The organism is Rothia amarae, assembly GCF_014705945.2.
Taxonomy (GTDB): Bacteria; Actinomycetota; Actinomycetes; order Actinomycetales; family Micrococcaceae; genus Rothia; species Rothia amarae.
Window position 1 is genome coordinate 57,672 of sequence record NZ_CP061538.1, and the last position, 230,686, is coordinate 288,357.

The 230,686-nt window shown below is 52.7% G+C and carries 213 protein-coding genes, 3 tRNA genes, 4 pseudogenes and 1 riboswitch (2 of these 221 only partly in view); of the genes and pseudogenes, 116 read left to right on the forward strand and 104 right to left on the reverse strand.

The window, feature by feature from the left end; translation table 11 throughout:
• On the reverse strand, positions 1-750 hold the 5' portion of the coding sequence (locus tag IDM48_RS00300; RefSeq protein WP_190617532.1) for a CE1759 family FMN reductase. The gene continues 12 nt to the left of window position 1, outside the view; only the first 750 of its 762 coding nucleotides appear in the window; the start codon lies at positions 748-750; the stop codon falls past the left edge of the window.
• 25 nt (positions 751-775) lie between these two features.
• Positions 776-1,912, reverse strand: a complete 1,137-nt coding sequence (locus IDM48_RS00305) for an LLM class flavin-dependent oxidoreductase (protein ID WP_190618543.1) — start codon at positions 1,910-1,912, stop codon at positions 776-778.
• Positions 1,913-2,130: 218 nt separating this feature from the next.
• Here IDM48_RS00305 and IDM48_RS00310 point away from each other — a divergent pair, with 218 nt between their 5' ends.
• Positions 2,131-2,553 carry an Ohr family peroxiredoxin gene (locus IDM48_RS00310; protein ID WP_190617534.1) on the forward strand — a complete coding sequence of 141 codons (423 nt, stop codon included), beginning with the start codon at positions 2,131-2,133 and terminating at the stop codon, positions 2,551-2,553.
• Between the two features lie 13 nt (positions 2,554-2,566).
• Entirely contained in the window at positions 2,567-2,986 is a 420-nt protein-coding gene (locus tag IDM48_RS00315) for a hypothetical protein (RefSeq protein WP_190617536.1), read from the forward strand.
• A gap of 135 nt (positions 2,987-3,121) precedes the next feature.
• On the opposite strand, the gene IDM48_RS00320 is transcribed toward IDM48_RS00315, so the two are convergent.
• The 7 genes from IDM48_RS00320 to IDM48_RS00350 form a co-directional block, all read right to left on the reverse strand.
• Positions 3,122-4,873 (reverse strand): hypothetical protein, encoded by a 1,752-nt coding sequence (locus tag IDM48_RS00320; RefSeq protein ID WP_190617538.1) that lies wholly within the window; start codon positions 4,871-4,873, stop codon positions 3,122-3,124.
• A 159-nt stretch (positions 4,874-5,032) separates the two neighbouring features.
• Entirely contained in the window at positions 5,033-5,467 is a 435-nt protein-coding gene (locus IDM48_RS00325; RefSeq protein WP_083147175.1) for a hypothetical protein, read from the reverse strand.
• Positions 5,457-6,233: an HAD-IIB family hydrolase gene (locus IDM48_RS00330; RefSeq protein WP_190617540.1), complete on the reverse strand. Its 777-nt coding sequence runs from the start codon at positions 6,231-6,233 to the stop codon at positions 5,457-5,459. The genes IDM48_RS00325 and IDM48_RS00330 overlap by 11 nt, the downstream gene beginning before the upstream one ends.
• A 113-nt stretch (positions 6,234-6,346) precedes the next feature.
• Positions 6,347-7,240 (reverse strand): PTS system mannose/fructose/sorbose family transporter subunit IID, encoded by an 894-nt coding sequence (locus IDM48_RS00335; RefSeq protein WP_190617542.1) that lies wholly within the window; start codon positions 7,238-7,240, stop codon positions 6,347-6,349.
• Positions 7,241-7,249: 9 nt separating this feature from the next.
• The gene (locus tag IDM48_RS00340) at positions 7,250-8,053 is read right to left on the reverse strand and encodes a PTS mannose/fructose/sorbose transporter subunit IIC (RefSeq protein WP_190617543.1); all 804 of its coding nucleotides are present in this window, start codon (positions 8,051-8,053) and stop codon (positions 7,250-7,252) included.
• Entirely contained in the window at positions 8,050-9,048 is a 999-nt protein-coding gene (locus IDM48_RS00345; RefSeq protein ID WP_190617545.1) for a mannose/fructose/sorbose PTS transporter subunit IIA, read from the reverse strand. The genes IDM48_RS00340 and IDM48_RS00345 overlap by 4 nt, the downstream gene beginning before the upstream one ends.
• A gap of 297 nt (positions 9,049-9,345) precedes the next feature.
• Positions 9,346-10,203, reverse strand: coding sequence for a PRD domain-containing protein (locus IDM48_RS00350; RefSeq protein WP_190617547.1), 858 nt, complete (start codon positions 10,201-10,203; stop codon positions 9,346-9,348).
• 181 nt (positions 10,204-10,384) lie between these two features.
• On the opposite strand from IDM48_RS00350, the gene brnQ reads away from it, so the two are divergent.
• Positions 10,385-11,755, forward strand: coding sequence for a branched-chain amino acid transport system II carrier protein (brnQ, locus tag IDM48_RS00355; protein ID WP_190617549.1), 1,371 nt, complete (start codon positions 10,385-10,387; stop codon positions 11,753-11,755).
• A gap of 348 nt (positions 11,756-12,103) precedes the next feature.
• Here brnQ and IDM48_RS00360 read toward each other — a convergent pair whose 3' ends face one another.
• The 3 genes from IDM48_RS00360 to IDM48_RS00370 form a co-directional block, all read right to left on the reverse strand.
• A complete protein-coding gene (locus tag IDM48_RS00360) occupies positions 12,104-12,880 on the reverse strand; it encodes a transposase family protein (protein ID WP_087038209.1) in 777 nt (258 codons plus the stop codon).
• 143 nt (positions 12,881-13,023) lie between these two features.
• Positions 13,024-15,357 carry a 5-methyltetrahydropteroyltriglutamate--homocysteine S-methyltransferase gene (gene metE, locus IDM48_RS00365; protein WP_190617551.1) on the reverse strand — a complete coding sequence of 778 codons (2,334 nt, stop codon included), beginning with the start codon at positions 15,355-15,357 and terminating at the stop codon, positions 13,024-13,026.
• 35 nt (positions 15,358-15,392) lie between these two features.
• Complete coding sequence (locus IDM48_RS00370) at positions 15,393-16,352, reverse strand: methylenetetrahydrofolate reductase (protein ID WP_068169778.1); 960 nt, start codon at positions 16,350-16,352, stop codon at positions 15,393-15,395.
• Between the two features lie 94 nt (positions 16,353-16,446).
• Positions 16,447-16,543: riboswitch (SAM riboswitch) on the reverse strand.
• Between the two features lie 388 nt (positions 16,544-16,931).
• Here IDM48_RS00370 and IDM48_RS00375 point away from each other — a divergent pair.
• The 4 genes from IDM48_RS00375 to IDM48_RS00390 all read left to right on the forward strand — a co-directional run bounded on the left by IDM48_RS00375 (position 16,932) and on the right by IDM48_RS00390 (position 21,699).
• Entirely contained in the window at positions 16,932-17,675 is a 744-nt protein-coding gene (locus IDM48_RS00375; protein WP_068169767.1) for a response regulator transcription factor, read from the forward strand.
• Between the two features lies 1 nt (position 17,676).
• Positions 17,677-19,185, forward strand: a complete 1,509-nt coding sequence (locus tag IDM48_RS00380; RefSeq protein WP_151147079.1) for a sensor histidine kinase — start codon at positions 17,677-17,679, stop codon at positions 19,183-19,185.
• A 308-nt stretch (positions 19,186-19,493) separates the two neighbouring features.
• Positions 19,494-20,378, forward strand: coding sequence for an alpha/beta hydrolase (locus tag IDM48_RS00385; protein WP_151147077.1), 885 nt, complete (start codon positions 19,494-19,496; stop codon positions 20,376-20,378).
• A gap of 22 nt (positions 20,379-20,400) precedes the next feature.
• Positions 20,401-21,699 carry a carboxylesterase family protein gene (locus tag IDM48_RS00390; protein ID WP_190617553.1) on the forward strand — a complete coding sequence of 433 codons (1,299 nt, stop codon included), beginning with the start codon at positions 20,401-20,403 and terminating at the stop codon, positions 21,697-21,699.
• A gap of 21 nt (positions 21,700-21,720) precedes the next feature.
• Here the strand turns inward: IDM48_RS00390 and IDM48_RS00395 are convergent, their stop codons facing one another.
• Positions 21,721-22,701, reverse strand: coding sequence for a sugar-binding transcriptional regulator (locus IDM48_RS00395; RefSeq protein WP_068169754.1), 981 nt, complete (start codon positions 22,699-22,701; stop codon positions 21,721-21,723).
• A gap of 153 nt (positions 22,702-22,854) precedes the next feature.
• On the opposite strand from IDM48_RS00395, the gene IDM48_RS00400 reads away from it, so the two are divergent.
• The 4 genes from IDM48_RS00400 to IDM48_RS00415 all read left to right on the forward strand — a co-directional run bounded on the left by IDM48_RS00400 (position 22,855) and on the right by IDM48_RS00415 (position 25,825).
• Positions 22,855-23,289 (forward strand): fluoride efflux transporter FluC, encoded by a 435-nt coding sequence (locus IDM48_RS00400; protein ID WP_158004393.1) that lies wholly within the window; start codon positions 22,855-22,857, stop codon positions 23,287-23,289.
• Positions 23,286-23,678: a fluoride efflux transporter FluC gene (locus IDM48_RS00405; protein WP_068169749.1), complete on the forward strand. Its 393-nt coding sequence runs from the start codon at positions 23,286-23,288 to the stop codon at positions 23,676-23,678. Before IDM48_RS00400 ends, IDM48_RS00405 begins: the two co-directional genes overlap by 4 nt.
• 26 nt (positions 23,679-23,704) lie before the next feature.
• Entirely contained in the window at positions 23,705-24,115 is a 411-nt protein-coding gene (locus IDM48_RS00410; RefSeq protein WP_068169744.1) for a hypothetical protein, read from the forward strand.
• 159 nt (positions 24,116-24,274) lie between these two features.
• Positions 24,275-25,825 (forward strand): amino acid permease, encoded by a 1,551-nt coding sequence (locus IDM48_RS00415; RefSeq protein WP_068169742.1) that lies wholly within the window; start codon positions 24,275-24,277, stop codon positions 25,823-25,825.
• On the opposite strand, the gene IDM48_RS00420 is transcribed toward IDM48_RS00415, so the two are convergent.
• On the reverse strand, positions 25,826-26,257 hold the full coding sequence (locus IDM48_RS00420) for an Lrp/AsnC family transcriptional regulator (RefSeq protein WP_068169739.1): 432 nt from the start codon (positions 26,255-26,257) through the stop codon (positions 25,826-25,828).
• 141 nt (positions 26,258-26,398) lie between these two features.
• Between IDM48_RS00420 and IDM48_RS00425 the strand changes: the two genes are divergently transcribed.
• From IDM48_RS00425 to IDM48_RS00435, 3 genes are all read left to right on the forward strand, one after another.
• Entirely contained in the window at positions 26,399-27,427 is a 1,029-nt protein-coding gene (locus tag IDM48_RS00425) for an ornithine cyclodeaminase (RefSeq protein WP_068169737.1), read from the forward strand.
• Between the two features lie 220 nt (positions 27,428-27,647).
• The gene (locus tag IDM48_RS00430) at positions 27,648-28,823 is read left to right on the forward strand and encodes an MFS transporter (RefSeq protein ID WP_068167794.1); all 1,176 of its coding nucleotides are present in this window, start codon (positions 27,648-27,650) and stop codon (positions 28,821-28,823) included.
• 54 nt (positions 28,824-28,877) lie between these two features.
• Positions 28,878-29,504, forward strand: a complete 627-nt coding sequence (locus tag IDM48_RS00435; protein WP_145175863.1) for a VanZ family protein — start codon at positions 28,878-28,880, stop codon at positions 29,502-29,504.
• Positions 29,505-29,509: 5 nt separating this feature from the next.
• Here the strand turns inward: IDM48_RS00435 and IDM48_RS00440 are convergent, their stop codons facing one another.
• Complete coding sequence (locus IDM48_RS00440; protein ID WP_190617555.1) at positions 29,510-30,529, reverse strand: MIP/aquaporin family protein; 1,020 nt, start codon at positions 30,527-30,529, stop codon at positions 29,510-29,512.
• A 400-nt stretch (positions 30,530-30,929) separates the two neighbouring features.
• Between IDM48_RS00440 and IDM48_RS00445 the strand changes: the two genes are divergently transcribed.
• Genes IDM48_RS00445 through IDM48_RS00485 form a run of 9 tightly spaced genes read left to right on the forward strand, consistent with a single transcriptional unit; the run spans position 30,930 to position 38,088 of the window.
• Positions 30,930-31,232 carry an urease subunit gamma gene (locus tag IDM48_RS00445; protein ID WP_068167806.1) on the forward strand — a complete coding sequence of 101 codons (303 nt, stop codon included), beginning with the start codon at positions 30,930-30,932 and terminating at the stop codon, positions 31,230-31,232.
• Positions 31,233-31,243: 11 nt separating this feature from the next.
• Entirely contained in the window at positions 31,244-31,672 is a 429-nt protein-coding gene (locus IDM48_RS00450) for an urease subunit beta (RefSeq protein WP_151147068.1), read from the forward strand.
• A gap of 11 nt (positions 31,673-31,683) precedes the next feature.
• Positions 31,684-33,399: an urease subunit alpha gene (ureC, locus tag IDM48_RS00455; RefSeq protein WP_068167811.1), complete on the forward strand. Its 1,716-nt coding sequence runs from the start codon at positions 31,684-31,686 to the stop codon at positions 33,397-33,399.
• Between the two features lie 10 nt (positions 33,400-33,409).
• On the forward strand, positions 33,410-33,901 hold the full coding sequence (gene ureE, locus IDM48_RS00460) for an urease accessory protein UreE (RefSeq protein WP_145175851.1): 492 nt from the start codon (positions 33,410-33,412) through the stop codon (positions 33,899-33,901).
• On the forward strand, positions 33,901-34,593 hold the full coding sequence (locus IDM48_RS00465) for an urease accessory protein UreF (RefSeq protein ID WP_145175848.1): 693 nt from the start codon (positions 33,901-33,903) through the stop codon (positions 34,591-34,593). The genes ureE and IDM48_RS00465 overlap by 1 nt, the downstream gene beginning before the upstream one ends.
• A 24-nt stretch (positions 34,594-34,617) precedes the next feature.
• The gene (gene ureG / locus IDM48_RS00470; protein WP_068167819.1) at positions 34,618-35,229 is read left to right on the forward strand and encodes an urease accessory protein UreG; all 612 of its coding nucleotides are present in this window, start codon (positions 34,618-34,620) and stop codon (positions 35,227-35,229) included.
• Positions 35,230-36,099, forward strand: a complete 870-nt coding sequence (locus tag IDM48_RS00475) for an urease accessory protein UreD (RefSeq protein ID WP_068167820.1) — start codon at positions 35,230-35,232, stop codon at positions 36,097-36,099.
• A 5-nt stretch (positions 36,100-36,104) separates the two neighbouring features.
• Complete coding sequence (locus IDM48_RS00480; RefSeq protein WP_068167821.1) at positions 36,105-37,013, forward strand: urea transporter; 909 nt, start codon at positions 36,105-36,107, stop codon at positions 37,011-37,013.
• A gap of 7 nt (positions 37,014-37,020) precedes the next feature.
• Positions 37,021-38,088, forward strand: coding sequence for a HoxN/HupN/NixA family nickel/cobalt transporter (locus tag IDM48_RS00485; protein WP_068167823.1), 1,068 nt, complete (start codon positions 37,021-37,023; stop codon positions 38,086-38,088).
• A 26-nt stretch (positions 38,089-38,114) separates the two neighbouring features.
• Here IDM48_RS00485 and IDM48_RS00490 read toward each other — a convergent pair whose 3' ends face one another.
• The 4 genes from IDM48_RS00490 to IDM48_RS00505 all read right to left on the reverse strand — a co-directional run bounded on the left by IDM48_RS00490 (position 38,115) and on the right by IDM48_RS00505 (position 42,739).
• Complete coding sequence (locus IDM48_RS00490; RefSeq protein ID WP_145175845.1) at positions 38,115-39,347, reverse strand: acetylornithine deacetylase; 1,233 nt, start codon at positions 39,345-39,347, stop codon at positions 38,115-38,117.
• Positions 39,348-39,363: 16 nt separating this feature from the next.
• Positions 39,364-39,927 carry a flavin reductase family protein gene (locus IDM48_RS00495; protein WP_145175842.1) on the reverse strand — a complete coding sequence of 188 codons (564 nt, stop codon included), beginning with the start codon at positions 39,925-39,927 and terminating at the stop codon, positions 39,364-39,366.
• 126 nt (positions 39,928-40,053) lie between these two features.
• Positions 40,054-40,926: a low temperature requirement protein A gene (locus IDM48_RS00500; RefSeq protein WP_238397990.1), complete on the reverse strand. Its 873-nt coding sequence runs from the start codon at positions 40,924-40,926 to the stop codon at positions 40,054-40,056.
• A gap of 148 nt (positions 40,927-41,074) precedes the next feature.
• Positions 41,075-42,739, reverse strand: a complete 1,665-nt coding sequence (locus IDM48_RS00505) for an alpha-keto acid decarboxylase family protein (RefSeq protein WP_145175839.1) — start codon at positions 42,737-42,739, stop codon at positions 41,075-41,077.
• 250 nt (positions 42,740-42,989) lie between these two features.
• On the opposite strand from IDM48_RS00505, the gene IDM48_RS00510 reads away from it, so the two are divergent.
• The 5 genes from IDM48_RS00510 (at position 42,990) to IDM48_RS00530 (ending at position 48,778) form a co-directional block, all read left to right on the forward strand.
• A complete protein-coding gene (locus IDM48_RS00510; protein ID WP_190617557.1) occupies positions 42,990-45,101 on the forward strand; it encodes a DUF6541 family protein in 2,112 nt (703 codons plus the stop codon).
• 100 nt (positions 45,102-45,201) lie between these two features.
• Complete coding sequence (locus tag IDM48_RS00515) at positions 45,202-45,942, forward strand: glycosyltransferase family 2 protein (protein WP_068167835.1); 741 nt, start codon at positions 45,202-45,204, stop codon at positions 45,940-45,942.
• Complete coding sequence (locus tag IDM48_RS00520; protein WP_145175830.1) at positions 45,943-46,323, forward strand: DUF2304 domain-containing protein; 381 nt, start codon at positions 45,943-45,945, stop codon at positions 46,321-46,323.
• A 113-nt stretch (positions 46,324-46,436) separates the two neighbouring features.
• Positions 46,437-47,744 carry a polysaccharide biosynthesis protein gene (locus IDM48_RS00525; RefSeq protein ID WP_083147070.1) on the forward strand — a complete coding sequence of 436 codons (1,308 nt, stop codon included), beginning with the start codon at positions 46,437-46,439 and terminating at the stop codon, positions 47,742-47,744.
• Positions 47,741-48,778 carry a glycosyltransferase family 2 protein gene (locus IDM48_RS00530; protein ID WP_068167838.1) on the forward strand — a complete coding sequence of 346 codons (1,038 nt, stop codon included), beginning with the start codon at positions 47,741-47,743 and terminating at the stop codon, positions 48,776-48,778. The genes IDM48_RS00525 and IDM48_RS00530 overlap by 4 nt, the downstream gene beginning before the upstream one ends.
• Positions 48,779-48,861: 83 nt before the next feature.
• Here IDM48_RS00530 and IDM48_RS00535 read toward each other — a convergent pair whose 3' ends face one another.
• Genes IDM48_RS00535 through IDM48_RS00540 form a run of 3 tightly spaced genes read right to left on the reverse strand, consistent with a single transcriptional unit; the run spans position 48,862 to position 50,847 of the window.
• Positions 48,862-49,791 (reverse strand): LGFP repeat-containing protein, encoded by a 930-nt coding sequence (locus IDM48_RS00535; RefSeq protein ID WP_358431425.1) that lies wholly within the window; start codon positions 49,789-49,791, stop codon positions 48,862-48,864.
• Positions 49,679-50,140, reverse strand: a complete 462-nt coding sequence (locus tag IDM48_RS11780; RefSeq protein ID WP_141669310.1) for an SGNH/GDSL hydrolase family protein — start codon at positions 50,138-50,140, stop codon at positions 49,679-49,681. Before IDM48_RS11780 ends, IDM48_RS00535 begins: the two co-directional genes overlap by 113 nt.
• Positions 50,104-50,847, reverse strand: coding sequence for a hypothetical protein (locus IDM48_RS00540; protein ID WP_068167842.1), 744 nt, complete (start codon positions 50,845-50,847; stop codon positions 50,104-50,106). The genes IDM48_RS11780 and IDM48_RS00540 overlap by 37 nt, the downstream gene beginning before the upstream one ends.
• Positions 50,848-51,193: 346 nt before the next feature.
• On the opposite strand from IDM48_RS00540, the gene IDM48_RS00545 reads away from it, so the two are divergent.
• From IDM48_RS00545 to IDM48_RS00565, 4 genes and pseudogenes are all read left to right on the forward strand, one after another.
• Positions 51,194-52,117, forward strand: a complete 924-nt coding sequence (locus IDM48_RS00545) for a ketopantoate reductase family protein (RefSeq protein WP_151147065.1) — start codon at positions 51,194-51,196, stop codon at positions 52,115-52,117.
• Between the two features lie 253 nt (positions 52,118-52,370).
• Positions 52,371-53,426, forward strand: coding sequence for a ribosome small subunit-dependent GTPase A (rsgA, locus tag IDM48_RS00550; RefSeq protein WP_190617560.1), 1,056 nt, complete (start codon positions 52,371-52,373; stop codon positions 53,424-53,426).
• A gap of 497 nt (positions 53,427-53,923) precedes the next feature.
• Positions 53,924-54,613: pseudogene (locus IDM48_RS00560) on the forward strand (ISL3 family transposase).
• Positions 54,614-54,891: 278 nt separating this feature from the next.
• The gene (locus tag IDM48_RS00565) at positions 54,892-55,461 is read left to right on the forward strand and encodes a chlorite dismutase family protein (protein ID WP_101169397.1); all 570 of its coding nucleotides are present in this window, start codon (positions 54,892-54,894) and stop codon (positions 55,459-55,461) included.
• 908 nt (positions 55,462-56,369) lie between these two features.
• On the opposite strand, the gene IDM48_RS00575 is transcribed toward IDM48_RS00565, so the two are convergent.
• Positions 56,370-56,699, reverse strand: coding sequence for an ArsR/SmtB family transcription factor (locus IDM48_RS00575; protein ID WP_202939890.1), 330 nt, complete (start codon positions 56,697-56,699; stop codon positions 56,370-56,372).
• A gap of 405 nt (positions 56,700-57,104) precedes the next feature.
• Between IDM48_RS00575 and IDM48_RS00580 the strand changes: the two genes are divergently transcribed.
• Positions 57,105-57,881: a transposase family protein gene (locus IDM48_RS00580; RefSeq protein WP_087038209.1), complete on the forward strand. Its 777-nt coding sequence runs from the start codon at positions 57,105-57,107 to the stop codon at positions 57,879-57,881.
• 222 nt (positions 57,882-58,103) lie between these two features.
• The gene (locus tag IDM48_RS00585) at positions 58,104-62,996 is read left to right on the forward strand and encodes an NAD-glutamate dehydrogenase (RefSeq protein ID WP_190617562.1); all 4,893 of its coding nucleotides are present in this window, start codon (positions 58,104-58,106) and stop codon (positions 62,994-62,996) included.
• A gap of 106 nt (positions 62,997-63,102) precedes the next feature.
• On the opposite strand, the gene IDM48_RS00590 is transcribed toward IDM48_RS00585, so the two are convergent.
• From IDM48_RS00590 to IDM48_RS00615, 6 genes are all read right to left on the reverse strand, one after another.
• On the reverse strand, positions 63,103-63,384 hold the full coding sequence (locus tag IDM48_RS00590) for a VOC family protein (RefSeq protein WP_190617564.1): 282 nt from the start codon (positions 63,382-63,384) through the stop codon (positions 63,103-63,105).
• A gap of 227 nt (positions 63,385-63,611) precedes the next feature.
• Positions 63,612-64,385, reverse strand: a complete 774-nt coding sequence (locus tag IDM48_RS00595) for a nuclear transport factor 2 family protein (RefSeq protein WP_190617565.1) — start codon at positions 64,383-64,385, stop codon at positions 63,612-63,614.
• Positions 64,386-64,419: 34 nt separating this feature from the next.
• Entirely contained in the window at positions 64,420-65,796 is a 1,377-nt protein-coding gene (locus IDM48_RS00600; RefSeq protein WP_190617567.1) for an NAD-dependent succinate-semialdehyde dehydrogenase, read from the reverse strand.
• A gap of 158 nt (positions 65,797-65,954) precedes the next feature.
• On the reverse strand, positions 65,955-66,581 hold the full coding sequence (locus IDM48_RS00605; protein WP_190617569.1) for a DJ-1/PfpI family protein: 627 nt from the start codon (positions 66,579-66,581) through the stop codon (positions 65,955-65,957).
• Between the two features lie 73 nt (positions 66,582-66,654).
• A complete protein-coding gene (locus IDM48_RS00610) occupies positions 66,655-67,227 on the reverse strand; it encodes a DUF2975 domain-containing protein (protein ID WP_068167849.1) in 573 nt (190 codons plus the stop codon).
• 14 nt (positions 67,228-67,241) lie between these two features.
• Positions 67,242-67,466 carry a helix-turn-helix domain-containing protein gene (locus IDM48_RS00615; protein WP_068167858.1) on the reverse strand — a complete coding sequence of 75 codons (225 nt, stop codon included), beginning with the start codon at positions 67,464-67,466 and terminating at the stop codon, positions 67,242-67,244.
• Between the two features lie 137 nt (positions 67,467-67,603).
• On the opposite strand from IDM48_RS00615, the gene IDM48_RS00620 reads away from it, so the two are divergent.
• Positions 67,604-67,855, forward strand: a complete 252-nt coding sequence (locus IDM48_RS00620) for a hypothetical protein (RefSeq protein ID WP_190617570.1) — start codon at positions 67,604-67,606, stop codon at positions 67,853-67,855.
• Positions 67,856-67,891: 36 nt separating this feature from the next.
• On the opposite strand, the gene IDM48_RS00625 is transcribed toward IDM48_RS00620, so the two are convergent.
• Positions 67,892-68,353 carry a GyrI-like domain-containing protein gene (locus IDM48_RS00625; protein ID WP_190617572.1) on the reverse strand — a complete coding sequence of 154 codons (462 nt, stop codon included), beginning with the start codon at positions 68,351-68,353 and terminating at the stop codon, positions 67,892-67,894.
• Positions 68,354-68,843: 490 nt separating this feature from the next.
• Between IDM48_RS00625 and IDM48_RS00630 the strand changes: the two genes are divergently transcribed.
• Positions 68,844-69,437 (forward strand): hypothetical protein, encoded by a 594-nt coding sequence (locus IDM48_RS00630; RefSeq protein WP_190617574.1) that lies wholly within the window; start codon positions 68,844-68,846, stop codon positions 69,435-69,437.
• Positions 69,438-69,666: 229 nt separating this feature from the next.
• On the opposite strand, the gene IDM48_RS00635 is transcribed toward IDM48_RS00630, so the two are convergent.
• The 6 genes from IDM48_RS00635 to IDM48_RS00660 all read right to left on the reverse strand — a co-directional run bounded on the left by IDM48_RS00635 (position 69,667) and on the right by IDM48_RS00660 (position 76,355).
• Positions 69,667-71,715, reverse strand: coding sequence for a fibrinogen-like YCDxxxxGGGW domain-containing protein (locus tag IDM48_RS00635; RefSeq protein ID WP_190617576.1), 2,049 nt, complete (start codon positions 71,713-71,715; stop codon positions 69,667-69,669).
• A gap of 257 nt (positions 71,716-71,972) precedes the next feature.
• The gene (locus tag IDM48_RS00640) at positions 71,973-73,013 is read right to left on the reverse strand and encodes an HAD hydrolase-like protein (protein ID WP_190617578.1); all 1,041 of its coding nucleotides are present in this window, start codon (positions 73,011-73,013) and stop codon (positions 71,973-71,975) included.
• A 188-nt stretch (positions 73,014-73,201) separates the two neighbouring features.
• Positions 73,202-73,852, reverse strand: coding sequence for a C39 family peptidase (locus IDM48_RS00645; RefSeq protein ID WP_083147140.1), 651 nt, complete (start codon positions 73,850-73,852; stop codon positions 73,202-73,204).
• Positions 73,853-74,155: 303 nt separating this feature from the next.
• Positions 74,156-74,866 (reverse strand): purine-nucleoside phosphorylase, encoded by a 711-nt coding sequence (gene deoD, locus IDM48_RS00650; protein WP_083147141.1) that lies wholly within the window; start codon positions 74,864-74,866, stop codon positions 74,156-74,158.
• 67 nt (positions 74,867-74,933) lie between these two features.
• The gene (locus IDM48_RS00655) at positions 74,934-75,683 is read right to left on the reverse strand and encodes an MBL fold metallo-hydrolase (RefSeq protein ID WP_190617580.1); all 750 of its coding nucleotides are present in this window, start codon (positions 75,681-75,683) and stop codon (positions 74,934-74,936) included.
• 42 nt (positions 75,684-75,725) lie between these two features.
• Positions 75,726-76,355 carry an HAD hydrolase family protein gene (locus IDM48_RS00660; protein WP_190617582.1) on the reverse strand — a complete coding sequence of 210 codons (630 nt, stop codon included), beginning with the start codon at positions 76,353-76,355 and terminating at the stop codon, positions 75,726-75,728.
• A gap of 143 nt (positions 76,356-76,498) precedes the next feature.
• Between IDM48_RS00660 and IDM48_RS00665 the strand changes: the two genes are divergently transcribed.
• On the forward strand, positions 76,499-76,834 hold the full coding sequence (locus IDM48_RS00665; protein WP_145177298.1) for a cupin domain-containing protein: 336 nt from the start codon (positions 76,499-76,501) through the stop codon (positions 76,832-76,834).
• A gap of 113 nt (positions 76,835-76,947) precedes the next feature.
• On the opposite strand, the gene IDM48_RS00670 is transcribed toward IDM48_RS00665, so the two are convergent.
• The gene (locus IDM48_RS00670; protein WP_202939891.1) at positions 76,948-77,127 is read right to left on the reverse strand and encodes a hypothetical protein; all 180 of its coding nucleotides are present in this window, start codon (positions 77,125-77,127) and stop codon (positions 76,948-76,950) included.
• 135 nt (positions 77,128-77,262) lie between these two features.
• On the opposite strand from IDM48_RS00670, the gene IDM48_RS00675 reads away from it, so the two are divergent.
• From IDM48_RS00675 to IDM48_RS00685, 3 genes are all read left to right on the forward strand, one after another.
• Positions 77,263-77,775, forward strand: coding sequence for a GNAT family N-acetyltransferase (locus tag IDM48_RS00675; protein WP_145177301.1), 513 nt, complete (start codon positions 77,263-77,265; stop codon positions 77,773-77,775).
• A gap of 234 nt (positions 77,776-78,009) precedes the next feature.
• On the forward strand, positions 78,010-79,341 hold the full coding sequence (locus IDM48_RS00680; RefSeq protein WP_190617584.1) for a TrkH family potassium uptake protein: 1,332 nt from the start codon (positions 78,010-78,012) through the stop codon (positions 79,339-79,341).
• The gene (locus tag IDM48_RS00685) at positions 79,334-80,035 is read left to right on the forward strand and encodes a potassium channel family protein (RefSeq protein WP_141669350.1); all 702 of its coding nucleotides are present in this window, start codon (positions 79,334-79,336) and stop codon (positions 80,033-80,035) included. Before IDM48_RS00680 ends, IDM48_RS00685 begins: the two co-directional genes overlap by 8 nt.
• Positions 80,036-80,179: 144 nt before the next feature.
• On the opposite strand, the gene IDM48_RS00690 is transcribed toward IDM48_RS00685, so the two are convergent.
• Together IDM48_RS00690 and IDM48_RS00695 are read right to left on the reverse strand one after the other, a co-directional pair.
• Entirely contained in the window at positions 80,180-80,782 is a 603-nt protein-coding gene (locus IDM48_RS00690) for an arsenic metallochaperone ArsD family protein (protein ID WP_190617585.1), read from the reverse strand.
• Between the two features lie 146 nt (positions 80,783-80,928).
• The gene (locus tag IDM48_RS00695; RefSeq protein WP_190617587.1) at positions 80,929-82,380 is read right to left on the reverse strand and encodes an SMI1/KNR4 family protein; all 1,452 of its coding nucleotides are present in this window, start codon (positions 82,378-82,380) and stop codon (positions 80,929-80,931) included.
• Positions 82,381-82,666: 286 nt separating this feature from the next.
• On the opposite strand from IDM48_RS00695, the gene gabT reads away from it, so the two are divergent.
• On the forward strand, positions 82,667-84,013 hold the full coding sequence (gabT, locus tag IDM48_RS00700; protein WP_190617589.1) for a 4-aminobutyrate--2-oxoglutarate transaminase: 1,347 nt from the start codon (positions 82,667-82,669) through the stop codon (positions 84,011-84,013).
• Positions 84,014-84,188: 175 nt separating this feature from the next.
• Here the strand turns inward: gabT and IDM48_RS00705 are convergent, their stop codons facing one another.
• The 3 genes from IDM48_RS00705 to IDM48_RS11790 form a co-directional block, all read right to left on the reverse strand.
• Positions 84,189-84,335, reverse strand: coding sequence for a hypothetical protein (locus IDM48_RS00705; protein WP_190617591.1), 147 nt, complete (start codon positions 84,333-84,335; stop codon positions 84,189-84,191).
• Between the two features lie 89 nt (positions 84,336-84,424).
• Positions 84,425-85,684 (reverse strand): formamidase, encoded by a 1,260-nt coding sequence (gene fmdA / locus IDM48_RS00710; protein ID WP_190617593.1) that lies wholly within the window; start codon positions 85,682-85,684, stop codon positions 84,425-84,427.
• A gap of 39 nt (positions 85,685-85,723) precedes the next feature.
• Positions 85,724-86,005 carry an FmdB family zinc ribbon protein gene (locus IDM48_RS11790; RefSeq protein WP_145177321.1) on the reverse strand — a complete coding sequence of 94 codons (282 nt, stop codon included), beginning with the start codon at positions 86,003-86,005 and terminating at the stop codon, positions 85,724-85,726.
• 217 nt (positions 86,006-86,222) lie between these two features.
• On the opposite strand from IDM48_RS11790, the gene IDM48_RS00720 reads away from it, so the two are divergent.
• Positions 86,223-87,719, forward strand: coding sequence for an amino acid permease (locus tag IDM48_RS00720; protein WP_190617595.1), 1,497 nt, complete (start codon positions 86,223-86,225; stop codon positions 87,717-87,719).
• Positions 87,720-87,793: 74 nt separating this feature from the next.
• Here IDM48_RS00720 and IDM48_RS00725 read toward each other — a convergent pair whose 3' ends face one another.
• The 5 genes from IDM48_RS00725 to IDM48_RS00745 all read right to left on the reverse strand — a co-directional run bounded on the left by IDM48_RS00725 (position 87,794) and on the right by IDM48_RS00745 (position 93,861).
• Entirely contained in the window at positions 87,794-88,183 is a 390-nt protein-coding gene (locus IDM48_RS00725; RefSeq protein ID WP_190617597.1) for a hypothetical protein, read from the reverse strand.
• Between the two features lie 176 nt (positions 88,184-88,359).
• The gene (locus IDM48_RS00730; protein WP_190617599.1) at positions 88,360-89,568 is read right to left on the reverse strand and encodes a DUF308 domain-containing protein; all 1,209 of its coding nucleotides are present in this window, start codon (positions 89,566-89,568) and stop codon (positions 88,360-88,362) included.
• Between the two features lie 191 nt (positions 89,569-89,759).
• Complete coding sequence (locus IDM48_RS00735) at positions 89,760-90,098, reverse strand: hypothetical protein (RefSeq protein WP_190617601.1); 339 nt, start codon at positions 90,096-90,098, stop codon at positions 89,760-89,762.
• A gap of 375 nt (positions 90,099-90,473) precedes the next feature.
• Positions 90,474-92,651, reverse strand: a complete 2,178-nt coding sequence (locus tag IDM48_RS00740) for a bifunctional metallophosphatase/5'-nucleotidase (protein ID WP_190617602.1) — start codon at positions 92,649-92,651, stop codon at positions 90,474-90,476.
• 133 nt (positions 92,652-92,784) lie between these two features.
• The gene (locus tag IDM48_RS00745) at positions 92,785-93,861 is read right to left on the reverse strand and encodes a sucrase ferredoxin (protein WP_190617604.1); all 1,077 of its coding nucleotides are present in this window, start codon (positions 93,859-93,861) and stop codon (positions 92,785-92,787) included.
• A 241-nt stretch (positions 93,862-94,102) separates the two neighbouring features.
• Between IDM48_RS00745 and IDM48_RS00750 the strand changes: the two genes are divergently transcribed.
• The 5 genes from IDM48_RS00750 (at position 94,103) to IDM48_RS00770 (ending at position 97,693) form a co-directional block, all read left to right on the forward strand.
• Complete coding sequence (locus IDM48_RS00750) at positions 94,103-94,534, forward strand: RNA-binding S4 domain-containing protein (RefSeq protein WP_190617606.1); 432 nt, start codon at positions 94,103-94,105, stop codon at positions 94,532-94,534.
• A 29-nt stretch (positions 94,535-94,563) separates the two neighbouring features.
• Positions 94,564-95,589, forward strand: coding sequence for a GNAT family N-acetyltransferase (locus IDM48_RS00755; RefSeq protein WP_190617609.1), 1,026 nt, complete (start codon positions 94,564-94,566; stop codon positions 95,587-95,589).
• Positions 95,590-95,597: 8 nt separating this feature from the next.
• On the forward strand, positions 95,598-96,110 hold the full coding sequence (locus tag IDM48_RS00760) for a hypothetical protein (RefSeq protein ID WP_145177342.1): 513 nt from the start codon (positions 95,598-95,600) through the stop codon (positions 96,108-96,110).
• A gap of 175 nt (positions 96,111-96,285) precedes the next feature.
• Positions 96,286-96,759: a pyridoxamine 5'-phosphate oxidase family protein gene (locus IDM48_RS00765; RefSeq protein WP_190617610.1), complete on the forward strand. Its 474-nt coding sequence runs from the start codon at positions 96,286-96,288 to the stop codon at positions 96,757-96,759.
• Positions 96,760-97,228: 469 nt separating this feature from the next.
• Positions 97,229-97,693, forward strand: a complete 465-nt coding sequence (locus IDM48_RS00770; RefSeq protein ID WP_202939893.1) for a hypothetical protein — start codon at positions 97,229-97,231, stop codon at positions 97,691-97,693.
• A 17-nt stretch (positions 97,694-97,710) separates the two neighbouring features.
• Here IDM48_RS00770 and IDM48_RS00775 read toward each other — a convergent pair whose 3' ends face one another.
• Positions 97,711-98,139, reverse strand: a complete 429-nt coding sequence (locus IDM48_RS00775) for a LysE family translocator (protein ID WP_190617613.1) — start codon at positions 98,137-98,139, stop codon at positions 97,711-97,713.
• A gap of 128 nt (positions 98,140-98,267) precedes the next feature.
• Here IDM48_RS00775 and IDM48_RS00780 point away from each other — a divergent pair, with 128 nt between their 5' ends.
• The 5 genes from IDM48_RS00780 to IDM48_RS00800 all read left to right on the forward strand — a co-directional run bounded on the left by IDM48_RS00780 (position 98,268) and on the right by IDM48_RS00800 (position 104,465).
• Complete coding sequence (locus IDM48_RS00780) at positions 98,268-99,629, forward strand: MATE family efflux transporter (protein WP_190617615.1); 1,362 nt, start codon at positions 98,268-98,270, stop codon at positions 99,627-99,629.
• Between the two features lie 144 nt (positions 99,630-99,773).
• A complete protein-coding gene (locus tag IDM48_RS00785; protein WP_190617617.1) occupies positions 99,774-100,751 on the forward strand; it encodes a TPM domain-containing protein in 978 nt (325 codons plus the stop codon).
• A gap of 122 nt (positions 100,752-100,873) precedes the next feature.
• A complete protein-coding gene (locus IDM48_RS00790) occupies positions 100,874-101,815 on the forward strand; it encodes a TPM domain-containing protein (protein WP_190617619.1) in 942 nt (313 codons plus the stop codon).
• Positions 101,816-101,849: 34 nt separating this feature from the next.
• Positions 101,850-103,343: a DUF1846 domain-containing protein gene (locus IDM48_RS00795; RefSeq protein WP_190617621.1), complete on the forward strand. Its 1,494-nt coding sequence runs from the start codon at positions 101,850-101,852 to the stop codon at positions 103,341-103,343.
• Between the two features lie 192 nt (positions 103,344-103,535).
• Positions 103,536-104,465, forward strand: a complete 930-nt coding sequence (locus IDM48_RS00800) for an SPFH domain-containing protein (protein WP_145177362.1) — start codon at positions 103,536-103,538, stop codon at positions 104,463-104,465.
• Between the two features lie 2 nt (positions 104,466-104,467).
• On the opposite strand, the gene IDM48_RS00805 is transcribed toward IDM48_RS00800, so the two are convergent.
• From IDM48_RS00805 to IDM48_RS00820, 4 genes are all read right to left on the reverse strand, one after another.
• Positions 104,468-105,349: a helix-turn-helix transcriptional regulator gene (locus IDM48_RS00805; RefSeq protein WP_202939894.1), complete on the reverse strand. Its 882-nt coding sequence runs from the start codon at positions 105,347-105,349 to the stop codon at positions 104,468-104,470.
• A 149-nt stretch (positions 105,350-105,498) separates the two neighbouring features.
• Positions 105,499-106,872 (reverse strand): L-serine ammonia-lyase, encoded by a 1,374-nt coding sequence (locus IDM48_RS00810; RefSeq protein ID WP_145177366.1) that lies wholly within the window; start codon positions 106,870-106,872, stop codon positions 105,499-105,501.
• Between the two features lie 47 nt (positions 106,873-106,919).
• Entirely contained in the window at positions 106,920-108,284 is a 1,365-nt protein-coding gene (locus IDM48_RS00815) for an SLC5/6 family protein (RefSeq protein WP_068169031.1), read from the reverse strand.
• Positions 108,285-108,857: 573 nt separating this feature from the next.
• Entirely contained in the window at positions 108,858-110,549 is a 1,692-nt protein-coding gene (locus IDM48_RS00820) for a tryptophan-rich sensory protein (RefSeq protein ID WP_238397992.1), read from the reverse strand.
• A 55-nt stretch (positions 110,550-110,604) separates the two neighbouring features.
• On the opposite strand from IDM48_RS00820, the gene IDM48_RS00825 reads away from it, so the two are divergent.
• From IDM48_RS00825 to IDM48_RS00850, 6 genes and pseudogenes are all read left to right on the forward strand, one after another.
• Positions 110,605-111,267 (forward strand): CPBP family intramembrane glutamic endopeptidase, encoded by a 663-nt coding sequence (locus IDM48_RS00825; RefSeq protein ID WP_190617625.1) that lies wholly within the window; start codon positions 110,605-110,607, stop codon positions 111,265-111,267.
• Between the two features lie 184 nt (positions 111,268-111,451).
• The gene (locus IDM48_RS00830; protein ID WP_190617627.1) at positions 111,452-111,862 is read left to right on the forward strand and encodes a hypothetical protein; all 411 of its coding nucleotides are present in this window, start codon (positions 111,452-111,454) and stop codon (positions 111,860-111,862) included.
• A gap of 125 nt (positions 111,863-111,987) precedes the next feature.
• Entirely contained in the window at positions 111,988-112,383 is a 396-nt protein-coding gene (locus tag IDM48_RS00835) for a (deoxy)nucleoside triphosphate pyrophosphohydrolase (protein ID WP_068169034.1), read from the forward strand.
• Positions 112,384-112,667: 284 nt separating this feature from the next.
• Positions 112,668-113,444, forward strand: a complete 777-nt coding sequence (locus IDM48_RS00840; protein WP_190616923.1) for a transposase family protein — start codon at positions 112,668-112,670, stop codon at positions 113,442-113,444.
• Between the two features lie 192 nt (positions 113,445-113,636).
• Positions 113,637-113,759, forward strand: a pseudogene (locus IDM48_RS11795) (phospholipase D-like domain-containing protein); the annotation flags it as partial.
• A gap of 126 nt (positions 113,760-113,885) precedes the next feature.
• Positions 113,886-116,204, forward strand: coding sequence for a DUF3427 domain-containing protein (locus IDM48_RS00850; protein WP_202939895.1), 2,319 nt, complete (start codon positions 113,886-113,888; stop codon positions 116,202-116,204).
• Positions 116,205-116,785: 581 nt separating this feature from the next.
• Here the strand turns inward: IDM48_RS00850 and pdxT are convergent.
• Positions 116,786-117,388, reverse strand: coding sequence for a pyridoxal 5'-phosphate synthase glutaminase subunit PdxT (gene pdxT / locus IDM48_RS00855; protein ID WP_190617628.1), 603 nt, complete (start codon positions 117,386-117,388; stop codon positions 116,786-116,788).
• Positions 117,389-117,718: 330 nt separating this feature from the next.
• Positions 117,719-118,627: a pyridoxal 5'-phosphate synthase lyase subunit PdxS gene (gene pdxS, locus IDM48_RS00860; RefSeq protein WP_068169038.1), complete on the reverse strand. Its 909-nt coding sequence runs from the start codon at positions 118,625-118,627 to the stop codon at positions 117,719-117,721.
• A 127-nt stretch (positions 118,628-118,754) separates the two neighbouring features.
• Between pdxS and pdxR the strand changes: the two genes are divergently transcribed.
• Positions 118,755-120,260, forward strand: a complete 1,506-nt coding sequence (pdxR, locus tag IDM48_RS00865) for a MocR-like pyridoxine biosynthesis transcription factor PdxR (RefSeq protein WP_190617630.1) — start codon at positions 118,755-118,757, stop codon at positions 120,258-120,260.
• Positions 120,261-120,339: 79 nt separating this feature from the next.
• Here the strand turns inward: pdxR and IDM48_RS00870 are convergent, their stop codons facing one another.
• Positions 120,340-121,569 (reverse strand): Rib/alpha-like domain-containing protein, encoded by a 1,230-nt coding sequence (locus IDM48_RS00870; protein ID WP_190617632.1) that lies wholly within the window; start codon positions 121,567-121,569, stop codon positions 120,340-120,342.
• Positions 121,570-121,821: 252 nt separating this feature from the next.
• Here IDM48_RS00870 and IDM48_RS00875 point away from each other — a divergent pair, with 252 nt between their 5' ends.
• Both IDM48_RS00875 and IDM48_RS00880 read left to right on the forward strand, forming a co-directional pair.
• Positions 121,822-122,493 carry a hypothetical protein gene (locus IDM48_RS00875; RefSeq protein ID WP_190617633.1) on the forward strand — a complete coding sequence of 224 codons (672 nt, stop codon included), beginning with the start codon at positions 121,822-121,824 and terminating at the stop codon, positions 122,491-122,493.
• A gap of 80 nt (positions 122,494-122,573) precedes the next feature.
• Positions 122,574-122,942: a hypothetical protein gene (locus tag IDM48_RS00880; RefSeq protein ID WP_190617635.1), complete on the forward strand. Its 369-nt coding sequence runs from the start codon at positions 122,574-122,576 to the stop codon at positions 122,940-122,942.
• A 21-nt stretch (positions 122,943-122,963) separates the two neighbouring features.
• On the opposite strand, the gene IDM48_RS00885 is transcribed toward IDM48_RS00880, so the two are convergent.
• The 7 genes from IDM48_RS00885 to IDM48_RS00915 form a co-directional block, all read right to left on the reverse strand.
• Complete coding sequence (locus tag IDM48_RS00885) at positions 122,964-123,410, reverse strand: hypothetical protein (protein ID WP_145177461.1); 447 nt, start codon at positions 123,408-123,410, stop codon at positions 122,964-122,966.
• A complete protein-coding gene (locus IDM48_RS00890; protein WP_145177458.1) occupies positions 123,410-124,006 on the reverse strand; it encodes an Asp23/Gls24 family envelope stress response protein in 597 nt (198 codons plus the stop codon). The genes IDM48_RS00885 and IDM48_RS00890 overlap by 1 nt, the downstream gene beginning before the upstream one ends.
• Positions 123,997-124,557, reverse strand: a complete 561-nt coding sequence (locus IDM48_RS00895; protein ID WP_145177455.1) for an RNA polymerase sigma factor — start codon at positions 124,555-124,557, stop codon at positions 123,997-123,999. The genes IDM48_RS00890 and IDM48_RS00895 overlap by 10 nt, the downstream gene beginning before the upstream one ends.
• Positions 124,558-124,654: 97 nt before the next feature.
• On the reverse strand, positions 124,655-125,056 hold the full coding sequence (locus IDM48_RS00900) for a hypothetical protein (RefSeq protein ID WP_145177452.1): 402 nt from the start codon (positions 125,054-125,056) through the stop codon (positions 124,655-124,657).
• 188 nt (positions 125,057-125,244) lie between these two features.
• The gene (locus tag IDM48_RS00905; RefSeq protein WP_238397993.1) at positions 125,245-127,485 is read right to left on the reverse strand and encodes a heavy metal translocating P-type ATPase; all 2,241 of its coding nucleotides are present in this window, start codon (positions 127,483-127,485) and stop codon (positions 125,245-125,247) included.
• 214 nt (positions 127,486-127,699) lie between these two features.
• A complete protein-coding gene (locus IDM48_RS00910; RefSeq protein WP_190617639.1) occupies positions 127,700-127,915 on the reverse strand; it encodes a heavy-metal-associated domain-containing protein in 216 nt (71 codons plus the stop codon).
• A gap of 45 nt (positions 127,916-127,960) precedes the next feature.
• Complete coding sequence (locus tag IDM48_RS00915; protein ID WP_068168353.1) at positions 127,961-128,317, reverse strand: metal-sensitive transcriptional regulator; 357 nt, start codon at positions 128,315-128,317, stop codon at positions 127,961-127,963.
• Between the two features lie 124 nt (positions 128,318-128,441).
• Between IDM48_RS00915 and IDM48_RS00920 the strand changes: the two genes are divergently transcribed.
• Positions 128,442-130,496, forward strand: a complete 2,055-nt coding sequence (locus IDM48_RS00920) for a glycoside hydrolase family 15 protein (protein WP_190617641.1) — start codon at positions 128,442-128,444, stop codon at positions 130,494-130,496.
• Positions 130,497-130,502: 6 nt separating this feature from the next.
• Here the strand turns inward: IDM48_RS00920 and IDM48_RS00925 are convergent.
• Positions 130,503-131,461 (reverse strand): annotated as a pseudogene (locus IDM48_RS00925) (bile acid:sodium symporter family protein).
• A gap of 143 nt (positions 131,462-131,604) precedes the next feature.
• On the opposite strand from IDM48_RS00925, the gene rbsK reads away from it, so the two are divergent.
• Positions 131,605-132,522 carry a ribokinase gene (gene rbsK, locus IDM48_RS00930; RefSeq protein WP_190617643.1) on the forward strand — a complete coding sequence of 306 codons (918 nt, stop codon included), beginning with the start codon at positions 131,605-131,607 and terminating at the stop codon, positions 132,520-132,522.
• 110 nt (positions 132,523-132,632) lie between these two features.
• On the opposite strand, the gene IDM48_RS00935 is transcribed toward rbsK, so the two are convergent.
• The 6 genes from IDM48_RS00935 to pta form a co-directional block, all read right to left on the reverse strand.
• The gene (locus tag IDM48_RS00935; RefSeq protein WP_190617645.1) at positions 132,633-133,130 is read right to left on the reverse strand and encodes a hypothetical protein; all 498 of its coding nucleotides are present in this window, start codon (positions 133,128-133,130) and stop codon (positions 132,633-132,635) included.
• A 215-nt stretch (positions 133,131-133,345) separates the two neighbouring features.
• The gene (locus tag IDM48_RS00940; protein ID WP_190617647.1) at positions 133,346-134,347 is read right to left on the reverse strand and encodes a GNAT family N-acetyltransferase; all 1,002 of its coding nucleotides are present in this window, start codon (positions 134,345-134,347) and stop codon (positions 133,346-133,348) included.
• Between the two features lie 156 nt (positions 134,348-134,503).
• The gene (locus tag IDM48_RS00945; RefSeq protein ID WP_190617649.1) at positions 134,504-134,674 is read right to left on the reverse strand and encodes a hypothetical protein; all 171 of its coding nucleotides are present in this window, start codon (positions 134,672-134,674) and stop codon (positions 134,504-134,506) included.
• Positions 134,674-136,044, reverse strand: coding sequence for a M48 family metallopeptidase (locus IDM48_RS00950; RefSeq protein WP_238397995.1), 1,371 nt, complete (start codon positions 136,042-136,044; stop codon positions 134,674-134,676). Before IDM48_RS00950 ends, IDM48_RS00945 begins: the two co-directional genes overlap by 1 nt.
• Before the next feature lie 81 nt (positions 136,045-136,125).
• Positions 136,126-137,265 carry an acetate/propionate family kinase gene (locus tag IDM48_RS00955; RefSeq protein ID WP_145177420.1) on the reverse strand — a complete coding sequence of 380 codons (1,140 nt, stop codon included), beginning with the start codon at positions 137,263-137,265 and terminating at the stop codon, positions 136,126-136,128.
• A 72-nt stretch (positions 137,266-137,337) separates the two neighbouring features.
• Positions 137,338-139,446: a phosphate acetyltransferase gene (pta, locus tag IDM48_RS00960; RefSeq protein ID WP_190617651.1), complete on the reverse strand. Its 2,109-nt coding sequence runs from the start codon at positions 139,444-139,446 to the stop codon at positions 137,338-137,340.
• Positions 139,447-139,664: 218 nt separating this feature from the next.
• Here pta and IDM48_RS00965 point away from each other — a divergent pair, with 218 nt between their 5' ends.
• The 3 genes from IDM48_RS00965 (at position 139,665) to IDM48_RS00975 (ending at position 140,670) form a co-directional block, all read left to right on the forward strand.
• Positions 139,665-139,976, forward strand: coding sequence for a thiamine-binding protein (locus IDM48_RS00965; protein ID WP_190617653.1), 312 nt, complete (start codon positions 139,665-139,667; stop codon positions 139,974-139,976).
• Positions 139,977-140,116: 140 nt separating this feature from the next.
• On the forward strand, positions 140,117-140,350 hold the full coding sequence (locus tag IDM48_RS00970; protein ID WP_068173266.1) for a YlcI/YnfO family protein: 234 nt from the start codon (positions 140,117-140,119) through the stop codon (positions 140,348-140,350).
• Complete coding sequence (locus IDM48_RS00975; RefSeq protein WP_190617655.1) at positions 140,350-140,670, forward strand: type II toxin-antitoxin system PemK/MazF family toxin; 321 nt, start codon at positions 140,350-140,352, stop codon at positions 140,668-140,670. Before IDM48_RS00970 ends, IDM48_RS00975 begins: the two co-directional genes overlap by 1 nt.
• Before the next feature lie 49 nt (positions 140,671-140,719).
• Here IDM48_RS00975 and IDM48_RS00980 read toward each other — a convergent pair whose 3' ends face one another.
• Positions 140,720-141,355, reverse strand: coding sequence for a GNAT family N-acetyltransferase (locus IDM48_RS00980; RefSeq protein WP_190617657.1), 636 nt, complete (start codon positions 141,353-141,355; stop codon positions 140,720-140,722).
• Between the two features lie 60 nt (positions 141,356-141,415).
• Here IDM48_RS00980 and IDM48_RS00985 point away from each other — a divergent pair, with 60 nt between their 5' ends.
• Together IDM48_RS00985 and IDM48_RS00990 are read left to right on the forward strand one after the other, a co-directional pair.
• On the forward strand, positions 141,416-142,333 hold the full coding sequence (locus IDM48_RS00985; protein ID WP_238397996.1) for a spermidine synthase: 918 nt from the start codon (positions 141,416-141,418) through the stop codon (positions 142,331-142,333).
• Complete coding sequence (locus tag IDM48_RS00990) at positions 142,330-142,731, forward strand: hypothetical protein (protein ID WP_190617659.1); 402 nt, start codon at positions 142,330-142,332, stop codon at positions 142,729-142,731. Before IDM48_RS00985 ends, IDM48_RS00990 begins: the two co-directional genes overlap by 4 nt.
• Before the next feature lie 26 nt (positions 142,732-142,757).
• Here the strand turns inward: IDM48_RS00990 and IDM48_RS00995 are convergent, their stop codons facing one another.
• Positions 142,758-143,210 carry a YchJ family protein gene (locus IDM48_RS00995; RefSeq protein ID WP_190617661.1) on the reverse strand — a complete coding sequence of 151 codons (453 nt, stop codon included), beginning with the start codon at positions 143,208-143,210 and terminating at the stop codon, positions 142,758-142,760.
• Between IDM48_RS00995 and IDM48_RS01000 the strand changes: the two genes are divergently transcribed.
• Positions 143,209-143,700, forward strand: a complete 492-nt coding sequence (locus IDM48_RS01000) for a GNAT family N-acetyltransferase (protein ID WP_151146240.1) — start codon at positions 143,209-143,211, stop codon at positions 143,698-143,700. The two genes, IDM48_RS00995 and IDM48_RS01000, sit on opposite strands and share 2 nt — an antisense overlap.
• Positions 143,701-143,793: 93 nt before the next feature.
• Here the strand turns inward: IDM48_RS01000 and IDM48_RS01005 are convergent, their stop codons facing one another.
• A complete protein-coding gene (locus tag IDM48_RS01005) occupies positions 143,794-145,272 on the reverse strand; it encodes an NCS2 family permease (protein ID WP_151146243.1) in 1,479 nt (492 codons plus the stop codon).
• A gap of 218 nt (positions 145,273-145,490) precedes the next feature.
• Between IDM48_RS01005 and IDM48_RS01010 the strand changes: the two genes are divergently transcribed.
• Entirely contained in the window at positions 145,491-145,829 is a 339-nt protein-coding gene (locus tag IDM48_RS01010; protein ID WP_068173243.1) for a DUF2218 domain-containing protein, read from the forward strand.
• Positions 145,830-145,911: 82 nt separating this feature from the next.
• On the opposite strand, the gene IDM48_RS01015 is transcribed toward IDM48_RS01010, so the two are convergent.
• Together IDM48_RS01015 and IDM48_RS01020 are read right to left on the reverse strand one after the other, a co-directional pair.
• A complete protein-coding gene (locus IDM48_RS01015) occupies positions 145,912-149,343 on the reverse strand; it encodes a DEAD/DEAH box helicase family protein (RefSeq protein WP_190617662.1) in 3,432 nt (1,143 codons plus the stop codon).
• Between the two features lie 166 nt (positions 149,344-149,509).
• Positions 149,510-149,725, reverse strand: a complete 216-nt coding sequence (locus IDM48_RS01020; protein WP_190617664.1) for an ABC transporter ATP-binding protein — start codon at positions 149,723-149,725, stop codon at positions 149,510-149,512.
• A gap of 155 nt (positions 149,726-149,880) precedes the next feature.
• Here IDM48_RS01020 and IDM48_RS01025 point away from each other — a divergent pair, with 155 nt between their 5' ends.
• The 3 genes from IDM48_RS01025 to IDM48_RS01035 all read left to right on the forward strand — a co-directional run bounded on the left by IDM48_RS01025 (position 149,881) and on the right by IDM48_RS01035 (position 151,597).
• On the forward strand, positions 149,881-150,180 hold the full coding sequence (locus IDM48_RS01025) for a type II toxin-antitoxin system RelE/ParE family toxin (protein WP_190617666.1): 300 nt from the start codon (positions 149,881-149,883) through the stop codon (positions 150,178-150,180).
• An 18-nt stretch (positions 150,181-150,198) separates the two neighbouring features.
• Positions 150,199-151,287 (forward strand): HigA family addiction module antitoxin, encoded by a 1,089-nt coding sequence (locus IDM48_RS01030; RefSeq protein WP_190617668.1) that lies wholly within the window; start codon positions 150,199-150,201, stop codon positions 151,285-151,287.
• A gap of 82 nt (positions 151,288-151,369) precedes the next feature.
• On the forward strand, positions 151,370-151,597 hold the full coding sequence (locus tag IDM48_RS01035) for a hypothetical protein (protein WP_190617670.1): 228 nt from the start codon (positions 151,370-151,372) through the stop codon (positions 151,595-151,597).
• Positions 151,598-151,970: 373 nt separating this feature from the next.
• On the opposite strand, the gene IDM48_RS01040 is transcribed toward IDM48_RS01035, so the two are convergent.
• The 3 genes from IDM48_RS01040 to IDM48_RS01050 all read right to left on the reverse strand — a co-directional run bounded on the left by IDM48_RS01040 (position 151,971) and on the right by IDM48_RS01050 (position 155,827).
• A complete protein-coding gene (locus IDM48_RS01040) occupies positions 151,971-153,206 on the reverse strand; it encodes an MBL fold metallo-hydrolase (protein WP_190617672.1) in 1,236 nt (411 codons plus the stop codon).
• A 67-nt stretch (positions 153,207-153,273) separates the two neighbouring features.
• Positions 153,274-154,356 carry a restriction endonuclease subunit S gene (locus IDM48_RS01045; protein WP_202939896.1) on the reverse strand — a complete coding sequence of 361 codons (1,083 nt, stop codon included), beginning with the start codon at positions 154,354-154,356 and terminating at the stop codon, positions 153,274-153,276.
• Positions 154,349-155,827: a type I restriction-modification system subunit M gene (locus IDM48_RS01050; protein ID WP_190617675.1), complete on the reverse strand. Its 1,479-nt coding sequence runs from the start codon at positions 155,825-155,827 to the stop codon at positions 154,349-154,351. The genes IDM48_RS01045 and IDM48_RS01050 overlap by 8 nt, the downstream gene beginning before the upstream one ends.
• Positions 155,828-156,024: 197 nt before the next feature.
• On the opposite strand from IDM48_RS01050, the gene IDM48_RS01055 reads away from it, so the two are divergent.
• On the forward strand, positions 156,025-156,477 hold the full coding sequence (locus tag IDM48_RS01055; protein WP_190617677.1) for a type II toxin-antitoxin system Phd/YefM family antitoxin: 453 nt from the start codon (positions 156,025-156,027) through the stop codon (positions 156,475-156,477).
• Positions 156,477-156,818: a hypothetical protein gene (locus IDM48_RS01060; protein ID WP_190617679.1), complete on the forward strand. Its 342-nt coding sequence runs from the start codon at positions 156,477-156,479 to the stop codon at positions 156,816-156,818. Before IDM48_RS01055 ends, IDM48_RS01060 begins: the two co-directional genes overlap by 1 nt.
• A 133-nt stretch (positions 156,819-156,951) precedes the next feature.
• On the opposite strand, the gene IDM48_RS01065 is transcribed toward IDM48_RS01060, so the two are convergent.
• Positions 156,952-157,968 (reverse strand): NADP-dependent oxidoreductase, encoded by a 1,017-nt coding sequence (locus IDM48_RS01065; RefSeq protein ID WP_190617681.1) that lies wholly within the window; start codon positions 157,966-157,968, stop codon positions 156,952-156,954.
• Positions 157,969-158,137: 169 nt separating this feature from the next.
• Here IDM48_RS01065 and IDM48_RS01070 point away from each other — a divergent pair, with 169 nt between their 5' ends.
• The 3 genes from IDM48_RS01070 (at position 158,138) to IDM48_RS01080 (ending at position 161,302) form a co-directional block, all read left to right on the forward strand.
• On the forward strand, positions 158,138-158,581 hold the full coding sequence (locus IDM48_RS01070; RefSeq protein WP_145174193.1) for a hypothetical protein: 444 nt from the start codon (positions 158,138-158,140) through the stop codon (positions 158,579-158,581).
• Between the two features lie 212 nt (positions 158,582-158,793).
• A complete protein-coding gene (locus tag IDM48_RS01075; RefSeq protein ID WP_190617683.1) occupies positions 158,794-160,074 on the forward strand; it encodes a glutathionylspermidine synthase family protein in 1,281 nt (426 codons plus the stop codon).
• A 37-nt stretch (positions 160,075-160,111) separates the two neighbouring features.
• A complete protein-coding gene (locus tag IDM48_RS01080; RefSeq protein WP_190617685.1) occupies positions 160,112-161,302 on the forward strand; it encodes an amino acid permease in 1,191 nt (396 codons plus the stop codon).
• 24 nt (positions 161,303-161,326) lie between these two features.
• Here IDM48_RS01080 and IDM48_RS01085 read toward each other — a convergent pair whose 3' ends face one another.
• Both IDM48_RS01085 and IDM48_RS01090 read right to left on the reverse strand, forming a co-directional pair.
• The gene (locus IDM48_RS01085; protein ID WP_190617687.1) at positions 161,327-164,035 is read right to left on the reverse strand and encodes an FAD/NAD(P)-binding protein; all 2,709 of its coding nucleotides are present in this window, start codon (positions 164,033-164,035) and stop codon (positions 161,327-161,329) included.
• 46 nt (positions 164,036-164,081) lie between these two features.
• Positions 164,082-165,065: a pyridoxal-phosphate dependent enzyme gene (locus tag IDM48_RS01090; protein WP_190617688.1), complete on the reverse strand. Its 984-nt coding sequence runs from the start codon at positions 165,063-165,065 to the stop codon at positions 164,082-164,084.
• 238 nt (positions 165,066-165,303) lie between these two features.
• Between IDM48_RS01090 and IDM48_RS01095 the strand changes: the two genes are divergently transcribed.
• Positions 165,304-166,704, forward strand: a complete 1,401-nt coding sequence (locus tag IDM48_RS01095) for an FAD-dependent oxidoreductase (protein ID WP_145174181.1) — start codon at positions 165,304-165,306, stop codon at positions 166,702-166,704.
• 226 nt (positions 166,705-166,930) lie between these two features.
• On the opposite strand, the gene IDM48_RS01100 is transcribed toward IDM48_RS01095, so the two are convergent.
• The gene (locus IDM48_RS01100; RefSeq protein WP_190617690.1) at positions 166,931-168,289 is read right to left on the reverse strand and encodes a D-arabinono-1,4-lactone oxidase; all 1,359 of its coding nucleotides are present in this window, start codon (positions 168,287-168,289) and stop codon (positions 166,931-166,933) included.
• 270 nt (positions 168,290-168,559) lie between these two features.
• On the opposite strand from IDM48_RS01100, the gene IDM48_RS01105 reads away from it, so the two are divergent.
• The 11 genes from IDM48_RS01105 (at position 168,560) to fdhD (ending at position 178,415) form a co-directional block, all read left to right on the forward strand.
• Positions 168,560-169,225 (forward strand): LGFP repeat-containing protein, encoded by a 666-nt coding sequence (locus tag IDM48_RS01105; RefSeq protein ID WP_068172458.1) that lies wholly within the window; start codon positions 168,560-168,562, stop codon positions 169,223-169,225.
• Positions 169,226-169,478: 253 nt separating this feature from the next.
• Positions 169,479-170,498, forward strand: a complete 1,020-nt coding sequence (locus IDM48_RS01110) for a universal stress protein (RefSeq protein ID WP_068172455.1) — start codon at positions 169,479-169,481, stop codon at positions 170,496-170,498.
• 480 nt (positions 170,499-170,978) lie between these two features.
• Positions 170,979-171,051 (forward strand) — tRNA-Glu (locus IDM48_RS01115).
• 57 nt (positions 171,052-171,108) lie between these two features.
• A tRNA-Asp gene (locus IDM48_RS01120) sits at positions 171,109-171,182 on the forward strand.
• 57 nt (positions 171,183-171,239) lie between these two features.
• Positions 171,240-171,312 (forward strand) — tRNA-Phe (locus IDM48_RS01125).
• A 439-nt stretch (positions 171,313-171,751) separates the two neighbouring features.
• The gene (locus IDM48_RS01130) at positions 171,752-173,017 is read left to right on the forward strand and encodes a hypothetical protein (RefSeq protein ID WP_190617692.1); all 1,266 of its coding nucleotides are present in this window, start codon (positions 171,752-171,754) and stop codon (positions 173,015-173,017) included.
• Positions 173,018-173,084: 67 nt separating this feature from the next.
• Positions 173,085-174,890, forward strand: coding sequence for a GT4 family glycosyltransferase PelF (pelF, locus tag IDM48_RS01135; protein ID WP_238397998.1), 1,806 nt, complete (start codon positions 173,085-173,087; stop codon positions 174,888-174,890).
• Between the two features lie 8 nt (positions 174,891-174,898).
• The gene (locus IDM48_RS01140; RefSeq protein ID WP_068172449.1) at positions 174,899-176,050 is read left to right on the forward strand and encodes a putative glycoside hydrolase; all 1,152 of its coding nucleotides are present in this window, start codon (positions 174,899-174,901) and stop codon (positions 176,048-176,050) included.
• A gap of 71 nt (positions 176,051-176,121) precedes the next feature.
• Complete coding sequence (locus tag IDM48_RS01145) at positions 176,122-177,204, forward strand: enoyl-CoA hydratase/isomerase family protein (RefSeq protein WP_068172446.1); 1,083 nt, start codon at positions 176,122-176,124, stop codon at positions 177,202-177,204.
• A 109-nt stretch (positions 177,205-177,313) separates the two neighbouring features.
• Positions 177,314-177,598 (forward strand): DUF6457 domain-containing protein, encoded by a 285-nt coding sequence (locus IDM48_RS01150; RefSeq protein WP_068172445.1) that lies wholly within the window; start codon positions 177,314-177,316, stop codon positions 177,596-177,598.
• Positions 177,585-178,415, forward strand: coding sequence for a formate dehydrogenase accessory sulfurtransferase FdhD (gene fdhD, locus IDM48_RS01155; protein WP_068172442.1), 831 nt, complete (start codon positions 177,585-177,587; stop codon positions 178,413-178,415). Before IDM48_RS01150 ends, fdhD begins: the two co-directional genes overlap by 14 nt.
• Before the next feature lie 81 nt (positions 178,416-178,496).
• Here fdhD and IDM48_RS01160 read toward each other — a convergent pair whose 3' ends face one another.
• Both IDM48_RS01160 and IDM48_RS11885 read right to left on the reverse strand, forming a co-directional pair.
• The gene (locus tag IDM48_RS01160) at positions 178,497-178,889 is read right to left on the reverse strand and encodes a hypothetical protein (RefSeq protein WP_151146299.1); all 393 of its coding nucleotides are present in this window, start codon (positions 178,887-178,889) and stop codon (positions 178,497-178,499) included.
• Positions 178,890-179,001: 112 nt separating this feature from the next.
• Complete coding sequence (locus IDM48_RS11885; RefSeq protein WP_476655334.1) at positions 179,002-179,433, reverse strand: helix-turn-helix transcriptional regulator; 432 nt, start codon at positions 179,431-179,433, stop codon at positions 179,002-179,004.
• Between the two features lie 79 nt (positions 179,434-179,512).
• On the opposite strand from IDM48_RS11885, the gene IDM48_RS01170 reads away from it, so the two are divergent.
• The gene (locus IDM48_RS01170; protein ID WP_190617695.1) at positions 179,513-181,819 is read left to right on the forward strand and encodes an FdhF/YdeP family oxidoreductase; all 2,307 of its coding nucleotides are present in this window, start codon (positions 179,513-179,515) and stop codon (positions 181,817-181,819) included.
• Between the two features lie 167 nt (positions 181,820-181,986).
• On the opposite strand, the gene IDM48_RS01175 is transcribed toward IDM48_RS01170, so the two are convergent.
• Positions 181,987-183,369: a glyceraldehyde-3-phosphate dehydrogenase gene (locus IDM48_RS01175; protein ID WP_238398061.1), complete on the reverse strand. Its 1,383-nt coding sequence runs from the start codon at positions 183,367-183,369 to the stop codon at positions 181,987-181,989.
• Between the two features lie 360 nt (positions 183,370-183,729).
• Here IDM48_RS01175 and IDM48_RS01180 point away from each other — a divergent pair, with 360 nt between their 5' ends.
• The 4 genes from IDM48_RS01180 (at position 183,730) to IDM48_RS01195 (ending at position 187,001) form a co-directional block, all read left to right on the forward strand.
• Complete coding sequence (locus tag IDM48_RS01180; protein WP_190617699.1) at positions 183,730-184,671, forward strand: carbohydrate kinase family protein; 942 nt, start codon at positions 183,730-183,732, stop codon at positions 184,669-184,671.
• A gap of 45 nt (positions 184,672-184,716) precedes the next feature.
• Positions 184,717-185,241 carry a YbhB/YbcL family Raf kinase inhibitor-like protein gene (locus IDM48_RS01185; protein WP_190617701.1) on the forward strand — a complete coding sequence of 175 codons (525 nt, stop codon included), beginning with the start codon at positions 184,717-184,719 and terminating at the stop codon, positions 185,239-185,241.
• 3 nt (positions 185,242-185,244) lie between these two features.
• Positions 185,245-186,060 carry a Cof-type HAD-IIB family hydrolase gene (locus tag IDM48_RS01190; RefSeq protein WP_190617703.1) on the forward strand — a complete coding sequence of 272 codons (816 nt, stop codon included), beginning with the start codon at positions 185,245-185,247 and terminating at the stop codon, positions 186,058-186,060.
• A 131-nt stretch (positions 186,061-186,191) separates the two neighbouring features.
• Positions 186,192-187,001, forward strand: coding sequence for a glycerophosphodiester phosphodiesterase family protein (locus IDM48_RS01195; protein ID WP_190617704.1), 810 nt, complete (start codon positions 186,192-186,194; stop codon positions 186,999-187,001).
• A 205-nt stretch (positions 187,002-187,206) separates the two neighbouring features.
• Here IDM48_RS01195 and IDM48_RS01200 read toward each other — a convergent pair whose 3' ends face one another.
• Positions 187,207-188,541, reverse strand: coding sequence for a uracil-xanthine permease family protein (locus tag IDM48_RS01200; protein WP_151146313.1), 1,335 nt, complete (start codon positions 188,539-188,541; stop codon positions 187,207-187,209).
• A 285-nt stretch (positions 188,542-188,826) separates the two neighbouring features.
• Between IDM48_RS01200 and IDM48_RS01205 the strand changes: the two genes are divergently transcribed.
• The 6 genes from IDM48_RS01205 to mnhG are packed head-to-tail and all read left to right on the forward strand — an operon-like array spanning position 188,827 to position 195,595.
• Positions 188,827-191,988, forward strand: coding sequence for a Na+/H+ antiporter subunit A (locus IDM48_RS01205; protein WP_190617706.1), 3,162 nt, complete (start codon positions 188,827-188,829; stop codon positions 191,986-191,988).
• Positions 191,988-192,536, forward strand: a complete 549-nt coding sequence (locus tag IDM48_RS01210) for a Na(+)/H(+) antiporter subunit C (protein ID WP_190617708.1) — start codon at positions 191,988-191,990, stop codon at positions 192,534-192,536. Before IDM48_RS01205 ends, IDM48_RS01210 begins: the two co-directional genes overlap by 1 nt.
• Entirely contained in the window at positions 192,533-194,200 is a 1,668-nt protein-coding gene (locus tag IDM48_RS01215) for a Na+/H+ antiporter subunit D (RefSeq protein ID WP_190617709.1), read from the forward strand. Before IDM48_RS01210 ends, IDM48_RS01215 begins: the two co-directional genes overlap by 4 nt.
• Entirely contained in the window at positions 194,200-194,787 is a 588-nt protein-coding gene (locus IDM48_RS01220; protein ID WP_068172409.1) for a Na+/H+ antiporter subunit E, read from the forward strand. The genes IDM48_RS01215 and IDM48_RS01220 overlap by 1 nt, the downstream gene beginning before the upstream one ends.
• Complete coding sequence (locus tag IDM48_RS01225) at positions 194,784-195,176, forward strand: MrpF/PhaF family protein (RefSeq protein ID WP_068172406.1); 393 nt, start codon at positions 194,784-194,786, stop codon at positions 195,174-195,176. Before IDM48_RS01220 ends, IDM48_RS01225 begins: the two co-directional genes overlap by 4 nt.
• Positions 195,173-195,595 carry a monovalent cation/H(+) antiporter subunit G gene (gene mnhG, locus IDM48_RS01230; RefSeq protein WP_068172404.1) on the forward strand — a complete coding sequence of 141 codons (423 nt, stop codon included), beginning with the start codon at positions 195,173-195,175 and terminating at the stop codon, positions 195,593-195,595. Before IDM48_RS01225 ends, mnhG begins: the two co-directional genes overlap by 4 nt.
• Before the next feature lie 47 nt (positions 195,596-195,642).
• Here mnhG and IDM48_RS01235 read toward each other — a convergent pair whose 3' ends face one another.
• From IDM48_RS01235 to IDM48_RS11800, 8 genes and pseudogenes are all read right to left on the reverse strand, one after another.
• The gene (locus tag IDM48_RS01235; RefSeq protein ID WP_145174133.1) at positions 195,643-196,416 is read right to left on the reverse strand and encodes an SDR family oxidoreductase; all 774 of its coding nucleotides are present in this window, start codon (positions 196,414-196,416) and stop codon (positions 195,643-195,645) included.
• 42 nt (positions 196,417-196,458) lie between these two features.
• The gene (locus tag IDM48_RS01240) at positions 196,459-197,265 is read right to left on the reverse strand and encodes an ABC transporter permease (protein WP_202939897.1); all 807 of its coding nucleotides are present in this window, start codon (positions 197,263-197,265) and stop codon (positions 196,459-196,461) included.
• Positions 197,262-198,473, reverse strand: coding sequence for an ABC transporter substrate-binding protein (locus IDM48_RS01245; RefSeq protein WP_238397999.1), 1,212 nt, complete (start codon positions 198,471-198,473; stop codon positions 197,262-197,264). Before IDM48_RS01245 ends, IDM48_RS01240 begins: the two co-directional genes overlap by 4 nt.
• Positions 198,474-198,481: 8 nt before the next feature.
• Positions 198,482-199,267, reverse strand: coding sequence for an ABC transporter ATP-binding protein (locus IDM48_RS01250; RefSeq protein ID WP_190617711.1), 786 nt, complete (start codon positions 199,265-199,267; stop codon positions 198,482-198,484).
• 18 nt (positions 199,268-199,285) lie between these two features.
• Positions 199,286-200,314 carry an acyl-CoA dehydrogenase family protein gene (locus IDM48_RS01255; protein WP_238398001.1) on the reverse strand — a complete coding sequence of 343 codons (1,029 nt, stop codon included), beginning with the start codon at positions 200,312-200,314 and terminating at the stop codon, positions 199,286-199,288.
• 148 nt (positions 200,315-200,462) lie between these two features.
• Positions 200,463-200,996 carry a DUF4242 domain-containing protein gene (locus IDM48_RS01260; protein ID WP_190617713.1) on the reverse strand — a complete coding sequence of 178 codons (534 nt, stop codon included), beginning with the start codon at positions 200,994-200,996 and terminating at the stop codon, positions 200,463-200,465.
• 349 nt (positions 200,997-201,345) lie between these two features.
• Positions 201,346-202,731, reverse strand: a complete 1,386-nt coding sequence (locus IDM48_RS01265) for an aldehyde dehydrogenase family protein (protein ID WP_190617715.1) — start codon at positions 202,729-202,731, stop codon at positions 201,346-201,348.
• Positions 202,732-202,916: 185 nt separating this feature from the next.
• A pseudogene (locus tag IDM48_RS11800) lies at positions 202,917-204,318 on the reverse strand (peptide MFS transporter).
• A gap of 398 nt (positions 204,319-204,716) precedes the next feature.
• On the opposite strand from IDM48_RS11800, the gene IDM48_RS01275 reads away from it, so the two are divergent.
• The 3 genes from IDM48_RS01275 to pabB all read left to right on the forward strand — a co-directional run bounded on the left by IDM48_RS01275 (position 204,717) and on the right by pabB (position 207,144).
• Positions 204,717-205,265, forward strand: coding sequence for a DUF4190 domain-containing protein (locus tag IDM48_RS01275; RefSeq protein WP_068172389.1), 549 nt, complete (start codon positions 204,717-204,719; stop codon positions 205,263-205,265).
• 124 nt (positions 205,266-205,389) lie between these two features.
• Complete coding sequence (locus tag IDM48_RS01280; RefSeq protein ID WP_068172386.1) at positions 205,390-205,719, forward strand: rhodanese-like domain-containing protein; 330 nt, start codon at positions 205,390-205,392, stop codon at positions 205,717-205,719.
• 27 nt (positions 205,720-205,746) lie between these two features.
• The gene (pabB, locus tag IDM48_RS01285) at positions 205,747-207,144 is read left to right on the forward strand and encodes an aminodeoxychorismate synthase component I (protein WP_238398002.1); all 1,398 of its coding nucleotides are present in this window, start codon (positions 205,747-205,749) and stop codon (positions 207,142-207,144) included.
• Here pabB and IDM48_RS01290 read toward each other — a convergent pair.
• Positions 207,134-207,544, reverse strand: a complete 411-nt coding sequence (locus IDM48_RS01290; RefSeq protein WP_145174104.1) for a DoxX family protein — start codon at positions 207,542-207,544, stop codon at positions 207,134-207,136. The two genes, pabB and IDM48_RS01290, sit on opposite strands and share 11 nt — an antisense overlap.
• A 120-nt stretch (positions 207,545-207,664) precedes the next feature.
• On the opposite strand from IDM48_RS01290, the gene pyrE reads away from it, so the two are divergent.
• Positions 207,665-208,249 carry an orotate phosphoribosyltransferase gene (gene pyrE, locus IDM48_RS01295; RefSeq protein WP_145174101.1) on the forward strand — a complete coding sequence of 195 codons (585 nt, stop codon included), beginning with the start codon at positions 207,665-207,667 and terminating at the stop codon, positions 208,247-208,249.
• Positions 208,250-208,319: 70 nt separating this feature from the next.
• On the forward strand, positions 208,320-209,054 hold the full coding sequence (locus tag IDM48_RS01300; protein WP_068172374.1) for a TrmH family RNA methyltransferase: 735 nt from the start codon (positions 208,320-208,322) through the stop codon (positions 209,052-209,054).
• Here the strand turns inward: IDM48_RS01300 and IDM48_RS01305 are convergent.
• On the reverse strand, positions 209,047-210,201 hold the full coding sequence (locus IDM48_RS01305; RefSeq protein WP_190617716.1) for an NAD(P)/FAD-dependent oxidoreductase: 1,155 nt from the start codon (positions 210,199-210,201) through the stop codon (positions 209,047-209,049). The two genes, IDM48_RS01300 and IDM48_RS01305, sit on opposite strands and share 8 nt — an antisense overlap.
• A gap of 140 nt (positions 210,202-210,341) precedes the next feature.
• On the opposite strand from IDM48_RS01305, the gene IDM48_RS01310 reads away from it, so the two are divergent.
• From IDM48_RS01310 to IDM48_RS01320, 3 genes are all read left to right on the forward strand, one after another.
• Positions 210,342-211,781, forward strand: coding sequence for an MFS transporter (locus tag IDM48_RS01310; RefSeq protein ID WP_068172369.1), 1,440 nt, complete (start codon positions 210,342-210,344; stop codon positions 211,779-211,781).
• A gap of 278 nt (positions 211,782-212,059) precedes the next feature.
• Positions 212,060-213,082, forward strand: a complete 1,023-nt coding sequence (fbaA, locus tag IDM48_RS01315) for a class II fructose-bisphosphate aldolase (protein WP_190617718.1) — start codon at positions 212,060-212,062, stop codon at positions 213,080-213,082.
• Positions 213,083-213,221: 139 nt separating this feature from the next.
• Positions 213,222-213,650 (forward strand): DUF3151 domain-containing protein, encoded by a 429-nt coding sequence (locus IDM48_RS01320; protein WP_190617720.1) that lies wholly within the window; start codon positions 213,222-213,224, stop codon positions 213,648-213,650.
• 89 nt (positions 213,651-213,739) lie between these two features.
• Here IDM48_RS01320 and ald read toward each other — a convergent pair whose 3' ends face one another.
• From ald to IDM48_RS01345, 5 genes are all read right to left on the reverse strand, one after another.
• Positions 213,740-214,828, reverse strand: coding sequence for an alanine dehydrogenase (gene ald, locus IDM48_RS01325; protein WP_190617722.1), 1,089 nt, complete (start codon positions 214,826-214,828; stop codon positions 213,740-213,742).
• A gap of 163 nt (positions 214,829-214,991) precedes the next feature.
• The gene (locus IDM48_RS01330; RefSeq protein WP_145174088.1) at positions 214,992-215,435 is read right to left on the reverse strand and encodes a hypothetical protein; all 444 of its coding nucleotides are present in this window, start codon (positions 215,433-215,435) and stop codon (positions 214,992-214,994) included.
• Complete coding sequence (locus IDM48_RS01335) at positions 215,428-215,898, reverse strand: hypothetical protein (RefSeq protein WP_145174084.1); 471 nt, start codon at positions 215,896-215,898, stop codon at positions 215,428-215,430. The genes IDM48_RS01330 and IDM48_RS01335 overlap by 8 nt, the downstream gene beginning before the upstream one ends.
• 21 nt (positions 215,899-215,919) lie before the next feature.
• Positions 215,920-216,318, reverse strand: coding sequence for a hypothetical protein (locus IDM48_RS01340; RefSeq protein WP_145174081.1), 399 nt, complete (start codon positions 216,316-216,318; stop codon positions 215,920-215,922).
• 184 nt (positions 216,319-216,502) lie between these two features.
• On the reverse strand, positions 216,503-217,417 hold the full coding sequence (locus tag IDM48_RS01345; protein ID WP_145174079.1) for a hypothetical protein: 915 nt from the start codon (positions 217,415-217,417) through the stop codon (positions 216,503-216,505).
• A 204-nt stretch (positions 217,418-217,621) separates the two neighbouring features.
• On the opposite strand from IDM48_RS01345, the gene pheA reads away from it, so the two are divergent.
• Entirely contained in the window at positions 217,622-218,566 is a 945-nt protein-coding gene (pheA, locus tag IDM48_RS01350; RefSeq protein ID WP_190617724.1) for a prephenate dehydratase, read from the forward strand.
• A 64-nt stretch (positions 218,567-218,630) separates the two neighbouring features.
• On the opposite strand, the gene IDM48_RS01355 is transcribed toward pheA, so the two are convergent.
• On the reverse strand, positions 218,631-219,875 hold the full coding sequence (locus IDM48_RS01355) for a diacylglycerol/lipid kinase family protein (protein WP_190617725.1): 1,245 nt from the start codon (positions 219,873-219,875) through the stop codon (positions 218,631-218,633).
• A gap of 149 nt (positions 219,876-220,024) precedes the next feature.
• Between IDM48_RS01355 and serS the strand changes: the two genes are divergently transcribed.
• Positions 220,025-221,335, forward strand: a complete 1,311-nt coding sequence (serS, locus tag IDM48_RS01360; protein ID WP_190617727.1) for a serine--tRNA ligase — start codon at positions 220,025-220,027, stop codon at positions 221,333-221,335.
• A gap of 77 nt (positions 221,336-221,412) precedes the next feature.
• On the opposite strand, the gene IDM48_RS01365 is transcribed toward serS, so the two are convergent.
• The 3 genes from IDM48_RS01365 to IDM48_RS01375 all read right to left on the reverse strand — a co-directional run bounded on the left by IDM48_RS01365 (position 221,413) and on the right by IDM48_RS01375 (position 225,700).
• A complete protein-coding gene (locus IDM48_RS01365) occupies positions 221,413-222,621 on the reverse strand; it encodes a globin domain-containing protein (RefSeq protein ID WP_190617729.1) in 1,209 nt (402 codons plus the stop codon).
• Between the two features lie 122 nt (positions 222,622-222,743).
• Positions 222,744-223,943 carry a globin domain-containing protein gene (locus IDM48_RS01370; protein ID WP_190617730.1) on the reverse strand — a complete coding sequence of 400 codons (1,200 nt, stop codon included), beginning with the start codon at positions 223,941-223,943 and terminating at the stop codon, positions 222,744-222,746.
• A gap of 200 nt (positions 223,944-224,143) precedes the next feature.
• Positions 224,144-225,700, reverse strand: a complete 1,557-nt coding sequence (locus IDM48_RS01375; RefSeq protein ID WP_145174062.1) for an FMN-binding glutamate synthase family protein — start codon at positions 225,698-225,700, stop codon at positions 224,144-224,146.
• 212 nt (positions 225,701-225,912) lie between these two features.
• On the opposite strand from IDM48_RS01375, the gene IDM48_RS01380 reads away from it, so the two are divergent.
• From IDM48_RS01380 to IDM48_RS01400, 5 genes are all read left to right on the forward strand, one after another.
• Positions 225,913-226,761, forward strand: coding sequence for a Cof-type HAD-IIB family hydrolase (locus tag IDM48_RS01380; protein ID WP_145174059.1), 849 nt, complete (start codon positions 225,913-225,915; stop codon positions 226,759-226,761).
• A gap of 193 nt (positions 226,762-226,954) precedes the next feature.
• Positions 226,955-227,596, forward strand: coding sequence for an ABC transporter permease (locus IDM48_RS01385; protein WP_068172331.1), 642 nt, complete (start codon positions 226,955-226,957; stop codon positions 227,594-227,596).
• Positions 227,597-227,651: 55 nt separating this feature from the next.
• Positions 227,652-228,965, forward strand: coding sequence for a betaine/proline/choline family ABC transporter ATP-binding protein (locus IDM48_RS01390; protein ID WP_145174252.1), 1,314 nt, complete (start codon positions 227,652-227,654; stop codon positions 228,963-228,965).
• On the forward strand, positions 228,962-229,744 hold the full coding sequence (locus IDM48_RS01395; protein WP_068172328.1) for an ABC transporter permease: 783 nt from the start codon (positions 228,962-228,964) through the stop codon (positions 229,742-229,744). Before IDM48_RS01390 ends, IDM48_RS01395 begins: the two co-directional genes overlap by 4 nt.
• A 2-nt stretch (positions 229,745-229,746) precedes the next feature.
• On the forward strand, positions 229,747-230,686 hold the 5' portion of the coding sequence (locus IDM48_RS01400) for a glycine betaine ABC transporter substrate-binding protein (protein ID WP_068172325.1). It continues 50 nt past the right edge of the window; 940 of the gene's 990 nt are visible here — the first part of the coding sequence; the start codon lies at positions 229,747-229,749; its stop codon lies beyond the right edge, outside the window.

The window sequence follows — 230,686 nt, forward strand, 5'->3', positions numbered from 1 at the left end:
GAGTAGCTGCTCAAATGGAGTAACAGTAAGCTCTTTCAATCCTGGTGATTTGTGTTTGTGCTCCTGACGGGACTGTTTCTCCACGGCAATCCCAAAGAAGTCACCACTATTCACCCCGTCTAGATCATCAAAAATTTCCTCTGATGCGGGGTCAACCGGGGCTGTTTCTATCTCTGATGTACCCTCTTTAGTCAGAGCCGTCTGCGAACCTAATTTCCACGCCAGCATTTGCGCCAGCTCTGCTCCCGCGCGATTGATTCTGCCCTGCAAAGACGTATCAGAACCAAAATCGTCGGTTGCAACAAATACCCCGGTCGGCACCACATGAGCTTTGAAATAGCCAAAAAGCGGGCGCAGTGCAGTATCAATCATCAGGGAATGACGCGCGGTGCCACCCGTCGCGGCAACTAAAACTGGTTTGCCGACCATCGCCTCGTCGTCCACCAGATCCCAGAAACTCTTGAAAAGCCCGGTGTAAGTAGCTTTGAAGGTAGGGGTGACGGTAATGACCGCATCTGCCTCGGTGAGAGCATCCAGCGCTGTAGCAAGCTCACCCATAGGAAAGCCAGTGAGGTAATGGTTAGTGATGTCTTTGGCAAGACTGCGCAAGTGAACGGGCGTGGTCTCGACCGAGATGCCCAATATATCCAAACTCTCCTGGGTTGCATCGCTGAGCAGTTCACCCAGTAAAGCGGTGGATGACGGTTCAGACAGGCCTGCGGTAATCGTGAGGATTTTTATGGGTTTCATGATGAACTCCTCATCATAGATTCAACTAGTTTTTGGAAGGCTGGTTGGCAGGTGCATCATGTCCGCCCCCAGCAATGGGAGCCTTACCTGCGCGGGCGCGCTCCACCATCAGCTGGTGAGTAGGAGCATCAGGAACATTTGCCGGGCGGTTTTTAGCAAACTCCTCGCGCAAAACCGGAACGACCTCTTCGCCGAGCATATCGAGTTGCTTGAGAACTTCCTTCTGTGGCAACCCTGCATGATCCATGAGGAAAAGCTGGCGCTGGTAATCACCGGCATGCTCGCGGAATGAGAGAGTCTTCTCAATCACCTGCTGCGGTGAACCCACGGTCAACGGGGTCTGTTCAGTGAACTCTTCCAGTGAAGGTCCGCCACCATATACCGGAGCATTGTCAAAATAGGGGCGGAATTTACGCACCGCATCCTGAGAATTCTTATCCATAAACACCTGACCGCCCAAGCCGACGTATGCCTCCTCAGCCTTGCCATGACCATAGTGCTCGTAGCGCTCGCGGTAGAGGTTAATCATCTGCTCGGTGTGCTCTTTGTTCCAGAAGATGTTGTTGTGAAAGAAGCCGTCGCCGTAGTAGGCGGCCTGTTCAGCGATTTCGGGAGTGCGGATGGAGCCGTGCCATACGAAGGGGGCGACGTCATCCAGCGGCTGAGGGGTAACAGTAAAGCCGTTGAGCGGGGTACGGAAGTGGCCCTCCCAGTTCACTCGCTCTTCATGCCAGAGGCGGTAGAGCAGGTTGTAATTTTCGATGGCGAGGTTGACGCCTTGGCGGATGTCTTTACCGAACCAGGGGTAGACGGGGCCGGTGTTGCCGCGACCCAGCATGAGATCCATGCGACCATCGGTGAGATGCTGAAGGGTGCCGTAGTCTTCAGCAATACGCACTGGGTCTGTGGTGGTGATGAGTGTGGTTGAGGTAGAGAGCAGGATTTTTTCAGTCTGCGCTGCAATGTAGGCAAGCGTGGTGGTGGGGGAGGAGGCGATAAAGGGCGGGTTGTGGTGTTGCCCGACGGCAAAGACGTCTAGTCCTACCTCTTCGGCGTGTTTTGCCATCTCGACGATGTTTTTCTGACGTTCGTATTCTGTAGGGGTTTTGCCGGTGGTGGGGTCGCGGGTGATATCGGTAACGGTGAAGATTCCGAACTGCATGTTCATGATGTTCCTTAGGATTGTATGGTCTTCGTGTATGTCTTTATCCTATGTCTAAATACTTTCTATATAAAGTATTGATTTCGAAAGTATTAGGGAGATGGGGTGCAAAAAATCGTCATTTTTGAACAACTCATCCGAGAATTTCAAAATGAAAGCTTTTAATTCGTATCCTGGAAGAAAGGTTTATAAGTGATGAAAACGGTGAGGAAACCGTAATGGACATTAAATACAGCACCGAGGCTCGTTCCGTAGGAGCAGCCCGCAACGGGCGAGCCTACCTCACCGACGGCACCTTAGAAATAGAGATGGGCTTGGCCAAAGAACTCGGAGGAACCGGTGAGGGTGCCAACCCTGAGCAACTTTTCGCTCTGGGGTACGCCACCTGTTTTCATCAGGCGGTCAAAATTGTAGCTGAGCGCCGCAAACTCGACGCCACAGCGTCCTCGGTGCAGGCGCGCATCAACTTTGGAATCGATTCCGAAGACTTTTTTGCACTTTCGGTTCTCATTGACGTATCGCTGCCCTATGTGGAAATGGACCTCGCCCGCGAAGCTGCGGTGGAAGCCCACGAAATGTGCCCCTATTCGCGAGCAACTCGCGGAAATATCGACGTCATCGTGAACGTGGTGGAGGAGTAAGTGCGGAGCTGGCTTGCCTGATGAAGAAGGTGGCGCCCTCTATGTAAAGGATCACAACACCTGGATTGTCATCAAGGCGAATGCAGACCACACCCCCGTGGCTGGTGCCAAGGCGGTTCGTTCTGAATGGCTAGGAACCTCAGCTTTGTATCAAAATCGTGGAACCTGGATCCAATCCACCCAGTGGACACATGAAAGCTGGGATGGGTTCCCGTCAGAAATCGCTGCTCTGGGTGTTCCGGTTGCTGAAGCTGAAACGGTGGTAGAGAACGAGGTAACTTACCAGGTGCAGAAGTTTGAGCACGGTTCTATCAAGTGGGAAGCTACTACCAACCGATTGGCTCCTAGTGCCGCAGATGCCGTTATTTCTCTTGATGCGGATGCCAAGGTAGCTGTAAATCAGTGGTACGCCACCCATCCCGAGGCACACTAAACGATTGAGGGCTCTGCCCTGAATTCATTTTCAAAAACACACGAACTGCCCAAAATACATGCTTCTTAGCTGTATATTTGGGCAGTTCGTGTGTTTTCGAAAGTGAACCAAAAAGGGACTAACCCTTAATTGACGTTAGTTAGCCTGAGGCTTGTACCAATCTACGTTGGCAATCCACCATTGCTCGAGAATTTCTTTGGCGTCGGCGTCCAAAGAAATGACGGCGTTCTTCACCTCTTCAGTTTGTGTGGCCAGACGGCTTGAAGGAACTTCCCACTTGATAGAGCCGTGCTCGAAGCGCTGGGTTTGATAGGTCACGCCATTTTCCACTACGGTTTCAGCCTCAGCCACAGGTACACCGAGGGTGGCAGTCTCTTCTGGGTATCCGTTCCAGTCACCGTGTTCCCACTCGGTTGACTGGGTCCAGGTTCCACGGTCTTGCCCCAACGCTGAGGTTCCTAGCCATTGAGAACGAACTGCCTTGGCTCCTGCAACGGGGGTATGGTCTGCATTCGCCTTGATGATAATCCAGGTGTTGTGGTCTTGTACGTAAAGAGCGCCCCCTTCTTCACCGGGCAAACCGGGGTAGTCAGTGTAGGTTGCTTTGGACCAATCCACTGTGGCAGGATCCTGCAAATCCCATGCAGGTTCATGGTCGATGTAACCCTGCTTGAGAATCTTTAGATCCGCATCATTGCGTAGTACGTATTTAAAAGAAGCGGTGTACGAAGGGTTTACTTCCAAGGTTGTTCCTTCGGAAGGGTGGAAAGTGTTAGACGTGTAACCACTTTCACGGTTGTAGTAGTAAACGCCTAACTTGCCGAAGAATTCAGGATTCTTAACGTATTCGTCAAAGAGAGCCTGAGACATCTCTGTTGCCTGGCCATCGTTAGAGTTGAAGACAAAGAGAGTATCTCCAATATCTTCTACATACAGGTGGTCATTGATTTGCTGAAAATTACCAGTGAACGTATACCACGGTGATTCTTTAGCTAGAACCTTAGCGCCTTCAATGTTGATGGATGTGGTGGGATACATCGGCTTGCCGTCGTAGGAGCTAATCTTTGCAGTGTCAAAGGTATAAGTACCGCCAGAAAATTCTTGAGTAGTCACCGTGCCGTGTGTCACGGGAGCAGCAATGGGGTAGCCCATCTCGGAATAGAGTGCGTCGATTCCTCGAACCTTAATGAAAGGCACCTCAAAAGCAGTAGCACCAGCCTTAGGGGTACCGTTGGCATCAGCAGCAATCACATATGCGGTGGTATCAGTCATCAACACCAAAGCCTGGTTTTTTTCAACGTAGGTTGCCTTGGACCAATCCAGCTGTGTGGGATCGGTAGGCTCTGCAGGAGTTTCTGGAACAGCGTCAAAGCACTTACCGGAAGTCGCACGATCCTTCTTCCACTGAACACCTTCAGTCGAATTGAGGTCAATGGAAGATCCTGCTTTAGACTTAGCCGAGTCTGCGACGACGACTAGGTGGCGGGTGGTGCCGTCCCAAGTAGTCACGATAGGGCCGCAGTAGGTGTTGTTCCAGGAATCCCCTTCTAGGGCGCCGAACTTTGCGATGCCGCCGGCGTTTTCGAAGGCTTTAGCTTTGTCGGCTCCGGTGAGGGCTTTGACGCCGTTGCGGGTGTTCCAGGTGATAAGACCCTTCTCGAAGAGCTGTTCACAGCCTTTGCCTTTGACGCAGTTTTCTTTGGTGAGGGGTTGACCGAATGTGGTGGGGTTGGTTTGCCAGTATTTGGTGATGCCGGCGTTGGGGTTCATGTAGATGCTGGTTTCGGCGGCGTGGGCGATGCCTGGTGCTGCGCTGATGAGCATGGTGGCGGTGATGAGGGTGGTGGCGGTGATGAGGGTGGTGCTGAGTTTTTTGAGGGGTTTCATGTGGGGTGCGTCTCCTGGTGCGAGTGGGTGTTTACCCCCTCATAAAGGGGCTTTTATCTCTAAACCTAGGAAACTTTTCGGGGATTTTTTGTACATCTGTGACGAATCAGAAGGATGTCCTCTTAAGGAGCTACGAAATTCAACTACTTATGCGCGGAGTTAACGCGCACTTTCCTTCTCCCTCGCGTAAGCCAACAGTGACCGCACTTCAGCCTTGGCTGCGCTCGTCAACGCCTTGTTATCTCGCAACATTTGCTCAGAACGCAATCGAATAAACTCCAAATATTCGGGCTTTCCGGTTTTCTCAAAGCCTTCTTTCGACGTATAAAGATCATGAAAATCTTTCGCCGCCTGACGTTGTAAAACCCAGCGCCCCCACATCACAATCAGCGCACACACCAATGCCACGAGCGTGCCCCAGCCGTGCGTCCAGACATACAACAGCGCGGCAACCACCATTAACCCGGTGACGATAGGCGCAACCGACACAATGAATACCCCTTCATTCTGGCGGTCCTTATCGAGGGTGCGCTGCCCCACCTGGATAAAAGTTTCCTTAAAAGTGGGCTTCTGCGCGTCGGGTTTACTGTTCATCAAGGAGCACCCGGTCAATAAACTCGTAGGTTTTCTCTACTACATGTCCGGTGGCAGCGCGGACGTCCTCAGGGGAATAAGAGAATGACGCCGCGTGGTCTGCCATGCGGTGCATTTCAAGGTCATTCCATGAGTCGCCAATAGTGAAAACTTCGGGGTGGTTGTGCGCAAACTGCTGTTCTAGGAGCATCTCTAATCCGGAGCCCTTAGTACTGTTCTTGGGCACAATATCGAGGAAGTCCAGGTTACGGTGACAGTCGAGTTCGCTCCCGAATTCATCGAGGATCCATTCAAAAATCTCTGCGCGCACGTTAGGGTCGGGTGACCAAATGGGAACACCCACATATTCATGCTGAGGAATATACTGCGGATCCAGAGATTCGAAAGCCGGTAGAATATTAGAAACGCCGCCTACCCGATTCACCAGTTCAAAATCTTGGTCAAGAGTTGTGGCAAAAACAGCCACATTATCCATGGCAGACAGCCGTTCATAGACCTTCTCCACAATGCTCAGTGGGAGCGTTTTCTTTTCTAAAATATTGAAATCTCGATCGCAAATAACAGCACCGGTGTAGAGAACAAAGTAATCAAACGCTATGTCGTAAGGTTCAAGCGCTACCTTGGTGGCAAAAATACTCTTGCCCGTATTGCATACGGCAAGATGTCCGGCGTCCTGCCACTTGCGGATTGCCCCGATATTCGCCTCTTCAATTTCGCGGTTGAAGACGAGCGTGCCGTCAAGATCGAATGACATGAGCTTCTGCATGGGTTCCTCTCCAATTGAAGTGGTTCTCTGGAAAGTTTGGTCAATTTTTGGGCGTTTTGACACTCAAAATACTCAAAAATTGACCAAACTTTCAGGCCATTGCTGTTTCCAGTCTATGGTGCCAGGATGCCGAGCCAGTAGCCCAGGATGCCCACGGCAAACATGCCGAAGATAATCCAGATGGCATTGACCTTTTTACGCAACAGCCACATGCACAAGAAGGTCAGTAGCAGAGCGAGCATGCCGGGTAGAAGCGAATCCAGAATCGACTGAACCGTGGTGGTAACTTCTTTGCCCGTTTGGTCGGTATAGCTCGACAGCTGGAAGGGCACGTTGATGGAAGTCCATTTGGAGACCAGCGAGCCCATCACAAACAGACCAACAATGGACGCTATCTGCGTGAATCGACGTAGCGTATTGCCCCCTACCTCAGAGACAATTTCAACGCCCTTTTCGTAGCCAACCTTGAAACCGTACCAACGGGTTGCCATGCGGATAATCATGAGTCCAAAGAAGAAAAGTAGGGGTCCAAGAATATTGCCCGAGAGAGCGATAGAAGCACCCAGAGCCGCAAGAACTGGACGCGCAGTACCCCAAAAAATCGGATCACCCACACCTGCCAGCGGTCCCATGAGGCCAACTTTTACGTTGGTGATAGCAGCTTCATCAATGTCTTCGCCGGCAGCCTTTTGGCGTTCCATAGCGGCTGTTACGCCGAGAATGGGGGACGCAATCCAGGGCTGGGTATTGAAGAACTCAAGGTGGCGACTCAGTGCCGCCGCCTGGTCTTCTTTCGTGGTGTAGAAGCGCTTGATTGCCGGAATCATGGAGACAGCAAAGCCGATTGCCTGCATGCGCTCGAAGTTAAAGGAGCCCAGTAGGAAAGTGGAGCGCACATACGTGGAAGCGTAATCACGTTTGGTGAGCTGCAAAGCCGGGTGCTCGGGGTGGGTAGGATCAATTTCGGTAGCGGCAACGCTAGCAGGCTGAGTATTTTCAACAGTCATGGTGTTCTCCTACTCGAGTTCGTTATCGAGATCGTTGGGAGCGCCAGCGGTTGCCGGCGCCGGAGCAACAATAGAATCGTGGAATGCGGGGTTGAGCTGGACGTAGATGACCGCAAGGCATGCGCCCATGATGCCCAAACCGACCAGGTTGAGGTCGGGAATGAATGCTGCCAGCACAAAGCCGAGGAAGAAGAAGGGCATGAGTGCTTTAGCGCGCATCATGTTGATGACCATGGCGTAACCAACCACCACGATGAAGCCACCAGCGACTTGGAGGCCCCCGGTAATGACTTCGGGAATGGCGTCGAGCCAGGTCTGCACAATATGGGTTCCGGCAACTGCAGCGACGGCGGCGGTGGGGATAGCCACGCGCAGGCCCTGCAGGGCAAGGCCAGAGAAGTGCATGAGCTCTACGCCTCTGAAGTTAGCGTTCGCAGCAAATCTGTCTGCCTGGTGCTGGAAGAACACGGTGATGGTTCGCACGAAAATGGTGAGTACCTGACCGGCTGCTGCCAAAGGAACTGCCAGAGCAATACCTTCGCCAATGGACTGGTGGCCTTCGATAACAACCAATGCAGCAATGGTTGATGCCAGCGCGGCGTCGGGCGCCATAGCCGCACCTACGTTCATCCAGCCCAAAGCAATGAGTTCGAGGCTACCGCCGAGGATAATGCCGGTCTGCAAATCGCCCAAAACCAGCCCCATGAGGGTACAGGCAACAATCGGGCGGTGGAACTGGCGCTCATCCAGAACCGAAGCCATACCGCAGACCAACGCCACGAGAATGACCAAAATAAATTCGAGAGGGCTCATGAGAGCAGGCCTTTCTCTTTGAGTTTCTTCATCATGTCTTCTCGCGAGCTATTAGGTACCTGTTGGATCACCATTTTGATGCCGCGATGGGCAAGTTCTTGGTAGGCGGCAATGTCTTCGTCTGAGGCATATACAGCTTCCGAAATCTGCTTCATGCCGGTTTTGAACGTCACGCCGCCTACGTTAATTTCTTTGACTTCCACGCCCTCATCAAGCAGGCGCAGAACGTCTTGGGGGCTTTCCACCACAATCATGGTTTTCATGCCCGTGTACTTAGGGTTGTTGTAGACTCTGCCGGTCTTGGCAATATCGAGCACGTTGGTTTTCACGTGTGAGGGAGCAACCTGCAACAGCAGAGTCTTCCGCAACTTGTCTTGAGCGGCGGAATCGGAGGCAGCAATCAGAGTTTGCGGCGCGACGTCGTTGACCCAGCTACCGGCAACCTGCCCGTGAATCAGGCGGGAGTCGATGCGCAAGAACGTGACGTTCATATGCCCGCCGGGAACCGCATTGGCGGACGGCGTGGGAGCGGGGGCAGCGAGCGCGCTCGGTGCTGACGTATCTGCAGACGCCTGAGCGGGATTAGTTGGCGGGTTCATAATCTGCTGGAAACTACGAATACCCTTGGTTCCCGCTTTGACTGCCTTTGCGGAAAGAGACTCCACGGTGGCGTTCTTTCGGCCGGCTGCACTAATTACCTCAATCAGCATGGGAACATTGACTCCCGAAACGACGTCGGTGTTCTCACGCTCGGCGGCGAATCGTGCAGCGGCGTTATAGGGGCTTCCACCAAAAAGATCGACGAGAAGCAAAACGCCTTCGTCTGCAGGTTGAGCTTGAACAATGCGTTCATATTTCTCGATGAGATCTTCTGGACCTTCACCCGGCATAAAGGTAACCGGGGTGACGTTAGAAAAATCTCCGAGAATCATTTTGGCTGTGGCAAGGAGGGGCGCTGCCGCTTCTCCATGGGTTGCCACGATGATAGAGACCATAGGTGGTCCTCTCAGCTGTGGTTTTTAACTGAATGCGTGAGTGTGACTCAACCTATAATTTACTCGCGTGAACGGCAGCTCGATTCTTTCTAGAGCAAGTCTTTCCCTTAAAAATTATTTGACCTCAACTTACCGATGTTTATTTGAAAGATTTATAAGAGACCAACTAAGCACAGCAACGGTGAACTAACCTTCTCGTCTGGCTCGCTAGCGCTCGCAAAGACGATTCATGCCAGACCCAGCCAGTTCACCTTACTGCTGTGCTTAGCTGGCTTATATCTCTCAGCTAAACTCAACCTACTCAGCGAGCGAGAAATCCTTCGCCAAACGAGCAATATGAATGGTTAGATAGGTCAGCTCATCTTGAGTTAACTCTTGATTGAGCTGCATCTCCAGCAAAAGATAAACCTTCTGGGCGCATCTGAATGCGCGGGGATACGACGTCTTGACCGCCTCTAGTAGCGTGGCAGAACCGGCGTCCTGAAAAGGTCCCGAACCGCCTTTTTCGGTGCGCACAAAGAGGTAGCGCAGGTGGGCTACAAAACGTGCTGCGCTCATAGACGATTGGTCGATAGAGCCGCCATACACCGAAGAAATAAGATCAAAAATCTGCGTGAAGATTTCGGTCATCCGGTAGGTCTGCGACATGTCGGTGACAGCAAATTGCGAGTTCACCAGGTGCAACGCCAGCGGGATTGCTTCACCGGCAGGCAGAGTCACGCCTGTTTTTTCGCCGACGAGTGCCAGCGCGTTCTGCCCAAATTCCACTTCCCGCGGGTAGAGCTGGGAAACCTCCAGCGCCAGCGGATATTCCACGGTGACTCCCTCGCGGGCGCGAATCATTGCAAAGTTCAGGTGATCGGCTAGAGGAATGACGAACGAATGAGAAATGGAGAACTTGCCGCTTTCTTTAACCCGCGACTCTAATTCGATAGCAATCGCCAGAATATCAGAGGGAATCTCTGAAAGGGACCAGGTGAGCCGTTCCTCGGACTCGCCCTTCTCGGGCACAAAAGTTTGTTCAACCCGTGAAGGGTCAATCATGTCCCCTTTACGCTTGCCAAAGGCGAGACCCCGCCCAATGACTACGGTTTGCTCACCGGAGAAAGTAGTAGCTAGAGCCACGTTGTTGTTATAGATGCGGGAAATACGCAACGAGCCCTCACTTTCTCCTTTAAACTAACGCCCTTAAACTTCTAGTTTAGTCCAGGGAGTCCTTTATAGATGTCTCATTATTTGTACAAGGGGAGCTTATGGCATTCGTTTCTAATAGCATGGTCGGAGTCGTTTTTATGTTTCATCATTTGGTGCATCACACACTAGAGAAGAGAAAAATATGAGTGTAGTCCCGCCGTCCACCCAAAAAGCAGGGTTTGGGGGAATCATCGTCGTTACAGCTCTGATGCTGTTCTCTATGTTCTTCGGCGCCGGTAACCTGATCTTCCCGCCGATGCTCGGCGCACAGTCGGGGGAGAATTTTGCCCCCGCGCTCATTGGCTTTCTGGTCACGGGTGTAGCACTGCCCCTCCTCGCTATCTTTGCGCTCGTGCGCAGTGGTTCAGACCTGACCGCGCTCGCTAGCCGCGGTGGAAAAGTGTTCGCTTTCCTCTTTCCAGTTCTGGTCTACTTAGCAATCGGTGCGTTCTACGCGGTTCCCCGTACTGCCACCGTGAGCTACGCGCTGTTCATTACGCCGGTTTTCGGTATCGATAGCCAGCTGGCGCTTGTGATTTATTCATTGGTTTTCTTTGCTATCTCTTTGGCAATTTGCCTGAACCCCAGCAATATCGTGGACACTCTGGGGAAGTACCTGACTCCGGCGCTCGTTATTCTTCTGTTCCTGCTGGTTATTGTTTCTTTCTTCAAGTTGCATGGCACTCCCGCGCCCGCTATTGAGGAGTATCAGGGCGCACCTTTGGTCAGCGGCTTCCTGCAGGGGTACTTCACTATGGACTCGCTGGCTGGTCTTGCATTCGGCATCATTCTGATTTCATCCCTTCAGTTCAAGGGCCTCACTAAAGAAAACGGTCTGACCAAGGGTATTACCTATTCAGCACTGATCGCCGGCTTGCTTCTTGCTTTGATTTACATTGGTCTGGCTTGGATTGGCCACTCCATTGAAAATGGGCAGGGTTATGAGGACGGCGCAGCGTTGCTTTCTTCTGCGGCGCAGCAGACCCTGGGCACTCCAGGTCTATTCATCCTCGGACTGATTGTTGTTCTTGCCTGCTTGACCACCGCCGTCGGGCTACTGAGTTCCACTTCAGAATTCTTTGAGCGGCTGTTCCCCAAGATTACTTACCGCCGTTGGTTGATCGTGTTTACGCTGATTTCTTTCTCGGTCTCCATCATGGGCCTAGCAACGGTTTTGGCTATCGCCGGTCCGATTCTCGGGTTCCTCTACCCCTCAGCTATTACTTTGATTGCGCTGACCCTGCTGGAGCCTGTGCTTGATAAGCCCTTGGGTAAGCGCCTGGAATACACCTTCCGCTTTGCGCTAGTCGTATCGGTAATCTGGGCAGCTCTTGCCACGCTCAACTCGGTGGGCTGGGGTAGCTCGGTCATTGAGCCGCTGATTGGTTGGACACCCGGTCACGAGCTCGACCTCGGCTGGATAGTTCCCACTGTGGCAGCGGCTGTGATCGGATATATCGTGGATGCTGTCAAGAAATCTCCTGAAAAAGACGTGAAGAATACGACCATCTAAAGTTTTCTTACCCTATTAAAACCAAGCGGCCCCAGCAGAGTTTTCTGCCGGGGTCGCTTGATATGCGCTCAAAGTTAAAGAAGAGAGGCTCATGCCGGGGGGAACCACAACCACCGACATGAGCCCGTCTAAGGTGAACTGCGAGTAATCTCAGCAGTTCTTTGTCTCGCATACACCCTTTCGAGTGTAGTAGTAAACAACGTGATAACTATACCTCTAGAACACTTGAAGGTACAAGTTTTATTAGAAAATTATTTGATTTATACCCATTGGTAACCCTAAAAGGTATTTTCTAAAAAATGTATTAGTTAAGTATCTGTATGAAAAGATTATTATTTATAATGAGGCTTATTCAAAAGTCCTCCCAGCCGCATAAAACACCAACCCCCGAACCACCGCAAACACCCGCCCATACACGCTCAGCGGCCGCCGGAAACCTGTATGCAAAACCCGCCACGTCTTGACCTGCGCGATAACCCGCTCCACCACCGATCGGCGTGAATTAATGAACCTGTTCACCACCTTCACATCTGCAGGCATCCTGCGGGCTTTGCTGCGTCTTACTGGGGTGGCCAGCCCCAACCCGATGTAACCCTTATCAGCCAAAGTGCTCTCATCAAGATATCTTTCCAAGCCATGATGCTTGAAGGCATAGGCATCATGCCTAGCGCCAGGGACCGGGTCAGTGATGGCCAGTAGTTTCCCGCCCAGGGTGCAAATCACTTGATGGTTGAAACCGGCTCGTTTATGCTTACCAGAAAAGTTTGTTTTTCCTAGTGAACGCCAGTTCCAGGTGGGAATTAGGGTGCCGTCGATAACCAGTGAACCAGGGATTTTCAGGCTGTTTTCTATAGACTGTTCTAGCGGCCTGAGGGCTTTCTCAAGTGCTTTTTCAACGGTGTTGAGGGTCCGTGAGATGGTGGGCTGGGAGGTGTTGAAGATTTCTGCGAGGAGTTCTTCGGTGAGGTTGTGTCGGTGGTAGAAAAGGGTGACTTTAAGACCCTGGGCCAGGGTTAGTGCTGGTGGTCTTCCGCCTGGTTTTGCCCAGGTGATATGAGAGGTGAGGGCTGTCAGTAGCGTGGTGAATTGCTGAGGTGTGAGCCCTGTTGTACGCTGGTGGAGCAACGGTTCTTCCGGTATGGCTTGAGGTTATTTGTAGTGATTTAATCCTCTTATTTTTGCCGCTGGTGGGGCCGTTGTCTAGTTGGTGGGGTGTGGGTGTGTTCCTACTTTTGAATAAGCCTCGATCTTTAGCTTTCTGAGGTTCTTTATTTCTTTGCCACTTGCTCCCGAACAGCTCGCGTGGCCTCCACCAAATTCACTAGTGAGGCGCGGGTTTCTTCGTATCCGCGCGTCTTCAATCCGCAATCTGGGTTACTCCAGAGGTGGTCGGGCGCAACGCTGTCTACTGCCTGTTCGAGCAAACTGCGGATTTTCTCCACCGATGGGACGCGCGGAGAATGAATATCCCAGACGCCCGGGCCGATGCCCCGGTCGAAAGTTGCCGGGAGATCCTCAAGCAGCTCCAAGCGAGAACGTGCCGCCTCAATGGAAGTGACATCTGCATTCAAACCGTCAATCGCTTCAAAGACCTCATTGAATTCTGAATAGCACAGGTGGGTATGAATCTGAGTAGAGTCAGCCACCTGTGAGGTAGCTAGACGGAACGACCCTACTGACCATTTCAGGTACTCCGGTTGCTCTGCCGCGCGGAGGGGCAAAAGTTCACGGAGCGCTGGCTCATCTACCTGAATAATCTTGATTCCTGCTTTTTCCAAGTCAGCGATTTCATCCGCCAATGCCAGCGCTACCTGATGGGCGGTCTCAACCCGCGGCTGATCGTCCCGTACAAAAGACCACGCCAGAATAGTCACCGGGCCGGTCAACATACCTTTCACCGGTTTTTCGGTGAGCGAATCTGCGTAGGAAATCCACGGAACGGTGAATGCCGAACCTTCCAACCCTTCGCCGCTGCGCTTGACGTCGCCCCACAAAATAGAAGGACGAGTGCAACGCGAACCGTAGGACTGCACCCAGCCATGCACCGTGGTATCAAAACCCTCAAAATTCTCTGCGAAGTACTGCACCATATCGTTACGTTCTGCCTCGCCGTGAACCAGTACATCTAGCCCAATTTCCTCTTGCAACGCGATAACCGAGGCAATCTCCTCGCGCAAGAAACCGTCAAACTCACTTTCGGTGATAGTGCCCGCCCGGAACGCCGCGCGTTGCTTGCGAATGTCAGAAGTCTGCGGAAAAGAGCCGATAGTGGTGGTAGGAATCTGCGGGAGATTCAGGAAAGCCTGAGCTTGCTGGCGCTCGCTTGTGGTCGGGCGCTCAAAAGCACCGCTCTGCGCGGTGACTTCTTGGACACGCTCCCGGATAGCTTGAACTCGAACACCCTCGGACTTCTCGCGCTGGGCAAGGGCATCTGAAGCGGTAGCTATCTCTGCCGCAACAGCATCTTCACCCTCCAACACTGCCCGCGCTAGGGTAAGCACCTCGACTACCTTCTGGTCGGCAAAAGCCAACCAGCTTTTGAGGTCTTCGCGCAGACTTTCTTCTAAATTCAGGTCATGGGGAACGTGTTGTAGGGAGGTTGAAGTAGCGATAGAGATACCCTTCAACCCCTCAAGTTCCTTCAGCGTTTGCCGCAAATCCGTACGCCAAATATTACGACCGCTGACGGCGCCTACCACCAGATGCAGACCGTTCTGCTCTGCAAGTTGCTGCAGACGGTCACTGTAATCGGCAGAAACACTATCCACATGCAAAGCCTCAATTCCCGACTGCGCTAGCGGTTCAAGGTTCTGCGCTAAATCACCGTAGGGGGAAGTGACAAACAGTGCAGGACGCCGCGAGTGCGCGCTCAAACGACCGTAGGTACTAGACACCAATTCGGACAGACGGGCGGCGTCAATGTGCTGATGGTCCGCCACCAGTGCAGGCTCATCGAACTGTACCCATTGCATACCCCTCTCGGTGAGCTGAGTCAGAAGCTCCTCATAAACCGCCAGCAAATCGTCGAGACGAGAAAGAGGCTCGAAGTCTGGTGCTGTGCCGTCCTCAGCTTTCGCCAACGCCAAAAAAGTAATCGGACCTACAATCTGCGGGCGCACACGCACGCCCTGCTCCTTAGCAATATCAAGCTGAGCGAACAACTCCTCAGGATTCAACTCAAACGAAGTCTGCGCCCCAACCTCGGGCACAAGGTAGTGGTAGTTCGTGTCAAACCACTTAGTCATTTCCAACGCAGGCTGATCCTGGGTGCCACGCGCCAAGTCGAAATACCCCTCCAACGGTAGGATGCCGCGCTCATCCAGGGCATCGGCAAAACGGGAAGGAACCGCGTTGACCAAACGAAGCGTATCGAGTACCTGATCGTAGTGAGAGAACGACGCCGGAATCGCGTAGTCAGCGTTCAAACCGAGTTCGGTGAGGCGGGCAAGGTTAACTTTTTGAACCTCAGCCACCTGCGCATCTAGCTCACTGCGGTTCGCAGTCCCCTTCCAAAAAGCCTCCACTGCTTTCTTAAGTTCGCGGTGGCGACCAATGCGAGGGTAACCAACAATAGTTGCTGCAGGAAAATTCTGGACTGACATGAAAAGTGACCTTTCAGGAAGATAATGAAAAAGTGTTAAGCGGAAGCAGACACGGACGCGTATTCGGCGTCTGACGTAGAAAAATGCGACGGCTGAGAAGATTTCAGAGGACTAAAATAGCGCGACGTATAGGGAGCGATATCGAGATGCTCCAGCACATCGAGGACGGCGCGGTGCTCGTTGAAAGTGTAAAAATGCAAACCACTGGCACCAGAATCTAGCGCTGCTTTACACTGATGCAACGCATACTCCACCCCAATCTTGTGGCGCTCCGCCTTGTTATCGGCATTCTCTAACGCACTGGCAAGATCCAGCGGAATAGCCAACCCCGCCAACTCGCACAGCCGAATGAGACGGCGCAACGACGTCACCGGCATAATGCCCGGAATAATAGGCAAATTCACCCCGGCAGTCTGCGCCGCATCCAACAGTCCCTGAAAACGAGCGTTATCAAAGTAAACCTGCGTGATAGCAAAATCAGCACCCGCACGTTGCTTAGCCAGCAAAATCTCAATATCTTGAAGAAGCGATACCGACTCCGGGTGCTTCTGCGGATAAGCAGCCACCCCAATCGACAGCTTTCCACCGGCAAAATGCGCAAAATCTTCACGTTCCACCCGGCGAATAAGCTCCACTAAGTAGCGCGCAAACGGAAGCTCCAGAGCATCAGGGGAAACCCCCGCCGGAATATCACCGCGCAAAGCCAACAAGCCCCGCACGCCTAAACCCACAATGAGGCGCACAGCGTGTTCCAGTTCCCCCACTGAATGCCCCACGCACGTCAAATGCGCCAACGGAGTCAGCTTGGTTTCGTGCACCAGATAATCAAGCAAAGCGAGAGTCTGTTGCTTACGCTCGGCAGTACCGGAATAAGTCACCGAAACATAGTCAGGGGAAGTAGCCGAAAGCTCGTCAATGGTTTGCAACAAAGAGTCACGACTTTCCACAGACCGTGGAGGGTAAAGCTCATAAGACAGAGCCGTATGAGGTGCCATAGAGGGCATTTCCTTTCGATGGATTCGCCCGATAGATACACGCCCACCCCTTTATAGGGGAGGAACGAACGTATAGAAAAGCAGAAAGCTAATTCTTCTATCGGTCCTGGCGGGAGCACCTTCTCCCGATTGCTCGGGCGAGGTTGCTGCAGCGTCGTAGAGCCAGATCTCTCGGCCGCTCTTGATAGATAACAGAATCAATATAAATGGGCGCATCACGGGCTCACAAGCGAAAACGCCTAGATGTGCCTATGTAACTTCGTGTAGTGAATATGTCTAGGTAGCGTCATATTAAGTTATGTGAAAGCAGGGTGAGGACGAGCTATAAGTCGAGAACCTGGCGTAGCGGGAGGAAAGCTGGCTGGGTCTGGCGTGAATCGCCTTCCTGAGCGCTAGCGAAGCAGACGAGAGGGATTGCTTGCCGACGCTACGCCAGGTATCGGCAAATCGCGTGTTCTCAGCCGAGTTGTTCCGCTTTCCTGTGTTTAACCTATGCCCCCGGCAAGCAGTTACTTTGTAAGACCCAGAAACAAGCAAAACGTCAGATCCATAACACCCTCAAACGCTAGGCTTATACACATGAGCAGCAGAGCACACGAAATCGCCAAAAACCTCCCCACTCTCGAACACGTAGATGGTACGCCCATCCGCGCGCTCGTCGTCGACGACGAAGCCATGCTCGAAGAGTTAGTCAGCGTAGGTTTGCGCATGATTGGGTGGGATGTTAAATCGGCAGGAAACGGCCCCGATGCGCTCGCAGTAGCACGCGAGTGGCGTCCCGATGTTCTGGTGCTGGACATTATGATGCCCGGATTCGACGGCATCGAATTACTGAGCCGCGTGCGGAAACTTTACCCGCAGGTGCCCTGTCTTTTTCTCACCGCTAAAGACTCGGTCGACGACCGCATCGAAGGACTCGGCGCTGGCGCCGATGATTACGTGACCAAGCCTTTCTCTATGGAGGAGGTCATGATTCGCCTTCACCGCCTCGTACAGCGTTCAGGCGTTGTGGCAGCAGACGACGCCGAGCTGGTCGTCGGCGATCTCGTGCTGAATCAGGATACCCGTGAAGTGACCCGCGGTGGAGAAGACATCTCACTCACGGCAACGCAGTTCGACCTGTTGCGCTATCTCATGGAAAACCCTAAGCGAGTGGTCTCAAAATCTCAGATTCTCGATAACGTGTGGAACTACGATTTTGGCGGTCAAGCGAACATTGTGGAGCTCTATATCTCCTACTTGCGCAAGAAAATTGATGCAGGTCGAGAACCTATGATTCATACGGTTCGCGGTGCTGGTTACGTGATTAAGCCGGCTAACTAGCGTGAACTCGTCTTTCGCATCTGCGCCTCGCCTGCGCACTATTTTGACGGCTATATTAGTGGGAATGTTGGGCGTTGCCTGCCTGATTATCGGGCTCAGCAGTTTTCTCACTATCAAGAATTCCTTAGAATCGCAGGTGAGCGAGCGGTTAGATCAGACGTCGCACCGCGCCATGATTTTTAAGCCCGAGGACGCCCCTGTGCGCAACGGCGGCGCGGGTGGGGCGGACGGGGCAAATGCGGAGGGCGCGCAAAACGTATGCGAGACGTCCGCTAGTAGCTCGCCGCTCAACGCACCCGGCCAAAGCGCAGGGACCCTCACCGTCTGCGTAAATAACGGGAATGTGGGATTCTCAGGAGTTTTGGATAGCTCGGGCGATTTACAAAGTCTTTCTGAAGCAGACGTTGCGCAGTTGAAAGATGTCCCGGCAGAAGCTACCGCCCAAAAAGTTGATCTTGAAGTAGGGAACTACTTGGTAGAAGCTCACGCGCTTCCCAATCAGCCCCAGACCGTGGTGGTTACAGGCATCCCACTCAAAGACATGAATAATACGTTGGCCACCTTAGTTGCCGTGATGGCAGGTGGGTCGCTGGCGGTAATGGTTATAGCTGGTCTGCTCGGCTCATGGATTATCCGCCGGACGATGCGCCCCCTAGAGCGTGTCTCGGCAGTTGCTGCCGGCGTCGCGCAGGCAGACTTGGAGTCGCAAGTGCTTTCTCGCGCCTACCGTGTGCAGCCGCGGGACTCGAACCCCCGCTCAGAGGTAGGCGCGGTGGGATTCGCGCTAAACCAAATGCTGGGGAACGTACAATCTGCCCTGCAAGCACGGGAGAAAACTGAAAACCAGATGCGCGCATTTATTGCCGACGCTTCCCACGAACTGCGCACTCCGCTCGCTGCCATTAAGGGGTATTCGGACCTTCTGCGGTGGACCGAAAATCTGAGCGATTCGGGGGAGCAGTCGGTGAATCGCATCGAATCACAGACTGCACGAATGAGCCGCTTGGTAGAGGATCTCTTGTTGCTCGCTCGTCTGGATGAAGGCAAGCAGCCGGTCTTTGAGGCGGTAGACCTCTCGGAAATGCTCGCTGAAAGCACCTTCGATATGCAGGTAGCTGCCCCCAATCATCGCTGGACTCTCAATATTCCAGACGACCCGGTAGAAGTTCGCGGGGACCGCAACCAACTTCAGCAAGTTATTTCGAATCTGCTCTCTAACGCACGCAAACATACCGCCGAGGGAACGCATGTAACGGCGTCGCTAGGTTTTGCTGAGGGCGGGTTTGCTGAGGTAAGAATTAGCGATAATGGCGAGGGTATCGATTCTGAATTTATCGATAAAATTTTTGACCGATTTACACGCGCCGACGTCGCGCGGTCTGGGGACGCCGGAACCACAGGATTAGGGTTGCCGATTGTACGTGCCATCGTTGAGGCACACGGTGGCAGTATTGACGTGCAATCTCGCCCGGGGGAAACCGTCTTTAAGGTGCTGCTGCCGCTGGCATAGGGATTAGGACGCGTTCGTTAACCCCAGCCCAGAATCAGCAAACTCTTCCGCTCACCACCCCTATTTGGGCTTGTTACGCCAATATTAAGTAAATTTTATGAATACATCCATGAGATAAGTACTACTTGCCCCGTCATGTATGTAGAGGTGAAATTTTGGTGTAATTCCGGGGTTTTGTCTTTCCTTATACTCTCCTTCTCAGGGCTGATTTTTTACTTTCTCCCCCTTATTGGTGAATTTTGCACCCCTGGTGAAGCAAATACCCCTTACTGTGTAAGGTAACGATTTGATAACAAAGGTGGCGCGATATGTCGCTCAGCATGCGTACAGCGGTTGGTGCGCTTTCCCTCATTAACCGTATGACCTCTGATGCTTCCCGGAACGCAGTTCAGACCATTACCCACAATGCCAAGCCTGCCGAGTTGCCGGCTACTATGTATGACCGCTATGGGGCGTACTACCGGCAGGTGGATGATTCGCGCGTAGTTTTTCTCGACCCCGAAAACGAAAAATGCGCCAACGTACTGGTATATATTCATGGCGGGGAATACAAAAGACCTCTAACCATGATGCACTGGGGCATCATTGACCGGTTGATGAAAGAAACCTGCGCCTCTGCTTTGGTACCGATGTATCAATTGGCTCCCCACCACAGCGCTAAAGACGCCTACTCATTACTCGACGGCGCCTTCGCCCATGCCCTCAAAAGCGCCCGAGAAACCGGTGGAAAAATAATCGTTGCCGGTGACTGTGCAGGTGGCGGGTTGGCTCAGGCGTATGTGATGAGCCGCCGCGATCGCGGGTTGGTTCTCCCCGATAATGTGTTGCTTTTTTATCCCTGGCTCGATCTCACGCTTTCCAACCCCGAAATTCATGGCATTAAAGATCCGGTACTTAACCGCCCGTCGCTCATTGAAGCTGGACGCCGCTGGAGTGGTTCGTGGGAAGTGCGGGATCCGCGCGTCAGCCCTATTTTCGGGTCGGTAGAAAACCTTCCGAAAACCCACATTTACCAGGGCAAACGAGACATCATGTATCCCGACGTTCGCAACTTTGCCAATCTTGCCGTCGGTGCTGGCTCGCCCGTGAGCCTGACCTTAGCGCCGCGCGCTTTTCATGGATACATGGGGGCTCGACTCATGCCAGAAGCACGCGCTGCCTACCGTGAAATTGGCAAGCAGTTCGCCGCCTAGTTGTATGTTGAAGGATTCAGGAATGCGCCCCGTTGAGACTCCAGTGGGCACTCTGTTAGCGGTGGAAGACGGCGCTGTAGTGCGCGCTTCAGGTATTCCCTATGCGCGTGCCGAGCGTTTTCGCTATCCCCGTTCAGTTCGTCTAGCTGACTTTGGAGATCCTTTTGTAGCAGATTCTCCTGCCCCAGCTGCGCCACAGTTTTTGCGCGGTAAGGACGGGGATATCCGTCAGTCGGTACTGATGAGCGAGGAGTGCCAAAATCTCTCTATAGTGTTCCCTGCCGATGTTGCACCCTCTGAAAAGTTGCCGGTCATGGTCTATTTTCATGGCGGATCGTACGTGGTGGGTAGCGGCGACGGCGCACGCTATAACCCTGTTCGCTTGGTGGCAGACGAGCGGGTTGTGGTGGTTACGGTGACTTACCGGCTAGGTCTGCTGGGGTTTTTGGGTGGCTCGAAAGAGCGCCCTGCCAACCTTGGTTTGTTGGACGCGCGGGAGGCATTGCGCTGGGTAAAACAGAATATCTCGGCATTTGGTGGGGATTCAGAAAATATAACCCTGTTCGGGCAGTCTGCTGGCGGCGATTTGGTCACCCAGCTTTTACTCGCCGAAGGTGTGGTGGATGAAGGTTTAGTCCATCGCACTATTTGTCAGAGCGCGCCGATTGAGCTGGTGAATCGCAAGCAAAAACTCGCCGCTGCGATGGTGAAGAAGACCTCTGACATTCCTGCCGATGCACCAGTAGAAATTTTTGCAGAGCGCGGGTGGAAGATGCTCGTGCAAAGCCCGATTTATGACGGTTTATATTCGGCGATGATGCCGTTTGGTACGTTATACGGGCACTATCCTTTGCCGAATGTTGAGCAGGTGGAAGATGCATGGAAAAAGATTGCTCAACGGGTAGATGTTCTTATAGGCGCTAATATGCGCGAATCAGCATATTTTGTGCCTCAACCGCCGAAATACCTGGGGAAAATGGCGCAGAAGGTTGCTGAGTTATTGGTGGAAAAGGGCTCGTGTGAGATGTACATTGAGCCCGCCCGCCGTTTTGTGCGTCGTCATCGAGCCGCAGGCGGAAACGCCACTTCCTATCTGTTGCGGGTGGGGCATCCGCTAAACTACCACTACTCGGCGCACTGTACCGAGCTTGCTCTTTTATTTGAAAACTCCTGCTGGGACGGCGATAAGTTACTCGCGGGCTCCTACCCGAACGAGCGGGCGGAGCAAGGACGGGCTTTACGCGCCATCTGGGCAGAGTTTGCCCGCTCGGGAGTGATTCGTTCCGAGTTGGCTGAGCGTGCGCGAATTGAGTTTGCGTAGCTAGGGGAGAGCCCTAAGATTTTAGTCTTCGAGCAGTGCTTCCGCCGTCGCCCGGTCTGTAATCAGCACCGATACCAACTTGCCCCGCAGAGCCCCACGGATGGCATCGAGCTTATGCTCACCCCAGGCAACACCGACGACGCGCGGCAGCCGCCTAATCTGCTTAAGGTTAATGCCGATGGTGCGGGCACAAAGGGGCGTCACAATATGCTCACCCTGGGCGTTGAAGTGGTGACCGCAAATGTGCCCTACTGCGCCATCACGTTGAAGAATGGCGCTGGTTTCTTCTTCGACGTAGCCGTCAAAAATGTAACCCTTTTTCCGGTCCTCAATAGTTCCGATACCTACCAGGGCAGTGTCAGCGGTCGCTGCGTAGTGCAGAATCCCTGCGACTTGCTGGCTCTGAATGAGCGAATAGGCAACCTCCGGAGCGGAAACCACCAAAGGAGCGGGCAGCGCAATATGGCGCCCGCCGAGTTGACCGGCAAGACGGCGGCAGGTTTCCGATGCGTCAACCTGTACTTCTTCGTTGCTGACCGATCCGATCGCCTGAATCACGCGGGAGGCCAGCCAGTTCATACGCGGCATCGCCTCGATGGTGGCGTTCACTGCGAACCCGTTGGAAACGGTAATCACGGAATCTTCAGGAGAGGTCTCGATGAGGTAGTCGGCGGCGCATCGCGCTACGTTTTGGGTAAGATTTCCAAGGACCTTAGACTCAGCAATTCGGGCTCCGATAAGCCCAAACTTTTCAGCAAGTGCTTTCTCTATGGACATCGCTCGCTCTAGCGGGTGGGTGATGCGGATGTGAACCACACCTTCCTCACGTGCCTCGGTCAGAAGCCGGGACACGGTGGGGCGAGAGTAACCCACGTGCTTAGCGATTTGCGCCTGCGTGGCGCCCTCTTCGTAGTACATGCGCGCTACCTTCAAGAGCAGGCTCACGCGTTCGCGCTCGTCAGAGGTGTTTGAACGGTGCAGACGCTGCGGTGAAGGTGCCATGTTCTCTCGTTTCTCTCTGCCCCGAATGATGTAGCCATCGAAATCTCATGATGAAAAGTCTATGTATTGAGTTTATGGGTAAGGATGTCACCCAGCACAATTTTGTCCGAACCTGCAGGTTAGGGAAGAGGAAACATAGGATAAATTAGGAGGGTGAAAAGTCAGAAATTTCCTCCAGGATTGCTCGTGTTTTTGGGCGGCGGCTTGGGCGCAAGCATACGTTGGCTACTGACCCTGGGTTTACCTTTCACGGTTATTCAGATGACGTGGGCAATCAACGTATTGGGTGCTTTCTGCCTCGGCTTTTTGCTCGCTTTTTTAACGGGTCTAGGCGCAGAACAAGGAGGCCGAAAAATTGCCCGTTTGTTCCTCGGAACCGGTTTCATGGGCGGCTTCACCACCTATTCGGCACTCTCGGTGCAGTCGGTGGGCTTGCTCTCTGAAAACCCACAGATTTTTTGGTTTTACAGCGGGACGACGCTACTCCTGGGACTTCTTGTCTGCTTGCTAGGAACGAGACTGGGATCTGCCGCCGCACGACGTCGTGGAGTGTCTTTGGCTACCAAAAAAGTAGGGGAGGGCTTATGAATTTCCTCCTTTTCCTCGGCGTATTTATCAGCGGGGGAGCTGGTGCATGGCTCCGATTCACTCTCGACGGCGCGGCGAAGAAAACTACCCTCGGGCAACGAATACCTCTGGGTACATTCCTGATAAATTTCACCGGCTCTTTTCTCCTGGGTGCTCTCACTGGTGCAACCGGGATGCTTGCCGGTTTATTTGGCGACGACATCGTCCACACGTTTGTTCTTCTTGCTGGCACTGGCTTTTTGGGTGGCTTCACCACGTTCTCCACTGCGATGGTCGACGCCGTAACTGCCGCCTCCGCTCGTCGTCCGGGGGTGTTTATCTTTGCTTGGCTCGCCCAGGCGATTCTCTGTATTGTCGCGGCTGCGCTGGGAATGGGCCTGACCGCATAGCTTCTTTGCCCGGTAGGCTTAAGCCCATGAAAAAGCAACAGACCGGCATCAAAGAAACCGCCTTTCAACTCGCCCGCAAGCACGGTTGGGAGCTGGAATATGAGGGAGGGCTTGAAATTGACGGCGAATATTTGGACGACGCCGACCTCACCTGGCGTCAAGTATCTGAGGATGGCTCGCTCACCTATGTGCTGAATATCAGCTGGTCCGAATCAACCCAGTACGGGTTTGTGCTCACGCGAGAGAAGGAAAAGGAATCTGCGCATTCAGGTTCGTCCTTTGGCGTTTTCACCGGTGCGAATCTGAATGCTACCCCTTTTGAAAACTCAGCATTGTCTTTACTACAACAGGGACAGACGGTCACAGAAAAATACTTTATTTCTACGATGGAGCGGCTTATTAGCGAGATTGAGGGGGCTATACAGTCTCTCGTCTAAGATTAAAAATGAGATATAAACTACATTTTTAGGGAGCCGCAGGTTATAGTTCTAAGTAGCCTGACTAAAAGTTGTGACCATTTGCACCGGGAATCAACAACTTGAATTAAGTCCAAAGTCCCTGCGCACCTGCGCACGCCGTTCGATTGGGGTTCCCTGATGTCTCCTAATTCTTCGCTGAATTCTGTAGAGGGCAGTATCCCTCCGGATCCTTTTGCTCATGAGCAAGAAGGTTTCCAAAAAGGTCTCAGACCACGCCAGATTCAGATGATTGCCATTGGCTCTGCTATTGGTACCGGTCTTTTTTTGGGTACTGGTGGCCGCCTTGAAAGCGCAGGCCCATCTCTAGCTATCATTTACGCAATCTGTGGTTTCTTTGGATACCTCATTCTGCGTGCCCTGGGGGAGCTTATTCTTCACCGACCCTCTTCGGGCTCTTTCGTTTCCTATACCCGCGAATTTTATGGCGAAAAAGCCGCCTATGTTTCGGGTTGGCTGTACTGGCTTAACTGGGCAATGACCGCGGTAGCTGATGCCACGGCAATTGCTATCTATATTGCTTGGTTTGGGCAGTATAGCGAGTTCATTGCTTCGATTCCACAGTGGGTTGTAGCGCTTATCGTGGTGTTAGCAGTAGTTTCCTTGAATCTGGTTTCCGTTAAGGTTTTTGGCGAAATGGAATTCTGGTTTGCGCTGATTAAGGTTGCCGCGCTCTTGATTTTTATGGTCGTGGGTATCTGCTTCTTGATTTTCGGTAGCCCTTCAGGCGAACCCACCGGTTTCTCACTCATCTCCCAAGCTGGCGGCATGCTTCCTAACGGCTTGCTAGCAGCGGTAATTGTGGTTCAAGGTGTTGTCTTCGCCTACGCAGGTATTGAGCTGGTGGGCACCACCTCTGGTGAAGCGCAAGATGTAGAGCGCGTTATCCCTCGTGCTATCAACACGGTAGTTCTGCGTATCGCCGTGTTCTACGTGGGATCCGTTATCCTTCTGTGCTTGCTTCTTCCTTACAATCAATACACCGCTGATGAATCTCCTTTTGTGACCTTCTTCGAATCAGTTGGTTTTGAGTATGCGGCACCCATCATGCAGCTAGTTGTTATTACTGCGGCAGCCTCCTCTATGAATGCTGGAATGTACTCCACCGGGCGCATTCTTCACTCGATGGCTGTGGCAGGCTCAGCTCCTCGGTTTGCAGCAAAGATGTCCAAGGGCGGTGTCCCCGTCGCTGGTATTTTGTTGACCGCAGTGGTGGCACTCTTTGGTGTGGCACTCAACTTCTTTGTGCCGGCGCAGGCATTCGAAATTGTTTTAAACATTGCAGCTATCGGCACCATGGCAAGCTGGGCAGCTATTGTGCTGGCTCACCAGAAATTCTTGAGCTTGGTGAAAGAGGGCCGCTATAGCCGACCCAGCTACCGGGCTCCTGGCGGTAAGTTCAGTGACTGGGCGGTTATCGTCTTTATCGTTCTTGTAATGGTTCTTATTGCTTTTGATTACCCGGTAGGAACATGGACCTTAATCTCACTCTTGGTAGTGATTCCACTTCTATGGGGCGGATGGTTCCTCGTACGTCAGCGTGTCTATGAGGTTGCCGCAGTTCGCGAAGGCTACACAGGCGAGTTCCCCGTCATTGCGCGTACACCTGGCTCGGATTCAGTTCATACCCAAACCCCCCGAGTACACAATGAATTTCACGAGAGTGAATAACTAGCACTCTACTGAATTGAGGTGCAGGGAGGTTTGCGAATTGCTGACTCCCTGCACCTCTCTTATTTTGCGTAACACACGGTCAAAATCGAGCAAATCTTTACATTCAAGTTCGGCAATGAGATCCCATGCCCCGTTAGTGGTGTGAATAGCTCGAATTTCGGGGATTCCTTTAAGTTGAGCGATGGCATAACGGGTGGTCCGATTCTCCACCTCAATACAGCTAGTGGCATGAAGTAGACCAGTTGCTTGACGTTTATGCGTGCGAACCGTGTAGCCGAGAATAGTTTCATTGTTTTCCAGGCGCGCCATTGTCTTGGTGACGGTCGCACGAGAAACATGCAACTCCTCAGCAAGGGCTGAAACCGAGGTGCGACTATTTTCACGAAGAAGCGTAATCAGTTTATGTTCCAAGACAGTGAGCTCAATCATGACAATATAATAACTGTCACTTAGCACTTTGTTCATTTTCGATGCAAATTAACTTAACCTGCCTATGTTGACTTTACATTTTTGGCCATAAACTTAAATTCTGCCTCCTTCCCGGTGCAACGAGTTTTGAGAGGAAAACACATGACCCAGTTTGTTGACGTATCGAGCATGGCTCACTGGATTCAGCGCGATGGCGTTGAAAATATTATTGGCGGAATGGCCAAGTACATTGAAGATGACTTTAAGCGATGGGAAAGTTTCGATAAGATTCCCCGCGTGGCAAGCCACACCCCTTTCGGTGTTATTGAATTAATGCCCACCTCTGACCATGAGATTTACTCTTTCAAGTACGTCAACGGTCACCCGTCTAACCCTGCTCGTGGATTCCAGACCGTCACCGCGTTTGGTTTGCTCGCAGACGTAGATAACGGCTATCCTGTTTTCCTTGCGGAAATGACTCTGCTGACTGCTCTTCGTACAGCTGCGGCGTCGGCTCTTGTTGCTAAATACCTAGCTCGCCCTAACTCCAAGCGGATGGCGATGATTGGCGCAGGTTCTCAGTCTGAATTCCAGGCGCTTGGTTTCCGCGCACTCTTGGGTATTGAAGACATCACTATCTACGATATTGAGCCTGCCTCTATCGAGAAGTTCCGCCGCAACATGGAGCCCCTTGGCTTCAATATCCGCGTGGCTGAATCGGTAGATGACGCTGTTCTCGATGCCGATATCATTACCACCTGCACCGCAGACAAGGCACAGAATACCATTCTTTCCGACCACCAGGTAAAGCCCGGCGTGCACCTGAACGCTGTCGGCGGTGACTGCCCCGGCAAGACCGAACTTGACGGCGCTATCCTTGATCGCTCCACCGTCTTTGTGGAATTCCCGCCGCAGACTCGTATCGAGGGTGAGATTCAGCAGAAGGACGAGGACTTCCCCGTGACTGAGTTCTGGCAGGTTCTCACCGGCGCGGCAACTGGACGTAGCTCAGACGAGGAAATCACCCTGTTTGACTCTGTTGGCTTCGCTATCTCTGACTTCTCTGCTTTGCGCTACTGCTCAGATGCAACTAAGGACTCTGACCTTCAGCAGTTCATTGACCTTGTGGCTGAGCCTGAGGATCCCCGCGACTTGTTCTCACTCGTCAAGGTGAACTCTCCCGTAGGCTAAAACTTTTAGCTGAGCCTTGAGCTAGAGATTTCCCCGGTCATCATGTGATGGCCGGGGAAATCTGCTTTAACGGAGTACCTCGTATGAGGTACCAGAAAAGTAAACGCGAGATACCGTCTCGAAATAGTAGCTCGTTTACTTTTCTGATATTTCGGGGGGGGATGGGGTACTCTTAAAGAAGTAAGCCTGCATATTATTTTCACGACGACATAAGGTAACGATGCGCGATACAGAACAGATGCCCTCAGACCAACGCCGTCTGGTGGTTGCGGGAGCATCAGTAGTGGCAGTCTCCTATGGAATGGCGCGCTTTGCTCTGGGGCTGAGTACCCCGCGCATCGTAGAAGATCAGGTAGCCACGAGTGCTGAAATTGGTCTAGCGTCATCGCTTAGCTTTCTGACCTATGTGCTTGCTTGCTTCGTAAGTAGCCGGCTTTTGAATAGCGGTCGATGGAAAACAAGTGTTCTTCTGGTGCTTCTTACCGCAACAGTTGGAACTCTGATGGTGGCGATGTCGTCGTCTGCCCCCTTATTTATGAGCGGAATTGGTGTGGCTGGAGCTGCCGCAGGTTTCAGCTCGGGAGCTATCGCTTATAGGTTGGCGCAAGAAATTTCCCCTGCCCAAGAGGCTCGTGCGCAGTCGATTGCCAATGCGGGTACGGGAATTGGTGTTGCAATTTCTACCGGCATATTGCTGGCAGTTTCCAGTTGGAGGCTCGTCTTTGTGGTGGCTGCGGTTTTAGCCTGCGTGGTGTGTTTATGGTTTTTGAGACTCAAAACTTCCTCACCTGCGACGGCGGCAGGCGGTTCGAGCGACGAAGCCCGGGGCGAATGGCGTGCCCTTCTCTTTCCAATTCTGTTGACGATTTTGATGGGTGCAGGAAGCTCCGTCTACTGGACCTACGGGCGCGCATTAGCTGAGGAGCAAGGCGGTCTGAGCGATTTTCAGTCTCTACTGTTCTGGGGCGCTATCGGGGTGGCAGGAATTGGTGGCGCGTTAGCGGGTGATGTGGCATCAAGAATGGGATTAAAACTTTCATGGACCCTTTGTTCGGTAATTCTTGGCCTTTCAATTCTTTGCCTACCGCTATGTTCCAATGTGGTTTTCGCTGTTCTTTCGGGCGCATTGTTTGGGGCGTTTTATACCGTGGTTACCGGTTTGACGATTGAACTCGGCCGTCAATCGTGGCCCCGTGCTGTAGGTGCGGCAACTGGTATCCTTTTCGCTACAATCGCGGTAGGACAGACCGCCGGGTCGATGCTCAACGGGCTTGCGCTGACCAATCTCAGTATGGAGCGTCTCTTTACTCTCGGAGGAGTCGCAACCCTCGTGGCAGGAGCGCTAATCTGGGGAATGAAAAAGAAAACAGACCCCTCTCCCTCATCTGTGGGGTAAACTGGGGACGCTCGGACGGTCGTCGCTCATACTTACGCGCCCACTAGGGGAACAATGCATTTCATGGTCAGCTGGGGGACTCCCATTCTGATTCAAGCAATCACTATATGGCTGATTATTGCCGTGATTGCTCTACCTCTTGCCGCCCTGATATACCGCAAACGCTATGGAAAAATTCCTGCCCGACGCATGATTATTATGCCCATCGTGTTGCTTTATGCGGTAGGTATTATTTCATTTACGTTTTTGCCCTTGCCTGATCCGCAAACTTTTCAATGCGGAACAGGCCTCAATTACCCGCGTTTCTTTCCCGGGTGGAGTGTGGAATTCGCCTTGCGTAATACGGAGGGTCGCGGCGTCCTGAGGTTCGCTACGTGGTGGTTCGTGCAAATCTACCTGAACGTGCTTCTCTTTGTGCCCTGGGGATTTATAGCCCGTGCAGTATATAAGATGAATTTCCGCGCAACACTGCTGAGCGGTTTCGCCGCAACCTTACTCATTGAACTTACCCAGCTCACGGGCATCTGGGGTATTTACCCCTGCCGCTACCGCACCTTCGACGTCGATGACATGATTACTAATACCCTCGGCGCCATGATTGGCTGGCTACTGGTAGGGGCATATATGCGTTTCCGCCCAAAGTCTTCCCCTCAAAATAAAAGAGAATCTCGGTCCAGATAGCGCAGCTATTCTTTGCCCGAGCGTCCGCGCCCAGTCTGCACATTGACGCGTGCGTTGGTGGGGGCTGGCATCAGAGGGCTACCTTCAACTACTGGAATTGATCCGGTGGGCATGTAGGTTGCCGCTGCCGACGCCGCCGTCGCTTCAGTATTTTCAGGCTCAGGGATAATCTCCGCCGAACGGGAGATGTACATGTGCTGGTTCGCCCACCAGCCAAAGAGCAGGACGAGCAGCGCGAACCCCGATGTAATAAAGAGGAAGGGTGTAACTCGACCGTGGTAGTAGAGCTGGAAGAAAGCACCTGCCATGGAACCGCCGGCAAAAGGTGCACAAATAGGAACCCAGCAGTAATACCAGCGAGATGAACCCTTGCCGCTAATGGGTAATAGGGCGTGCATGATGCGCGGGCCTAGGTCGCGGGCGGGGTTCAGCGCGTACCCGGTTTGTCCGCCGAGGCCAACGACCAGTACTGCAACCATGAAGCCGTACGCCAGGGGCTTGAGCACGTGATTGAGGTTGAGGGTTAGCGCAGAACCTTCAAGTGTCGGGGTGAAGTTCACTCCCACATACAGAGCGGAGAAAACCAACATAAAAGTACCAATGATTTCCGAAAGAGCGTTGGTGAAGTAGTTGTGAATAGCGGGCACGGTAGAGAAAACACCAAGTTTGATTTTTGAATCAGCGGTAGCTTTCCAATGGGGAAGGTAATTGAGCCAAACGAAGAGGGCACCTGCCATCGCTCCGCCCAGTTGAGCGATCATATAACCGGGGACCATTGCCCAGTCGAATTCTCCATACACTGCGAGCCCTAGCGTTACTACCGGGTTGAGGTGACCACCGGAGTAGGCGTGGGAGGCGTAGACGCCGAATGCGACGGCGAAGCCCCAGCCGAAGGCGATGGTAAAGAAGTTGTCGCCGTGGCCTTTAGAGCGGCGGAGTTCGACCGTGGCAATGGAGCCGCAGCCAATAATAACCATAATCATGGTTCCAAGGAACTCTGCGAGGTAGGGGCTAATGGTGTACACGGGGCTAAACCTTCCGGCGGGAGCCACTTACTGAATGTGTAAATGTGTGGCTTCAGTTGTGTTTATGTGTTAATCAAAGCCTGAAAGTAAACCCGGTGCAAGGTGTGTTTGAAAGGGTCAAAATGCACCTATGCGAGCTTACAAAGATTTTTCTTAAAAGTGTGATGAACTATACTTCTTTGTCTTTTGCGGGAAAGAGCCGCAGAGTCCGCGCTCTGCCATCGGAGGGAAGCAGCCTTCATTGCCCCTGTATGAACAACCAGACAACATCTGCATAATCACAGGTAACTCCAATCGAGATTCAGCATTTTTTGCCTTTTCATTCCTTGAACGGGTGCATAATAAAAAAGCAGACTGAGACATCTCGGCCAGTTATGTGTAAAGAATGAAATGAGCACCTATGCATCTACAACCTAAAGACCAGGAAAAACTCCTCGTCGTTGTGGCCGCCGACCTAGCACGCCGACGCCAAAAGAGAAATCTCAAACTTAACTACCCGGAGGCAATTGCCATCCTCACCTACGAAATCCTCGAAGGCGCACGCGACGGGCGCTCCGTAGCTGACCTCATGAGTTGGGGTAGCACTATCCTCACCCGTGACGACGTCATGGAAGGCGTGCCCGAAATGATTGATGACGTTCAGGTAGAGGCAACATTCCCTGACGGCACCAAGCTTGTGACCGTTCACAACCCCATTCGATAGGAGGGGCAGTCATGATCCCCGGTGAATACAAACTGAATGATGAGCCTGTCGTATGCAACGAGGGCCGAGAAGCAATCGAAATTGAAGTTACCAATCGCGGCGATCGCCCGATTCAGGTAGGTTCTCACTACCATTTTGCTGAGGCAAACAGGGCGCTTGAGTTCGACCGTAAAAAAGTGGTTGGCTACCGTCTAGATATTCCTGCGGGTACCGCAGTTCGGCTAGAACCTGGCGATACCACCACCGTTCGGCTGATTCCGCTCGGTGGCGACCGCATCGTCTATGGTTTCCGAGACCTTGTTGATGGGCCTCTTGACCCTCATACTCCTGCCATTTTCGGACAAGACGAGGGCATCCGGCATAAGTCCGTAGCGGGCGATGCGCCCGACCCGCTTCAGGAACGTGAAGATTTCTCGAACGAAACTCAAGAGAGCGAGTAAGGGGTTAAATTATGAGCTTTGAAATGAAGCGAGACCGTTATGCCAGCCTCTTTGGCCCTACCACTGGGGATGCAATTCGTCTAGGAGACACCGAGCTATTTGCTGAAATCGAAAAAGACCTCACCACCCCCGGTGAAGAAGCAGTTTTCGGTGGCGGCAAAGTGGTGCGCGATGGTATGGGTCAAAACAGTCATCTAGTGCGTGATGTAGACGTTCCTGACTTGGTGATTACTAACGTCATCATTATCGATTGGACCGGTATTTATAAAGCGGATGTTGCTATCCGTGACAGCCATATCCAGAAAATTGGTAAAGCCGGCAACCCTCACACCATGGAGGGTGTGGATATCATTATCGGTGTGGCAACCGATATTATTTCCGGCGAAGGAAAAATCCTCACTGCAGGAGGTATCGATACCCACATCCATTTCATCAGCCCTGACCAAATCGAAACTGCGCTGACCTCCGGCATTACTACCATGATTGGTGGAGGCACTGGTCCCAGTGAGTCTTCTAAAGCGACCACCATCACTCCTGGTGAATGGAATATTCAGAACATGTTGCGCTCTTTTGAAGAGTTCCCCATGAACTTTGGTTTGCTCGGTAAGGGTCACGGTTCTTCTATCTCTCCGATGGCGGAGCAGATTCGTGCCGGCGCTATTGGCTTGAAGGTTCACGAGGACTGGGGGGCAACGCCATCCTCTATTAATACTGCCCTGCAGGTAGCGGATCAGTACGATGTGCAGGTTGCTATCCACACCGATACCCTGAATGAAGCGGGGTTTGTGGAAGACACCAAAGTAGCTATCGACGGGCGTGTTATACACACGTTCCACACGGAAGGTGCCGGTGGTGGTCATGCCCCTGACATCATCGAATTGGCATCTGAACACAATATTCTGCCAGCATCCACTAATCCCACTTTGCCCTACACTGTCAACACCATCGAAGAACATTCAGACATGTTGATGGTCTGCCATCATCTGAACCCTTCAATCCCTGAAGACGTTGCTTTCGCTGACTCCCGTATTCGTAAAGAGACTATTGCTGCGGAAGACGTTCTGCAGGACATGGGTGTATTCTCCATGACTTCCTCTGATTCTCAAGCAATGGGCCGCGTGGGTGAAGTTATTCTGCGTACCTGGCAGGTTGCTGATTCTATGAAGAAGCAGCGCGGCAAGTTGGCGGAAGATGAGAACAGCAAGAGCGATAACTTCCGTATTAAGCGCTATATCTCCAAATACACCATTAACCCCGCTATTGCACAGGGGATAGGACATGTTGTGGGTTCCATCGAAGAAGGCAAGTTTGCTGACCTCGTTTTGTGGGAACCTCAGTTCTTTGGGGTAAAACCCGAGCTAATTATCAAGGGGGGTCAGATGGTTCACGGCATCGTAGGCGACCCTAATGCGTCGATTCCTACCCCTCAGCCCCGCTGGTACCGTAAGGCATTTGGCGCATACGGTATGGCTGTTCACGAATCCTCTATTACGTTCATCTCTCAGGCTGCGCTGCGGGGTGGAGTTTCACGCCAGCTCGGTCTGAAGAAGGTAGTTCGTGCGTGCAAGAACATCCGCGATCTTCAGAAATCAGATTTGAAGTTCAATGGTGAGACTCCTAAGCTCTCTGTGGATCCTGAGACCTACGAAGTGCGTGTGAACGATGAAGTGATTTCCTGTGAACCGCAGAATGAGCTTCCTTTGGCGCAGCGTTACTTCTTGTTCTAAGGAAAATTGAGTGATTATTGACAAGATTCTAGGCAATACCCACACCGATGAGGGCGCGGTTTTAGTTGCTGACGCTCATGTGGAGAAGGTCGTTTTGCCTAGTGCCGACTTGGTGAAGCGCATCCAGCGCCTCACTACCGACCACAACACGGAGTTTGGGTTGCGTCTTCCTACCGGGGCACCGGATTTGAAGGACGGCGATATTCTGCAGATTGATACCAGCGGCGAGAAAAAGAACGCCGTAGTGGTATCGGTTCTGCCAACCGACGTCCTGGTCATCCGCCCCGAGTCCATTTTTGAGATGGGTTTTGTGGCGCACAGCCTGGGAAACCGTCATCTGCAAGCACAATTCTTTGCAGAAGATAGCGAATACCAGGCAGAGGTAATGGTGGTTCAGTACGACCATACGGTGGAGGACTTCCTCAAGCACCACGAGGTTGCCTACGCCCGTCAAGAGCGAGTTATGCCCGTACCCTTCAGGCATGCGGAGCACACTCACTAATGGCGAGTTCACCGCAACTCTCAGCCCTGCTGGGCATGATGCAGCTGACGGACTCGGCGCTTCCTACAGGAGCGTTCTCCCACTCGCTGGGATTTGAGACCTACCTGACCAGCGAACAAATCATCGATGAAGAAACCTTTTCCACATGGCTTGAAATGTTCGCTAGTCAGCAGCTGACCTTTACCGATGCGCTGGCTATCAGGTTGGTGTATGCCGCCAAAACTTTTGACGACATCGTTGACCTAGACGAGCTGATTACCGCGCAGGCGCTACCCACGCAGATCCGCCATGGCGGTATCACCATGGGTAAGCGTCTACTCTTTCTGGGGGCAGAGTCTTATCCCAGCGAGTGGATTTCAACTTACGCTGAGAAAGTCAGCGAGGGTGAAATGTACGCGCACCAGGCGCTCGTCTGGGCAATTTTGGCGCGAGAACTAGGGGTGGAGGAGGACGACGCGGTTGCCGCGCACGTCTACGCCACCCTCATTTCGCTGACCCAGAACGCTGTACGCGGTATCCCTTTGGGGCAGAATGCCGGTCAGCGCGTGATTCGAGGCGCCCAAGAATGGGTAGAACAAGCTGTTAAAGCATCGGCAGAGCTGGGCTATAACGACCTTGGAGCCATCTCACCCGGCTTAGAGATTGCTCAAATGCGGCACGAACATCAGCGTGCCCGCTTGTTTATGAGCTAATAGTTTTTGAAAGAAGAGATAACAATGGATCCCATTATTGTTGGAATTGGCGGCCCTGTGGGCGCCGGTAAAACTCAGCTCATTGAACGTATTTCTCGTGCTGCAAGCGACGAGATTTCAATGGCTGCTATTACAAACGATATTTACACGATTGAAGACGCCAAGATTTTGGCAAAGAACTCTGTTCTGCCCCAGGATCGTATTATCGGTTTGGAAACCGGCGGTTGCCCTCACACCGCTATCCGCGAAGATACCTCGATGAACGAGGCAGCGATTGACGAGCTGAAAAAGCGTTTTCCTGATCTTCAGCTCATTTTCGTGGAGTCCGGTGGCGATAACCTTTCGGCTACTTTCAGCCCCGAACTGGTAGATTTCTCGATTTACATTATTGACGTGGCGCAGGGCGAAAAGATTCCTCGCAAGGCTGGTCAGGGCATGATTAAGTCTGATCTGTTCGTTATCAACAAGACCGACTTGGCTCCTCACGTGGGCGCTGACCTGTCCGTCATGGAATCTGACTCTAAGCAGTTCCGCAAAGATAAGCCCTTTGCTTTCACCAACCTGAAAACCGATGAAGGCTTGGAGCAGATTTTGCAGTGGATTCGCCACGACGTTCTCATGCAGGATCTTGCCTAAATGCAGCAGAAACCAGCTGAGAAGTGGGCGGGTATTCTGCAGATGCGCGTGGAAGCTGCTGAATCGGGGCGCTCCTTTGCGCGCCGCCAGTATCACGAGGGCGCTCTGCGGATTATCCGCCCGCACTACCTGGACGCCAACGGACAGGTGACCTACACGGTTATCAACCCCGGTGGCGCCTACTTTGGTGCAGACCGTTACCTCCTAGAGTTTGAGACAGAGAAGAACTCTGAACTTTTGGTGACCACCCAGTCCGCCACCAAGGTCTATAAGACCCCGCAGGGCCCTGCCTTTCAGCAGATGAACATTACGGTGGGAGAGAACTCTGTCTTCGAGTACGTACCGGATCAGCTCATCGTCTACCGCGAAGGCTCCTACCGGCAGGTGACCTCGGTACAGATGCACCCCACTTCTACTCTGCTTCTTTCCGAAATCATTACCCCCGGCTGGTCGCCGGAAAAAACTGATTTCAGTTACGACGAACTCAATACCCGCACCGAAGTAAAGGTGGAAGGGGAGAACGAGCTCAAACGCCTCGTCGTCGATCAGCTGCGCTTAATGCCCCATGCTGATCAAAAGATTTCTGGTCTGGGCATGATGGAGGGCTTCACCCATACCGGGCAGCTTCTTCTAGCGGACCGACGTTTAGACGATGAGCTGTTTGAGAAAATTCGTGTGCTTGCTGAAGCATCAGATACGTATACCGGTGTGAGCCGGGCAGGTACCGGTGAAGTATATGGCGTCAAGTGCATATCTATCCGTACTCTTGCCCGTTCAACCGGCGCGGTTTCGGCATTGCATACTGCCATCATCGACGCGGTACGTGAAGAAGTTCGCGGTCAATCTCCCCTTAATCTCAGAAAATTTTAGGTTCCATGAACTCACTTACTATGACGGCGGTTCGCAGCGTGCTGCAGGGCGTCTCGCAAATTTTCTTTCTCTCTAATAGCTGGACCGGGCTGCTCATTCTAATCGGCATCGGCATTTTTGACGTGCGCATGGCAACTCTCGTGCTATTCGGTAGCGCGGTTCAGGCTTTCGGTGCCTGGTTGCTCGACGCTGGTGAAGAAGCTACCCAAGGGCTCATGGGGTACAATGGGGCCCTGGTGGGTGCTGTACTCGGATATGAGCTAGATAGTTGGAAAGCTGGCATTCTGCTGACGATTATCGGCGCTTTATCCTGCATTCCGGTACATCGTCTTTTCCAGAAAATCTTTGCCCTGCCGGGATTGCGTAATGCTCAACTTCCCGTCTCGACCGCACCTTTTTGTACGGTAGCCGGTTTGTTGTTTGCACTGGTGATGCCTTGGGTTTCTACCGGTGCGCCGTCGTCCTCGGAGGAGCCGCTTGTAGGCACCTTCTTAGGTATTGCCAACGAATTTGCCGAAGTAGTTCTCACCGACGGATGGGTGACCGGTCTGTTCATCATCGTGGCTTTGTTCATCGGTTCCTGGAAAGTGGGCTTGTTCGGTCTGCTCGGTAGCATCGTGAGCGCACTTTTCTTGGTGATTCTGCCTTTACCCATGAACGTGGACGACGTTTCCACCGGTCTTTACGGCTACAGCGCGGTGCTTGTCTCTATCGCTTTGGGAACCATCTTCCTCAACCATCTCTCGCTCACCACCCGCATTCTGCTGGCCCTGCTGGGCACGGTTCTGACCTGGCTCGTCCAGGCGCTTTTGGCCCTAACCGTCATTCCCGTGTACACCTGGCCCTTCCTGCTTTCCACGTGGATCGTGATGCTCCTGGTAGCAGAGACCCGTTCAAAACCCGCAAGTATTTAGGAGGAATATGACTGCTTCTACCGATAGTTCTCTTTTTACCCGTTACGTCACCAATAGGCACCGTTTGCCTTTGCGCACGCGAATTATCGCAACCTATGGCGCAGTCGTATTGCTCCACCTGTTGGCGGCGGGGCTATTGCTCAGTGCCCTCGCCCCTGGGGTTAGACCGCTTTCTATAGGAATTGTGGTCGCAGCCTATGTTGCTGGCCTCAAGCACAGCTACGACTGGGACCATATCTCCGCTATTGATAATTCCACTCGCAAACTAGTAGCTGACGGCATGTCGCCCGCCTCCGTAGGTTTTGCTTTTAGCCTGGGGCATTCGCTCGTGGTAACCCTGGCAGGAATCATGGTGGTTGGCGGCGCCCAATTTATTAGCGGCGCTTTTGAAGAGGGAAACCCCGTGAACCACGTCTTGGGGCTTATCGGCGCGGCAGTATCGGGTTTCTACCTGCTCATTTTAGGGCTTTACAACGGCGGAACTGCCACCCGCCTCATTCGCCGGTTACGCCGTCATGAATCCACTGCTGAAGCAGGCCACACCCACCACCTCAGCGACGAAAACTGGGGTCTCGTCTCTCGTATTCTGCGTAAACCTATCTCTAAGATTGAGCGCCCGCGCGACATCTTTGTGATTGGTTTCCTCTTTGGGCTCGGCTTCGACACCGCTACCACCGTCGGACTTCTCGTGCTGACGGTAAGCGCGTCCCTTGCTGGAGTCCCACCGCTGGCACTAATCGGGCTGCCCATTGCCTTCACCGCAGCAATGACCCTGTGTGATACCACCAACGGTCTGGGCATGATGAAGCTCTACTCAACAGCCACCGAAAAATCTGAACGCCGTCTACGATTCAACGCCGTCATTACCTCAATTTCGGCACTTTCGGCGCTGTTCATCTCAATCATTACCCTGGGCGGATTCTTCAACGAGCTGTTCTCGCTCACCGACCCAGTGACCACCTGGCTTGCAGAAATAGATTTGGGCAACGCCGGTCTAGCGCTAGTTGCACTGTTTGTGGCGGTATGGCTCTGGTTCTACTTCAGCGGCAGGACGACGCGTGGGGAACAAGCCTAAAGCACCGCTGGGGTGCGGCGTCGGGCTTATTCGCCCTTCGCCCACTTCAACACTCGCTCCATAAAGCGCTCGCACTCCTCAATCTGGCTCAGCTCAACCCACTCATTAGCCGTATGCGCCTGCGCAATATCGCCGGGGCCGATAATCACAGCAGGGATACCTGCCTGATGGTACTGACCGCCCTCGGTGCCGTAGGTAACCTTAACCAGAGGTTCCTCCACCGACTCGGGTTTGCCGATAAGCTCAGCACCGAGCGTCAAAATTTCGTCGCCCTCTTGAGTATTCAACCCGGGCACAGCAGCTAGTAGCTCATGGGTGACTTTCACCTGGTCTTTGAGCGAACCAGGCTCAGCACCCGCAAGCTTCTCAGCGCGTTCAGCCCGCCACTGCAAACGAGGCAAAATCACCTCAAAGAGATGCTTCTCCACACGCTCCACCACGCTCTCAGTAGACATCTGCGGAATGGTGCGGAAATCGTACTCCACCCGCGCGTCCTCACCCACAATGTTGTACTGCAAACCGGCGTCAATCACATTGCCACCAATGGTAGAAGAAGGGGTTACAAAACCTTCATCGAAGGGGCCTTTCTCTAGCCATTCGTCCGAAAGTTCTTCGAGGAACACCACAAACTCGGCGGCAGACGCCGAAGCATTGACGCCGTGCGACGCCAACGAACCATGCTTTGCCACACCGTGGAACGTAGCAACCCCTCGATGCGCACCCTTATGTGCGGCAATAACTCGCATGGAAGAAGGCTCGCCCACAATCGCAAACTCAGGCTTAATACCCCGCGCGATGAACTCTTCAATCATGCGAGGAGCACCCACACAACCAATTTCCTCATCGTAGGTAAAAGCAAAATGCAGAGGTTTCTTCAATTTAGCTTCGGCAAAGCGGGGGAGTATCCACAGCGCAACAGCGATATAAGACTTCATGTCTGCAACGCCGCGACCAAAGATTTTATCGCCCTTCACAGTCGCCTCAAAGGGGTCAGTATCCCATTGCTGACCTTTTACCGGAACCACGTCGGTATGCCCAGAAATTATCAGTCCGCCATCGGTTGAACCATCCGCGGCGGGAATGGTGACGAAAAGGTTGGCGCGCTCGCCGTCGTCTGAATAAGTCAGTGTTGGTTCAAAACCGTACTTTTTAAATTCTTCGCTCACTACCGCCAGAAGTTCATCGTTAGGGGTAGTTGCCACGGTAGGTAGGGCTACAAGTTTCTCAATCCAGGGAAAAGAAGCGGGAAGGTTGCTCATAAGATCCTTTCAAAATCTAAATCACGTAGTGGTCGCCAAGCTGGTGAAACTTCCGTGCGTGATAAACCACCGGGGTGATTTCATCGGTATTATGCTGCACAAATTCGGTCACGCGGGCGATGAAGACGACGGCAGGATCAGCATCTACCCGCGACACCGGCTCAACGCGGAACACGCGGTTAATTCCGTGCACCAGGGGTTCACCGGTAGGGAGCCACCCCCAGGTGGTTTCGTCCTCAAATTTAGGATAGTTGCTGGTGGCAAACTTCTTGGCAATATCTACGTTTTCACCGCTGATAAGGTGAATTAGAAACGACGGTGAATCTACGATCTTTGCCGCCGACCCGGTGCGGTTTTGGAAGGAAAAAGCAACCATTGGCGGATCGGCAGAAACAGACGACAGTGACGAAATGGTCAACCCCGCCGGCTCGCCGGTAATCCCCTGGGCAGTAACAATCGCAACGCCTGCTGCTTGAGCGCCGAATGTCTCTTTGAACAGTTCCGAGTCTGATTTTGACGGCTCGTTTTCCGCATCGAGAACTACCGTCTCTGCGGGGGAACCTGTGGTTTTCTGCGCCAAAACTAACTCCTTGCGGCTGCAATATGGCTTTACCTTAAATAAACCCTAGAACGCAGACCCTGCCGTGCGCCATGATATTGCGTTTTGTGTAATCAGACTTGGATTATTACGGTAGAGGGCGTAATGCTATGCGTCGACCGACTTGTTTCGCGCCACCAGTATCGCCACCATGGCGATCAGCACGCACGTCGTCCATACCGCAGGAAAAGGGATAAGGATGTCAAAGTAAACAAGGGTAGCGCCTCGTTCAGTGAGGTGGGAGCGGCCGGTTTCGACGTCCACCAGCAGTTCGATACCCGCAGCGAAAGCGGCGGCACTGGCGAATACAAAATAGTGAACGTAGCCGTAGGTGAGGGAGCTTCGGAATGAGGTAATCGCATTGTGGTGAGGGGGCCACGGAGTGAGCTTTTTCTGTTCAGCAAAAATTGGAACTGCAATCTCAGCGAGCCCCAGCAGAATAAAGGTAGGCAGACCTAGGGCGCTATCGGCAATAAAGATGAGGCGCAGAACCCACAACACCTGTACTGCGAGAATTCCCCAGCCGTAGCGGAAAGCGGTGGCACGGTATTCGGGGTTGGTGAGCCCAGCACGGAACCACTGGGTTGCCATACAGATACGCATAATCACATAACCGGCAACTACTATGCGAAAATCGCCGTCGAACCCCGCGGGAATACCGGTGGAGAAAACAATAACACCACCCATTTGGAAGATGGTTAGGACTCGATACAACCAGTCATCGCAGTCGAAAGAGGTTGCGAACCAGGTGAAGTTCACCCACGCCCACCAGATGCTAAAGAACATAACAATGAACCCTACGACGCCGTGTTGCACATGGTCTCCGGTGAGGGCGTGATGGAAGCTGGACGCGGCGCCGCCTACCGCGATGACGAACACGAGGTCGAAGAAGAGCTCAAGTGAGCTAGTAGCGCGGTGCGGCTCGTGGGGATGGCGGGGTCGCATGGGCGTAAGCCCGAAACGAGATGCTGTGTTACTCAATGGGGAATCCCCCAAATTGGCCCTCAAATAAAGGGTCTCAACAAAGACTATTCCCTAGTCTAGAGGGCGTTTTAAAACTTTGGTCAATTTCTACGCGATATGGGACTCATATCGCGCAAAAATTGACCAAAGTTAAGGGTGCCTGGCACTATGCGCTTTTGTGCATCTTTTCGACGTGCGCGCCGAAGTCGCGCAGAAGCTGAGGCATGTCGTCCTTATCGGTTACTACCTCAATGAAGACGAGTTTGTCACGAGTTTCACCGGCGACCTTGCACGCATCCACCAGTTCGCGGGAGGTCGTCGCTCGCAGAATCACAGAGTTCTTCTCTGTAGCGCCAAAGCCCACGGGAATCTGCTGCCAGTTGTAGGCGGTGATGTCGTTGTACTTTGCCTCGGGACCGTGAATGGAACGCTCAATGGTGTAGCCGTCATTGTTGATGACGAACATCACCGGGTTGATACCTTCTCGGATAATGGTTCCGAGTTCCTGGATAGTGAGCTGTGCCGAACCGTCACCAACGAGCAAGACCCCGCGGGAATCACGGTCTGCCATTGCCGCGCCAAGTAGTGCGGGGATGGAGTAGCCAATCGAACCCCACAGTGGCATGCCGATGAAGCGGGAATCTTCGGGGAACTTCTGGTTAGCCATGCCGAAGAACGAGGTGCCCATATCTGCAACCACGGTGTTGTGGGCGTCGAGGTGGGCGGGCAGAAGTGCCCAGAGTTCATCCTGCTTCAGCGGCGAGTCAGAGACTTCAGGTAGCTGGGTGTCGTTTTCAGAGCCCGCGAAATCCATGGCGACGGCGCCAGCTTCGGCTGCGGCGTCCTTGAGGATGCGCAGGGCATCTGCCATAGCCAAGGGCGCAAAAACCTTACCTGCAATGGTTGCACCGCGGGCACCCAAATCGATGACGCGGGCAGGATCAATCTGGTGGGAGTAGTGCGCCGAGGTGGTGTCGGTGAACTCCACGCCGGAGCTGATGAGAACTTCAGCTTCTTCCACTACCTTGCGGGTGGATTCCTCGGAAAGCGCGCCGATGTAGATACCAGCGTAGTTAGGCAGGGTTTCATCGAGCATTGCTTTGCCCCAAAGAATAGAGGCAAAGGGGAAGTTTGTGCTGGTCACAAAGTCATTGAGTTCTTCGACGGCGTCGAGGCGTTCAGTCATAATATCGGCAAGCACAGCGGTCTTCTTGCCCTTGAGGAACTCGGTTGCTGCTACTCGGAAGTCCTCTTCGACGTCCTGCGCTGAGAGGCGGGTGGTGACATCCAGGGGTGCAGAGGGCGCGGTCGCGGGAGTGCGAGCTACGTCGACGGGGAGCATTAGATAACCGGGCTTGCGGTGAAGTACAGCCTCGCGCAGGACGCGGTCAATATCGTTGGTTGCGGTAGCGCGGTCAAGAACCGCTACCGAGTAATTGACCTCGCGTGCCATGCGAACAAAGTGCATGAAATCGCCGTCGCCCAGGGTGTGGTGCATACGTCCGTGCTGTTGCTGAGAGGAAGTGCCTGGGGCGCCCACGATATGGATAACCGGCACGTTTTCTGCATAAGAGCCAGCGGTTGCGTTGATTGCCGAGAGCTCGCCCACGCCGTAGGTGGTGCAGATGGCGGCGATGCCGCGTACGCGCGCGTAACCATCAGCGGCGTAACCGGCGTTGAGTTCGTTAGCGTTACCTACCCACTCGAGGTTTTCGTGGGCGAGGACGTCGTCGAGAAAGTGCAGGTTGAAGTCGCCAGGTACGCCGAAAATTTCGGTAGCACCGAGTTCTACAAGGCGATCAAGAAGATAATTGCCAACGTTGTAAGTCATAATGTCCTTTGTCTATCAAGCCCGGGCCCGCCCGGGCAGTTCGCGTATTTTTGCGCCTGAGGCGCCCATCCCACATAGTACGGCAGATTGTAACCCTAGTCACTTAGCGCAAAATGGGTCTGCATTGTGAGCCATAACGGGTGCGTGTGGAGACATTAACGCCCGGAACCTCTCAGGTCTGCCGGTTACACTGGTAAGACTGCAGAATAAATAACTTTTGAGGGCAAAACCCTCATGGTGGAGGATTCCTATGAGTTGGCTGGCTATTACCGCGCCCTTTTTGGTGGGGCTTCTGGTGGTTTTTATCCCCGGTTTAATGGTGGCTGCCGCTCTCAAAATGCGAGGTATTGACGCGTTTGGTATCGCTCCTGCTCTTTCTGTCGCTATGGTCGCTATTAGTGCGATTGTCGCGCCGATGGCGGGGGTGCGGTGGGCTCTCTGGGTTCCGTTTGCTTTCGCCGCTCTAATCGCTCTGCTGGGCTTCCTGATTCAGAGGGGAGTCGACGCGCTGGGCGGGCGACGCCGTCGTTCGGCTCGGTTGGCTGCGTACTCAGATTCGCATGATGCAGTTGCGAGCCGCGCGGCCGATTCTTCACTCTCTCCGCTGGCGGAATCTCGCTGGTTCTCCCGTGAACAGGCTCTCTACTGGGTGAGCTTCGCCATCGGCGCTATATTGCTGGCAAGAAATGTAACGAACTCGGTCGGTCAACCCGAGTGGATTTCACAGACCTACGATGCGAATTTCCACCTCAACGCTCTCCGCTACGTTGTCGATCACGGCAATGGTTCTTCCCTTTTTATAGCCTCCATGACTTCCGGCAACGAGACCCCGGATTTCTATCCTGCAGCCTGGCATGACCTTGGGTCGCTCATGTTTATGGCAACCGGCGTCTCAATTCCGGTAGTAACCAATGCATTGGTCGTATTGATAGGCGCCGTCATCTGGCCTATCAGCCTGATTTTCTTTGCACGCCACACCTTGAATCTCAATAAATTCGGTATTCTCGCGCTTGGGCCTCTCGCAGCAGCGTTTGTGGCCTTCCCCTACCTCCTGCTGAATTTTGGGGTGCTTTACCCTAACTTGCTTGCCCTCTCAATAACCCCGGTTGGGCTTGCCGTTGTGGCGCAGATGTTCCGGTTGGCTATGAAGACCCGCATGACCGTGACTCAGACCATTTTCTTGGGACTATTTATCGCGCTCGGCATCGCTATTGCTCACCCCAATGCGATGATGTCGCTACTTGTTCTACTCATCCCCATTTTTGTTACCCGCGGTCTCCTTCAGCTTAAAGCCGCCGTTCAAGGTCTTACGTCTTGGATTATGGTGATTCTTCAGATTGCTGGAATTGCGGGCATCCTTTGGCTTATTAGTTACCTGTGGGGTATTGTCCGACCTCCCAAAGAATCAGGTGGATGGGAGCCCTCAGCTTCTCAGTCGCAATCATTCGGTGAATTCATCACTAACGGCATTATGGGCTGGCCCTCGCTGTGGTTCGTTACGATTTTGATGGCATGTGGAATTTATGCCTTGATAAGAACCCGTAACCGGTCTCTCTGGCTACTTGGCTCTTTCGGAGTGCTCTGCTGGTTCTACATGGCAGCACGCTACCTCACCTGGGATGAAGGCCGGGACTGGGTAGTAGGCGTGTGGTATCACGATGCTTACCGGATCGCCGCCATGCTTCCTATGCTGATGATTCCTTTGGGCGCGCTGGGGATTGATTTCCTCACACGGTGGGTTAGCTCATCTACATGGTTGGAATCCGCAATCGCTTCTTTCCGCCGCCGCGGTTCCTCATCCGTTGCTGTAGGCGATACTTTGCGCTCGTCTCATACCCCTACGGTGGCGTCATTGGTATTGGCGGTCCTTCTTACCGGCGTGCTCATCTGGGGTGGTCAAACAGCTAAACCGCTCGAAAAATATATTCACGATACCTTCTGGACGTATGCGCCGGAAGCGGACTCCGCTTTGCTTACTCCTGATGAATATAACGTGCTAGATCATATTGATGACTATGTGCCAGAAGGAGACGCCGTTATTGTGCAACCATGGACGGGCGCAGCCTTGACTTATGCCGTGAGCGGGCGAGAAGTAAATGCGTACCATACGAACTTTGTAGATACGCCCCAGACCGATATGGTGGATCTCCACCTCAAAGACTGGCAAAGTAACTCCGCAGTGTGCCCAGCTCTAGAGAGCTTGGATGCCAAGTACGTTGTAGATTTTGGTACTCAGGAAATCTTGAATGCAGATCACTCCATTCGTTACGCCGGTCTGATGGGAATCAAAGACACCCCCGGCTTCAAAGAGGTCTATAAATCAGGAAATGTAGGTCTCTACGAGATCACTGCCTGCGAATAAGGAACATGCGGAGTCTTTATAGACTCAACTGTTACACTAAAGAAACAATTTCTCACAGGTTAAACCCCGTAACTTTGTACAGATGGAGAGCACCATTCCTATGCAAGTTTCATCCGTAGCTCACGGTGAACCGCGCACCCTCATCATCATGCCCGCATGGAATGAAGAAGAGGTTATTGGCGGTACTATTACTGAGCTATTCCGTATGATGCCCGAAGTCGACCTCTTGGTGGTTAACGACGGATCTTCGGATAACACTTCTGCTATCGCTCGTGAAGCTGGCGCTTTGGTGATTGATCTTCCCTACAACATGGGGATTGGCGGTGCTCTGCGAACTGGCTATAAATACGCGCGCATGATGGATTATGACCGTGCGATTCAGGTAGATGCAGACGGTCAGCACGACCCCAAGGGTATCCGTACTGTCCTTGCTGGTTTAGACGACGTCGATATCTCTATTGGTTCACGTTTCGCTGAAGCCGATAACTACACGGTGAAGGGCCCTCGTAAATGGGCAATGGTTCTTCTGGCATGGATGTTTAGCTCTATCTCGGGTAAAAAATTTACCGACGCAACCAGCGGTTTCCGCGCTGCTAACCGCCGAGCTATCGCCCAGTACTGTGAGCACCTCCCCGCAGAGTACCTGGGGGACTGCATTGACGCGTGCGTCATGGCGATTCGTGCCGGTCTTACCGTGAAGCAGGTTCCTGTAGAGATGCGTGAACGTCAAGCAGGCACGCCTTCCTCTAACCCTTGGAAGTCTGCCGTTTATCTTGTCCGTTCAATCTTTTCTTTCGCTATCTCGATGACTCGTAAAAAGAGTACGGTAAAGGATTCCTAAATGGTGGCAAACCTATTTTTCTTGATTTTGACCATCATTCTTGTCGTGATGGTTCTTGTGCAGGTCCGTAATCAGAAAATGAAAGAGAAATATGCGGCTTTGTGGCTGATTATTTCTTTTATCATCATTATTCTGGTTATTTTCCCCAAGCTTCTTGATTGGCTAGCGGATGCCGTGGGGATTGAAACTCCTGTAAACCTGCTATTCCTGCTAGCGATTATTATGCTCATTGGCGTAGCTTTGCACCTCACACAGGCGCTGTCCAAGATGGGGGAAGACACCCGTATCTTGGCAGAAAAAACGGCTATCAATGATCTTCTGGTAGAGCAGTTAACTAATCGGGTCCGTCAGCTGGAAAATAAAGAACAGCAACGGCCTTAGTAGGATATTCGAAAGAGCTGTTATGTTAGCCTCCGGCAAACATAACGGCTCTTTTTTGCGAATAATAGCTAGGGAAAACGGGTTATATGCCTATGAAAAAAGAGGAAGAAAAGATGAGCGAGAATCCTGTAGCTGAACCAGGGGAACAGGTTATTACCCGAGGGCAGTCCTTGGGAATTACGGCGTCCTCTATTATTGGAGCTGCTGCGGTTTTCGTCGTAACGATTATTGTGTCCCGTGTGTTGACCGAAGCAGCTTATTCACAGTTCCTTCTATTTTGGTCACTTATGTTTGGTGTCTTCGGTGCCATCTTGGGTATTCAGCAGGAGGTCACGCGCGCCACGGGTGCTAGAGCTGAATCTTCTGCGGTAGTTGCGACAAAGTTGCCTCAAACAGTTCGTGTTCTTCCCGTTGCCGCTTTTCTGGGTGGATGTATTGCGGTGCTTTTAGTAGGCACGTCCTTTCTCTGGGGTGAAAAGGTTCTGGGTAAAGATTTCTTTGCCTCTGTTCTAGTTATTGCTGTCGGTGCTGTGCTCTACGCATGCCACGTTGCAGTGGTAGGTACAGCGGCTGGCACAAAGAACTGGTCTGTTTTTGCATGGCTCGGCGGCACCGAGTCGGTTCTGCGTCTGGTTCTTACCGGTGCGGTCGCCCTCTTCGCCGGAACCTTATGGGGATTTCAATTTGCCGCGATTGCCCCGGTTACTTTGTGGATTTTTCTCTTAGCCTTTTTCCCACACTACCGCCCGATTCTAGGGGGCGCTCGTATCCATGATTCGTTCAGTGGAGCTAGTCAGAAAATGGCGTGGGCGATTCTGACTTCTACCGCCTACGCCATCATGGTCACCGGTTTCCCGGTTCTCCTCAAATGGACCACCGGTCATATCGAATCTGCAGAAGAAATCGCGTTGTTGGCAGCTACCATTACGGCAATCAGCCTGACTCGCGCACCTATTATGATCCCCCTGCAAATGTTTCAGGGCGTGGCCATCTCAGCCTTTCTCAAACAGCAACACCGCCCGCTAGCAGCACTTATGAAACCAGCAGGCGTTCTCCTGGGAATTGGAGTGATAGGAGCAATTGCTGCCTACCTTGTTGGTCCTTTCCTCTTCAGCTTGCTTTATCCTAAACAGGGTGGAATTCTCACCGGGTTTGAACTCGGTGCACTTACTTTCGCGTCTGCTTTCATGGCGGTAGTTGTTCTTACCGGTACCGCCACGTTGGCGTCCAACCATCACAAGCTCTACTTTGCAGGGTGGGGTGCCACTGCCATCGTTGCAATTGCTATGCTTTTCACTCCGTTTAGCATCATTGATCGATCCATCGTGGCATTGCTTGCTGGACCCTTGGCGGGGATTATTATCCACACTGCTGGGCTTGCTATCGCTCCCGCTCGCCCCTTATCTAAGGAATCCCTATGAGGTACGATCTTACTGTTATTTTGGCAATTTATAACATGCAAAAGCATGTGCGTGATTGCCTGGAAAGCGTGGTTCACCAGACCGCTCTGGATCAGGTTAAGTTACGGGTTCTGTGTATTGACGATGGTTCGACGGACGGCACTGCCCAGATTCTGCGCGAATATGAGCAGAACTACCCCTGGCTTGAAGTTCACTCGCAAGAAAACGGGGGAGTGTCAGTAGCCCGTAATTCCGGTCTTGACTTGGTTAAAGACAGTGAATATGTGACTTTCCTGGATCCTGATGACACCTGGGAACTCACCTATTTAGAAAAAGTCTTACCCGGTATGAAAAGCGGGGCGGACTCAATATTTTTCAATATCAACCTGGTCGATGCCACCGGGGCATTAGTAAAAAAGCTCGATATTTGCCCCGAATTTGACCAACTCGGCAAAGAAGAGGCGCGCCGTCGTCTGATCCTCTCAAAGCCTGCATCGTGGACGCGCATTCACAAAGCAGAGCTCTACGAAGGAAACCGTTTTCCCGTTGGACGCATCTACGAAGACCTTGCGCTGATGCCCTACGTGACTTCACTATCGAACACCATCTATGTGGTGCGAGATTACGTGTATAACTACGTTATCGATGTCAATAATTCGATTATGAATTCCAGCAAATCAGCTATTTTTGATATCTATCCTGCGCTAGATTTTCTCTGGGAAAAATTTGGCGATAGAGCCCACAGCTACAAAGACGAACTACAGTATCTCATGCTTGAGCATCTGGGAGTGGGGCAATCCTATCGCCTCATTGGTTTTGCAGATGCCACTACTGCCGATTACGACCGCATTCTGCGCACGCTTAAACAGCGGTTTGGTTCTTCATGGCGCAAAAATAAATACATTGACGCCGGGGTGCAAAAAGTGAATATTAACTCGGCGTTATCGCAGGTTATTCCACAGTTCTTATTGGCATTGGATATGGGTTTGGTGCGTAACACTGCCCATGTGACCAGGCTGCTGAACAAAATTACCGCGCGTCGTTCAACCACGTAAATCCCTTTGTTGAGGTGCAAAAAGGGGTCAACTTTTTGATGAAAAGTTGACCCTTTTTTGCACCTCAACGCACTAGAGAACGGTTAGTGCACCCGTACGCCTTCCGAAGCACTCCAGGTCAATTCCTGGCCCTTGCTGAATTTCACGTGGATACGCCCGTCGGTTTCCACATGCTCATCTTCAACCGGGTAACCAAAAGTAGAGGTATATCCGTTGTTGATGAAGTGGTAGTAAAGAGCGCCCTTAGAATTCATGACGTGCGTGCCAGTGCTCGCTGACCAGAAGAAACCAAATTCGCGGTTATCGGCAGTGCGAGTGTACTGGACGGCGCCGCCATTACCTGCGGAAATCTCTTCGGTGACCGGGAAACCCATGTTCGGAGCGTGCCCCAAAGAAACCCACTTCTTGAAAATAGAACCATTCCCATTCATGCCATGCACCCCAGTATTAGGTGCCCAGTACATGCGGGTTTCTTTACCGTTGAGGTTGAAAACTTGACGGGTGCCATTTTCGAATGCTGTCTCGTTTTCGGTGGGGAAGCCATAGGTTGCAGTTCCGCCGTCGCGAGTGAACCGGCTACCAATAGCGCCACCCTCCCACACCTTGTACGCACCAAAAGCAGGTGACCAGTAGAAAGCACTTACCTGGCCGTTAGCGTCGCGGAATTTTTGCATCGCTCCGCCTGGGATAGAGGTTTCCTCCATATAGGGGTAACCCGAGGTGCGCTCGTAACCGGCATTCTTATACGCCTGCCCGAGCGCCCCCGAGAACTTGACGGAATGAGCGCCTTCGCGCGGCGTCCAATAGATGCTGTAGCGGTTAGAAAAAGCCTGATAGACCCCACCATCCTGTAAAGCGATTTCATTAGATACCGGCACACCAAAACGCGAAGTTCCCAAGTTATCTGCATGGAATTGACCTACTCCACCCTTCAACGTAAAGCCGCGAAGAGCCGCCTGCAGGGAGTCTCTCACATGCGGGGCGAGGAAGGTACTGATTCTTATCGGCAAAATGTAGTGCATCTTCGAGACCACCTTGAACCTGATAGTCACTGACCCAATACTTATATGAAATAAAAGTGAGGTTTTCTTCCTGAGCAAACTTGCGCAAATTTTCTGCCAGTGCAGCTCGTGCCGCATGGTCAGGGATGTTCTGCGAAAGCGGGTCAGTCAAAATGATTTGAGTCCCGGGATAAGCTTTTCTGAGCTTCTGAACGATTTGGCGCGCGTTAGAACTTACTTCTGCAAATGATTTTCCGGCATCGTTACCTGATCCTTGAATATAGATCGCCCGAGGAGCGCCATCGGGTAGTAACCACCGGTTTTCTACAACGCCCTTGAAGTAGTTAATGTCTCCGCTAATGGGGTCGGGGTTCCATTGGAATAGGTATAAGTACCGTCTGCGTAGTTTTTACGACAGCCAGTATCTGGTCGTGAAGCAACCATGCCGGTGCCACCGCAGCGGTAGAACCATGGGGTGTATCCCGCATCTCTGATGCCTTTACCTACCCACGAGTCTCTCCATACCTGGGAGTCACCAATCGTCAGAATGTCACCGGCGCCAATGTGCTGATCAGCGCGCATGATAAGCCCTGAATTGGTGTCTAAAACGTACGCGCCGTTAGAGGAATAGGTCTTAATGCCCCGGTCACTTCGCTCGGAGTAAAGAGGCTGGCCCCAGCCATCGCGCGTCTCATGAATCCATCGCTGGTACACTTCGTTCGCCATGGGAACAGAACCCTTGCCCGGCGAATATACTACGGTTCCCTGCTGAAAGAACTTCACCCAGTATCCGCTACCGATGCCGATATTCGCGGAGACCGCGGTACCAAAACCCCAGTTACTGGCTACTTTATCCATGTCAGCGATAGGGTCGGCTGCTGCCGCCGCTGAAACCTGAATGCGGTCCGCCTCTATATTTTCGTTACTGTGGGTGGGAACTTCACCGTCGTAACCGCTCACATCGGCGGGGACGCTTTCCGCAGCGGATGGTTGAGTAGGAACAGATTGGGTGGGTCTCGGCTGAGGGGCAGCGAACGCGGGGGATACGAAAAGGGGTGCTGCTACCATGCAAGCAAGGGCGGCAGTAACTGAGGTTTTTCACCAGAAAGCAGATGAATACATAAGGGGGATCTTTCTTAGAGAACAAAAAGGAAAAATGTGTGAGAGAGATAGACTCGACTCACTCCTAATAATAGAGCGCAGGGCGCAAAGACAAGACGAAAATCTGGATATTTCTCCTCCTGTAGATCCTCTCAAAATAGGAAGACAGTCAGCAAAGGCTCCTCCGAAAAGTACACCGTTAGTGCAAAAATACATGCTCAAGCTTGTACTTTTGCAGTAGCGGTGTACGGTCTGTTCAGAAGCCAAGATATGATGCAACCATCAGAATTTCTTCGCTTACAAGGGAGTAGTCATGAAGGTTCTTGTCTATGGTGCAGGCGCAATGGGTCTGTATTTCGCGGGCAGGCTCGCACAAGCAGGGCACGAAATCTATCTAAAAACCAGGAGCGAATGGGGCGAACCCACACTCACTCTTCAGAGCCCCCACCAGACTAACGAAGTGGTAGCTCTCTCCGGCATATTTACCGAAGTACCTGAGTCGCTCGACGTCGACGTGGTTATCTTGGCAACTAAAGCTTGGCAGATTCCCGATGTAGTCAAAGACCTCCGCGGCAAAATTTCTTCTGGCGCGGCAATACTTACCGTGCAGAATGGCATTACTGCCCCAGAGAACGCCAGTGAATGTTTGGAAGAGTCTTCCATAGTGGCGAGTACCTGCGTGGTGATTGTCCAGCGAACTGCCCCAGGCGTTGTCAAGCTCCTGGGGCACGAAGCCAAATTGGTAGCTGGAGAATTTGTATCCCGTAATGGAAAAGGTCTTTCTACCGTTATCGACCTGTTTAAAAATACTCCGATTGACCTGACGGGAACTGACGATATTCGTCGGGCGCTGTGGAAAAAGCTGGCGCTTATTTCTTCGTATGGAGCGGTAGGAGCTGTTTCCAATCTCTCTGTGGGGCAGACTCGCTCTCATGAAAGTACGCGGCAGATGGTGCGCGATTCGATGGACGAGTGTGCACAGGTGGCTCGCGCGCACGGGGTGGATGTGACCGAGAGCGATATTGCAGATATATTCGCGATCTATACCGATGGATTTGAAGAAGCTACGACGTCCTCTATGCAACGGGACCTCGCAGAGGGTAGACCTTCTGAACTAGAAGACCAGGTCGGCGAAGTAGTCCGACGGGCGCACACCGTGGGAGTTGAGGCCCCTACTCAAAACTTTATGTATCGGGTGCTACTCGCTCGCGAGGAGATCGCGCGGGATAAAGGCTAGAGATAGATCCCCTTGCCGGGTTCAAAGACTGCGGGCATAATTGAACCAGGCTTACCCTCGCGAGCCAAAACATCTAGAGAAAGGCGGACACCATGAGCACATTCGCAGTTTCAGCGCGCTCTCAATCTATCCGCCTGTTCTCTTCGCTCACCGTAAGCGCCCGGTAGGCTCACTTATCTCCGTCAGCCATTCTGACGTTTCTCAACAGGCGGGTTCTTTACCCTGTACATGCCATAAGAAATGGACATACCTGTTGAAAAATTCTTCACAAACCGCCGAACTTTTGCACACCCTCGGGCTTTCTGAAGGGCGCCACCTGGTCTTTGAGACAGAGTCACGCGCTGAAACACAACTACTAGCGCGAGTCATCATACTTCACGGCAACCATGCCGAAGTAGCGCTCGTCGTCGACGAAAAAATAGTCTTAGAAAACGCGAATCTCTCTCATCACTTACCTCACACCCCGGCAGCGGGCGACTGGGTGCTTGTCACCCAAGAGAATAAAACAACCACCATTGTGAACGTCGCCCACCGGTATACCGAGCTCGCTCGTCCCAGCGCAGACGGGCTGAGTAGGCAGGCGCTCGCATCGAACATCGATACTGTGCTGTTAGTGGTCTCAGTGGAAAAACCGCCGAGCCTTAAAGCTATTGAAAAGCTCATGATTATGGGCTGGGATTCGGGAGCGACTCCGGTTCTTGTTCTTTCAAAAATTGATGCCTGCGAGAATCTTGCCAAGGAAATGAGCCGAATAGAAAACGTCTCAGTCGGTGTAGAAACTATCTGTTGTAGCGTCAAAACGGGGGAGGGGCTGTCGGAAATCTCGCAGCTTGTTTCTCAGGGCACGACCACTATGCTCGGTGCCTCGGGCGTGGGAAAGACTTCCCTTCTGAATGCGTTAGAGGGAACAGATGCCACCACCTTCGAAGTTCGCCGCGATGGACAAGGACGCCACACCACCACTACTCGTAAGCTTTACATGCTCTCTGGTGGCGGCGTCATGCTGGATGTTCCTGGCATCCGTTCTTTGACCGTGGATGTCAGTAATAGCGCTGTAGAAGAAACTTTTGCCGATATTTCTGCTCTAGCGAATCATTGCCGATTTTCCGATTGCCAGCATGACGGTGATTTTGGCTGTGCCGTTGAAGCTGCCATCGACGCCGGAGAATTGCCCGCGCGTCGGCTGGAAAGCTGGCAGGGCGTTCAGCGAGAACTTGCCTACCAGCGCAGAAGGAATAACCCGCGCGAAATGGCAGAACAGCGAAAACAGTGGAAGCAACAAACTAAGAATTTCCGCAAAAAGAGCTAGATAAATAGGGTATTCGGATTTTATGGTGGAAAAGGGCCTATAAGTTACTCTTTTCCAATTTCTTAATAAATGTGGAAAAATCTACACCATAGTTGCCTGTTTTGTCTCGGTCTGTTATTTGATACGAATTGAAACTATCGTATAACATAGCTTTGCTGAATGCACTTGAATTAAATCGTGGCTTCCTCTTTAAACATCATGTCGGATTCATTTTCTTGTGGTGGTTCTATTGTTTTAAGATCTGGTAGTAATAATAAGTCTGACATATTGTTCATCCTTTACTACTCTGTGGTGTTATAGTATTAAATATAGATTTGATATTGATGTTAAGTAATAAAAAAGTCGTTTAATTTATAATAAAGTTGTTTAATTCATAAAAAAGTTATTTAAAAATCACGTGTTTAGTAGTATGATGGAAGTAATTACTAACACGTGATTTTTTTGTGCTTACTAATGCCTACTCCCAACAAACTTTTTAGAATTAAAGGAGAAACAATATGCCACATGCCAAAATCGAAATTGATAAATTCCATGTCGTTAAATTAGCCAATGAAGCCTTAGAGAAAATCCGATAAGCTAATCGTCAAAATGTGTCAGCAAAAGAACGCAGACAACTTATGAGAGATCGTTATGTGCTTCTTACAAGGAGTAAAGACTTAACAGACTTTGATGACCAGATAAAGCTACAAATATGGACTCAAAACTTTCCATTGCTTGGACAGGCTTATGAGCTCAAAGAGCAATTCTTTGACATCTATGAAGCCAAATCAATCAACGATGCCTATAAACTCTATCAAAATTGGCTTTCAAATGTACCTACAGAATTAATGACTTATTTTGAAGATCTGATTAAGGCTATGAATAATTGGGAAGAAGAAATATTCAATTATTTCAATTCTCCCATTACAAACGCTTATACGGAGTCCCTGAATCGTTTAATTAAGACAATGAACCATGTTGGTCGTGGTTACTCTTTTCAAGTCCTTAGAGCAAAGATTTTGTTTACTCAAGGCTATCGTAAAGTTAAAAAGAAAAAGAAATTCAAAAAAGTTGAAGTTACTTTCGGAAAAATGTTACCTGATCAATTCCCAAGTTGGTCACAAACTGGTTATGAATGGGTGTATGAAGAAATTTATGGTGCTGATTTTTCCACACTGACTGAGGCTATAGAAGAGGGTACATTTTAAACCCTCTTTCCACACTATTTTCCGATTATCCTAAAAAAGTTAAACCATTTGCCTCTTTGGATATGCTTTATCTAAAGGGGGTTACTGTGGTAAGGTAATATAAGATTATACAGCAATCGGGCCATATTTTTGAGGAAAATTTTCGTGTATTTGGATAGAATAATAATCGATTGTGAAGGAATATGCTGTTAATTGTGATAGAGTTAGAGTAAAGGTGCTGGGGGAGACGGAATTAATAATCTACCTGATAAAATATGATTGGATAGGGAGGGAATATTATGTCAAATAAAATGTATTCATTTATTGGTGGATATAATGGGTCGTGGAAGGTTGTGTCCATCAACAGCGTGACAGGGAATGGTCTGGAACCCATAGACCGCTTGGAAATAGTCAATGAATTTATTATGCCATCGAAGGCCGAAACCAAGTGGGTACTACACGGTGTTACAAGCAATTTGTGGTATACCACACGCCAGGAGAAAGAAAAATTGGATGCTAAATCACCTCCTTTGGGTAGGGAGGGAGATACATGCGCCGCTTTGATTCCGATAAAAAAATCTGAAGCTTGGTGGGAGCTTGCACAAGACGAAAGACGTGCAATATTGGAAGCACAATCTGAACATATCACGATAGGATTAAGATATTTACCGGCCATCGCGCGTCAGCTGTACCACTCCCATGATCTTGTTGGCGAACCATTTGATTTTCTTACCTGGTTTGAGTATTCGCCCGCCCATTCGGAAGAGTTTGAAGAGTTAGTGTCTATTCTTCGAGAATCTCCAGAATGGAAGTACGTAGTTCGAGAAGTGGATATTAGGCTAGTCCTAGATAAACCTTCCATCAACTGAAAGCCGCCGATTAAAGTAACCATCAAAAGTCATTGATTTATGAGCCCGTTTAGAGAGAATTGGCGATATATAAAGTTTCTTATTCCATATAAGAGCGCACTTCCGGAATAAGGATCAGCGCCCGTATTGTACTGTACATAAGAGCCATATTGTTGAGGAAAGGGAGGTTAAAATGATTTTTACTGACTGGATTTCTTATGTCGCTGTCGGACTTATGGTAGCCGTGTTAATCTATGCAGTTTTTAGTATTTATCTAAAAAAACACTAGGCTTATATATTGCAATGGCTTTCCATATTGTTTTAGGGATCTTATCGCTCCCATCAATTGGATTGTATGTATTAGGATTGGCTATTATTGAGTTAGTGATAGGAATCATAATGACTGTGAAAATTTCATCTAAAAAGAATGTTTAAGCAAACGGGCGCGATTGTTGAATAAAACTCCTAGATTTAAACGACTTTATTGTTATATTTTTAAGTGCAATGAAGTCATCTTCATCAAAAGTTAAATAACTTTATTTTCACCCCGTTCCCATACTAGGACGGGGTTATACGTTTTTAGGTATTAAAATTAAACAACTTTATTATCACTCTACAATTGAAATTATCATTGCTAATTATTTTACTAACATCAATCTCATAAAGCATTTATATGATTGAAAACAAAAAGCCTATCATTCACTATCCTACAATAAAAAAGGGTTATCCCATAGTTACACGGGATAACCTTACAATTATTAAATTATGCAGTTGCACAGCTACAATCTTTGCACTCGCAAACTTCATCAGTACAGTTGTCTACACATTCTTGACTACAGTAAACTTTTCCTGCTTCTTCTACTTTTGTTTCCCCAAGAAGACAATTACAGTTCGGTCTCGCACATTTTTCCATACTAAACACCTCCTTATTATTTAGGTAAATCTTCGGTTAAACACCAACCTCGATCTAATAGACTAACGACGCAATTATCAACAATTCGGTACCGAATAAAATTGCCTTCACGAATACTGCGAACGATGCCTTTATCAACCAATCGTTGAAGTTGGTTGGAAATGGATTGAGGTTTCATTTCAAGCTGTTCTGCCACCTCGCTAACAGATGCATTTGGAGTTCGAAGCAAGGTATGCAGTATTCTAATCCGTGTCCCATTAGAAAGTATTTTAAAGGTCTCACTTAAACCTTCAGCGTTCTCTGTATCTAATAAGGGGCGTTCCGTTAGTTTTGGTTTTTGTGTCAAGAACCTGAAGTTCATATATGAGCATCTTTTTATCAGTAAATTATAACGCCTTAATAAGATAAAATATAATTCCCTCTTGTTTGACTACCTACCCGTGATCACCCGTGTTTGATTTATAATTTTGTGGTATTATTATTTTTCCTTAGCATTCCACCAAACAATCCGATTTAACCACTATTTTTTTCGAATTATCAAAATGCTAATTCCACTATATATTCCGAAGACCCGATAAATATAACTCGGGGCTCTTGCTCAAAAAGTACACCGTTAGCGCAAAAATACATGGAGGCTTATTCAAAAGTAGGAACACACCCACACCCCACCAACTAGACAACGGCCCCACCAGCGGCAAAAATAAGAGGATTAAATCACTACAAATAACCTCAAGCCATACCGGAAGAACCGTTGCTCCACCAGCGTACAACAGGGCTCACACCTCAGCAATTCACCACGCTACTGACAGCCCTCACCTCTCATATCACCTGGGCAAAACCAGGCGGAAGACCACCAGCACTAACCCTGGCCCAGGGTCTTAAAGTCACCCTTTTCTACCACCGACACAACCTCACCGAAGAACTCCTCGCAGAAATCTTCAACACCTCCCAGCCCACCATCTCACGGACCCTCAACACCGTTGAAAAAGCACTTGAGAAAGCCCTCAGGCCGCTAGAACAGTCTATAGAAAACAGCCTGAAAATCCCTGGTTCACTGGTTATCGACGGCACCCTAATTCCCACCTGGAACTGGCGTTCACTAGGAAAAACAAACTTTTCTGGTAAGCATAAACGAGCCGGTTTCAACCATCAAGTGATTTGCACCCTGGGCGGGAAACTACTGGCCATCACTGACCCGGTCCCTGGCGCTAGGCATGATGCCTATGCCTTCAAGCATCATGGCTTGGAAAGATATCTTGATGAGAGCACTTTGGCTGATAAGGGTTACATCGGGTTGGGGCTGGCCACCCCAGTAAGACGCAGCAAAGCCCGCAGGATGCCTGCAGATGTGAAGGTGGTGAACAGGTTCATTAATTCACGCCGATCGGTGGTGGAGCGGGTTATCGCGCAGGTCAAGACGTGGCGGGTTTTGCATACAGGTTTCCGGCGGCCGCTGAGCGTGTATGGGCGGGTGTTTGCGGTGGTTCGGGGGTTGGTGTTTTATGCGGCTGGGAGGACTTTTGAATAAGCCTCATGCTCAAGCTTGTACTTTTGCACTAACGGTGTACTTATATGTGTCGGCTTCCCCTTACTGCGCCCGCTGGGTGAATCCTCAACCTTTTGGGTAAACCTTTCCGCGCCATGATTCCCGTATTCTCCCCGACCAGATAAGGTATATGAGACGGCGCTTTCACCGCGCCACCACAGGGTCACAACGGCGTGACCGTAACCTTTTACTCGGAGGCATATTTTGCACGCTCAAGACGGCGCAAATTTCACCTGGTCAGGCAATGATGAGTGGATCGGTCAGTACTACCGCCACACTTCAGAAGAAGAATTGCAGGGCTACTCGCAAGAAGAACTAGAAAAGCTGGCAGGTGCGCACCGTAAATTGGCGTCGCGCCGCGCACCCGGCGAAGCATTGGTAGACGTCATGGAGGACGGCTCGCAGAGCATTCTGCTCATCGCAACGGACGACATGAGCTTCTTGGTCAGCTCCATTACCGCCGAGATTGCCGCTAAATACGGCGGAATTTCCTCGCTCAACCACCCCATTTTCATTGTGGAGCGCACTGTCGATGGTGAGCTCGTTTCCATCCAGCCCACCGGCGTTGAACAGCCTGTGGCGTCGGGTGATACCGCAGCTCTTCCTTCCCTACGCATCTCCCAGCGCGCAGATTCAAACACTCAACTAACAATCGAGTCCTGGATTTCGGTTCGCCTTGCGTCCTACCTCAACCCGGATGAACGAACCCAGTTGATTTCTGACGTCCACACCATCCTCAGCGATGTTCAGCTTGCTGCCAACGACAGCACGGCAATGGCGCAACGTGTGTTAGAAATTGCCGAGGGTCTGGAGCCGCTTCAGGACATCACCTTGGGTGGGGCGGAGCACTACTCCGGCTACCTAAATTCTGAGGTTGATCCAGCCTCCCGCGTGGCAAGTGTGCAGGAATTCTTGCGTTGGCTGGCCCGCGGTAATTTCCTGTTTATGGGAGTGAAAGAGCGCGATCTGAGAGGCTCAGGCTCAGAGGTTACTTTGACTGACCGCCCCGGAACCGGCCTGGGCGTGCTGGCGGGTGAAGATTCCAATAGCTTCACCGTGACCGGTTTCTCCGCAGAGAACGCCCATGACCCCCAGCCTATTTACATCACCAAGGCGAACTCTCGCTCCACTGTGCACCGCCATGAGTACCTGGATTACATTGGGGTGCGCGACTTCGATTCTTCGGGCAACGTGATTGGCGAATACGTTATTTTGGGTCTGTTCTCCTTGCAGGCTTACTCCCTACCTGCCAGCGAAACCCCGCTGGTGCGTGAACGCGTAGCTATCGTGCGCCGTCGTCTGGGTTTCCAGCCTGGTTCGCACTCTGACAAGACCCTGACGGGCATCATTGAGGCATACCCGCGCACCGAGCTACTTCATACAAACGTAGATAAGCTCACCGAAATTTTCCGCGGAATCATGGGCTTGGAAGAGCGACGCACTACCCGCCTTTTCTTGCGTCCCGACGATTTCGGCCGCTTTGTTTCCGCTATCGTTTTCTTGCCGCGCGACCGTTACAACACCGGTGTTCGCCAGCGTATTGAGCAGGTTTTCCGCGAGGAAATTGACCTAGACTCCCAGGACTTTGAGGTTCGCCTCTCCACCTCATCGCTGGCACGCCTGTTCTTCCGCTTGCGCCTGGCTAACCCCCATGAGCTACCTGACCTGGATACCGCCAACATTGAGAAGCGCCTTCAGCGTGCAGTGCGTTCTTGGGGTGAGGCTACTGTTGCCGCACTCGAAGCTGCTCACCCTGGGGATGAAGGACGTGCGAGTGCTAGCGCCTGGTCTGAGGCTGTACCTGCAACCTACCGCGCTGACTATAGCGTGGATGAGCAGATTGTAGACATCGATATTTTTGAGTCGCTCTCTACCGACGACGCTAAGCCTGCTGCCGTGCGCATTTCAACGGACGAGCAGGGCGCGCGCGTCAAAACCTACCTCTCACAGGCGCATACTCTGACCGAGTTACTCCCGGTTATGCAAAATATGGGTCTGACCGTTATTGACCAGAAGCCTTACGAAATCAAGCCTTCTGATGGTCGCTCTTTCTTGCTCTACGACTTCGGCGTGAAGTTCCCCGCCGGCGTCAATCCCGCAGAAGTAGCCGATGTGTACGAGGATGCCCTCAACGCTTACCTACAACAGCGCCGTGAGTCAGATTCACTCGACCGGTTGATGCTCGCCGAAAAGCTCGACTGGAAGCACGTTGCGGTTCTGCGTACCTACACCCACTACCTGGGTCAGTTGGGCCGCGGGTTCACCCCCGAATTTATGTCGGATACCCTGCTGGCATACCCCGCCGTAACCGGACTTTTGGTGGACTTCTTTGCAACCAGCTTTGACCCCGAGAAGAACCTCTCTGAGGACGAGCGTGAAAGCACCCGTCAGGATATTTCGACAAAGATTCAGGAAGCTTTGGGGGAAATTCCTACGCTGGACGCCGACCGCTTCTTGCGTTCTATGGCAACCGTTATGGCGGCAACGCTACGCACCAACGCTTTCTTGAACGACTACGGTGTGGCTATCAAGGTAGCTCCTCAGGAAATCGACTTTGCGCCGTTGCCCCGACCCAAGTTCGAAATTTTTGTGTACTCACCGCGCGTCGAGGGTGTTCACCTGCGCTTCGGCTCAGTAGCCCGTGGCGGTTTGCGCTGGTCTGACCGCCGTGAAGATTTCCGTACTGAAGTTCTTGGTCTGGTTAAGGCTCAGATGGTGAAGAACTCGGTCATTATCCCTACCGGTGCCAAGGGTGGTTTCTATCCCAAGCACCTGCCGGATCCCGCTCAGGATCGTGACGCATGGATTACCGAGGGTCGCGAATCTTACAAGATCTTCATTCGCTCCTTACTCTCGGTCACCGATAACCTCTCGGTGGGTGAAGATGGCAGCGAAACTGTGGTGCGCCGAGAAGGCATTATCGCCCGCGATGGTGAAGATTACTACTTGGTGGTTGCCGCAGATAAGGGAACCGCAGCGTTCTCAGACACCGCCAACGCCATTTCCGAAGAATTTGGCTTCTGGCTAGGAGATGCTTTCGCATCCGGTGGTTCGGTAGGTTACGACCACAAGGCAATGGGCATTACCGCACGCGGTGCCTGGGAATCGGTCAAACGCCACTTCGCAGAATTGGGCCGTGATGACCAGACCGACCCGTTCACCGTCGTCGGTATTGGCGATATGTCAGGTGACGTCTTCGGTAACGGACTGATGCGCTCGAAGGTAGCGCGCCTGGTTGCAGCCTTCGACCACCGCGACATTTTCCTGGACCCCAACCCCGATGCCGCCGCGGCCTTCGATGAGCGTGTGCGCCTCTACAACCTGCCCCGTTCCTCGTGGCAAGACTACAACCCCGAACTCATTTCAGAGGGTGGTGGCGTGTACTCCCGCCGAGCAAAGTCCATCGAAATCACCCCGCAGGTACGCGAAGTGCTGGGCCTGGATGAATCGGTGACCGAGCTGGCTCCGGCAGACTTGCTCTCCGCCATCCTCAAAGCACCCGTAGATTTGCTGTACAACGGCGGTATCGGTACCTATATCAAGGCATCCACCGAAACTAACGAGCAGGTTGGCGACAAAGCAAACGACTCGCTGCGCATTAACGGTGCCGACGTTCGCGCCACCATCATTGGCGAAGGCGGCAACTTGGGTATGACCCAGCTGGGGCGTATCGAAGCCGCAGAAAACGGTGTCATTCTCAACACCGACGCCATCGATAACTCCGCCGGCGTGGAAACCTCTGACCGCGAAGTCAACATTAAGATTCTCGTGGACCGCCTGGTCTCTCGCGGACTTCTTGACGCCGATGAGCGCGCCGCCTTCATCGAATCGCACCGCGAGGATGTTGGGCATCAGGTTCTCGAAACCAACATCAAGCAGAACGTGCTACTACAGGCAGAACGCCACGGCGTTATCCCCGGTGTCAGCGCCTACATCCGTTTGATTCATGACCTCGAAGAAAACGCAGGTCTAGTGCGCGAGGTGGAATTCATCCCCAGCGACCAAGAAATTGAAGAACGTTATGCCCAAACCGGCATCACGCTCACCAGCCCCGAGCTGTCCGTTCTTGCTGCCTACGTGAAGATTCACCTCACCGAAGAGCTAGAGAAAACCACCTTTGCCGATGACCCCTACCTAGAGGGCGTTCTACGCGAATACTTCCCGCCAGCTCTAGTGGAGCGATTCGGCGAGCACCTGGAATCCCACCCGCTGCGTCAGGAAATTATTTGCACACGCGTCGCTAACGAGCTGGTAGAAACTGCCGGGATCACCCACGTATTCCGCGCACAGGAAGAAACCGGTGCAGGGGTGGACGCCATTGCCCGCGCCTTCATCGTCTCCCGCGAACTGTTTGATATCGGATATGCCGCGCAGATGCACCGCGACCTGCCCGCCTCCACTCCGTTGGAAGCATGGCAGTCCATCATCCGCGATTGGCAGCGTGTACTTGACCGTCTGGTCCGCTGGTTCATTACCGAGCGCTCGGTTGTGGTGGGAACTCCTATTGAGGAACTCATCCAGAAATACTCCCAGGTGCGGGATCTCCGCCGCGACCTGCCTCAGTACCTCTCCGACGAGTCTCGCGCACGTCTAAACGTACTGCGCACCCAGGCAGAAGAATGGGGAATCCCCGAGGACCTCCTGGTCATCTGGATTCGTAGCTTTGAAGGCTTCGCTCTCATGGACGTAGCTCGCATAGCCGCTGCCAATGACCTCGACGTCGATAAGGTAGCGCACATCTACTTCTCGGTCTACGACCGCTTTGGAGTAGATGAGCTGCTCACCTCTATCTCCCACCTGCCGCGCAACGACCGCTGGGAAACCCTGGCACGCTCGGCGCTGAGAGATGACCTCTACGAGATTGCTGCTGCTTTGGCGCTCGCCGTCGTACGCGACCAGAACGTGGAGCGTACTCCCGCATCTGCCGAAGAGGCCGACGGTATTCTCACTACCTGGGTCAATGAACACCCCGTTCGTATGGAACGTGTGGACTCCACGCTGGCTCAGATTGCTGAGGCTGCCCCCGGTGAGGACGGGCGCCCCCGCCTGGCAGTGCTCTCGGTAGCGTTGCGCGCCTTGCGTGGAGCGGTCTCCTAGTTCTCCTCTACGTTGAGGTGCAAGAAAGGGTCAACTTTTTGACGGAAAGTTGACCCTTTCTTGCATCCCAGAGGGGGCGACTTATCGCTTTTCAGGCACCCATGCTTTAGCCTGGGCCAGCGCCAATAACCAAGAACCTCTGCTTATGAATCGCTGCTCCACTGGGCAGACCAAGCTGACGTTCGACCTCAGCACCTTGGCGAGGCTCGTCGTCTTTGGTCAGGCCATCGTAGGCGACCTTCGCGCCTAGTCCATCTTTGAAGAACTGGGTGGCGGCGTCGAAATCGGGAACGGTGACGCCGATGTGCTGAATGGCGCGGAGCGAGCAGGTGAAGAAATTTAGGGTGGTGGCCATCGATGCTACCGATGCCGCATTGGTGACTGCCACGCAAAAGCTACGCCGAGGCGCATTTTACGAACGGTTTGAGCGAGAAATTAGCCAGATGTACGAAGGATAGAGGGTGGCGTGGTTTATCTATCGGCGTGCAATGCGGCGGGTTCAGAGTGAGAGTCCCCTCTACATTCTTGGTGTTCTTTCTACAAGACCCTTTTTATAAAACTGGTCTCGGAACAAAATGTTCCGAGACCAGTTTTCGCTTAAAATGTTAGAGAAATTTAGAAAATACCGTGCTGATGCAGAGCCTCCGAATCAGCAGGAACTTCTCCAATGGCATCCCAAAGTTCAACAATCTTTCCGTTATCTACGCGCCACAGCTCGCAGTACGAATGCCTTACTCCGCCGATGCTTCCTTCGGAATGAGTCAGAACAAACTGACCCTGCGCAACGGTGCGATGAATCCGGTCGTAGACAAGACCTTCGCCGTCCTCCTGGATTTTGCGGAGAAAATCCACGCAATTTTGCGCGCCATCGGCAATATCGGGAGAGTGCTGGAAAAACCGATCGTTCTGGGTGTAATCAATAAAACCTGAATAGTCGCCGCCGATGAGCGTGCGTGTAAAGAATTCCACTACGGTCTTACGATTTTCTTCAGTCTGGCTTTCATCGCCAGGATCGGTGGTGCCATCGAGCTGGGTTCGTCCGCTTGGATTCGGCGCCGCCTCGGGAACAAGGTTGTCCCAATGCTCCACTATTTTTCCATCGTGGACCCGATAAATATCGAAGCCTACAAATGGGGTCTCCTCAATTCCTTCGAACTGTCCGTGAAGTGCCACGAGATGATTTGCGGTATCCGTAATGACCCGGGCGTTGGTGTACTTAAGGCTCTCACTGAGGTCTTCGACGAAAGCTCGCAGACCTGCGGCATCGTCAGGAATCAACGGTGAATGCTCAACAAAATCCTCAGCGAAATATTCATCCAGCACCGAGGTATCATGCTGATCAAATAGCCGGGTATGTGCTTCAAGAATGAGTTGACCAATATCTGCCATTGTTTTCTCCCTAACTCTGGTGTGGCGAGAGGTTCTAGTCTGCTACGAAATACATCCGCTTGTTGACGAACTCATCCATGCCATACGGGCCAAGTTCGCGGCCGTAGCCGGAGTTTTTGACCCCGCCAAAAGGTACCTCTGCGCCTTCGGCGGCGTAGGTATTGACATTCGCCATTCCCACTTCGAGCTGCTGGCCCACCTTTCCGGCGCGAGCGACGTCTTCGCTGAAGACGCAACCGCCCAACCCATATTGGGAGTTATTGGCAAGCTCAACGGCTTCTTCATCAGAGGAAACCTTGAAGACGGTAGCTACCGGGCCAAAGAATTCTTCATAGTAAATCTCTGAACCTACCGGAATGTCAGTAATAACAGCCGGGGCAAAATAAGAAGAGGAGTCATCCAGCAAAGTGCCGCCGGTGTGGAGGTTGGCACCCGCTTCTACGGCCTTGTCCATCTGGGCCTTGAGGTTTTCTGCCGCTGAACGAGAGGAAAGTGGCGTGAAAACCGTCTCCGAAGCCTCTGCCGGTTTACCGGGTTTCATGGCTTCTGCAAGTCTGACGAGCTCATCTACGAATTCATCGTAGATATCTTCCATCACGATGATGCGCTTGTTGGAATTACATGCCTGCCCGGTATTGTACATGCGTGTTGCCCAGGCATCTTTAGCTGCCTGTTTAACGTCGGCGGTATCGAGGATGATATAGGGGTCAGAACCGCCCAGCTCCAGGACGACCTTTTTGAGGTTCTCACCGGCTATAGCGGCAATAGCAGAACCAGCGCGTTCGGAACCCGTCAACGAGACTCCTCGTACGGCGGGGTGAGCAATGAGGTCTGCAATCTGGTCATGGGTAGCGAAAATATTTTTATAGACGCCCTCGGGGACACCCGCTTCTTTCATGATGTCTTGGATAGCTAGAGCCGAGCGGGGGCAAATCTCCGCGTGTTTCAAAAGAATCGTATTGCTTAGCATTAGGTTGGGCGCAGCAAAGCGGGCAACCTGGTAGTAGGGAAAGTTCCAGGGCATGATTCCCAGAAGCACACCCACAGGACGGCGTTGGATGTAGGCTTTGCCGTCCATCTCAACGGGGATTTCTTCATCTGCAGCGAACTTGGGGCCGTGGTCAGCGTAGTAGTTGAAGATAGCGGCGCAGAACTCTGCTTCTTCTACACCCTCTGCAAGGGGCTTACCCATTTCTAGAGAGATAATTTTAGCGAGCCTATCTTTGCGTTCCTCGAAAAGTTCTGCAACGCGAGTAACAATCTTTGCCCGGTCTTCGATGGGGGTATCGCGCCATGTTGTGAAGGCTTTATCGGCGGTTTCGGCTGCTACCTTGATGTCTGCATCGCTGGCGAAATCAAAAGTTTCAGCGACTTCTCCAGTGGTGGGGTTCTCTACACGGTAGGTTTTCATCTTTGGCTCTCCATTCGCTTAACGTGACACGGTTAACTCTTATCATTTATGATGTAAGTCACAGAGTCAAGGAAAGTTTTTGCAGTTGCGCGCGTGGGGTCGCATTTAGAGAGGGTGAAAAATGTGCAAAGTAAAAAGGTGTGAGGGGTGTTGTTTTCCTAGCTGTATGCGAGAGCGGTAGGCTCCCCCGCAAATGGGTCATCCTTGGAGTTCTTTGTAATTACAATTTCTGCGCGACTACAGATGCGATCGCGTTCATCTTCCCCCACTAACTCTGCGATGAGTGCAGCAGCCATGTCGATGCCAGCTGCAATACCGGAGGATGTCCAGAGGTTGCCATCATGCACCCATCGAGCAGAGCGCTCCCATTGGATATTGTGACCGCATGATTTGACCCATTCGAAGGCGCGTTTATTACTGGTAGCTCGGTGGCCGTTGAGAATTCCAGTGCAAGCAAGGAGGGCGGCCCCTGTGCAGACTGAGCTCACAATATCTACTTGCGCGCTGGCAGTCTTGAGCCAGGCGAGAAAGCCTGTATTAGCGGTAAGCGGGCGTGTGCCCCGTCCGCCGGGAACCATGAGCAACTGGGTGGAATGAGATTTCTGACTGAGAAAGTCTGCGTATGTTCGGTCTGGTACCACGCGCACACCTTGCGCACTTTCTACTGGTTCAATAGTGGGTGCCAGATACTCAACCTGCCAGCCCTCAACAAAACCAAAAAGCTCAGCGGGTCCAAATACATCGAGGAGCTCGAAACCCTGAAAAAGAACGATGGAGATGCGCATGAGGTCAGCTTATAAGAAAGTGATGGGCTATCTGAGGGTTTTGGCCCTGAATGACGGCAGCGAAATACCGAAGCTAAATCGTGGCGTCGACGTCCTCTTGGAGAGCGAGGCCTCGGCGTAGTGCACCTTCAATGAAATAGATAATCATGAGGAGCAGAAATCCGCTCAAGAACGGAACGTTCGCCCATTCTTGGTTGATGGTGACATGAGGATAGCTCTGGAAAATAGCGAGAACTTGCGAGTCAAGAATAAAACCAAGTGCCCAGTAAGCGATAAGTCCGATGATAAGAATCCACCGAATAAAGGAGAAATATTTAATTGATTTGCGTGTGAAATGAGCCCGCTCGTTGAAGGCTGCACATACCAGTGCCATGAGTACGCAAAATGCAGTTGCGACGACGAGGGGGAGAAGGTGGTAGCTCCACGCCAGGGCGAGGATGTGACCCGGCAACTCTGAAGTATCGAGAGTTGTTCGAACTGCTTTATCTATATCGTAAGAAGTGACCCATAATGGTTCTCGTGAAGGGTAAGGCCAGTAGAGAAAGGCTGTTATTGGGATAAGGATGGAAAGGCTAATAAAGCCGATGAGGGGAGACTTAAAGCTCCGCTCGGGAGAGTGATATGAGCTCTGGGCAGGTTCGTTCATTGTTATTTTCCTTATCAATCCTTATCTAAGCTGAACAGCTCGCCCGGGGTGCATTCCAATACTTCACAAAGTGCGGTGAGGGTCGAAAAGCGGACTGCTTTTGCTCGATTATTTTTCAAAATAGATAGATTAGCCACCGAAATTCCAACGAGAGTGGAGAGCTCAACAAGGGTAAGCTCTTTCTCTTCCAAAAGATGTTCAAGATGGCATCGAATCCGATGTTCTTCAACGGGTGGCATGTGTGGAACCTTTTCCTAGGATGTTCTGATTCTGATTAAAGCATATCGATTTTCGATATGCTAGAGAATGGTCAAACACCACGTACAGGAAAAGAAGACAAAAATGGCTGTCCCAGCCCCTGCGACGAAGGAGAGCTATGCGCCAACCTCTCGCTCTAGCCGTATTCACCCTTGCGGTAGCACTCTTTGCATACACCGCCTTTGTCGGTACGGCTTCGCCTGCGACAACCTGGGTTACTTTTGGCGCGCTCGTCGTTTTGTTTGGTCTAGCTGCTTTTCTAGCCGCTCCCCACAAGAAAGAAAGACTCTTTTCAACATCTCTGCTTTGCATGGTGATTTCGGTGCCCGCGCTGTTGCTCATTGCCGCGCTGGGAGAAATGCTGGTGTAATCGTTGAAACATCCCCACCGATTTTCTCAATAAGCCCTATGCCTTCACCGGCAGCCATACCTGCATCGCGTAGTCCTCTGCGCCGGTGTCGCCGGGGCCGAAAATCTCCATGGCGGGGCCGTTGGGTTTGAGTCCGTGCTCGGGCAGGAAAGTGCTCACCAGGTATTCCAGTCCGGTCGACGACGCCAGGGGAGCGGGGCCGCGCACGTCCACAATCGCGTATTCGCCGGCAGGAACTTCCGCCGCGTTGAGTCCTAGCTTGCCGGCGCTCTCGTGCGAATCGACTACCAGCCCCGCCATGTAGTCGAATTCCTGGTTCTTATTAGCCCCAAAAATAATAGCTATTTGCTGGGCATGAGCAACGTTGGCGCCAGCTAAAGTTGCCGAGTCAACTACCTTCGTCCATAGAGTGGCGCGGCCCTCAAACTGATCGACAGTTTCTCGCAATCCGGCAACGACGAGAGCGGGTTTGTGTTCCACGCGGGCAAAATCAGACATAAAACTCCTTGAAACGAGCGGGTTGAGCATTAATCATCTCAGAAAACCCGCCACGCGCGTGAGCTCCTGCGCCCGCACACAACTTTGGTCAATTTTGAGGCGTTTTGACGCCCAAAACGCCTCAAAATTGACCAAATTTTATTGTAAATTCCGTTTTGATTCTAAAAGTGTTATCCATTGTACGTAATTTTCTTTACGGTGATAATTCTCATATTTTTCTAAAAATTTGCAAGAAATGCTTTTCATGAAGAACATATACCTCTACAGTGGTATATACAAAGAATGAAGGATGCTTAAGCAGACGGTTTGATAAAATCGCTAGGCAACCCTAGAAAACCAGATAATTGGTTTATTTCTCCATTAAACCAATCGTTTTCACATGAATCCCCCGTAGACTTTTTCGTCAAAAATTACTCACATAAGGATAATATGACCCCCCGATTTATCTCGCCGTTCTCTCGCTAAAGGTGCGGCATGGGCTGCGCCGATTGTGGCAGCATCTGCAACTATTCCCGCTTATGCTTCATCGAAGCCACGCTACTCGATTTCCGCATCATGGTTTGGTCGTCTCGTTTATAGCCAGTCAGCAAGTTGTGGAACAAATCAGCGCCAGGTAAGCACCATGGGACTGTGGACTAACGCCCGCGCTGGCGGAACTGCGGCTGCCGGCTTTGCTGTCCCCCCAGTGCAGGGTGCGCCTCAAACCACTGTTACGCTTTCTAATATTCGCCAGCAGGTAGCATTCCCCGCTGGTTTGGTATCTTCAATTACCGTAACCAGCGGTAGCTGGGCCAATCCCACTGTGGTGCGAAACCAAAATATTAACAATGACGGTTACCTGTGGGATATTTTTACCTTCAATTGGATTGGTTCGAATACCGGACAATCATCTGACCGTTCAGTCCCGTGGGCTAATAGCCCCATGACCACCACCATGAACTGGAATAATACGACCTGTTTCAACCAGGACGTTTTCTATCGTCGATATTTCTGGGCACGCCTTTTGGGCTCATACACCACAGCTAATGGGTTCTCCTACACCATTCCCACGGATTGGTTACAGACTCCTTTGGGATCTGCTTAATCTGCATTTTTTATTCAATAAGGGCTTCACTATTTCAGTGAAGCCCTTATGTTTATTAAGATATTTCACCCCCCCCCTTTTTATAAGTAGAAAATATTCATAAACTTTCTAGAATATTAAATTTCGGACAGAGGTAGCTCATCTACTAATGATGAAAAACACGGTGTGGGAATCACCGCGAGGTAGATTCCCACACCGTGTTTTTCGGTGCAAGTGCTAATGGATCCTGTTAGTTTTGCGCTTCAAATCGAGCGAAGCCAACAGTTTTTTGGGGGCCGTTGACGCCGAGTGACTGGTTGATATCTCCACCCACCCAGAGGTTGCCGCGGGAATCTACGAAGGACTCCCACACGCCATTACCTGATGCGCCCTTGAGATTAGGGGCGAAATCAGGAATGTACTTGCCGGTGGTAATGTCCCACGCGCCCACGAGCTTGATGCCGTAGGTACTGTTGCGAGCCTGGCTTTCAGCGCCGAAGTAGGTGTAAGCGCCGTCGAAAACCTGATCGCCACAGTGGCAAGCGCCGTACATGATGTTCCCTGCCTTGTGCAGATCCTGGAAATCGCCACCGCGCTTAGTAATAGCCGAGCTGGTTCGTGCGTAGTTATTGTTCTTATCGTAAGCGTGAATGAAATGCTCAGTGCCACCTGCCCAAACAGTGTTTCCGGCATCCTGAACATCAAGCTGCCAGCCGCCACCGCCTAGAACGATAGACTGCTTCCACTCCCACGGTTTATACATGGCGCCATCGGTGGTGTTGATAGAAGCCAGCTTGAAAGCTTTCTTGCCACCCAATTCTGAGAAGTAGCCCGCAGCGAAAACAGACTGGCCATCCTCAGCCGCGCTGATGCCGCTTACGGTGCCGTTGAAGACTGGCTTCCAGTTCTTATCCACGCTGTTGTTTGTGAGGTCAAAACGAACCGCATTTTTAGCGTAGACAGCGTACTGGCTGGTTGCTCCGGTTGTGTGAGTGAAGTTGCCACCCACGTAGAGGTAGTTACCCTGAACGTCAAGAGAACGTACCTGCGCGATACCGCTGGTGCCACGGTTTTCAACCTTCCAACCCAAGTCCTCAACTTCACCTGTAGCCGGGTTAAGGACGACGAGATTAGAAATAGGTTTGCCGTTGACCTCGGTAAACTCGCCGCCAACTACTAACTTACCGCTGGGCAGAGCTTCTACGGCCTTAATCTGACCGTTGAACTTGGGCATAAAAGTGCGCACCAAATCGCCGGTATTGACGTTGTAGCCACTGAGGTAGGGCTGCTCAACAACTTCACCCTTGGCAGATACCAAGTTCTTGTAGTCACCGCCAACGAAGACGGTATCGCTTACCTGCGTAATTGCTTGTACGTAGGAGTGCATTTCGCTCACTACACCGGTTGCGGTCTGTTCAGAAGTGCGCCACAACATGGGCATGGTGAGGCTCTTCGGTACGTCTTTGCGCGCTTCAGGCTTTACCGGTGACGTTAGTTTGGGGCGCAAGTACATCTGAGTGAAAGGCATGGTTCGCTTGCCTTTGGAGAGCCAGATGTGGCTATCTGCTGAACCTTCTTTAACGTCGATGCCGTAGGCGTAGCCGTATCCGGGGCCGTTGACGCCGGAGTAAATGGGGGTGAAGGATCGATAAGCGCGGTCGAAACCTTTGGAGTCTTTAGTGGTGGTGCGAGGATTGGTTTGAGTGGTAGGCGCACTCCAGCCAGAGCTTTCAGTCATGGTGGCGCTGCGCCATGCCCGCGCGTCGGGAAGAGCCCAAATCCAGTTATTGCGGGTGCTGATGGTTCCGCGCAGTTCCTGGGTGTAATTTCCCTGGTCGTTGAGCGAGCGAACAACTCGAATGTCGTTCACATAATTGGGATCTTTGCCGGTGAGCTCATTGATTTTCTCTGCGGAGAGCTGCGCGGTTGTAAAAGCGTCTTTACCGCTGGGTGACTGCCAAATTTTGTTGGCATCTCCCTTGCCGGTAAGAGAGCGATTCCAGTCTTCTCGCCCGCGACCAATCATGAGCCAACCGCCGCCGTCAGTTTCCTGGTCGCAGTAAAACTTGCCAGGTACTGATTTAGAGTTTGGCGGGGCAAGCCAGTAGGCGCCTGATGGTGAGTTGGGGTAGTTTTGCTTAATTTCCCAGCAGGAGGCGGCGGCGGTTTCTAAAGTTTTGCCATCGTGGACTGCTGGTTCTGCCTGAGCTGCCGAGGTGGCACCTGCTAGAAAGGTGACTCCAAGGACTGTTGCAGAGGCAACAGCTGTTATTTTTTGAAGCAGTGGAGAAGGGGACATAAGACCTCATGGGTGGTTTTCAGCGGTTCTAGATTCAAGCACTGAGCTTGAAAGAATCGCAGTGTGTGGGTTTGGGAATCTATAAATTTGAATAAATTCATAGATGCATTAAGGATATGAACCAGCCCTGAGGGGAAAACAGAGTTACTAGGGGGTAATTTACGTCCGACTTTCTTAGGGTGAGCCGCTACTAAAAAGCGGTATCTTGTAGTCACAAATGTGGGTAGCGTGCCCGCTAGAAGCTCAGGACATCCCCCTTATAGAACGTCTCTTAGGTGGCTGACATCTGGCAGCACCGGGGTGTTTTCGCTGAAGTCAGCATGTGAATACAGCCCGGTTTCTAGCCCCACAAACTTCATTCCTGCATCAAGAGCGGCACGTTCGTCGAGTAGCGCATCACCCACATAGGTCAGGCTGGTTTTGCCGCATGCGCGCATTATTTTAAGAATCTCATCAAAGACGCGCGGATCCGGCTTGTGAAAATCAACCAGGTCAGAGCCCTGAACCATCGTCAGTCGATTTAACGGATAACCCTCACGTTCAAGTTCGCCCAACGCCCATTCGGTGCGAGTGGAGGTCACCACGCCTACTGCCACGCCGTCGTCCAGCAGCGAAAGCACCATCTCGCGTGCACCCTCAATCGGCTTTTTGGGAAAGAGATCCCGGCTGGCGGCGTTCGCCGCCACCATCTCTTCAACCGACGCAGCATTTTGATAGTAAAACCCAATCATTTCGGTGAAAGGTTTACCCCAGTGTTCACGCAGGACGTCGTCGGTCAGCTCCACACCGAATGATTCGCGAGCCACGTGGCGGTGGTGGTTCCATTTGGCTTCGATGGTGAAAAAGAGAGTGTCGTCGAGGTCAAAAATGACGGCGCGATGAGAGTTTGCGCCGGAGACGACCAGAGACTTCTGTACTAAATCATCGAGCACAAGTTGCGCCACTGCAGAGAGTTTCTCCCTGTCGGACGCATCTACCCAGGCGATTTCTTCAATTTCTTCCGATGGCGCAGGCTCGCCGTCGAGTTCGGCGGTAAAACATGCCATCTCTACCTGCACGCCGGCAGCTTTGCCGTCTGCCTGCTGGGTAAACGTGCCCCAAGAGCGCACGGAATTGGCGTGTAGCCCAACGCTGAGTTCCTCGCGAATCTCGCGGTAGAGTGCCTCTTTTGCGGTTTCTCCGGCGTCGGGCTTGCCGCCGGGCAGAAAGAATTTCTCCTTGCCGAAGCTGCGCGCAACTAGAAGTTTGCCGTCGCGAATTGAAATGAGCGCTGACTTTGCGATGTTTCCAGAAGCCATAAATTTATCTCTCTGCAGAAGGTTTCGCCTTGAGTTTACTGGAAAGCCCCGTACCCCGCTCAAGAATAAAAAAGCCGCCACCGCCGTCTTGTTTCCCCATGCAATGAAACAAGATAAGGCGATGGCGGCTCTCGGCTTCACCCTGCGAATCCCCTATATGTTGCGGGGTGGTGTGCTAGCCGATGCTCCTAATAGATGCTGTACACATCCTTAGGGGTTCCGTAAACGCCTATGTTGGTAATGGAGTGGGTCCATTTGTAGCGGGAATCATTGAGGAAGCTGCTGTACTTCGCCACGTTCACGCGCTGGGAGGTGGGCCAGGGATCGATCCACTGAATTTCTTGTGTTGCCGCGTTGTACCCTTCGATGACCAGGAAGTGCCCCATACCGTTTGAGTTCCACTGAATGCGCACCTGAACGGGGCGTCCGGCGTCGATTTCCCGCTTAATTTCGGAGAAGGTTAGTGTGCCATAGCGGGTGGTACTGCCGTAAACGCCGACGTTGTACCAGCCGCGGCGGATGTCGTTGAGGTCGCCGGTAGTGTTGGCGCACGGTGCGTAGCGGTTGGGGTTGCCTTTGGCGAGGTTGCAGAATTCGTTTTGGCTTACATTTGCGCCAAAGTAGTTGGCTACTGCGGTGCTTGCACCCGCCCAGCACCAGAGGTTTTGGGCTTGGGCTTCAGGTTTGATGTTCAGGGACTTCAGGCTAGAGGTAGAGGCTGTTGCGGTTGGGGTAGGCGTGATGTCTGCCTGTGCAGGGGCGACGACGGTGCCGACGGAAAGGAAGCCTGCAAAGAGGGCGGCGGAGAGGACCCGCCAGATTCTGGTGGAAGTGTGCATTATTGCAATCCTTATGGGGGAGGAGAGTGTATGTGGTTGCGGTCGTAAATAACCTGTGAAATGAGAACACGAACATAAGACCGTGTTGTCTAACCCACTTCATTCATAGAATACATAATCCCTAGTCAAAAGGCAGTTATACGGGCTGAGTGTTCAAATTTTTCTTAAAATCCGAAAAATTTTTGCTGTCGAGAATAATGTGCTCGTCAAAAAAATGACCCCCTTGCGTTACCCGCGCCATTCAGTGCGGGTAACGCAAGGGGGTCTTTTTCGATGCGCGGCCCGCGCCTCAAACCGAGGGCTTTAGCTGACTGCCACAGGCAGTACCAGTTCCATCATTTCGGTGAAAGCGGTTTCGCGCTGTTCGGGGGTGGTGTCTGAACCCTTGAAGATATGGTCGGACACGGTGAAGACGCCCAGCGCTTCCGCACCAGCGGCAGCGGCGGTGGCGTAGATGCCGGCGGTCTCCATCTCGACGGCGAGAACACCCATGTCCGCCCACTTTTTGTTGTCTTCAGAATTGTGGTGGTAGAAGACATCCGAAGAAACCACGTTGCCCACATGCAGTTTAATGTTCTGTTTTTCGGCTTCTTTTGCCACGGCGTTCAAGAGCGACCACGATGCAGTGGGGGCGAAAGTGCCCGGTAGCTCGTACTGGCGCATGAAGTTCGAATCGGTGGAGGTTGCGGCAGCAATCACGATATCGAAAGTATCGAGGTTGGCGCTCAAGCCGCCACATGAACCAATGCGAATCAGGCGCTTTACACCAAAGACGTTGATGAGTTCCCATGCGTACAAGCTGGCAGAGGGAATACCCATGCCGGTACCCATGACCGATACCTGCTTGCCATTGAACTCGCCGGTGTAGCCGAGCATGTTGCGCACGCCGTTAAACTGCTGAACGTTCTTTAGATAGTTATCGGCAATGAATTTTGCGCGCAGGGGATCGCCGGGGAGCAACACGGTCTCTGCAATGGGAGCGTTGTCGGGCTTGATATGAGGGGTGTTTTTCACGTGAATTTTCCTTGCGAAGATTTAGAGGGAATTGCTGAGTGGACTATAGAGCCTGTAAAGCCATGTCTTAGATGAGTAGCTTGCCCAGTCCGGCGTCGTTAAATGCCTGGAGTGCGTTCTCGAAAGAGTCAGAGAAGTGTTCCCACGAGTCTGCGTGTGCAATAACCACGTGGGAAGGCTTCAAGATTTTTGCAGCCTCTACCGCGCCTGCGCCGTCCAAGGTGAGGGGAGCGCCGTCAAAGAAGGGGCTACGAGCCGCACCGGCAAAAATGACGGCGGTGTCAATATCAGAGGTACGCTCAGCGATTTCTTCAACTACCTTCAAGGAGGCGTTATCGCCGGAAATGTAGATAGTCGGCTCGCCCTCGGCAGTCAGCAAGAAGCCGATGACCTGACCGATAATTTCCTCGGTGTCGTCGCCATCTGGGCCATGGAGAGCGGGCAACGCGGTGACGGTGACCTTTGTGCCCTGAGTGCTGGTGATTTCATACTCTTCCCAGGGTGAAAGGCCGTGGGCGTTTCCGCCTAGACGTTTTTCACCATCGCGGGTAGTGAGGGTGAGCGGAACCTGTGAGAGAAGTTCGCGCCCCTTGTTATCCAGGTTATCGGGGTGGTGATCGTGGGAAAGCAGGACGGCGTCGAGGGGTAGAACGCTTTCTGCCTCTACCGGAGCCCCTGTGGTTTTGCGCAGGCTCGCTCCGCCGCCGAGATCGTAGGTGGTTTCAGGGTCGAAAGTGGGGTCGGTGAGCAAGTGCAAACCGGCATATTCAATCTCAACGGTCGGCCCGGAAATAACTTTAATGGTTGGCTGAGGCATAGTTTCCTTTCAAGAAAAGTTTTCTTTCCCAAGCCTATCGAACTACTTCGTTATCAAGCCCAACCGGGTGAAGGCATGTGCTAGACCGTGCTCATCGACGTCGTCGGTGACGAAATCTGCCGCCGCTTTTGCCTCCTCTCCTGCGTTGCCCATAGCAACTCCCACCCGAGCGAATTCGAACATAGGAATATCGTCTTTGGCATCTCCCAACGCGACGGTGTGCTCGGCGGAGATTCCTGCATGCTCAACCAGCACTTGCATGGCGGCGGCGTTTTCCTCGCCTTTTCCCGCACTGTACTGGCGGATGACCGGCTCACCGGCGGTCTCAAAATGCTCGCTGGAAAAGAGGCCGTTGTTGCTTTCGAGGAAGAAATCTAGCCCTCTTTCATGGAGCCAGTCCACGATGGCGTGCGCTTCGATCTCGGGTATGAGCTGGTGTAGGAGAACTTTTTCGTTCAGCTCGACATAGCTTCCGTTGCCGTCGATGAGACCATCTACCCCAAATTCCCAGAGTTCGGGGTAGATTCCGGCACGAAACCGCCCGGTGCATAAGACGACGACGTGCCCGGCTTTACGAGCCGCGCGCACGGCGTCCCCGGCGGAGGGCGGCACTTCGCCATTGTAATTACACAAAGTTCCATCGATGTCGAGAAAAACTGCTGTGCGTTCCATGGTGTCCCTTCCCCTGATGGTGGTCTCGTTTTTACAGTACTCACTTCAGAGTGGGGAGGGGAAAGTCTAGTTTGTAGGTGGTGACGCGAGATATAATTAGGTAAATAATATATAACCTAATTATTTAGTGAATGGAGCATCCCATGAGTAGCACCCCGATGAGCGAATCCCAGGTTGCCGCTGGCGTTTTTGAAGAATTGCCACTTGAACAGGAGGCAACTAAATCGCAGGTGGTTTTCAATAACGAAAAAATTCGCCAGGTTTCTTTCGCGATGGACACCAATCAGGTGCTCACAGAACATTCTGCCCCGCGCGCAGTTATCGTCAATATCCTGCAGGGCAAGATTGAATTTACGGTAGGCGGGACTGCGAATGTGGTGGTCCCTGGCGACGTCATTTATCTAGCCCCCAATGACCGTCATGCAGTAAAGGCGTTGGAACCTTCCCGTTTTTCGCTGACCCTGGTCGACGTGGCATAAAGCTATGTTAGGGGGTAAAAATTTTTGCCTCAGATTTTAAATAACACGTGCCCGGCACACTTTCACTAAGTGTGCCGGGCACCGGTTTAAATCTATTTTTGGTGGTAAGAAACCTAGCTCAACTTAGCGATAATTGCCTTGTTGAATGTCTCAAAGAACTGAACGGTGATAGAGCGAGCCTCGGGGTCGATGCGCAATGCATCGGCGTTGAGGGTGCCGCCGGGGAGGATGAGCGCATCACGCAGCGAGGTAAGCTCAATCTGCTCTACGCCCTGGCTAGCGAGAATGAGCACTTTTTGTTATTGAGATCTGCCAGTGAGTGCTCCTTAAGCCTAGTGATACTAAGAAAACTTACTTTTTTAACTTTAGTGGGTAGGGGAAAAGACGCAAGCTCTTTTATTACGGCTCACTCAGCGCATAATAAGTATATGAATTTCACTCTTCGCATTCCTGGTCCCCACGACGGCGCCGGGTTCGAGCGTGCCCGTCAGCTGAGCTGGCGAGCCGCCTACGAAGGCATCTTTGAAGAAAAGCTCTTTCGTGAGCGAGAAGAAAAGTTTGATGCCCGCGCCGAGTCATTTGGCGAATGGTTCGCCGGGCTCGATTCCAACGGCTGCGATGTTGAAGCGGGAACCGGTGCCCGCCGTTGCGCCCGCATTGCCGTCGATGAAAAGGGTGAGATTCTAGGAACTGTCAGCACGCGGCAAGTCCCCGGTGAAACTCTTGACTTGCAGTCCCTCTATATTGTTCCCCAAGCGTTCGGCACCGGAATGGGGGAAGCTCTCATGCGCGCCGTCCTGCCAGAGGGTGAACCGGTCACGGTGGAGGTGCTCGCTACCAATGGGCGCGCCGTTGCTTTCTACCGTAAACACGGTTTCAGAGACACCGGCAAAACCTCAACCTTTGCAGGGTACAAAACGATGATTTTGCAGCGGGGCTAGCAGGCAAACAGACCTGACCCACCCCAAACATACGGGAACGTTCCGAAAAATACTGCAAAGTACCTAATACAGAAATCACAGGTGCCTCAAGGGCGTGAAAAGAAGACCCCGTGAAAAACTAGATAAGTATTTCTCTCTGACTTCTCCCATGCGGTTTCTAGCAGGTGTATATTAAATCGGTGATATTTTTGCCGGTCGCCAGACCTCAACATTTTCCGCTTGAGGGCTAAAGATATGTCCTTCAAAAAGGTAAATCCGCAACGAAGCGTTCTAATAGGCTTTGTCAGCGCCATACTTGTTGGCACTTCACTGCTCTTTCTGCCTGCTGCTCACCAGGATCCCGCTAACAACAAGGTAATAGATGATTTATTTACCGCCGTCTCAGCCACCTGCGTTACAGGACTCACTACCGTAGATACTGCTACGCATTGGACTTTTCTGGGTCAAATTATCATCCTGGCTCTGATTCAAATGGGTGGATTAGGATTTATGACTCTCTCTACCGCCATCGGAGCTTTTGTCCTTCGAAAAATTTCGCTGAACAACAGGCTCAAAGCCTCGGCTGAAGTTCGTGGACAAGGCCTCTTCGATCTTAGACGCATGGTTCTCGCCGTTATCCGCATCGCTCTGCTCATCGAATTTATAGGATTTTTATTTCTTTTCTCACGATTTTTCTTCGGTTACAAACTTAGTTTTACTGAATCGCTATGGAAGGGAATCTTCCATTCTGTTTCAGCCTTCAATAACGCCGGTTTTGCCCTTTATTCAGATAACCTCATAAGTTTTTACCATGACCCATGGGTTCTCCTACCTCTATCTTTTCTTACGGTTTTAGGAGGCCTGGGTTTCCCCGTATTTATGCAACTGAGAAAAGCGGGAGCACATATCCGGCTGTGGAATATGGGTACCAAACTTGTTCTTCTGGGAACTCCTATTCTCTTATTTTTGGGAACAGCGGTAATTGCAGTTTTAGAGTGGAATAATCCTGGTTCCTTAGGGACGATGAATAGCGCTGAAAAGATTCTCAACAGCTTTGCCCAATCTGCTTTTACGCGTACCTCGGGATTCAATAACCTAGATATTTCCACCTTCCACCCCTCAACTCTTCTGTTTATGGATGTTTTGATGTTTATCGGTGGTGGCCCAGCAGGTACTGCCGGCGGTATAAAAATTACTACTTTTGGTGTGCTTCTGTTTGTAGCTATCACTGAGATACGGGGTGAAGGCGCAGTTAATATTCTGGGCAAGCGTCTGGCGCGTTCTGTACACCGCGAAGCAATCACCGTGGTTCTCCTCAGTACCGCACTCATATTTGTTGCCGTTTTCGCTCTGCAACTTCTTACAGCATTCACCACCGATCAGATACTTTTCGAAGTCGTTTCTGGCTTCGCCACCGTAGGGCTAACCACGGGTATCACCTTCGAAATGCCCCTAGTAGGAAAAATCATTCTTATCATTTTGATGATTTGCGGACGCATCGGGCCCGTTACCGCTGCGGCTGCACTTGTCTATCGACGTCGTCCAGCTCTGTACGAGTTGCCCAAAGAAAGGCCTCTCATTGGTTAGAAAGAAAAAGCTGTCGTTATTTGATTCAGATAATGTCTCTGAAGGTAGTTCAGTAGCGGTTATTGGCCTAGGACGTTTTGGGCAATCGGTTGCTCTGGAGCTGATGGCGAATGGTTCTGAGGTTTTAGGGATTGATGACCGTGAGGAAATCGTGCAATCTCTTAACAACAAGCTGACCCATGTAGTTCGCGCGAATGCGACGCATCCTGATGTTTTGGATCAGCTTGGGATCACTGATTTCGATCGTGTGGTTGTTGCGATAGGTACTCACCTCGAATCCAGTATTTTGGTGACCTCATATCTGCTGAGAGCCGGAGTAGAAAATATTTGGGCTAAAGCAGTATCTGACCAGCACGGTGTCATTTTGCAACAGCTGGGTGTGCGAAATGTGGTTTTTCCGGAAAAAGACATGGGAAAGCGGGTAGCTCATCTTTTGCAGGGAGATCTGAAAGAGTTTATTCAGATTGACACTAATTATGCTCTGGCTATGGCTTCTGCGACTGAAAAACTTTCGGGCGTAAACCTGAATCCGCATGAACTTTATAAGAAATATGGGGTAGCTATTAATTCTTATCGTGATTCCTCAGGTCAGTGGAATCATGATCTAGAAAACCTCCACCTTACCCCGGGGAACGTAGTGATTCTCGGGGGAGACCCTCAAGCCATTGAAAGATTCGCCAGTAAGTTCCTCTGACCTTCGTGAGAAGAAAGTCTTAAGTTTCACTCTCTTTTGAAGTCATTGAAAGCCGAACTTCCCGAGAATATAGCAAACAAGAATATATCTCGGGAAGTTCGGCTACTTTTCAAAGTCAGTTACTCTCGCTGGAGAATTCGGTAGCTACTGGCAACCGCAGCCGCCGCAACCGCACCCGCCAGATGTTGCATCGTCCTTGGTCGTTACAGCAGAGGTGCCGGGCGTAGGGAGGCCATCGCCAAAATCGCCAGACATCAGATTGCGTCGAGCGCCAATTTCGGGGCCACCCGCAGGTTTCTCCGTTACGCCTGCCAGGGTTGCGGCGAATCCTGCCGGTTCCATGGACGGCGCGGTGGGTGGCATCTCAGCGCCACCGGTTCCGCACGCTGCAGCTGCCGCCGAAATCTTCTTAGGTTTGACACTACGCGCTTTGGAGAAGCGCTTCATCTGCTCTTCATCGGGGTAGTTGTAAGAAACTTTCACTTCACCATCTGCCAGCAAAATTGGCAGCACGTCCCTCCCAGAAATCTCAATCTGATCGGCAACCGGCACGCAGTCTTCGAACGCTGAGGGGTAAGAGTCAGTGGAGTAAACAGCTATGTCAAACCCTGAATCCAAGAGATGTTGCGCGGTTGCAAGAAACTGGGTGCGCTCAGAATCGTCTGGGTCATTTTCATTCTCGCCGGGGCCTGGAATAAAGATTTCCAGCTCTGCCCACTCGGTGTTTTCGGGTTCTTTGGCTTTCACGATTACTCCTAGTTTTGCATCTTCTGCATTAGGGTCGGGCGTAACCCAGCAGTATGGCAGCGGTTCCCGCCTGGGGGCAGTCTCGTAGGTTTAACGCTGAACTCTCGTCCAATATTTCCACCCCTACAGAAACCGCCGTGAGCAACTTAGCCCAGAAAGAATCTACGCAAGCCCTTCATAAAGTTATTTTCAGGCTCATTTTCAGTGGTAGGCGCCGCGTCTCGCTGGGGGTGCTGAGGGGTTTCCTGGCGAGCATCGGGCTCAACCGGGGCGAACGGGTCATCTTCTTCGGGTTGAGACGCATCTGCCGAGGAACCCTTCTGTCCATCTAGCTCTGCGTCGATGTGAGAGAAAATCGGTGATTTTTCTTCGTCTTGTCGCCCTAGAAGCGTGATGATTTGGGAGCGGTAATAGGACTCTTCCGAATGCTCTTCGTGAGGACTCGCGGCGGGCTGGTCGGGGGTGAAACCCTCGTTTTCATCGGCAGGGTTTTCATCGCCTCGGTTTTCAGTCGCTGTGGCGCCGATCTGCTCCGTGCCATTCGCGGTCTCTTGCTCTAGTGATTCATCAGTCGCCTGTTCCACTTCCTGAACCAGACCATGGTCGTGGTGAGCTGGCGACTCTTGGTCGAAAACCTCCGGCGCTGAGGCATTCTCTAGCACCGGCGCCGCTTCTGCGCTGGGCTCAAGAACCGAAGAAACGCTCTCCCAGCGAGGGCCTGTTTCTTCTTCCGCCGACTGGTTCTGTGCAACTCGCTCGGTAGCGCCCTGAATCCAATCGCCCGTCACAAACTGCGAGAGTGACCGTGCGACTATGTAGGGCGGCTCGGCGGTCATGGCTGAACGCGCAATAATCTGCCCGATGGCACCGGACGCGCCAGGAGCAAGATCAGCTGCGTAGAGAGTTTGCGCATCGTGGGCTAGCTCCACCCAGTACTTGTGGGCAAGCTTAGGTTGCACGACGTCGTTTGGGGTAGGCGCGGGAAGGCGCACGGCGGCATCAGCGAATAGCTCCCTGCCGAAATCCGCGGCGATATCTGATGAAAAAATGTCGCCGTGTGGACCTTCTGCCACCTTGCCTTCGCGCACAGTGGAGCGGAAGAAGCGGATTTCAGGCAGGGTTTTGCCGTCCAGGCGAGTGACGGCGTCGTCAATATCGCGCACGCGGTAGCCGGTGGAATGTCCGTGGCTGAGCAGGGCCTTGCGGAGAGTCATGCCGTCATTGTGGGCGTAAGGGACTGCTGAGAGATCTCCCGGGTTGCCTGGTTCCTGGATAAAGGGTTCGGTGTTTTCGGGGGCGGCGTCCCCGGTTGCATGCTCTTCCGATGTCGGTTCCACCTCCATGGTCTCTAAGCGGATGTCGCAGTTGGCAGGGAGTACCTTTGCCGCAATCAATTCATTGACTGCCACCATAAAATCTTGAACCAGTGCGGGGTCTGTAATATAAGCGCCGTCCGGGTGGGTCAGCGCTAAGTCACCCAACTCTCCTGAAGTAATCAGCGCATGAGCCTTGGCGGGGTTGCCGGAGGCGCGCGAATAGGCTTCTAGGATGTCGGTTAGTGTTTGTAGATTGGGTGTAAGGGAGCTCTCTAAACTCATACGTCCCATAATCTCATAAAGCAATCTACTTTGTGGGAGCAGATGGAGCACTTATGGGGTGACAAAATGGGAGAATCGCGGTGGAATGCGTTCCACCTGCGAGTACTTACTCTTTATGATGTAGACAACACTATTTTCGCCAAGTAACAGATGTTTCATCAGTGAGATGAAAGCAGGGGTGGCATGAAGAGCGACTCTCTGCGAGCCTTATGTTTCACGTGAAACATAAACCGCTCTTCGTTGTTTTCTTGCTTTAAACCATTGAGCTGATTGTTAAGGAGTCCCAATGCCTGAAATTACTTACCGCCTGCCCCAGGAAATCAAACTCACCAGCAACTACCCTCAGGGGGCGGAATCTGCCAAGCTCGCCGAGCGTCGTGCGGCAGCAGTGCCCGCTGGTGTGGCATCTACTGCCCCCTTTTACGCAGTAGATGCCGATGGTGGAGTCATCGTGGACGCCGACGGCAACTCGGTAGTTGACCTGGGTTCGGGTATTGCGGTCACCACCGTGGGAGCGTCTGCCCCCAAAGTTGTTGAAGCGGTACAAGAAGCCGTCTCGCACTTCACCCACACCTGCTTCATGGTGACCCCCTACGAGGGTTATGTGGCAGTGGCTGAAAAGCTCAACGAGCTAACTCCTGGCGACTTCGAAAAGCGTTCGGTGCTCTTCAACTCCGGTGCGGAGGCAGTTGAAAACGCCGTCAAGATTGCGCGTTCGGCAACCGGGCGTAATGCAATCGTCGTCTTCGATCACGCTTACCACGGCCGCACCAACCTCACCATGGCGCTCACCGCAAAAGCTGCGCCCTACAAACAGGGCTTTGGGCCTTTTGCCTCCGAGGTCTACCGTGTGCCTATGAGCTACCCTTTCCGCGACGGCAATCGCGGCGGTAAAGAGGCGGCAGCAGAAGTAATTTCGCAGATCGAAAAGCAGATTGGCGCTGACTACATCGCCGCTGTCCTGATTGAACCTATCCAGGGCGAGGGCGGCTTCATCGTTCCTGCGGATGGCTTCTTGCCCGAGCTGGTCAACTGGTGCCGCGAACACGGCGTCGTATTTATTGCCGACGAAGTTCAAGCAGGTTTCTGCCGCACCGGCAAGTGGTTTGCATCGGAGCACGAGGGTATTGAGCCCGACCTCATTACTACCGCCAAGGGTATCGCTGGCGGTATGCCACTTTCGGCAGTTACCGGACGCGCGGAACTCTTCGACAAGGTGCAGGCTGGCGGTTTGGGTGGCACCTACGGCGGTAACCCCGTGGCTTGCGCGGCGTCCTTGGCAGCTATTGAAACCATGGAAGAGTGGAAGCTCAACGACCGTGCCACCCGTATTGAAGAAATCGTGCGCGAGAAGCTGGAACCGCTCGTCGATGAACTTGACTACGTGGGTGAGCTACGTGGTCGCGGTGCCATGATGGCTCTTGAGTTCGTCAGCGATTCCACCTCGCAGAATCCGCACCCCACTGCGGCAAAAGATATCGCAGCCTACTGCCTGGAGCGCGGCGTGCTGATTCTGACCACCGGCACCTACGGCAACGTCGTGCGCCTGCTACCTCCTTTGACTATTTCAGAGGAGCTTTTGGGCGAGGCGTTGGATATCTTCGTTGAGGGAATCCGCTCGGTAGGTCAGTAACTTTCCTGCAGACAATCTTTCTGTAGGCGCTGAGGTGTCTTTCGGCGTCAAAAACTTCTGGGCCAATCAACCCGTGAAAGTGCATTCATCTGAGTGCACTTTCACGGATTGAGTGACCCAGGGCTTTAAAAAATGCCGCAGAAGCAAGCGTTCCTGCGGCATTCTTTAGCTTTTCTTAGCTTTGTTTAGTTTCGAGGTCGGTGGGGACGAGCGGTGAGTCCGCGTGGCAGACGGGGCACGCCGACTGGGCGGGTGCCTTGCCTTCGGGGTGTTCCTGCTCGAAGACGCCGTCGGTTGAGCACTGGTATTTATAGGGATGCATATTGGCTCCTTTGATGTTGATACAAGTAACTCAACCGTATTTCACAGGCCCGGGTCAAATTGCGTTTTGCCTAGTGGTTCCTCCAATCTCTAAAGGTTGGGATTTGCCGAACGAGGCGCTCCCATGCCCGGGTCAATCTGCGTGGGACCATCTGCACCCGGGCGAATGTCAAAGTCAAAAATCTCCGTGGGCAAGTAAACAGTGGCGCAGGAGTTTGGAATATCGACGACACCGGAGAATCGACCTTCAATCGGAGCCGCGCCCAGGAGTAGGTAAGCCTGCTCGGGGGTGTAGCCAAATTTTGTGAGGTAATCAATGGCATGCAAAATTGCTCGCTGGTAGGCAAGTTGTGAATCTAGGTAACGTTGCTCGCCCTCTAGGGTTACCGATGTGCCGGAGAATGCTAACCATTCGGAATACACGGGGCCGCCGCGACCAGGCATGAAGATTGCATTTTCAGAAACACCATATTTCTCCATACCACCTTTGATGATGTCCACATGCAAATCAATGTAGCCGCCCATCTCAATAGCTCCGCAGAAAGTAATCTCGCCGTCACCCTGTGAAAAGTGCAGGTCGCCTACAGAGAGGTGGCCGCCAGGTACGAATACTGGGTAGAACACACGGGAGCCTTTTGTGAGGTTCTTGATGTCCTGGTTTCCTCCGTTTTCACGTGGGGGAGCAGTTCGAGCTGCTTCACTAGCCACTCGGTCAAATTCTGCACCCGAGAGCGAGCCTAGAATTGCACCGTCGGGTTCTGGTGGTAAAGCAAGCGCAGGAACGCGATGGGGGTCTGTGGCAATCAAATCACCTTCGCGCTTATTCCATTTCTTCAAGAGTTCTGCAGAAGGTGCTGTGCCCATCAAGCCTGGGTGGTGAATGCCAGTAAATTTAACGTGAGGAATGTGCCGCGAGGTGCATTCGCTACCTTGGAAATCCCATACTGCTTTATAAGCGTCGGGGAATTGTTCGGTGAGAAAACCACCACCGTTGTTCTGGGCAAAGATTCCTGTATAGCCCCAGCCTTGACCTGCGAGTGATCCTTCTTCTTGAGGGATAGGGCCAAGATCCACGATGTCTACAATCAGAAGGTCGCCCGGCTCCGCTCCTTCTACGGCGAAGGGGCCAGCGAGTGCGTGAACTTTGTTGAGTGGAGCATCGCGAATATCGTCTGCAGAATCATCATTGTTGATGGCACCGTCAAACCACTCCCGGCAATCTGCCCGGAAGGTGGTTCCGGGTTTGATGGTCGCTACCGGTGGAATATCGGGATGCCAGCGGTTGTGACCAATTTTTTCTTGGTCGGTAAACGGCTTAGATGAATCGAGTGGAAATAGTACTTCTGGCATAGGAATTCTCCTTGGGGTAAGAGGTGGAAGGGTGAAAATTTAGGGGCGCGGCAACTTTGTGTGCAGTGGATTGTGGGTCACCCTGGCAGGCTTTACCGTGCCGGGTTTTGAGGTCACTACTTGGGGTTCGTGCGCGCTCGCGTTGGTTGAGTCAATGAGTTTGGCGCGCGTGGAATTGATCTGGGAAAGCCCAATGGCTGAAATTAGCTTGCGAGCCTTAGAGGAGCATTGTGTGCAGACCACGGTTTTCGGAACTGATGCCATGGGGTGTTGTTGTTCGAAGATGCCGCAGTGTGGGCATTTGTATTCATAGAGCGGCATGGATACCTCTTCTAGTGATGTGGGTTACACTCTTAATACTAAAGAGGGTGCTGAGAAAAGCAAGAGGAGATTTCGAAAGTACACGATGTGCCCACGACGCACGGTTCGTAGCTGTGCTTGTGGGAAAACAGTGTGTTCTCGATTCTCCGCCCACGTCATGCGCTACATTTTTCTATAACACCCCGCGCTCCAACCTTCACTCCGTAAAGGAAATCCCATGAGTGACTCCTCAAAGTCGCGCTACGATAATCCGGTTTCTCCTGAAACATCCATCGGTCTTCGTCGCGTCGAAAGATCCTCCGTTGTAGCCACCGGCGAGAACGGTACTGACTCAAATTCCCCCAAGAAACTTCGCAATCGCCATGTCACCATGATTACCCTCGGCGGGATTATCGGCGCCAGCCTCTTCGTAGGTTCCGGTAACGTCATCCGCACGGTAGGTCCCGCGGCAATCCTCTCCTATATCATCGGTGGGTTGCTGGTCTTCCTCGCTATGCGCATGCTGGGTGAAATGGCAGCTGCCCGCCCCGCCATCGGCTCTTTCATGGAGTACGCCCGTGTGGGCCTCGGCAACTGGGCAGCTTATTTAGTGGGTTGGCTCTACTGGTATTTCTGGGTGGGCGTGCTTGCCTACGAATCAGTGCTTGGCGGCGAAACCCTTCACCAGTGGTTCCCCACTTTGCCTGCGTGGCTAGGTTCGCTAGCACTTCTTGCCATCTTTGTGGGTACCAACCTGATTTCTGTGAGGACGTTCGGTGAGGTCGAATTCTGGCTGGCAAGCATTAAAGTAATTTCGATTGTGGTCTTCCTCGTAGCCGGACTCTTCTTTGTGCTTGGACTTTGGCCCAATGGCAGCTTCCACGTTGATAACCTGTGGAACCACGACGGGTTCGCTCCTCACGGTTACAGTGTGGCGCTCACCGGCGTCGCGCTCGTCATTTTTTCGTACTTCGGTACTGAAATTGCGGTGATGGCTGCAGCTGAATCTGAAGATCCCGCCAAAGGCGTTCGCCAGGCAACCTCTACGGTGATTTGGCGAATCCTGCTGTTCTTCGTAGGCGCGGTTGCCATTATCGTGATGGTTATTCCCTGGAACGAACTTCCCGTCCCCAAGGACGTTTCGGTGGCTCCTTTCACCCTTGTCTTTGAGCGTTTCGGGGTTCCCGGTGCTGCAGTGATTATGCAGCTTGTTATTTTTACCGCCGTTATTTCCGTGCTCAACTCAGGGCTTTATTCGGCTTCTCGTATGCTCTCTTCTTTAGCGCACGAGGGTTTCGCGCCCACGATTGTGGCGCGGAAAACCAAGAACGGTGTGCCCGCGGTGGCGCTGGTAGCTTCGACGCTCGGTGGTGTAGTAGCAACCCTGGTGAACTTCGTAGCACCCGATTCGGGCGTCTTTGACTTCATTATGAACTCCGCCGGTTTGGTGGCGCTGTTCGTCTACGCTTTCATTGCGCTCACCCAGATGAACATGCGCCGCACCATGAGCCCGGAGGAAGTAGCTGGGCTCAAACTAAAAATGTGGGCAACTCCCTGGCTGAACATTCTTCTGATGCTCGGCATCGCCTTTGTTTTTGTGGTCATGATGTTCTCGGCAGACGGTCGTACACAGGTCTATACCTCGCTGATTGCAACCGTCGTGTTGGTTATTCTCTGGCCACTGGCGAAGAAGAACGTGGAGAAAGTACAGGCACGACGCCGGACGCCCTCCTAAACTCGCTTCGTTGACCACCTAAAGCACCGCCGTCCTGAACCACAGCTCAGGACGGCGGCGCTATATCAGCTCGTCTACATCTGAAACATGATCCGCACAAGAATAAACATCACCGCATGAAAAGTAAGCCAGATAACCGAGATAACAATCGCCACGATTGCCTCCCACTTTGTTTCACCGGCGCGAAAAAGCGCGATGATCCCCAGCATGAACGCCGCCAACATGGGCACTGTGTTCAGGAGACGAATTACGGGGAATAGAGCAAAAGATATGGCAACTCCCACGAGTACGAGAGCTACGATTCCCGGTACATTTCTGGGAGATGCAGGACGCGCGGGTGCCCACTGTGCAGACACATCAGTGCCGTAGGGATAGGGCTGAAAAGTTTCTGGTGCAGAGGCCTGCAGATGGTGAAGGTCTACCTGCTGAGTAAGCTGTTGCGGTGTGTAATTTTTTTCTGTCATACGGCAAGGCTAAAGACTCGCTCAACCGCTGTCTTCTAAAATTTTTTTATGACAGTAAAAAGCTGTGGATAACCCCTTTTCTCATCGTCGAGAAGAAGGTTATCCACAGCTTTTTAGTTCCTATTTGATAAGGGCAACAGGGAGCGTTAGCACCCCGGTTTTACCCTCCAGATGGGTTACTTCTGGATGAAAGTAACTTCATCCCGGTCGAAATCGAGTGAAACATCGAAGGATGCGTCCTTGTGATCCACCATGGCGTAAGCAACATCAAAAGAAACGGATTTACCGGGCTGAATTTTGGTGCTGGGAGCGCTACCAATATTCTTTTGGGAATCAAAAATCTGTTGAGCTTCTTTTCCGCCTGAGTTGCCGGTCATCGTAAAGAGAATAGGATCCACAGCTTCATCGGAATCATTCTTGATGGTTACGGTGTACTTCTGGATATCCTTCAGCTCTTTGTCTTCGGCTCCGGCGGCGGTATCGCTGGGCTTAAAAGCTTCAGGCTGTGAAATGGTCAGTGAGACGCCGTCATCCCAGACATAAGTGTCACCGATATTTCCCGTGCTGGAATCAGCGGCTGCCGGTGTTTCTTCTGACGCCGCAGAGCTGGAGGGCGAGCTGGTTGAAGTGCTGTATTCCCCGTCAGTTGATTCTGCCAACGCCGTAACAGCCACAACGAACACAATAATCATCGAGAGAATGGTGCCGAGCACCGAAATAACGATTGCGGTGATACCGGCCCACTTCGACTTATTCTTCTGGACAAGGGCGATGATGCCCATCACGAAACCCGCGAAGAGGAGAATCCAACCTAAAAGGGCAACGACCGGGATGCAACCGAGAATCAGACCAAGAACTGAGGAGCCTAGCGCAATTAAACCGAGCACATTGTTAGCTCGCTTGCCACCGTTGGGGCCGTAAGGTGCGCCGTTGTTATAAGGATTCTGGTTGAAACCGTTACCGCTGTTACCGTAACCGCCGTTGCCGTTGTTGGCACCCCCAGCAGCGGAATAGGCTGGGTAGCTGTTCGCGGAAGAACCCGCTGCCGCTCCTGCATAAGGGGACTGCTGGCCGTAGTTACCATTCTGAGCATTCTGCATGGACTGACCGCTGGTAGCAGAATGCGCGTGAGGGTTGTAAGGGTTCTGCTGGTCGTAGTTGTTTTGACCCTGAGAACCTTGAGGGGCATAGGTTGAAGGGGCAGCGGAAGAAGAACTTACACTGCCGTGCGACGGCGTCTCGGAAGTACGGGGAGAAGGTGAGCTCTCCGTTGATTCAGAGAAAGCGTCGGGGGCGCGAAGAGTATCATCCTGCGAGTTTAGAGGACGTGTGTAATCCTCTGAAGAATCACGCGGATCTTCTGGAATATTGTTTTGCTGAGTCACAAAACCTAGATTACCGAAACTTGTCTATTTTAGGGTGTCGTGTTCTTTATATGACATCGCATGATTGCGCTATATCAATCTGCCACTCGCTCCCGCCACAGGGGCAAAGAGACGGGTCTAGCTTCCCCCAAGACGCACCAAAAGCGCCCCGCACCTCTGTCAGAGGAGGTTGCGGGGCGCTCTTTCAAGATCTAAAGAATGGTGTTTTCTTCGGCTGCTTTCATTGCAGATCGAACACTAAACCCGCTAACCAGAGCTACAATGACGAGCCCAGCACCTAGAATCAGTAGGTTCTTCGAAGAAAGGAACATGCTGGGCTGATTCTCGGTAGTAGGACGCGCGGCGTCATCGGCGTTGATGACGGTAAGCGGCGCTTGGCGCACTACTGCAGATTTGTGAGAAGTAGTCTCTACAGAGGTTTCAGCACTGATGGAATATGAAGTTGTGGGAAGTTCTTGTGCCTGCGCGGGGAGAGCCGACATTCCTGTAGCCAGTGCGATACCGGCAAGAGTTGCGAATAAGCGACGCATCGAAATTTCCTTTCGTAAGCGGCGCGAGTGGAGTGAGACAAGCTTCAAGGCGGTTCCATGTTGCCTGTATCACCGAAAAATATTCTACGGCTAGCGTGAGCCCAATCGCTAATTGATAGCGGGTTTTAGAAGAAGTGGGGTTACTGTCCCCTATTTCACTAGCGTTTACTTACTGAACGGTAACCCTAGGGATATGTTCAACAAGCAAGAGCCAAACGAGCGTAGCAGTAAGGTGAACTGGCTGGGATGAGTTTGCCGGATGCGAGCCTGCGAGCATGCAAGAGGTAAACGAATTGAACAGCGCTAGCGAAGCAGGCGAGAAGGTTAGTTCACCATTGCTACGCTCGTTTGGTTTCTCTTGGACAGTCGTCTCTTCTAGCTCTTGCCCTTTCCCCGACCCGCTTTGAGGACAGTGCCGCCTACTAGAAGCAACAGAATTCCTGCACCCACTAGCAGAACCAGATTGCGGCCGGTGTGCGCCAGGTAATCAGCAGAAGACGCCGTTGCATTTTCGTTCGCTTCGGCACCTTGACTTGCTTCTGCGCCGTCGCGCGAGTTCTCAACATCAGAATTGGAGCCAGTAGTTATGTCTACAGGCTGAGTGCTTGCCTGGCTCGCTGGTGCAGCGGGCTCAGCCGAAGGCGAGCCTGCTGGAGACGCAACGGCACTCGCAGGTGCGGTGGGCTCTGCCGAAGGTTGAGGCTGCTCGGAAGGCGCAGCCGAAGGTTCTTCGCTGGGTGCAGAGCTGGGGGTCTCAGAAGGAACCACTGCGGAAGCCGCTGAAACACTCCAGTTTTCGGTGAAGAAATCTGCGGGATCAATAATCTTGTTTTCCGTTGCCCACTGAATCATAAGATCGCGAACAGCTTTTTGCTCGTTGTAGACAATTTCTGCATCGGTTACATGGGGGTAGCCTGACCCACCAGACCAGCGGTAGTTGTTGAGAGCAAGAATAACTTCCTGATCGTCCGCTAGAGCCGAACCATCTGCCAAGGTGAGGTTCTCTACGCGCTGCCCCACAGGCTTGGAGATATTGAGGTGGTAGTTCACGCCGGAGAGCACATCGTAGGAGTAGTCAGGGATTCCGCGGGTATCGCCGGGATACATGGCGTTGGTGACATCCGCCCAGTTGCTAATCTCTGCACCGGGCTCCTGCTGCTTGTAGTAGCGGGCGGACCATTCGAGGTAATCCCGCAGCTGGGCGCCGGTGAGTTTGACGCCCATGAGGGTGTTGTCAAAGACATAAAGCCCAGCCATATCTGCAATGGTGACATCGCCCTTTTCAAACAGCGCAGTGCGAGAGAACGGCGAAACTTCAGAAATCACAGGCAGGTCTTCGTTCTTCGTACCGGCGACGGCGCGGGTAACTTCTTCGGTCTGCACGTGGTTGATGAAGTCAAGAATCGCGGTATCTTTCCATGCAGATTCTGCGCCGGACATCGGCTCGGTTGCCTGGGCAACTACGGTCTGAACCCACTTTTTAGTGTCCGAATGGTAGGGTTCAATAGCTGCCAGAATGGCGGGGTCACTAGAATAATCTGCGGCGTTGAGGGTCTTTACCCTGGGTTGCTCTTCCTCTGACCACTCAACCTCAACCTTTCCGGTGGCGTCGTCAATGGTTAACGGAACCGTAATTTCTGAAGCGAAACGAGCCCAGTACCCGGGTTGAGAGAAAAGAACCTTCTTGCCCTCTTTATTCACGAAATATTCTTGAGCTTTATCGGTCACATGTGAGTGACCACCAATCACCACGTCCACGTCAGTGCTTTGTTCCGCTACCGAACGAGCCACGTTTTCTGCTTTTGCCGCAGGGTCATAAGTTACGCCCTCGGGGTCAAGACCGGTATGGGCTAGAACAATGACGACGTCAGCTCCTTCATCTTTCGCCGTCTTGGCATAGCGAGAAGCAGTTTGGGCAGCGTCCTCAAAAATTAATTTGCCTTCAACATTTGCCTTATCCCAGGTTTCGACGCCGGGGGTCACGACACCGACCACAGCAACCTTGACGGTTTTATCGCCGACCTTTTTATCAATCATGGTGTAGGGCGTTAGCGCTGGTTTGCCGGACTGGACATCAATCACGTTCGCCCCGAGCAGCGGCATGTTGAGGTTGCCCTGATACTGTTTCAGCGCATCAAGACCGTAGTTGAATTCGTGGTTTCCTACAACACTGGCTTCATAGTTGAGCTGGTTAAAGACTGTTGCCATGGGGTCTACCGTGTCAGCGCCACGGTTCTGCTGGTAGTAGCTAGCAAGGCTCGAACCCTGGTTGGCGTCGCCGTTATCTACGGTTAGTACGGAGTCGCCACCCTCATTCTGCACTTGCTTGATGGCAGTTGCTAAATGCTCCATCCCCAGAGCTTTAGAGGGGTCTTTAGCGCCGTAGTTTTGACCGGTGAAATAGTCGTAGTCAGCCACATGGGAGTGGATATCGGTGGTAGCTAGAACGGTCAGATCACCTAGATCTGTCTCTGCCGCCATTGCTGGGGAGGCGATAATGACAGCACTGGTGGCTAGTAAAAGCCCGGTTCCTGAAGCGATGATGCGTCGCATCGAAAATTCCTTTCGTCAGCGGCGCGAGTGATGTGTGCGATGTCTTCATTGTAGGGAAAGCAGGAAACCGTAGAGCCTCAGGGCGGGTAAATGAAGCTAAATGACACGAGAAGTTTAGGTAACGAGCGGCTCGCTAGAGAGGGCGGATTTCTACTACTTCGTATGATTTTGCGGGTTTAGCTTCTTTGCCGCAGGAGGCAGGTACTGCGGCTGTTTTTCCCAGCTTGACGACGACGTCCCAGGCGCGAGTCTCGGCTCCCCGGGCGGATCCCCATTTCACGTGCACCGAAGATATGGCTGAATCGGAATATTTTTGAGGGGCATCTTCAAAAGTTAGTTCTTCAATTCCCGGTTCAATCTGCTCGGCGAGGAGCGACTCTCGCACCGCCACCTCGGCTACCTGATGAGCTGCTGGCAAGCTCGAACGTCCGCGTAAATTATCCACCAGCGGCACTCCGGTTTCCTCAAGACAGCTAGTAGCAGCCAATATGCTTTCTGCTGAGATTCGCCCGTAGGTGTAACCGGATGGCAAAAGCATCGCCGTCGGGGCAAGCCTATGACCGCTCAAATGCGAACACTCCCATACGGTGCCGCCGGGTCTCATCTGATCGAGAAAGCGGGCAATGGGGCGACCTCGCAAGGCACAGCACTGGTCTCTTTTGGCATGGGCACACACTAGGGTGAGAACCGTTCCGGGGAGCCGTTCTGCAAAGGGAATCTGAGAGGGGTCATTCAATGGCAATTCGAGTAAGTCTGCAGGTCCTTTCACGCAGAAAGTGAATAGTTGGTCTTGCCCGTGAATTCGACGGGCGAGAAAAACCCTTCGCACGCCGTCCTGAACCACCTGCCCCAATCTGCCCGGTTTACGGATGAGAAGCAGGCGGTATCCACCCTCATCAGCAAGTTTTTTCTCCAGTGTCTGAGCTACAGTGCTATCAAAGGCAACGCCATCGAAAATATCCCTTCCCCAGGCGCCGGGCTGTTCCAGAGCAATCCAGCCGGGTTCATACGCTGCTGTTCCCGCTAAGTTTCCCTCGGTAAAAGTGGAGCAGGAATTCTGGGGAACGTCAGGAAAGCGAATAGCGGAGAGAACCTTCTCTGTCGTTACATTTGACGCTACAGATGTTCGCGATACTGGACTATTGAGCGTACCGCTTTTGCCCTCTGATAAGTAAGTACCCATAGGAATAGCATAGAGGTGAAAGAACATTCAAACATCCCTTGTACAAAGGAGTAGGCATGATCGACGGCGCGCTTTCTAACCTTCCTCTTTGTAGGTCGCCCCGATAACATAGCGGTTCGTGAAGCTGGTCTGGTTACCTTTGCGGTCAATATTTTCATGCTTCTTCTGGCGCTGGCTTCGGTAATTATTACTGTTCCCAAGTCTTCTCCCGAGGAGCTTGCAGCAGCAAAGGCGGCTAACAAGTAGGACTTTTCGGTAGCCTAAATACATGACCGAACAACCTACCTCAACAGAGCAGAGCGCAACACCAACGCATCAAGCGTTGCCACCGCAACCTAAAGTACGCGTGGACGTATGGCTCTGGTCTGTTCGTGTCTTCAAAACTCGCTCTTTAGCTAATGACGAGGTCAAGGCAGGCCACGTTCGCGTCAACGACGCCCATATTAAGCCGTCGTTCAAAATCGGCAGCGGCGACGTCGTCCGGGTGCGTTACCCCGGGTACGAGCGGGTCTTTAGGGTAGTCAAAACCCTCACCAAACGCGTGGGCGCCCCAGTGGCGGTCACCTGTTATGAAGATCTTTCTGAGCCCAAGCCTGCCTACCTCACCACTGGCGCTGTGCCGCGGCGCGAACGAGGAGCGGGGCGTCCCACCAAGAAAGAACGCCGTGCCTTGGATAAACTTCGCGGCTTCAATGAGTAATGTGAGCTCCCCAACTGTATTCTGTTTTCATGACAGACTTTATTATCCGAGGAATCAACGTAGATTCCGATGAAGAAATGCGCCAGCTCAACGAATTAGACGAGGCATGTGCGCAGGACATTTATGGGGCGTCCCAGAAGTCTACCGTTGATGAACGACGCGCGGCGCTCGCCCCCAGTGCTTACCAGAAAACCGAACGTTTTGTAGCGGCTGTTTCTGAAGGAGATGCCGAGCGCGTTGTAGGTATCGCTATCTGCGGAATGCCCTTGTATGAGAACAAAAAGACGGCGTTTATTGGTCTAGCGGTTCACCCGGAATACCGTGGACGGGGGATAGGCTCGGCTTTGGCGGAGCGGTTGAAAGAAACTGCCCATGCCGCCGGTCGAACCACCTTGGATTCGTGGGGTGAGATTCCTGCTGATGCCAACGCCGATGATTCAACGCTTCCTGTGAACCTTATTGCCCGCCGTCTAGGGATGGAAAAGAAAAACGTGGCGGCACAGAAGACCTTAGACCTTCCCCTCCCCGAAGGGAAACTTGCGCAATTCGAAGCGCAGGTTACCGAAAAAATTGGCGACTATCGCCTGGAAACATGGACCGACGGCATTCCCGAAAATCAGCTAGAGAACTACGGGATTTTATTGCGTCAGCTAGAGCTCGACGAACCCACTGGTGACCATAGAAATGAAGCGCCTGAGTTTTCTGCCGATCGTGTGCGTGAAATTCGCGAGAAGCAAAAAGCAATGGGCTTCCGGGACGTCATTACGGTGGCATTCTCGCCAGAGAATGAAATTGCTGGCCAGAGCGAAATTATTTATAACACCAATGAGGGAACTTCTATCGGTTTCCAAGCAAACACTTTGGTGATGCCTGCCCATCGCGGGCATGCTCTAGGGCTGGCTATGAAGGTGGCTAATCATCGCAAACTAGAAGCAGTAGCACCTCACATCAAGGTGGTGGTGACGGGCAATTCATCGCTGAACACTCAAATGAACGCCATCAACGAGCAGTTTGGATATAAGGTCGCCTGCCAGGAAATTGCTTTTCAAAGTTAGGAGAGTATGTGGCGGAAAACCAGAATCACGGACCAAATCCTTGGGAAGCCAACGACCCCAACAATACGAGTTTCTATCCGGAGCCACCGCCGGCGTCGTCCTACGTTCGTCAGCTTCACAAGCTGGCGGTTGGCATGCTAGTGGCGAATGTAGGGTCGTCTATCTATTTTTTCGTCACGGTAGGTAGGGACCAGGAGGATTTTAGCCTTATGGCGTTGCTGTTTCTATGCCTTTATCCGTTTATGGCGATACGGCGCGGTATGAATCCTCGGAAAGTTCGGCTCAGGGAGTTACCTACGACTGAACGCGGCTGGTGGCGTCGCTATGAGATTGTGCGGCGCTCAGAATACGTGCTGGCAATTTGGTGGTCACTGCTCAACTGCGCGTTTTTATTCCTGAGCACCGTGCTGGGCTGGCAGCCGCGAGGGATATTTTTCTTCGCGGTCACGGGCCTGACGGCGTACCTCATCCAGTGGCAGTACAAGCGGCAACTGGAGAAAAATACCGCGCACCTGGAGTAGTTGCGGGTGCGCGGGTCACTAAATCTGTGAAAGTGCATGTATTTGAGTGCACTTTTACAGATTTGCTGAGCATCTTCAGGAGAAAAGCGATGTGGCTAGCAGGAATCCCTCAACCGGCGTAGAGTAGTAAGCGTACTGTTTATGTTATTTGTTTATGTTATTTTTGGAGGAAATAATGGCTGATTTCACCAAAGAGCAAGTTGTAAAAATCATGCGTGAGGAACGACTGGTGATGATGGCCTCGCTCTCTGAATCAGGCAAAATCCAGACCCATCCGATGACCCCGCAGGAAATTACCGACGACGCCGATGCGTGGTTCTTCATCGCGTTGAACTCCGACCAGGCGCGGCAGATTAAAGCGAACCGCGAGGTTAACCTTGCCTTCGCAGAAACCGGTTCCTGGCTATCAGTTTCAGGCACCATCGAATTTGTAGAGGATCGCGCACAGGCTGAAAAGCTCTGGAATAAGGGCATGGAAGCTTACTTTGAAGGTTTAAATGATCCTAATCTGGGTTTGATTCGTTTCAATAGCGAATCCGCGCAGTTCTGGGGCACCCCGGGCGGCAAGGTTATGGCGCTGGCTGAGATTGTGAAGAACCGTTTGACCGGTGCTGATCATGATGGCACTAGCGACACTGTAGAGCTTTAAAACATAAAGATCTCTTGTAAGAGCCTGACTATAACTGGGACGAGACCCTCTTCAAGAATTTCGCGAGTATTTTTGATTTCAACGTTCCCACTATTGTGCAGATACTGCCGGAGTTTGTTAGGCAGCGAGGGGACTTGCAAAGGTACGCATACTTTGCTTGTTCCTCTCCTGCCTAGCCTTAGGTTCGGAAACGGGGTTCAGCACGGGTATCAATTTTCTATGACTTTAGACCTTTTGTGAGTAACTTTTGTAGTTGAATTCTATAAAATAGGAGATAAATTACTACCAAAATTTCCCCTGGTCACCTAAATTATCAGAACTAATAGGAACGATAATGCCCCCAATAAACCCTAAGCGCAGGGAACTCGTGAAAGGTATAGGATGGGCCGCCCCAGTAATCTTAGCGACTACTGCTATACCCGCCTATGCCGGATCTCAAAATACTACAAAAACCCTCCAAGGAAAGTTGTTGCTGGGTAAATCTTGCACGACGGCAGGTGCAGGAACCTCAGTTGTTTCACTCGATGGTACAAAAGAGGTCTATCCCACCGGCGGGCTGTGGGTGGGCGGTGTTAAAACCACCGATAAAATCACCAATGCCACCATCACTTTCTACTTACCCACATCGTTAGGATCTTTAGCCTGGGTCAATACTCGTTTAGCTGCTGATCCTACCTATGTTCCTTTGTGGTCAACTCCCAAAGTTGATACAACTGCGTCTCAGCGAAGCGGCTACACTGCGTACACCATGAAATACAGTGGAGGTTGGACCTATAACTCTACTGATAAGACATATATCGCTGAAGTCCCCCCGAAATTCACGGCAAAAATTTCTTATGCAACCTGCACCTCTTCAATTACTGCCTATTCGACACGTAGCGTGAGGGTGAATGGAACGGTTTACTCGTTCAACCGAGGGCCGGTCACAATATAAATCTGTGGAGATATGGTCTATCCCCACGTCTGCTCGCCCAAAAGGAGCAGTCCAATAATCACCATCACTACCCCGGAGAACAGTCCCATCGTCTTTGAAATGCCGGGGCGGGACGTCAAAACCTTCCGCGCAGAGGTAGGGACGGCGCCGTCGGCAGTGTGCGCTCGCGGCGGGTTACGAAAAATAGAGATACCTACCCATATCAAATAGAGTGCGCCCACAATGGTCAGTGTTTCTAGGGCACCGGGTATGCTCTCGATTAGCGTCGCTGCCCCCACCGCCACGATTACTACCAGACCTAGATATCCCAGAACGAGCCCTGCCACTGAGGGGCGCGGAGATTTCTGTTTGATAGCTGAGCTCAGAACGTATGCCCAATCTGCGCCTGGGGTGTAGGCAAGTAGCAAAGAAATAGACCAAAAGATAAAAGTTGAAACGAAGGACACGTTCTCAATTTTTCTCTGGACGGCAAATAGATTACTGATCCGGGGCGGTAACTCAAGGAATACAGTAGCGCATTGGCGGTGGCGTTTGCCTTTTCAAGCTCTGTCGCTCGGTTCGATACAGTAGTTTCATGGCTTCCTCACCTACCCCTGCGCCGTCCGCATCAAGTTCTTCTAGCCTTAATCGGCAGATACTCGCGCTGGCGGTGCCAGCTTTTGGGGCGCTCGTCGCCGAGCCGCTTTTTGTGCTGGGTGATACCGCTATTGTGGGGCATCTGGGCACCGAGCCGTTGGCGGGTCTGACTTTGGGCGCAACCGTTATTCAGACGGTCGTGGGGATTATGGTTTTCCTGTCCTACTCCACCACCCCTGCGGTGGCGCGAGCTTTTGGTGCAGGAAATTTGCAACGAGCTTTTACTGCCGGACGCAATGGCCTGTGGGTAGCGCTAGGGCTGGGGGTAGTTCTCGCTATCGTGGGGTGGTTTATTGCAGAACCTGTGTTGCGGGCAATGGGAGCCTTCGGAACCACCGCGGAGTATGGGGTGGCTTATTTGCGCCCGTCGTTGCTCGGTCTGCCCGGCATGTTGCTGGTGCTTGCCGCAGTTGGGGTTTTGCGCGGTCTGCAAGATACTAAAACTCCGCTGTACGTTGCGGGAGTCGGCGCGGCCCTTAACTTGGGGCTGAGCTGGCTTCTGGTTTATCCGCTGGGCATGGGTGTGGCAGGTTCAGCGGTGGCGACTGCCTTCATTCAGTGGTGTATGGGGCTGACTATGGGTGCAATGGTGGTTCGTGGTATGCGCGCGCATAGCGTTTCCCTTCTGCCCGATCTCCGTGGATCTCTCAGTGTTTTTCGAGTGGGCGGCTGGCTCATGTTGCGTACGCTCACCATGAGAATTGCGCTACTTTCTACGGTTTTTGTGGTGACCCATCAAGGCGCCACAAATCTTGCTGCTTATCAGCTGACAATGACATTCTTTAACTTTCTCGCCTTTGCCCTCGATTCGTTGGCTATCGCTGCCCAGGCATTACTGGGTAAGGAAATGGGTGCACGGGATCTTTCCACAACGGCGGGGCGAGGCGCCGTCCGGTACCTTAAAAATCGCTTGGTGAAGTGGAGTCTGTGGTTTGGAGCGGTGACGGGTCTGCTCTGCCCCATCGTTGGGTTCTGGGGCGGCTGGATTTTTACCGCAGACCCACAGGTTCAGCATCTCTTCGCTCTTGCGATGCTGGTGGTTGCGGTAGGGCAGCCCATCGCAGCTTACGTTTTTATTCTCGACGGCGTTCTCATTGGCGCTCAAGATGTTCGATACTTGGCTCTAGCTTCGGTTTTCACACTGGCTTTCTACGCTCCTCTGCTAGTCATCGTGTATTTCAGTATGACCGATTCGGTGTGGGCATTTCTTGGAATCTGGACTGCGTACGCAGGTGGTTATATGGGTGCTCGCGCGCTGACGTTGGGAGTGCGCGCCCGTCAGGACGTATGGATTAAGTAAGGGGAGGGCAGGCGCTCCCGGTTTGAGAACACGCGGTTCGTTCAAAAGCACAGCTAAGATCCGTGTGTGGTGGACAAATTGTGTGCTTTCGATATGGTGTGAAGCCTCTCACTAATTGGTAGGCTTTCCCTAGGAGGAAACCACATGCCTGTACATCAGAACCACATACTTACTCTGGGGATATTGACGCTGGGAGTTCTCACTCTGGCGGGCTGCTCGAACGACGCCGCATCGCAGGTGCCTGCACCGCCGTCATCGGGAAATATCCTCGATAACGCCGATATTCTGACTGACGCGCAGGAGCAGAGCCTCAATCAGCTCATCGAGCAACGCAATGGTGAAACGGATGCTGCACGGGTGGCTATTTACACCTATGCGGAGGACCACGGAGACGTCAAGGACTACGCAACCGAGGTGGGTAACGCTTGGGGTGTGGGTGATCGCAGTAAAAACGGCGTGGTAATCACAGTAGATATGAACTCTCGCAAAATGTTTATCGCCACTGCAGATACCTCGCCTATCAGTGACAGCGACGCCGAAACTATTGTGGAAGAAGACATCCAGCCTTATTTCAAAAACGATAACTTTGAGCAGGGGCTTACGAGTGCTACCGAAGATCTATATTCAACAGCGGAAGGTAATAAGCCAGCGGCTATTACAGACAGTCAACGCCACGAAAATATAGTAGGGATTATCGCATTTTCGCTTGTCGGACTTCCTTTGCTGGGTTGTTTGCTGTGGTGGCTTCTTGACCGTCGCAAGTGGAATAAAATTGCAGATCGAGAAATTGAAGAGGCTCTCGCGCAAGATCCAACGTTAGAGGCTACCGATGAAATGCGCAAAGCCTACCGTTCTTACCGGAGGAATCATCGCAAACCTCCTCAGGGGGATGCGGATAAATATAACGCTGAAATCCAGCAAAAAGCCGACGAAGATGACCAGGCATACACGCTCTACGCCACTCATTATGCGGCATGGCTTCCCCTGTACGCCGTAGCGCCGAGCTTGTATTCAGGTAGCGGAGTGACCCCTGCAGAACACCAGGACCTCTCCTCGACCAGTGGTAGTTCCTTCGGCGGGGGAGGCGGATTTTCCGGCGGCGGAGCTGGCGGAAGTTTTTAAAGAATAGAGCGCCCCAGCGGAAATATTTTCTTTATCAATAATTTATTGGTTATTAAGTGTGGAGCTAGAGCGAACGGCATGGCACACTAGAAAGCTGATGCGGTAATAGAGAGGAGTTGTCCATGAGTGAGAGCACTGTTATAGCTAAACATAAGCTGATATTGGTGTTGTTCCTTGTTATGGGCGCATTTCTCTCTCATCTTTCATTTGCTCGTGCTGCCGAATCTCCAACGTCCGCCGATATTCCCTCAGCTCCCAAGGAAGGATACATTCGCGACGACGTCGACTTTTTAACCCCCGCAGACGAACAAGATATCAACGCCGTTATTGACGCCGCTAATAAAAATACCGACGGTGTGCGTGTCATGGTCTATATTTTTTCCAGTTCAGAAGTGAGCAATATTGCGGACTACGCCGGCGAGGTTTCCAAAGCATGGAACTTAGGTGGTAAAGAAGGAAATGGGGCGCTTCTTGCAGTAAATGTGCGAAATGGAGACATGCGTATTTATCGTGGTCGTAACGCTACGTTAGATAATGCTTCGACAAATGAGATTCTTCAGGATGTACTTCTGCCCAAGCTGAGCGAGGGCGACTTCAAAAATGGCATAGGCGACGCCGTCAAGAGTATCTATCAGAAAGCTGGGCAGGCAGAAAAAGTTCAGCAGGAAGAAAAAAATCAGGCGTACGCGCGGCAACTTCACGGTGTGTGGTGGGTTCTCGGGGCACTTTCGCTTTACTTGCTAGGTGTTGCTACCTATAGGATTCGCCGTCGTCAAAAATTTTACCGGTATGCCGATGCGCAGATTTATGATGCGGTCAGTAAAGACCCCCAGTTAGAGGTCTCAGACGAAACGCGCAGGGCGTATCGGAAGTATCGGGCTTTTTATAATCACAAGCCCGATGAAGGTATTCTTCCCTATAATTTGCGGTTAAAATCGAAGACCGCAGAGAGCCATGAGGAATACACCCAGTATGCCGATAACTTTGAAGAATGGTTGCCCCTGTATCGAGCAAATCCCGATTTATACACCGGTGAAGGCAATAATCCTGATGGACGCTTTTAGGTAAGTTTCCTAAGCCGTTGTATGCTTAAGTTCCATGGTGAACAACATTGGCTTTGACCGTGAGAAATATATCGAGACTCAGTCTCAGCACATCCAAGAGCGCCGCGAAGAATTAGGCGGTAAGCTCTACCTCGAAATGGGCGGCAAACTTTTTGACGATATGCACGCTTCCCGTGTGCTTCCCGGATTCACTCCGGACAACAAAATCGCGATGCTTGAAAAAATCCGCGATGAAGTTGAAATCCTTATCTGCATTAACGCAAAAGATCTTGAGCGCCACAAAATGCGCGCTGACTTGGGTATTTCCTATGAAGATGACGTCCTGCGCCTCGTAGATGTTTTCCGCGATCGCGGTTTCTTGGTAGAACACGTAGTGCTTACGCAGATGGAGGACGATGACCGTCTCGCCGTCGCCTTCAAAGAGCGCCTAGAGCGTTTGGGTATGAAGGTTTCCCGCCACCGTGTAATTCCCGGTTACCCCACGAACATGGACTTGATTGTGTCTGAAGAGGGGCTGGGTCGTAACGAATTCGCAGAGACAACCCGCGACCTCGTTGTGGTCACTGCTCCTGGTCCCGGTTCAGGCAAGCTAGCTACTGCGCTCAGCCAGGTTTACCACGAAAACAAGCGTGGAACCAAGGCAGGGTACGCAAAGTTTGAGACTTTCCCTATCTGGAATTTGCCGCTGGAACACCCCGTTAACCTCGCTTACGAGGCAGCGACGGTGGATCTCAACGACGCCAACGTGATTGACCACTTCCACCTCTCGGCGTATGGCGAATCGACCGTCAACTACAACCGCGACGTCGAAGCCTTCCCCCTTCTCAAAACCCTGTTAGAGCGCGTTACCGGCACTACCCCCTACCAGTCACCGACTGACATGGGCGTAAACATGGCGGGTAACTGCATTACTGATGACGCCGCCTGCCGCCACGCATCTGAGCAGGAAATTATTCGCCGCTACTTCAAGACCCTGGTGGATGAAGCTCGTGACGGCCTGGATTCTACTCAGTCTGACCGCGCCGCAGTAGTGCTGGCGAAGGCCGGCTTGAAGGCTGAAGACCGTGTGGTCATTGAACCTGCTCGTGCGCGTGAAGAAGAAACTTCGCTACCCGCTGCAGCAATCGAATTGCCCGATGGCAAGATTATTACCGGACGCACCACCGATCTTTTGGGTTGCTCCTCCGCTATGCTCTTGAACGCTTTGAAGCACCTGGCGGGTATTTCAGATGAAAGCCACCTGCTTTCCGTTGAATCTATTGAGCCTATTCAGAAGCTCAAGACCGTTCACTTGGGAAGCCAGAACCCCCGTTTGCATACTGACGAGGTTCTGATTGCTCTCTCAGTTTCTGCAGCGGCAAATGAAGAAGCCCAGCGTGCACTGGAGCAGCTCAAGAACCTGCGCGGTTGCGATGTTCATACCACCACTATCCTCGGTTCAGTTGATGAAGGTATCTTCCGCAACCTTGGTGTACTGGTGACTTCCGACCCGAAATTCCAGCGTAAATCGCTGTATCAGAAGCGGTAGTTTTTCCCGCAGGGGAGTTTGTATCAAAAAAGTCGGTTTGTACCAAGAATTTCGTGGTACAAACCGACTTTTTTGATACAAACTTTAAATTCCGACACCGATACCAAGTAATATTTCGCCGGCAAGTACCGCCCGCGCGTCGTGCTTTGTACAGTGGAAGAAACCACACATCCCTACAGAAAGTACCCCCCCATGACGGCAGCTTTAGTATCACTTGTCTTACTTATTATTCTTGTTGCGCTTGCGCTGATCTTTCTGGTGAGTTGCATTTTGGTGGTGCCGCAATCGGACGTCTATGTCATCGAGAAGCTGGGTAAGTACAATCGCACGCTGTCTTCCGGTCTTCACTTCCGCTTGCCGTTTGTGGAGCGAGTTGCTTACAAGCAGACCTTGCGTATTCGCGAGCTAGACCTGCTGGTTGCCACCAAGACCCAGGACAACGTCTTCGTGCAGGTTCCGGTGAACGTGCAGTATTTTGTGAATGAGAATGAACAGGACGTCAAAAACGCCGTCTACAAACTGTCGAACCCTGAAAATCAGATGCGTTCTTACATCCAGCAGAACATTGTAGGTTCGCTCTCCAAACTTGACTTGGACGAAGCGTACGGTTCGCTCCACCAGGTGGGTCTGGCTCTGCAGGGCGAGCTGACCGAGAAAATCGGCGAGTATGGTTACGTCATCAAGGATACGAACGTCATCGACGTCGAGCCTGCGCCCGAGGTCAAAGATGCCATGAACCAGGTCAACGCTTCAGAACGTAAGCGCCAGGCTCAAATTCTCACTGCCGAAGGTAATAAGCAGGCAGCGATTCTGGACGCCGAGGCTGAGCGTGACGCCCGCCGACTGCGCGGTGAAGGTATTGCGCAAGAGGGCGATGAGATTGCCAAGGGCATGAAGGAACGCATCGACAAGCTCAAGGACGCCGGGCTATCCGCTGAAGCGGCTGTAGAGTGGCTCAAATTCAACGACGGCATGGCGGTTTACTCTGCCCTCGCCTCCAGCAACAACGCCAAGGTTATTATGATGGACGGCAGCAATCTCAGCGGCAAAAACCGTTCCATGACCTCAGATGATATTACCCGTAGCATCATTCAGGCGGAGGAAGTGCAGTCCCACCGCTAAGTCTAGTTGCGTACTTCTACCAGGTAGCGATAGATAGTTGGTTCGGAAACTTCTAGTCTCTTAGCTGCTGCGGCTATTCCACCTTTGAGGAGGAAGAAGCCGGCGTCTTCTAAACTGCGTACCGCCTCTACTCTTTCTTCACGTTGCATGCGTTCGGGGGAGATACCCTGTTCGGCGATCGTTTTATCTAGCATGGATTCCAAGAGATGCTGGACGTTCGATCCCAGTGATTCCACTACCTCTCCCTGAGCTTCATCTGTAGGTGAGAAGTCAGTGGAGGCATCCTCCACCATATTGCTTGTCTGAACCTTTGGGCTCGACATCTCCGCAATAGTTTGAGCAATCGAGGGTTGCTGAATGAATGTTTGGATGTCACTGGGGAAGAAAGATTCGCTCTTCTCGTCTATGCCCGGATTCGGCGGAATAGCACCGGGTCCGGGATAGCCACCGAATGCCTGGGTTTTCTCCTGGGCGGTAGTCTCGGTGTTGCCAATCATCTTGCTTGTCAGGTTTCGTATCTGAATAAGGTCGCTGACGTCGACGTTGATGCAGAGCATTCCCCGCATCACGTTGTTTTCATCTCGTAGAAAGTAACTAGAGGAACGGCAGACGCGCCCCTCGGAGTTCACTGCTCGGTAACCTGTCATCATCGGTACATGGGTGGCATCACCCTGTTTCATAAACCATAGGGCGAAGTCCGTTACCGGCCCGCCAATCTGGCGGCCACTGATATGGCTGTTACTGATAGCGATAATAGATTTATCGGGGATATCTAAGTCGTGGAGAACAATTTCGACGTTTGGACCCATCGCCTGACCGAGAAAATCGACAAGCGGAATGTATTGATTGATGAATTCTGCATGCGTACGGGGTGAGGGGTCCATACTCTTCCTTAGATACCTGATAGCAAGAGAAACCTTGCCTGCTGTTTCCTGATGTTGTCTATAAATTGATTTTTCATATAGCTGAGGGTGCCCGCCACAAAGTGTGTGGTTGGCACCCTCAGCTGCTACAAACATATGAATTTATATTTTTAGCCACATACCGGGGGTACGGGTAGCACCGTTGTTGCCAATCCGCCGAGGGAAGTCTCACGATACTTAGAGTTCATGTCTTTACCGGTTTGGTACATGGTGGCAATCACCTTATCGAGCGATACGGTGGGTGCACTTTCGCGTTCCATCGCCATGCTCGCAGCGTTAATAGCATCGAGTGAAGCTACACCGTTGCGTTCGATACATGGAATCTGTACGAGACCGCCTACGGGATCGCAGGTGAGGCCGAGCTTGTGTTCCATTGCGATTTCAGCTGCTACGCAAATCTGTTCGGGGGTGCCACCCTCAAGCTGAGCGAGACCAGCGGCTGCCATGGAGCATGCAACACCTACTTCGCCCTGGCAACCAACTTCAGCGCCAGAGATAGAAGCGTTCATCTTGTACAGACCTGCTACGAGGTTACTTGCCATGATGTAATCGGCAAAAATTTTCTCAGTGACTGGTTCAACGAACTTGTCATAGTAGTGAATAACTGCCGGAACGATACCGCAAGCACCGTTGGTAGGAGCCGTTACTACGCGACCGATAGAAGCATTTTCCTCGGAAACAGACATTGCAAAGAGGTTGACCCAGCTCATCATGGTAAGACCATTGTTGGTCTCCTGAGCTTCCAGGCGACGGCGCAACAGGCCAGCGCGACGAGGAAGAAGCAGGTTACCAGGAAGGGGGCCTTCGCGATGCGAACCGCGCTCTACGCCGTCCTTCATAACCTTCCAGATTTTATCTAGATGGGTTTTGATTTCTTCTTCGCTGTGTAGTGCAAGCTCATTAGCCCAAGCTAGCTCGGGGAAAGTGAGATTGTTTTCTGCACAAAGCTGCAAGAGCTCTTCGGCAGAGGAGAACTCGTAAGGAACTTTCGCACTAGATTCTCCGCGCTTTGCAAAGTTTTCCTGGTCGACGATGAAGCCGCCGCCGATGGAGTAATAGGTTTTATGCAGAAGCTCTTCGTCGCCGTTGAAAGCCACAATGCACATACCGTTTTCATGCATGGGCAGGTATTCGTCGAAGAAGTACATGCCGTCGTCGGCGGGGAAATCTACTTCGTGAGTACCGTTGAGCTTGATTTTTTCGGTATGGACGACGCTCGCGATGAACTTGTCGATGCCGTCAATATCTACGGTTTCAGGTTCTTCACCAGCAAGACCGAGCAGCACGGCTTTATCGGTGGAGTGGCCTTTTCCGGTGAGGGACAGCGAACCATAGAGTTTTACCTGCACATGGGTTGCTTGATCGAGTTTTCCCTCTTCAATGAGTTGGTCAACGAAGGCTTTGCCTGCCTTCATAGGGCCAAGGGTATGTGAGCTAGAAGGGCCAATGCCGATCTTGAACATATCAAAGATGCTGATATACATTTTTCTGTTCCTTGAAGTAAAACTTTTTATCTGTTGCAGAGACTGTTTTAGAAAGCCTGAACGATGGAGTAGATGATGGTTGCCAAAGCTACTAGACCCATAAAGAAGATGAAGTAGTTGGAAGCCTTACCCTTGTACTTCTGCAGTGCAGGAACGGTGTGGATAGCCCACATCGGCATGAGGAAGAGAAGGATAGCGATAGTAGGACCACAGAGAGTCTCGATCATGCCAAGAATTGAAGGGTTAGACCAAGCAACCAACCATGCGGTGATGAGCATGAAGATCAAGGTTCCGGTGGAGAGCTTCTTGCTGTGGGTAATGTTGCGCTTTCCGCCAGCGTTTGCACCCTTAATAACGAGGCCTTCAAAGCCTTCAGCAGCGCCGAGGTAGTGACCGAGGAAGGACTTAGCAACAGCAACCATAGCGATGATGGGAGCAGCCCAAGAGATGATGGGGTTATCGAAGTGGTTAGCCAAGTAGGAAAGGATAGTAACGTTCTGTTCCTTTGCCTGTGCCATATCTTCGGGGCTTAGAGCCAATGCGCAGGAGAAAACGAAGAACATAACGACGACAACCATGAGAGCTTCTGCGCGGCGCAAAATCTGACCGGTTTTGAAGTCTGCGAACTTGCCGTAAGCCTGACGGCGGTCAACGGCGAAGGAAGAAATCATAGGTGAGTGGTTGAAGGAGAAAACCATCACGGGAACCAGCAACATGAGGGTGACACCGAGGGTGTGACCGGATGCCTGGGTTGCAACGCTGAGGTCGAAAGTCTTGAAAAGTGCGCCGTTCCATTTGGGAATCAAGTAGATGCCGAGCAGAACGAGAACGGCAATGAAGGGGTAGACCAGGTAGGACATAACGCGAACGATGATGTCTTTGCCGAGGCTAACGATGAAGATGAGGCCACCAACCAAAATCAGTGCCATAAGCCAGCGAGGAAGCGGCGTCACACCGAGCTGGTGCTCCAGGAAGGAGTTGACGGTGTTGGTGATGGTTACCGAGTAGACCAGAAGAATGGGGTACACGGAGAGGAAGTAGAGGACGTTCATAACGGCGCCTGCGCCACGTCCGAAGTGCTCTGTAACGGTTTCGGTGAGGTCAGCATCTTCGCTGGAACCCGAAAGTACGAAACGAGTAAGGCCGCGGTGAGCCCAGTAGGTCATCGGGAAGGCAATAACTGCCAGGATGATGAGCGGGATAATGCCGCCAATACCAGCATTAATAGGTAGGAAGAGCACGCCGGCACCGATTGCGGTTCCGAAGAGGCTAAGAGTCCATAGGGTATCAGTCTTGTTCCATTTAGGAGCCTGAGATGAGTCGACGTTAGCTACGCCTGCGGAAGATGGGTGAGATTCTGGTGAAGATGCTGCAGCAACAGAACCCGATGCAGCTTGAGGGGTGTGTGACATGTTCTTTCTCCGAGTGCGTGAGAACGAGAGGATCTAAGAAGATGGGGCAGGTGCTCGAAGTCAGATTGAAAAATTTTTTCTCAGTTTTCTCATCCTTGAGGCGGCCTGAGATAAATTTCTCTCAATATTATCGCTTGTCAGAGCGATTTTTGTTGAACAATCCCCGTTTTTCTCGGATCAACTATGTTGTTTGATATGTCTCACACTACTCTTAGAAAATTTTTTTATCAACACGATAATTATTTATTGATAAGGTCACTCCGTCCTCATCTCGTCAATTTATCAAGGATGAGCTCTTGTAAGAGGATCTCGCACCTAGTTGTTCAACAATCTCGTAGGTAGCTGTAGTGCAATAAGCTCCATTGCGGACCAAAAGAGACTTAAATTTATGATATGAAACACATTTTCTGTAACACGGGTCAACTCTAAAAATAGCTGATAAAAAATTAGGCGATGACCCAAAAAAGGGGAGGGGAAAACCCTTATCAGAGTCTTCCCCTCCACCTCATTTCTCTGGAGGAGTGCGGCAGTTTCTCCTTAACTGTTTGACCAGAAATAAGAAGCCCTAGTTTTCTACATCCATTTCTTGAAAGTCTTTCGACCCCGCTGCGCGGTGCGATAAATCTTCAGGCCACGTGAAGCTACCACATACGGCGGGAAAGACCGAAGAGCCAGACCTACCCCCTTGCGTAGCGCGAATTTCGCACCCTTACCAAGACTGTTGCAACCTTCCTGGGCTAAATCGGCACTGCGCTGACCAGCTACCAAGCCGCGGTCTACTACTTTCTGCAAAGGAGTACGGGAATCACGGTTGAGATAGGCAATGACAGAGTTAAGAACGACAGCGAAAGAAGTCCACGCACCGTAGGGAGCAAGAGCTACTCCACGTTCAGCAGAAGACTGCCCCGCGCGTCGTGCAAGATCAATCGAACTAGCTGCTAGCGCAACTGACTCTACTGCTGCCAACCATGGTCTGCGGGAGCGGAAGAAGAGTCCACTCCATGTTGCATTGAGAACCAAATTAGCCCCCAAGGCTACCGCGTAGGATTTAGCTTCTTTCGTGCCGTCCTGCTCACCGGCGCGCGCCTTTTCCTGCGCATCTGCAAGTACGAGGGAACTGATAGCAGCGATATCAGCGTAAAGAGCAGTCCACACAATGGGGAAAGCCAGGGCAGGAGGCTGCCAGCTTGGCTTCTTGAGATTCTTGTACCAACGATTTTCAGGATCGGTGAGTAAAGAACCAACTATTGCAGTAGCGACGACCGCTCCCGTTGTGCCCCAGGCCGTGCGCGCCCATAAGCCTGTATCAACAGTGCGTAGAGCATGCTTGACGGCGTCTTCAAAGGAGGAGATGCCGCCCTCGGGTTCGCCGGCAAGCTCGATGATATCTCGCTCTTTTACTACCGTATTATGTTCCAAGCTCTGAATAAGAGGCAAAGCCATCTTCTTCTTCAAGGGGGTAATCAGCGAAATCCAGGTAGCTGCTAAGTTCTGCGTAATCACCGGGGCAATGAAGATAACGCGGGGAACCTTGAGAGCAATTTCGCTATAGCGGCGAATCATCTCAATATAAGGAACCGTCTCACGGGCACCAATATCGAAGGTGCGGTTGATGTCGGCAGGAAAATCTGCTGCTTTGCGAAGGTAAAAGAGAGCATCTTTTATACCTACCGGAGTTACTTTGTTGCGCATCCAGCCAGGACCAACAATTCCGGGTAGACGCTCGGCCGTGTGTCGAAGCATGGAGAAAGACTCCGAGCCATCACCAATCACAATTCCCGCTTGCAGAACGGCGGTGGGGATGCCCGAATTCAAGAGAATGTCGCCAACTTCTACGCGAGAAGCTAGATGCTCTGAGAGCTCACCATTTTCTGGGTGAAGACCACTCAGATACACCACGCGTTCAATGCCGGCAGGTTTAGCTGACTCCACGAACTTTTCGACCATCTTTTTATCCTGTGCGCGGAAGTCAGAACCCTCGCTCATAGAATGCACTAGATACCATGCGACGTTCACGCCTGCACAGGCGCGGTCGAGAGCCTCTTTGTCTTCGAGGTCTCCCTCAATAACTTCTACCTGGCCGCTATGAGCAGTGGAGCCTTCTGGCACAATGTGCTTGCCCCATGACTGATGTTCAGCTTTAGCGCGATCGCGTGAGAGCGCTTTAACTGCCCAGCCATTTTTGAGTAATTCGATAATGAGTTGGCCGCCGATGTAACCTGTTGAACCCGTTACAAGCGCTACTCTATCTTTTCCGTCTTTCACTAACATATCCTTAGATTAAATAGATAAGTAAACTTAGAAAGACTTTAGCACTTTGATGACGCGCGATACATCCCTCTCCGAGGTTTCCAACCGGCCCAGTCCACAGCAAGTTCTGGGAGCTGTTCTCATACCAGCTCTTGCCGCCGCTATAGGTTTAGGAATTGCTTCGGCAGCGCCCGATGGTGGTCTTGTTTTCTACGTTGCTACCTTTGCGGTGGCTGCTGTTTACTTCATTACCTGGGCTCTTTGCCCGCGGTCTCATCCCGCTTTTCTAGCACAACGCGCTGGCAAGGATGCTCTTCGAGGTCTTGGCATTGGCATTGGTCTTTTGCTTATCTTTTTGGCAGGCGCATTTTTGGTGCGCTATATTCCTGTGCTGGCAGGACCGGTGGATTCGCTGTTAGATAACGCCCGTTACGGACTATTGTGGGTAACAATTCTTACTACCGCCATCAACGGTGTGGGCGAAGAAGTCTTTTTCCGACGTATCGCTATGGACTATTTGCCAGGCACCTGGCGCACTCGCGCACTCATTAGCCTTGTGCTGTACATTGCTGTGACTGCTGCAATGGGTGTACCCCTGCTGGCACTTGCAGCAATTGCCGTTGGCGTGCCTGCCACGCTTGAAGCTCGCCGTACAGGCTCCCTTGTTTCCGCTTGTGTTTTGCATATTTCGTGGAGCCTAGGCATGCTGCTGATTCTGCCGCATCTTATCTAGGCGCACCTTACCTAGAGGTACGGGGGAAGAAGAGCACATCACTGATAAACATAGCGATGACGATCTTGAGTTTGACGAGCCGCTGGACCTCAACCCCTGGCAGCTACATGACCCAAACGGACTTTCGGGTCGCCCGCCAGCGGAACCGTCGCCGCCGGGAATCAGAAAGTTTCGTGCCGTGGTAGTGGGTGTTGTCGCGGTGAACGCGATAGGTCTGTTTTTGGTGCCGCATCCGCAGGAAAATCTTTTTGCGAGCGTGATGGTCACGCTTATTCCGCTCGCGTTTTTGCTCGTGTCAACGCACTGGATGGTTACATCTGTCAACCAGGTTGATCTCCCCGCCGGTGGCTTGGGAAAACGGGGCTGGCAGAAGATGTATAACAAATTCAGGGTTTATATTGTGGGCATAGCGTTGATGGCTGCGCTGATGCGGTTTGCTTTTGACGTAGCCGCTGTGGCGCAAATAGACGCATCGACCGCTTGGGGCAACATTATTTTCTGGTGCATCGGCGCGGCCATGTTAGGTACGAATATGGTGATGCTTTTTCGGCTGAGGAAGGATGCGCTAAAGTACGCGCAATGGCCGAAGAAGTAGGGGGTGTGAGGGTAGGGCGGGAGAAATTTGCCGTCATATAAATTGTGGGTGAGGTTGTAGCCTCGACGTAACTGAACAAAAAATCTAAGCTGCTGATAGTAGATTTTTATTCAGAAAGCAGTCTTGTGAAAAAACGGATTGATGTAGTCGGTGCAGTTTTACTCCAAAACGGTAAAGTCCTCTGTGCCCAGAGGGGTAAGAGTATGACACTCCCACTGTTGTGGGAATTTCCAGGCGGAAAAATTGAGCCAGGAGAAACGCCTCAAGAAGCTTTGAAACGGGAACTCGAAGAAGAGCTTCTCATCGGTGCTGAGATCGGCGATCAAGTTGAGTCCACTACCTTTGAATATGATTTTGGGATCGTCACCCTCACTACTTTCTACTGTGCCCTTACCACTGGTGAGCCTACCTTGACCGAACACGCACAAATTAGATGGTTAACTCCCGATAAGCTCTCTCAATTGGAATGGGCACCTGCCGATATCCCGGCTTTTAAAAAGATTCAAAAAGAGCTGAGCTAATCTATGAACTCTTCTTCCCCCATGACTGAGCTTTCAGCTGATACCAAATTTGGTTTTATAGATAGTACAGTCTCCTCTCAACGCGCTTATAACCCGATATTATTCTCCAACCAGAGCGAACTAACCATGCTCAGAGCAATACTAGGAGAACTGAGGCGCTCAAAGAGGCTTATTCAAAAGTATGCACACACCTCACACCCACCAACTAGACAACGGCCCCACCATAGCGGCAACCTTGAGGATAAATAACCACAAATATTCTCAAACCGCACCAGGAAGAACCGTTGCACCACCAGCGTACAACCGGCCTTACCGCCACGCAATTTGCCGCTCTACTGACAGCCCTGACCAACCAACTCATCTGGGGTAAACCAGGAGGAAGACCACCAGCCCTCACTCCAGCTCAGGCACTCAAAACCACTCTGCTCTACCACCGACACAATCTCACCGAAGAGCTACTTGCTGAAATCTTCACCGTCTCGCAACCTACTATCTCACGGACCATCAACACTATCGAAAAGGCGCTTGCAAAGGTCTTCAAACCTCTAGAACAGCCTTTGAAAATGAGCCTGGATGTACCAGGTTCTTTGGTTGTCGATGGAACTCTTGTACCCACCTGGAACTGGCGTTCACTAGGAAAAACAAATTTTTCGGGCAAACATAAACGAACCGGTTTCAACCACCAAGTCATCTGCACCCTCGATGGCAGGCTCTTAGTCATCACTGACCCGCTACCCGGGGCAAGGCATGATGCTCATGCTTTCAGAGCTCACGGGCTAGATCAGCTACTGGATTCCTCGACTCTGGCCGATAAGGGCTATATAGGCCTGGGGTTAGCAACCCCGACCAGGCGTAAGCCTGGTGTGAAAGTGCCTCAGGGTGTCAAGGATAATAATCGCATTATCAATAGATTACGGGCTGTGGTGGAGCGGGTTATCGCTCAAGTGAAGACCTGGCGGGTTCTTTATTCGGGGTTTAGGCGGCCGTTGAGTTTGTATCGGCAGGTGTTTTCGGTGGTGCGGGGTCTGGTGTTTTATGCGGCTGGGAGGACTTTTGAATAAGCCTCAAAGAGTTTCCAATTCTCCGTAGCCTTTATTAGTAGCTCTGGTCTTGCACTGCTCAAACAGGAGCTTTTAGATTTTCAGGGCCGGGGAACGATATATACCTCCACATATTTAGATTTCAATGACCCGGGTGTTTTTGAAGAACTTCTTACGTTAGAGAACATCGAAGTTCGCGTTCTCAATGATTCAATCGATGCTTTTCATAGCAAAGGTTATATTTTTCAGCATCATGCGGGTACCTCAACTGCGATTATCGGCAGCTCAAATCTTACGCGTGGGGCACTTCTTCGTAACGAAGAATGGAACCTTCGGTTTTCAGCGTTCCCCGACGGCGACGTCATCGCTCAACTAGAAGAAGCTATCGAGAGGCTGAAAAAGTTCTCGTCTGTTCTAACTCCTCAGTGGATTAGAGAATATGAGGGACGACGACGCCCCCAGGTGCATCCAACTGCTTTTGAAATTAACACCGAGCAAATAGTTCCTGTTGGAGAAATTACTCCCAATGCCATGCAAGCTGAAGCTCTTGAGCAAATCAAGAAGGTGCAGGATTCTGGTGAGAAACGAGCTCTTGTTATTTCTGCAACGGGCACTGGTAAGACAATTTTGGCTGCGTTGGCGGTTAGACAGTCGCGTCCTTCGAGAGTGTTATTTGTTGTGCACCGAGACCAGATTCTGAACAAAGCTACCCAAGAGTTCATAAAGGTTCTTGATGCTCCTGAGAATGAATTTGGAAAGTTTGTGGGCGCTCGCCGTGAAATTGACCGGAAGTATGTATTCGCCACAATTCAAACGATTTCTAAAGAGGAAACTCTTTGTAAAATTCCGAAGGATCACTTCGATCTGATCATCATAGATGAGGTTCATAAAGCTGGAGCAGATTCTTATCAAAGACTTATCGAGTATTTTGAGCCATATTTTCTGTTAGGTCTAACAGCGACTCCTGAACGTAGCGACTCTTTCAATATTTATGAGCTGTTTGACCATAATGTTCCTTATGAGATCCGGCTTCAGAGGGCATTAGAAGAGCAGATGCTTGTTCCTTTTAGCTACTACGGTGTGACGGACTTTGTTGATGCTGATGGAACAACAATTGATGAAACATCTCAGCTTTCCCGCCTTATTATGAGCTCTCGCGTGGACCATATCGTAAAAAATCTGGAGAAGTACGGGCACCTAAGAGATGCACGAGGCCTTATTTTTTGCAGTCGTAATGAGGAAGCTGCTGAGCTGTCTGCGGAACTTAATCAGCGTTCAGTGAATGGGAAGCAACTTCGTACGGTAGCTCTTTCAGGTGCAGCTCCTGCTGAGGAAAGAGAACTGCAAGTAAAAAGACTCGAAAGCGGTGAGGTCGATTATCTTCTCACCGTTGATATTTTCAATGAAGGTATTGATATCCCTGCTGTAAACCAAGTGGTTATGCTTCGAAATACTAATTCTTCGATTATTTTTACCCAGCAGTTAGGCCGAGGGCTAAGAAAAGCCAAGAACAAATCTCATCTGAGAGTTATTGATTTTATTGGTAATTACAAGAATAACTTTCTTATTCCTATCGCTCTTTTTGGAAACAAAAGCTTAGATAAAGAGTCTGTTCGTAAGAGCATGATAACTGCTCGGCAACAGGGCTCGGTTGCAGGCGTATCGAGTATTAGTTTCGACGAAATCGCACAAGAAAGAGTTCTTGAGGCTCTTGAAAAAGTCAAACTTAATAGTTTGGCAAGCCTGAAAGAATCTTTTAGAGAGTTAGAGTATCGGCTGGGCAGAATACCCTCCAGATATGATTTTGCTCGATTTGATACAGCCCGGCCGACTGCTTTCATAACTACAACGGGACAACGTCCGACCTATTGGGATTTTCTTAAGCAAATTAAGCGCGCAGAGGAAGAGCTAAGTCCATTAGAGCGCGGTTATCTATGCTTGTTTGACCGAGAGCTGATGAATGGTAAACGTCCGCATGAACTTCTGCTGGTAAGAGATTTACTACAGAAAAATCATTTAACCGACGATGAAGTTATAAATCTTTTCGTTACGTATGGGGCGGTCTATAACAGTCAGATAATGGCTTCGGTTGAATCAATACTCACGCTACAATTCTTTACCGATGCAGAAAAGAAAATCTTCGATAATGAGCCGATTATTCTACGAACCGAAGATAAATTTAGTATTTCTCCAAAGTTTAAAGAAGCATACGAAAATAATCCTTATTTCAAGTCTCACATAGATGATTCCATTCAAACCGGTTTATATCTTAATGACCATTTGTATGCTCGTACTGGGGAGCTTCTGGTGGGAGAGAGGTACAGCCGTAAAGATGTGTGCCGCCTTTTGAACTGGCGTGCTAATCATCAATCCACAATGTATGGGTATAAACCTGACTTTGTGACGGGAACATGCCCGATATTTATTACCTACCATAAGTCTGAAGATATTGATGAAGCAATTAACTATCAGGATCATCTAGAAGACGAGCGCACAATGTTTTGGTACACAAAACATACTCGGACTTTGAAACATAAAGTGGAGAAGCAGATCGCTGAAGGGGCTTTGAAGCTTGATGTATTCGTTAAGAAGGATGACGCTGAGGGCACCGACTTCGTATATCTTGGGCAGGCAGACCCCAGAGATGCAAAAGAGACGAAGACGAGAACGAATGCAGATATCGTCAATATGCGGTTGGACTTTAAACACCCGCTCGAGCGCGGGCTTTATGACTATTTGACTAAAGCTACTGATGAGCGAATCTCTGCCGAGCGAATCTAAGGATTCTGAACTGTGGTCAATTCTTAGGCGTTTTGAGCGTCAAAACGCCTAAGAATTGACCATAGTTGCGTGAGTTGTGCGTTGTCTTTCTCCGCGACGTCGTCCACGTTATTTTTTCTCGCGTGGCGGCATCTTTATTCCGCCCGAAATTATGAGGCCTCCGCCAGCGATGAGGGCAAAACCCACCAACGTTGTTACGAAGCGAGCAGACCCGGTGGCCTCAAAGTCTCCAAGGAGCGTGGTTCGCCAAACGAAAAAGGCAATCCCTAGCAGAATAGATAAAACCCCGAAAGCAATACTGAATATTTTGTACATGATTTCATTAAATCAGCGTATCCACACTAGTCAGCTATAAGTCTCATTATTTCTGGCGGGGTGGGTCCCCGCGGAAGAGGACTCCTGCTCGAGCCGAGAAGTTTATACCAGAAAACCGAAAACGGACCGTACGGCATGTGGTCCACTTTTATTAATCTGGTACAAAGTGGCGGAAGGTGAGTTTGTATCAAACTTTTTGCTGCGTACCAGACAAATCGTGGTGCAGGCGCAAAAGTTTGATACAAACTCGGGGGAGTAGGGGCTCCCTACTTCATCAACCCCAGCAACTCCTCATGCACCGCCGTCTCGCCGCACAGTTCGGGGTGGAACGATATTCCCAGAAGGTTGCCTTGGCGTGCACCCACGATTTCGCCGTTGTAGCGGGCGGTAACGTCCACGCCCTCACCTGCAGAAACGATGCGCGGCGCCCGGATAAACGCCGCCTTAACGGGGTGCGATTTGCTGGAAGGGCTCTTCCAATCGAGCACTGTTTCGGCAGAAGCAACCTGCGAGCCAAAGGCATTGCGGTCAACGGTCACGTTCAATAGTCCCAGGGACTGCTGACCGGGCGCAGGGTCAGTGATTTCGCGCGAGAGCATAATCAGCCCGGCGCACGTTCCAAGCGTGGGCAGTCCTCCAGAAATAGCATCGATAAGTGCATCGCGCAGTCCCAAAATGCGCGTCAAACGATCAATCGTGGAGGACTCTCCGCCGGGAAGAACCAGCGCATCTGAGCCTTCCAGATGAGAAGCCTTTTTCACGAGCACCACATCGGCGCCTAAAGAACATAACAGTTCAGCGTGTTCGGAAACCCCGCCCTGAAGTGCGAGAACGCCCACGGTCTTGCCGGCGCCGGAAAGTTTGCTCATATGAAAGACCTTCAATGCAGGAAAATGTGTAATTACAAGATTTCTTGGGTAGTTTTAGGCGTTGCGGAGTGCCTCCTCCGACAGCCCGGCGCAGCTAGAGGCAAGCTGGCTGGGGCTGGCATGAATCGCCTTTGCGAGCGCTAGCGAGGCAGGCGAGAAGGATAGCTTGCCGATGCTGCGCCGGGCTGGAGGAGCACTCCCTCGCTGACCTATTTCCCATAGCCCTCGCTAGGAGTTCGCTTCGCTCACAGTTTCTTACTGCTCGCCGCTTCGCTATGCTCGCAGGTAAATTCCGCTCTTTGCGTGCTCGCTAGCTCGCACCCGCGAAATTTACCAACCACGCTCAGCAAGGCGGTGAGGCGCGGGCAGGTCAGCTACGTTGATGCCGACCATTGCTTCACCCAGGCCGCGGGACGCGTCGGCAACTGCGAGGGCGTCGTCGTACTGTGCGGTTGCCTTCACGATTGCTTTGGCGCGTGCTTCGGGGTTTCCGGACTTAAAGATGCCGGAGCCTACGAACACGCCGTCGGCGCCGAGTTGCATCATCATGGCTGCGTCGGCAGGGGTTGCCACACCGCCAGCAGTAAAGAGAACCACGGGAAGTTTGCCGGTACGAGCAACCTCAAGAACGATATCGTAAGGAGCCGCAAGCTCCTTAGCCTTCACATAGAGCAGATCGGGTGAGACCGCGTAAAGTGCCTGAAGCTCAGCAATCTGTGACTTGATAGTGCGAATATGCTTGGTAGCTTCGGAAACGTCGCCGGTGCCGGCTTCACCCTTGGAGCGAATCATAGCGGCACCTTCGGCGATACGGCGTAGTGCTTCGCCGAGATTGGTTGCACCGCAAACGAAAGGAACTTTGAAGTTCTGCTTATCGATGTGGTTGACGTAGTCAGCGGGGGATAGCACCTCTGATTCGTCGATGTAGTCGACTTTGAGCGCTTCGAGAATCTGCGCTTCAACAAAGTGGCCGATGCGTGCCTTTGCCATCACGGGAATGGAAACGGCGTCGATGATGCCTTCAATCATGTCTGGGTCGGACATACGTGCCACGCCGCCCTGCGCGCGAATATCTGCGGGAACTCGTTCGAGTGCCATGACGGCTACTGCGCCGGCGTCCTCGGCAATTTTTGCCTGTTCTGGGGTGACGACGTCCATGATAACGCCGCCCTTGAGCATGTCTGCCAAGCCGCGCTTGACGAGGGGGGATCCGGTTACTTCGTTGTTATTTTCAGTCATATCACCACAGTGCCGCTAAAAATTGGTCTAATAAAGAGCCAAAAAGCAATAAAAATTTTAGACCACCCGAGAGTGAACATCAGAAAAGACGACGACGCCCCGCCCGCCCTCGCGGTAGGTTGAGGATATGGCTCGCTCATCCACCTCGGCAGAACTGCCGCTCCAGATCAACAAAAATTCAACCGCTTCTCTGCCTTCTCAGATTGCGGAACAAATTCGCGCGCTCATTGTTGGCCAAACGTTAGCTGGAGGAGACTCCCTGCCCGCCACGCGCACGCTGGCGGCGCGGTTAGGGGTTTCGCGCGGTTCGGTGGTCGCTGCATATGAGCAGTTAGCGGGTGAAGGCTACGTTTCTACGGGAAAAGGCGGCACCACGGTGAGTGTGGCGTTTGATTCCTCCGCACCACCCCGACCCGCGAGCCCCCCATTGCCGGAACCGTCTCCTAGTCCGCGCGTCCGACCCATTCCCAAAACTATGCCAACGAGACAGTTCATTGACCTGAGGCCGGGCATTCCCGACACCTCACAGCTGGCCACTTCGGCATGGCGATCGGCGTGGCGCCATACAGCTGCTCTCCCCGGTCGAACCCACCCGGCGGCTGGTTCCCCCGAACTTCAATATCAGCTTGCCGAGCACCTGCGGCTCATGCGGTCGGTAGTGCGCGAGCCTGCATCGATTATGGTGACTGCCGGTGCTCGTGACGCTTTCCGCCTGGTGCTCTCTGCCCTGCGACGGGAAATTCATGACCGTCCGCTGCGCATTGCCGTGGAGAACCCCGGCTACCCTTCGTTACATCGAATTCCTGCGGCCTTTGACCATGAAATTATGCCGATTCCTGTAGATGATCACGGTCTGAATCCTGCCTATTTGCCAGCAGAAAATCGCCCTGACCTCGTACTGGTTGCCCCCAGTCACCAGTACCCGCTGGGGGCCTCGATGCCCGTGGCGCGCCGTCTGGAACTGCTGAACTGGGCCGCAGAAAATGACGCCTATATTGTGGAAGACGACTATGATTCGGAACTACGCTACGTGGGCGATCCACTCCCTGCCCTTGCAGCTCTTGCCCGCGATGCCGGCGAAAGTGCCGCTGCGCTCGACCGCGTCATTACCCTCGGGTCGTTCGCTAAAACTATTAGCCCCGGACTGGGACTGGGATTTATGATTGCGCCCGATGCGTTGACCGGTCCGCTGTGGGAACTGCGGGAAGATTTAGGCTCACCCGTCTCAGCCATGGTGCAGGACGCGATGGCTGAGTTTATGCGCGATGGCGGGGTGCGCCGCCACATCGGGCGGATGCGAAGGCTCTATAAGGGGCGCCGCAATCTGCTCCTGGACATATTATCAACCGGGGATATGCCCGCCTGGGTGCAGGTGCTCCCCATGGATGGCGGTTTGCATGTGGTGCTGGAGTTCTCTGGCGATTATGCAACCGAGGCAGACGAGCGTGCAGTGTTAGAGATTCTGGAGGAGTCCGGCGTGAAAGCGGCCGCGCTGGGGGACTACTGGTCGCATACGGGAACCAGTGAAAAAGAACGAGCGTTCGGTATTGTGGTGGGGTTTGGCGCCGCCAGCGACCGGGCGCTCCAGCGCGGACTCCTGCTGCTGATTTCGGCGCTTAAACGCAGGAGCTGAACCTCGATGGGAGGTTCAGCTGCCTGAAAGATTCATTTATTGCTAGGCAATGCCGCGTTGGGCTTAAGAGCCAACTAGCTTATGCCGAACGACGACGTCCCCACAGCAGTGCCGCGCCGCCGACTAGCAGTAGCAGACCGGCACCGGAGAGAACTGCAATGCTGGTTGCGCCGGTGTGGGCAAGCGCGGGGGCGGGAGCCGGCGCGGGAGTTGCAACAGCAGGAGCTGCCTGGGTAGGCGCAGGAGCTGGTGCGGCAGGGGTTTCAGTTACGGGAGCTGCCGGCTGAGCAGGCGCAGGAGCCTCATGAGCTACAGGCGCTGCAGGTTGCTCAGTTTCAACGGGGGCAGGGGCGGGCTGTTCAGTTTCAACGGGGGTCGACGCTACGGCGTCCGCTACAACGTCTACGGTGAGATCTGCGCTATCAGTGGTGCCATCGCCATAGGTTACGGTGATGGGCAGAACCAGCTGAAAGCCAGGTTGAACATCGGCGGGGGCGGTCACAATGAAATCGCGGCTCTCTTGGGCGCGGGTGATGATCCACCCCTCAGGTGTCTGACCATTCGCTGTTGCCTCGGTCAGAATTTCGTCACCAGTGTACTTGAGGGTGGTGGTTCCACCGGGGGTGACGGTTCCTTTATCCCATGAGGGAGAGTACTTTTCGCTGTCGGATGTAGCTGCTGCAGCGCCGGTTACGGTCACAACGATGGAGGTTTTATCCACGCTGCCGTCCCCATAGCCCACTGCTACTGGCACGGTGTACTCACCGGGTGCCAAATCTGCGGGAACGGTTAAGGAGAAAGACTTGTTGGCGTCGTCGTAGGAACCCTGCCAGCCTTCAGGCTTGGCGGTGAGAGCAACCGCAGGAACGGTGATGTTATCGCCGGTGTAAGCGGCAGTCCCGGTTCCACCTGTTGCAATGGTTATAGGAGCCCAGGAAGGATTGAACTGGTCTGCCGCGGTAGCTGCAGCGGCGTCTTTGACAGGTACTTCTGCTGCAGGGGTGGACTCAGCGGGCGTAGCAGTTGCAGTGGGCTCTGTGGCGGTAGGAGCTGCGGGGGTCTCGAGAGCTACAGGAGTTTCTGCTGCAGCAGGAACTTTGGTGGCTACGACGGTCTGCTCGGCAACGGGGGGTGCTGATTCAACCACGGTAGGTTCTGCGGTGGCGGTGGCAACTGGCGCGGCGGGCGTTTCTTCTGCCTGCGCAGGTGCCAAACCGATGACGCCGGCGGCGAGGACTGCGGTGGTTCCGAAGAGCGCTACGCCTCCTTTGCAGGTGCGGGCAGGGGAGAAAAGAGCTGATGTTTTCATCTGGGTTCCTTACTAGCTGATATGCGTGAATTGAGTATTTCAAAACTCAACTACTCTTATTTAAGTGGCTTATCCCACAAGGGGCAATATGTTTCTGGAAAAAGACTGAACTTTACGTTAAGAGAACCTGAAAAGACACATTTTGGCTTTTTATAAAACATTTCGACCGCCTGTGCCAGGCGGGAAAGCTAAGCTTCATAAATAAGCCCTCTACCTTTTAGACCATCAGCTTTCTTCGCTAGGGTAGAACCTGTGACTTCACCGCAAGATAATTTTTCAGAAACCCCCGCTCCTTCAGACCGCTCTCGTGCACACGTCTCTTCCCCGCATGCGGGAGCTACGCCGCGCGTCCAGCCGGGAGGCGAACAAGGTGCTCATCGTGCGCTCGTTCTGCCGGCATCCGTTACCGCTGCGATTTACCTGATTTTTGGTCTTATCACCGTGTTTGTGCAGGAGCCAACGCTGGGCACGCTGAAAATCCTGACCGGTGGTTTTTTGCTGGCGCTTGGGCTGGCGCAGGTATTTACCGCGCAGAAGATACGATTTTTCGACGCCGCTGCTGGGCAATCGCTGACCTCGGCAGGTTTGGTGCTGGCGGGAGCCGCCGTTCTTCTTTTGCTCATTGCCCACAGTGAATTCATGTTCATTGTGATTGTTGCCTTGGCGTTGGGGATTGCAAGTATTCTGAAAATTTTGCTCGGTATGCGCACCAAACACATCTTGGACCTGGGGAAAGACTGGCAACTTGAAGGTCTGATTATGACTATTTCTGCCGTGGCGCTCGTCGTTATTGGCGAAATTGGCGACAAAGCAATCCTCGGCACCCTCGGCGGGGGAGCAATCATTGCCGGAGTATTTCTGCTCATTGGCGCGATTACGCTCCGGGGCAATCGCACAAAAGCGCCCAACACCACAGATAATTAGCACCCGCCCCGGCTAAACCCCTGCCCGAATTCAGGCGTGGCGCGTAGACTGGTACGGAACATGTTTCAGGAGGAGATTTAGTGGCTGAAAAGCGTCCGAGTGGTTTCAAAGAACAGGTAACCGCCCCGTTGATTATTGCAGCTGTTCTGGCAATCATCACTTTCTTGGGAACCTTTATTACCGCTACCGGCGGTACCAACAACCAACCCAACGTGCTTCTGGCGCTCACTTTCGCCGGCGGTGTCTTTGTGGTGACTTTGGTAGTGTGCGCCACGCTCATCCTGGTGGAAAAGCCTAACAACCCCGAATTAGGTCAGGGCACCGGCATCAACCGCTCGTCCTCCAAGCTTTACGCTGAGGCAAAAGCACGCCGCGAGGCACAAGCTCGTCAGCAAAAAACTGAAGACGCCGCTAACACTGGTGAGAAGGAATCCCGCCCCAAGCAGTAACGCAGGGACTAAGACCCGCCTTTAGATATGCACTACGTCCACGGTGACAGCTACATGTTCACCGTGGATTTTGCGTAATGCCTGAGCCACTGCACGCACTGTCTGCGGCACATTTGCCTGCGCAGTGGTGCCAATTCGTACCGAGATGCTGGTTACTTCGGAGCTCGCAGAGTCTAGGATTTTTTCATCGCGAATCTCCGAGGAACCTTCATCATTCTCAGCTACAGCAACACTACGGTGTGCCACGGCGTCCTCCTCCGCAGAAGGCAAAAAGTCTTCGATTACCGCGCGTACGCTCGATGCCGCGACCCCCACCGCGCGCACAATCTTGCTCGGTACATTGGCAGGAGGGTAGATGCGTGCCACACCCTCAGTCGCTAAAATGGCTTGCCGCAACGGCGAAAGCTCTGCGGAGTCCTCTGCGTCCTCGCCTGAACCAGGCCCAATTACCAGATGAGTGGAAGTCATTATTCGCCTGCTTCTAGAGGGCTGCCAAAAATATCCTGTACTTCAATGTCGATTGCTTCGATATTCAGCTCGCATACACGGTGAACCTCAGCTGTGATGAGTTCCCGCAGTCGATCTGTTACCTCAGCAATCACTGCACCGTAACGCACAGTAGCACTCACTTGAACAATAATCGGTGAAGTGGGCTCTTCAACATCGCCCACTAAACGGCAGCGACCAATAATGAGATTCTCCATAGAATCTGCAACGCCGCGGATTGCCGCAAGGATAGCGCCTTCGGTAATCGAGAAATTATCGACGTCGTACTCCGCGCTTAAGGGGATGGAACGACCCGCCAAAGTCTCAAATACGAGGTTAGCCATGAGGTCATCAAGCCACGTCGTATCTTTTTTCTGAACGGCAACCTCTGTTGATACCAAATCAGCGCTGACCTGATCCACCCGTTTGAGGGCAGCAATCCGCTGAGAACATGAAGGGCACTCGTTGATATGCCGGGTGAGTTCGCGGTGCTCAGGGGTCTGCACCCCGTCTTGCTGGTCCTGCAACCACATGCTCAAAGTATCGAGGGTGGGTTCATCGTTATTCATTAGTTCCATCCCTCCATTCCTTTGACTAAAGCTGCACGTGCGCGCGCTAATCTTCCTCGTACGGTTCCTTCGGAAATCTTCAACGTTTCAGAAATTTCTTTATAAGTAGAGCCACCTATTTCACGCATGACCCATACCTGCTGCTGCTCTAGCGGCAATGTTTTGAGCAGCTCACTTAAATGAACAATCTGCGAGTCTGTAATGGCGTTATCCTCAGGGTTTATCCCAGGATGTGCGGTATTTGCCGCTGAATCTAAATCAACGGTTAACTTGCGGGTTCTCATCAGGTCAATAGCTTTACGACTGGTGAGAGTCATCAGCCAGCTTTTGACCTTCTCGGGATTCTGAAGAGTATCTATCTTCTCCCACGCTTTAATGAAAGTTTCTTGGAGTACGTCGTCAGCATCAGAGGCGCTACTGGTCAGCCTAATCGCATACGCTCGCATGAGAGGAGCATAGCGGCGAATCAGGCTCTGAAAAGCAGCTGAATCGCCGGTGGCAGCGCGTTCGCAAAGAATGGCGTCCGAGAGGTGAGAAACTTCGCGAGTAAAAGGTGCCACCCATCCCCTTTCCCTGAGTCGTGATAAGTGCACAGTACCGGCAGGTTAACCCTGCGATACGTATCTACACAATTTTTACATAGAGAGGGGAACTTATTTAATGGTTCGGGATGGTTTGAACAATTTTTATGTCTGATACCTTGATGCCAGCTGTGGTTTCTAGGGTCTGGCGAATTTTCTGTTTGACCTCGTTTTCAAGTTCTTGGGGTAGTTGCTCATCATCATGGATTTCCACGGGCAAAGCAACGGTGCGCTCGCTCGTACCCTCATCTATAACAATGATGATTTCGCGGGTCTGCCCCTCTGTCTCAATCTGAAACGGGAGCGGAGAGTTGATTTCTTGACCGGGATAGGGATGAGGAGAAGAAATATTGTGAGTGTTGTCGATAGCTAGGCTCGCTATTTGTGTGAGTGCCTGCGATGAGATGGTTGTGGTGCCACCAGCATGTTCGCTACGGCTCCTCGATGATTCGCTTTTAGGGAAGCGATAATCTATCAAACCGTTGCTCCTCAGGGGTTCATACTGCGAAGTTTAGGGTGACGGTACCTCTAATGAGGTAATTGGTCGAAGCGTCAAAAGGGTACCGTCACGAATAAGACGGGGGTGGCACCGGGTTCCTCACGAAATTCTTAAAACTTTTTTAAAAATCTTTTCCGAGAGAAACCCCGGTGGACGACGCGCGGTGGCTAATTCCGCTCGAAACGGTTCAAGCGCATGGAGTTCAGCACTACGAAGACCGAGCTAAACGCCATTGCCGCAGCGGCAATCATGGGGTTGAGTAAGCCTGCAGCCGCCACAGGAATAGCGACAACGTTATAACCAAATGCCCAGAACAGGTTGGACTTAATCAACTTGAGGGTTGCTTTTGAAAGACGGATAGAAGTGGGGATTGATTCCAAATCAGAGCGCATGATGGTGAGGTCGGCGGCTTCCATCGCAACATCGGTGCCTGAACCCATCGCGATGCCGAGGTCTGCGCGAGCAAGAGCGGCGGCGTCGTTCACGCCATCACCCACCATTGCCACAACGCGTCCCTCGCTCTGAAGCTGCTTAATTTTCTCCACCTTGTCCTCAGGGGAGACGCCGGCGAAAACATCGTGCGGATCAATGCCCACCTGGGTGGCGACGGCGCGCGCAACCGGCTCGGCGTCGCCCGTCAAAAGAACCGGGCGTAACCCCTGGCTCTTGAGCTTTTCAATCGCTGAAATGGCGTCTGACTTAGGCGTATCTTGCAGGCAAAGCAATCCGGCTACATTACCGTCTAATGCCACAATAACCGTGGTGAAACCGCTCTCTTGCTGGGCGCGAAGTTGCCCCTGCTGGTCAGAAGTGAGTGAAATACCTTCGGCTTCCAAGAAGGACTGCTGACCTACCACTACGGTGTGGGTTGCACCGTCTAGCTCAACGTTGCCACGTACCCCGCCGCCGGGAGCGGACTCAAAGTTCTGTACAGCAGGGAGGGAGCCAGATTTTTGACCAAAAGTAGCGATAGCCTGCGCAATCGGGTGTTCCGAACGAGCTTCGACAGCCGCTGCCGCGCGAACCATTAAATTGCGGTTATCGGAGAATTCTACGGCGTCGACCACCTCAAGTTTTCCCTCGGTGACAGTGCCGGTTTTATCCATAACGATAGTGTTCGCCCCGCGCGTGTCTTCAAGAACCTGCGCCGAACGGATCAAAATACCGAGTTGTGAACCACGGCTGGTACCGGCCAACAGGGCGGTAGGAGTAGCGAGCCCAAGCGCGCAGGGGCAGGCAATAACGATGACGGATACCGCAGCCACGAAAGCCGCGTTAGTATCGCCAGTGAACACCCACCAGCCAACGAAAGTTGCAAGAGCAATAGCGATTACCACGGGTACGAAAACCGCTGAGATTCTATCTGCCAGACGAGCAATAGGCGCCTTGGTCGACTGCGCTTCAGCAACCATGCGGCCCATCTGTGCCAGCGTGGTTTCGGATCCCACCCGAGTTGCCTTCACCGTGAGCGCACCCGATGTATTAATCGTGGCGCCGGTAACGGTATCGCCCTCTGCCACCTCTACCGGCACAGATTCCCCGGTTAGCAGAGAAGTATCGATGGCGGAACGACCAGAAATGACGACGCCATCGGTAGCGATTTTTTCGCCAGGATGAACGACGAACTCGTCGTCGGGCCTTAAATCTTTCACCGGAATGCTTATTTCACGGCCATTCTGAATAACTGTGGCGTTCTTCGCCCCAAGGTCCAGAAGCTTACGCAATGCCTCCGACGACTGGCGTTGAGTGCGAGCCTCAATATAGCGACCAATCAGAAGAAATAGCGCAATCATGGTGGTCGAATCAAAATAAAGCAGATGATCCATGCCATGACCGCCCATGCCGGCGTGCGCGGTCATCATCGGATCAGTAAGAAGCTGCCACAACGAGAAAAGATAACTCGACGCCACGCCTAAAGAAATGAGCGTGTCCATCGTAAAACTGCCGTGCCTCAAGTTGGTTAGAGCCGACTTGTGGAATGGCCAAGACGCCCACGTCGCCACCGGCAACGCCAACAATGCTACAACCCAGCCCCAGTGCGGAAACTGGAACGTGCTAAACATCGAAATCAGAAAAACCGGAACCGCAAAAACAAGCGTGAACCAAATGCGCTTGCGGAAAGAAGACAGTGACCTCAGTCCGGTCTCCTCTTCCTGCTCGTCGGCAGAGCCCTCGGCTGACTGAAGTTTCGCCTCATAACCGGCATTTTTAACGGTCTCAATAATTTGCTCATCAGAGACATTTGCCGGCACAATCACACGCGCCGACTCCAGGGGAAGGTTCACCGAAGGATCCACACCCTCGATCTTGCGCAACTTACGTTCCACGCGGCCAACACAGGATGCGCATGTCATCCCGCTAATATCGAGATTGAGGATGCGTTCAGATTCGGGGGCTTGGGTTTGCATGAGTGAATCCTTTCGTGAAGATTTGGCGGTCTGAATCGGGCGCCATGGGTATCACAGAACGCCTTAGCCCGTGCCCTGCCGCACGGGCGTCAGCGGGCATCGCAGGAACGCCGCTTAACGATCGAGGTCGCTCTGCGACCGACGGGAGTTTTCTAAGGCGTTCTGCGATGCTCGTGGAGCCCAATTCCCAGCGCGAGCTACTGCTAGGGGGCGTCTACTTGACGAGCTCGTATCCGGCTTCGGCAATCGCAGCCTCAACCTTGGCGTCGTCCAGCTCTCCGTCGTGGTCGATGGTGATGGTGGACTGCCCATCCTTGACTACTTCTACGTTGACTTCGTTGACGTTTTCGATTTCTTGAACTTCTTCGGTGACGGATGCTGCGCAGTGTTGGCAGGTGAGTCCGGTGGCGTGTACAACGGTTGCTGACATGGTGTTTCTCCTTGGTTGTTGTATTTTTGGGGTGCTCCGCGCAGGTTAGCTGCGGAGAAGTCTTGAGATGGCGGCGGTGGCTTCGATGACCTTGTCTTGGACAATTTCTGGGTTGCCGGTATCGCGTGATTCGTTGGCGGCATTGACGACGCAGTGGGCGATGTGTTCTTCGAGGAGCCCGATGGATACCGCGTGCATTGCCTTATTGATAGCGGAAATCTGGGTGAGGATGTCGATGCAGTATTTATCTTCATCAACCATTCGCTGAATCCCACGAACTTGGCCTTCGATGCGGCGGAGGCGTTTGAGATATGCCTCTTTGCTGGCGGAGTAGCCGTGATTGCCTTCGGCGCAGCAGTCGCAGGAATCGGGGGCGATTGCGTCGGGAGATTCGATGGTCATTGTTGCCTTTCGTCGTTCTGTGTTAAACATATACCCCTAGGGGGTATATTTCAAGGGGTGATTTCGCATCGTTCATCTTTAAAACTAAGTCGAGTTACTTTTAGGGTTACGTTAGTGTTAAAGCATGGCTTCTTTTATCGAGGATTACGCCCTGCTTTCAGACATGAACACTGCCGCGCTCGTGTCTCGCGCAGGATCAATCGACTGGTTCTGCGCACCCCGCTTTGACTCGGGGGCAGTATTCGCCTCCCTGTTGGGCGATCGCGAAAACGGACGTTGGCTTCTAGCACCCCTGGAATCAGTCAATCCTTCCCCTGTAGAAGAAGTCCGTACTGAACGCTCCTACCGCGAAAATACTTTTATTTTGCAAACAGTGTGGCACGTGGGCGAAGCGAGCGTGCGAGTCACAGATTTCATGCCCCTTGCCGGCGGAACCGCGATTGTTCGCAGTGTGGAAGGACTCACCGGCGAAGTCACCATGCTCCAAGAGCTAAACATGCGATTCGATAGTGGAAAGACGACGCCGTGGGTGACCCAGTATGACGGCCCCGCAGACTCCACCGGCGCTGTTGATGTCTCCCAATCCATGCTGGTAGGTATGGCAGGGCCTCACGCACTAGTCTTCCGCGGAGACACTATCCCAGAAGGTCAGTACGGCAACCACACCGATACCTTCACTGTTTCAGCAGGTCAGAACTACGTTTTTTCGCTGAATTATTTTGCTTCCAACCACAACCCGCCGGCACCCATCGACTACTCCACAGCCATCACCTACACCACCGCGCAGTGGACCGAATGGTCAGACCTCTATGTTCCGCCAGCCATTGCAGAGGCAACCGAAAACGAGATTTCAGCCATCCGCACCGTGCCGAATGAAGAGATAAGTGCCGAAAGCACGACGTCGTCCAGCATCGGACTCCCCTCGACAAATCGCGAAGGCGAAGCCATCACCAATACGCAGCTTCCCGAAATTGACCTTGCCACCTATCACGAGCTGGCGCAGACCGCTATGCATCCGATTGTGCCCAGCACCCCCGAGCAGATTCAAACGCAAAATGATGAGTCATACCGCGAAGCTCGCCTGCGCTCACTGCTGGTGCTACGCGCCCTGATTTCCCGCGAAACCGGCGGTTTGGTGGCGGCTGCAACGACGTCGCTGCCCGAAACTGTCGGTGGACGCCGCAACTGGGACTTCCGCTTTTCCTGGTTGCGCGATGTTGCCATGGCAATGGAAGTAACGCTTGCCCACGGTCACGAACGTGAAACTGCTCAGTTGCGTAACTGGATTATGCGGGCGGTGGCAAATAGCCCCTATAATCTGCATTCGGTTTACGGCGTGGCGGGTGAGAAAGACGACTTGGAACGACGTCTTGCCTTGCCAGGCTATGAAAATTCGCAGCCGGTTCGCGCAGGTAATGGCTCAGATGACCGCTTCCAGGGTGATGCGCTAGGGCAGGTGCTCGTCACTTTTGCGCATCTTCGCGAAAACGGTGTGGGAGAGGACCAACTGTCCTGGTCGCTTCAAAAAGCCCTCCTAAATTCGGCGTCTGAACGAATTGGCCAACCTGACCAGTCCATGTGGGAAATCAAGGGTGACCCCCATGTATTTACCCACTCACAGGCAATGCTCTGGGCGGCTTTCAATGCGGGAATTTCGGCGGTGCAAGAGCACGGGTTGGACGGCGACGTCGAACTCTGGGCTCAGTGCCGCGATCGCCTTGCTCAGGATATTCTCTCGCAAGGTTTCAATACTGAACTGAACTCGTTTGTGCAAACCTACGGGGGTACGCACGTCGATGCTTCGCTGTTGCAACTGGCGCAAATAGGTATGGTGACATGGGACGACCCCCGCATGATGGGCACCGTCGCACGCATTGAACGCGAGCTTCAGCATGAATCGGGCATGATTTATCGTTATATCAACGTGCGTGGGTTTGACGGTTTCGAAGATCAAGATAACCTGCATTTTGCCGCATCCCTCTGGTTGGCGGAACACTACATTCGTTCAGGCAGAGAGGCTGACGGTCGTGCCCTTCTCGATACTGTCCTGAGTGCCGCTAACGATTTAGGTCTGATGAGCTCCGAGTATTCTTACGCAGAAAATCGCCAGACGGGCAACTTCCCGCACACCCTGGCGCATATTGCCCTGGTGCGGGCGGTGCAGGCGCTGGAGATTTAGGAGTTTTTAGGCTGATTCTCGCGCGTATTTCGAGGCGCGAACGGCGCAAATCATCAACTGAACCTGATGGAAAACCATGAGCGGCAGAATCAACAAACCTACCCCTGCGCCACCAAAAATGACGGCGGCCATCGGCAGACCCGTCGCCAGCGATTTTTTAGTGCCGCAGAACTGGATAGCTATGCAGTCTTCGTGAGTGAAGCCCAGCTTTTGCCTGCAAACCCGGTGAACCAAAGCATGGCTTCAACCAGTGCGACCGCCAAAGCAACCAGGAAAATAATCTGCCACCAGCTCACGCGCGTCCAAATGCCGTCCACCATTCCTTCTGAAAACGCCGCATAAACAACCATCGCGATGGAGAGTCGATCTATCTGTTTGACCAGGTGATTCTTGGCAAATGACGCGGTGAAGCGGCGGGTTAGTTGCCCCAGGACGAAGGGCAACAAGAGTTGAATGGCGATATCGAGAAACACGTTGCCGCTAATTTTTATGCCGCCAGAACCCATCAGCAGCATGACCAGCAAAGGTGTAATTACAATTCCTAGCAGGTTCGATGCCGAGGCTGACACAATCGCACCGGGTACGTTTCCGCGGGCAATAGAGGTGAACGCTACCGATGACTGCACGGTGGAGGGCACCAGCATGAGGTACAGCAGACCCAGGTAAAGCTCGTTGCCCAGAAGGTATTTCAGTGGGAACAGAGCCAGCCCGGCGAGAGGGAACACCAGGTAGGTAAAACTGAGGATTGTGGCGTGCAGCTTCCAATGTTTGAAACCGGCGACAGCCTCCTGCGGGGAAAGCCTCGCCCCGTAAAGAAAAAACAGGAAGGCGATAGCGATTTTAGTGGCGACCGAGAACCCTTCGGCGAAATCCCCGCGCGCAGGGAAAAAGATAGCAATCACCACGGCGGTGAGAATCAGCGCGATGAGCGGGTCTAGCTTCAATTGGGGAAGGCGGAAGGGCATGTACACCAGTGTATCGGTGTGGGTGTTAGCTCCTTCGCACGTTGAGGTGCAAGAAAGGGTCAACTTTTTGCCGAAAAGTTGACCCTTTCTTGCACCTCAACACCCAAAGAAGGATATTGGGAGAAAGTCTGAGAGGAAACATCATGAAAATTGCCGTCATCGGATCAAACAACGTCGATCTGATTTCCTACATCCACCGCATGCCAGAGCTCGGCGAAACCATCGAGGCACCCGATTTCCGTCTCGGATGCGGCGGCAAAGGCGCGAACCAGGCGGTTGCTGCCGCGCGTCTTGGCTCCGAAGTGTTGATGGTAACGCGCGTAGGTAACGACATTTTTGCCGAAAACACCATCGAAAACTTCCGCGCTAACGGTATCGACGACAAATACATTCTGCGCACCGAGGCAACCTCCGGCGTCGCGCCCATCTTCGTGGACGAAAAATCGAACAACTCAATCATCATCGTCAAGGGCGCTAACACCCTGCTTTCGCGCGAGGATTTAGAAAACGCCCGCGAGGACATCGCCCAATGCCAGCTGATAGTGCTGCAACTCGAAATTTCGCTCGAAACCGTGTACGCGGCCGTCGAGTTGGGGGAGGAGCTAGGCATCCCCGTCCTGCTGAACCCTGCACCTGCAACCCCCGAACTTTCTCTTGAACGCATGAAGGGTGTGGAGTTCATCGTGCCTAATGAGACTGAACTTTCATTACTTTCGGGAATGCCCGTGGAGAGCCTCGACGATATCTCGAATGCCGCGCACGTCCTCCTGAACGTAGGTATCAAGAACGTAATCGTGACGCTCGGCGCTCGCGGCGTGCTCTGGATTAGCCAGGAGGGCGAGCGTCTCATCGAAGCAAGCAAAGTGGACGCCAAAGACACTACCGGCGCGGGCGACGCATTCATCGGCTGCTTCAGCCACCGCTGGGTGAAAAATGGCGACATCGCTGAGGCAATTCGCGTGGCGAACGTGTACGCCGGCGATTCGGTGACCCGCCTAGGCACACAGACCTCCTACGCCACCGCTGCAGAGTTTGAGGAGAGGACGGGGGAGAGGGTTTAGGGGGGACTGGCTGCGTACACTCAAGACGTTGAATGTTCACCCAAAAAGGGGAGCATTCAACCGAATGAGTGTACGTTTCCCTTCCGGCGCGTCCGGGACGAAATGAACATCTAGGTAGGTAAGACTGCGAATACCGTGTCCAAGGCATTCTCATGTTCGTCGTCGCAAATATAACCGCGTAGCCATAGTGTGCCATCCACGTTGCGGAGGTAGAACCCCTTGGGCACGTAGGGATCGGAGGAAAGTGGCGGTGTGGAGACATTCACCGCGGAATCTGGAGACTTATGTTGCCCCGTCAGCGTCGAGTTTCTACTGGTCGGCTGGGTGCGCCACGATAGGCGTAAATACGGTGCGAGCTCAAGAGGACATAATGCGAATCCACGTTCCCTGATGCGCCGATAGATTGCAGGCAAATTTGCAGGCTCAGTAAATCCCAGGTCCGCTACCGTGACTAGCTGAACCCGATATTTACCGGTCTTAGAGAAATCAAAAAACTTCGGTTCCAAAAGCGTTTGAGCGTGCGTATTGAGCTGAATTCCCGCTGATTCAAGACGTCTCGTTAGCGCTTCCGAGGTGAGTCCCTCTAATGTAACTGTAAAAGTATTCATGATCTCCTTCGGGGTCTAAGTTGTAGGATAAGACCGCGGGTTCTACTTGATGACGGCGCTGGGACGACCGGCGGGTTGCACGCCGCGCGTCCAGTTAACTTTGCTTGGCGCAATCCCCGATAAGCACAGCCTAAGTGGCGTTCTGGGGTGCATATTTACACTTCAGAACGCCACTTTGACTGTGCTTTAGGGGGTGGATGGCAGGACGCCAGAACCTAATTTTCCACGACAAGCTCCACCTCGAAACCCTCTGAATTTTCAAGGTAAAGGGCAGTATGCTCATCCCCGCCGGCATGCGGGTATTTTTCTGCGAACAATTCCTGCCAGCCCCAACCAAGTGCATTTTGGCGGATTTCGTCCAGCTTTTTGCGGCTCCCAACATTTAGCGCCAGATGATTCATACCCGGATTTGTGCGGCACAGACCGCCCCGCACGTCCGGGGATTCTTCCAAAACAAGGTAGGAGCCATCCGCACCTTTCCACGAAATGCCCTTCTCCCACTCGGCGCCCACCCTTGCCCCTAACGCATTCATCAGCGGTGACCACTCGGCAAGGACACTCCCAAAATCAGCGGTCCATAGTTCCACGTGATGAACCATAACGCTCGATGCCACAGGCACACTACCCAAAGCGTTTGTCTGGTTGTTCACCCGTAAGATGTCTCCACGCAGTCGCGCCGCGTTGACCGCGTCGAAGGTCTGCCCGTCGTAGAGGAACTTTTCGCGTTCGATGCCTTCCATCGTAAAGCCGGCTGCTGCGGCGACCTTGCCCGACGCCGGATTATTTGTTCGGTACCCCAATTCCAGACGGCGGAGCTTGGGTGAATTAAGTTCGCCCAGTAGCTCAGTATCGACCAGTGTTGAATCAGAATCAGCTGAATATTCTCCTAGCGCCCAATCGCATACCGCGCGCACTGCTATTTTCATGAGCCCGCGGCCCCGCACTAATGGTGCATTCCAGTAAGAAACCCAACCGCGATCCCACGCGCCGTCGTCATTATGAGCAGTAAATTCAACGGCTACGCAACCTGCAGGTTTTCCTCCATCTTCGAGACAGAAAACCGCATGATTCTCGGCGGGAAGATAGTGGTGCTGAATAAAGTTTTCGGCGTCGGTGAGAGAATCCAAAGCCGGCATCTGGCGTTTCATATCAGAATTTTGCCGATAAATTTCAAGCAGAGCCTCGGCATCGTCCGGTCGCCACCACCGCAAAAACATGAAGAACCCCAATTCTGTCGAGTAACGTGGCTTACATTATACGAATCCCTGCGACCTCTACCCCCTAGATACAGTAAAAGTGGCGTTCTGCGGTGCAGAAATGCACCGCAGAACGCCAGTTTGGCTAGCAGTTAGGGGTCGGGGGCTGACTCAGCCCTAAACCTCAACCACCATCGGCTCAGCCTTATGTTTGTTCTTTTTCGCCACGGCGTAACCGGCAAAGGCTAGAGCCAAACCAACCGCGCACCATACCAGCAGGGTAATCCACTGGGGAGCCGTGTTGGCGTCCGGGAAGTAGCTGATGGAACGAAGCAAACGGGAAGGCACTAAATCGAGTGCTGGGGGTCTTGCCCCGCGCCATCCTCATGGGGCGGAGGCAGCGGCGAACCGCCGGTGTTCCAGAATCCACGCATCTGCGGAGGAATCCAGCCGTTGAAGAGCGTATCGCCCACACGGCGGTCCCTCTCGCGTGCGGGAGGTTTCTGGTCGGTGACCACGATGCCGAAGTGGTTATTATTGCCCGGGCGCTCAGGGTAGGTCGCCATGAAATCACTTGCCTGTAGCGGATCAGCCCATGCCGCCGCGGGTTCAGCCGCAGGAATCATGGACAGCGGGTACGGCGGATTGAACTTAGGACGCCACACCAGACGGCCGGGTTCCGAACGATCGCGCAGTGCATGGGCACGCCACGTCGTCGCTGGATGAGACATATTCAAATTCGCAAGCCACGTAAAGAAACCATCCTCAAAGACGGCGCGGTTAGCCAGCTCGTCAGTATTAACCTCATTGACCAGGTACTTGCCTGCAGAAAGCACGCCCATGGTCTGCATAGCTCCGCCAGGAGCCAAGCGGAAACCAAAATTGTCTGCGGTGTACTCCTGTGCGCGTGAAAGCGTAGCACCCAGGTAAGGAATCTGCTGGAAAAAAGATGTAAAAATCAACCGGAAATAACCCACATGACCTGCGGCGATATGCCCTACCTCGTGACCAATAATGAACTTAAGGGCCTCAGGGTTACGCGCCTTGCCGCCGATTTCGAATAGGTCAGAGAAAACTACAATAAAACGACGGTGGCCGTGGCCAGAAGCGAACGCGTTAATCTGGCCGTTACCTACCACGACGTAGGCATCGGGCACACGGCGTAAACCTGCTGCACGGGCGGCATCTACCAGCATCTGGTACGCCTCAGGGAACTGCGTGGGTGAAATACGGACGCCGGTAATGCGCATCTGCGCGTACATCAGGGCTCGAACCCAAAAAATAGCTAGGGGCAGATAAAGACCAATCACTAACAACTGCTGAACAAGCTCACCGGGGGAGAAAACATAATCGTCCACTGTGAACATTGCGATGAAGGAGGTAATGAGATAAATAGCGCCTGCAAGATACACAAAGAGCGTGACCATGTAGGCGGCTAGGAGCCAGGGAATTTCACCCGGATGCCGCAGCGCGTTGATGAACTTGAACGGCAAGAGGCTCTGAAAGCGGAAAAGCCTGGGCTCAGGAAAGGGTGAGACCGGGTGCTGACGCATGTCCTCCGGTAGCCAGCCTTGCGAAAGATCATCCGGTAGAGGCTGGTGTAGACCTACAGAACCGAAGTTCTGCGGCCCAGATTGTCCAGGCTGCCCCTGCTGTTCCGGCTGCGGAGGGGGTGGCGATGGGCCGGGTGGAAAATTGCCGTTGGGGGTGTCGCTCATGAACCATCCTTGATGATGACAGTTGTGATTCTTCTACACCAGCTTAGCCCCCAACGGGCTTTATTTTGTACTTCGTGAACCTTAGCCAGCTACGATAACTTCGGTTGCCTCAGCAATAGCCTTTTCTTCGTTGGTAGGAACAACCAGTACAGGAATCGCTGAATCTTCGGTAGAAATTAGGTGGGGCTCATCGCTGCGCACCTGGTTTGCTGCCATATCGAGCTTGATGCCCAAAGCACCCAAACGGCTCACGGTCAGCTCGCGGAACGGCGAGGAGTTTTCACCAATACCCGCGGTGAAAATCAGCGCCTGCATGCCGCCCACAGCAACATGGTAACCACCAATGTACTTAGCCAAGCGGTAGGACGCCATGTCCAAAGCTAGCTTGGCGCGCTCGTCGCCGCCCTCCATAGCTTCAACTACTGCACGCATGTCGTTGTTGCCCGCAATAGCTAGTAGGCCGGATTCTTTGTTGAGCATCTGGTCCATGCGCTCAGGAGTGAGCTCGGGGTCGCGCATCATCAGGTTGGTCAAGACTGAAGGATCAATATCGCCTGAACGAGTACCCATAATCAGACCAGCGAGGGGAGTGTAGCCCATAGAAGTATCCAGGCACTTGCCACCCTCAACAGCGGTAATGGACGCACCGTTACCCAGGTGAGCAACTACAGCGTTGAACTGATCGCGCTCCACACCGAGGTATTCAGCGGCAACACCGGTTACATAATCGTGGCTGGTGCCGTGCGCACCGTAGCGGCGAACGCCGTACTTCTCTACCAATTCCTCGGGCACAGCATAGCGGTACACGTACTCGGGCATGGTGGAGTGGAAAGCGTTATCGAAAACAGCAACCTGAGGCACACCGGGATAGGTTTCGGTAGCAGCCTTAATGCCCAAGACGTGCGCAGGGTTGTGCAAAGGAGCCAAAGGCGAAAGGTCGTCGATCTGCTGAAGCACCTGATCGTCAATCAATACAGGCTCAGTAAAGACGTCACCGCCCTGGACTACACGGTGACCAATAGAGTCGATAGTCTTACCGTGCAAAGGCGTCTTGAGTTCCTCTGCCATGATGGCAAGCGCTGCAGTGTGGTCAGGAATTTTGGTTCCTACGTTTTCAATAAGGCCCTTGGCAATTACCTGGTTGCCTTCGCCTTGCTGATCGGTATCTCGAACCTGGTACTTTACGGATGAAGATCCGCAGTTGATAACAAGAACTAGCATGATACTTTCCTTTGTTTGGAGTGTGTCTGTTGAGAAGCCATACGCGGCGGTATTCTTTCGCCGCGGTCAGAGTTAGAGGGTCTGCGCCTGAATTGCCGTGATGGCTACGGTGTTGATGATGTCATCAACGGTGCAGCCACGGGAAAGGTCATTCACAGGCTTACGCAGTCCCTGCAGGACCGGACCAACAGCCACAGCGCCGGAAGTCTGCTGCACAGCCTTGTAAGTGTTGTTGCCGGTGTTGAGGTCGGGGAAGATGAAGACTGACGCCTGGCCTGCCACCTCAGAATCGGGCATCTTGGAAGATGCGATGGACATGTTGGATGCGGCGTCGAACTGGATAGGACCTTCAACGGCGAAGTCGTGCTCTGAATTCTTGACAATTTCGGTTGCCTCGCGAACAACCTCGACATCCTCGCCAGCACCTGAGGAACCGGTGGAGTAGGAGAGCATGGCGACCTTGGGTTCAACACCGAACTGACGTGCGGTTTCTGCCGATGCACGGGCAATGTCTGCGAGCTGCTCGGCGTTGGGGTTGGGGTTCACAGCGCAGTCACCGAAGACTAGAACGCGGTCTTCCATGAGCATAAGGAACACAGAGGAAACAATCTTAACACCGGGGCGGGTCTTGACGAATTCCAGTGAGGGGCGGATAGTGTTGGCGGTGGTGTTGACAGCGCCGGAAACCATACCGTCCACGATGCCCTTGTACACGAGCATGGTGCCAAAGTACGAGGGATCGTCATGCATACGGGCACGAGCGGCTTCGATGGTGACACCCTTGTGTGCACGCAACTCAGCGTAAGTGGAAGCGAAGTCTTCGACGTACTCATTGTTATCGAGGTCGATAATACGAATCGATGACTTGCCATCTTCACCGGTGGGTAGTGTGATGCCTTCGTTCTGGCAGATTTCGGCAATCTTTTCAGGGTTGCCCAACAACACCAAGTTGCAGAAGTCGCGGCGGGCGATAATTTCTGCTGCGCGTAGGATACGGACGTCGTAACCCTCAGGGAGCACGATGGTGCGACGGTCCGAGCGTGCCTTTTCGATGAGGTTGTGCAAGAAACGCAGGGGAGTCATCGACGCAGGGCGTTCGAGTTCCATACGTTCAAGCAACTCGTCGGCATCAACAGAGCGGGACCATTCGCCCAGGGCAGCCGCCACCTTGCGGGGGTTGCCATTAGAGAGCGCGCTAGTAACGCGGGAAACTGCGCGTCCTGCTTTGAAAGTATCGAGGGGAGTATCGAAAACGGGGAAGGGCGAGCGCTCAATCAGCGAGCCAATGACCGAACCCGAAATGCTCTCAAAACCGCCGGTCAGCAACATGCCGGAAGGGGCAGGGAAGCTCGGTGAAAGTGCAGAGGCCAGCGATGCTACAACGACGTCGGCGCGGTCGCCGGGAACGATGACGAAGTCGCCGTCAGCAAACTGGTCGAGGAAGTTGCTGACAGTCATAGCAGCAATCTTCATGTCGTGAATGTCGCGGTTGAGCTTGTCGCTATTTACGCCTTCTGCGTTGAGATCAAGGGCATCTACTACTTCGCTGACCGAAGGGACAGCCAGCTCAGGAATCTCAGGGATAACGTATACAGGGCGCTGCGAAGGCCCACGCTTGACTGAGTTCAGCAACTCCTCGCGCTGCTCAGGTGCGCAGCGGTTCACGATAAGCGCCATGGTATCTACCTTGGCGCCGGTGAGTTCGGTGCGGGCAACATCTACTGCATTGACGGCATCGTTCACGGTAGAGTCCTGGGCGCCAATGATAGCCACTACGGGAATGCCTAGGTCACGGGCAAACTGTGCGTTGAGGTCAAACTCTACGGTTGCGGCGTTATGCGCCAGCAAGTCGGTTCCATCTACGATGATGACATCGCAGTTATCAGTCATCTCAGAGTAGACAGAAACCATCGTGGAGGACATTTCGTCATGCTTGCCTTCGGCCAGCAACTCGCGGCAGCGTTCTAGCGAAACACCGCCGCGCGCCTGAAGAGCGCTCAAGCCGAAATTACGGCGAATAAGCTGCAGCATGGGATCGTTAGCTTCTGAATCACCCTTGAAAATGGTGCGGAAGTAACCCACGCGGTCAGTTCGCTTAATCAGGGAGTCTGCCAGACCCAGGGCAACTAGGGATTTGCCTGAATTTTGGGTCATTGCGGAAAGGTAGATACCGGTAGTCATATGCGTTTCTACTTATCTTTGGGCTGGCACCCAGCTGTGCGTGGGTGGCGCGGCATTTGGCCGTGGCTACATGTGCGATTTTATGTGTTTTAGAGGCAGGTTTTGTACCGTATAGGGTGGTATGTCTGATAACTCACAGTGAATATCGAGTGTGAATCAGAAGGTAATTTTGACCCTTACCCTGTTCACAAGGCGATTTGAGCCGATAGGCTAAAAACATGTTATTTGCATTTTCTATTGCGCCCACAGGCGGCGGCCCCGAAGACGGTTCAGTACACAACGCGGTTGCAGATGCCGTGAAGATTGTTCAAGATTCGGGTTTGCCGAACGAAACTAACTCTATGTTCACCACTATCGAGGGTGAATGGGACGAGTGCATGGACGTCATCAAGCGCGCCACTTTTGCGGTCGCGAAGCACGGCCCGCGCGTCGCTCTGGTTTTGAAGGCAGACATCCGTTCCGGCCATGATTCCGGTGAGATTACAGGCAAGGTTGAACGCTTGAACAAGGCGCTGGAAGAGCGCGACTAGGGTTCTGGATTCTCTGTACCTTCGGAGTTTGTATCAAACTTTTAGCTGTGTACCAGGATTTTCGTAGTACAGCGGGGAAAGTTTGATACAAACTCTGTGGGGCTCTATTTGAGTGAATCCCAAAATGGTATTCTTTCGGTATGACTACTCAAATTGCCGTACGGTTACCCGATGACCTGGTTGAATTTCTCGATAAAACAGTTTCCCACGGTGATGCTCCTAGCCGAGCAGCAATAGTTACTGAAGCCCTCGAAGCAGAACGCCGCCGTCAAGCAGCTATCCACGATGTACGTCTGCTCGGAGAAGCCGGTACCGAAGACGACCTTGATGACCTGGTTGCGTGGAGCGCCCGGCAAAAGCCATGGGGCGACTAATGCGCGAAATATGCCTGGTTTATGTGGACAAAACTCGCCCCGCGCTCGTCTTGACTCGTGAGCCCACTCGCTTTGTGATGTCTAAAGTAACCATTGCCCCTATTACCTCAACTATTAAGGGGCTTTCGAGCGAAGTCATTTTGGACGCCCGCAATGGGCTCGACCACGAGTGTGCGGTATCGATTGATAATACACTGACGATTCCCGCCGCAGCGTTGGGGCGAACCGTCGGTTACCTTACCCCAGCGCAGGAGAAGCAACTGGCTAGAGCAGTGGTGTTTGCTTTTGATTTGAGTGTGCCGCTTTCAGGAAGCGAATAGAGAGCGTGTGTTAGGAAAGTTTAATACAAACTCGGCGGAGGTGGCGGGGCTACTGAAGGACGACGCCGCCGCGAAACATCCGTGCGGTCTGCAGAGGTTGACCGGGTTCACCGTGGGGCACGCCCCAGATGCCGCCGCATTCACCAAAGATACCTTCGTCCTGGAAGCCGAACTTTTCGTAGAATCTCTTGGCACGCTCGTTACCGCCGATGTACCAGAGGTAAGCCGGCTCGTCGTCTGCAAGCACCGCCCGCAAGAGCGCCTCACCTAGCCCCGTCCCGTGCGTCGTGGCGCGGGTATAGAGCTGACTCAAATCGCGAGTTCCCGCTACCACCGGCACAACGGGCATCTCAGATTCCCACTCGTGGGGTCCTAAAGAAGACAGCGCAAGCCCGACGGGCGCGTCCCACTCAATATCAGCGCCCACAGCACAGGAAAGACCGCCCTGGCTCGTCCACCTGGGTACTTCGTAGGCGAGAAAACAGCGCACGCCGGGGCCGTTGACCTCTTCCATGAATTCCTCAATGGATTCGTCTCTAGCAGCGCGGCGGCGCACCATAAACCCTGGATCTGCTATAGCTGAGTAGGTTTCCTCCATACAATCGTGCAGAAGATTCACGTACTTTTCGGCCTCGTCGGCAGCTGCCGGTTCCAGCACGTACCGCCCGTTGCACACAAAACCCATAATTCTCCCTCTCATCTGCAAGTATCTAGTTCCACGCTAACCTGAAGTACTCTAGAAACCGTGGCTAAACGCAGAAAAACACCCAAGGTGCAACCAGAAAATAGCGCTCTTCAAGAGGGCAAATACGAGATTTCAACCGGAGTTGCCGAGTTGATTGCTGACGACTACACCCCCGACGGCTGGGTACTCGAAATCAATGGCATGGAATCGTCGCACGTAGTGGTGGGGCGTCCGCGCGAACTCGATTTTGAGTACATGCGCTGGTTGGTTGCTGTAGTCGAGGCGCACGTTGAAACCACGCTTGACCCCGATAAACTCCGCATCACCCACCTGGGCGGCGGTGCCTGTTCGATGGCGCGTTATCTCGCCGATGTTTACCTGAACTCCCGCAATACCGTGGTTGAGCTCGACGGCAAACTTGCCGAGCTTGTGCGCGAATGGTTCGAGCTGCCTAAAGCGCCGCGGGTCAAGATTCGTGTGGGGGAAGCTCGTGAAGTGACTGAGACGTTCGCACCGTCCTCCCGCGACATTATTATTCGCGACGTTTTTGCCGGCTACGTGACCCCCACTCCGCTGACCACCCTGGAATTTACGCAGATAGTTTCTGAAGCGCTCTCGCCGGAGGGACTCTACATCATCAACTGCGGCGACAACCGGGATCTGGCGGGCGCTCGCGCTGAAGCTGCTGCGATTGCTGAAGTTTTTGAGCATACCTGCGCTGTGGCCGATTCGGCGATGTTCAAGGGGCGACGTCGCGGTAACGTCATCATTGCTGGCTCTCATGCTCCGCTACCCGTGACGGGCGAGAATATTACTGCGCAGATTACCAAGCGTCTTCTTGGTGGCGGCGTGCCTGCCCAATACAAGGACGACGCGTGGGTGCGAAACTTTGCTCGCGGCGTGCGTCCGCGTAGGGACGGCGCAGATACAGTTGATTTGAAAGCTCTTGACGAAGACTTACGAAAGGGTGAGCAATGAGTAATTTATATGCCGGTAGTGAGGAATACGCCCACGAAATTTTCCGGCAGGATGCCGTGGGCCGTGTGGGCGCTGAGATTACGGTGCCCCAGGAGCAGAAGAGTGCGCTTTCTACTGCTTTGCGTTCTTATTTTGAGAGTTTGCAGAGCTCTTCTCCCGAAGAAGCCGCTGCCCGTGGGTACGCCCAGATTTTCTTTGACGGCGGAGCGAGCCTTTGCCTTTTGACCGCTGAGTCTCTTATTCAGACGCCTATGCACGTGGTACTGGAATCGGCAGGGGAGGACGCCATGTCGTCCCTAGAAATAGCCGCTGAGAACTTGGTGGAGGTAGCCGAAGAAGCGTGCCCGGGTGCGAAATTTGCGTATGAGGAGTTGCCGGTCCGGGCTTTGAACTCCTAACCCGGAGTAAGGCAATCGCTGTTTCTTTACAAAACCTCCCCATCCACATACATCCATTCCCCGTTGACTCTTTCAAAGCGTGAGTTCTCCCGCTGGACTCCGCGTACGCGCTTGTCCTCGGGCGTGCCCGGCTGCGAGCGGTAGTGGGCGGCGAACTCGACCGTGCCTGTGGAGTCGAAGACGCCGCCTGAGGTAGCCAGAATGTCTAGGCGGTACCAGCGCAAAGTAGGGTCTAACTCCAGCGACGCCGGGCGGGTGCTGGGGTGCCAAGTGGCGAGCAGATAAGGCTCGTTTCCCGTTGCAAAAGCAGTAAAGCGTGAGCGCATCAATGCTTCAGGGGTTGGCGCAGCGATGCCAGAGCCCTCGGCAAAAGCATGGTGGAATCTACCGCAACATGCGCCGAAAATTTCGCCGGTTCCGCAGGGGCAGCGGTCATCGTGAGAGAGAATCAAGGGAGAAACCTTTCGAGAGGGAAACATGAAGCTCGTCATTCGCCCGTTCACCGCCGCCGATGCCGCGGTCACGCGCGCTATTTTCTACCAGTCTATTCACGAACTCGCTACTAACGATTATTCGCCGGCGCAGCTCGATGCCTGGGCGCCGGTGAACTACAACGTGCAGCAGTGGGCGGCTCAGCGTTCTAAAGCAGATACCTTCGTGGCTACCGTGGATGGTATTAGCGCGGGTTTTGCTGATCTCATTGAAGGCTCGGGGCAGACCCTGTTGGGAGAGATTCTCATCGATATGCTCTTTGTTCGTCCGCCTTATCAGGGGCAGGGGATTGCCAGCGCCCTACTGGCTCAAGTGCAAGAGGAAGCGAGGACGCGCGGAGCTACCGCGCTCGTCGTCCAGGCTAGTAAAACGGCGCGAGCTTTCTTTGAACGGCACGGATTCAAAGTTAAGCAAGAAAACCAAGTGCCCCTTCGCGGTGAGGTGCTGACCAACTTTACGATGAAGAAGAAGCTATAGTCTTGGCTTGAGGTACACAAAAAGCGTTGAATGGTCATCGTAAAAGATGAGCATTCAACGCTTTTCGTGTACTAAAAGAGACTGCGACAAGCCTTAGATGAAGCTCTTAACGAATCCCATGCCGAAGTAGAGCACGAACGCCGCCGAAACCGCATACATGAGCGGGTGGATATCGCGTGCGCGACCCTGTACTAAGCGGATGAAGACGTAGGAGATGAAGCCTGCGCCGATGCCGTCTGCAATGGAGTAGGTGAAAGGCATCATGATGATAGTGAGGAACGCGGGGATACCCAGGCCCCAGTCAGTCCAGTCAATGTTGATTGCCTGGCGAACCATCAGGAAGCCGACGACAACCAGCGCGGGGGCTACTGCCTCGAAGGGCACAACGTTCACCAGCGGGGAGATGAAAATGGCGATCAAAAAGAGCGCACCGGTGACAAGGTTGGCGAAACCGGTGCGAGCACCTTCGCCGATACCGGTTGCCGACTCCACGAAAATCTGGTGGGAGGAGCTGGACGCGCCGCCGCCCACGATAGAACCGAGCGAATCTACGAGTAGAACCTTGTTGATGTCTTCAATCTGACCGTTTTCGTTCAGCGTGCCGTTCTCCGCTGCCAGACCCACCGAGGTGCCCATAGCGTCGAAGAAAACAGCGAGCAAGATAGCGAAAACAAGCAAGGACGCCGCCATGCCGCCGAGCGTTGTGAACGCGCCAAACATATCAGCGGTGAAGAGTAGGGAGAAGTCCGGTGCGCCAATCCAGTTTTCGGGCATTCCGGGAACCATCAGCGACCAGCCGGTGGGTGAATCCATCGAAGAACCCGAAGGAGCAACGGTTTCCAAAATGATGGAAAGAATCGTTGATGCGATGACGGAAATCAGGATGGCGCCGCGTACGTTGCGGATAAACAGCGCGATAGTGAGGAAGAGCCCGAAGAGGAACACCACGATTGGCCAGCCCATCAGAGATCCGTTAGCGCCAAAGCTGACGGGTACGGTGGTACCTGCGGCGTCGGGCATACGACGCACGATTCCCGCGTTGACCAATCCAATCAGTGAGATGAACATGCCGATACCCACCACAATCGCGGTCTTGAGACTCTGCGGGACGGCGTTGAATACAGCCGTGCGGAATCCGGTCAGCACCAGCAGGAGCATGATGATACCTGCCCACACCACCAGACCCATGATTTCGGGCCAGGTGAGATTCGGGGTGGTGGCGATGGTCGATGCCAACAATGCGTTCACGCCCAAACCGGCAGCCATAGCGAAGGGCTGCTTAGCCCAGACGCCCATCACGATGGTGAGTAGACCTGCTACCAGCGCGGTTACCGCAGCAACGCGCTCGGGGCCAAGTGGGTTGCCGGAGGCATCGGGGCCGAGGCCAATGATAAGGGGGTTCAAAACCACGATGTAGCTCATGGCAAAGAACGTTGCGAAACCGCCGCGGACTTCAGACCCAATGGTCGAACCGCGTTCGGTGATTTTGAAATAGCGATCCAGCCCGTTTTTCGGCTTGCCGGGGGCGGGGATGTGTGCGGGTTTTTGAGCCGCGGTGTTCTCAGAAGTCATTCGTTGAATCCGTAGTTACTCTCGATGCTGTGCGTGTGTGAAACGCAAAAAGAAAATGCCAAGCGTGCAGGGCAACGTTGGCGTAAATTACTCCTCTAAATATACGCGGGTTCGCCGGCGTTCGGTGCCGTGGCGAACGTGATGTGTATTCACCCGTGCAGTTTGGTGTACAGACTTATAAGCTAAGGGTGACCTTACTTTCGATTAAAGGAGCCCCTATGAGCGATTTACCCACTCCCGAATCTTTGGTGCTGACCTCCCGCGCAGAGGTTGCTACCGAGCGTCCTGCCCGTTATGCCAAGCAGTTGGTTTCTCATATGGGGCACAAGGTGCCCGTTGAGGAGATTGAGAACGGTCACAGGATTACCTTTAACCGCGACGGAAATTTCAACGGTTACGGTGACGTCCTGGTGTTTGCCTCTGAGCGCGGCGAGCAGCTCGTTCTTCTCGCCCATGCTGACGACGACGAGCGGTTGAGCCGCGTGGAGGGCGTTTTGGGCCGGCATTTGGAAAAGTTTGGGGAGCGCGACGGCCTGAAAGTGGTTTTTGAGCGATAAGAATCGAGTGACCGGCTCCGCTCGTTTTGACCACGTATACCTGGTCAAAACGAGCTACGCCGGTCACTCGGTGAGGGAGCGTCTAAATTTTTGCCGCTGCTTCGACTTCATCCAGGACGACGCCGAGCGATTTCGCCCGTTCGTCGCCGAAGACGGTAGCGGGTGTGCCGTAATTCGTCTTGTAAGGTGGTTCGACCAGGCGCTTGCGCGGAACGTAACCAGTGCGTGTGAGTTCATCAATGAGCGTGTTGATGTAATTCATCTGTGCTGTGGTTGCCGTGTTGTGGTGGAGGAAGTCTGCGAAGAGGGCGCGGGCGGTTGCTTCGTCCAGCCCTACAAGCGAACGAATCAAAAGACCCAAGCCGCCCTTGGCTTGAGAGGCGTCGGTAATGACTTCTTTCTGGGCGATGCCGGCATCTAAAAGAATGTTCTCTAGGCGGCTGTAATCCACTTCGGTAAGTTTCTCATTGCGATGAACCTTTTGCAGAGCTGGGTCATCGAGGTGTTTTTGCAGGTAGGCGCGAGCCTTTTTCTCAAAAAGGTCTATGTCGGTACCGGTGACGTGCGGAATAATTTCGACCTCGCGTGCTTCGCTCAGGGTGTCCTCGATATCGAGTACCACAGGCTTACGGTGGTCTTTCTTATCCACGTGGCGCACCAGCGAACGAAGCCGTTTGCGCACACTTTCTAGCATGGAAACAGTCACGTTTTCCCACCAGATAACGTCTAGCACCGCAGAAATTATCTCTGCCTGCGCACTGATTTTTGGGATGGAATCAATTTTGCCGTGAAGATCTGAGGCAAGCTGGCGCACATTCTGCGCAGCTTTTTCTAGGAGCGCGGTTTCGCCTTGTAGAACGGCAAGTTGGGCGCGATGCATGAGCACGTCGAAGCGTTTAGCGTCGACGTCGGAGCCGAAGATGTCGGTGTAAAGTCCGGCGAGTTCGCTGGCTTGTGCAAAGGTTTCGTCGTCGAGCTTTTCCCAGGCTGCGGCGTCGCTGAATTTTTCCACCGCACGCAACCGTTGGCGTACTTGCACGTTGCGGGGGTCAAGGCTGAGGGCGAATCTGTGGAGGCGGTCAGCAATATCAAGGCGGAAGTCGCGCGAGTCTTCTGAAATTCCGTTGCCGTCGCCAACTGACCGAATGCGCGAGTCAGCGGCATCGTCCAAGTATTTAACGAGTTGTAATTCTAAATCGAATATTCGCTCGGTCAGCGAAAATTGCTTACTGCTACCAGCTTCGGGGAGGTCGTGGTTGAAGAATTCGATATTGCCACACCAGTCGAAAACGTAGAAATTCTCTTTATCTTTGCCGGGGCCAAAAAGGTCTGCGCAGAGGCGGGTTCCGCGGCCGATCATCTGCCAGTACTTCGATTTCGAACGCACGGGTTTGAAGAAGACGAGGTTGACGACCTCAGGTACATCGATGCCGGTGTCGAGCATGTCTACGGAGATTGCCACATGCGGGGTTTTAGCGGGGTCTGAGAAGTCTTCGATGAGGTCTTGCGCGTGCGAGGTGCTGTGAGTAATAACGGCGGCGAAGCCTGCGCCCAGATCGGGGAAAAGTGCGTTGAAGCGGTCGAGAATAATATTGGCGTGCGCCTGTGATTTGGCAAAGAGAATGGTTTTGCCGAGTCGATCGCCGCCGGCAACCCTGTGCCCTTCGTCCATGAGGTTTTTGAGGACTTTGTCGATGGTGTCGAGGTTGAAGAGGTACTTGTTGATATCGGGTGCTTCTACGCTCTCGGGGATTTCACCTTCGCCCCAGTCTTGCTCGTCCCAGGCGTCTTTATCATCTTCAGAGAGGTCCTCGTAGTGTACGCCTTCGCGCAAGAAAAGGGTGTCTCGTACCTTTGCTTTGGGTGGCACGAGGTAGGGCGGTTCGTTATTGACTGCCTGCTCCAACGTATAGACGTCGGTGGGCACGCCGTCTTCAATTTCGAAGAGGCGGTAGGTGTTGTGGGCAATGTCGTCTTTGGGGGTTGCCGTGAGCCCCACTTTGAGGGCATCAAAGTGGTTGAAGATTTCACCGTATTTGGCATAAACGGAGCGGTGGGCTTCGTCGATGATAATGAGGTCAAAGTAACCAGGCCCGAATCTCTGTAACCCATTTTCGTCACGGGTATTGATGAGGTTGAGCATGGTGGGGTAGGTGCAGGTGAACACGCGCGCGGTCGAGTTTTTCTCGGTGAGAAGGTTAGTCACGGGCACCTGGGGGAGATGCTCTACGAGCACCTTGGTTGCCTGTTTGACGAGCGCGGTGCGGTCTGCGAGAAAGAGCACGCGTTTTGCCCAGCTGGCTTCTTGAAGGAGCTCGATGAGCGCTGCGGCAATGCGGGTTTTGCCGGTTCCCGTTGCCATCACCAGCAGGGCGGAGCGCTTCTTAGAGGTGAAGGTTTCGGCAACTGAGGTAATGGCGTGAATTTGATAGGGGCGACCGGCGATTTCGGTGTTGATAGGACGTGCGGCAAGCGGCTTGCGGTCAGTGCGGCGGGCGATGGCGAGACGTAGCTCGTCTTCGGTCAAGAAACCGGCGACTTTGCGGGCTGGGTAGTTGGAACCTGGGTGATCGTCAATGATCTGGTGCTCGTATCCGTTGGAAACAAAAATAATCGGGCGAACGCCCTTTTCTTGTTCTAACGCGCTGGCGTAGAGCTGCGCCTGGTGAATGCCGGTGCTGGGGTTTTTACTGGTGCGTTTGGCTTCGATGATAGCGAGCGGCTTGCGGTCTGCGCTCCACAGAACGTAGTCAACCTTGCCTTTACCGCTGGGGTTAGTTGAAGCGGGGAGACCTTCCACCGGGTATTCACGGACCTCTGGCGCATCGGGGTTCCACCCCGTCTCTCGCAACAGAATATCGATGTATTCGGTGCGGGTTTCGTTCTCTTTATAGTCGTGGGTGTCTTTGACCTGCTTGGTGCGCTGCGCTTCGGCGATTTGCGCTCGCAGTTCGGCGATTTCACGGTCTTTTTCCGCTGATTCTTCAGCGCGTTTGCGGTCTTCTTCAGCGAATTGTTCTTGGAGTTGTTGGAGCTGTGCCTTGGTGCTGTGGTGCGCTTGGCTGGCGTGGGCACGCGCTTCTGCCTGCTGGCGTAGGGCATTGAGGTTGAATTGGGCTTGCTGCGGTACGGCTTCGGGGTTTGCCGAGGAATGCAGGGCCGCCCAGATGAGCAGGTGGAAGAGCTGTTCGACGGTCACGCCGGCGTCGCGCGCAGTGAATTTAATGTTGGTGTGGACTGCTTTGTTGCCGGCTAAGCGGATGATGTCTGCTTTGGCGACGAGGTCTCTCCCCACCAGTTTGTTGAATTCGGGGGAGTTGATGCGGGCGGCGAGTTTGTTCTCGTAGGGTTCGGGCAGGTTGTTGACTGTGTAGAGGTGGTCTACGAGGAGTTCGAGGGCGCGCCGGGCGTAGAAGAGGGAGCTGGTGGGGTCGGTGAAGATGTAGTGCTCGGCACGACGCGCGGGCTCCGCCAGGGCGGGGAGCGTGGAGGAGAGGAAGGCGAAGTTAGTCATGGGAGCCTCGGTGTCGATGTGGAGGGTGTGCGCTAAGATACACGGTTCGGGTTAATCGTACAAGGGTGTGGGTATGTTTTCAGGAGTAATCGTAGGTTTAACGCAACAGAACCTGCCCTTGGTGCCATTAAGGCGATGTAGGGCAGGTTCTTCTTGCTGGTTGACTCTATATCTTTTGTGTAATAGAGGTAGCAGGATTAGCTGATGCAGCCTTCTGAGTAATGAACTTACCCGTACGAGCTGATCGATTTACCGAGCGAGAGTTTTTGGTTGTTCCTCCTACTCGTTCAACAGTAGTTTTTGCAGGAGCTCGTTTTGCATACGATTTGGTGACGAAGCGCCCGGTGCTAGCACTGCGAGCGACTGTACGGCTTTTAGCCATGGACTAACCTTCTTTCTTGTTAGAAATCTAGTAATAGTTCACAAATATATCTAGTAATAGAACTTAATGCAATCTATGAATCTATGAATACGAGATATATTAATATATGCTTATTGCATGTCTAGAGTGGATACTTTGCGCCTTAAGGGTGAGCAATGCTGATTGAGTACCTCAACGAGGAGTTGCGGCTGTTGGCAGAAGATAGCTCTTACAAGCCGAAACGCTTTCACCCTAATCTTGTGAGGGCTTACCGCAAAAAGTTAGACATAATTATCACTGCTCCAAATGAGCAATCGTTGCGTAGCTTTAAGTCACTCCGCCTGGAAAAACTACAAGGAGATCGTGATGGGCAGTATTCAATTCGTCTAGATAGTCAGTTCAGACTGATTCTTAGGTTCAAACGAGTAGAGCCCCATAAGGTTGCTGTTCTCATCGAAATTGTTGATTATCACTAGATTTACGGAGGAAATATTATGAATATCGCACAGGCTTTCCCCGTTGGTGAGCACCTGGCGGATGAACTTGAAGCTCGAGGCTGGTCCCAGGCGGAGTTCGCAGAAATTATCGGACGCCCGGTTCAGTTTGTTTCTGAGATTATTAGCGGAAAGCGGGAACTGACTAAAGAAGCGGCTGCTCAGCTTGCTAGTGCTTTCGGCATGGAACCGGAACATTGGCTGAACCTTCAGACCCGCTATCAGGTGTGGTTGCAAGAGCAGGATTCCGAATTTCAGAAGAGCCTTTCTACAATTGAGCGGAAAGCACGTCAGAGGGATCTTGCTCCGGTAGCTTTGCTTCAAAAAAGAGGAATCATTTCTAGAGGGTCCTTAGATGAAGTTGATCGCGAGTTGATGGACTTATATGAGATTTCTGATTTTGGGTTACGAACAAGATTTGCTTTGGCTGCGCGAAAGAACGATGTTGAAGAGGAATTGACTGAGCTTCAGCTTGCTTGGGCTTTATCCATTCGTAAAAAAGCCAAAGAGCACCTCCACACATTTGGTGAATACAAAGAAGATGATTTCAGGGATGAAGTAGAAAATTTAGCTGAAATTTCACTTGTACCGGAAGAATTCGAAGGTCTTCAAAACCGTTTTCATCAGGTAGGTGTCGGACTCTTTTATGTAGAGAATTTTCCCGGAGCAAAGATAGATGGTGCTTGCTTCATGATGGAGGGGCATCCAATTATTGGCTTATCAGGGCGTGGAAAACGCCTGGATAAAGTGCTGTTCACTCTTTGCCATGAAGTGACCCATATCTTGAATGGGGATATCTCAGAGAATTCTTTTATGGTGGATGAAAACATCGGCGGTGGAGAGTCTAACTTGGAAAGTCAAGAGATGGAGGCTGATAGGGTAGCCTCTAAACTCATTTTGAAGAATCAGAATCTGGCTTTGACTCCCGCCAATATTAGGTCTGAGTGGGTGAAAAAAGAGGCTGAACGAATTGGTGTTCATCCTATTGTGGTTGTTGGGCGGCTCCAGAACGAGGGAAAACTCGACTGGAGAACTGCTCTGGCAAAGAATGCTCCGAATGTAGATGTGTTCATGAGTTCTTGGAAATAGCCTTATCTTGTCAGACCCCTCTCCTACGATATTTATCGGGGTTATATTAGGGCTCCACAAGTGAATTGAACAAGGAGACATTATGGAAGAAAACGAAGATTTTGCAGTTGTTCTGGACTATTTGCGGGAGAATTGTTTAGCGGGCGAAGATGAAGTTGTGGATGGAACTGATTTACCTTTTGAGGTAGTCAGCGAGCACTTTTCAAAAGCTCAGCGAATAGTGAATGATGAGTTATTCTCTGGTGAGATTTCCGATCCTCACGCAATGAATGTCATCAATAGTTTTAAAGACTGGGCACGGCAACAATGACAGTAGATAAAATGCAGACGCAGTTTAGAACAATCTCAGATGTACGTGTACGGGTGGCTTGAGAAGTTGCTGGTTGGACTAAAGCTCAGTTAGCGGACTATCTCGAGGTCCCCCCGAGAGCGAATAACACATTTGAGAATGATGGTGTTCCTGCTGGTTATGCCTTCACTCACGTGAAAAACCTGATGGGTTCTGCGTTCTGGTTTGCGGCGGCCGTTGAGTTCTTATATACGGGAGTCTTCGATTATGTAGGCAACTGGTTTTCATTGTAGTTGCGGATTCTCATAAATAATTCTCACAGATGGAGCGAATCAGAAAAAGGCTTTAGGGAAAAACTTAAAAACTTTCGCTATTGATTGGAAAAGATTTACTACTATTTAATATGGATGTAAACACTAGATGAAAATATGTTTTTTTCATTATCATTTACAATAACTGGAATGCCGCCGTTCATGATTATCTTCTTAAGAACCCCACTATCTGGGTGGTTATATAAGCCGTTAGCTCCAGCCACGTAAACAGAGTAACTTGGTAAATCATTCATAATTCCATTGTTCCAATTATGTTTAGATGCATGATGTGGAATTGTAATTATACTGGATATTTTTTTGTAATCTTTAAAATTATTGTTAAATTGATTTAGTAAGTATTGAGTTTGCAGTGGTGCATCACCTGTCCCAATCCAGCCGGGTTCTGGTGTCCAACAGCCCGCAGCTATGTTATTCCACCATGAGCACGATTTAAATAAAGAACGAAACACTTTAAATTTTCTACGATTTTGAGGAGGTATGCCTGAGTAGAGAAATAGAGAAGTATTATTGAGATTCTTCATTCCTCCCACTGATTTATAAGCCTTTATTAGTTCTTTTTTTCTCTTTAATATGATGTTTTGTTTAAAGGCTTCATCAAGCATTTTTTTGTCAAAAATTAGACGTGTATAGCCTAGCTCAGATGCAAGAGAGTTAAGGAACTTATTTTGTTGACTGGATAATTTTAGTGAGCATTCAAAAGATAGAGTCCAAATATCAATTATCGGATCGGGGTAAGAGGAAGAAACTTTAGGAGAAGGAGCTGAATCTGAGGAAATGGGCTCTATGTCATTATCGAGTTGAGGTTCATCTAATTCGATGATCTCATGGTAATCATTAGATTCTGGTGAAACAGGCACAGCTTGCTCCGCTAAACTGGAAAAATATTCCTGGAGATTTGCGAGAATTTCCACGTTGGGTTGCTGGCTCGAAGGAATTGCATGATATTTAGCGGATAAAATTAAAATTTCTGAATTAGAAACCGCTGGATAAAATATTTTTTTGGGCTTATTCTTCAATTTACTTACTAGGTATTCGAGTCCATTGACATGATCTTTATCTAAATGAGAAATAAATATATAATCAACTTCATCAGTAAAATATTTTACATATTTATCTACTTCTCTTACTACTAAATTTATGGAGTTATTGGTTCCGCAATCATATACAATGTTGATATATTTATTTTCTCTCGTTCTAATTTGTTGAGTGGAGAAAAATCCTGCGCCCACTGCCCAGTGGGTTCTGTTGATATCTAGATGTGCCTTCGATTCATTAATTCTAAAAGTTATAGTATCCATTTTATAGCCCTAAATTTATAAAGAATTTTAAATTTGTAAGATTGATAAAATAAATTATATTATCAGATCATTTAATAAATATTTTATTCATAATTCTATTAAATTTAATGAGCATTTCTTCCGTGGGTTTGGGGACCATCAAACCTTGTAAAAATTTAAGATTTATATTCTTTTGCGCTGATTGAGTTGCAAATGCTTCAATTTCTTGTTGTAAAAATTTAAAGAGTATCTGAATATATTTAACACGTTCAGGGCTGGCGGAAAATCCAACGATGCTATCGGGAAAGCATGCTTCAAATGTTAATATCCCAGTTTTTGCTATATTAGCAGCGATAGTGATACAAAGAGTGCCCACTGGCCAAATTTTACTTTGTGATAAACCAAATTCCGAATAGGTGGAACTGTAGTTTCTGATAAGACCGTCAGAGTTTGCGATATCTCCGGTTTGAATTAGAGGGTATTTTCCACCCAGAAGTTCGGGTGCATTTCGTGGACGGTGTTTGGAGACCCCTCGATTAAGAGTGCCAAATTCTTCTAATCTTATAAGTGGTAATTCTTTAGGGTTAGTAAATGGATTGCCAAATATTTCAATGAAGACAGATTTTTCGAGCTCACTCAGAAGCTCGCGCTGGCGGGCACGTTTCTGCTCGATGAGGCGTTCTAATCTGAACTTATCCGCAATTCGTTGTTGTTCAGCTAGAGACGGGAGGGGAATTAATGATTCTTTTACAATTCGATCAGAAACTGCGGGGTAACTGGCGCCAGTAGCAAGCTTGACCATTTCTTGAACGAACTGTGGGTTATTTACCCAAGCGAACAGATAGTCATTTCTGATTTTCTGGGTGTCTGCTCGGAGCACTGAGAAGCCCGTAGACCCTATAGCGTTATCTAATTCGGTGGGGACTATAGCTACTGCATTCAGGTTTGGTCGCACGGTTGAAACAAGTACATCTCCAGATTTGAGAAGTTGCCGTGCACGACTTGGAGCTTCATTGACAGAAATCTCTTTTGAACCGGTAATAATCTTTTTTTGATTGTCTACAGCGCTGAGATCTATATAAATAAAGGAGTTGGTAAATTCATTACTGGGATTTACTTTCTCTACCTGTTCACAAACATCCCCAAGCTTCACCGTTCTAGTCTCACTCAACCCCCATCACCTTCTTCAACTGCTCGATGTGCTCGCCGATTTCCTTCTGAGTCTGCTCCAGCTCGGCAATGATTTCTTCGGGGGAGCGGTACTCCACCTCTTCAAACTCAATCTCCTTATAGCGGTTCAAAGAGAGGTCATAACCCTGCTCCCGCATCTCCTCAACAGGAACGGTGAAGGACTGCTCCGTGCGTCCTCGCTCCCGCTCCGCACCAGCACGCTCTTTCCATCGTTTTAAAACATCAGGCAGGTCATTCGCTTCAACTGGGTTACGCTTATCGTCCAAACTGAAACCATCGGCGCGCACGTCATAAAACCACACCTCATCAGTGCCGCCTGAATTAGTTTTCGTAAAGAACAAAATCGCCGTAGACACACCCGCATACGGCTTAAACACACCGCTGGGCAACTTCACCACAGCATCCAGCTTCTGCTCTTCAACAATCGCCTTGCGCAAATCCTTATGCGCCTTCGACGAACCAAACAAAACGCCGTCCGGCACAATCACCGCCGCGCGTCCACCGGGTTTCAGCAGTTTCAAGAACAAAGCCAAAAAGAGCAGCTCAGTCTTCTTGGTCTTCACCGTGCGCAGAAGCTCCTGCGACGTCTGATCATAATCCAAAGACCCCGCAAACGGCGGATTCGCCAAAATCAACGAATACTTCTCCGCATCGCCCGAAGCGCCCTCGCTCAACGAATCGCGATACTCAATCTCCGGGTTCTCAATACCGTGAAGAAGCATGTTCATCGAACCAATACGCAACATGGTCGAATCGAAATCAAAACCGTGGAACATGCCGTCATGGAAATGCCGCTCCACCGTAGAATCAGCAAAAATCTCCGGCTTCTCCTTGAGCAAATACTCAGCAGAAGACACCAAGAAACCAGCGGTACCGCAAGCCGGATCGCAGATAATATCCGAACCCTTAGGGTCCATCATGCGCACCATCAACTCAATAATGTGGCGCGGCGTGCGGAACTGGCCATTCACACCCGCCGAAGCAATCTTCGAAAGCAAGTACTCGTACAAATCACCGTTTGTATCGGCATTCTCCATGGGGATATCGCTGAGCTGATCCACCACCTTAGTCAGCAGCTGCGCCGAAGGAATTGTGAAGCGAGCATCGCGCATATGAAAAGCGTGCGTAGACTCAGCACCACCTACACGGCTGGCGTGCGAGCGCATAAAAGGGAAGACCTCGTTAGAGACCAGCTCAAACATGTTGCCCGGCGCCTCATCCTTGAATTTATGCCAGCGCAGATGCTGCTCGTCCGCAGTGAAAATAGGGTTCTTGACCGGCTCACCCAAGAACTCGGCGTCCTGCTCTTTTTCTCTCTGAATGTCATCAAGACGGCGAATAAAAAGCAGGTAGGTAATCTGCTCGATAACCTCCATAGGGTTAGAAATGCCGCCGGACCAGAACGCATCCCAAATGCGGTCAATCTTATTCTTGATGTCACCAGTAATCATGGGCTGATTATATCGGGAGGGGGAGTGTGGCCGCTTTCTCACGTGCGGAGATTCACCAGATTGCTTGAATATGGCGTTATATTGCGAGTATTGAAGGCCGGTGAATCAGACTAACTGTGAGCTGCAACTGCAACTTCCAAAAGTGACAGTTGCAGAGCATTCTTGAATTCAGAACACATTCTGAATAATATGAAACTATGACTACTCAAACTGCTGATCGCCGTGTTCAATCCTCCGAACTTAGCCGAAATTCTAAGTCTGTTTTTGCTGCTGCTGAAGAAGCTCCAGTAGTAGTTACCCGCAGAGATGGTGAAAACTTGGTGCTTATGAGTGAGCGGGAAGCCACTGAGCATCGTAAAATGTTTGAACTAGCCGCTCAAATAATTGCTGCAACCACTTTCGATACAGGTACCCTTGCTGAAAGAATGAGCGATGTTTTTCCCTGGATGTTGGCGCTAACTCCCGAGGCACGTGAAGAATGCGCTGACTCTCTTATCGACTCCGCCCGTGCATCCTTCTCCACCAACCAACCAACCATGCTCCTCATTGAAGTAACCAGTTGGTTTGAAACAGCTACGGCAAGAGCGGCAGGTCTACATAATATTGATGTAGCTTGGCTTGACGAACCTCTCAGTGTGGATTATCCATAATGGCAAAACAGCTGAAGGTGGAACGACCCCTACGGAAAAATGAATACGAGCTACGGTTCGCCACCACGCAAGCGCGAAAAGGATGGCTTGACCTCAAAGCGACTATCCGAGGTCCTCTAGCGGAAACATGGGAATTTCTGACGAAAACACCTACTGAAAAGACCTTGAACAACTATCCTCTGCGCGCAGATCTCGGATTCTTGACCTACCAGGGTAAAAAATATGAGCGCTGGCAACATAAACCAACACGTCAAGGAGATGCTCGAATATGGTTCTTTGTTGAGGGTCAAGTGGTGTATTTAGAGAAAGTTTTCACTTCGCATCCCAATCAGACCAAATGAATTAAGTTGCGTTGCCTCATTACTCCCTCACCCTAGATTTCTAAAGTCAATGACCGGCTCCGCTCGTTTTGACCACGTATACCTGGTCAAAACGAGCTACGCCGGTCACTCGCTCAGGAAAGTAGGCAGAGTCCTACATTTCCACCACAATCTTGCCGGGTTTCGGCTTCGGCTGACCCTTGATTTTGCCCGCTTCTGCCAGTTCTAGTGCCTGGTCAGTATCTTCAAATGCAAAAACCGATCCGACGACCGGGCGAATTTCACCGGATTCCAGAACAGGGCGGTACTCTTCGAGCTTGGCGCCGTCGGCGTGCATCAGCAGGAATTTGTACTGCACGTTGAGTTTCTTCGCGGCGGCGCGGGGTTTGCGGCTCATCGCAAACATCAGCGGCTTCAGCAAGGGCTTACCCGCCGCCTCAGCCAGCGACGTATCGGGCGGCCCCACCACGCTCACCAGCGTTCCCCCGGGTGCCAAAACTTTCATAGCACGCAGGGTCTCGTCGCCGCCTAGGGTATCGAGCACTACATCGTATTCGCTCAGTGCCAGTTCATAGTTTTCGGTGCGGTAGTCTACGACGACGTCGGCACCGAGTTCCTTGGCAAGTTCCACGTTGGGGGTGCTCACGGTGGTTGCCACGAACGCGCCCAAGTGCTTTGCTACCTGAATCGCGATGGAACCGAGACCGCCGGTGCCGCCCTGAATGAAGACTTTAGACCGTGGCCCCACCTTGGTTTTTTCGGTGAATGCCTGAATCGCGGTCAGCATCACCAGCGGAATTGAAGCTGCCTCAACCATCGTGAGATTAGCCGGTTTCAGCGCAACGTCGTCTTCATGCGCTACCGCAAATTCGGCAAACGTGCCCATATATTTCTCGCTGGGACGTGCGAAAACTTCGTCACCTACCGAAAAACGCGTAACGTCCGAGCCAACCGCGCTGACGGTTCCGGCAAATTCGTTGCCCAGAGTAAAAGGTGTTTTCTGTGGGAAGAGCAGTTTGAAGTCCCCGTGAGCGATCATGATGTCCACGGGATTGACACCGCTCGCTGCTACTTTCACCACGATTTCGTGGGCACCCGGCTCAGGAATGGGGTGCTCGTTCCACTGCATCTGTGAAATATCACCGTATTGGGGAACCTGATAGGTTTTCATCGTTGTATTCCTTCGGTTTTCGTTCTTATTACAGAATGCAACACAACAGAAGCAAATATTCTTCCCGCAGAACGTATCTATTCTCATGTAATACTTGCGCCCTCACAGTTTCCACCGCCTACAATCGAAGTAGTTTGAACTGCCCTCCCCTCACTCCAGAAAGGCTCCGATGAGTCCTACCGCCCGTAAATCTTCCCAGACCGTGGCCATTGGCGCGGTAACTGCGCTGGCTGTGGCGCTGACCGGTTGCTCATCAGAGGACGAGCAGGAGACCGACGCCGAGTATGCTCAAGTCTGCGTCAACCAAGATACTCAGGAGCGCGTTGACGACAACCAGTGCGATGACCATACTCATTCGCATTCCAATTTTGGGTGGATGTGGCTTCCGTTCTTTTTGGGCAATAACCGCGCTAATACCATCCCCGCTGTGGGTGACAGAATTTCCTCGAACCAGCAGGCCACGCGCGAGGATCCGCGTAAAAAGGATAGGTCGACTACCACGGTAGGAACTGCCGGAGGCTCGGTGTCAAAAAATAAGAACGGTAAAACCTCGGTCAAGTCTGGGACGTCTCGCGGGGGCTTTGGCTCTAAGGGCGGCGGGTCCGGTTCGTAAGGGTTTATACGGCAGATTCTCTGACAGCTGGCGTAGCGTGAGGCAAGCTGGCTGGGATGAGTTTGCCGGATGCGAGCTAGCGAGCATATAAAAGGCAAGCGAATTGGACAGTGCTAGCCTTTCGCGAGCCAGGCGAGAAGGGTTGCTTGCCGACGCTACGTCGGCTGAAAGCAACAGCCCTCTATAAATCCCCATATCTTCTAAGGAGCCACATGGAACGTATTTCGATGATCCCGCGCGACGGTTGGCAGGAGACCATCAAGCGCCAGGGCTTGGTCTATAACGATGCTGTTAAGGACGGGCGTACCGTCCATTATTGGAACGAGAACGCCGCTTATCAGTTCAGCATGGCGGAAGTTCTTCATTTGGAGAAGGTCACCGATAATCTGCACCGTATGAGTTTGGAAGCGGCGCGTTTTTTGGCGGCTGAGCAGCGTAATCCCGGTTCGCCGTTTGCGCAGATGGGTATTTCGCCTGAAGGTCTGGAGTACGCTATTGAGTCGCTGAACCGTAATGATCCTGATTTGTATGGGCGATTTGATTTGGTGTATTCAGACCCCTCTACCCCTGCCAAGATGCTTGAGTACAATGCCGATACTCCCACCGGTTTGGTGGAGGGTTCAATCGTGCAGTGGTATTGGTTTGAAGACATGTTCATCAACCGGGGTAAAACCGGGTACGACCAGTGGAATGGTTTGCATGAGGCGCTGGTGAATCGCTTTGCTAAGTACCGCGATGCGTTGCGCCATGACGTTCATACGAACCCTAATCCGAAGCTTCACTTTGGGTATACGGCGCTGGACGATTCGGGCGAGGACGTCATGACTGTCGAGTACCTGCGCGATTGCGCCATCCAGGCGGGGTTTACCGCCCGAGATGCTCTCGGCGAGACAATCTATGATGCCAACAACAACCCGCTCCCGATGGCTCAGCGCATTGAAATGACTCAAATCGGTTTCAACTGGGACACCAACCGGTTTGTGGACGAACACGATGAACCGATTGACCACATCTTCAAGTTGTATCCATGGGAAGACCTCATCAGCGAAGAATTCGGTGAGCCCCTCAGCGATACGCAGCCTAGGGGCTGGATTGAGCCGGCGTGGAAGATGTTCCTTTCAAACAAGATGCTTTCGGCGGCTCTCTGGCACATTTACCCCTACCACGAGAATTTGCTGAAAACTTTTGTGGACGCGCCGCGCTTCATGGACGAGTACGTGAAGAAGCCCCTGCACGGTCGCGAGGGCGACAACATCGAGATTCATACCCCTACCCAAAGTATTGTGCAGCCTGGTCGCTATGGCGGCGAGGGGTACGTCTTCCAGGAGTACGTGCAGATTCCTAATTTCCAGGACGAACAGGGCCGCCCTAACTATCCTGTGCTCGGTTCGTGGGTGGTCGACGGCGAATCGTTTGGCGTGGGAATCCGCGAATCAGACGGACCTGTCACCGACTATTACTGCCGCTTCGTCCCCAACATCATCAAAAACTAAACCGCATTCTCAGCCCGCCCTCTAGCGAAAGCACCCCATGCTCGACACTAAGCACCTGTTTCCGATTACGCTCTCTTCTTCTGCCCCGGCATATTCGGCGATTGTGACGGCGCCGATTATCGTGAGTATGTGTGGGCTGTGGTCGATTGGTATTTACCTGGTTGCTGCGGCTCTTTCCTGGTACGTATCGACAGCTTATGAGCGCAATACTGCGGTTCACCCTGACCGCGGCACCGTGTACTCGTGGAATACCGGTGCGTTTGCCTGGCTGAATGGTTATGCGCTGGCGGTCACCGGCATCGTGGCAACCAGCGGGTTGGCGTATGTGGCGGCAACGGGTCTACTTTCGCTCTTCGGAGTATCCAGTATGACGGCGGCGCTCATCCTCGGTGCGGTAATGATTGCTCTGGCTCAGGTGCTCAACAACATTTCTTTGAAAGTCACTAGCGTGGTGCAGATTCTTGCCCTCATTGCGCATATCGCTGCGGGTATAGCGCTGATTGTGCTGATGTTCGTTGCTGACCAAGCACCTATCCAGCCCGCTCTGACCTTTGCAGGAATCATTGAAGGGTTGCTCATCGCGGTTTTTGCTTTCTGGGGGTTCGATACAGCTTTTGCGCTCGCAGAGGAGTCCGACACCGGTGCGCCCAGGACTGCCTCACGGCTGTCGATCATCACCATGACCATCACGTTCGTGCTGGTGGCAGTGGTTATTTCGCTCTACGGCATCGATGCTGTGGTAACCCACCCGCTGGTTGTTATCGCCGTCTCGCTCTCTGCCATGATGGCGCTGGGATCGACTCTGCTTCCGACTGTGCGCGGCGTCGAGGCAATGGCGGAGAAGCACGACCTACCCAACCTCTTCGCTCACGGGCTCAAAGCGGAGGTCACCACCGCCGTCCTGTCTATTGCCATACTTATGCTGGTACTCCTCAACGAGGGGTTCTTCTATGACCTCATTGACTGCCTCTCCATATTTGTAGGGTTCTACTATGCCGGAGCAATCTTTGCTCATTACCGTAACGGTGCTGCAAAGAGTGCGCTGGGCATGTTCGTCCTCATGCTTGCGGTGACTCTTGCGGCGGGTATTTACATGCTGACACCCACCTACGGCAATACCGTTTTCGGGTCGGTGTCAGGCGTGGCAGTGCTTGGGGGCGCGTTGGCGGTGTTGGGTGTCCTTCTTTATCTGGTGAACCAGGCAGTAAAACCCGCTACCCACAAGTAACCCCTTTTACCTCGCAACTACTCGTTAGCTGATGTCGCCTCGGTCGATAGCATCGAGCGTCAGCTCCCCGGCATGTGCCACCAGGTTTTTAGCCAGCGGAATTTGATGGGATGCTGACTCAAGAATGTGCATAAAGTACCCGGCGGTATTGGGAAAAGCAATCAGGTCGCCTACCTGCACCCCCTGGGGGAAGAAGATAGGACGGCGCATAATCACCTCATCTTCAATGCAGTAAGCACCTACGAGGAAACCTTCATAGGGTTCGCTTGCCGCCGCCTTTCCCAGAGGGATATGCACGGGGTCAACGAGGTAGTCATCCGAGGTCGTGCGTAGCTGGGTGCGGTTCATCTCTAGCCCCACCAGCGGTAACCCGTCGCTACGTTCCTTGATGAATGCGACTTTGGCAATAATCGCACCGCACCCGTCGAGCACGCTACGACCCGGTTCTACGTGCAAACGCAAGCCTAATTCGCCAACTTTTGCACCGGCGGGGGAGCCGAGAACCTCCTCTAACCACTGCTCCCGCACGGGACCCTGGTGGAAGGGGTAAAAGTTCTTGAGCGGGTCGGCTTTCCAGGTAAAGGGGGCGATATCACCCTGGTTTTGTGCGTGCAAAGCCTGCTTGAAATTATCCCACTGGTCGGCATCATCCAGATAGCTCATGGGCACTCCACCGCCCATATCGATGAACTCAGGAGCATGCCCTGCTGCGCGCAATTCTTCGATGAGGTCGGTTGCCTCGTGTAGCGCATCAATGCGATCTTGGGCGCTGTAACCATGTAAATGCAGATGCAAACCTGCCACTTGCACGTGCGGATGGGGCTGGGAGAGATAGGCGAGCCAAACTTCTGACCGCTCACCAAAACGCGTGGGCATAAAACGCTGGGGGTCTGGCGCTAGGCGGGGTGCAACCCGCACGCCATTATCACCGGCAAGCGCGATAATCCGGTCAAATTCTGCGCAGGTATCAACGGAAATCGTCACGTTATTATCGATTGCTAACTGCAGTAATTGATCGGTCTTGATGGCGGCGGAAAGGATGATGCGTTCGCCGGGCATACCGGTTGCTAGAACCTGAGATAGTTCGCGGTAACTTGCTACATCTACTCCATGCCCTTCATCGCGAACACGTTCCACGAAAGTGAGTGCTTTGTTGGCTTTGCGTGCGAAGAATATGCGAACGTCCACGCCGTGGTGTTCTCCTGCTTGGGTGAGCTGGCGGCAGTTGCGCACCAGCGGGTCGGAGTTGAGAATATTCAGCGGGCTGGCGTATTCATCGATGGCGTGCTGGAGCTGTTCGGGGTGGTGGAAGAGGTCTTCTGCCCACGGTTCTAATCTACCGGTCAGTGGGGGGAGTCCGTAGGCTGTGGAATCCCTGTGCAGCGCGCAAAGAGTTTGGACCCAGCGGGGAATAACGGTGTGCAGGGTTCGTGAGAGCGAATCGTTGCCCAGTACAAAAGGTTCGCTCATGCGCCCGGCAAAGGCGAAACGGGTTTGCCCGGGAAGCATACCGTCGGGCTGGATTTTTACCGTGACGGGCGAATCGGTGGGCGCTTGCTCTGACGCAACATTGTGGAGCACCTGCGCCCCGAGTGTCCCTGGCGAAATTCCGGGTGTTGCCAGGACGGCGTCGACCCAGATATCTGCCGGGCAACCCTCGGTGGAGGCAAGAAAAGAGAAATCCACCAATCCCGCATCAACCAGAGCAAGAACTTTGCGTACTTGCTGAGCAGGAGGACCAAAAGCGAAAGGCTCCAGGGTACGGGTAAGCTCATAGAATTCTTGACTCTCGGCAAGGTCGCTGAAAGAGACTCGCCGAACAATCGCCGGGTAGAGTTCTCGCCATGCCAAGCCCACAGACTGTTGGGGACGGCGAGGGTTCGCCAGCGATTGCGCTAATTCGTCGGCGGGATTGCTTGAGGGGGCGAGCATATCCCAGGTGAACTCTTGCCCCGATACGGCGTTCGCTGCCTGAACGAGGAGATTTTTCAGCTCGTCTACTGAAGTGATACGGGGAATTTTCCGCTCCAATTTCTTGAGAATGACCTCCTCTGCTGCGGTGACGGGTTCTGGCTTGACCTGAATGAACCGCCCCGAGCGAGAGGTGGGGTACATGCGGGTCGGCTCCTCACCGCTTGGCTGATACCCGTTGGCAGTAAAACGCCCGCCGCGCCCGGCAGTGAGAGCCAGCATCGCATCAATGGAGGTCAGTGCTGCGCCTCGAATACCCACCTGTGCCCCTGCGGCGACGCGGGAAAGCCCAGTGAATGGGTCAAGCATTCCCCGAGGGTGGAGGGCGGGTTCATGACCGGTGGCAAGCAGGACGTGCTCGAATCCCTCTAGCTCCGCCAGATTCTCTACCGCGCGTCGTTCAAACTCTACCGTGCATCGTGAAGGCAGGTTCTCTACAGCATTTTGCCACGAGGCATGAAGGAATTTCCCGACGGTCGCGCGGGCGGGGAACTCGTTGAGTGGCTCTGCCTCATCTAGAACATCGCGCCGAAAATCATCCAGCGTACCCAGGGCAGTCCGAACCGCTGAGGATCGTACGTTGATGACCAAATCGTTTGGCTGGTCTATAGAGTAAGCGGCGCCATACCCCAGCGGTCGAGGATCAAAAACAGTGATGCGGAAACTGAGATGGTGCAGCAGGCTTGCTCGGCTGAGCTCCTCCACCGCCCACAATCCGCGCGGGCCGGCACCTATTATGGCGATTGAAACTGAGTCCGTCATGGTGTCTTTTCTGCTAGTTGAGGGATGTCTGGAAAGGCGAGCGGGACTAGGAAGGATCAGCGGGGGAGAGATTCTCCTCTACCCACTGATCGTTGTAGATAGTGCCCGTGTAGGCGGTACCGCCGTCGTGAAGAATGACGACGACGTCCTCGCCGGGGGCAAACTGCTCAATATCTGCCCGAACCGCTGCCATCACTGCACCGCCGGAGGCGCCGGGCAAAATCGCTTCGGCGCGTGCCAGCTCGCGGGCTTGCTCTACCGCACGGTCAGCCGGAATACGGCGCGTTCCGGTAGGCGTTTGTCGCTGGGAGAGGTCGGTAGCTACCCCTGCCCCGTAACCGGGCAAGAGACGTTCGCCGCGAGCGCCACCGTAAAGCACCGACCCTTCGGCGTCGACCGCGATAACCTGCGTGGGGGCGCCCCGCCGGGTGACTTCGGCAATGCAACCGCCGACTGTCCCGGTGGTTGAAACCGCCACATATACGCGTGCCGGTGCATGACCTAATGACTCAAAAATCTCTGCCATCGTGCCTTCACTATGTGCCGTGAAAGCCGCCGGATTGGAATACTGATCTAGGTTGATAGAATCGGGAAATTCGTCCAGAAGATCCTGAACTTTTTGACGTCGCGCGGTGAGCCAGTCGTGAGTTTTTGGGTCCGGTTCGTTCACTGGGTGCAGTACCCCGCCGTATGCCTGGATGAGGGCGAGCGTGGTTTCGTTAGTACGCGGATCCACCACACAATGAAACTCAAAGTCGTGCAGAATTGCCTGGCGAGCCAAAGCGATACCCAGGTTGCCTGAGCTGGATTCAATAACTACGGTTCCCGGGGTGAGCCGCCCGGTGGTTATGGCATCTTTGACCAAGGCGGCTGCAGTGCGGTCCTTCGCGCTTCCACCAGGGTTAAAGCTTTCTAATTTGGCGAAAATACGGGTGTTTTTGATGCCGTTTTTAGCTTCCCAGCGGCGGAGGCGCACGAGCGGGGTGTTGCCCGTGACCTCGTCAATATCGTTATAAAGAGGTAAGACCATACTCTAAATCTTACGCCGAATATTAATAAGTCTTCTTAGCATAACGCTGAGTGTGAGATGGTGTAATAAAACTACTGATTTCGAAATACGTTACATAAATCTCCCCTTTTTCGTTGCACATGACATCTCCACCTGCAAACCCCAGCACTGCTGAGTAAACTTGAGGGCAGTGCAAAAACCAACCCGCCCGCGCGCCCGATACGAAAATCGGCGTGAACGGGCAGCGAAAGGAAGAACTGTGTCTGAAGCACGCCCCCTGCGCGTTGCCGTGATCGGCTCTGGCCCCGCCGGTGTCTACGCCGCGGATATCCTCACCAAATCCAAAGAGGTCAAGGACGGCGACGTCGAAGTTTCCATCGACATTTTTGATCGCTACCCCGCGCCGTTCGGTCTGATTCGCTACGGCGTTGCCCCTGACCACCCGCGTATTAAGGGCATCATTGGTGCGCTCCACAAAATTATGGATCGCGGCGATATTCGCTTCTTCGGCAACGTTGAATACGGCGTGGACGTAACCCTTGAAGAGCTACGCGAACACTACGACGCCATTATCTTCGCAACCGGTGCTATCAAGGACGCACCCCTGGATATCCCCGGTGCAGACCTGGACGGTTCCTATGGCGCTTCCGACTTCGTCTCCTGGTACGATGCCCACCCCGACTACCCCCGCGAATGGCCCCTTAACGCTAAAGAAATTGCGGTACTTGGCAACGGCAACGTAGCACTCGATGTCGCGCGTGTACTTTCCAAGCACGCCGATGACCTGCTGGTTACCGAGATTCCAGACCATGTCTATGAAGGTCTTAAGGCATCGCCGGTCACTGATGTTCACATCTTCGGACGCCGCGGCCCCGCTCAAATTAAGTTCACCCCGCTTGAGCTGCGCGAGTTGGCGCACTCCCGCGACGTTGACATCGTGCTCTACGAAGAGGACTTCCAGTTCGACGCCGCCTCCGAAGAGGCCATGGAGAACAACGCCCAAATTAAGGTCATGATCAAGGTGCTGCGCGGCTGGCTCGAAGACCAAAAAGAAAACCCCGGCACCGCATCCCGTCGCCTGCACCTGCACTTCTTGCAGTCACCGGCAGAGATTCTCGGTGAAGACGGCAAGGTCACCGGCCTCAAGATGGAACGCAATGAACTCGACGGCAATGGCGGCATCAACGGCACCGGCGAATTCATCGAATACCCCATGCAGGCTGTCTACCGCGCCATCGGCTACTTCGGCTCTGAACTGCCCGATGTTGGTTTCGACCCCAACCGCGGCGTCATCACCAATGTCGAAGGTCGCGTGACCGATAACGACGGCGAAGCCGTACCCGGGCTCTACGCCACCGGCTGGATCAAGCGCGGTCCCGTTGGTCTCATCGGTTCCACTAAGTCTGACGCCCTCGAAACGGTCACCCACCTGCTCGAAGACCGCGAAAATCTCTACACCGCCAACGAACCGGCACCCGAGAAATTCAACGAATTCCTCGACTCTAAAGGCATCGAATACACCACCTGGGAAGGCTGGCACGCACTCGACGCCCACGAGAAGTCTCTGGGCGAAGCAGCGCTGGACGCCTTAGGTCAGCCGCGTAAGCGCGTGAAGGTGACAGACCGCGACGAAATGGTACGTATCTCGCGCGGACGTTAAGAGAGAGGAGCGAAAGTCAACTACCGTTCCAGCTCAAACATTAATGCTTTTAGCCCGCCCGATTGTTTTTGAGAACGCTATGGTTTTCGAAAACACAGGGCGGGCTAAAAGCGTTAAAACTCGCAAGTCGCCGCAGCTAACTTCCGCTCCCGGGTGATGAAGTGGGCAGGTGGGAGTGTCGTCGTTTTAACTCGGACGTCGGGGCAACATTCCAGGCCCTATTTCGTTAGCCAATCAGCACTTTCTCCAAGTAGGGGTTCAAGAAGATTCCCTGCGGGTCCATCTCCTGGCGCAGCGCCGTAAATGTCTCAAATTCCGGGTAGAGCTTGCGCAACTGCGCGGCGTCCTGCGTATGAATCTGCCCCCAATGAGGGCGTCCCCCATGATGCATGAAAATTTTTTCCAGCCCCTCAAAATATTCTTCAAAGGGCCGACGCCAATACTCACGCGCCGAAATGTAGACTGTCTCTCGCCCAAAAGCGGGGGATAGTGGAATATCATCTGCTGCAGATGTTCGCACCACGAGCGGGAATCCCGTCTGGATTTTTTCTTCGCTTAGGTGGGCGCGCACGTCCTTCATCACTGCCTGAAATTCTGCAATATCGAAGGCGTATTCCATGTTGTTCTGGTGCACAGTGCGGTTCTGCCCAAAAACGGAAGGAGCCAAATCGGCGTAGCGGCGGTTGCCCTTACCCCAGTTCGATACCTTGTTCAGCATGCCCTGACTAGGGGGAAGAGTTGCTCCCACTATGTTCATGATTTCAAAAACGCCGTTATTGAGTACGTAGTCACCCCCGTGGCGTCGCGCCTGAGAAAGACGGGCATGGGGAGCCATGTATCCCTCTGTTAGTAGAGGCAGGCGGGTCAGACGGCGCGTACGCACCTCTTTTGATCCCGGGAACCAGGAAAATTCATAGTGGTCTGCCCCGCGCGAGCGGTCTTCAAACACAGGGACGATATCGGAGTAGTGTCGCCCGCGTTCAGAAGCATGAAGCCGAAAGAGTGGGACTACGCGGAAGGTCAGCGATACCAGCACGCCCAGTGCGCCAAGCCCCACCAGGGAGGCACGGAAAATTTCGGGGTGGGAGGTTTCAGAGCATTCGAGTAAATCACCGGTTGCGGTAATCAGCTTCAGACTGGTCACTTGTGTGGAGAACCCGCCAAACCCTAGCCCCGTACCGTGGGTTCCGGTGGAGACCGCTCCTGCAAGAGTCTGCTGGTCAAGGCGTCCCAGGTTTTCAAAGGCAAGGTTGTAGCTCAGCAGGATTCGGTTGGCGTCGCGTACCGTGGTGCCAGCAAGGAATGTGGCTGTGGATTGATCTGTATCGACATCCACTACTCCTGTCAGATATTCCAGGCTCATCATCGTTTCAGTGGGTTGAGCGATGGCAGAGGAACTCTTGGAGGCACCCACCACCTTGAAACGCTGATCGGTCGAGGCGCAGTAAGCAACGAATTTTTGAAGGTGAGAAAGCGTGCGAGGTTTAAAGACGCGGGAGGGCGTGGAAATATGCCGGTTACCCCAGGTTTTCCATGCGTGCTGCGATGCTTCTGCAGTATCTTCTGATGTCTTCAGATGCGTCATTGCTACTCCCTATAGTGCGTTGATGGTGAGTCTATTTTCTCACTGTGTGCTAGAAACTACCCGAATATTTCCTGAAAAGAAAACTCTGAGTCCGGTGTAGTTTCTATAACTTTGAGGGAGTTAAAGTCACGATTTTATAAAGATTTTGAGGTTCTTCATTACGGTTGTACAACAATAATGGGTTCTCGTCTAAAAAGGTGGAGTTATTTCTCAAAACATGATGTGGTTGAAATATAGACAAGTTCACAGCCGCTCAGGCGAGGAGGAAAAATGTTCACTTCAACCCGTTTTGCACAACGTGCCGGTGCTGTTGCTGGTGTGGCTACTTTACTGGGATTCGGTCTAGTAGCTCCTGCTCAGGCAGCCCCGGAGGCGCCGGTTGATTCTCCCGCCGGTTCCTTACAACCTGCTGGCGATGTGCCCCCTACCTTTGGTGATCCGCTCACCACTCAGCTGTGCGGGGTCTCAGGCGATGGCCTAGCAACTTCTGGTTACCTCGAATGCCATCAGCTTTTCCAAAGCGGCGCTTTGTTTTGGAATGAGCTGATGGGTGCACATCAGGTACAGGGCGCTATCTATCAGGCGTGGGTCAATGAAGATTCACAGCCTGCCCGAGGAGTGGCTCCTGTGAATCAGCTTCAACCCACCACTAACGAAATTCCTGTAGCGGACGGCGTCCAACAGAGCTTCTCCTACGCTGACCAGGGGCGAGTGGTTTACTTCTGGTCACCTCAGACGGGCGCTCACTTTGTAGATGCGGATACCGCAGCTGGTCAGTATTTCCTCAACAATGGCGGGGCTGAAACCCTAGGGTTCCCGACAGGTGAGGTAGTCACTGCTGCCGATGGTTCTTCCGTTTTGCAGACTTCAGCCGGCACTATTCAGGCTAATTTTGGAGCTAACGGGGAGAGCGCTGGCAATTTCACAGCTTTCTAAATGACCCTCAAAAAATTGTAGTAAACACCGCACTATAACGACGTCGCCCCCTTCTCTCAAAGTCGCCCCCTTCTCTCAAAGAGGAGGGGGTGACGTCGTTTATCTATTCATCTCTCAAAGAAATCCCAGGTCATAGTGGCGAAACAAGGTACCACTGTGAGGTGAGCCATTCTAGAATGGAGGAAGGACCGGCTCTTGAATTTTGAGCAAAAGATCAGGGCTGGAATAACCGAAACTAGGCGAGGAGAATTCCATGACCGAGAACTCATCACAGCACAAATCATTCGGTACCCAGGCTGTTGCCGCTCGCGATACCGGGGTAGATCTCACTAAAATTTCAGGCGAAATTATTGTGGGCATTGATGGTTCCGAGCAGTCGTATGGGGCGCTCATCTGGGCGGTTCACGAGGCTAAACGCCGTGATGTTCCTGTTCGTCTAGTGACCGCTTATTCGCTTCCGGTTTTCACGGGTACAGGTTTTGACGCGGGGTATTCGGTAGTGGATGAAGAAGCGTTGCGCGACGGCGTGGCGCAGATTCTTGACGAAGCTATTTCTCGTGTCGGTGAGACTGATGTTGAGCTGCGTGCCACGGTGGAAACGGGGGATGCTACCGGCGTCCTTTTGGAGCTTTCTAAGCGTGCTGAATTGATGGTTGTTGGTTCGCGTTCGCATGGCGGGTTCTTGGGACGCTTGCTGGGTACGGTTTCTACGTCGTTGCCCGCTCACTCTCACTGTCCTACAGTGGCGGTTCCTATGTCTTACGGGGACAAGATTGATAAGGATCGTACGCTGTTGAACCACAGTAAGACGATTGTGGTGGGTTCTGATGGTTCGGATCAGGCACGCGTTGCGATTTTGAAGGCCGCGGAGGAGGCTGATCGTCGTGGCGTAAAGCTGACTTTGGTGAATGCATTGGCTCCTTATACGGGTGCGTTGAATTGGGTGCCTGCTGCGGTTGATTTTGAAGCAATGTATAAGGAGATTGCTGATTTGCAGCGTAAGGCTGCGCACTGGGTTCGCGGTTATTATCCGGAGCTGGAGATTGAGTTTAAGTTGATTGACGGCTCGCCTGTTCAGGTGTTGTTGGAAGCTGGTAAGGATTCGAGTTTGTTGGTAGTGGGTACTCGCGGCCGTGGTGGTGTGGCGGGTATGCTGCTGGGCTCGACGTCGCAGGGTGTTTTGCATAATGCGGAGGTGCCGGTGATGATTGTGCCTGAGTTGGACGATGAGCGTGCGGATGAGGCTCCCACCGCTGAGATTAGTTGGGGATGAGGTTAGCGGGAGCGAGCGCGCGAGATGGAAGCAGATTTTCCGAGCGCGCGAGGAAGTAAAAATCTGTTGGAATCGGCGGAGCTTGCATAGCCGTAAGAGCTAACCGAATTGGACAGCGCTAGCCTATGTTTCGAGTTCAACCGGTTTCGGAAAAATAATTGAATAGTTGGGCAGGGGAGTTGCGCCGGGTTGTTGTCTATTTTTGATGGATTGCGGTCCCGGCGTAGCTCTCTTGCCGTCTCTGAAGAAAAAGTTGAAATTTTTTTGAAGTTTTTTGCGAGCGGGTTTTCTCCTTGATATTCCGCGGTTTTTAGTCGATTTATTGGCGGATAAATGACTTGTTTCGTGTTCCACGTTACAAGATTTTGAGCTGAAAATGGCGGGTGGGTGAACTTTCGGTTTGCGCGTTAAAAAAAACTGTCGTAAGCTTATTGAGGTTCGAAGGACGGGCGAGAGAAATCAAGCCGGTCACTCTACCTAGCCCCTATCGTCTAGCGGCCTAGGACGCCGCCCTTTCACGGCGGTAACACGGGTTCAAATCCCGTTGGGGGTACTGTAAATCTTCGGATTTACGGCCTAGTTGATTGAAACTTTGGTTGATTTCAACGATGGCCCCGTAGCGCAGTTGGTTAGCGCGCCGGCCTGTCACGCCGGAGGTCGCGGGTTCAAGTCCCGTCGGGGTCGCTCCGACCGTGTTTCTTTTAGAAGAAGCGCGGTTGTGGCATATCTAAGGGTATGCCTGGCTCTGTAGCTCAGTTGGTAGAGCGCACGACTGAAAATCGTGAGGTCACCGGATCGACGCCGGTCGGAGCCACAAATCCACTTGCATGGGCTTCTAACATGCAAGTGGATTTCTTTTTAAGCCTCAGCTTTAGCTGGGGCTTTTTCTTTTTAAGTAGGTGCGGAGGCTGAGATACCAGAGAAGTAAATGAGGTACCGCGTGGAGGCGGTATCTGGCACGTCTTTCTGGTATTTGGTATGAGGTACTCGTTCAAAGGAGTACCTCAATTCGTTTGGTGCCCCACCAAAAATTACTTCCCAAGGGGAGCGTCATATTACAAAAGATGACTCACTCTGCGTCATAAACTGTGGGTTGATAAGCGGAAGTACTCCCGAAAAGAGTAATTTCTGTCCCCACTATAGTGGAAGTTGTGTGAATACTACCCGAAGTTCACTCACTGTTCAAGGGCGCAGGGTTACCTTTAAATAACTATCTATCTACATCTCGCACTCCCCTTGAAAAGGTCGCAGCTTTGTCAACCGCGCTAATTAGCAACACCAAAAGGTCAAAATTTCGGTTCAAACGAACAAAATTCCTTTATCAGTTTCTTCTGTATCTCTCCCCGGTAATTCTTCTAACCACTATATTCCCGCTGGTCACCCCGCGGATTTCTGAGGTAACGGTAGGGCGCACGCAGCTCACCGAAATCATTCTTGCTGTTTCCATTACGGTGCCGTGGATGTCGCAGAGCATCTGCTTGCCCATCTACCGGTCTATGGGAGATTTGCTCGCAGACCGCGAAATGGACGCCTGCATGCGCCGGTTTGCCGAGTATTGGCTCAGTACCTGCGTAGCGGTTTTACCGGTGTTGCTGGTCTTTGCCGCACCTTTCTACTTTGCCCTGAACTGGGATTTCGCCGCCCTATTTGCCTTCCTGCTCTTGGGATTTTTGAATATGGCATTCGGGCAGCTTTTGGTTATTGCTAACCTTCCGACCACTAACCGCAATACCTGGGCTTTTGCTTGGCTGGCTTACGCGCTGGCATTGCTTTTGTTCCCTACCGTGTGGTTCCTGCCTCCGCTGATGGGCATGTTGGTGATGCTTTTCGTTCTCCGCCGGCATCTGCGCTATCTCACCGCTTTCAAGAGTCTGAACTATTCAGATATCGCTAAAGAAATGTTGCGCGGTTTCTTGCTAGGAACCGTCCTCTGGGCAGATAAGTATGTGCTGTTCATTGTTCAGGGCGGGCACATGGACGTCGTCGCCGTTTACATGGGTCTGGTTCCGGCAGTTATCGCCTACAACTATTTCTTTGCGGCAGAGGCAACCAAGGTTGATCGGGCGGTGGCTCGTCTGCGTGAGACCATCCAGTCTAAGGGCTACCGCCAGGTGCAGAGTTATTCTGCCAAGGTTGAAACTCGCGTGGTTGATTCCACCCGCCGTACGCTGATGGTCGCCGCTGTCAGTTCGGCAATCGTTGCGCTCTTGATGTTCATCTTTGTTCACGAATCTTTTGCGCTGGCGCTTGCCGTCATCGTCTCGTCCTGGTTGTTCCTTGCCGTCACTATTTACAGCTATCAGGTGGACTACCTCGGCTCGCATACGATACCGCAGATGATTGGTTTAGCCCACCTGTTGCTGTGCATTATCGCCTTTGGTCTAGTGCCGCATACTGGCGGTTACTTCATCATCATGGTGGGGGAAGTTGTTCTGATGATGGTTTCTTATGTTGCCTTTCGCCGCATCTGGAAAGCACCTGCATATGACCTTTTCTGGCGCCACGCTATGGCCTGGTAAAACCCCCTGAACGCCTGGGGATGGGCGTTTATCAACAACACAAACACTCGCTGAAAGAGGTAGTCCTTTGACTGCAACCACCGTTTACAAAGAACTTCGCACCCCTGAAATTATTGAACACTATTCGGATCCTCAGTATGAGGACGTCGACGTCGCTATCGTCATGGAATCCACCTACCCGTTTTTGAAGGGCGGGGTGTCGGCGGTGGTGCACGATATCGTGACGACCAATCCAGATATTTCTTTTGGAATTATCCACATTGCCTGGGACAAAAATTCTCCCTCTGAAGACCTCTACGGTGTGCCTGAGAACGTGCGCTGGGTGAAGACTATCTTTATCAGCTTGGAGGAGCATAGGGATGGGTTCGCCTACTCGACGAAGGACCTTAAGCTCAACGCGCGACAGCGTACGGCGGAGTCGCATACGATTATTGATGCGTTGCTGGCGCTGGTCAATGACGCCGATACGAACCCACTCTGGGAGGTCTATGACCGTATGTTCTCGGAGAAGAGCCGGCAGTTCCCCGGTTGGGCTCTTCTTGGAACTAAAGAGTTCATGCAGGTGTTTTTCAGTCGCATGTCGGTGGGGACTATGAGCTTCTCTGATGCGTTTTGGTTGCTGCGCACTTTCTTCTCGCTAGCGTATGCCCTCTTGCACGAGCGCATGCCCTATGCGCGCGTCTACCATGCACACACCACCGGTTACGCTTCGCTCATTAGTGCTGCTGCGGCCCGCGATAACGGTGGTTCGTTCTTGCTAACTGAACATAATCTTTACATCCGCGACACCATCAATACTCTGCTCGATCGCAATATGTCTTACCCCGTGCAGGTGGGCGATCCGGATGTTTTTGATGTCACCGAAGAACAGCGTGCGTGGATGATTTGGTGGATTCAGATAGGACGCTTCTGCTACCCCAGCGCCGAAAAAATCACTTACCTCTACCCCAAAGCGATTGAAGAAGCGAAGGGTCTAGATGGCATCGAAGAACGCTCTGTTATTTTGCCTAATGGAATGCTGATTTCGGATGTGAACGAAGCCTACGCCATGCGTCGAACCGCCCGCGAAAAAATTGAACTACAAGGTAAAAATCACCACTGGAAGTTTGTCTTCATTGCTCGCGTGGTACCGATTAAGGGGTTGCTAGACCTCATCGACACGGTAGATCTACTCAAAGAAGAAGGGTATTCGCTGCACATCGACTGCTTAGGACCTACCCAGCATGTGCCCTGGTACTACGACCAGTGCCGCGAAGCCATCGCGGCGAAGGGCCTAGAAGATTACTTCACCTTCCACGGCACGGTGAATGTGCGCGAAAAATTGGGCGAATTCGACGTCCTCGTCATGCCCTCTTACAACGAAGGTCAGCCGATTGTGGCGCTGGAGGCGATGAGCGCGTCCATCCCCGTCATCGGCTCGGACGTCGGCGGCATGTCCCAGCTCCTCGATGACACTCTCATTACCGACGACGGCGATATGGTGGAACGCTGCGGAATCTTGACCCAGGCGGGGGACCCTGAGGGGTTTGCGCTTGCTCTCAAGCAGGTGATGGATAGCCCTGCATTCTATGAGCAGCTCTGCATCAACGCTCGTGAGCGCGTTATTAAGTTCTTCCAACTTCACGATGTGATGGATCGCTATAACTTTATTTACCGCGAACTCGGTGGTCTGGAACTTAAACCTGAGCAGCAGGGAATGACCATTGAATCGGTGAAGAGTGTTCCTTCTGCGCCTCTCCTGCCTACGCTAGCCGGTGAGAACAAGCAACTATCAGACACTTTCGTTCCCCAAGGTCAGCGAGAGCATAAGAAACCTCGGCGGATTGATAAAGAGCGCACCAGCCCCGTTCTGTTCGACCTTTCATCTCAGTAGGGAGTATTTTGCCAAACCAGCGTAGGAGCAATGGGTTGTGGGTTCGCTACGGAGGAGAAGAAATCACAGATACGCAGGTGAAGTTCGCTGCCGAACACTACTCGGTGGCGATTCTGCAACCGCGCGAGGTGGACGCCGCGCGTCGTCTGAAAGAGCTCAACCCGAACATAACGGTGCTGTGCTACAAATGTCTCTCATCAACTCGCGAGTATGAGGGGCAGGCACCGTTTACATCGGGTGTCTCATTCGCCGAGGCGCAGGAACAAGAACGTGCTGGTCAGAGCTGGTTTGCGCGGCGCAAGGATGGCCAGCTTATCGAATGGGATGGCTACCCGGGGCACTTCCAAATGAACGTGTGGAACCCCGCCTACCGCAAGCAGTGGGTAGCAAACGTGAGCGCTGAGCTCGCGGATTCGCCCTTTGACGGCGTCATGGCAGATAACGACTTCTTTGGCGACTACTACGGGCTGAACCTTCCCATTCGCGGAGCGCGGCAGCTCCGTACCTTCCACCGCGGGCTGGATCGGCTGATTCGGGACGCCGGCAAAGCACTCAACCGGCAGGGCAAGATCCTGGTACCCAATATCGCGGAAGCACGCTGCGACCCCGGTAAATGGGAGCGCCACAGCGCCTTCGGTGGGGGCTTTGAAGAAGTCTTTATGGGCTGGGGCGCTGAGGAATTTCTCGACGTCGCCTCCACCATGGCACAGGCGCATCAGATGATGAAAACTCATGCCCCGGTCAAGCTTGTGCAAGCGGATGGAACCCGCCTGAAACAGCCGCGGCTCACCCTCCTGCGCGCGTCCACCGACGGTACCAACCGCCACCCCAATTTTCGAGCCGCATTAGCTGCGTTCTGGGTGTGGGGCGCGGGGGAGTGGACGGCGCTCGCAGGCACCGCACACGATGCCCACAACAGCACACCGTGGGTGCAGGAACTCGCCTGGGACTTGGGCAAACCTGAGGGGAAGTACCAGGAGAAAAATGGTGCGCTCGTCCGTCGATTCTCTAAAGGGTGGGCGGCAGTAAATATTTCAGACCACCCCTCCGGCAACATTCCTGTTCCAGCCGGATTAGAAGCCGCTCACGGCAAAGCTGTGCCCTCAAAGGTGGTGCTCCCACCCCACCAGGGAGCTATCTACCGCAACAGAAAACACTGATGCACCTTCTCTTCGCTTCGACGGCGGTAAAGTGTGGAGATATGCAGTATCTCTAGGCGAAGGAGCAGGTCATGACCGAACACGTAGGGCAAGAGTCCCAGATTCTCTTTGAAAACCGCGGAACTCTGGGCGTTATCACCGTCAACCGTCCGCGCGCACTCAACGCACTCAGCTATGACATGCTCCGAGGAATCGACCGGGCGCTCACCCAGTGCGAGAGCGATAGCCGCGTCAAAGCAGTGCTCATTCAAGGCGCTGGTGAGAAAGGGCTGTGTGCAGGGGGCGACGTCGTCTCGCTTTACCACCTGATTGACTCGGGCGATTTAGGCGAGGGCGAAGAATACTTTCGCGCCGAATACACCTTGAATAACCGAATTTCTAAGTCCCCTAAGCCTATCGTGGCTATCATGGACGGCATCGTTCTCGGCGGCGGAGTGGGGATCTCCGCGCATGCTTCCCACCGCGTGGTCACTGAAAAAACTAGGCTGGGCATGCCGGAAACCGGAATTGGTTTCGCTCCAGATATTGGTGGGCTCAAGCTACTTTCACAGGCGCCCCGCCAGCTCGGCACAGCAATGGCGCTGACAGGTCGGTACGTAGGCGCGGCAGATGCGATAGTCTGCGGACTCGCCGACTACTATGTGCACACCGAAAAACTTGGCGAACTTATCTCCTATCTCGAAAGCGCCACCGACGCTCAATCAATCGAATTGGTGATCTCCAAGTTCGTGGGCAACACCCCTGAATCGGTGATGGCTTTGAATGCCTTTTGGATTAACACGGCGTTCGCCGGGAACAGCGCCGAACAAATTCGCGACGCCGTGGCAGAGCACGCAGAACAGGGCAACCCGCTGGCGGCAGAACTCATCGAAGCAATGCGCCACAACAGCCCCACGGGAATTAAAACAGCCCTCTTCGGTATCCGCCGGGCAAAGACTGCGACCCTCGCAGAGACTCTCAACCGTGACTACAACATGGCAGTTAACGCTATGAGATCACACGATATGAAAGAGGGAATTCGCGCCCAAGTCATTGACAAAGACCGTGACCCCCAGTGGGATCCTGCGACCCTTGAAGAAGTCAGCGAAACCTATGCCGCTAGTTTCTACAATCAGCCAGACGGCATCGCAGGTCTTGGGCTGAAAGACTACTAACCTCGGCGTCTTTGCCGGACAAGAAATAATAAATCTGTCCCGCGCGTTATACAACCCGGGTAAAAAATGCTGATAAAACACCTACCGCAGAACAAAGGAGGAGACCAGCATGAGCAAACATGAACCTGATGACCTCAAACAGGCGCAAGAATTTTTGGTGAGCGTTGCAGAGAAACTGGACCTCGACCCCGCTATCGTGAAAGAAACCATGCCCTACCTATTGGGCATGACCAAGCACGTAGCCCACGACGCCGTTCGCCCCGCAGCGCCTCTGTCGGCTTTCTTGGTGGGGTTGGCAACAGGAACCGCGGGTGCCACCGACGCTCAGGGCGTGCGTGACCGTATCGAAAAAGTAGAAGAAGCAATGAAAGAGTTCTCGCATGGGCAGAGTTAACATATCGGTTCCCGCCACCAAAGTGCGCCGAAATGAAGACGGCTCGTACTCGGTAGACCGTCGTGCGGACGCGATTACCGCAGAGGAACCGCTGGAAATTCGGCTCTCAGGTGCCACCATCACTACCACCATGCGCACCCCCGGTAATGATTTGGAACTGGCGCATGGTTTCTTGCACTCGGAGGGTCTGATTCGCCAGGCACAGGATGTTTCGAATGCCCGTTATTGTGCTGGTGCTACCGGTCCCGATGGCCAGAACACCTACAATGTGTTGGACGTTCAAACTGCCAGTTATGTGCGTGCCCCCGGTCTTGAAAACCTGCGGTTGACTACCACTAACTCTGCATGCGGAGTGTGCGGGTCAGCATCCATTGGGTCAATTATGGACAAAGCCTACCGCCCCGTTCAGCCGGTCAAACTTTCCCCTGATTTGATCCTTTCTCTGCCGGAAGTGTTGCGCGGGGAGCAGAAACAGTTCCGCCGTACCGGGGGTATTCATGCTGCCGGTGCTTTCGAATCTGACGGCACGATGATTGTGGCCCGTGAAGATATTGGTCGCCACAACGCTGCCGATAAGGTGATTGGGCATCTAATGCTTGAAGATACCCTTGATACTCCCGGGCGCATTCTGGTGATGAGTTCGCGCGCTTCTTTCGAGTTGGTGCAGAAGGCAATTATGGCGGGTTTCTCGGCGCTGATTGCGGTGTCGGCGCCGTCGTCTCTCGCTGTTGAGCTGGCAAAGGAAGCCGGACTGACGCTGGTGGCTTTCACCCGCGAAAACCGGTTCAACCTGTATTCCGGAGAACTGGATATATAGGTTTGACGGGCGAGTGACCGTCTGAGCCTGTTTTGACCAGGTATACGTGGTCAAAACGAGCTACGCCGGTCACTCGGCTAGTTAGTCCTCTAATTCTGCTTCCAGACGCGCGGTGTCAGACGCCCGAACTCGGTTCATCTTTTTCACGGCGCCCGTCCCACCGATAAACGCACCAAGGAGTCCTCCGGCAATTGCTCCTCCTATCAAGAGCGGGAAGAGTTCAAAATTTGAGGTTTGGCGGAGTACGACGTTGTACAAAATTCCCACTCCTTGAATCAGCTCCAGAACGACGACGATCGCTAAGGTCCCAGGCAGAATAATGGGTTTGGGGCGAGGAGCATAATGTTTACTCCACCCTTGGCCAAAAGCGATGCCAATTAACAGCGGGAAGAATACGAGTAGCGAGAGTAGCGAACGGACGCCAGGAATGGTCCATGCCAGGACTGCTCCCATTGAGTAGAGCGTGTAGGGCAAGGTACTGACGAAAACTGTATTTGACTGATTTTCGATTTTCTCTTGGTACTCGTCATCTACATATTCTTTGACAGTTCAGTATGAAAATCTCCAAAACGTTTGATGAGTGCGCTCACTGAGTTTCCTGTTCTTTCCCGAAAATTTGTTCCACTGATTTCCCCAGTACCTGGCAAATTTCTAATGCAAGGTGTACAGAGGGCGAGTAATTCCCTTTTTCGATATTTGCAATGGTCTGCCGAGAGACTGCAACTTTTTCTGCTAATTCACTTTGTGAAATATCGTTCCATCGCCGCCACCTACGGACTGAGTTAGGGGGTTTTTCATCCATGTTTGAGAAAGTTTCTTCGTAGAGTGTTTTCTTTAAATGTAAAGAATACTTTCCATTTAAGCAAGAAAAATTGCCTTGTGCTTTGAAATCGTCAAGAGAACAAAAGAAAAGTACATTCTTCCAGTAAAAATACATGCTTGAGCTTGTACTGATGTACGCGAAAATGTACAGAAACCCCAGGCAGCGTTCCGACGTCTCCCCCTCCTGTGACTTCATTTTCCTGATCAACCTTTCGCAGTCTCTAAAAGTTGCTAGAACCTTAATTTCCCCTCAGCAACCTGCTAGATTTGAAAGTATGAATGCGCCTCACGAAACCTCAACACTCCCTACGGTAAGTAGCGTCAGCGAAGTTGCTAACGCCTACGACTACCCGAAAATTGGACGCCGCGTAACTTCCGCAGCCGGACTCGGTGGCGTCTACCACGCCATGGAAATGGCAGGTAAAAACCGCGGACTTCTGCCCCTGCTGAAAATGAACCAGCACGGCGGTATCGACTGCCCTTCTTGCGCTTGGCCTGAGCCAAACCAGAATGACATGAACGTGGTCGAATTCTGTGAAAACGGCGCAAAAGCTGTTTCAGAAGAAACCACTCCAGACCGTGCCGACGCCGATTTCTGGGCAAAGTACACCGTCCAGGAACTGCGTGACCAGACTGACTTCTGGCTGGGCAAGCAGGGCCGTATTACCGAACCCATGCTCTATGATCGCTCCACTGGGGACGAACATTACCGCCCCGTCTCCTGGGAAAAAGCGTTCGCGCTCATCAAGGATCAGTTGAAGTCTCTGGACGATCCTAACCAGGCTGTTTTCTACACCTCGGGCCGTGCGTCCAATGAAGCTGCGTATGCTTTTCAGCTTCTCGCTCGTCGTCTGGGCACCAACAACCTGCCTGACTGTGGCAACCTCTGCCATGAATCAACCGGTGTAGCGCTCTCCTCGACTGTTGGTTTGGGTAAGGGCTCCATCACCATTAATGACCTTGAAACCACAGACTTGCTGATTTCAATCGGTCAGAACCCCGGCACCAACCACCCCCGTTCGTTGACTTCTTTCAAGAAGCTCAAAGAAAACGGCGGCAAGATGGTTGTTATCAACCCCATGCCTGAAACCGGTTTGATGGAGTTCAAAGAACCTCAGTCGGTCAAGGGAATGCTCGGTGTTTCGGAGAAGCTTGCCGACGAGTACTTGCAGGTTCGTCTTGACGGCGACCGTGCTTTCTTCCAGCAGCTCAACCGCGAACTTCTGCGCCGCGATGCCATCGATAAGGTATTCATCGAGAAGTTCACCTCCGGTTTTGATGCGACTGTTAAGCACCTGATGTCGTTGGACGACGCCGTCCTCGAACGCGGCTCGGGTATCTCGGCAACCGAGGTGAGCCGTATCGCGGACATGGTTGAAAAGGCTGAGTCTGTCATTGTTTCGTGGACCCTTGGCGTTACTCAGCACAAGAACGCTGTTTCCACTTTGCGTGAAGTTATGAACTTCCTGTTGATGACCGGCAACATTGGTAAGCCCGGTGCCGGTACCGCGCCTTTCCGCGGTCACTCCAACGTGCAGGGTAACCGTACCGTTGGTATCTGGGAGAAAATGCCTCCCCGATTCTTAGATGCGCTGCAGGATTACTTCGGTTTTAATCCTCCGCGCGAAAATGGTCTGGATTCAGTGGATTCACTGAAGCAGATTCGCGACGGCAAGAACAAATTCTTCATGTCTCTGGGCGGTAACCTGGTGCGTGTTGCCTCTGATACCTCGGCGGTTGAGCGTGGCATGAGTCAGCAGGAAATGACCGTTCATCTTTCCACTAAGCCCAACGGCGCTCATGCTTGGCCTGGTGAGAAGTCGCTGATTTTGCCTGTGCGTGCTCGTACCGATGAGGACATCCAGGCAACCGGCCCGCAGAAAATTACCGTAGAAAACTCTGCTGGTGTGGTTTCCGCTTCGATTGGTAAGCGCACCGCGAATAATGATCTCAACCTCAAATCAGAGGTCGACATCATTTGCTCCATCGGTCGCGAGACCTTCGGGGACGATTTTTGGCAGCCCATGATTGACGATTACGGCAACATCCGTAACGCAATCGAGGGAACCATCATTGGTTTTGACCGCTACAACGAGAGAATTGAACGCCCTGGCGGGTTCTACCTGCCTAACGGTCCTCGTCAGCGCGTATTCAACACTTCCGACGGTAAGGCTCATTTCTCGGTCAACGAGACCAACGTTATTGACCTACCTGAGAACTACTTCTTGATGTCCACGGTGCGTTCACATGACCAGTACAACTCGACTATCTACGGTTTGGACGATCGTTACCGCGGTGTTCGCCACGGACGTCGTGTGGTTTTCGTGAACCCTGAGGATCTCGAAAAGCGTGGTCTGAAGGACGGCGACCTGGTGGATATCGTGTCGGTTTGGGACGACGGCGAACGTCGTGCGCCTAACTTCCGCGTGGTGGCTTACGATCATGCCCGTGACTGCGTGACCACGTACTTCCCCGAGGCGAACGTGCTGGTTCCGTTGGATTCCTCTGCTGAAGAATCCAACACCCCCGTTTACAAGTCGGTTGTTGTTCGACTAGAACCTTTGGGCATCAACATGATGTAAATCTGGTGAGGCGCTAGAAAAGCCCGGTTCCGTTGCAGGCGGTGCCGGGCTTTTTTGTGCTGTTTGGGTTCCGGAAAGAAGAGGGTCACTAAATCAGTGAAAGTGCACTTAAATAAGTGCACTTTCACTGATTTAGTGACCCATTAGCGGTTGGCGCCCGCTAATCCCTAGCCAACTTTGGGGAAAGTCGGCACGGTAGCGCCAGCCATCTTCTCTACCACCCGGATAACCTGGCAGGAGTAACCGAATTCGTTGTCGTACCAGACGTAGAGAATCGCGGTTTTGCCGGTGACGATGGTTGCCAAACCGTCAACAATGCCCGCGGTGCGTGAACCAACGAAATCTGTGGAAACAACCTCATGGGAATCGGTGTAGTCAATCTGACGGCGCAGCGGGGAACGCAAGGAGGTCTCGCGGAGCAATTCGTTGAGAGCGTCCTTAGATTCAGGAGCTTTCTCCAACTGCAGGTTCAAAATCGCCATGGAGACATCGGGGGTGGGAACGCGAATCGCGTTACCGGTGAGCTTGCCCTCCATCTCGGGCAGAGCCTTCGCTACTGCCTTAGCCGCACCAGTTTCGGTAATGACCATGTTTAGCGCTGCCGAACGTCCACGGCGGTCGCCCTTGTGGAAGTTATCAATGAGGTTCTGATCATTAGTGAAGGAGTGAACGGTTTCTACGTGACCGTGAACCACGCCGAATTCATCTCCCATGACCTTCAAAACGGGGGTGATGGCGTTGGTGGTGCAGGAAGCGGCAGACAGAATCTGGTCTGAATCAGTAATGATGTTGTCGTTGACTCCGCACACGATGTTCTTCAAATCGCCCTTACCGGGAGCGGTGAGCAGAACGCGGGAGACACCAGGGCACTGCAGATGCTGGGAAAGACCTTCGCGGTCACGCCAGCGACCGGTGTTATCTACAACGATGGCATTATTGATGCCGTATTCGGTGTAGTCAACGGAGGCAGGGTCAGAGGAATAGATGAACTGAATGGGTGCACCGTTCGCTACGATGACGTTGTTCTCTTCATCCACGCGGATGGTTCCGCGGAAGGCGCCGTGTACGGAGTCGCGGCGCAGGAGGGAAGCACGCTTGTGAAGGTCATTCTCGCCGTTCTTGCGCACCACAACAGCACGAAGGTTCAGGCTTGAACCGGAGGAGCGTTCCAGCAGGATGCGAGCGAGAAGGCGCCCGATGCGACCAAAACCGTAGAGAACGACGTCCTGCTGAGCTAGCTCGACTTCGCCCTTCTTGTCGACGACCTCAGAGAGTTCGTTGCGAAGCCAACCTGCAAGGTCATCTGAACCGGATTCAACGAACTTGTGCCAGAGCTGGGCAATGCCGATGGAGCAGGGGCCAAGGTTGAGTGCAAGGAGCTCGTTGAGAATGGCGAGGGAGTTCTTGGGGTCTAGCTCTTCGTCATCAATCTGACGGGCAAAACGGTGTAGCTTGAGAATCTGAATGACAGAGCGATTGACCAGTGAGCGGCCGTGGATGCTTACCACCACGCCGTTTTCACGGTTGAGTTTGCCGATGAGCGGAATCATCGCTTCGGCATCAGCCTCGCGGTCGAGCCATTTTTCGTGTGCGTTTTCTAGCGCAGTGGCCACTGAAAAACCTTCTTCCTCGATCGAACGCCTTTGTATCGATCGGTTAGCGTGCAGGAGGATCTTATTCGTTCAAAACGCACGATGTGTCTGCACACGTTCGAGACGTTTTTGAATCGAATTGCACATCAAGCATAACTGGTTTGGGCGGCGTGTTCTGTATGTTTCAGGTGCTGTGGGGTATGAATCTGTTGCCGGTGTTTTGTCTGTTTGGTCTTGTGTGGGGGAGTGTGTGAAGTTGAGAGATAACACAGACGGTTTTCAGACATAACCGCACCTGCGCACGGGTAGAATGTGAGCATGCTGACAGTTATTGGCGAAGCCCTTATAGACGTTGTAAATAAGCCCCACCAGCCGTTGCAGGCGCACCCGGGTGGTTCCCCGATGAATGTGGCAGTTGGGGTCTCTCGACTGGGCCATGACGCGGAGTTCATCGGTCGGTTTGGTCGCGATGAACACGGGCAGATGATCGTGGCTCACCTGAAAGATTCAGGCGTGAAAATTCCGATTTCTGCGGATGACAAGAAAACCTCTGTTGCACAGGCAAATATTGGTGAGTCTGGCGCGGCTGAGTATGAGTTCGATATTGACTGGTCGCTGGAATCTGCCCAGGATGAGCTTGCTTATGCTACGCGCCACTCCACCGCCGTCCACGTGGGGTCTATCGGAGCCATGTTGGAGCCCGGTGCATCTTCGGTAGTTCAAACGGTGAAAGATGCCGCAGAGACCGCGCTTATTTCGTATGACCCAAATTGCCGACCCACTATCATCCCGGATTCTTCGCAGGCTCGTGCGTGGGCGGAATCGGTGGTGCCGCACACCGACCTCATCAAAGCATCCGATGAGGATTTGCTGTGGCTGTACCCGAATCGCTCTATCGAAGAGACCGCACAGGCATGGCTTGAAAAAGGCGCCTCGTTGGTAGTGGTGACGCGCGGTGAGATGGGAGTGTACGCCATCAATTCCTCCATGGCTCCTTCTGGCGTTGAGATTCCCGCCTTTCGGGTTGAAGTTGCAGATACGGTAGGCGCCGGTGATTCTCTCATGGCAGCACTTATTGCTTATTTGCTAGACCGAGACATTGAAGGGGCCGCTGCCGCTGAAAAGCTGGCTGCTCTCTCTGTTGATGAGCTGAAGAAAATGCTGACCTACGCCACAACCGCCGCAGGTATTACAGTATCGCGTGCTGGTGCTAACCCGCCCTCGCGCGAAGAGCTTGAAGAAGTACTAAGCCAGGGTTAGTTTCGCTAGACTTAACCCAGTAATGAAACTTACCTAAGGAGAAACATGCTTGACCGCCAGCCTTACCAAGATTTGCCCGAATTGCCTACCTTCGAGCTTCGTTCCAGCGATGTAGAAGACGGCGGATTGGCCGAAGACTGGATGCTTTCAGCGAAGATGGGAATCGAAAAGGGTACCGATACCATGCCGCAGCTTTCCTGGAGCGGTTTTCCTGAAGAAACCAAGTCATTTGTGGTGACTTGCTTTGACCCGGACGCCCCTACCCCTTCAGGGTTCTGGCACTACAGCGTGGCTAATCTTCCCGTTTCTACCACTTCCTTAGAGCGCGGTCACGGCGATCAGCTCCCTGCAGGTGCTGTTGCCCAGAAGAATGACGGCGGCTCCTTGGAATTCACCGGCTTTGCTCCTCCTGCCGGTCACGGCGCGCATCGCTACACCTTCTGTGTCACCGCCGTAGATACCGCAAAGTTGGATGTCGACGAGAACACCACCCCCGCCGTCGTCAATTTCAATCTCTTTACTCACGGTATTGCGCGAGCATTCCTTACCGTGATTCACGAAGAAAAATAATTCATGATCAAGCTGATCGCCAGCGACTTAGACGGTACGCTGCTGGGAAAAGATTTTAGGTTTCGCCCCCGCACGCTTGCCGCTTTAGAGGAAGCGGCGGGTGCCGGTATCGACATTGTGTTCGTGACCGGTCGCCCGCACCGCTGGCTGGATCCGTTGCGTGATCAGATGGAACATGACGCCTTTGCAATTTGCTCTAACGGCGCGGTGCTCTACCACCTAGGTACCGATGAGGTGGTTTCCACTGAGCTGACAGATATGAAAGACGTCGCCGCTGTGCATCCCACGCTGGCGGCAGAATTTCCTGAGGCGTCTTTTACCCTGGAAACAATGGACACCGTATTTATCCAGGGGAAATACGAGTACGGTCCGGTGCTAGAGGGAGCCCAAATAGTTGAGGGTTCATTCGATGAAGTACTGGAGCGCGCGGACGGCGTCGTGAAATATCTGATGCAGGTGGACGGCGCTGACCCCGAGACTCTCTATTGGCGTACTTTGCCTTTGGTGGAGGATTACCTTGCTCTCACCATCGGAATCAACGGTGTTCCGTTGATGGAGATGGCACGCAAGGGCATGCACAAAGGGCAGACGCTGGCAAAGTTCGCCAATGAACGCGGCATTAAAGCTAGTGAAGTCATTGCTTTTGGTGACATGCCTAATGACTTAGAAATGTTGCAGTGGGCGGGGGAGGGCTACGCCATGGCATCGGGATCACCGCGGCTTATTGAAGCGGTGGGTAGAACCTGCCCTCGATTTGATGAGGACGGCGTGGCGCAGATGATTGAGCGCGTTGTAGCTAGTCAGCCCAAAGTTATTTAACTGATGCAGCGTGGGTAAGTATGCGTTCCTTAACCGGAATATTGCCTAATGAAGGGTCAGTTTTGGGTATTTATGCAATAAAAATCTTCTATAGTCGAATCTAAGTTACTGCCCGGTAGTAAGCTAGGAGTATGCATATTTTCGGCAAACCTGTCCCCTTTACCGCATCTTTTGAGCCCTTTGCGCATCGCGGTTTTGCGCTGGACGTACCCGAAAATACTATTGCCGCTTTTCAGAAAGCAGCGGCGCTGGGCGTGCGGTGGATGGAAATTGACGTTCATACTACCTCCGACGGTGTCGTCATCGTTTTTCATGACTCCACCCTCAACCGGATGGTGGGAATTTCTGGGAAGGTCTGCGACAAAACGTGGACTGAAATTCAAGCTTTTGATTTGCCAGGCGGCCACAAAATTCCCACGTTAGAACAAACGCTGGTTGAGCTCCCCGAGCTTTTCTTTAACATCGATGTGAAGGACGACGCCTCAGCGCAAGCTCTGCCTGAGGTAGTGGCAAAAACCGGGGCAATAAATCGTGTTCGCATTGCTTCTTTCTCAGAGAAGCGCAGAGCTGCGACCGTCAAAAAAATGCGAGCACTTGCACCAGATAGCGTTATTAAGACCAGTGCATCTGAGCTCGCTATGTATGGATTTTACGTAGCGGCGCATACCGTGCCCGCGTTGTGGCCTGTGATGAAACGGCTGGCAAGTCCGTTCTTCGAAGATTTTGAGTCAATGCAGATTCCACTGACTTATAAGTTTTTGGGCAAAAACTTTACGGTGGTTACTCCCCAACTGGTACAAACCGCCCACCGTTTCGGGTTGACCGTGCAGGTATGGACTATCGATAATCCTCAGGTAATGCGTGACCTACTCGAAATTGGAGTGGATGGCATCGTGACCAACCGATCGGACGTTTTGCGTGAAGTGTTAGACGCCGCCTAAAGTTCTATTTCCGAAAAACATGAAATCCCAGGCTTTTCCCAAGGTCTATCAACCCTCTTACAAGGTAAATGGGGTTATATATAAGTAACGGTTTGAGAGAACCGAGCTGAGAAGCGAAATGTGTGTGAGTGATTCACCGTTTCTGTAGGTGAATCAGCAAATGGTCGTGCTGGGGAGCGCGGCCATTTGCTTTTAACGTGAAAGGTTATTTACCGAGTGAATCGACTCGTGGCTCCAGCGGTTCTGGCGCCGAGTTGCGGCGTCGGGCAATGAAAGCCATGAGGTGATATGTAACCAGGGTGGCGGCAGTTCCTAGCGCGATACCGGCGAACTGCAGGTTACCAATATCCCAGGTGTAGTCGGCGATGCCCACGATGAGGGCCACGGAGGCGGCGGTGAGGTTCACCTGATTGGAGAAATCCACTTTGTTCTCTACCCAGATGCGTACACCCAGCATACCGATCATGCCGTAGAGAACTGTGGCTGCGCCACCGAGTACGCCGGCGGGTACTGATGCTACTGCTGCGCCGAAGACGGGCAGGATGGAAAGCAGGATGGCGAAGATTGCGGCTACCCAGTAAGCAGCAGTGGAGTACACCTTGGTGGCTGCCATAACGCCGATATTTTCTGCATAAGTGGTAGTACCTGAACCGCCGCCTGCGCCCGCAATAGTGGTGGCTAGACCATCTGCCATGAGCGCGCGTCCGGAGTATTTGTCGAGGTTGTCACCGGTCATTAGCGCTACGGATTTTACGTGTCCGATATTTTCTGCCACTAGAACAAGAATGACGGGAATGAACAGGCCCGCTAGATTCCAGTGAAATTCGGGAGTCTGGAAATGCGGTAGTCCAAAGAGCCCTTGGTTTTCCCAGGCTTCGTGGATAGCGGTGAAGTCTACTTCGCCACGGATGACGGCGGTGATGTATCCGATTACTACGCCCAGTAGGATCGAGAGTCTGCCGAAGATTCCTTTGAAGAGAACCGAAATCAGGATAATCGAGACCAGAGTGACGAGCGCTGTGATAGGAGCTTTCATAAAGTTCGCTTTGGCGCTGGGAGCAAGGTTGAAACCAATCAGCGCCACAATGGCGCCGGTGACCAGCGGTGGCATGAGTTTGGTGAGCCATCCGGTTCCGGCTATTTGCACGATGAGCCCCACGAGGAAGAGCGCGATACCCGCCATCACGATGCCACCGAGCGAACCGGCGGGGCCGTACTGGTTAGAGGCCGCTGCTAGCGGCGCAATGAACGCAAAGGACGAACCGAGGTAAGACGGTACACGGCCGGCTGTGAGTAGCAAGAAAAGGATAGTGCCAATACCCGAGAAGAAAAGGGTGGTGGACGGCGGGAAGCCGGTCAGGAGAGGAACGAGAAAGGTCGCTCCAAACATTGCCACTACATGCTGAGCACCAATGCCGATGGTTCGCCCCCAGGTGAGGCGTTCATAAGGTGCGACGACGGCACCCGGTGCTACCGTTTTGCCGTCGCCGTGTAGCCGCCAGGCAAAGGCAGAATGGCGCTCGGAATGTTCTGAGCTCATAGAAATGCTCCAAAAATCAGGGGTGTGAGAATCGTTGATTATTCTACGCGCCTGAATAAAAAGTGCAGGGATGTAGCTAACCGTAGAGCATCTAGCGAGGTGGAAAAGTGGCAGGAAAGAAGTCAGTGTATTTTCAGCCGCTGAATGTATTACCTATTGCACCATTTGTAACAACCTAAAATAAGCGAAATTGGGGGTGATTTACACTATCTTTCCCTTCCCCCGAAATGGTCAGATGGCTTACAATTAGGGGAGGTTCTGCCCACGATTCCAAAGGCTATCTCTGTGGTAACAATTCTTCTAGCTTTTTTCGTGGTGTGGCTGTGCACGCCGCTTATCTATCGAGGCTTGGGTCATAAGACTTTCTACGCACTGGCATTACTTCCTGCCGGTGCTCTCATCTATGTGCTCACCAAAACGTCCCAGATTATGAATGGTGAGCCCTGGGTTGAAAAATTCGAGTGGATTCCCGCTCTCAATCTAGAGCTGACTTTTCGTATGGACGTGCTGTCTTGGGTGATGAGCTTGCTTGTACTGGGCGTTGGCTCGCTCGTACTTTTTTATTGCACCTCGTATTTCAGTCACTCCTCGGAGAGCGTTGGCGGTTTCGCCGCTCACCTGTTCAGCTTCTGTGCGGCTATGTTCGGGTTAATCACGGCCGATGACTTTATAGTCATGTTCATCTTCTGGGAAATCACCACCATCCTTTCCTATCTGCTCATTGGCCACGCCCATAACAGGTTGTCCGCTCGTCGATCTGCCTTGCAGGCCTTGACGGTCACAACAGCCGGTGGCCTCGCCATGTTCGTCGGAATTATCATGTTGGGCCAGAGCGCTGGCACCTACAGCTTGGCAGAACTGGTAGCTCGCGGACCCGCTCTTGTTGCCGATATTGAAGCCGGGCACGGAATTTTGACGGGTGCGCAGCTCTCTATCGCACTGTTTTTGATTCTGTGCGGTGCGCTGAGTAAATCGGCGTTGTTCCCGTTGCATTTCTGGCTCCCCGGGGCGATGGCGGCACCTACGCCCGTCTCTGCTTACCTGCACGCAGCGGCAATGGTGAAAGCGGGTATTTACCTGCTGATTCGCCTCTCACCCGGTTACGGCATGGTTGCCATTTGGGAAAACACGCTGGTTATTTTCGGCGCTTTCACGATGGTCTTTGGTGGTTGGGTTGCTCTCAAGCAAACAGACCTCAAACTCATTCTTGCTTACGGCACCGTGAGCCAGCTCGGTTTTCTCGCACTGATTGTCTCAGCGGGAACACCTAATGCGCTCTACGCAGCTATGGCTATGATGCTGGCGCATTCACTCTTTAAAGCAGCGCTCTTCCTCACCGTAGGAATTATTGACCATCAGTCGGGCACACGAAATATCCACAAACTCTCGGGTATCTTTCGCAGAGCCCCTGTACTGTTTGCCGTCGGTCTTATCTCTGCGGCGTCCATGGCAGGTATCCCTCCGCTGGCTGGTTTCGTGGCCAAAGAAGCAGTACTGGAAACCTACCTTGAACGACTCATGCATGCAGAAAACGGTAGCGTGCTATTGCTCGACCTCGTGACTGTGGGCGCTATCGTGGTGGGCTCCATGCTTACCTTCGCCTATTCTGCGCGTTTTGTGTGGGGCGCTTTCGCTACAAAACCTGCAAGCTTTATGGAGAATATTGATGAGATCAAGTTCTGCCAGACTCATTATGACCGCAACCCTGCAAAACTTGCTCACCTCGAAAAAAGCCCCGATACTCTCTTCCACCGTGTGAACTTCACCTTCATTGCATCGCCGGTGGTCTTGACCTTACTGACCATCGCATTCGGGCTATATCCCGAGCCGGTACACCACTGGATTTCTAGCCACCTGAAGAAAATTGGCGAATACGATCTTCACCTAGCTCTCTGGCACGGAGTGAACCCCGCCTTCCTCACCAGTCTCGGCATCATGACGGTGGGTATGGTGCTTTTCCTTACTCGCAACCCCATAGAAACATTCCAAAACCGGATTCCCACCTGGCCAGCGGCATCCACCGTCTACCGCAATATTGTTGACGTCTTGGATCGCCTAGCAGTATGGGTCACCGGTCAAACTCAGCGTGGTTCACTCGGCTTCTACCTGGGCATTATCCTGAGCACCGCTGTGATCGTGCCGACTATTGTGCTTTTCCTAGCAGAAACCCCTCCGCTTGCTAATATTCGCGTGAACGTGAACCCCGCTGAATGGGCTATCGCGCTGGTGATGATTACCGCAGCGCTGGTAGTGCTCTGGGCACGCAAACGTTTCTTGGCGATCTTGATGGTCTCGGTAACCGGCTACGGCATGGCAGCACTCTTCGCTGTGCGTGCCGCCCCCGACCTCGCTATTACTCAGTTCCTAGTAGAAACCCTCTCGCTCGTCGCCTTTGTGTTGGCACTACGAGTACTACCTCGAAACATCCGTACGCAGAAGCTGACGGGCAAGCGCGAACAAACCCACCAGAGTATCCGAATCGTCATCGCTATTGGCTTCGGCATTTTGATGATGGCGCTTGCCATGTTCACCTTCTCCTCGCGGAGTCTGCAGCCCATCTCACTGGAACTACCCAAGATGGCGTACGAAATTGGCGACGGCACAAACATCGTCAACGTCATTCTCGTGGACACTCGTGGCTGGGATACCTTCGGCGAAATTTCAGTACTGGCTCTTGCCGCAACCGGTGTGGCATCCCTACTTTTCATTGAAGGACGCCGTGACCGCGGCGCCTCTAAGAACCTGGATACTCAGGTGCTTCAAATCTTTGAGAAGCGCTACGCTGCACGCACGAATTTGACCGCTGAACAGAAGGTTGCCGGCCGTTTCTCTAGCGTGCACCGCGATCCTTTCATCGTTGCTGGTCGAACCCTGCCGCCCGAGCGTCGTTCAATTCTGTTAGAAGTCATGACACGCCTGCTCTTCCATACGCTGATTATGGTCTCGCTCTACCTGCTGGTGGCCGGTCACAACCTGCCTGGTGGCGGTTTTGCTGGCGGTCTGCTGGTCGGTCTCGCCTTTGCCGTGCGGTATTTGGCAGGCGGTGGGCGTGAGCTTCGTGCGGCATCCCCGATTCCTCCCGGCGTGTTCCTGGGAACGGGTCTTGCCGTTGCCGCGCTCTACGCTGCCACACCTCTACTCTTTGGCGATCCCGTATTTACCAGCTACACGCTCCAATGGTCTATGCCGGTGTTTGGCGACGTCAAGTTCGTTACGGCAACTATCTTTGATATCGGTGTGTACCTGCTGGTTATTGGGCTAGCGCTCGACGTCATCCGCTCCTTCGGCGAAAAGATCGATGTGAAAATTGCTGAAAACCGCAAACAAGAAGCACGGCGGCGCAACAATGCGGTGGCGGAGAAAAAACGACAGGTTGCAGATAGAAAGGCAGCTACCGGTCAGCAATCTACGCAAGTTCTAGTCACTGAAGAAGGAGGCAACCGGTAATGGCAATTGATCTTAGCCTCATTCTTGTAATGGGTGTCATGTACGGCGTTGGCGTGTACTTGGTGCTTGACCGCACCATGACCCGCGTGATGCTTGGCCTCTTGCTGTTGACTAACGCCACCAACCTGCTCATTTTCCATGCCGGTGGTCCTGCCGGTCTGGCTCCTATCTTCAATAAAGATATAGCAGCCGGAGACTACTCAGACCCCCTACCGCAAGCACTGGTTCTCACCTCGATTGTGATTTCCTTTGCTGTGACTGCCCTAATGCTTGGCCTCATCTACCGCGCTTGGGTCCTCTCCCATGGCGATGAAATTAAGGACGACGCCGAAGACCGCAAGGTGGCAACGAAACCTTCGTACGACCCGGAAGAAGACACTCCGGCATCGACTGACAGCTCAGAATTTGATGGTGATGAGCAAACCCGCGAAAGGGAATTCAAAATCAAAGAGGAGAAAAGGAAATCTTCCAGTCTCGAATCGCAGAAAACTACGGCGCGCATCGCTAAAGATAGTTCTGATATAGCAGGGCAGAAGGAACACGCATGAATACAGTAGCTTTAGCGCCCCTGTGCGTGGCAATTCTTTTCCTTGCGGCAGCGGTTACCTTTACGCTCTCGCACCGCGTGCGTTTGCAACGCTTGGTTTCGCTCGTTGCCCTGGTGACTGTTCTGTCCTTGGAAGCTACTTTGGTGGTCTCAGCGTGGGATGGCGAGCCGCAGGCAGTGTTGCTGGCTAACTGGCCGGCGCCTTTTGGTATCACTATGGTGGTGGACCAGCTTTCCTCGCTGTTGCTGGTGGTGAGCTCAATTATTTCGCTCGCCGTGTTGATTTTCGCTTCCGGTCAGGACATCGCAGATAACGACCACGAAGTGCCAATTTCGGTGTTTTACCCGACCTACCTGCTTCTTTTAGCGGGCGTCTCTAACGCCTTCTTAGCAGGCGATCTCTTCAACCTGTACGTGGGATTTGAGATTCTGCTGATGGCAAGTTACGTGCTCATTACAATGAATGCAAACACACCGCGTATTCGCTCGGGTACCACTTACGTCGTGGTATCGGTGGTTTCCTCGATTCTGTTCTTGACTGCTATCGGATTCATTTATGCCTCGGTGGGGACCGTCAATATGGCAGATCTTTCACTGAAACTGCAGACTTTACCTCTGGGTACTCAGCTTCAACTCCATCTGATGCTCTTGATTGCGTTTGGTATCAAGGCGGCTGTCTTCCCGCTTTCGCTGTGGCTTCCGGACTCTTACCCCACCGCCCCGGCGCCCGTTACTGCGGTCTTCGCTGGCTTGCTCACCAAGGTGGGCGTGTATGCGATTATACGAACAGAAACCCTCCTCTTCCCAGGGGGTGCGCTGGACGGGTTGCTCAGCGTGGTTGCTATCTTGACCCTTATCGTAGGAATTTTGGGCGCATTGGCTCAGGGCGACATCAAACGTATGCTCTCTTTCATTCTGATTAGCCATATCGGCTATATGATCTGGGGCATCGCGTTGAATAACCAGCTAGGCATGACTACCGTCGTGTTCTACATTGCCCACCACATCGTGATTCAGACCGGACTGTTCCTGGTGGTCGCGCTCATCGAACGACGCGGCGGATCAGCGAACGTTGAACGCCTCGGCGGCATGCTCAAGGTAGCCCCCTGGCTAGCGGTTCTCTACTTCATCCCAGCAATTAACCTGGGCGGTATTCCGCCGTTCTCAGGATTCATTGGAAAAGTCGGCTTGCTCCAGGCATCTGTTGAAGCTAATACCGGGATGGCCTATGCCATGTCTGGGGTGGGCGTCTTGGTCTCGCTTCTGACTCTGCTTGCCCTCACCCGCGTTTGGAACAAAGTATTTTGGCGCTCAGCGACCAAAGCAGAAAAACCCACCAAGGTTATTTTGCGAGCTGAGCACGATGCCACCGCAAAGGGAAAGAACCAATTGGATCGTCACGACCACAAGCCAATCCCCGTTTCGATGGTTGCTTCAACCGTGGGCTTAGTAGCAGTGGGTACTTCAATTACTTTCTTCGCTGCGCCGCTATTCCAGCTCGCTGAACATGCATCAGATAACCTCATGCATCCTGACCGCTATATCGAATCGGTTCTAGGACCTCAAACGCCTACCCGTGAGGACTACCTCGGTGAATTCCTGGACCAGCAAAACGCCGTAGATAATGAGGACGCAAGTAACGACGGCGAAGTGGTGACCGAATAATGACTCACTCCAATCATTCACTGTTGACCCGATTCCTCCACGGAATCCCCTCTTTTCTGTGGCTCACTTTCGTATGGTGTGCCGCCTGGCGAGATTTCGGGCTACCTAGCGTAGCGTTCGGCGCGATTCTAGCGCTTCTAGTGCTCTTGGTTTTCCGCCTACCCACGCTGTACCTCTCCAACAGGTTTAACATCTGGTATGCCCTGGTGTTTTTGGGGTACTTCACTTACCAGGTTGCCCGAGCCAGTATGGAAGTTTTCTGGTTCGCGTTGACCTACAAAGCACCTCTGCGTAACTCAGTTGTTGCGGTGAAACTTCGCACCGAATCCGACCTGTGGATTACCGCGATTTCGCATGCTATGTCGCTGATTCCGGGCTCTCTCGTCGTTGATGTTGACCGCGGCAACTCGATTCTTTACTTCCACGTACTGAATGCTTCGGGTCAAGACGCCGCGGAAGAATTTCGTGTTGAAGCCCATCGGATTGAAGCGATGATTCTCAAAGCGGTAGGGAGCAAAGAAGAATTCGCCATGATTACAGCGGATGAATCTCGTAGCAAGACGGCGAAAGGAAGTCACCGCGCATGAGTACTACCGTGATTTGGATCTGCGGTCTGATTTTGACCGTAGCGGCTTGCGGGACCGTGTACCGCATTTGGCGCGGTCCCACGCTTCTAGACCGGGTGCTTGCCAGCGACGTTCTCGTCTCGATTATCGTGGCGGTTCTGTGCGTGAATATGGTGGCTAAGGATTCCTACGAACTCATCACGCTGATTCTGCTGATTTCGATGGTGGGTTTTATTGGCTCAGTGACCGTTGCCCTCTACGCTAACAATGCGCCCTCCCGCGAGAAACGCCTGGAACCTTCCCGTATTCAGGAAGTTAACCGCAATGACCCGCAGGCTGCCCAGCGCTTGGCTGAAGCTAAACGTGTGGCGAAAGCTCGCAAACGCAAGAAGATTAAGGAAGGTAAATGATGGATGCTTTTCTCAATGTTCTAGAGGCAGTTTGCTTGGTTCTCGGGTGCCTGATGTCCTTGGGCGCCGCCATCGGTCTGATTCGGTTTCCCGATATTCTTTCCCGCCTCCACGCCGGCACCAAGCCTCAGGTTTTTGGTCTGATGCTTCTCTTGCTGGCTGTGCTGATTGATACTCGCAGTTGGGCGTATCTGCCGGTGTTGGTGGTCTCGCTCCTGCTGCAGCTGCTGACTATTCCTATTTCTGCGCATATGGTGGGCCGCTCCGGTTACCGTAACAAGCACTTCCCCGCAGGGGACTTGAAGCAGGATGATCTGCGTACCGTCATCGAAGAGGCAGAAGCCGAAGAGAACGCGACAGACCCCCAGGGTGAGGATTCGCAGCCGGAGAGCGACGTCGATTCTATGCGGACTTCGTAGTACCTCCCGAGTTTGATACAAACTCGGGGTGGGGACGTCGCACCCCGTTATTTTGCCCCGAAACCGCCGTTGGAGTGGAGGAGTTGGCCGTTGATCCAGCTGCCGGCGTCGGAGAACAAGAAACGGACTAAATCTGCGGTGTCTTGGGGTTTACCCAGATGCCCTGCGGGGGTCTGGGCGGCGAGATATTGTTCTGTTGCTTCATCCATCCACCCTGTATTGATGGGGCCAGGATTGATGAGGTTGCAGCGGAAACCTCGTGCGCCCAGCTCGATCCCGCTGGCAATCACTAGGCGATCGAGAGCTCCCTTAGACGAGCCGTAGGGCAGGTTATGTGCGGTGTGATCGCTGGTTAGAGCCACTACGCGTTTGAGATTCTGCGGGTTTGTATCTGCTGACTCTGCGAAAGCTTTGATAAGAAGCCAATTAGCACGCACATTTACCGCATAATGTCGGTCCCAGCTCTCCACTGTGGTGTTGAGGACGTCGCTGTCTACACTCTCGCAGTGGGAAAGAACAAGCCCAGTGAGTTCTCCAAATCCTTGCTCACGGTGGAGTTTTTCTGCGTGGTCAATAAGCTTCTGCGGTGTGGAAGGGTCTTCGAGGTTGACTGGGAGCAGCTCAACGTTTACACTTTGTTGGCGAGCAAATGTGACAAGTTCGTCGAGGTCAGCGTTGCTGCGGGGTAACTCCAGCCGGTCGTCGTAGGGGTGCCAGTAGTTCAGCAATAGGTCCCAGCCTTCGGATGCGAGTTGCTGGGCGACGGCGTAGGCAATGGAATTGCGGCGTCCGACTCCGGTGATTAGCGCTAAACGATTCATAGATTTCCTTACTGCTCACAGACTTTGTATCAAATCTCTTTACTACCGCAGCACTTTTTGCGCGGCCCAATCTAGCACCATACCGAGCGCACCGATTACCAGGATGACGGCGAGCATCTCGTCATAGGCTAAGCGGTCGCGTGCGTTGAGAATTTCATAGCCTAGCCCTGAAGAAACACCGAGCATCTCTGCGGGAACAATAATGACCCAGGCAATTCCCAACGCCAACCGAATCCCCGCGAGCACGTAAGGCTTAATACTGGGAACGACGACGGTGCGGAGCACCTCTGACGGGGTTGCCCCGAGAGTTTGGGCTACTTGGAGATGTTGCTGGTCGAGTGCACGCACGCCAGAAACCGTGTTCAGCGTGATAGGCCAGATTGCAGCCATTGCCACGAGAAAAATAACCGGTGATGAACCTACGCCAAAGAGTGCCACTGCAATGGGCGCCCAGGAGAGGGGTGACACCATGCGCAGAAACTGGACCAGCGGGGCTGAAAACTGGTTAGCGGCTTGAGAAAAACCGATGAGTAACCCCAGCGGAATGCCGACTAGTACGGCGATTGCAAGCCCGGCAAGTAGTCGCCAGAGGCTTACCCCAATATCAGAGAGCAGCACCCCGCGCCCTATCAACGCCGCAAAAGCTGAGGGAATATTTTCTGGAGCGAAAGCGGTGAGCATGGTGTTTCCCCGAGCTGAATGGGTAAAAACCCACCAAAGAGCTACCGCAAAAATAATTCCTGCGGCGCCCCACATCCACCCTGGAACGGTAGAGGTTCGCCGATCTTTTACCTGATGCGGGGTAGCTGAAACCGCTTCTTCTGGCTGCTCAGAGGTGAGTAGGCTCATGGGGTAACTCCTGAAGTTGTTTCGCCGTCGATCTGTTCTTGCCGGGTAGTTCCTGATTGTCCAAAAACTCCGAATCCGCCCACCGATGCAATCGCCTGGGTCACTAATTCTTCATTCACTAGATCCCGGTGCACGCTGACAGGGTCGAGTTTGTTCAAGAAGTCAGTAGGAGCATCCATGAGCGTCTCGCGCATATGAACCACCAACTCTTCGGTGAAACTTGCGTACGGGTAAGGCTGGAACTGCAAGAGCTGCCCGCCCCAGGACGGATTCTTGACGGCGTCGCGGTGCTCTGAAAGATGATCGGTCATGGCACGTTCGATAGCCTTAGGTTTTTGCGGCAAAAAGTTATCTGAGAGAATCTTTGCCGCTTCTTTTCGATGCTCGCGGGCAAAAATCTGTGCTTCAACGAGAGCGTTAGTAAAGTTTTGGGCAACCTCGCTATGTTGTTCGATGAGCGAGCCGCGCATGAGGGTAACGCAGCAGGCGTGGTCGCGCCAGACGTCGCCCATGAAGCGGTGAATCCTACCTACCTTCGATGCCACTGCCGCTGCGTTGAACGGGTCAGCTACGGTGAATCCGGCGATAGTGCCGTTGGCAAGGGCGGGAATCATGTCAGAGGGAGCCATGACGACGAGGGCCACCTCGCCCCGATCGGCGTCGGCAGTTTTACGGATCACCGGGGTGAGCCCAGCCTCGCGCAGAATCTTCTGCACCAAAATATTATGAATCGAAAACCAGCCGGGAATAGCTACGGTTTTACCCGCCAGTTGAGCGGTCTCCACGATCGAGGGCGCAACCGTGAAAGCGGACCCGTTGACGTGATTCCATGCGACGATTTGAGCGTCAGCACCCACATCGTACTTCAGGTAAACCGCCATGGGCATGAGCAGATGAATGACGTCCACCGTACCCGAAATAAACGCTTCGGTCAGCGACGACCAGGAACGGAACATGACCGGTTTCGCCACAGAGATTCCGTGTTGGGTGTAGAGACCTTGCTTGTGAGCCAGCAGGAGAGGAGCGGAATCGGTAATGGGAAGGTAACCGATTTTGAGCGCTCCACCCACTTCGACACCCGCTGCTTCCTTACCCGACGCTCGTCCTAATGCTGCCGCGCTCGCCAGGGAGCCTCCGGCTGCCACGGTGCCGCCGGTAGCCCACAGCGCTGTGCGTCGAGAGATACGTCTACTCTTCTGGTGGGACACGTCTGTTCCTAAAAAGTTGGGGAGTGGGCAGGTTTATCGGACAGATCTTTCGCTGACTCATCGCGTAGTGAACCACTAAACGTAGCGCGGTCGCTATCCCCATCATTCCGGTAGTATTCGAGGATTTCCTCGTGGGTAACCTGCTCATGAGCGGGGGACCAAAATTGCGTAAAGCCTTGCTGGGCGCGGAAGAAACCGATTCGATCGCCTACCGTGAGCGCTTCGGAAATATCGTGGGAAACCATCAGTACGGTGAGGTCGAGTTCTTCAATTAGACTGCGTAACCACCCCTGTAGTTCGCTACGGGTAGCGGGGTCGAGAGCGGAGAAAGGCTCATCTAAGAGCAAGAGCGACGGTTGAATCGCCAGAGCCCGACCAATCGAAACCCGTTGTGCCTGACCCCCTGAAATTTCATTGACCTTGCGATCTTCTAACCCCTGCAGACCCAACCGTTCGATCAGCCGATTAACGGTGGGAGCATCGACTCGTCCCGCGTTCTTCTTGTACTGAGCACCGAGCGCGATATTCTCTCGTACGGTGAGCCAGGGGAACAGCGCAGCCTGTTGAAAGACGACCGCATGGCGAGTTCCAGGCGCTACGTGCACGCTTCCTGAATCTAGTTCTTCAAGTCCTGCGACAGCACGTAAAAGGGTGGATTTTCCAGACCCTGTGTGTCCGAGGATGACGAATGCTTCACCGGGATTGAGGTCTAGCGAGACGTCGTGGAGAGTTGGCTCACTGGCACCGGGGTACGTTTTGAAGGCGTTAGCGATGGTGAGTGCGGGAGTGTTCATGAGTTGCGGCTGTGGCTGTTACTGGGCATGGCTGAGTTCATATCGGAGATGGCCCTCAGTAGGCGACTGCACCGGCAAGAACTGTGATTCGCGCAGTCTGCGTGCTGAGGGACTGTTGGTTTTGTAGGCTTTGCCGCCGACGGTCGCCAGTTCGATACGGGTGGCGGCGGTGGCAAGATGCGCGGCGTCAAGTCGAAGCTGCAACACGCGGCGTCGTTCAACCTGCTGGGGATGTTCAGCGAGCTCGGTGATCTCGGTGCGTAGACGTTCGTATTCGGCGCGGATGGTGGCGAATTCATCACGGAATATACCCTGGGCGACGTCGAGGTGATCAGCTGCAGAGTTCAGTGCGGCAGCGCCGAGCCCGAGGCAGAAAGAGGATTGCACCAACAGGAAAGGGGCGAGAATCTTCTGGAGAAAACCGGGGACGTCGCGGGTCATGATGTCGGCTTCAGGCACGAAGAGGTTTTCGATCTTGATAAAACCGGATTCGGTGGCATCCAGAGCTAGAAGACCTTTTTGGTATTTCACGTTGAAGCCGTCGGCGTCTACACGGGTCTGCACAATGTATTTGGTGGGTTCGCCTGCTGCGGTGTCGTCCACTATGACCGGGAGAACCACCACGCCGCCGGGGTAGAGGTTGGATGCCCAAGAGATAACTCCGTTGAGTTGCAAGCCGCCCTCTACGTGGGTGGCGTGTACCTGAATTTCACCGACTCCCGAGGAGTCCTTGAACGCCGCCGCCATGGCGGTAGTGCCGGTGGTTTCTCCGGTTGCTAGACCGTCCGGTAGCGGCAAATCAAGTGCATCAAAGAACGCGATGGTTGAGCGGTGCGCCCAGAGCGAGAAAGCTGTAGATGCGCATTCTGTGGCAAGATCAAATCCCACTGCGACCTGGGGCAGTAGTGAGCCATCCCTGCCCAGGGTCAACAATCCCTGGGAACCGAGTGTCCGCAACGTATCAAAAGGTGAATACTTATCGTGATCGACGTCTTCGGCGTGCTCTCGCGCCAGATCGAGTACCTGCTGGCGCTGGGGGGTAATCAAAGAGAGGTTCAAGAGTGAAATCAGACATGGCGTGCTCTTTCTAGCGGCAAAACTTCTTGAAAAGCGGGGTATAAATGCGAAAAAAGGGTGTAAAAACGCCGCCGCGCAGACTTATCACAAGTGGCGGCGGCGTTGCTAAAAGAAACCCTTATGCTTCGTTCAGCTTGAAGATGCGGTCAATAGGGGTGTTGACTGCTTCGCGTGCGCGGCGCAGAGCATCTTCATCAGGGGCGTCATAGAAGCAGAGGCACTTTGCGGTATCTTCGCGGACGTAGGTGCGCAAGAAAGAAACCTCGGGAACTTTTGCGTAGTTAGGGGAGTTTGCCTTCTTACGAGCGAGGTACTGATCCATGGTAATTTCCGCGGGAATGTCCCACTCAATCAGGTATTCGGCGTTGGACTTGAGCTTCTTGATATCGTCCAAATCTGCGCCGACGAGGCGAACTTCGTCCGGCCCTGCCAAGGAGGCCTTGCCATCGAAAGCAGTCTTGAAAGCATCGGCAAATACGCCGGGGTTGTTTGATTCTACGATGACGTAGATGGTCTTGAAGTCAGAGGTTACCTGGGTTTCAATGAGCTCAGCTTCGGTCTGCTGCAGCGCCTGACCGGCATCTTCAATGAGCGCGGTCGCGTTCTCTTTGGAGGCGTCTTGCGGGGTGAGTTCTACGAGGTAAAGAGTCATGGTTGTTTCCTTTCTCGGACGTCGAGTTCTGTAATAATCAACGTGTTTCACTGGAGAATGTACGCCACCTGCAAGGGCAGATGCTAGAGGTTCTTTATAAGAAGTAACTTGGTGCAAAGAAAGTTAACATGGGCTTGACGAGTTAGTTCTTTTCCGTTTCCCCAGTTTGTAACAGACTTTTGGGGCTGTACCAGGAAAGTCATGGTACAGCGCGGAAAGTCTCATACGAACTCGAGGCGGGGAGCCTCGCGGGGACTTTGGGCCAGAAACATGAAAGCGGACCGCATTCTATGCGGTCCGCTTTCACATTTCTGATACAAACTGGGTTAAGTCCAGCTCCCACAACCGATTAGCGGTCGATAGCTCCACCGCGAATGAGCTTCTCGTTGGAGAACTCGTAGAAGCCCCACTGGGTGAGTTCGCGCCCGTAACCGGACTTATTTACGCCACCGAAAGGTAGATCTGCCTGGGTGGTTACGTGCTCGTTGACCAAGGCCATACCCGTTACTAATTGATCCGCAACCTCAAAGCCGTGTTCGACATCGTCGGTCCAGACCGATGCCTGCAGGCCGTACTCGGAGTTATTGGCGAACTCGATAGCTTCTTCTTCGTTCTTAACCTTGTAAATAACCAGGGCGGGTCCAAAGAGCTCGTTGCAGGAGAGGTCCGCGTCGAAATCAACACCTGTCAGTACCGCCGGGCTCATGAACCAGCCGGGGCGGTCAAGCTTTTCGCCACCGAAGTGCAGGGTTGCGCCGTCTTTCACTGCCTGGGCAATGCGCTCTACAGCTTCATCACGAGCGCCCTCCGAGGAGAGGGGACCCATCTGGGTGGACTCATCCGAAGCGTCGCCTACTTTCACGCTCTGAGCGGTTTCAACCGCAGCTTGAACGAACTCATCATAGATGCTCTCCAACACGATAACGCGCTTGGGTGAGGTGCAGACCTGACCAGCATTCGCAAAACGCAGGAAGGTGAGTTTCTGCGCTACCTTGGCGACGTCCTTGACTGAATCCAAAACGATAGCGGGGTCGTTGCCGCCCAGCTCCATCACAGACTTCTTGACGTTCTTAGCAGCTGCCATTGCCACAGCAGTACCTGCACGCTCAGAACCGGTAACAGATGCTCCCTTGACGCGGAAGTCTTCTAGCACGGTCTCTACGTCTTCAGCGTTGAGGTAGAGGTTCTGGTAAGCGCCGTCAGTCAAACCTGCTTCGGAGAGAACTTCTTCGAATTTTGCGGAAGAAACGGGGCAGATAGATGCCTGCTTCATCAAAATAGTGTTACCCAGCAGAAGGTTTGGTGCGGAGAAGCGGGCAAGCTGGTAGTAGGGGAAGTTCCAGGGCATGACGCCGATGAGCACGCCCATCGACTCGTGGCGAACCAGGTTGGTGGGAGCACCCTTGGCATCAAGCTTTTCGTCTTCGAGAAGTTCTTCAGCATGGTCTGCATACCACTCAAAGATGTTAGCAACGAGCTCAATTTCATCCTTGGCATCGTTGACTGGCTTACCCATTTCTTTGCCGATAATTTCAGCAAGTTCTGCGCTACGATCGCGGAAGATTCCGGCGGCTTTGGTGAGAACTGCGGCGCGCTCGGTTGCAGGTTTCTTGTGCCATTCTTGGTATGCCTTATCCGCGGTGTCAATAATTCCGGGGATTTCGGAGGGGTTGATGGAGTCGAATTTCTGCTCGACTTCACCGGTGTTTGCGTTAGTTAGTGCGTAGGTGCCCATGAAGTTATTCTCCTTTTATCTCGGATAGAATCTAAGTCTGCTTCATGTTACTTTCTTAAACCTACCGCGGTATCTTCTTAAAAAACAGGTGTTGAAGAGGCTCTCTCAGTAACTTAAAAGCAAGGGGGTCCCTCGAAACATCGAGGAACCCCCTTGCTTAGATGGGGCAAAAACCGCAAAGATGTTTAGCGAACGCCAGCCATCTTCTGAGTAATCCACTTGTTCATACCCCAAAGCAAAAGACCGACCACAATGGTGCCGATACCCAGCGTGGTGAAGTAAGGAACTTCGGTTTCTACCGAGTAGAACTTAGCCAACCAGCCAGCGAGCACGGTACCTAAAGCAACTGAGGTGAAGTACAGCGCCACCATGTTCACTCTGTGACGTGCGGGAGCCAACTTAGTGGAGAGCGACGTGCCCACTGGAGAGATTGCAAGCTCAGCGATGGTGCATACGAACAAAATCAAAACGATCCAGCCAACGTTCACGCTCATGTTTCCTGCCTGAGTAAGGAAGATGAGGAACGCGATACCTACGCCGATGATGCCCAAGGCAAACTTGACCACAGTGGTGGGCTGGCGCTTGCCGAGGCGGTCCCACATGATGGTGAAGAGGGGCGCGAAGATGATGATGAAAATGGGGTTAATGGAGTTCACTAAGCTGGGCTTGAGCTCCATGCCCAGGATGTTCCAGTTCAAGCGGGTATCTGAATACAGTGCCATTACAGTGAACTGCTGCTGGTATAGAGCCCAGAAGACGGCGTTACCAATCCACATGGGGATGAATGAAACCACGCGGGAGTGCTCCACCGAGGTGATTTGCTTGTCCCTTAAAAATAACGGTGAACAGCGAAACCGCACCAATAGCGATGAACCCCATAACCCAGCTGGCGAGGTTACTGGGGGTAATGATGCCGGTGAACACCAGAAGAAGAATAACGACAAGAATAGCTACGCCCAGTAGTGAGTACTTCTTCTTTTCTGAAGAAGTAAGTGGTGCGGAGAGCTCATGCGCTGATTCAGGAAGGTTCTTGCGGGTCAGCGCGTACTGGGTCAGGCCAATTGCCATACCGATCGCTGCTAGTAAGAAGCCGGCGTGGAAGCCCCAGAGACCCCACCCAAAAGTAGTGAGCAAGGGGCCTAGGAGGGAGCCGATGTTTACACCCATGTAGAAGATGGTGAAGCCACCGTCGCGGCGGGGATCATCTTTGGCGTAGAGGGTGCCCAAGAGTGCCGAGGCATTCGTCTTTAGACCACCGGATCCGATAGCTACGAGAAGTAGACCTGCGATGACGCCGGCGGCACCGGGCAGCAAAGCAAGCGAGATATGGCCCGCCATAATCAAAATGCAGGAATAGAATAAGGTGCGTTCGGGGCCAAGAACGCGGTCGCCAATGAAGCCGCCCAAGATAGCAAGCAGGTAAACGGTGCCACCGTAGGCACCCATGATGCCTGCTGCGGTGGTCTCGTTGACCAGTCCAGATCCACCCTCAGTTACTGCATAGTAGAGGTAGAAGATCATGATGCCCTGCATGCCGTAGTAGGAGAATCGCTCCCACATTTCTACGGAAAACAGGTTTGCTAACATGCGCGGGTGACCAAAGAAGGTTTTACCGCTGGGGTTTAGCTCGCTGGTGGTGCGAACTGCGGCTTGGGAGCCGGTATCGTGCGGAGATGTCGTCATTTTTTCAACTTAGAACAGGGAACGCGCAGGGGATAAAGCGAGCTCCGGTGCAATGGTTTTTCCGTGCAATTCTAAACCTTAATTGCTTTCGGAATCATCTTTTCTATGCGATGAGATGCATAAATTTACGTTCTGGGTAAATGAGAATCCGGGGGAGAGTAACACTTGGGGGATAGTGAAAGGGGCTATTTTGATGTCCTTTGACAGGTGCAAAAGGTGAGAGAGATGAATACCTCAAAAAATAATACGCCACCTTAATATTTTTCCCACACTCCGGATGCGGATTATGGTTGACTGAAGTTATGACTACTACACCTCATAACTCGAATGAAAATAATATTCCTTCAAATCCGAATAATGCGGGTAGCAGCCGAGCTGTGAATTCCGATTCTGTTCACGATTCCGTTGCTGGAACCCCCAACAACACTCAGCAGTACGGTGAGCACCACAACGGCGCTCAGGCAAATGGCGCGCCCGTCGCACCGCAGTACACGGAGAACAACAACCATTACGTGAACGAGCATCAGTATGGTCAGGTTAATGCGGCTAACGAAGCTGGCGTAAGTGCAGCACAGACTTCCAAGGTCGTGGGCATTATTGCTCTTATTCTTTCCATCATTCCTATTTTCTTCCCCGTCACTCAGATTATTGCAATCGTGCTGGGTATCGTAGGAATGTCCAAAGCAAAGAAAGCTCAACGTTTCGGTATCCCTGCTAAGGGCGGCAAAATTATGAGCATCATTGCAATTGTTATTGCGCTGATTTGGATCGTACTCGGTATTATTGGCTTCATTATGCTGGCTAATAACCCTGACTTCCAGGAACAGATGCGCCAGTTCCAGAACCAGTAATAGTTTTTAGCTTGAGAAAATCCGCTTCGGTTTCACCGGGGCGGATTTTTTGTTGTCCGTGTTGCTCAGCGTCGTCGTCCGTGGAAAAGTTAGATTTGATAGACCATCAACCTAAGGAGAAAACATGAACGACGATTTGCGCCAGGTAACTGTGGACGAAATCCCTGCAGATGCCAAGATTTTGGACGTGCGCGAGGACATGGAATGGGAAGCAGGCCATATTGAAGGCGCCCAGCACATTCCCCTCGGCGATGTTCCCGCCCGTTACGGTGAGGTGCCCCTGGATGAAGATGTGTATATCATCTGCCGCTCTGGTGGGCGCTCATTGAAGGCAACCGCCTACCTTCAGGATGCCGGTTTTGACGTGCTGAACGTTATAGGCGGCATGGGTGCATGGCAGGACGCCGAGAAGCCTATGGTCTCTGAAAACGGTGAAGACGCGCGCGTAATGTAGCTGCCGTTTTTCACCTAGACTGTTGAGGTGACTCGTTCTCTTAGACTGCGTGCCCTCGATTTCATGGTGAATCCCCAGCTAGCTTTTCCTCTTATTGCTGGCGATTCTAGCTATGCCTTTTGGCTGGATTCTGCTCGCCCTGAATCACCTATGTCTCGCTTTTCTTATGTGGGCGTAGTGCCTAATCCCGCCCAGGTATTGAGGGTGGAAGAGGCGGGTGAGCAGAATCCGTGGGAGTTACTTTCTGAAGCTTTGGCATCTGCACCGCAGGTGGATTTTGAAGATGTATCTGTGGAAGTACGCAACCACTTGGTAAGTGAACTGTTAGGCGGATACGTAGGGTATTTCGGTTACGAGTCGCGCCGTGCGCTGGGATTTTCCACATCCTATAGCGCGGAAACTCCCGATGCCCTCTGGATGCCCGCTGTCCGCTATCTCATGCTCGATCACATTGTGCAGCGCGCCTATCTGGTGGGAGATAGCGAGTGGATTGAGACGACGGCGCAAGCTCTAGCGGAAATCGCGGAGCAAAGTTCATCTGAAAATGAGACGTCTTGGGGCGATACTCAGCCGCAGGCGGGGCTTCACTTTGCTGACCCCGACCGCGCCGAATATTTAACCGCTATTGAAGACTCTCTGCACGAGATTTATGAGGGTAACACCTACGAGGTCTGCATGACCGCAGAGACCCGCACGTCATTACCCCGTGAAATAAATAGCCCGCGCGGCATATTCGATCTGTACTGCGCGCAACGTCAGCATAATTCGGCGCCCTATGCTGCATTTTTGAAGTGCGAGGACCACTGGGTTCTGAGTTCCTCTCCCGAGAGGTATCTCACGGTATCTGCTGCAGGTCGCGCCGAGACAAAGCCCATTAAGGGAACGGTTGAACGTGCTGCCGACCCGCTGGAGGACCTCCGCGCCGCCACCTGGTTACGGGAAGATCCTAAGACACGCGCGGAGAACCTCATGATCGTGGATTTACTCCGCAACGATTTATCGATGGTTAGTGAACCCGGCACGGTTAAAGTACCGGTGCTGATGGGCGTGGAATCTTACTCGACGGTGCATCAGCTTGTTTCTACGATTTCCTCGTTACTGCGCCCCGAAGTTTCCGCGGTTGACGCTGCCGCCGCTTGTTTTCCCGGTGGCTCCATGACCGGCGCGCCTAAGCCCTCCACCATGGAAATTATTGACCGATTAGAGCAACGTGCCCGCGGAATCTATTCGGGGTCGCTGGGATTCTTTTCGGCGTCGGGTGCGGCGAATCTTTCGATTGTCATTCGCACGCTGGTGGTTTTACCCAGCGGCGAGGTATCGCTGAGCGCCGGTGGCGCAATTGTTGCCGATTCTGATCCCGACGCCGAGTACGAAGAAATGCTCGCTAAATTGCGGGCGGCTCTCCCCGGCGTCCCTACTTCTTAGTGATGTAGAGGGCGCCCGCAATCATGGGTAGCTGCATGGGTAGACGGCGCAGGCGCTTGGCGTCGGTGTCGAATACTCCGGGTATGTCGATTTTAGCGGTGTACTGGTAGACGTTAGCGGGAAAGACTGCAGTGAAGAGGGCTGCGGCGCCTAGCCCAGTTGCTCGACGTGCGCGCGGGGCAGTCAGCATTCCGAGCCCCAGAGCTAGCTCTGCGACGCCCGAGAGGTAGACGATGTCTTCTGCTTTGCCGGGAACCCATGGGGGGACGATGGAAGCGAAGTTTTCGACGGCGTCCTGCTTGAAGTGAAGGGCGCCCATAATCGTGAGCCCCGCACCCATGCCGAGGCGGGTGAGTTTCTGGCCGGTGGATTCGCTGGGATCTTTGGAAAAAATGCTCATGGTTCTAGACTACCGAACCTCGCGGGTCACCAAATCCGTAAAAATGCACCCAAATACCTACACTTTTACTGATTTAATGACCCGGGCCCGCTAAGCCACCCCGTTCGCTACACTTAAACCATGACTAAGCTTTCTGAAACCCTGCCCATTGACGAAGCACGCGAACGCCTGCGCCAACTCATCATGAAACTTGCCGTCGTCCGCGGCAAAGTAACCCTTTCTTCCGGTAAAGAAGCCGACTACTACGTCGACCTTCGCCGCATCACCCTGCATCATGAGGCATCACGCCTTGTCGGACAGGTTATGCTTGACCTCCTGGATAACGCCGGCATCGAATTCGACGCCGCAGGCGGTCTCACCATGGGTGCAGACCCCGTAGGCAACGCCATCATGCGTTCGGCAGGTGACCAGGACCGCGCTATCGATACTTTCGTGGTGCGTAAAGCTCAGAAGTCTTATGGCATGGGACGCCAGGTTGAGGGCCCCAGTGTTGAAGGGCGCAACGTCGTGGCTGTTGAAGACACCTCCACCACCGGCGGATCAGCTCTTACCGCAGTAGAGGCGCTCAAAAAAGCTGGCGCGAACGTGGTAGCTGTTGCAGTGATTGTTGACCGCGCAACCGGCGCCAAAGAGCACATTGAAGAAGTAGCGGGCGTACCCTGCCTTTACGCATACTCAAAGACTGATTTGGAACTCGAAGACTAAGATTTTTACTTCACATGAGAGGGCGGAAAACTGCCCTCTCATGTGCGTTAACGCAGCAGAAAGCTTTTTCATGATTGACCCCGAAAACCCCTCAGAGAACCCCGAAACCTCGAACTCTCCACAGGTTCCCCTCACAGAGACACCTACTCCAGAAACCGACGGCGCCGCCGCCACCCAGTTTGAACAGTCTGAACACAACGTGGGTGTGGGGCCGTGGAAGGGTGAGCTACCCGAAGGCGACCACTGGGATCCCGAGCTGTTAGAGAAAGGCGACCGCCGCAACGTCGTCGACCAGTACCGCTACTGGAAGATGGATGCGATTATCGCCGACCTTGATTCCAAGCGCCACAAATTTCACGTAGCGATTGAGAACTGGCAGCATGACCTCAACATCGGCACCGTAGTGCGAACTGCCAACGCTTTCCTCGCCAAAGAAGTGCACATTATCGGCAAAAAACGCTGGAATCGACGCGGCGCTATGGTCACCGACCGCTACCAGCACGTTCGCCACCATCCCACCGTGGAGGAGTTCGTGCAGTGGGCGCAGGGGGAGGGGCTCACGATTATTGGCATCGATAATTTCCCCGATTCCAAGCAACTGGAAACCTATGACCTGCCAGAGAACTGCGTCTTTGTCTTCGGGCAAGAAGGTCCGGGGCTTTCCGACGAAGTGTATGAAGTCGCCCAAGATACCCTCAGCATTGAACAGTACGGTTCTACCCGCTCAATGAACGCCGCCTCAGCCGCCGCCATCGCCATGCACGCGTGGATTCGCAAGTTCGAGTTCGGTCAGCGAGTTAATTAGCCGCCTTCCGCCCGCTTGCTAATGCTCCTTGGATAGAAGCATGGCGTATGTCGCCAGCGAGGGTCATCTTGTTATTTTTTGGAACAGGGTTAGAGTCTGCGCCGATGATGGGAAGAGCATGTTCTATATGATGGGTCGTCAGCAGCTTCCAATCATCAGCGTTATCGGCTCCTAGAATCTGGGCAGAACGTGCCGCAATCTGTTGGGGGTCATCGTTACGTAAACCGGTAGCGCTTACCTCCACCAGGTGCTTGCCCAAGGGCGCGTAAGAGGGAGCAATGTTAGATACTACGGCCGTGTGATTGAACAGAGGCTGTCCCGAGAGATCAAGGTGAAGGTAACGGGATTCGGTTGGTCTAGTCGAGGTCGCAAACCACCAGGTAGTAAGAGCTCCCGTGGCGGGTTTATTGATGCCAGTTAAGTAAGACGATGCCAGAGGGTCAGCCGCAACAATCACGCGGTTAGCGGTGAGCGTAGATCCGTCAGAGCAAACTACTTCTACACCGGCAGGAGCTTCATTAATTTTTTCGACTGCGGTGTTAAACCGAATTGATTCTTTCACGCCCTCCAGAAGTTGCTTTACTATAGCTTCCATACCCTGAGCGGGCAGGGAAGGCGAACCCAGCACGAAGTACTTCATGAGATCCCTGGCGAATTTCACAGAACAAGACAGCTTCTCGTCCGCTACCACGGCAGCAAGAAAAGTACGAATCGTGCGATTCATCAATGGGCTGAACTGCGATTTGTCTAACGCATCTGCAAGGGTGATTTCGGAGGGAACTCTCAAAAATTCGAGAGCTGCCCGCGCGTCTTGACCTTTGAGCGTGTGCAGTAATCCACCAGCATTGTGTGGGGCGCGAGTGGGGTCTGCGAGAGTAATCTGTTTGCCCTGATGCCACACTGTAGCCCCGCGATCAAAAGCTTGTAGACCCAGGGATTTAAGATTTAGTTGTGAACGTGCCGCTGGGTAGGCAGGATTGAGAAGCTGAAAACCTACATCGCAGGTGAACCCCTCAATTTTCTCAGATGCGATACGCCCACCGGCCCTATTGCTTTTTTCAATAATTACAAAGTCAGTACCTTGGCGTTTGAGCTCTTGTGCCGCGACTAAACCGGAAATTCCTGCACCAATAATGATGGTGTTCATTGGTGACCTTTCTACATGAAGAACGTTATAGAAAGCTTATTATGCAAAGCTGAATCAAGCTATGGACATCGAGAATACTTGTACCTATAAATGCGTTATAAGCTGAGATAGATTAACCACCATAATTCGCTGGAGAATGAATGGCCTTACCTCAACCCGCTATTTCCTCTAAGAAGCTCTTATCAGCTCTTCTTATCCCACTCTTTATGGCGCTTTTGGCTGTATCTGTGGTGAATGTGGCTCTCACTCCTATAGGTAATTCATTGGGAGCTTCTTCGAGCCAAACCCAGTGGGTGGTCTCCGGGTACGCGCTCGCCTTTGGTGTTCCGCTGGTTGCTGCGGGTAGATTTGGCGATGCCACTGGACGGCGTCGCATGTTTATTCTTGGCATCACGACGTTTACCGTGGGTTCGTTGATAAGCGGTTTGGCCCCCAACGTAGAAGTATTGATTGCTGCGCGCGTGCTCCAGGGGCTTGGCTCAGGCTTTCTCAATCCTCAAACCACTGGCATTATTCAGAGTAATTTCTCCGGGCAAGCGAGGGCACGTGCCTACGGGATGTTTGGAACGGTAGTAGCTCTTGCGGTAATAGTGGGGCCTGTGATGGGCGGTTTCCTCATTCAGCTCTTTGGCGAATCTTTGGGCTGGCGCATGATGTTCTTGGTGAACGTGCCTATCGGTTTGTTGGGTATCTATTTGGCGATGAAATGGCTCCCTAACGATCGTCATGCAGCTGATTTGAGTAGCAATCCCCGCCGACGACATATGGATCTTGACCCTGTAGGCATGATTACCCTCGCGGTGGCAACTTTAGCGGTTCTGTTCCCCTTCGTACAGCGTAGCCAAAACCTGCTGATTTGGGCTTTGCTTCCCGCAGGTATTCTTCTTCTGGTCTTCTTCGTGGTGTGGGAAAGTCGCTATAAGAAGGCCGGGCGCCCTCCGATGGTGGACATGGACCTTATCAAAGAACCCGCCTTCCGCAACGGCATTTTGATTGTGACTCTTTATTTCTTGGGTAACACGAGCGTATGGCTGATTGTTCCTGTCTACCTGCAGTCGCATATGCATCAGAGCGCGCTGGTGGCGGCGTCCATCGGTATTCCCTCATCCATCCTCTCGGCTTTTGCCGCACCGTGGGCAGGTAAGCGTGTGCTCGGTGCCGGACGCCGTATGGTGATGGCTGGATTTATCTGCTCGATGCTCTCCATTGCCGGGGCTATGGCAATGATTGGCCCGGTTGAATCTGGGGCAGTTCCCGTGTGGGCGCTTGCGATCCCGTTGCTCTTGCTTGGCGCTGGTGGTGGTCTGGTGATTTCTCCCAACCAAACGTTGACTCTCAAATCGGTACCTACCAATATCAGTGGTGTTGCCGGCGGTATTCTTTCGCTGGGTCAGCGTATGGGTACGGCAATCGGTACCGCTCTCATTCCCAGCATTATGTACGGAATGGTGGCGGCGGGATACCACTGGAATATAGGCTTTGCCGCCGCGTTCGGCGGAATTCTGGTGTTACTAGCGGCTGGTCTGTCGGTTACTTTCCTCGACCGACGTCGTGAGGTCGCTGAAAATCAGCAGGGCTAAAGTTCTTGTTTGCATAAACCCATAATCCCCAACTTGTGAGTGGATTTTACCGGGGAATTCTTGGTTCAAATGCCCCAATCCCACACAAATAATCTGGTATTAGGTGGGTTTATGTGTGAAATAGTATGTCGATAACTCTTTAGTTTGCCCCTCTCCTTGGTAGAATTAGAGCAGATGAGCACCTCGTGCTGGGAGGGCTTCACCGCTAGCTCGGTGCGATGTGCTTTATTGAAGAAACCATCAAAACGGTGGTTAACATTTGACCCGAAGGAGTCAGCATGCCTATTGCAACCCCGGAAAAATATGCAGAAATGCTTGAAAATGCTAAGTCAAAAGGCTTCGCATACCCTGCCATCAACGTAACCTCTTCCCAGACCCTCAACGCAGCACTTCAGGGCTTCGCTGAAGCTGGTTCAGACGGCATCGTGCAGGCATCTACCGGTGGCGCAGCTTACTGGTCTGGTGCTTCTAAGAAGGACATGGTTGCTGGCTCTCTCGCATTCGCAGCTTACGCACGCGAAGTTGCTAAGCAGTACGACGTCAACATTGCGTTACACACCGACCACTGCCCTAAAGACAAGCTAGACGGCTTTGTTCTGCCCCTGATTGAGGAGTCCGAGAAGGCTGTTGCTCGCGGTGAAGATCCCATCTTCAACTCCCACATGTGGGATGGCTCAGCTATTGCGCTCGATGAAAACCTCGAGATCGCACAGCAGCTTATTGCTCGTACCTCTAAGAACCACCAGATTCTCGAAGTTGAGATTGGTGCAGTGGGCGGCGAAGAAGACGGCGTTGAAGGCGCTATCGACGACTCGCTCTACACCACTACTGCAGATGCTATTAAGACTGTAGAAGCTATTGGTCTGGGCGAAAAGGGCACCTACATGGCAGCTCTTACCTTCGGTAACGTTCACGGCGTTTACAAGCCCGGTAACGTTCACCTACGCCCCGAACTGCTCAAGCAGATTCAGGATGAAGTTGGCGAGAAGTACGGCAAGGATAAGCCTTTCTACCTCGTATTCCACGGTGGTTCAGGCTCCACCGAGCAGGAAATCGCAGATGCAGTTTCCTACGGTATTATTAAGATGAACATCGATACCGATACCCAGTATGCATACACCCGCCCCGTTGCAGGTCACATGTTGGCTAACTACGACGGCGTCCTGAAGATTGACGGTGAAGTTGGTAACAAGAAGGTTTACGATCCTCGCGTTTGGGGTGCTAAGGCAGAAGCTGGCATGACCGCTCGCGTGGTTGAAGCAGCTCAGCAGCTTGGCTCCGTAGGTACTTCACTGAAGTAACCGCACGCTAGAAAAATGCCCGCTCTCCTGGAGGAGGGCGGGCATTTTTGTGTCTTTGCTGGTTACCCACTTCTTTTTCCTGAGGAGGAATCTCGGTAGCATGGGACTGTAAAACAACGAAGAAACGAGGATATTTAGAATGTCACTTGCTGGTAAAAATCTTCTGGACGGCCCAGACCCCACTTTCCTGCCTCGTGAGGCTGAGCTAGAGAACCGCATTCAATCGGCAGAGCCTGCCGCAGAAATTGTCAAAGACTTTCCCAAGTCTTCTCTGGCTTGGGCAAACCTTGCAGAAGAGGCCCTCGCCGCTGGCAACACCGTGGAAGGTTACGCCTACGCGCGCGTCGGCTATCACCGAGGCTTGGATGCGCTGCGCGGAAACGGCTGGAAAGGTCACGGGCCTGTACCCTTCTCTCACGTTCCTAATCAAGGATTCCTCAAAGCCCTATATCTGCTAGGCCAGGCGGCAGCAGAAATTGGGGAGACTGACGAAGCTGAACGAATCGATAAGTTTCTCGACGATTCAGACCCCACCGCTAAAGAGATGCTCGCAGGCGAAAGCGCCTAAACGTATCGTTTCTTAATACAGTGAAGCCCTGCATCGTAAAAGATTGCAGGGCTTCACTTTTTCACCAGCGCAAAACGCCAACCAGAGATTTATGCGGCAGGCAATTCGGGGAACGCTTCGGCTACTCCGGCAAAAGTGATTTTGCCGCCGTCGGTGTTCACCCCGAGCTGTAGCGTGGGGTCCGCTTCGAGTGCTTCCCGCACGCCCTCTGCCAAGCGGAGAACGTAGGGGAGAGTGGCGTCGGTGAGCGCGATGGTGGACGAGCGTGGCACCGCACCGGGCATGTTAGCCACGCAGTAATGGCGAATGCCATCGACCTCGAAAATGGGGTCTGCATACGTGGTGGGGCGGGAAGTCTCAAAGCAGCCGCCCTGGTCGATTGCAACGTCAATCAACAGGGTATTTTCTTTCATGTGCTTGAGGTCTTCGCGGCTAATAACGTGCGGCGCTTTAGCACCGGGGACCAGTACGGAGCCGATAATGACGTCCGCGTTCTCAATTTCCCTGCGAATGTTTGCGGGATTCGAGGTGAGCACGCGAGCCGAAGAACCGAACTGGTCGGATAGCTGGCGCACGCGCGGGCCGTAGCCTTCAAGGATGGTTACTTCTGCGCCCAAGCCAACAGAAATTTGAGCTGCCTGGGTGCCAACATTTCCGCCGCCAATAACGACCACACGGGCGGGCGCAACACCGGGGGTTCCGCCGAGCAGGACGCCGGGGCCTCCTTCAGTGCCGAGCAGGTATTGTGCTGCGGCACCGGCGGCTAGCCGGCCTGCCACTTCGCTCATCGGTAGCAGGAGGGGGAGCAAGCGTCCGTCGCGCACTGTTTCGTAGGCGATTGAGAGAGTCTTGGAATTCAGAAGAGCTTCGGTGAGGGGCTTATCCGCCGCTAAATGCAGGTATGTGAAGACAGCGAGATCTTCCCGAAGATACTTGTACTCAGCCTCGATGGGTTCTTTTACTTTGACGAGAAGTTCCGCCTTGCCCCAGGCGTCGTCCTGAGTAACGAGCTGGGCGCCTGCCTTCTCGTATTCCTCGTTGGAGAATCCGGCGCCTTCGCCAGCTCCTTTCTCCACGAGGACGTCGTGCCCTTTTTGGGTGAGCGCGAAGACTCCATCGGGAGTCATGCCTACACGCTGTTCCTGGGGCTTAATTTCTTTGGGTACGCCGATGCGCATTTTCTTTCCACCTCACGTCGTTGGGTAGTGGTAGTTCTTTAATACTCTCGCAGATTGAGGACGAAACCAACTGTTCCTCTCAATGTGAAGTGTGGTCAATTTTTTGGTGTTTTGGCGCTCAAAAAGCCACAAAATTGACCATACTTTGACACCCGGCGACAGACTACAGTTCTGCTTTCATAGCTGGAAAATGCTCGGAGCGAGGTTCTTTATACATCCAAGGGCTGAAATATTTGGTGATGAACATAAAAATTACACCTAGCCCAACGCTGGTAGCTGCGGTCAGAGGTGTTGATGTCTGCTCTGGAGCAAAAATAAAGAAGAACATAACAAGTAGCAAAGGAATAAGAAGAACGTTCGATATCACGGTTTTGCGGGGGTCAGTGCGTTTGAGGTCGTAGGGGTAGCCGAACCAATTGAACTGCCGAAATATTGCCTGTACAACCCATATGAGAACTACCCAAAGAATGACGGGGAATGAGTTGTGGATAATCAGCCAGAGCACCGGTGCGAACATTACTCCGTAGATAATCGCGGGAAGCCAGGGGCTCCCTGAGCGGAGAACTTTAACGTCGTTGGTAACGGTAACGAAGCGTGGTTTAGGCATGGTGTTCTTCTCCTTTGAGGGGATAACGCCAGGGTATGAGCTTGCGGAAGTAATACAACGAGAGCGCAAAAATGATGCCGCCAAAAACGAGACTAGCCAGTACATTACCGCCCGAGGAGGTTATCGTGAGAACCAGAACCAGCAGGGGGATGAACACCAGAAAGACGCCGGACGTCGACTGCGTGGTGCGGGGATAGGAGCCCTTATCTCCCCACCAGCGGTAATTCAGGGGATCTACCCGAGCAAGAACCGCCATCGCCGCAAAGCTCAGAATAGCCGCTAAGAGCAGCCAGAGAATTCCGTAAGAAGCAGCGGTAGGAAGGAACGCCATGACACCTGCGGTGCCGAGAGCATTGGGCCAGGGCATGCCATAGCGTTCCTCATAGCGGACGCCGTCAAACACGCCCGTTTTGTCGGGTGGCTCTTCGGAAGGAGTTTCGAAACCGGGGTAGTAGCTTTCCATGTTTGCTCCTTTCCATAAGAATCAAAAACCGGTATAAACGGTAGGCTGCAAATATTTAGTGCTCAGGGTGACTGCCAGGAAGACTAAAAATACCCATATCTCAACTGCTAACTCGGATATTTCTAGGACCGCGAAAACCATTGTGAGAATGAAAGAAAACAATAGAATCAACGCGTTAAGGGAATTTTTCAATTTTTGAGTTTCGTTGGGAAATCCATCTTGATTCCAGCGCGTTAGAACAAAAATAGTGCCCAGATGGCCGGCAAGAGCAATAGCCAAAATTATGGTGGGGACGTGCGCCAAAAATGCATACATGAGCAGGGAATATGCCGCGCCGCGAGCATACGCCGCGTGCCACGTTGTTCCGTTGATGAGCGGCCCAGGCGATTTTTCCTGGGCGCTAAGCTGTGGTTCGCTCAAAACTGCCTCCTCACGTGGTGTTCCTCCTATTGTAAAGGTTGTCACTTAAAGGAAGACAGGCCCAGAGAACCTAAGGTTCTCAGAGGTGGTATCCCCGATGCTCACCATCGCGCGTCGAACTGTGGTCAATTTTTTGGTGTTTTGGCGCTCAAAAAGCCACAAAATTGACCATACTTTAAGAACTTTAAGAGCTTCTTGCACCTAGAACTTTCATCACTGCTTTGGGTATCATTGCCCCACGAAAATATTCAAAATTGTAGAGATCAGCCGCAAAAATACGCACTTCAACCCATCCCGCTATATGAGTGCGTGCTCTGCGCTCTTCGTCCAATCGCATCTGCCGTAAACCAGTATGATGGACCCCTTCGTACTGGATGCTTATCTTTCGAGCAAAATCTGCCAGATCAGGCTCACACACGTACCTGCCGCAGCCATCACGAATCACCGGATTCACAGCTAACTCTGTGATGCCATATTCGCCTAAAAGTAGCCTTAGCTCTGTTTCTTTGACAGAATCGACCCCCTCTGCTGCAAGGTCTAGTGCCTGAAGGCAGACTTCTTTGCCGCGATGATTTTTCTTGTGTTGGAGATACTCCAACAAAGAATCCTTCGTAGTAAGAGAAACTCGTCGCCTTTGAGCCGCCGGCAACAAACCATCCGCCACATACACTAGTTGACGAGCGCTCATCATCAATCCCAGGTCTAGAAAAGTGCGCTCGACTGTAGTGATGCAATGGCTGTCATCTTCGGTGATTTCAGACTGGCTCAGCTTGCCTCGCAACTGCTTGATGCCGCGGCGTCTCACCCGTTTGTTGTTAAGGGTATATAAATAAACATCAGTTGTTTCTTGCTGTTCTGGAGGCGTCCGGAGTCCATAAATTACAGAGGCTGATGGTCCTGCGATAACGCTACTTTCCACGCTTTGCGCAAATGCGTGGATTTTTTGTTCTGCTGAGATTTCAGCTCGATTTAGAGCATAGATTTTATATCCCAGCCGTCGCACTTCCACTCGATGGGAAGCATAGGGCGAAACGCCGTCGACTAAATTATTCGTCGTGAAGATAGGCGGTAAGTCGTCTACTTTTGGAGTGTTCACCATGAGTACATAGTGACCCAGAACCGTGCCTCTGGGACGGGAAGATCTAAATCTGTGGATAAACATGAGCTGTTTTGAAGATTATTTTTAATTGTGGAAAAAGTTTGGTCAATTTTTTGGTGTTTTGGCGCTCAAAACGCCACAAAATTGACCAAACTTTCAGGCGCGAACGCAATCTAAAGTAAAAGAGAATCTACACTGGAAACCATGCGCTATACCTTCCTCGGCCCCGCCGGCACGTTCACCGAAACCGCTCTTCTTGCTGTACCTGAGGTGGCAACTTCCGAGCGTTTTCCTTCTAACTCTGTACCCGGCGCGTTGAACGCCGTCCGTGCTGGGGACGCCGACGCCGCGATGGTACCTATTGAGAATTCGGTGGAGGGCGGTGTGACAGCGACCCTTGATGCCATTGCTCTCGATAACAGCCTGCGCATCGTGCGGGAAATTCTTGTGCCCATCCAATTCGTGCTGGTGGCGCGCGAACACATTTCTCTTGAAAACATCACGAAAATTTCTACCCACACCCATGCCTGGGCGCAGGTTCGTGCGTGGGCAGAGCAACGCGTACCTGACGCCGAATACATCCCCGGTCCGTCCACCGCTGGTGCCGCGCTGGGCTTGCTTACCGAGCATCCACCCTACGACGCAGCAATTTGCGCCCCTGCAGTCGCCAAAACTCACCCAGAACTCAAGGTGCTGGAAGAGAACATCGGGGATAATAAGCACGCAGTCACTCGCTTTGTTCTGGTGGCTAAAAATCCCGAAATCCCTGCCGCAACCGGGGCAGACAAAACCACTCTCGCCATTCCGCTTCCCGAAGATCGCCCCGGCGCCCTGCTTGAGCTGCTAGAGCAGTTCTCTACACGCGGTATCAACCTTTCGCGCATTGAATCAAGACCGACCGGTGCTTTCTTGGGTTCTTACTTTTTCTCAGTGGATATTGATGGGCATATCTATGACGCGCGGGTTCGCGACGCCCTGCGGGGTCTCCACAGGGTCTCCCCGGATATCCAGTTCCTGGGTTCTTACCCTCGGGCTGATTCGCGCCCGACGAACATCGACCCTATCCACAACGAAGACTCGTTCGACGCCGCCCGCGCCTGGGTGGAAACCCTCTTCCCGCAGGGACGCCCGGAAAATCTGCAACATTAAGGTCTGATCCGAGAGTGAGAGTTTGCCGAAGCTACGCTGTGGCTCTCACCTCCACGAATCAACCTTATTTATCGAACCACTTCTGCACTTTGCGGGAGCGATCTTCGAGAGAGTCCACGAATTCCTGCAGGATGGTGTCGCTAGAATCCGCGAGTTTTTGCTGCAGTTTTTCGCGGGATTCGAGAATTTCCTGGGGTATTTCGTTCCAGGGGCGAGTGCGTACTTTGTCCTCGGGGTAAAGGCGCACGTTCACCGCTGCGGGCACGATTTCGGCATCCAGATGGATGGCGGGTTCCAGCACGTCGCCGTCGACCTCAACAGGCAGGGGCACGCCTTCAAAATCAACAGAAACTTTCTTGCCGATGAAGTGTTCCACCACGGGGGTGCGGCGGTCGAAGACGCTGGGGCCGAGCATGAATCGTGCAGATACACGAAGCCAGCCCATGAGGCTACGAGGGGTCAAAACAATAACTTCGAGTTGACCATCGCGCGCGGTAATAGATGAGGTGAGTTTGATTCCGCCCTGGACTTCGCCACAGTTAGCAATCAAAATTGACCGTATTTTGCGGTCAAGAACGGTTTTGTCATCGAGCACAATTTTGGCAGGACGGCGAGGGGCAACCATGTTCTTCAAGCCGGATTGCACATAGGCAACCCAGCCGAGTTTAGCTTTGAGCTCTTCGTTGGTGTCTGTCATTACCTGAGCATCAAAACCTGCCCCGCCCATGACCAAAAAGTTCCGCACGGTTTCAGTTCGGGCTTCGTTACGCATTTGCATGCGAATCATATCGATGGACTGAGTGTAACCGTGCAGGGCTGAATTTACGCATGCCTCAATATCCCAGTACTCCAGTTTGAGGTTACGCGCCAGCAAGTTGCCGGTGCCCAGGGGAACGATTCCGAGCGCGGCGTCGGAGCCAGCAATACCTGCTGCGACCTCGCGCACGGTGCCGTCGCCACCGATGGCGATAACAATCTCCGCTCCATTCTTCACGGCGTCTTTCGCCATCGAATAACCGGGGTCATCAACCTCGGTTTCGTAGAAGATGGGCTCGTCCCAGCCTGCTTCTGCAAGCTGCTCTTTCACTACCTTGCACCCGTATTGGGCGTTCAACTTGATGGGGTTGAAAATTACTGCCACGCGCTTGGGCTCGGTGGGTTCAAGCATCACGTGCCAGGGGCGATAAGTCGGAAAAATATCCGGACGTTTATTTTGGCCCGCTTTGACCACAGCCCACGAAACCGCGGTGTAAGTAACGCCTAGCGCCAGTGCGCTGATGGCGGCGATATTTTTCTTATTTCTCTGCATGCTTACTACTTTACAGTGCAAAGAAGCTTGAGAACGTTGTGCGGCTGTGGGGGCTGAGAACATCCTTAAAACACATTCAACTTAAGTTCCCACCGCTAAGGCTTCTGCGAACCCTGCGAATGCGCGGCAAATACGGTAAATTTAGAACTGTGATTGACATTAATCTTCTGCGCGAAAATCCCGAAATATTCCGTGAATCGCAGCGTGCACGCGGCGCTGATGTATCACTGGTAGACCAGATTCTTGAAGCGGACTCCAGCCGTCGCTCGTCCATCTCTGAGTTTGAAAATCTGCGCGCTGAGCAGAAGGCTTTTGGCAAGAAGGTCGCTGCGGCGCAAGGCGAAGAGAAGCAGGCTCTTCTGGCAGAGGTCAAAGAGCTCTCCCAGCGAGTCTCTGCGGCAAAGACCGCTACCGACGACGCTCAGGCGAAGTTGGACGACCTGCTCATGACCATCGAGAACCTCATCATCGAAGGAATCCCTTCCGGCGGCGAAGACAACTTCAAGGTTCTGAAGACCGTAGGTGAGCCCCGCGATTTCTCAGCTGAGGGTTTTGAGCCTCGCGATCACCTAGAAATTGGTGAGCTGGTAGACGGCATCGATATGGCACGCGGTGCCAAGGTGTCCGGTTCCCGGTTCTACTTCCTCAAGGGCTACGTTGCTCGCATGGAGCAGGCGCTCTTGACCATGGCGTTGGATCAAGCAGTTGCCAACGGCTTCATTATGATGACCACGCCTACTCTGGTACGCCCAGAGACCATGAACGGTACTGGATTTAACGTCAAGCATGACGACGAGATTTACCGCCTTGAACGCGATGACCTCTACTTGGTAGGTACCTCGGAAGTTGCCCTCGCTGGCTACCATGCCGATGAGATTTTGGACTTCTCTGACGGCCCCATCAAGTACCTCGGCTGGTCCTCCTGCTACCGCCGGGAAGCTGGTTCTGCTGGTAAAGATACCCGCGGCATCATTCGTGTGCACCAGTTCAATAAGGCAGAGATGTTTATCTACGCGCCCCAGGAACAGGCTGAGGATCTTCATGATCAGCTGTTGGGCTGGGAAGAAGAAATGCTACAGAAGTGCGAGCTTTCCTACCGCGTGATTGATACTGCCGCTGGTGATTTGGGCTCATCTGCTGCGCGTAAGTTCGACTGTGAAGCATGGGTTCCTACCCAGGAGACTTACCGTGAGCTGACCTCAACCTCGAACTGCACCACTTTCCAGGCACGTCGTCTGAACGTGCGCGAGCGTACCGCAGATACCGTGGATGCCAACGGCAAGACCAAGAAGGGCGCTACCCGCTCGGTAGCAACCCTCAACGGCACGCTGGCAACTACCCGCTGGTTGGTTGCAATTCTGGAAACCCATCAGAATGAAGACGGTTCAGTGAACGTTCCTGAGGCTCTACAGCCTTACATGGGCGGTCTCAAGGTCATCCCCGTGGCGAAGAAGAAGTAATTTCTCACTGCACGGATAAAAATGTGCCTCACAGGAAAATCCTGTGAGGCACATTTTTATTTAAAAGCTTCGCTTATCTAGCTGACGTAGCGGCGACCCTGAATCGTTTGACGTCGTGCTCGGTGCATCCACTGGTCAGGCCCAAATACTTCGTAGTGAATATTCTTACCCGGCAGGCCAGCTTGAACTAAGGACGAGCGTACGGTCTGCATAAAGTCCAGTGGACCGCACATGAATGCGGAACTCTGGCGGGAGAGCTGGAAACGACTCATGTCGATATCGCCGTCGTAATCGCCTTCGCCCTCTGCCTGTAAGAAAGAGATGAGCTTGCCATCGGGCAGAGAATTAATTGCGGCAGCGTATTCCTGGCGAAGCGGCCAGCTCTCCAGAGACTGATCGCGGTGTACCGCAATAATTTCGCGACCGTTGCCCTGAGATGCCAACTTGTGAACGAAAGCTAACGCTGGAGCGATTCCGATTCCGCTGGTGAAGAGGTAGAGCGGCCCAAACTCAAGAGGGGAAATATTGTTGAGCACCACGTCCCCGTAGGGGTTGGAGAGCTCTATCGTATCGCCCTCTCGTAGGTCTTTCAGCATCGGAGTGACTTCACCGGCAGGATTGATTTTTACGGCAAAGCGACGCTGATGTAGCTGGGAAGGCAGCAAAGAATACTGGCGGGGCTGGCGTAGTCCGTCTGCGGTCTTCACAACCACTCCCACGTACTGCCCTGCCTCAGCGGGAGTCAGCGGAGTGTTATCGGCTGGTTCAAATGTGAAATCGTAGACGTTCGGGGCGACTTCCTCTTTCTTCACCAGGGTAAAAGGGGCATTGACGACGTCGTTCGCCTGACTATCGTACAAACCCTTTTCAATTTTGATCAGAGCCTGCGCCATCAACCAGTAAACCTCGGTCCATGCCTCGGCAATCTCTGGGGTAAGAGCATCCGCCAAATCAATAGCAATTGCCTCAAAAAGATACTTGTAAACAATCTCGTAGCCTTCTTCCCCCACTCCGAGGGAAGCATGTTTGTGGGCAACCCGAGAAAGAATTTCATCGGGGTAAGAGTCTGGGTTGTTCAAGATATAGCTGGCGAAAACTGGGATAGAGCCGGCTAGCGCTCGCGGCTGAATGCCTTCTTTTTGATCGGCACGGGAGAACATGCCGTCCATGAGTTCAGGGTGGTTCTTGAAAAGTCGTTCGTAAAAAATTGGGGTAATAGTGTTGATTCGGCCTTGAATAACGGGGAGGGTAGCTTCAATAACCGGGCGTGATTTCTCAGAGAGCAAGGTGGGGATTTACCTTTCTAATGCGTTCCATCCCCACGGTGCAGTAACCAAAAGTGAGACGGGGAAACCTAACTACCCGTGGACGAGATGGGCGCATATTTATTGGGTTCAGGGGGAAGAGGTTAGTATCTTCTGTGCATTGTGCGGCGAGTTGCCGTGTGCATGTAAGGGTCAGACCCAAAGGTCTCAAATTGGATGTTTTTACCGGGAACACCGTTGGCAATCAAGCCTGAGCGCACCGTCTGCTTAAAATCAACAGGACCGCACACGTAAGCAAAGCTACGCGGAGTGATTTCTAACTTTTTCATGTTGATACTTCCGGTGAAGTCTCCTTCCCCGCTGGCCTGCAAGAAACTGATGAGCTTGCCGCGGGGGAGTTTGCCAGTGGCTTCTTCTAACTCTTCGCGGTATGCCCAGGTGCGCAGCGATTCGTCGGCATGTACGAAAATGATATCGCGCGCCGCATGCTCGAGTGCCAACTGGTGGGCGAAAGCAAGAGCGGGGGCGATGCCGATTCCCTGAGTAAAGACATAGAGGGGACTGAAGCCGTCGGTGACGGTCTTCTCAAGTGTGAGATCTCCATAGGGGTTAGAAATCTCTACGGTATCGCCTACCTGCAGTCCGGTAAGAATGGGGGAAATTTCTCCCGTTCTATCTAGTTCCACAGCGATGCGGCGCTGGTTGAGACCGCAGGGTAGCGCAACGTACTGGCGGGGCTGGCGCAAACCGTCTTTCGTTTTGACGATGACCGAGAGGTACTGTCCGGCTTTAATATCGCTGAGGGGAGTGTCGTCGGCAGGCTCGAATACCAAGTCGAAAATTTTGTCTGCTTTTTGTTCTTTTTTCACCAGGGTAAAAGGTGCGTTAACCTGGTCGTTCGCCTGGCTATCGTAGAGGCTACGTTCAATGCGAATGAGAGCATCTGCCATCATCCAGTAGATTTCCGTCCAGGCATCGCGGAATTCAGGGGTGTATTCCTCGCCAAATTCTTTTTCGATGGCTTTGAAGAGGAACTGGTAGACCGTCACATATTCTTCAGCGGGAACACCCAAGGAAGCGTGTTTGTGTGCTACACGAGTAAGAATCTCATCGGGGCTGGAGCCGGGATGGTTCAGTACATAAGAGGCAAAGAAAGTGATAGAACCTGCCAGCGCTTGCGGCTGAGTTCCCACTACCTGATCGACACGGGAGAACATGCCATCGAGTAAGTCTTCGCGTTCGGTGAGCATTTCATCGTAAAACGCAGGGGTAATTCGCCTGATACGTTCTTGCATATCAGGTAACGTTTCTTCAATAATTTGGCGTGAAGATTCAGATAGCATGGTCCCTCATGTTTCCCGTGGACTCAAACGGCGCGTCTGAAGATGCCGTGTTGATTGGCCGCGACTATAAGTTTTCTATATCTAAAACCTACCCTAAGGGAAAGGTGGATTGCCTAGAAATATGTCCTTCTTATGGGTGAGTTAGTAAATGAGCCTTAAAGAAGAAAAGCCTCGGCAGAAAAACTGCCGAGGCTTTTTCCTTAGGCGCGCTGATGTTTCGCGTGCTCAGGCGTGAAGGAGTGGGCGTCGGCGCGCTCCCAACGCTCTTGCCATTCCTCGGGTACGTCGCCGGTGAGGAAAGCGCCAGGTTCGAACCAATCGTAGAGTTTTGCGTAGGACAACGAGTGCGTGGAGTCTACACGGTGGAATACGTGCTCGGGACCCAGGTCTTTGAAAGAATCCAAGCCCATGGAGGCAAGAATACGCATTGCTGAGTTCATCACGCCTACGTGGTAATTACGCACGCGGGCACCCTTGTCATCAATATCGATACCGCGTTGTAGCCATGCGTTTTGAGTAGCTACACCGGAGGGGCATTCGTTGGTGTGGCACTTCTGCGCCTGTACGCAGCCCGTGGCCATCATCATACCGCGGGCTGAGTTAGTGAAGTCGGCGCCCAAGGCAATACGACGAACGACGTCGGCGCCGCCGGTAATCTTTCCGCCGGCTCCGATAGAAACGCGGTCGCGCAAACCTGCGCCAACCAGTGCGTTCTGAACAATAATCAGACCGTTGGTCAGCGGTACGCCTACTGAATCTTCGAATTCGAGAGGAGCTGCACCGGTTCCGCCTTCTGCACCGTCAACGGTAATCCAGTCGGGGCAGATGCCGGTTTCGATCATTGCCTTGCAGAGGGATAGAACCTCAATTTCGGAACCAACGCAGAACTTGATGCCAATGGGTTTACCGTTGGATAGTTCGCGGAGCTGACCCACAAACTGCATGAGCTCTACCGGGGTGGTGAAAGCGCTGTGAGCCGCCGGTGAAATGCAGTCCTGACCTACAGGAACATGGCGTGCCTCAGCGATTTCTTCGGTAACTTTTTCACCGGGGAGGTGACCGCCCAAGCCGGGCTTTGCGCCCTGGGAAATCTTCACCATAATGCCTTTGACCTCAGGGGTCGCAGCTTTCTTGGCAAAGAGCTCGGGGTCGAACTTGCCCTCGTCGTCGCGGCAACCAAAGTAGCCCGAACCGAATTCCCAGATGAGATCCGCGCCGTGCTTCAAATGGTATTTGGTGAGTCCGCCTTCACCGGTTTCTTGAGCGAAACCGCCCATGGCAGCGCCCTTATTCATTGCCATTACGGCGTTAGCTGAGAGAGCACCGAAGCTCATCGAAGAAATATTGAAAAGTGAAATGTCGTAGGGCTGAGTGCAATCGGGGCCGCCCAGGCGCTGGAAAGGTTCTTCTGCCATCATAGGAACAGGCGCCATAGTGTGGCGTACGATGTCGTAGCCCACTTCAGAAATATCTTGCTCGGTACCGAACGCTTTCTCGCCGCTAAGACCCTTGGCGTACTCATAAATCATGGTGCGGGTATCTCGGTTAAAGGGGCGTCCATCACGGTTACTCTCAAAGAAATACTGGCGTAATTCGGGGCGAATGAATTCAAATCCAAAGCGTGCCCAGCCAATTACTGGGAAGTTGCGGCGGATAGAGTGCTTTTTCTGAAAGGCGTCATAGGTTGCGAGTCCTGTGAGGCCAATACCAGCGGTAGCTGAAGCCGCCTTTAAAATTTTGGAAGTTTTATCTGACATCTTTGTCTCTCCTGGGGTGCATGCTGCTGTTAAAGGTATATCAATTCTGGGGAAAACTAGTTCTTTAGAGCACACTTGGCAAAGGATTTTTAGGGTATGGCATGCATGCTTCTTTACGCTTCAAAAGATTCACATTCCGTTTGCAGGGAGTCAATCTGTACGCTGAGAAATAGATAATTCACACTGGAAAAGTAGCGAGGGTGATAAGTGTAATGGAACAAGTACGAGTGCATCCGCCGGTTCGGAGTAACTGGGTCAAAGAAGACGGAGCACGATATTTAGTAGCCCTAGACATTGATGGCACGCTGGTTTACCACGATGGCACTATGACCGACGCCGTGAAATTGGCAGTGCAGGATGTTGTCAGTGCTGGGCACGCGGTAGTAATTGCTACTGGGCGCTCTCGACAGGCGGCTCTCCCGATTGCCGAGATGCTAGGGATTGAACACGGGTACATGGTGACTTCTAACGGAGCGGTCACTTTGGAACTTTCCCCCAAATTCGACAACGGATACCGAGTACTAGACACCGTGAAGTTCAATCCCACCCGCGCTATTGCTCTCTTGCAAGAAAAGGTGCCTTACGCGCAGATGGCGCTGGAATCGCCGTCGGGCGAAATCTTCGCTACCGACGATTTTGAAGACGGCTCGTTCGGTGCCAAAACCACACCGGTCACTAAAGAAGAAATGCTTCAGCATGAGAGTGCTACTCGTGTGGTGGTCTTTGCTGATGATGTGGACCCGGAAACCTTCAAGAAGTCCATCTATGAGGCAGGTCTGCATGGGGTGAACTATGCCGTGGGATGGACGGCGTGGCTAGACTTGGCCGCGCATGGCGTCTCTAAGGCGTCGGCGTTAGAGCAGATTCGGCGTAACCTTCATATCGACCCCGCGCACACCGTTGCCATGGGGGACGGGCATAATGATAAAGAAATGATCCACTGGGCAGCGCGCGGTGTGGCGATGGGTGAGGCGCCTGATGAAATCATTGAGGCGGCCAACGACGTGACCCTCAGCGTGTACAAGGACGGCGTCGTGCCGATTCTCCAAGAGCTCCTCTAGAGGCTCCTATCGCAGTAATCTGAGTATGTATCAGAAAAGTCGGTTTGTACCAGAACTATGGTGGTACTTACCGGCTTTTTTGATACAAACTGCTTGCCTATGAGCCCCCATCACTTGGGTAAAGATAAGCATACTGTTATTCTTGATGAGTTATATATCCCCAATCATTCAATCTTCAACGTGAGGAAAACCAGTGGGTTCCTATCTCTCCGACCGCTGGCCACAGATACTCTCGGCGAGCTGGCAACATTTCTCATTGGTTGCCCAGTGCCTATTGCTAGCTACCGTCATAGCCATTTTCATTGCAGCGTTATGCTACCGCAGTAAAACCCTTTCCGGTGTTGCGAACTCAGTGTCGGCCGTGGGGTTGACCATCCCATCGTTCGCTCTCCTTGGTTTGATGATTGCGCCGCTCGGCTTTGGCGTGGCTCCTGCAGTTGTGGTCTTAACTTTCTATTGCCTTCTCCCCATTCTGCGTAACGCGTTAGTGGGGTTAGCGGGCGTCGATCGTTCGCTCATTGAAGCTGCCCGCGGCATCGGCATGTCATCTATGGAAACCTTCTTCAAGGTGGAGCTACCTATGGCATGGCCAGTTATTCTCGCTGGCATGCGCGTTTCTGCCCAAATGACCATGGGCGTTGCCGCCATTAGCGCCTATGTTTTGGGCCCCGGACTCGGCAGCTTCATCTTCTCCGGGCTCTCCCGCCTGGGCGGGGCAAACTCCTTTGAATCCGTGGTGACCGCCGTGGTCGCCGTCGTCGTTATTGCTCTTATTCTTGACGGGCTCCTGCTCCTGCTGGGCCGTCTTACCATCTCGCGAGGTATCCGTGCCTAACTCCACTGCAGATCACAACTCAAGTACCGGCAACAAAGTTGCCTTCAACCCCTCGATGACCGAAATTACCGGTGCGACTATCCTGTTGGAGAACGTCACCAAGTCTTACGGCGCTAAAAAAGCTGCGGTCAACCAGCTCACCCTGGAGATTCCCGCCGGTAAAACCGTCATGTTCGTCGGTCCTTCTGGCTGTGGTAAAACCACCACGTTAAAAATGATTAACCGCCTGATTGAACCCACCAGCGGCAGAATCGTTATCAACGGTGAAGACGTCACGACCATGAACGGTGACGAACTGCGCCGTCGCATTGGCTACGTTATCCAAGCAGGCGGGTTGCTACCTCACCTGACCGTAGGGGCAAACGTGGGGCTAGTTCCCAAAATGCTGAAATGGGATAAACAGCGAATCGCCGATCGAACCGACGAACTTCTCGAACTCGTTTCCCTCGACCCTGAAATTTACCGCGACCGCTACCCCAAAGAACTCTCCGGTGGTCAGCAGCAGCGCGTGGGTGTGGCTCGTGCACTAGCTGCCGATCCGCCCGTTTTGCTCATGGATGAGCCCTTCGGCGCGGTGGATCCAATTACCCGCCAGCGCTTGCAAGAAGAACTCATTCACGTACAGGCTGAATTACACAAAACAATTGTGTTCGTGACCCACGACTTCGACGAAGCCGTGAAACTCGGCGACTGGATTGTCATCTTCAACGAAGGCGGCAAAATCGAACAATACGGCACACCTGAACAGATTCTGGCTCATCCCGCCAACGAATTCGTAGAGGATTTCATTGGTTCGGGTGCCGGCTTGAAGCAGCTGGGCCTCACCCGCGTACGCGACGTCGATATCCGCCAAGCGCCGGCTTTCACCGTGGGAGAGGACGCCGCAACTGCCGTCGCCCACATGAACGAAGCCGGGGTATTACGGGCTATTGTGCTTGATTCCCGTGACCGTCCTATCGGCTGGGTGACTCGCCGTCAGCTAGAACGCATGACTACCGTCGGGGCAGCTCATGCCCGTCAGTTCCCAGTGGTATCCGATTCTGCAACTCTCGACGACGCACTGGACACCATGCTTGTGGCAGGTTCCTCGGATGCCGCTGTGACCGGTTCGCGCGGTGCTTACCAGGGCATTATCACTGTTCAAACCGTGATTAAGGCTATCGACCATATCTCTGCTGACCCCGAAGAAGTTTCCACACCCGTTGGCCACAACACCGGTGCGATCCCCAAGCTTGCAACGGGCGAAAACGGCGTGATCTCTTACGCTATGGATGAAGAAGAAACTGCCACTGAAGTAGAGAACGATTCTGCTCCCTGGGCAGAACATTCCGACCCTGCTGAGACCCACCGGGGGAGTGAGCGTGCATGAGTTCAGCTACTCAAGAGCAAACCGAAACGAAAGAAGCCACAGCGTCGCTGACCCAAGCTAACTCGTGGAAGGGTTTGCTGATTCAGCCCATCGTCTTGCTGGTTATTCTGGGCGTGATGTTCTGGTGGATGAGCACTGCAGACCTCACCGAGACTGAGCGCATCACCCTGAATGCTTCTTACCTCAGCACGCTGGCATGGGAGCACCTCAAACTAACCATTATTTCAGCGGTTATTGTGCTTGTGACGGCAATCCCCGTGGGCATATTGCTTACGCGCGGTCCCTTCCGTAAGTTGACGACGCCGGTGATGGCGCTGGCGAATATCGGTCAGGCAGCGCCTCCGGTGGGTCTGATTGTGCTTTTCGCTTTCTGGCTCAGCTTTGGTACTACCGCTGCGATTGTAACCCTGGTGGTCTACGCCTTCTTACCGGTTCTCAAGAACACCATGGTCGGACTAGAAGCTGTCGATAAGCGAACTATTGAAGCTGCCCGCGGCATGGGCATGAGCCCTGGCATGGTGCTGTGGAAAGTTGAACTACCCCTGGCGGTTCCCGTGATGCTCGCAGGTATTCGTACCGCGCTCGTCCTACTGGTTGGTACCGCAACTCTGGCAACCTTTATCAACGGTGGCGGTTTGGGCTTGCTCATCACCACCGGCGTCAATCTGGCACTGGATCGTGTACTCATTTTCGGCTCCCTGCTGGTAGCTGTCTTTGCACTTGCTGTTGACTGGATTGCACGCGTGATAGAAACCGCCGTTACGCCGAAGGGACTCTAAGCATGAAATTTTCTAAGCTCCACCACATCGGCGCAGTAGCAACCATCTCTCTGCTGGGATTGACAGGTTGCGGTCTGAAGCCCTCAACCTCAGAGGTTCCCGCTGCCTCTGCCGGTTCTATCCAACCGATTGACGGCGCCGAAGGGCAGAAACTCACCGTCGGTGCTAAGAACTTCACTGAACAGGTGATTCTCGGCAAAATTGGTGTGCTGGTGGCTGACGCCGCCGGGTTCGAAGTCACAGACATGACGAACATCCCCGGTTCCCAACCTGCCCGCAAGGTCATGTTGAACGGCGAGGTCGACATGGAATGGGAGTACACCGGCACCGCCTGGATGACGTATATGGGCAACAGCGAAAGCATCGCTGATCAAACCGCCATGTGGAATGCCGTATCCGAAGCAGATAAGAAAAATGGGCTTACCTGGGGTAAGCCGAGCGAGCTCAACAATACTTATTCGTTTGCCGTCCGCTCGGATTACGCCAAGGAACACGATCTGACCAAGCTTTCTGATATCGCCAAGCTCCCAGCAGAAGATCGCACTCTCTGCATAGAAGCCGAGTTTAACTCCCGCTCTGATGGTCTCAACGGGATGCTCAAAACCTACGACATGCCCCGCGGAGAAGCCAACGGTTTGCCCGATGGAAACATATCCATCATGGATACCGGCACGGTCTACACCGCCACGGCGGATGGCTCATGTAACTTTGGCGAAGTCTTCACTACCGACGGACGTATCAAGGCACTTAATCTCACCGTGTTAGAGGACGACCGCCAGTACTTCCCCGCCTACAACGCCGCCGCCGTGTTCAACACCGAAACGTTGCAACGTTACCCTGAATTGGAAGGCGCCTACGACCAAGTAGCGGCAAAACTCAATAATGACGTCATGATGGACCTGAACTACAAGGTCGACGTCGAGGGGCAGGATCCGGCGCAGG

What these genes read in the sequence shown, in the direction of transcription:
- IDM48_RS00430 (WP_068167794.1), top strand. Translation starts at nt 27,648, where the DNA reads ATGCGCGATACAGAACAGATGCCCTCAGACCAACGCCGTCTGGTGGTT.
- IDM48_RS00320 (WP_190617538.1), bottom strand. Translation starts at nt 4,873, where the DNA reads ATGAAACCCCTCAAAAAACTCAGCACCACCCTCATCACCGCCACCACC.
- IDM48_RS01240 (WP_202939897.1), bottom strand. Translation starts at nt 197,265, where the DNA reads ATGAGCCTACTCACCTCTGAGCAGCCAGAAGAAGCGGTTTCAGCTACC.
- IDM48_RS00445 (WP_068167806.1), top strand. Translation starts at nt 30,930, where the DNA reads ATGCATCTACAACCTAAAGACCAGGAAAAACTCCTCGTCGTTGTGGCC.
- IDM48_RS00965 (WP_190617653.1), top strand. Translation starts at nt 139,665, where the DNA reads ATGTTATTTGCATTTTCTATTGCGCCCACAGGCGGCGGCCCCGAAGAC.
- IDM48_RS00545 (WP_151147065.1), top strand. Translation starts at nt 51,194, where the DNA reads ATGAAGGTTCTTGTCTATGGTGCAGGCGCAATGGGTCTGTATTTCGCG.
- IDM48_RS01370 (WP_190617730.1), bottom strand. Translation starts at nt 223,943, where the DNA reads ATGCTATCTGAATCTTCACGCCAAATTATTGAAGAAACGTTACCTGAT.
- IDM48_RS00390 (WP_190617553.1), top strand. Translation starts at nt 20,401, where the DNA reads ATGCGCCCCGTTGAGACTCCAGTGGGCACTCTGTTAGCGGTGGAAGAC.
- IDM48_RS00385 (WP_151147077.1), top strand. Translation starts at nt 19,494, where the DNA reads ATGTCGCTCAGCATGCGTACAGCGGTTGGTGCGCTTTCCCTCATTAAC.
- IDM48_RS00915 (WP_068168353.1), bottom strand. Translation starts at nt 128,317, where the DNA reads ATGACCATCGAATCTCCCGACGCAATCGCCCCCGATTCCTGCGACTGC.
- IDM48_RS00565 (WP_101169397.1), top strand. Translation starts at nt 54,892, where the DNA reads ATGTCAAATAAAATGTATTCATTTATTGGTGGATATAATGGGTCGTGG.
- IDM48_RS00740 (WP_190617602.1), bottom strand. Translation starts at nt 92,651, where the DNA reads ATGCGACGCATCATCGCTTCAGGAACCGGGCTTTTACTAGCCACCAGT.
- IDM48_RS00980 (WP_190617657.1), bottom strand. Translation starts at nt 141,355, where the DNA reads ATGGGTTTTGTGTGCAACGGGCGGTACGTGCTGGAACCGGCAGCTGCC.
- IDM48_RS00955 (WP_145177420.1), bottom strand. Translation starts at nt 137,265, where the DNA reads ATGCTAGTTCTTGTTATCAACTGCGGATCTTCATCCGTAAAGTACCAG.
- IDM48_RS00485 (WP_068167823.1), top strand. Translation starts at nt 37,021, where the DNA reads ATGACTGCTTCTACCGATAGTTCTCTTTTTACCCGTTACGTCACCAAT.
- IDM48_RS01090 (WP_190617688.1), bottom strand. Translation starts at nt 165,065, where the DNA reads ATGGTCTTACCTCTTTATAACGATATTGACGAGGTCACGGGCAACACC.
- IDM48_RS00420 (WP_068169739.1), bottom strand. Translation starts at nt 26,257, where the DNA reads ATGATTGAGCTCACTGTCTTGGAACATAAACTGATTACGCTTCTTCGT.
- IDM48_RS00810 (WP_145177366.1), bottom strand. Translation starts at nt 106,872, where the DNA reads ATGTATATCAGCATCTTTGATATGTTCAAGATCGGCATTGGCCCTTCT.
- IDM48_RS01195 (WP_190617704.1), top strand. Translation starts at nt 186,192, where the DNA reads ATGCATATTTTCGGCAAACCTGTCCCCTTTACCGCATCTTTTGAGCCC.
- IDM48_RS00310 (WP_190617534.1), top strand. Translation starts at nt 2,131, where the DNA reads ATGGACATTAAATACAGCACCGAGGCTCGTTCCGTAGGAGCAGCCCGC.
- gabT (WP_190617589.1), top strand. Translation starts at nt 82,667, where the DNA reads ATGCCTGAAATTACTTACCGCCTGCCCCAGGAAATCAAACTCACCAGC.
- IDM48_RS00610 (WP_068167849.1), bottom strand. Translation starts at nt 67,227, where the DNA reads ATGAACGAACCTGCCCAGAGCTCATATCACTCTCCCGAGCGGAGCTTT.
- IDM48_RS00410 (WP_068169744.1), top strand. Translation starts at nt 23,705, where the DNA reads ATGAAAAAGCAACAGACCGGCATCAAAGAAACCGCCTTTCAACTCGCC.
- IDM48_RS00675 (WP_145177301.1), top strand. Translation starts at nt 77,263, where the DNA reads ATGAATTTCACTCTTCGCATTCCTGGTCCCCACGACGGCGCCGGGTTC.
- IDM48_RS00435 (WP_145175863.1), top strand. Translation starts at nt 28,878, where the DNA reads ATGCATTTCATGGTCAGCTGGGGGACTCCCATTCTGATTCAAGCAATC.
- IDM48_RS01175 (WP_238398061.1), bottom strand. Translation starts at nt 183,369, where the DNA reads ATGATTCCGCTCATCGGCAAACTCAACCGTGAAAACGGCGTGGTGGTA.
- IDM48_RS01040 (WP_190617672.1), bottom strand. Translation starts at nt 153,206, where the DNA reads ATGGATACTATAACTTTTAGAATTAATGAATCGAAGGCACATCTAGAT.
- pheA (WP_190617724.1), top strand. Translation starts at nt 217,622, where the DNA reads ATGCGCTATACCTTCCTCGGCCCCGCCGGCACGTTCACCGAAACCGCT.
- pyrE (WP_145174101.1), top strand. Translation starts at nt 207,665, where the DNA reads ATGACTAAGCTTTCTGAAACCCTGCCCATTGACGAAGCACGCGAACGC.
- IDM48_RS00725 (WP_190617597.1), bottom strand. Translation starts at nt 88,183, where the DNA reads ATGACAGAAAAAAATTACACACCGCAACAGCTTACTCAGCAGGTAGAC.
- IDM48_RS00640 (WP_190617578.1), bottom strand. Translation starts at nt 73,013, where the DNA reads ATGGCTTCTGGAAACATCGCAAAGTCAGCGCTCATTTCAATTCGCGAC.
- IDM48_RS00975 (WP_190617655.1), top strand. Translation starts at nt 140,350, where the DNA reads ATGCGCGAAATATGCCTGGTTTATGTGGACAAAACTCGCCCCGCGCTC.
- IDM48_RS00595 (WP_190617565.1), bottom strand. Translation starts at nt 64,385, where the DNA reads ATGGCAGATATTGGTCAACTCATTCTTGAAGCACATACCCGGCTATTT.
- IDM48_RS00600 (WP_190617567.1), bottom strand. Translation starts at nt 65,796, where the DNA reads ATGAAAACCTACCGTGTAGAGAACCCCACCACTGGAGAAGTCGCTGAA.
- IDM48_RS01010 (WP_068173243.1), top strand. Translation starts at nt 145,491, where the DNA reads ATGAGCGATTTACCCACTCCCGAATCTTTGGTGCTGACCTCCCGCGCA.
- pta (WP_190617651.1), bottom strand. Translation starts at nt 139,446, where the DNA reads ATGACTACCGGTATCTACCTTTCCGCAATGACCCAAAATTCAGGCAAA.
- IDM48_RS00940 (WP_190617647.1), bottom strand. Translation starts at nt 134,347, where the DNA reads ATGTTTTTGCGGTGGTGGCGACCGGACGATGCCGAGGCTCTGCTTGAA.
- IDM48_RS00375 (WP_068169767.1), top strand. Translation starts at nt 16,932, where the DNA reads ATGAGCAGCAGAGCACACGAAATCGCCAAAAACCTCCCCACTCTCGAA.
- IDM48_RS01190 (WP_190617703.1), top strand. Translation starts at nt 185,245, where the DNA reads ATGATCAAGCTGATCGCCAGCGACTTAGACGGTACGCTGCTGGGAAAA.
- IDM48_RS00910 (WP_190617639.1), bottom strand. Translation starts at nt 127,915, where the DNA reads ATGTCAGCAACCGTTGTACACGCCACCGGACTCACCTGCCAACACTGC.
- IDM48_RS00325 (WP_083147175.1), bottom strand. Translation starts at nt 5,467, where the DNA reads ATGAACAGTAAACCCGACGCGCAGAAGCCCACTTTTAAGGAAACTTTT.
- IDM48_RS00765 (WP_190617610.1), top strand. Translation starts at nt 96,286, where the DNA reads ATGGCTGATTTCACCAAAGAGCAAGTTGTAAAAATCATGCGTGAGGAA.
- IDM48_RS01065 (WP_190617681.1), bottom strand. Translation starts at nt 157,968, where the DNA reads ATGAAAACCTATCAGGTTCCCCAATACGGTGATATTTCACAGATGCAG.
- IDM48_RS00345 (WP_190617545.1), bottom strand. Translation starts at nt 9,048, where the DNA reads ATGGTCTCTATCATCGTGGCAACCCATGGAGAAGCGGCAGCGCCCCTC.
- IDM48_RS00510 (WP_190617557.1), top strand. Translation starts at nt 42,990, where the DNA reads ATGAGTTGGCTGGCTATTACCGCGCCCTTTTTGGTGGGGCTTCTGGTG.
- IDM48_RS00825 (WP_190617625.1), top strand. Translation starts at nt 110,605, where the DNA reads ATGACGCGCGATACATCCCTCTCCGAGGTTTCCAACCGGCCCAGTCCA.
- IDM48_RS00785 (WP_190617617.1), top strand. Translation starts at nt 99,774, where the DNA reads ATGCCTGTACATCAGAACCACATACTTACTCTGGGGATATTGACGCTG.
- IDM48_RS01265 (WP_190617715.1), bottom strand. Translation starts at nt 202,731, where the DNA reads ATGGGCACCTACGCACTAACTAACGCAAACACCGGTGAAGTCGAGCAG.
- IDM48_RS01290 (WP_145174104.1), bottom strand. Translation starts at nt 207,544, where the DNA reads ATGAGCATTTTTTCCAAAGATCCCAGCGAATCCACCGGCCAGAAACTC.
- IDM48_RS01075 (WP_190617683.1), top strand. Translation starts at nt 158,794, where the DNA reads ATGGAACGTATTTCGATGATCCCGCGCGACGGTTGGCAGGAGACCATC.
- IDM48_RS01110 (WP_068172455.1), top strand. Translation starts at nt 169,479, where the DNA reads ATGACCGAGAACTCATCACAGCACAAATCATTCGGTACCCAGGCTGTT.
- IDM48_RS01380 (WP_145174059.1), top strand. Translation starts at nt 225,913, where the DNA reads ATGGAACAAGTACGAGTGCATCCGCCGGTTCGGAGTAACTGGGTCAAA.
- IDM48_RS01085 (WP_190617687.1), bottom strand. Translation starts at nt 164,035, where the DNA reads ATGACGGACTCAGTTTCAATCGCCATAATAGGTGCCGGCCCGCGCGGA.
- IDM48_RS00755 (WP_190617609.1), top strand. Translation starts at nt 94,564, where the DNA reads ATGACAGACTTTATTATCCGAGGAATCAACGTAGATTCCGATGAAGAA.
- IDM48_RS00505 (WP_145175839.1), bottom strand. Translation starts at nt 42,739, where the DNA reads ATGACTTACAACGTTGGCAATTATCTTCTTGATCGCCTTGTAGAACTC.
- IDM48_RS11885 (WP_476655334.1), bottom strand. Translation starts at nt 179,433, where the DNA reads ATGAAGTCACAGGAGGGGGAGACGTCGGAACGCTGCCTGGGGTTTCTG.
- IDM48_RS01300 (WP_068172374.1), top strand. Translation starts at nt 208,320, where the DNA reads ATGATTGACCCCGAAAACCCCTCAGAGAACCCCGAAACCTCGAACTCT.
- IDM48_RS01225 (WP_068172406.1), top strand. Translation starts at nt 194,784, where the DNA reads ATGAGTACTACCGTGATTTGGATCTGCGGTCTGATTTTGACCGTAGCG.
- IDM48_RS00635 (WP_190617576.1), bottom strand. Translation starts at nt 71,715, where the DNA reads ATGTCCCCTTCTCCACTGCTTCAAAAAATAACAGCTGTTGCCTCTGCA.
- IDM48_RS00530 (WP_068167838.1), top strand. Translation starts at nt 47,741, where the DNA reads ATGAGGTACGATCTTACTGTTATTTTGGCAATTTATAACATGCAAAAG.
- IDM48_RS00450 (WP_151147068.1), top strand. Translation starts at nt 31,244, where the DNA reads ATGATCCCCGGTGAATACAAACTGAATGATGAGCCTGTCGTATGCAAC.
- pdxR (WP_190617630.1), top strand. Translation starts at nt 118,755, where the DNA reads ATGGCTCGCTCATCCACCTCGGCAGAACTGCCGCTCCAGATCAACAAA.
- IDM48_RS01310 (WP_068172369.1), top strand. Translation starts at nt 210,342, where the DNA reads ATGGCCTTACCTCAACCCGCTATTTCCTCTAAGAAGCTCTTATCAGCT.
- IDM48_RS00370 (WP_068169778.1), bottom strand. Translation starts at nt 16,352, where the DNA reads ATGGCACCTCATACGGCTCTGTCTTATGAGCTTTACCCTCCACGGTCT.
- IDM48_RS00395 (WP_068169754.1), bottom strand. Translation starts at nt 22,701, where the DNA reads ATGGCACCTTCACCGCAGCGTCTGCACCGTTCAAACACCTCTGACGAG.
- IDM48_RS00805 (WP_202939894.1), bottom strand. Translation starts at nt 105,349, where the DNA reads ATGGACCCCTCACCCCGTACGCATGCAGAATTCATCAATCAATACATT.
- IDM48_RS01235 (WP_145174133.1), bottom strand. Translation starts at nt 196,416, where the DNA reads ATGAATCGTTTAGCGCTAATCACCGGAGTCGGACGCCGCAATTCCATT.
- IDM48_RS00335 (WP_190617542.1), bottom strand. Translation starts at nt 7,240, where the DNA reads ATGACTGTTGAAAATACTCAGCCTGCTAGCGTTGCCGCTACCGAAATT.
- fmdA (WP_190617593.1), bottom strand. Translation starts at nt 85,684, where the DNA reads ATGCCAGAAGTACTATTTCCACTCGATTCATCTAAGCCGTTTACCGAC.
- rbsK (WP_190617643.1), top strand. Translation starts at nt 131,605, where the DNA reads ATGAAAATTGCCGTCATCGGATCAAACAACGTCGATCTGATTTCCTAC.
- IDM48_RS00330 (WP_190617540.1), bottom strand. Translation starts at nt 6,233, where the DNA reads ATGCAGAAGCTCATGTCATTCGATCTTGACGGCACGCTCGTCTTCAAC.
- IDM48_RS01390 (WP_145174252.1), top strand. Translation starts at nt 227,652, where the DNA reads ATGACCGAAATTACCGGTGCGACTATCCTGTTGGAGAACGTCACCAAG.
- pdxT (WP_190617628.1), bottom strand. Translation starts at nt 117,388, where the DNA reads ATGAGCAAACTTTCCGGCGCCGGCAAGACCGTGGGCGTTCTCGCACTT.
- IDM48_RS00515 (WP_068167835.1), top strand. Translation starts at nt 45,202, where the DNA reads ATGCAAGTTTCATCCGTAGCTCACGGTGAACCGCGCACCCTCATCATC.
- IDM48_RS00790 (WP_190617619.1), top strand. Translation starts at nt 100,874, where the DNA reads ATGAGTGAGAGCACTGTTATAGCTAAACATAAGCTGATATTGGTGTTG.
- IDM48_RS01005 (WP_151146243.1), bottom strand. Translation starts at nt 145,272, where the DNA reads ATGACTTCTGAGAACACCGCGGCTCAAAAACCCGCACACATCCCCGCC.
- IDM48_RS01030 (WP_190617668.1), top strand. Translation starts at nt 150,199, where the DNA reads ATGAATATCGCACAGGCTTTCCCCGTTGGTGAGCACCTGGCGGATGAA.
- IDM48_RS00625 (WP_190617572.1), bottom strand. Translation starts at nt 68,353, where the DNA reads ATGTCTGATTTTGCCCGCGTGGAACACAAACCCGCTCTCGTCGTTGCC.
- IDM48_RS01015 (WP_190617662.1), bottom strand. Translation starts at nt 149,343, where the DNA reads ATGACTAACTTCGCCTTCCTCTCCTCCACGCTCCCCGCCCTGGCGGAG.
- IDM48_RS01080 (WP_190617685.1), top strand. Translation starts at nt 160,112, where the DNA reads ATGCTCGACACTAAGCACCTGTTTCCGATTACGCTCTCTTCTTCTGCC.
- IDM48_RS00745 (WP_190617604.1), bottom strand. Translation starts at nt 93,861, where the DNA reads ATGTTCTTTCACCTCTATGCTATTCCTATGGGTACTTACTTATCAGAG.
- IDM48_RS00950 (WP_238397995.1), bottom strand. Translation starts at nt 136,044, where the DNA reads ATGAGCGACACCCCCAACGGCAATTTTCCACCCGGCCCATCGCCACCC.
- IDM48_RS01105 (WP_068172458.1), top strand. Translation starts at nt 168,560, where the DNA reads ATGTTCACTTCAACCCGTTTTGCACAACGTGCCGGTGCTGTTGCTGGT.
- IDM48_RS00525 (WP_083147070.1), top strand. Translation starts at nt 46,437, where the DNA reads ATGAGCGAGAATCCTGTAGCTGAACCAGGGGAACAGGTTATTACCCGA.
- brnQ (WP_190617549.1), top strand. Translation starts at nt 10,385, where the DNA reads ATGAGTGTAGTCCCGCCGTCCACCCAAAAAGCAGGGTTTGGGGGAATC.
- IDM48_RS00705 (WP_190617591.1), bottom strand. Translation starts at nt 84,335, where the DNA reads ATGCATCCCTATAAATACCAGTGCTCAACCGACGGCGTCTTCGAGCAG.
- IDM48_RS00425 (WP_068169737.1), top strand. Translation starts at nt 26,399, where the DNA reads ATGACCCAGTTTGTTGACGTATCGAGCATGGCTCACTGGATTCAGCGC.
- IDM48_RS00680 (WP_190617584.1), top strand. Translation starts at nt 78,010, where the DNA reads ATGTCCTTCAAAAAGGTAAATCCGCAACGAAGCGTTCTAATAGGCTTT.
- IDM48_RS01345 (WP_145174079.1), bottom strand. Translation starts at nt 217,417, where the DNA reads ATGGTGAACACTCCAAAAGTAGACGACTTACCGCCTATCTTCACGACG.
- IDM48_RS00920 (WP_190617641.1), top strand. Translation starts at nt 128,442, where the DNA reads ATGGCTTCTTTTATCGAGGATTACGCCCTGCTTTCAGACATGAACACT.
- IDM48_RS01060 (WP_190617679.1), top strand. Translation starts at nt 156,477, where the DNA reads ATGGCAAAACAGCTGAAGGTGGAACGACCCCTACGGAAAAATGAATAC.
- IDM48_RS01050 (WP_190617675.1), bottom strand. Translation starts at nt 155,827, where the DNA reads ATGATTACTGGTGACATCAAGAATAAGATTGACCGCATTTGGGATGCG.
- metE (WP_190617551.1), bottom strand. Translation starts at nt 15,357, where the DNA reads ATGTCAGTCCAGAATTTTCCTGCAGCAACTATTGTTGGTTACCCTCGC.
- IDM48_RS00815 (WP_068169031.1), bottom strand. Translation starts at nt 108,284, where the DNA reads ATGTCACACACCCCTCAAGCTGCATCGGGTTCTGTTGCTGCAGCATCT.
- IDM48_RS01375 (WP_145174062.1), bottom strand. Translation starts at nt 225,700, where the DNA reads ATGTCAGATAAAACTTCCAAAATTTTAAAGGCGGCTTCAGCTACCGCT.
- IDM48_RS00540 (WP_068167842.1), bottom strand. Translation starts at nt 50,847, where the DNA reads ATGGTAGCAGCACCCCTTTTCGTATCCCCCGCGTTCGCTGCCCCTCAG.
- IDM48_RS01250 (WP_190617711.1), bottom strand. Translation starts at nt 199,267, where the DNA reads ATGAACACTCCCGCACTCACCATCGCTAACGCCTTCAAAACGTACCCC.
- IDM48_RS01145 (WP_068172446.1), top strand. Translation starts at nt 176,122, where the DNA reads ATGACCGAACACGTAGGGCAAGAGTCCCAGATTCTCTTTGAAAACCGC.
- IDM48_RS00970 (WP_068173266.1), top strand. Translation starts at nt 140,117, where the DNA reads ATGACTACTCAAATTGCCGTACGGTTACCCGATGACCTGGTTGAATTT.
- IDM48_RS01280 (WP_068172386.1), top strand. Translation starts at nt 205,390, where the DNA reads ATGAACGACGATTTGCGCCAGGTAACTGTGGACGAAATCCCTGCAGAT.
- IDM48_RS00655 (WP_190617580.1), bottom strand. Translation starts at nt 75,683, where the DNA reads ATGCCTCAGCCAACCATTAAAGTTATTTCCGGGCCGACCGTTGAGATT.
- IDM48_RS01275 (WP_068172389.1), top strand. Translation starts at nt 204,717, where the DNA reads ATGACTACTACACCTCATAACTCGAATGAAAATAATATTCCTTCAAAT.
- IDM48_RS01355 (WP_190617725.1), bottom strand. Translation starts at nt 219,875, where the DNA reads ATGCAGAGAAATAAGAAAAATATCGCCGCCATCAGCGCACTGGCGCTA.
- IDM48_RS00480 (WP_068167821.1), top strand. Translation starts at nt 36,105, where the DNA reads ATGAACTCACTTACTATGACGGCGGTTCGCAGCGTGCTGCAGGGCGTC.
- IDM48_RS01185 (WP_190617701.1), top strand. Translation starts at nt 184,717, where the DNA reads ATGCTTGACCGCCAGCCTTACCAAGATTTGCCCGAATTGCCTACCTTC.
- IDM48_RS01150 (WP_068172445.1), top strand. Translation starts at nt 177,314, where the DNA reads ATGAGCAAACATGAACCTGATGACCTCAAACAGGCGCAAGAATTTTTG.
- IDM48_RS00935 (WP_190617645.1), bottom strand. Translation starts at nt 133,130, where the DNA reads ATGAATACTTTTACAGTTACATTAGAGGGACTCACCTCGGAAGCGCTA.
- mnhG (WP_068172404.1), top strand. Translation starts at nt 195,173, where the DNA reads ATGATGGATGCTTTTCTCAATGTTCTAGAGGCAGTTTGCTTGGTTCTC.
- IDM48_RS01335 (WP_145174084.1), bottom strand. Translation starts at nt 215,898, where the DNA reads ATGGAAAGCTACTACCCCGGTTTCGAAACTCCTTCCGAAGAGCCACCC.
- fbaA (WP_190617718.1), top strand. Translation starts at nt 212,060, where the DNA reads ATGCCTATTGCAACCCCGGAAAAATATGCAGAAATGCTTGAAAATGCT.
- IDM48_RS01070 (WP_145174193.1), top strand. Translation starts at nt 158,138, where the DNA reads ATGAGTCCTACCGCCCGTAAATCTTCCCAGACCGTGGCCATTGGCGCG.
- ureG (WP_068167819.1), top strand. Translation starts at nt 34,618, where the DNA reads ATGGATCCCATTATTGTTGGAATTGGCGGCCCTGTGGGCGCCGGTAAA.
- IDM48_RS00305 (WP_190618543.1), bottom strand. Translation starts at nt 1,912, where the DNA reads ATGCAGTTCGGAATCTTCACCGTTACCGATATCACCCGCGACCCCACC.
- IDM48_RS00735 (WP_190617601.1), bottom strand. Translation starts at nt 90,098, where the DNA reads ATGCGTCGCTTATTCGCAACTCTTGCCGGTATCGCACTGGCTACAGGA.
- IDM48_RS00665 (WP_145177298.1), top strand. Translation starts at nt 76,499, where the DNA reads ATGAGTAGCACCCCGATGAGCGAATCCCAGGTTGCCGCTGGCGTTTTT.
- IDM48_RS01025 (WP_190617666.1), top strand. Translation starts at nt 149,881, where the DNA reads ATGCTGATTGAGTACCTCAACGAGGAGTTGCGGCTGTTGGCAGAAGAT.
- pdxS (WP_068169038.1), bottom strand. Translation starts at nt 118,627, where the DNA reads ATGACTGAAAATAACAACGAAGTAACCGGATCCCCCCTCGTCAAGCGC.
- IDM48_RS01100 (WP_190617690.1), bottom strand. Translation starts at nt 168,289, where the DNA reads ATGACGCATCTGAAGACATCAGAAGATACTGCAGAAGCATCGCAGCAC.
- IDM48_RS00405 (WP_068169749.1), top strand. Translation starts at nt 23,286, where the DNA reads ATGAATTTCCTCCTTTTCCTCGGCGTATTTATCAGCGGGGGAGCTGGT.
- IDM48_RS01320 (WP_190617720.1), top strand. Translation starts at nt 213,222, where the DNA reads ATGTCACTTGCTGGTAAAAATCTTCTGGACGGCCCAGACCCCACTTTC.
- IDM48_RS00340 (WP_190617543.1), bottom strand. Translation starts at nt 8,053, where the DNA reads ATGAGCCCTCTCGAATTTATTTTGGTCATTCTCGTGGCGTTGGTCTGC.
- IDM48_RS00720 (WP_190617595.1), top strand. Translation starts at nt 86,223, where the DNA reads ATGAGTGACTCCTCAAAGTCGCGCTACGATAATCCGGTTTCTCCTGAA.
- IDM48_RS01220 (WP_068172409.1), top strand. Translation starts at nt 194,200, where the DNA reads ATGACTCACTCCAATCATTCACTGTTGACCCGATTCCTCCACGGAATC.
- IDM48_RS00750 (WP_190617606.1), top strand. Translation starts at nt 94,103, where the DNA reads ATGACCGAACAACCTACCTCAACAGAGCAGAGCGCAACACCAACGCAT.
- ald (WP_190617722.1), bottom strand. Translation starts at nt 214,828, where the DNA reads ATGCGCATCGGCGTACCCAAAGAAATTAAGCCCCAGGAACAGCGTGTA.
- IDM48_RS00695 (WP_190617587.1), bottom strand. Translation starts at nt 82,380, where the DNA reads ATGAGTTTAGAGAGCTCCCTTACACCCAATCTACAAACACTAACCGAC.
- IDM48_RS00905 (WP_238397993.1), bottom strand. Translation starts at nt 127,485, where the DNA reads ATGCAAACCCAAGCCCCCGAATCTGAACGCATCCTCAATCTCGATATT.
- IDM48_RS00890 (WP_145177458.1), bottom strand. Translation starts at nt 124,006, where the DNA reads ATGGAACTAATGAATAACGATGAACCCACCCTCGATACTTTGAGCATG.
- ureC (WP_068167811.1), top strand. Translation starts at nt 31,684, where the DNA reads ATGAGCTTTGAAATGAAGCGAGACCGTTATGCCAGCCTCTTTGGCCCT.
- IDM48_RS01180 (WP_190617699.1), top strand. Translation starts at nt 183,730, where the DNA reads ATGCTGACAGTTATTGGCGAAGCCCTTATAGACGTTGTAAATAAGCCC.
- IDM48_RS01305 (WP_190617716.1), bottom strand. Translation starts at nt 210,201, where the DNA reads ATGAACACCATCATTATTGGTGCAGGAATTTCCGGTTTAGTCGCGGCA.
- IDM48_RS00795 (WP_190617621.1), top strand. Translation starts at nt 101,850, where the DNA reads ATGGTGAACAACATTGGCTTTGACCGTGAGAAATATATCGAGACTCAG.
- IDM48_RS01000 (WP_151146240.1), top strand. Translation starts at nt 143,209, where the DNA reads ATGAAGCTCGTCATTCGCCCGTTCACCGCCGCCGATGCCGCGGTCACG.
- IDM48_RS00465 (WP_145175848.1), top strand. Translation starts at nt 33,901, where the DNA reads ATGGCGAGTTCACCGCAACTCTCAGCCCTGCTGGGCATGATGCAGCTG.
- IDM48_RS11790 (WP_145177321.1), bottom strand. Translation starts at nt 86,005, where the DNA reads ATGCCGCTCTATGAATACAAATGCCCACACTGCGGCATCTTCGAACAA.
- IDM48_RS01260 (WP_190617713.1), bottom strand. Translation starts at nt 200,996, where the DNA reads ATGACTCTTTACCTCGTAGAACTCACCCCGCAAGACGCCTCCAAAGAG.
- IDM48_RS00615 (WP_068167858.1), bottom strand. Translation starts at nt 67,466, where the DNA reads ATGCCACCCGTTGAAGAACATCGGATTCGATGCCATCTTGAACATCTT.
- IDM48_RS01210 (WP_190617708.1), top strand. Translation starts at nt 191,988, where the DNA reads ATGGCAATTGATCTTAGCCTCATTCTTGTAATGGGTGTCATGTACGGC.
- IDM48_RS01200 (WP_151146313.1), bottom strand. Translation starts at nt 188,541, where the DNA reads ATGAGCTCAGAACATTCCGAGCGCCATTCTGCCTTTGCCTGGCGGCTA.
- fdhD (WP_068172442.1), top strand. Translation starts at nt 177,585, where the DNA reads ATGGGCAGAGTTAACATATCGGTTCCCGCCACCAAAGTGCGCCGAAAT.
- IDM48_RS00660 (WP_190617582.1), bottom strand. Translation starts at nt 76,355, where the DNA reads ATGGAACGCACAGCAGTTTTTCTCGACATCGATGGAACTTTGTGTAAT.
- IDM48_RS00995 (WP_190617661.1), bottom strand. Translation starts at nt 143,210, where the DNA reads ATGTTTCCCTCTCGAAAGGTTTCTCCCTTGATTCTCTCTCACGATGAC.
- IDM48_RS01215 (WP_190617709.1), top strand. Translation starts at nt 192,533, where the DNA reads ATGAATACAGTAGCTTTAGCGCCCCTGTGCGTGGCAATTCTTTTCCTT.
- IDM48_RS01035 (WP_190617670.1), top strand. Translation starts at nt 151,370, where the DNA reads ATGGAAGAAAACGAAGATTTTGCAGTTGTTCTGGACTATTTGCGGGAG.
- IDM48_RS00620 (WP_190617570.1), top strand. Translation starts at nt 67,604, where the DNA reads ATGCGCCAACCTCTCGCTCTAGCCGTATTCACCCTTGCGGTAGCACTC.
- IDM48_RS01170 (WP_190617695.1), top strand. Translation starts at nt 179,513, where the DNA reads ATGAATGCGCCTCACGAAACCTCAACACTCCCTACGGTAAGTAGCGTC.
- IDM48_RS00415 (WP_068169742.1), top strand. Translation starts at nt 24,275, where the DNA reads ATGTCTCCTAATTCTTCGCTGAATTCTGTAGAGGGCAGTATCCCTCCG.
- IDM48_RS00490 (WP_145175845.1), bottom strand. Translation starts at nt 39,347, where the DNA reads ATGAGCAACCTTCCCGCTTCTTTTCCCTGGATTGAGAAACTTGTAGCC.
- IDM48_RS00800 (WP_145177362.1), top strand. Translation starts at nt 103,536, where the DNA reads ATGACGGCAGCTTTAGTATCACTTGTCTTACTTATTATTCTTGTTGCG.
- IDM48_RS00645 (WP_083147140.1), bottom strand. Translation starts at nt 73,852, where the DNA reads ATGCACACTTCCACCAGAATCTGGCGGGTCCTCTCCGCCGCCCTCTTT.
- IDM48_RS00520 (WP_145175830.1), top strand. Translation starts at nt 45,943, where the DNA reads ATGGTGGCAAACCTATTTTTCTTGATTTTGACCATCATTCTTGTCGTG.
- IDM48_RS00475 (WP_068167820.1), top strand. Translation starts at nt 35,230, where the DNA reads ATGCAGCAGAAACCAGCTGAGAAGTGGGCGGGTATTCTGCAGATGCGC.
- IDM48_RS01395 (WP_068172328.1), top strand. Translation starts at nt 228,962, where the DNA reads ATGAGTTCAGCTACTCAAGAGCAAACCGAAACGAAAGAAGCCACAGCG.
- IDM48_RS00780 (WP_190617615.1), top strand. Translation starts at nt 98,268, where the DNA reads ATGGCTTCCTCACCTACCCCTGCGCCGTCCGCATCAAGTTCTTCTAGC.
- IDM48_RS01020 (WP_190617664.1), bottom strand. Translation starts at nt 149,725, where the DNA reads ATGGCTAAAAGCCGTACAGTCGCTCGCAGTGCTAGCACCGGGCGCTTC.
- IDM48_RS00605 (WP_190617569.1), bottom strand. Translation starts at nt 66,581, where the DNA reads ATGCGCATCTCCATCGTTCTTTTTCAGGGTTTCGAGCTCCTCGATGTA.
- IDM48_RS01055 (WP_190617677.1), top strand. Translation starts at nt 156,025, where the DNA reads ATGACTACTCAAACTGCTGATCGCCGTGTTCAATCCTCCGAACTTAGC.
- IDM48_RS01330 (WP_145174088.1), bottom strand. Translation starts at nt 215,435, where the DNA reads ATGCCTAAACCACGCTTCGTTACCGTTACCAACGACGTTAAAGTTCTC.
- IDM48_RS00990 (WP_190617659.1), top strand. Translation starts at nt 142,330, where the DNA reads ATGAGTAATTTATATGCCGGTAGTGAGGAATACGCCCACGAAATTTTC.
- IDM48_RS00870 (WP_190617632.1), bottom strand. Translation starts at nt 121,569, where the DNA reads ATGAAAACATCAGCTCTTTTCTCCCCTGCCCGCACCTGCAAAGGAGGC.
- IDM48_RS00885 (WP_145177461.1), bottom strand. Translation starts at nt 123,410, where the DNA reads ATGACTTCCACTCATCTGGTAATTGGGCCTGGTTCAGGCGAGGACGCA.